The organism is Rhizobium croatiense (genome assembly GCF_019793465.1).
GTDB classification, from domain to species: domain Bacteria; phylum Pseudomonadota; class Alphaproteobacteria; order Rhizobiales; family Rhizobiaceae; genus Rhizobium; species Rhizobium croatiense.
Map to the genome: position 1 here is coordinate 1 of NZ_JAILYJ010000007.1, position 222368 is coordinate 222368.

At 61.1% G+C, this 222368-nt stretch carries 227 protein-coding genes, 9 tRNA genes and 8 pseudogenes (1 of these 244 running past the window's edge); 87 read left to right on the plus strand and 157 right to left on the minus strand.

Features of this window, described 5'->3' with window-relative positions; all coding sequences use genetic code 11:
* Nucleotides 1-103, plus strand: a pseudogene (locus tag K6M89_RS12795) (IS110 family transposase); the annotation flags it as partial.
* Nucleotides 104-274: 171 nt separating this feature from the next.
* On the opposite strand, the gene K6M89_RS12800 reads toward K6M89_RS12795, so the two are convergent.
* Genes K6M89_RS12800 through K6M89_RS12820 form a run of 5 tightly spaced genes read right to left on the minus strand, consistent with a single transcriptional unit; the run spans nt 275 to nt 5405 of the window.
* Nucleotides 275-1018 carry an ABC transporter ATP-binding protein gene (locus K6M89_RS12800; RefSeq protein WP_222139700.1) on the minus strand — a complete coding sequence of 248 codons (744 nt, stop codon included), beginning with the start codon at nt 1016-1018 and terminating at the stop codon, nt 275-277.
* Nucleotides 1015-1860: an ABC transporter ATP-binding protein gene (locus K6M89_RS12805; RefSeq protein WP_222139701.1), complete on the minus strand. Its 846-nt coding sequence runs from the start codon at nt 1858-1860 to the stop codon at nt 1015-1017. Before K6M89_RS12805 ends, K6M89_RS12800 begins: the two co-directional genes overlap by 4 nt.
* 1 nt (nt 1861) lies before the next feature.
* Entirely contained in the window at nt 1862-2764 is a 903-nt protein-coding gene (locus tag K6M89_RS12810; RefSeq protein WP_222139702.1) for an ABC transporter permease, read from the minus strand.
* The gene (locus K6M89_RS12815) at nt 2761-3789 is read right to left on the minus strand and encodes an ABC transporter permease (protein ID WP_222139703.1); all 1029 of its coding nucleotides are present in this window, start codon (nt 3787-3789) and stop codon (nt 2761-2763) included. The genes K6M89_RS12810 and K6M89_RS12815 overlap by 4 nt, the downstream gene beginning before the upstream one ends.
* A 20-nt stretch (nt 3790-3809) precedes the next feature.
* The gene (locus tag K6M89_RS12820; protein WP_097579236.1) at nt 3810-5405 is read right to left on the minus strand and encodes an ABC transporter substrate-binding protein; all 1596 of its coding nucleotides are present in this window, start codon (nt 5403-5405) and stop codon (nt 3810-3812) included.
* A gap of 132 nt (nt 5406-5537) precedes the next feature.
* Between K6M89_RS12820 and K6M89_RS12825 the strand changes: the two genes are divergently transcribed.
* The 3 genes from K6M89_RS12825 (at nt 5538) to kdgD (ending at nt 8251) form a co-directional block, all read left to right on the plus strand.
* Complete coding sequence (locus tag K6M89_RS12825; protein ID WP_222139704.1) at nt 5538-6248, plus strand: FadR/GntR family transcriptional regulator; 711 nt, start codon at nt 5538-5540, stop codon at nt 6246-6248.
* Nucleotides 6249-6312: 64 nt separating this feature from the next.
* On the plus strand, nt 6313-7287 hold the full coding sequence (locus tag K6M89_RS12830; protein WP_222139705.1) for a mannonate dehydratase: 975 nt from the start codon (nt 6313-6315) through the stop codon (nt 7285-7287).
* 37 nt (nt 7288-7324) lie between these two features.
* Nucleotides 7325-8251, plus strand: a complete 927-nt coding sequence (gene kdgD, locus K6M89_RS12835) for a 5-dehydro-4-deoxyglucarate dehydratase (RefSeq protein ID WP_222139706.1) — start codon at nt 7325-7327, stop codon at nt 8249-8251.
* Nucleotides 8252-8542: 291 nt separating this feature from the next.
* On the opposite strand, the gene K6M89_RS12840 is transcribed toward kdgD, so the two are convergent.
* The 4 genes from K6M89_RS12840 to K6M89_RS12855 all read right to left on the minus strand — a co-directional run bounded on the left by K6M89_RS12840 (nt 8543) and on the right by K6M89_RS12855 (nt 12803).
* Entirely contained in the window at nt 8543-9616 is a 1074-nt protein-coding gene (locus tag K6M89_RS12840) for an ABC transporter ATP-binding protein (RefSeq protein WP_222139707.1), read from the minus strand.
* 23 nt (nt 9617-9639) lie between these two features.
* Entirely contained in the window at nt 9640-10488 is an 849-nt protein-coding gene (locus K6M89_RS12845; protein ID WP_038688829.1) for a carbohydrate ABC transporter permease, read from the minus strand.
* A complete protein-coding gene (locus tag K6M89_RS12850) occupies nt 10481-11419 on the minus strand; it encodes a carbohydrate ABC transporter permease (RefSeq protein ID WP_222139708.1) in 939 nt (312 codons plus the stop codon). Before K6M89_RS12850 ends, K6M89_RS12845 begins: the two co-directional genes overlap by 8 nt.
* Before the next feature lie 79 nt (nt 11420-11498).
* Nucleotides 11499-12803 carry an ABC transporter substrate-binding protein gene (locus K6M89_RS12855; protein ID WP_222139709.1) on the minus strand — a complete coding sequence of 435 codons (1305 nt, stop codon included), beginning with the start codon at nt 12801-12803 and terminating at the stop codon, nt 11499-11501.
* A gap of 200 nt (nt 12804-13003) precedes the next feature.
* Here K6M89_RS12855 and K6M89_RS12860 point away from each other — a divergent pair, with 200 nt between their 5' ends.
* The 3 genes from K6M89_RS12860 to K6M89_RS12870 are packed head-to-tail and all read left to right on the plus strand — an operon-like array spanning nt 13004 to nt 15996.
* Entirely contained in the window at nt 13004-14203 is a 1200-nt protein-coding gene (locus K6M89_RS12860) for an ROK family transcriptional regulator (protein WP_222139710.1), read from the plus strand.
* Nucleotides 14204-14236: 33 nt separating this feature from the next.
* The gene (locus K6M89_RS12865; protein WP_222139711.1) at nt 14237-15337 is read left to right on the plus strand and encodes a Gfo/Idh/MocA family protein; all 1101 of its coding nucleotides are present in this window, start codon (nt 14237-14239) and stop codon (nt 15335-15337) included.
* A 17-nt stretch (nt 15338-15354) separates the two neighbouring features.
* Nucleotides 15355-15996, plus strand: coding sequence for a ThuA domain-containing protein (locus K6M89_RS12870; protein ID WP_097579228.1), 642 nt, complete (start codon nt 15355-15357; stop codon nt 15994-15996).
* 199 nt (nt 15997-16195) lie between these two features.
* Here the strand turns inward: K6M89_RS12870 and K6M89_RS12875 are convergent, their stop codons facing one another.
* Nucleotides 16196-16675 (minus strand): DUF2938 domain-containing protein, encoded by a 480-nt coding sequence (locus K6M89_RS12875; RefSeq protein WP_097579227.1) that lies wholly within the window; start codon nt 16673-16675, stop codon nt 16196-16198.
* A gap of 356 nt (nt 16676-17031) precedes the next feature.
* On the opposite strand from K6M89_RS12875, the gene K6M89_RS12880 reads away from it, so the two are divergent.
* The 4 genes from K6M89_RS12880 to K6M89_RS12895 all read left to right on the plus strand — a co-directional run bounded on the left by K6M89_RS12880 (nt 17032) and on the right by K6M89_RS12895 (nt 19974).
* A complete protein-coding gene (locus K6M89_RS12880) occupies nt 17032-17919 on the plus strand; it encodes an AraC family transcriptional regulator (RefSeq protein WP_222139712.1) in 888 nt (295 codons plus the stop codon).
* Nucleotides 17920-18090: 171 nt separating this feature from the next.
* A complete protein-coding gene (locus K6M89_RS12885) occupies nt 18091-18489 on the plus strand; it encodes a GlcG/HbpS family heme-binding protein (RefSeq protein WP_097579225.1) in 399 nt (132 codons plus the stop codon).
* 53 nt (nt 18490-18542) lie between these two features.
* Nucleotides 18543-19346: an SDR family oxidoreductase gene (locus K6M89_RS12890; protein WP_097579391.1), complete on the plus strand. Its 804-nt coding sequence runs from the start codon at nt 18543-18545 to the stop codon at nt 19344-19346.
* A 79-nt stretch (nt 19347-19425) separates the two neighbouring features.
* Entirely contained in the window at nt 19426-19974 is a 549-nt protein-coding gene (locus K6M89_RS12895) for a nuclear transport factor 2 family protein (protein WP_222139713.1), read from the plus strand.
* A 162-nt stretch (nt 19975-20136) separates the two neighbouring features.
* Here the strand turns inward: K6M89_RS12895 and K6M89_RS12900 are convergent, their stop codons facing one another.
* The 3 genes from K6M89_RS12900 to K6M89_RS12910 form a co-directional block, all read right to left on the minus strand.
* Nucleotides 20137-20373: a hypothetical protein gene (locus K6M89_RS12900; RefSeq protein ID WP_097579223.1), complete on the minus strand. Its 237-nt coding sequence runs from the start codon at nt 20371-20373 to the stop codon at nt 20137-20139.
* Nucleotides 20373-20543, minus strand: coding sequence for a hypothetical protein (locus tag K6M89_RS12905; protein ID WP_164517744.1), 171 nt, complete (start codon nt 20541-20543; stop codon nt 20373-20375). The genes K6M89_RS12900 and K6M89_RS12905 overlap by 1 nt, the downstream gene beginning before the upstream one ends.
* A 116-nt stretch (nt 20544-20659) precedes the next feature.
* Entirely contained in the window at nt 20660-20917 is a 258-nt protein-coding gene (locus K6M89_RS12910; protein ID WP_038688810.1) for a DUF982 domain-containing protein, read from the minus strand.
* 419 nt (nt 20918-21336) lie between these two features.
* Between K6M89_RS12910 and K6M89_RS12915 the strand changes: the two genes are divergently transcribed.
* Nucleotides 21337-22173: a nickel-binding protein gene (locus K6M89_RS12915; RefSeq protein ID WP_097579222.1), complete on the plus strand. Its 837-nt coding sequence runs from the start codon at nt 21337-21339 to the stop codon at nt 22171-22173.
* A gap of 292 nt (nt 22174-22465) precedes the next feature.
* On the opposite strand, the gene K6M89_RS12920 is transcribed toward K6M89_RS12915, so the two are convergent.
* The gene (locus K6M89_RS12920; protein ID WP_097579221.1) at nt 22466-22759 is read right to left on the minus strand and encodes a DUF982 domain-containing protein; all 294 of its coding nucleotides are present in this window, start codon (nt 22757-22759) and stop codon (nt 22466-22468) included.
* Nucleotides 22760-23613: 854 nt separating this feature from the next.
* On the opposite strand from K6M89_RS12920, the gene K6M89_RS12925 reads away from it, so the two are divergent.
* Nucleotides 23614-25404, plus strand: a complete 1791-nt coding sequence (locus tag K6M89_RS12925; protein WP_222139714.1) for an ABC transporter ATP-binding protein — start codon at nt 23614-23616, stop codon at nt 25402-25404.
* A gap of 128 nt (nt 25405-25532) precedes the next feature.
* On the opposite strand, the gene K6M89_RS12930 is transcribed toward K6M89_RS12925, so the two are convergent.
* From K6M89_RS12930 to K6M89_RS12945, 4 genes are all read right to left on the minus strand, one after another.
* A complete protein-coding gene (locus K6M89_RS12930; RefSeq protein WP_097579219.1) occupies nt 25533-26507 on the minus strand; it encodes a threonine/serine dehydratase family protein in 975 nt (324 codons plus the stop codon).
* A 133-nt stretch (nt 26508-26640) separates the two neighbouring features.
* Nucleotides 26641-27636 (minus strand): ornithine cyclodeaminase family protein, encoded by a 996-nt coding sequence (locus K6M89_RS12935; RefSeq protein ID WP_222139715.1) that lies wholly within the window; start codon nt 27634-27636, stop codon nt 26641-26643.
* A gap of 405 nt (nt 27637-28041) precedes the next feature.
* Nucleotides 28042-29448: an adenylate/guanylate cyclase domain-containing protein gene (locus K6M89_RS12940; protein WP_222139716.1), complete on the minus strand. Its 1407-nt coding sequence runs from the start codon at nt 29446-29448 to the stop codon at nt 28042-28044.
* 49 nt (nt 29449-29497) lie between these two features.
* Nucleotides 29498-29659 carry a hypothetical protein gene (locus K6M89_RS12945; RefSeq protein WP_222139717.1) on the minus strand — a complete coding sequence of 54 codons (162 nt, stop codon included), beginning with the start codon at nt 29657-29659 and terminating at the stop codon, nt 29498-29500.
* Nucleotides 29660-29719: 60 nt separating this feature from the next.
* On the opposite strand from K6M89_RS12945, the gene K6M89_RS12950 reads away from it, so the two are divergent.
* A complete protein-coding gene (locus K6M89_RS12950) occupies nt 29720-30451 on the plus strand; it encodes a hypothetical protein (protein WP_222139718.1) in 732 nt (243 codons plus the stop codon).
* Nucleotides 30452-30466: 15 nt separating this feature from the next.
* On the opposite strand, the gene K6M89_RS12955 is transcribed toward K6M89_RS12950, so the two are convergent.
* Together K6M89_RS12955 and K6M89_RS12960 are read right to left on the minus strand one after the other, a co-directional pair.
* Nucleotides 30467-31960, minus strand: a complete 1494-nt coding sequence (locus K6M89_RS12955; protein ID WP_222139719.1) for an FAD-dependent monooxygenase — start codon at nt 31958-31960, stop codon at nt 30467-30469.
* Between the two features lie 345 nt (nt 31961-32305).
* Entirely contained in the window at nt 32306-32476 is a 171-nt protein-coding gene (locus K6M89_RS12960) for a hypothetical protein (protein WP_170964731.1), read from the minus strand.
* Nucleotides 32477-32730: 254 nt separating this feature from the next.
* Here K6M89_RS12960 and K6M89_RS12965 point away from each other — a divergent pair, with 254 nt between their 5' ends.
* From K6M89_RS12965 to K6M89_RS12975, 3 genes are all read left to right on the plus strand, one after another.
* Nucleotides 32731-33354, plus strand: a complete 624-nt coding sequence (locus K6M89_RS12965) for an outer membrane protein (RefSeq protein ID WP_097579213.1) — start codon at nt 32731-32733, stop codon at nt 33352-33354.
* 1836 nt (nt 33355-35190) lie between these two features.
* Entirely contained in the window at nt 35191-35571 is a 381-nt protein-coding gene (locus K6M89_RS12970; protein WP_097579211.1) for a hypothetical protein, read from the plus strand.
* A gap of 134 nt (nt 35572-35705) precedes the next feature.
* A complete protein-coding gene (locus K6M89_RS12975) occupies nt 35706-36050 on the plus strand; it encodes a hypothetical protein (protein ID WP_246642428.1) in 345 nt (114 codons plus the stop codon).
* A 20-nt stretch (nt 36051-36070) separates the two neighbouring features.
* On the opposite strand, the gene K6M89_RS12980 is transcribed toward K6M89_RS12975, so the two are convergent.
* Nucleotides 36071-37108, minus strand: coding sequence for a PIN domain-containing protein (locus K6M89_RS12980; protein ID WP_222139720.1), 1038 nt, complete (start codon nt 37106-37108; stop codon nt 36071-36073).
* Between the two features lie 185 nt (nt 37109-37293).
* A tRNA-Lys gene (locus K6M89_RS12985) sits at nt 37294-37369 on the minus strand.
* A gap of 279 nt (nt 37370-37648) precedes the next feature.
* Between K6M89_RS12985 and K6M89_RS12990 the strand changes: the two genes are divergently transcribed.
* Together K6M89_RS12990 and K6M89_RS12995 are read left to right on the plus strand one after the other, a co-directional pair.
* Nucleotides 37649-38398 (plus strand): cytochrome c biogenesis CcdA family protein, encoded by a 750-nt coding sequence (locus K6M89_RS12990; RefSeq protein ID WP_222139721.1) that lies wholly within the window; start codon nt 37649-37651, stop codon nt 38396-38398.
* A 47-nt stretch (nt 38399-38445) separates the two neighbouring features.
* On the plus strand, nt 38446-39408 hold the full coding sequence (locus K6M89_RS12995; protein WP_222139722.1) for an AEC family transporter: 963 nt from the start codon (nt 38446-38448) through the stop codon (nt 39406-39408).
* Here the strand turns inward: K6M89_RS12995 and K6M89_RS13000 are convergent.
* The 5 genes from K6M89_RS13000 to cysG are packed head-to-tail and all read right to left on the minus strand — an operon-like array spanning nt 39376 to nt 44582.
* Entirely contained in the window at nt 39376-40587 is a 1212-nt protein-coding gene (locus tag K6M89_RS13000; RefSeq protein WP_222139723.1) for a UbiH/UbiF family hydroxylase, read from the minus strand. The genes K6M89_RS12995 and K6M89_RS13000 overlap by 33 nt on opposite strands.
* 39 nt (nt 40588-40626) lie before the next feature.
* Nucleotides 40627-41139, minus strand: a complete 513-nt coding sequence (locus K6M89_RS13005) for a DUF934 domain-containing protein (protein ID WP_222139724.1) — start codon at nt 41137-41139, stop codon at nt 40627-40629.
* Between the two features lie 10 nt (nt 41140-41149).
* On the minus strand, nt 41150-42820 hold the full coding sequence (locus tag K6M89_RS13010; protein ID WP_222139725.1) for a nitrite/sulfite reductase: 1671 nt from the start codon (nt 42818-42820) through the stop codon (nt 41150-41152).
* 8 nt (nt 42821-42828) lie between these two features.
* Nucleotides 42829-43143, minus strand: a complete 315-nt coding sequence (locus K6M89_RS13015; protein WP_097579206.1) for a DUF2849 domain-containing protein — start codon at nt 43141-43143, stop codon at nt 42829-42831.
* Between the two features lie 2 nt (nt 43144-43145).
* Nucleotides 43146-44582, minus strand: a complete 1437-nt coding sequence (cysG, locus tag K6M89_RS13020) for a siroheme synthase CysG (RefSeq protein ID WP_222139726.1) — start codon at nt 44580-44582, stop codon at nt 43146-43148.
* A gap of 266 nt (nt 44583-44848) precedes the next feature.
* Here cysG and K6M89_RS13025 point away from each other — a divergent pair, with 266 nt between their 5' ends.
* Complete coding sequence (locus tag K6M89_RS13025; RefSeq protein WP_222139727.1) at nt 44849-45436, plus strand: deaminase; 588 nt, start codon at nt 44849-44851, stop codon at nt 45434-45436.
* 20 nt (nt 45437-45456) lie between these two features.
* The gene (mazG, locus tag K6M89_RS13030; protein WP_222139728.1) at nt 45457-46302 is read left to right on the plus strand and encodes a nucleoside triphosphate pyrophosphohydrolase; all 846 of its coding nucleotides are present in this window, start codon (nt 45457-45459) and stop codon (nt 46300-46302) included.
* 61 nt (nt 46303-46363) lie between these two features.
* Here mazG and hflX read toward each other — a convergent pair whose 3' ends face one another.
* From hflX to K6M89_RS13065, 7 genes and pseudogenes are all read right to left on the minus strand, one after another.
* Nucleotides 46364-47689 (minus strand): GTPase HflX, encoded by a 1326-nt coding sequence (gene hflX, locus K6M89_RS13035; RefSeq protein ID WP_222139729.1) that lies wholly within the window; start codon nt 47687-47689, stop codon nt 46364-46366.
* Nucleotides 47690-47766: 77 nt separating this feature from the next.
* Nucleotides 47767-48009 (minus strand): RNA chaperone Hfq, encoded by a 243-nt coding sequence (gene hfq / locus K6M89_RS13040; protein WP_003539403.1) that lies wholly within the window; start codon nt 48007-48009, stop codon nt 47767-47769.
* A 111-nt stretch (nt 48010-48120) separates the two neighbouring features.
* Nucleotides 48121-48984: a D-amino-acid transaminase gene (locus K6M89_RS13045; RefSeq protein WP_222139730.1), complete on the minus strand. Its 864-nt coding sequence runs from the start codon at nt 48982-48984 to the stop codon at nt 48121-48123.
* A gap of 121 nt (nt 48985-49105) precedes the next feature.
* Complete coding sequence (gene ntrX, locus K6M89_RS13050) at nt 49106-50470, minus strand: nitrogen assimilation response regulator NtrX (RefSeq protein WP_038688769.1); 1365 nt, start codon at nt 50468-50470, stop codon at nt 49106-49108.
* Entirely contained in the window at nt 50460-52730 is a 2271-nt protein-coding gene (locus K6M89_RS13055) for a sensor histidine kinase NtrY-like (protein WP_222139731.1), read from the minus strand. The genes ntrX and K6M89_RS13055 overlap by 11 nt, the downstream gene beginning before the upstream one ends.
* Before the next feature lie 218 nt (nt 52731-52948).
* Nucleotides 52949-53938: a potassium channel beta subunit family protein gene (locus tag K6M89_RS13060; protein ID WP_222139732.1), complete on the minus strand. Its 990-nt coding sequence runs from the start codon at nt 53936-53938 to the stop codon at nt 52949-52951.
* A gap of 571 nt (nt 53939-54509) precedes the next feature.
* Nucleotides 54510-54728, minus strand: a pseudogene (locus K6M89_RS13065) (helix-turn-helix domain-containing protein); the annotation flags it as partial.
* A 99-nt stretch (nt 54729-54827) separates the two neighbouring features.
* On the opposite strand from K6M89_RS13065, the gene K6M89_RS13070 reads away from it, so the two are divergent.
* The 3 genes from K6M89_RS13070 to K6M89_RS13080 all read left to right on the plus strand — a co-directional run bounded on the left by K6M89_RS13070 (nt 54828) and on the right by K6M89_RS13080 (nt 56861).
* On the plus strand, nt 54828-55211 hold the full coding sequence (locus K6M89_RS13070) for an EF-hand domain-containing protein (protein ID WP_222139733.1): 384 nt from the start codon (nt 54828-54830) through the stop codon (nt 55209-55211).
* A gap of 155 nt (nt 55212-55366) precedes the next feature.
* Nucleotides 55367-56251: a universal stress protein gene (locus K6M89_RS13075; protein ID WP_222139874.1), complete on the plus strand. Its 885-nt coding sequence runs from the start codon at nt 55367-55369 to the stop codon at nt 56249-56251.
* A gap of 259 nt (nt 56252-56510) precedes the next feature.
* A complete protein-coding gene (locus tag K6M89_RS13080; RefSeq protein WP_222139734.1) occupies nt 56511-56861 on the plus strand; it encodes a TraR/DksA family transcriptional regulator in 351 nt (116 codons plus the stop codon).
* Nucleotides 56862-57010: 149 nt separating this feature from the next.
* Here K6M89_RS13080 and ntrC read toward each other — a convergent pair whose 3' ends face one another.
* From ntrC to dusB, 3 genes are read right to left on the minus strand one after another with little or no spacing between them, the layout of a single operon-like run.
* On the minus strand, nt 57011-58462 hold the full coding sequence (gene ntrC, locus K6M89_RS13085) for a nitrogen regulation protein NR(I) (protein WP_222139735.1): 1452 nt from the start codon (nt 58460-58462) through the stop codon (nt 57011-57013).
* Nucleotides 58459-59613, minus strand: coding sequence for a two-component system sensor histidine kinase NtrB (locus K6M89_RS13090; RefSeq protein WP_096477877.1), 1155 nt, complete (start codon nt 59611-59613; stop codon nt 58459-58461). The genes ntrC and K6M89_RS13090 overlap by 4 nt, the downstream gene beginning before the upstream one ends.
* Nucleotides 59610-60629 (minus strand): tRNA dihydrouridine synthase DusB, encoded by a 1020-nt coding sequence (gene dusB, locus K6M89_RS13095; protein WP_222139736.1) that lies wholly within the window; start codon nt 60627-60629, stop codon nt 59610-59612. Before dusB ends, K6M89_RS13090 begins: the two co-directional genes overlap by 4 nt.
* A gap of 143 nt (nt 60630-60772) precedes the next feature.
* Between dusB and K6M89_RS13100 the strand changes: the two genes are divergently transcribed.
* Nucleotides 60773-61990: a bifunctional 2-C-methyl-D-erythritol 4-phosphate cytidylyltransferase/2-C-methyl-D-erythritol 2,4-cyclodiphosphate synthase gene (locus K6M89_RS13100; RefSeq protein ID WP_222139737.1), complete on the plus strand. Its 1218-nt coding sequence runs from the start codon at nt 60773-60775 to the stop codon at nt 61988-61990.
* Nucleotides 61990-62490 (plus strand): CinA family protein, encoded by a 501-nt coding sequence (locus tag K6M89_RS13105; RefSeq protein ID WP_222139738.1) that lies wholly within the window; start codon nt 61990-61992, stop codon nt 62488-62490. The genes K6M89_RS13100 and K6M89_RS13105 overlap by 1 nt, the downstream gene beginning before the upstream one ends.
* An 18-nt stretch (nt 62491-62508) precedes the next feature.
* On the opposite strand, the gene K6M89_RS13110 is transcribed toward K6M89_RS13105, so the two are convergent.
* The 16 genes from K6M89_RS13110 to K6M89_RS13185 form a co-directional block, all read right to left on the minus strand.
* Complete coding sequence (locus K6M89_RS13110) at nt 62509-62961, minus strand: type II toxin-antitoxin system RatA family toxin (protein WP_222139739.1); 453 nt, start codon at nt 62959-62961, stop codon at nt 62509-62511.
* A 9-nt stretch (nt 62962-62970) separates the two neighbouring features.
* A complete protein-coding gene (locus K6M89_RS13115; protein WP_222139740.1) occupies nt 62971-63552 on the minus strand; it encodes a P-loop NTPase family protein in 582 nt (193 codons plus the stop codon).
* 36 nt (nt 63553-63588) lie between these two features.
* Nucleotides 63589-64137 carry an AAA family ATPase gene (locus tag K6M89_RS13120; RefSeq protein ID WP_222139741.1) on the minus strand — a complete coding sequence of 183 codons (549 nt, stop codon included), beginning with the start codon at nt 64135-64137 and terminating at the stop codon, nt 63589-63591.
* A 68-nt stretch (nt 64138-64205) separates the two neighbouring features.
* Complete coding sequence (gene lipA / locus K6M89_RS13125; protein ID WP_222139742.1) at nt 64206-65177, minus strand: lipoyl synthase; 972 nt, start codon at nt 65175-65177, stop codon at nt 64206-64208.
* A gap of 47 nt (nt 65178-65224) precedes the next feature.
* Nucleotides 65225-65473, minus strand: coding sequence for a GlsB/YeaQ/YmgE family stress response membrane protein (locus K6M89_RS13130; protein ID WP_222139743.1), 249 nt, complete (start codon nt 65471-65473; stop codon nt 65225-65227).
* A 14-nt stretch (nt 65474-65487) separates the two neighbouring features.
* Entirely contained in the window at nt 65488-65742 is a 255-nt protein-coding gene (locus K6M89_RS13135) for a GlsB/YeaQ/YmgE family stress response membrane protein (RefSeq protein WP_011425215.1), read from the minus strand.
* A 93-nt stretch (nt 65743-65835) separates the two neighbouring features.
* A complete protein-coding gene (lpdA, locus tag K6M89_RS13140; RefSeq protein ID WP_222139744.1) occupies nt 65836-67281 on the minus strand; it encodes a dihydrolipoyl dehydrogenase in 1446 nt (481 codons plus the stop codon).
* Nucleotides 67282-67299: 18 nt separating this feature from the next.
* Entirely contained in the window at nt 67300-67881 is a 582-nt protein-coding gene (locus tag K6M89_RS13145; protein WP_222139745.1) for a GNAT family N-acetyltransferase, read from the minus strand.
* Nucleotides 67882-67885: 4 nt separating this feature from the next.
* The gene (locus K6M89_RS13150) at nt 67886-68527 is read right to left on the minus strand and encodes an SGNH/GDSL hydrolase family protein (RefSeq protein ID WP_097579188.1); all 642 of its coding nucleotides are present in this window, start codon (nt 68525-68527) and stop codon (nt 67886-67888) included.
* 19 nt (nt 68528-68546) lie between these two features.
* Nucleotides 68547-69890 (minus strand): pyruvate dehydrogenase complex dihydrolipoamide acetyltransferase, encoded by a 1344-nt coding sequence (locus K6M89_RS13155; protein ID WP_222139746.1) that lies wholly within the window; start codon nt 69888-69890, stop codon nt 68547-68549.
* A gap of 15 nt (nt 69891-69905) precedes the next feature.
* Nucleotides 69906-71303, minus strand: a complete 1398-nt coding sequence (locus tag K6M89_RS13160; protein ID WP_222139747.1) for a pyruvate dehydrogenase complex E1 component subunit beta — start codon at nt 71301-71303, stop codon at nt 69906-69908.
* A 16-nt stretch (nt 71304-71319) separates the two neighbouring features.
* A complete protein-coding gene (pdhA, locus tag K6M89_RS13165) occupies nt 71320-72366 on the minus strand; it encodes a pyruvate dehydrogenase (acetyl-transferring) E1 component subunit alpha (protein ID WP_183915771.1) in 1047 nt (348 codons plus the stop codon).
* A gap of 145 nt (nt 72367-72511) precedes the next feature.
* The gene (locus K6M89_RS13170; RefSeq protein ID WP_222139748.1) at nt 72512-72832 is read right to left on the minus strand and encodes an FtsB family cell division protein; all 321 of its coding nucleotides are present in this window, start codon (nt 72830-72832) and stop codon (nt 72512-72514) included.
* A gap of 136 nt (nt 72833-72968) precedes the next feature.
* Nucleotides 72969-74243 carry a phosphopyruvate hydratase gene (gene eno / locus K6M89_RS13175; RefSeq protein WP_064683612.1) on the minus strand — a complete coding sequence of 425 codons (1275 nt, stop codon included), beginning with the start codon at nt 74241-74243 and terminating at the stop codon, nt 72969-72971.
* A gap of 140 nt (nt 74244-74383) precedes the next feature.
* Nucleotides 74384-75229: a 3-deoxy-8-phosphooctulonate synthase gene (gene kdsA, locus K6M89_RS13180; protein ID WP_222139749.1), complete on the minus strand. Its 846-nt coding sequence runs from the start codon at nt 75227-75229 to the stop codon at nt 74384-74386.
* The gene (locus K6M89_RS13185; RefSeq protein ID WP_222139750.1) at nt 75226-76122 is read right to left on the minus strand and encodes a VOC family protein; all 897 of its coding nucleotides are present in this window, start codon (nt 76120-76122) and stop codon (nt 75226-75228) included. The genes kdsA and K6M89_RS13185 overlap by 4 nt, the downstream gene beginning before the upstream one ends.
* A gap of 196 nt (nt 76123-76318) precedes the next feature.
* On the opposite strand from K6M89_RS13185, the gene lexA reads away from it, so the two are divergent.
* Nucleotides 76319-77038, plus strand: coding sequence for a transcriptional repressor LexA (gene lexA, locus K6M89_RS13190; protein ID WP_097579181.1), 720 nt, complete (start codon nt 76319-76321; stop codon nt 77036-77038).
* Here the strand turns inward: lexA and K6M89_RS13195 are convergent.
* Complete coding sequence (locus tag K6M89_RS13195; RefSeq protein ID WP_222139751.1) at nt 77019-79451, minus strand: ComEC/Rec2 family competence protein; 2433 nt, start codon at nt 79449-79451, stop codon at nt 77019-77021. The genes lexA and K6M89_RS13195 overlap by 20 nt on opposite strands.
* A 290-nt stretch (nt 79452-79741) precedes the next feature.
* Here K6M89_RS13195 and gltA point away from each other — a divergent pair, with 290 nt between their 5' ends.
* Complete coding sequence (gene gltA / locus K6M89_RS13200; RefSeq protein ID WP_008526864.1) at nt 79742-81031, plus strand: citrate synthase; 1290 nt, start codon at nt 79742-79744, stop codon at nt 81029-81031.
* Between the two features lie 28 nt (nt 81032-81059).
* Here the strand turns inward: gltA and lpxB are convergent, their stop codons facing one another.
* The 18 genes from lpxB to K6M89_RS13290 all read right to left on the minus strand — a co-directional run bounded on the left by lpxB (nt 81060) and on the right by K6M89_RS13290 (nt 99947).
* Complete coding sequence (lpxB, locus tag K6M89_RS13205) at nt 81060-82229, minus strand: lipid-A-disaccharide synthase (protein WP_222139752.1); 1170 nt, start codon at nt 82227-82229, stop codon at nt 81060-81062.
* Nucleotides 82226-83107 (minus strand): LpxI family protein, encoded by an 882-nt coding sequence (locus tag K6M89_RS13210; protein ID WP_222139753.1) that lies wholly within the window; start codon nt 83105-83107, stop codon nt 82226-82228. The genes lpxB and K6M89_RS13210 overlap by 4 nt, the downstream gene beginning before the upstream one ends.
* A 3-nt stretch (nt 83108-83110) precedes the next feature.
* Nucleotides 83111-83929 carry an acyl-ACP--UDP-N-acetylglucosamine O-acyltransferase gene (lpxA, locus tag K6M89_RS13215; protein WP_097579177.1) on the minus strand — a complete coding sequence of 273 codons (819 nt, stop codon included), beginning with the start codon at nt 83927-83929 and terminating at the stop codon, nt 83111-83113.
* Nucleotides 83926-84393, minus strand: a complete 468-nt coding sequence (gene fabZ, locus K6M89_RS13220) for a 3-hydroxyacyl-ACP dehydratase FabZ (protein ID WP_004678630.1) — start codon at nt 84391-84393, stop codon at nt 83926-83928. Before fabZ ends, lpxA begins: the two co-directional genes overlap by 4 nt.
* A complete protein-coding gene (lpxD, locus tag K6M89_RS13225) occupies nt 84386-85453 on the minus strand; it encodes a UDP-3-O-(3-hydroxymyristoyl)glucosamine N-acyltransferase (RefSeq protein ID WP_222139754.1) in 1068 nt (355 codons plus the stop codon). The genes fabZ and lpxD overlap by 8 nt, the downstream gene beginning before the upstream one ends.
* Nucleotides 85454-85503: 50 nt before the next feature.
* Entirely contained in the window at nt 85504-87843 is a 2340-nt protein-coding gene (gene bamA / locus K6M89_RS13230; RefSeq protein ID WP_097579175.1) for an outer membrane protein assembly factor BamA, read from the minus strand.
* A gap of 196 nt (nt 87844-88039) precedes the next feature.
* Complete coding sequence (gene rseP / locus K6M89_RS13235; protein ID WP_097579174.1) at nt 88040-89173, minus strand: RIP metalloprotease RseP; 1134 nt, start codon at nt 89171-89173, stop codon at nt 88040-88042.
* Nucleotides 89174-89201: 28 nt separating this feature from the next.
* Entirely contained in the window at nt 89202-90032 is an 831-nt protein-coding gene (locus K6M89_RS13240) for a phosphatidate cytidylyltransferase (RefSeq protein WP_097579173.1), read from the minus strand.
* Nucleotides 90032-90775, minus strand: a complete 744-nt coding sequence (locus K6M89_RS13245) for an isoprenyl transferase (protein ID WP_222139755.1) — start codon at nt 90773-90775, stop codon at nt 90032-90034. The genes K6M89_RS13240 and K6M89_RS13245 overlap by 1 nt, the downstream gene beginning before the upstream one ends.
* 37 nt (nt 90776-90812) lie before the next feature.
* Nucleotides 90813-91373: a ribosome recycling factor gene (gene frr, locus K6M89_RS13250; RefSeq protein WP_004678618.1), complete on the minus strand. Its 561-nt coding sequence runs from the start codon at nt 91371-91373 to the stop codon at nt 90813-90815.
* Between the two features lie 158 nt (nt 91374-91531).
* Nucleotides 91532-92254 (minus strand): UMP kinase, encoded by a 723-nt coding sequence (gene pyrH, locus K6M89_RS13255; protein WP_097579171.1) that lies wholly within the window; start codon nt 92252-92254, stop codon nt 91532-91534.
* Between the two features lie 96 nt (nt 92255-92350).
* Entirely contained in the window at nt 92351-93277 is a 927-nt protein-coding gene (tsf, locus tag K6M89_RS13260) for a translation elongation factor Ts (protein WP_064683596.1), read from the minus strand.
* A 240-nt stretch (nt 93278-93517) separates the two neighbouring features.
* Nucleotides 93518-94285: a 30S ribosomal protein S2 gene (gene rpsB, locus K6M89_RS13265; protein ID WP_008526906.1), complete on the minus strand. Its 768-nt coding sequence runs from the start codon at nt 94283-94285 to the stop codon at nt 93518-93520.
* A gap of 233 nt (nt 94286-94518) precedes the next feature.
* A complete protein-coding gene (locus K6M89_RS13270) occupies nt 94519-95625 on the minus strand; it encodes a type 2 periplasmic-binding domain-containing protein (RefSeq protein WP_222139756.1) in 1107 nt (368 codons plus the stop codon).
* Complete coding sequence (locus tag K6M89_RS13275; protein ID WP_222139757.1) at nt 95625-96242, minus strand: 5-bromo-4-chloroindolyl phosphate hydrolysis family protein; 618 nt, start codon at nt 96240-96242, stop codon at nt 95625-95627. The genes K6M89_RS13270 and K6M89_RS13275 overlap by 1 nt, the downstream gene beginning before the upstream one ends.
* 7 nt (nt 96243-96249) lie before the next feature.
* Nucleotides 96250-97818 carry a substrate-binding domain-containing protein gene (locus tag K6M89_RS13280; RefSeq protein ID WP_097579387.1) on the minus strand — a complete coding sequence of 523 codons (1569 nt, stop codon included), beginning with the start codon at nt 97816-97818 and terminating at the stop codon, nt 96250-96252.
* Between the two features lie 14 nt (nt 97819-97832).
* Nucleotides 97833-98909 carry a toxic anion resistance protein gene (locus K6M89_RS13285; RefSeq protein ID WP_222139758.1) on the minus strand — a complete coding sequence of 359 codons (1077 nt, stop codon included), beginning with the start codon at nt 98907-98909 and terminating at the stop codon, nt 97833-97835.
* Between the two features lie 201 nt (nt 98910-99110).
* A complete protein-coding gene (locus tag K6M89_RS13290; protein WP_222139759.1) occupies nt 99111-99947 on the minus strand; it encodes a cell envelope integrity EipB family protein in 837 nt (278 codons plus the stop codon).
* 136 nt (nt 99948-100083) lie between these two features.
* On the opposite strand from K6M89_RS13290, the gene K6M89_RS13295 reads away from it, so the two are divergent.
* The 4 genes from K6M89_RS13295 to K6M89_RS13310 all read left to right on the plus strand — a co-directional run bounded on the left by K6M89_RS13295 (nt 100084) and on the right by K6M89_RS13310 (nt 103037).
* A complete protein-coding gene (locus K6M89_RS13295) occupies nt 100084-100554 on the plus strand; it encodes a RidA family protein (RefSeq protein WP_222139760.1) in 471 nt (156 codons plus the stop codon).
* Nucleotides 100551-101270, plus strand: coding sequence for a glycerophosphodiester phosphodiesterase (locus K6M89_RS13300; RefSeq protein ID WP_222139761.1), 720 nt, complete (start codon nt 100551-100553; stop codon nt 101268-101270). The genes K6M89_RS13295 and K6M89_RS13300 overlap by 4 nt, the downstream gene beginning before the upstream one ends.
* Nucleotides 101271-101348: 78 nt before the next feature.
* The gene (locus tag K6M89_RS13305) at nt 101349-102539 is read left to right on the plus strand and encodes a GNAT family N-acetyltransferase (protein WP_222139762.1); all 1191 of its coding nucleotides are present in this window, start codon (nt 101349-101351) and stop codon (nt 102537-102539) included.
* A 54-nt stretch (nt 102540-102593) separates the two neighbouring features.
* A complete protein-coding gene (locus K6M89_RS13310) occupies nt 102594-103037 on the plus strand; it encodes an HIT family protein (RefSeq protein ID WP_222139763.1) in 444 nt (147 codons plus the stop codon).
* A gap of 240 nt (nt 103038-103277) precedes the next feature.
* On the opposite strand, the gene aroQ (K6M89_RS13315) is transcribed toward K6M89_RS13310, so the two are convergent.
* The 9 genes from aroQ (K6M89_RS13315) to K6M89_RS13355 are packed head-to-tail and all read right to left on the minus strand — an operon-like array spanning nt 103278 to nt 109589.
* Nucleotides 103278-103727: a type II 3-dehydroquinate dehydratase gene (gene aroQ / locus K6M89_RS13315; RefSeq protein ID WP_038688656.1), complete on the minus strand. Its 450-nt coding sequence runs from the start codon at nt 103725-103727 to the stop codon at nt 103278-103280.
* Nucleotides 103728-103758: 31 nt separating this feature from the next.
* Complete coding sequence (locus K6M89_RS13320; RefSeq protein ID WP_077993864.1) at nt 103759-104127, minus strand: 5-carboxymethyl-2-hydroxymuconate Delta-isomerase; 369 nt, start codon at nt 104125-104127, stop codon at nt 103759-103761.
* 15 nt (nt 104128-104142) lie between these two features.
* On the minus strand, nt 104143-104991 hold the full coding sequence (locus K6M89_RS13325) for a shikimate dehydrogenase (RefSeq protein ID WP_222139764.1): 849 nt from the start codon (nt 104989-104991) through the stop codon (nt 104143-104145).
* An 18-nt stretch (nt 104992-105009) separates the two neighbouring features.
* Complete coding sequence (locus K6M89_RS13330; protein ID WP_438826583.1) at nt 105010-105771, minus strand: amino acid ABC transporter ATP-binding protein; 762 nt, start codon at nt 105769-105771, stop codon at nt 105010-105012.
* A gap of 19 nt (nt 105772-105790) precedes the next feature.
* Entirely contained in the window at nt 105791-106615 is an 825-nt protein-coding gene (locus K6M89_RS13335; protein ID WP_222139765.1) for a transporter substrate-binding domain-containing protein, read from the minus strand.
* A gap of 39 nt (nt 106616-106654) precedes the next feature.
* Nucleotides 106655-107305, minus strand: a complete 651-nt coding sequence (locus tag K6M89_RS13340; protein ID WP_222139766.1) for an amino acid ABC transporter permease — start codon at nt 107303-107305, stop codon at nt 106655-106657.
* Nucleotides 107306-107314: 9 nt separating this feature from the next.
* Complete coding sequence (locus tag K6M89_RS13345) at nt 107315-107983, minus strand: amino acid ABC transporter permease (RefSeq protein WP_183838530.1); 669 nt, start codon at nt 107981-107983, stop codon at nt 107315-107317.
* Between the two features lie 47 nt (nt 107984-108030).
* Nucleotides 108031-108852: a sugar phosphate isomerase/epimerase family protein gene (locus K6M89_RS13350; RefSeq protein ID WP_222139767.1), complete on the minus strand. Its 822-nt coding sequence runs from the start codon at nt 108850-108852 to the stop codon at nt 108031-108033.
* Nucleotides 108852-109589 (minus strand): GntR family transcriptional regulator, encoded by a 738-nt coding sequence (locus K6M89_RS13355; protein WP_222139768.1) that lies wholly within the window; start codon nt 109587-109589, stop codon nt 108852-108854. Before K6M89_RS13355 ends, K6M89_RS13350 begins: the two co-directional genes overlap by 1 nt.
* Before the next feature lie 246 nt (nt 109590-109835).
* On the opposite strand from K6M89_RS13355, the gene K6M89_RS13360 reads away from it, so the two are divergent.
* From K6M89_RS13360 to K6M89_RS13375, 4 genes are read left to right on the plus strand one after another with little or no spacing between them, the layout of a single operon-like run.
* Nucleotides 109836-110729 (plus strand): intradiol ring-cleavage dioxygenase, encoded by an 894-nt coding sequence (locus K6M89_RS13360; RefSeq protein WP_222139769.1) that lies wholly within the window; start codon nt 109836-109838, stop codon nt 110727-110729.
* 21 nt (nt 110730-110750) lie between these two features.
* The gene (gene hpaH / locus K6M89_RS13365; RefSeq protein ID WP_222139770.1) at nt 110751-111533 is read left to right on the plus strand and encodes a 2-oxo-hept-4-ene-1,7-dioate hydratase; all 783 of its coding nucleotides are present in this window, start codon (nt 110751-110753) and stop codon (nt 111531-111533) included.
* 7 nt (nt 111534-111540) lie between these two features.
* Nucleotides 111541-112305, plus strand: a complete 765-nt coding sequence (gene hpaI / locus K6M89_RS13370) for a 4-hydroxy-2-oxoheptanedioate aldolase (protein WP_222139771.1) — start codon at nt 111541-111543, stop codon at nt 112303-112305.
* Nucleotides 112306-112316: 11 nt separating this feature from the next.
* Entirely contained in the window at nt 112317-112988 is a 672-nt protein-coding gene (locus tag K6M89_RS13375) for a transporter substrate-binding domain-containing protein (RefSeq protein ID WP_222139772.1), read from the plus strand.
* 70 nt (nt 112989-113058) lie between these two features.
* On the opposite strand, the gene clpA is transcribed toward K6M89_RS13375, so the two are convergent.
* The 6 genes from clpA to K6M89_RS13405 all read right to left on the minus strand — a co-directional run bounded on the left by clpA (nt 113059) and on the right by K6M89_RS13405 (nt 118923).
* Nucleotides 113059-115548, minus strand: coding sequence for an ATP-dependent Clp protease ATP-binding subunit ClpA (gene clpA, locus K6M89_RS13380; protein ID WP_097607090.1), 2490 nt, complete (start codon nt 115546-115548; stop codon nt 113059-113061).
* 10 nt (nt 115549-115558) lie between these two features.
* A complete protein-coding gene (gene clpS, locus K6M89_RS13385; protein WP_008526939.1) occupies nt 115559-115912 on the minus strand; it encodes an ATP-dependent Clp protease adapter ClpS in 354 nt (117 codons plus the stop codon).
* A gap of 276 nt (nt 115913-116188) precedes the next feature.
* A complete protein-coding gene (locus K6M89_RS13390; RefSeq protein WP_222139773.1) occupies nt 116189-116560 on the minus strand; it encodes a phasin family protein in 372 nt (123 codons plus the stop codon).
* 272 nt (nt 116561-116832) lie between these two features.
* The gene (locus K6M89_RS13395; RefSeq protein WP_038688627.1) at nt 116833-117036 is read right to left on the minus strand and encodes a DUF3126 family protein; all 204 of its coding nucleotides are present in this window, start codon (nt 117034-117036) and stop codon (nt 116833-116835) included.
* 139 nt (nt 117037-117175) lie between these two features.
* Complete coding sequence (gene cysE / locus K6M89_RS13400; protein ID WP_004675925.1) at nt 117176-118009, minus strand: serine O-acetyltransferase; 834 nt, start codon at nt 118007-118009, stop codon at nt 117176-117178.
* A gap of 128 nt (nt 118010-118137) precedes the next feature.
* Nucleotides 118138-118923, minus strand: a complete 786-nt coding sequence (locus K6M89_RS13405) for an alpha/beta fold hydrolase (protein ID WP_222139774.1) — start codon at nt 118921-118923, stop codon at nt 118138-118140.
* Between the two features lie 159 nt (nt 118924-119082).
* On the opposite strand from K6M89_RS13405, the gene K6M89_RS13410 reads away from it, so the two are divergent.
* Together K6M89_RS13410 and K6M89_RS13415 are read left to right on the plus strand one after the other, a co-directional pair.
* Nucleotides 119083-119328, plus strand: a complete 246-nt coding sequence (locus K6M89_RS13410; protein WP_010024961.1) for a zinc-finger domain-containing protein — start codon at nt 119083-119085, stop codon at nt 119326-119328.
* A 28-nt stretch (nt 119329-119356) separates the two neighbouring features.
* Nucleotides 119357-120505 carry an FAD-dependent monooxygenase gene (locus tag K6M89_RS13415; RefSeq protein ID WP_222139775.1) on the plus strand — a complete coding sequence of 383 codons (1149 nt, stop codon included), beginning with the start codon at nt 119357-119359 and terminating at the stop codon, nt 120503-120505.
* Nucleotides 120506-120541: 36 nt separating this feature from the next.
* Here the strand turns inward: K6M89_RS13415 and K6M89_RS13420 are convergent, their stop codons facing one another.
* Nucleotides 120542-121732, minus strand: a complete 1191-nt coding sequence (locus K6M89_RS13420; protein WP_222139776.1) for a cystathionine beta-lyase — start codon at nt 121730-121732, stop codon at nt 120542-120544.
* Between the two features lie 353 nt (nt 121733-122085).
* Between K6M89_RS13420 and K6M89_RS13425 the strand changes: the two genes are divergently transcribed.
* The 4 genes from K6M89_RS13425 to K6M89_RS13440 all read left to right on the plus strand — a co-directional run bounded on the left by K6M89_RS13425 (nt 122086) and on the right by K6M89_RS13440 (nt 126348).
* Nucleotides 122086-123111 carry an amino acid ABC transporter substrate-binding protein gene (locus K6M89_RS13425; RefSeq protein WP_222139777.1) on the plus strand — a complete coding sequence of 342 codons (1026 nt, stop codon included), beginning with the start codon at nt 122086-122088 and terminating at the stop codon, nt 123109-123111.
* A gap of 95 nt (nt 123112-123206) precedes the next feature.
* The gene (locus K6M89_RS13430; RefSeq protein WP_097579148.1) at nt 123207-124409 is read left to right on the plus strand and encodes an amino acid ABC transporter permease; all 1203 of its coding nucleotides are present in this window, start codon (nt 123207-123209) and stop codon (nt 124407-124409) included.
* Between the two features lies 1 nt (nt 124410).
* Nucleotides 124411-125556, plus strand: a complete 1146-nt coding sequence (locus tag K6M89_RS13435; protein ID WP_222139778.1) for an amino acid ABC transporter permease — start codon at nt 124411-124413, stop codon at nt 125554-125556.
* An 18-nt stretch (nt 125557-125574) separates the two neighbouring features.
* On the plus strand, nt 125575-126348 hold the full coding sequence (locus K6M89_RS13440) for an amino acid ABC transporter ATP-binding protein (protein WP_097579146.1): 774 nt from the start codon (nt 125575-125577) through the stop codon (nt 126346-126348).
* A 60-nt stretch (nt 126349-126408) separates the two neighbouring features.
* Here K6M89_RS13440 and K6M89_RS13445 read toward each other — a convergent pair whose 3' ends face one another.
* Nucleotides 126409-126972 carry a hypothetical protein gene (locus tag K6M89_RS13445; RefSeq protein ID WP_222139779.1) on the minus strand — a complete coding sequence of 188 codons (564 nt, stop codon included), beginning with the start codon at nt 126970-126972 and terminating at the stop codon, nt 126409-126411.
* A 445-nt stretch (nt 126973-127417) separates the two neighbouring features.
* Between K6M89_RS13445 and K6M89_RS13450 the strand changes: the two genes are divergently transcribed.
* The 4 genes from K6M89_RS13450 to K6M89_RS13465 all read left to right on the plus strand — a co-directional run bounded on the left by K6M89_RS13450 (nt 127418) and on the right by K6M89_RS13465 (nt 131889).
* Nucleotides 127418-127861 (plus strand): DUF3597 domain-containing protein, encoded by a 444-nt coding sequence (locus K6M89_RS13450; RefSeq protein ID WP_097579144.1) that lies wholly within the window; start codon nt 127418-127420, stop codon nt 127859-127861.
* 205 nt (nt 127862-128066) lie between these two features.
* Nucleotides 128067-128378, plus strand: coding sequence for a hypothetical protein (locus K6M89_RS13455; RefSeq protein ID WP_222139780.1), 312 nt, complete (start codon nt 128067-128069; stop codon nt 128376-128378).
* Nucleotides 128379-128517: 139 nt separating this feature from the next.
* Nucleotides 128518-128850: a hypothetical protein gene (locus K6M89_RS13460; RefSeq protein WP_222139781.1), complete on the plus strand. Its 333-nt coding sequence runs from the start codon at nt 128518-128520 to the stop codon at nt 128848-128850.
* 1188 nt (nt 128851-130038) lie between these two features.
* A complete protein-coding gene (locus K6M89_RS13465) occupies nt 130039-131889 on the plus strand; it encodes a M10 family metallopeptidase C-terminal domain-containing protein (RefSeq protein ID WP_222139782.1) in 1851 nt (616 codons plus the stop codon).
* Nucleotides 131890-132058: 169 nt separating this feature from the next.
* Here the strand turns inward: K6M89_RS13465 and K6M89_RS13470 are convergent.
* The 4 genes and pseudogenes from K6M89_RS13470 to K6M89_RS13480 all read right to left on the minus strand — a co-directional run.
* Nucleotides 132059-132277 (minus strand): annotated as a pseudogene (locus K6M89_RS13470) (ATP-binding protein); the annotation flags it as partial.
* Nucleotides 132259-132447, minus strand: a pseudogene (locus K6M89_RS31025) (hypothetical protein); the annotation flags it as partial. The pseudogenes K6M89_RS13470 and K6M89_RS31025, both read right to left, overlap by 19 nt.
* A gap of 57 nt (nt 132448-132504) precedes the next feature.
* Nucleotides 132505-132852, minus strand: a complete 348-nt coding sequence (locus K6M89_RS13475; RefSeq protein ID WP_222139783.1) for a YciI family protein — start codon at nt 132850-132852, stop codon at nt 132505-132507.
* A 26-nt stretch (nt 132853-132878) separates the two neighbouring features.
* Nucleotides 132879-133169, minus strand: coding sequence for a YjiS-like domain-containing protein (locus K6M89_RS13480; protein WP_097579139.1), 291 nt, complete (start codon nt 133167-133169; stop codon nt 132879-132881).
* 175 nt (nt 133170-133344) lie between these two features.
* On the opposite strand from K6M89_RS13480, the pseudogene K6M89_RS13485 reads away from it, so the two are divergent.
* Nucleotides 133345-133492: pseudogene (locus K6M89_RS13485) on the plus strand (ArsR family transcriptional regulator); the annotation flags it as partial.
* A gap of 1 nt (nt 133493) precedes the next feature.
* Nucleotides 133494-133608 (plus strand): annotated as a pseudogene (locus tag K6M89_RS31870) (NIPSNAP family protein); the annotation flags it as partial.
* A gap of 141 nt (nt 133609-133749) precedes the next feature.
* Here K6M89_RS31870 and K6M89_RS13490 read toward each other — a convergent pair.
* A tRNA-Arg gene (locus K6M89_RS13490) sits at nt 133750-133826 on the minus strand.
* A 57-nt stretch (nt 133827-133883) separates the two neighbouring features.
* The gene (locus tag K6M89_RS13495) at nt 133884-134189 is read right to left on the minus strand and encodes an ETC complex I subunit (protein WP_010004800.1); all 306 of its coding nucleotides are present in this window, start codon (nt 134187-134189) and stop codon (nt 133884-133886) included.
* A gap of 657 nt (nt 134190-134846) precedes the next feature.
* Here K6M89_RS13495 and K6M89_RS13500 point away from each other — a divergent pair.
* A tRNA-Pro gene (locus K6M89_RS13500) sits at nt 134847-134923 on the plus strand.
* 72 nt (nt 134924-134995) lie between these two features.
* On the opposite strand, the gene K6M89_RS13505 is transcribed toward K6M89_RS13500, so the two are convergent.
* Nucleotides 134996-135478, minus strand: a complete 483-nt coding sequence (locus tag K6M89_RS13505) for a DUF192 domain-containing protein (RefSeq protein ID WP_097579138.1) — start codon at nt 135476-135478, stop codon at nt 134996-134998.
* Between the two features lies 1 nt (nt 135479).
* Nucleotides 135480-136058: a cold-shock protein gene (locus K6M89_RS13510; RefSeq protein WP_222139784.1), complete on the minus strand. Its 579-nt coding sequence runs from the start codon at nt 136056-136058 to the stop codon at nt 135480-135482.
* A gap of 195 nt (nt 136059-136253) precedes the next feature.
* Between K6M89_RS13510 and gloA the strand changes: the two genes are divergently transcribed.
* From gloA to K6M89_RS13535, 5 genes are all read left to right on the plus strand, one after another.
* The gene (gloA, locus tag K6M89_RS13515; protein ID WP_097579136.1) at nt 136254-136694 is read left to right on the plus strand and encodes a lactoylglutathione lyase; all 441 of its coding nucleotides are present in this window, start codon (nt 136254-136256) and stop codon (nt 136692-136694) included.
* 166 nt (nt 136695-136860) lie between these two features.
* Entirely contained in the window at nt 136861-137937 is a 1077-nt protein-coding gene (locus K6M89_RS13520; protein WP_222139785.1) for a YcbK family protein, read from the plus strand.
* Between the two features lie 198 nt (nt 137938-138135).
* A tRNA-Glu gene (locus K6M89_RS13525) sits at nt 138136-138210 on the plus strand.
* Between the two features lie 74 nt (nt 138211-138284).
* A tRNA-Glu gene (locus tag K6M89_RS13530) sits at nt 138285-138359 on the plus strand.
* 301 nt (nt 138360-138660) lie between these two features.
* Nucleotides 138661-138735 (plus strand) — tRNA-Glu (locus K6M89_RS13535).
* 47 nt (nt 138736-138782) lie between these two features.
* Here K6M89_RS13535 and recJ read toward each other — a convergent pair.
* From recJ to K6M89_RS13560, 5 genes are all read right to left on the minus strand, one after another.
* Nucleotides 138783-140585: a single-stranded-DNA-specific exonuclease RecJ gene (recJ, locus tag K6M89_RS13540; protein ID WP_222139786.1), complete on the minus strand. Its 1803-nt coding sequence runs from the start codon at nt 140583-140585 to the stop codon at nt 138783-138785.
* An 80-nt stretch (nt 140586-140665) separates the two neighbouring features.
* A complete protein-coding gene (locus K6M89_RS13545) occupies nt 140666-140911 on the minus strand; it encodes a hypothetical protein (protein ID WP_222139787.1) in 246 nt (81 codons plus the stop codon).
* Between the two features lie 206 nt (nt 140912-141117).
* Nucleotides 141118-142443: a homoserine dehydrogenase gene (locus K6M89_RS13550; protein WP_097579132.1), complete on the minus strand. Its 1326-nt coding sequence runs from the start codon at nt 142441-142443 to the stop codon at nt 141118-141120.
* A gap of 60 nt (nt 142444-142503) precedes the next feature.
* Nucleotides 142504-143721: an LL-diaminopimelate aminotransferase gene (locus K6M89_RS13555; protein WP_064683553.1), complete on the minus strand. Its 1218-nt coding sequence runs from the start codon at nt 143719-143721 to the stop codon at nt 142504-142506.
* A gap of 221 nt (nt 143722-143942) precedes the next feature.
* On the minus strand, nt 143943-144356 hold the full coding sequence (locus tag K6M89_RS13560; RefSeq protein ID WP_222139788.1) for a hypothetical protein: 414 nt from the start codon (nt 144354-144356) through the stop codon (nt 143943-143945).
* 149 nt (nt 144357-144505) lie between these two features.
* Here K6M89_RS13560 and K6M89_RS13565 point away from each other — a divergent pair, with 149 nt between their 5' ends.
* Together K6M89_RS13565 and K6M89_RS13570 are read left to right on the plus strand one after the other, a co-directional pair.
* Nucleotides 144506-146371 (plus strand): PHA/PHB synthase family protein, encoded by a 1866-nt coding sequence (locus K6M89_RS13565; protein WP_438826584.1) that lies wholly within the window; start codon nt 144506-144508, stop codon nt 146369-146371.
* A gap of 209 nt (nt 146372-146580) precedes the next feature.
* A complete protein-coding gene (locus K6M89_RS13570; RefSeq protein ID WP_222139789.1) occupies nt 146581-147924 on the plus strand; it encodes a DUF2778 domain-containing protein in 1344 nt (447 codons plus the stop codon).
* Nucleotides 147925-147964: 40 nt separating this feature from the next.
* Here K6M89_RS13570 and K6M89_RS13575 read toward each other — a convergent pair whose 3' ends face one another.
* On the minus strand, nt 147965-149122 hold the full coding sequence (locus K6M89_RS13575) for a pyridoxal phosphate-dependent aminotransferase (RefSeq protein WP_222139790.1): 1158 nt from the start codon (nt 149120-149122) through the stop codon (nt 147965-147967).
* A 210-nt stretch (nt 149123-149332) separates the two neighbouring features.
* Here K6M89_RS13575 and K6M89_RS13580 point away from each other — a divergent pair, with 210 nt between their 5' ends.
* The 6 genes from K6M89_RS13580 to K6M89_RS13605 all read left to right on the plus strand — a co-directional run bounded on the left by K6M89_RS13580 (nt 149333) and on the right by K6M89_RS13605 (nt 154155).
* Nucleotides 149333-150091 carry a DsbA family protein gene (locus K6M89_RS13580; RefSeq protein ID WP_222139791.1) on the plus strand — a complete coding sequence of 253 codons (759 nt, stop codon included), beginning with the start codon at nt 149333-149335 and terminating at the stop codon, nt 150089-150091.
* A gap of 146 nt (nt 150092-150237) precedes the next feature.
* Nucleotides 150238-150675, plus strand: a complete 438-nt coding sequence (aroQ, locus tag K6M89_RS13585; protein WP_085742420.1) for a type II 3-dehydroquinate dehydratase — start codon at nt 150238-150240, stop codon at nt 150673-150675.
* Nucleotides 150676-150695: 20 nt separating this feature from the next.
* On the plus strand, nt 150696-151166 hold the full coding sequence (gene accB / locus K6M89_RS13590) for an acetyl-CoA carboxylase biotin carboxyl carrier protein (RefSeq protein ID WP_097579126.1): 471 nt from the start codon (nt 150696-150698) through the stop codon (nt 151164-151166).
* A gap of 4 nt (nt 151167-151170) precedes the next feature.
* Nucleotides 151171-152526, plus strand: a complete 1356-nt coding sequence (gene accC, locus K6M89_RS13595) for an acetyl-CoA carboxylase biotin carboxylase subunit (RefSeq protein ID WP_170964727.1) — start codon at nt 151171-151173, stop codon at nt 152524-152526.
* A gap of 7 nt (nt 152527-152533) precedes the next feature.
* Nucleotides 152534-153148 carry a leucyl/phenylalanyl-tRNA--protein transferase gene (gene aat, locus K6M89_RS13600; RefSeq protein WP_222139792.1) on the plus strand — a complete coding sequence of 205 codons (615 nt, stop codon included), beginning with the start codon at nt 152534-152536 and terminating at the stop codon, nt 153146-153148.
* 62 nt (nt 153149-153210) lie between these two features.
* Nucleotides 153211-154155, plus strand: coding sequence for a DUF2167 domain-containing protein (locus K6M89_RS13605; RefSeq protein ID WP_246642429.1), 945 nt, complete (start codon nt 153211-153213; stop codon nt 154153-154155).
* 91 nt (nt 154156-154246) lie between these two features.
* On the opposite strand, the gene K6M89_RS13610 is transcribed toward K6M89_RS13605, so the two are convergent.
* From K6M89_RS13610 to gatB, 5 genes are all read right to left on the minus strand, one after another.
* Nucleotides 154247-154687 (minus strand): DUF2155 domain-containing protein, encoded by a 441-nt coding sequence (locus K6M89_RS13610; RefSeq protein WP_097579123.1) that lies wholly within the window; start codon nt 154685-154687, stop codon nt 154247-154249.
* Between the two features lie 113 nt (nt 154688-154800).
* Nucleotides 154801-155199 (minus strand): NADH:ubiquinone oxidoreductase subunit NDUFA12, encoded by a 399-nt coding sequence (locus K6M89_RS13615; RefSeq protein WP_064695978.1) that lies wholly within the window; start codon nt 155197-155199, stop codon nt 154801-154803.
* A gap of 102 nt (nt 155200-155301) precedes the next feature.
* Complete coding sequence (locus tag K6M89_RS13620; protein ID WP_222139793.1) at nt 155302-155775, minus strand: GNAT family N-acetyltransferase; 474 nt, start codon at nt 155773-155775, stop codon at nt 155302-155304.
* Between the two features lie 3 nt (nt 155776-155778).
* Nucleotides 155779-156282 (minus strand): GNAT family N-acetyltransferase, encoded by a 504-nt coding sequence (locus tag K6M89_RS13625; protein WP_222139794.1) that lies wholly within the window; start codon nt 156280-156282, stop codon nt 155779-155781.
* A gap of 3 nt (nt 156283-156285) precedes the next feature.
* A complete protein-coding gene (gene gatB, locus K6M89_RS13630; RefSeq protein WP_096770336.1) occupies nt 156286-157788 on the minus strand; it encodes an Asp-tRNA(Asn)/Glu-tRNA(Gln) amidotransferase subunit GatB in 1503 nt (500 codons plus the stop codon).
* Nucleotides 157789-158046: 258 nt separating this feature from the next.
* Between gatB and K6M89_RS13635 the strand changes: the two genes are divergently transcribed.
* Together K6M89_RS13635 and K6M89_RS13640 are read left to right on the plus strand one after the other, a co-directional pair.
* Complete coding sequence (locus K6M89_RS13635) at nt 158047-158223, plus strand: hypothetical protein (RefSeq protein WP_170964726.1); 177 nt, start codon at nt 158047-158049, stop codon at nt 158221-158223.
* A 7-nt stretch (nt 158224-158230) separates the two neighbouring features.
* Complete coding sequence (locus tag K6M89_RS13640; protein WP_097579119.1) at nt 158231-158605, plus strand: VOC family protein; 375 nt, start codon at nt 158231-158233, stop codon at nt 158603-158605.
* Nucleotides 158606-158683: 78 nt separating this feature from the next.
* Here K6M89_RS13640 and K6M89_RS13645 read toward each other — a convergent pair whose 3' ends face one another.
* Entirely contained in the window at nt 158684-159190 is a 507-nt protein-coding gene (locus K6M89_RS13645) for a GNAT family N-acetyltransferase (RefSeq protein WP_222139795.1), read from the minus strand.
* A 310-nt stretch (nt 159191-159500) separates the two neighbouring features.
* Here K6M89_RS13645 and K6M89_RS13650 point away from each other — a divergent pair, with 310 nt between their 5' ends.
* On the plus strand, nt 159501-159758 hold the full coding sequence (locus K6M89_RS13650) for a YjhX family toxin (RefSeq protein WP_097579117.1): 258 nt from the start codon (nt 159501-159503) through the stop codon (nt 159756-159758).
* A gap of 51 nt (nt 159759-159809) precedes the next feature.
* Here K6M89_RS13650 and K6M89_RS13655 read toward each other — a convergent pair whose 3' ends face one another.
* The 5 genes from K6M89_RS13655 to K6M89_RS13675 form a co-directional block, all read right to left on the minus strand.
* Entirely contained in the window at nt 159810-160085 is a 276-nt protein-coding gene (locus K6M89_RS13655; protein WP_222139796.1) for a hypothetical protein, read from the minus strand.
* Nucleotides 160086-160106: 21 nt separating this feature from the next.
* On the minus strand, nt 160107-160577 hold the full coding sequence (locus tag K6M89_RS13660) for a GNAT family N-acetyltransferase (RefSeq protein WP_313140030.1): 471 nt from the start codon (nt 160575-160577) through the stop codon (nt 160107-160109).
* Between the two features lie 20 nt (nt 160578-160597).
* A complete protein-coding gene (gene gatA, locus K6M89_RS13665; RefSeq protein ID WP_064683533.1) occupies nt 160598-162079 on the minus strand; it encodes an Asp-tRNA(Asn)/Glu-tRNA(Gln) amidotransferase subunit GatA in 1482 nt (493 codons plus the stop codon).
* A 58-nt stretch (nt 162080-162137) separates the two neighbouring features.
* The gene (gene gatC / locus K6M89_RS13670) at nt 162138-162425 is read right to left on the minus strand and encodes an Asp-tRNA(Asn)/Glu-tRNA(Gln) amidotransferase subunit GatC (protein WP_004673847.1); all 288 of its coding nucleotides are present in this window, start codon (nt 162423-162425) and stop codon (nt 162138-162140) included.
* A gap of 69 nt (nt 162426-162494) precedes the next feature.
* Nucleotides 162495-163199 carry a metal-dependent hydrolase gene (locus tag K6M89_RS13675; protein WP_222139798.1) on the minus strand — a complete coding sequence of 235 codons (705 nt, stop codon included), beginning with the start codon at nt 163197-163199 and terminating at the stop codon, nt 162495-162497.
* A gap of 113 nt (nt 163200-163312) precedes the next feature.
* Between K6M89_RS13675 and ruvX the strand changes: the two genes are divergently transcribed.
* Nucleotides 163313-163807, plus strand: coding sequence for a Holliday junction resolvase RuvX (gene ruvX / locus K6M89_RS13680; protein WP_097579112.1), 495 nt, complete (start codon nt 163313-163315; stop codon nt 163805-163807).
* Here ruvX and K6M89_RS13685 read toward each other — a convergent pair.
* The 3 genes from K6M89_RS13685 to K6M89_RS13695 all read right to left on the minus strand — a co-directional run bounded on the left by K6M89_RS13685 (nt 163744) and on the right by K6M89_RS13695 (nt 165036).
* Nucleotides 163744-164076 carry a DUF6105 family protein gene (locus K6M89_RS13685; protein ID WP_222139799.1) on the minus strand — a complete coding sequence of 111 codons (333 nt, stop codon included), beginning with the start codon at nt 164074-164076 and terminating at the stop codon, nt 163744-163746. The genes ruvX and K6M89_RS13685 overlap by 64 nt on opposite strands.
* Nucleotides 164073-164246 (minus strand): hypothetical protein, encoded by a 174-nt coding sequence (locus K6M89_RS13690; RefSeq protein WP_170964725.1) that lies wholly within the window; start codon nt 164244-164246, stop codon nt 164073-164075. The genes K6M89_RS13685 and K6M89_RS13690 overlap by 4 nt, the downstream gene beginning before the upstream one ends.
* Nucleotides 164247-164376: 130 nt before the next feature.
* The gene (locus K6M89_RS13695; protein ID WP_222139800.1) at nt 164377-165036 is read right to left on the minus strand and encodes a TetR/AcrR family transcriptional regulator; all 660 of its coding nucleotides are present in this window, start codon (nt 165034-165036) and stop codon (nt 164377-164379) included.
* 236 nt (nt 165037-165272) lie between these two features.
* On the opposite strand from K6M89_RS13695, the gene map reads away from it, so the two are divergent.
* The 7 genes and pseudogenes from map (at nt 165273) to K6M89_RS13730 (ending at nt 172674) form a co-directional block, all read left to right on the plus strand.
* Nucleotides 165273-166109: a type I methionyl aminopeptidase gene (map, locus tag K6M89_RS13700; protein WP_097579109.1), complete on the plus strand. Its 837-nt coding sequence runs from the start codon at nt 165273-165275 to the stop codon at nt 166107-166109.
* Nucleotides 166110-166116: 7 nt separating this feature from the next.
* Nucleotides 166117-166935 (plus strand): RadC family protein, encoded by an 819-nt coding sequence (gene radC / locus K6M89_RS13705; RefSeq protein ID WP_097579108.1) that lies wholly within the window; start codon nt 166117-166119, stop codon nt 166933-166935.
* Between the two features lie 105 nt (nt 166936-167040).
* A complete protein-coding gene (locus K6M89_RS13710) occupies nt 167041-168228 on the plus strand; it encodes an alpha-hydroxy acid oxidase (protein WP_222139801.1) in 1188 nt (395 codons plus the stop codon).
* Nucleotides 168229-168232: 4 nt separating this feature from the next.
* Nucleotides 168233-168382 (plus strand): annotated as a pseudogene (locus tag K6M89_RS13715) (JAB domain-containing protein); the annotation flags it as partial.
* 96 nt (nt 168383-168478) lie between these two features.
* Nucleotides 168479-169885 carry a Si-specific NAD(P)(+) transhydrogenase gene (gene sthA, locus K6M89_RS13720; RefSeq protein WP_097579105.1) on the plus strand — a complete coding sequence of 469 codons (1407 nt, stop codon included), beginning with the start codon at nt 168479-168481 and terminating at the stop codon, nt 169883-169885.
* Between the two features lie 55 nt (nt 169886-169940).
* Nucleotides 169941-170743 (plus strand): annotated as a pseudogene (locus K6M89_RS13725) (endonuclease/exonuclease/phosphatase family protein).
* A 161-nt stretch (nt 170744-170904) separates the two neighbouring features.
* The gene (locus K6M89_RS13730; protein ID WP_222139802.1) at nt 170905-172674 is read left to right on the plus strand and encodes a B12-binding domain-containing radical SAM protein; all 1770 of its coding nucleotides are present in this window, start codon (nt 170905-170907) and stop codon (nt 172672-172674) included.
* 64 nt (nt 172675-172738) lie between these two features.
* Here K6M89_RS13730 and K6M89_RS13735 read toward each other — a convergent pair whose 3' ends face one another.
* The 5 genes from K6M89_RS13735 to K6M89_RS13755 all read right to left on the minus strand — a co-directional run bounded on the left by K6M89_RS13735 (nt 172739) and on the right by K6M89_RS13755 (nt 176922).
* Entirely contained in the window at nt 172739-173161 is a 423-nt protein-coding gene (locus K6M89_RS13735; RefSeq protein ID WP_222139803.1) for a nuclear transport factor 2 family protein, read from the minus strand.
* Nucleotides 173162-173314: 153 nt separating this feature from the next.
* Nucleotides 173315-174799: a trigger factor gene (gene tig / locus K6M89_RS13740; protein WP_222139804.1), complete on the minus strand. Its 1485-nt coding sequence runs from the start codon at nt 174797-174799 to the stop codon at nt 173315-173317.
* A gap of 203 nt (nt 174800-175002) precedes the next feature.
* A tRNA-Leu gene (locus tag K6M89_RS13745) sits at nt 175003-175087 on the minus strand.
* 153 nt (nt 175088-175240) lie between these two features.
* Nucleotides 175241-175831, minus strand: a complete 591-nt coding sequence (locus K6M89_RS13750) for a GDYXXLXY domain-containing protein (protein WP_222139805.1) — start codon at nt 175829-175831, stop codon at nt 175241-175243.
* Nucleotides 175828-176922, minus strand: coding sequence for a DUF2157 domain-containing protein (locus K6M89_RS13755; protein ID WP_222139806.1), 1095 nt, complete (start codon nt 176920-176922; stop codon nt 175828-175830). The genes K6M89_RS13750 and K6M89_RS13755 overlap by 4 nt, the downstream gene beginning before the upstream one ends.
* Nucleotides 176923-177820: 898 nt before the next feature.
* Here K6M89_RS13755 and K6M89_RS13760 point away from each other — a divergent pair.
* The 3 genes from K6M89_RS13760 to trmFO all read left to right on the plus strand — a co-directional run bounded on the left by K6M89_RS13760 (nt 177821) and on the right by trmFO (nt 179940).
* On the plus strand, nt 177821-177967 hold the full coding sequence (locus K6M89_RS13760) for a DUF1127 domain-containing protein (protein WP_004678838.1): 147 nt from the start codon (nt 177821-177823) through the stop codon (nt 177965-177967).
* A gap of 298 nt (nt 177968-178265) precedes the next feature.
* The gene (locus K6M89_RS13765; protein ID WP_010030024.1) at nt 178266-178409 is read left to right on the plus strand and encodes a DUF1127 domain-containing protein; all 144 of its coding nucleotides are present in this window, start codon (nt 178266-178268) and stop codon (nt 178407-178409) included.
* Between the two features lie 100 nt (nt 178410-178509).
* Nucleotides 178510-179940 carry a methylenetetrahydrofolate--tRNA-(uracil(54)-C(5))-methyltransferase (FADH(2)-oxidizing) TrmFO gene (gene trmFO / locus K6M89_RS13770; protein ID WP_222139807.1) on the plus strand — a complete coding sequence of 477 codons (1431 nt, stop codon included), beginning with the start codon at nt 178510-178512 and terminating at the stop codon, nt 179938-179940.
* A gap of 9 nt (nt 179941-179949) precedes the next feature.
* Here the strand turns inward: trmFO and K6M89_RS13775 are convergent, their stop codons facing one another.
* The 5 genes from K6M89_RS13775 to yajC all read right to left on the minus strand — a co-directional run bounded on the left by K6M89_RS13775 (nt 179950) and on the right by yajC (nt 184669).
* Complete coding sequence (locus K6M89_RS13775) at nt 179950-180417, minus strand: hypothetical protein (protein ID WP_039619399.1); 468 nt, start codon at nt 180415-180417, stop codon at nt 179950-179952.
* 71 nt (nt 180418-180488) lie between these two features.
* Nucleotides 180489-181346, minus strand: a complete 858-nt coding sequence (locus K6M89_RS13780) for a phytoene/squalene synthase family protein (protein ID WP_222139808.1) — start codon at nt 181344-181346, stop codon at nt 180489-180491.
* 2 nt (nt 181347-181348) lie between these two features.
* A complete protein-coding gene (locus K6M89_RS13785; RefSeq protein ID WP_097579095.1) occupies nt 181349-181735 on the minus strand; it encodes an Mth938-like domain-containing protein in 387 nt (128 codons plus the stop codon).
* Between the two features lie 4 nt (nt 181736-181739).
* Nucleotides 181740-184277 carry a protein translocase subunit SecDF gene (gene secDF / locus K6M89_RS13790; RefSeq protein ID WP_222139809.1) on the minus strand — a complete coding sequence of 846 codons (2538 nt, stop codon included), beginning with the start codon at nt 184275-184277 and terminating at the stop codon, nt 181740-181742.
* 44 nt (nt 184278-184321) lie between these two features.
* Nucleotides 184322-184669 (minus strand): preprotein translocase subunit YajC, encoded by a 348-nt coding sequence (gene yajC / locus K6M89_RS13795; protein ID WP_004678848.1) that lies wholly within the window; start codon nt 184667-184669, stop codon nt 184322-184324.
* 202 nt (nt 184670-184871) lie between these two features.
* Here yajC and K6M89_RS13800 point away from each other — a divergent pair, with 202 nt between their 5' ends.
* Nucleotides 184872-185744 carry an ATP-binding protein gene (locus K6M89_RS13800; RefSeq protein WP_222139810.1) on the plus strand — a complete coding sequence of 291 codons (873 nt, stop codon included), beginning with the start codon at nt 184872-184874 and terminating at the stop codon, nt 185742-185744.
* A 76-nt stretch (nt 185745-185820) separates the two neighbouring features.
* On the opposite strand, the gene K6M89_RS13805 is transcribed toward K6M89_RS13800, so the two are convergent.
* The 13 genes from K6M89_RS13805 to K6M89_RS13865 all read right to left on the minus strand — a co-directional run bounded on the left by K6M89_RS13805 (nt 185821) and on the right by K6M89_RS13865 (nt 201224).
* On the minus strand, nt 185821-187407 hold the full coding sequence (locus K6M89_RS13805; RefSeq protein WP_222139811.1) for a peptidoglycan DD-metalloendopeptidase family protein: 1587 nt from the start codon (nt 187405-187407) through the stop codon (nt 185821-185823).
* A gap of 139 nt (nt 187408-187546) precedes the next feature.
* Nucleotides 187547-188200, minus strand: a complete 654-nt coding sequence (locus K6M89_RS13810; RefSeq protein ID WP_039619385.1) for a protein-L-isoaspartate(D-aspartate) O-methyltransferase — start codon at nt 188198-188200, stop codon at nt 187547-187549.
* Complete coding sequence (surE, locus tag K6M89_RS13815; protein ID WP_222139812.1) at nt 188197-188970, minus strand: 5'/3'-nucleotidase SurE; 774 nt, start codon at nt 188968-188970, stop codon at nt 188197-188199. Before surE ends, K6M89_RS13810 begins: the two co-directional genes overlap by 4 nt.
* A gap of 4 nt (nt 188971-188974) precedes the next feature.
* Nucleotides 188975-190258 carry a serine--tRNA ligase gene (gene serS / locus K6M89_RS13820; RefSeq protein ID WP_097579090.1) on the minus strand — a complete coding sequence of 428 codons (1284 nt, stop codon included), beginning with the start codon at nt 190256-190258 and terminating at the stop codon, nt 188975-188977.
* Nucleotides 190259-190357: 99 nt separating this feature from the next.
* A complete protein-coding gene (tatC, locus tag K6M89_RS13825; RefSeq protein WP_038688492.1) occupies nt 190358-191185 on the minus strand; it encodes a twin-arginine translocase subunit TatC in 828 nt (275 codons plus the stop codon).
* On the minus strand, nt 191182-191799 hold the full coding sequence (gene tatB / locus K6M89_RS13830) for a Sec-independent protein translocase protein TatB (protein ID WP_097579088.1): 618 nt from the start codon (nt 191797-191799) through the stop codon (nt 191182-191184). The genes tatC and tatB overlap by 4 nt, the downstream gene beginning before the upstream one ends.
* Before the next feature lie 51 nt (nt 191800-191850).
* Complete coding sequence (locus K6M89_RS13835) at nt 191851-192042, minus strand: twin-arginine translocase TatA/TatE family subunit (RefSeq protein ID WP_009990121.1); 192 nt, start codon at nt 192040-192042, stop codon at nt 191851-191853.
* 182 nt (nt 192043-192224) lie between these two features.
* A complete protein-coding gene (gene scpB / locus K6M89_RS13840; RefSeq protein ID WP_097579087.1) occupies nt 192225-192929 on the minus strand; it encodes an SMC-Scp complex subunit ScpB in 705 nt (234 codons plus the stop codon).
* On the minus strand, nt 192926-193783 hold the full coding sequence (locus K6M89_RS13845; protein ID WP_097579086.1) for a segregation and condensation protein A: 858 nt from the start codon (nt 193781-193783) through the stop codon (nt 192926-192928). The genes scpB and K6M89_RS13845 overlap by 4 nt, the downstream gene beginning before the upstream one ends.
* Nucleotides 193784-193802: 19 nt before the next feature.
* Nucleotides 193803-194816 (minus strand): beta-N-acetylhexosaminidase, encoded by a 1014-nt coding sequence (gene nagZ, locus K6M89_RS13850; protein ID WP_222139813.1) that lies wholly within the window; start codon nt 194814-194816, stop codon nt 193803-193805.
* 110 nt (nt 194817-194926) lie between these two features.
* A complete protein-coding gene (locus tag K6M89_RS13855; RefSeq protein WP_222139814.1) occupies nt 194927-198124 on the minus strand; it encodes an SPOR domain-containing protein in 3198 nt (1065 codons plus the stop codon).
* Between the two features lie 61 nt (nt 198125-198185).
* Nucleotides 198186-199943, minus strand: a complete 1758-nt coding sequence (argS, locus tag K6M89_RS13860; protein ID WP_222139815.1) for an arginine--tRNA ligase — start codon at nt 199941-199943, stop codon at nt 198186-198188.
* Nucleotides 199944-200006: 63 nt separating this feature from the next.
* Nucleotides 200007-201224, minus strand: coding sequence for a deoxyguanosinetriphosphate triphosphohydrolase (locus K6M89_RS13865; RefSeq protein WP_097579083.1), 1218 nt, complete (start codon nt 201222-201224; stop codon nt 200007-200009).
* 220 nt (nt 201225-201444) lie between these two features.
* Here K6M89_RS13865 and erpA point away from each other — a divergent pair, with 220 nt between their 5' ends.
* Entirely contained in the window at nt 201445-201777 is a 333-nt protein-coding gene (gene erpA, locus K6M89_RS13870; protein ID WP_222139816.1) for an iron-sulfur cluster insertion protein ErpA, read from the plus strand.
* Between the two features lie 125 nt (nt 201778-201902).
* Complete coding sequence (xth, locus tag K6M89_RS13875; protein ID WP_097579081.1) at nt 201903-202694, plus strand: exodeoxyribonuclease III; 792 nt, start codon at nt 201903-201905, stop codon at nt 202692-202694.
* A gap of 44 nt (nt 202695-202738) precedes the next feature.
* Here the strand turns inward: xth and exoR are convergent, their stop codons facing one another.
* The 7 genes from exoR to K6M89_RS13910 form a co-directional block, all read right to left on the minus strand.
* Nucleotides 202739-203536, minus strand: a complete 798-nt coding sequence (gene exoR / locus K6M89_RS13880; RefSeq protein ID WP_222139817.1) for an exopolysaccharide production regulator ExoR — start codon at nt 203534-203536, stop codon at nt 202739-202741.
* Between the two features lie 19 nt (nt 203537-203555).
* A complete protein-coding gene (locus K6M89_RS13885; protein WP_222139818.1) occupies nt 203556-204017 on the minus strand; it encodes a hypothetical protein in 462 nt (153 codons plus the stop codon).
* A 238-nt stretch (nt 204018-204255) separates the two neighbouring features.
* On the minus strand, nt 204256-205503 hold the full coding sequence (locus tag K6M89_RS13890; RefSeq protein ID WP_222139819.1) for an OmpP1/FadL family transporter: 1248 nt from the start codon (nt 205501-205503) through the stop codon (nt 204256-204258).
* Between the two features lie 401 nt (nt 205504-205904).
* Entirely contained in the window at nt 205905-208748 is a 2844-nt protein-coding gene (locus K6M89_RS13895) for a valine--tRNA ligase (RefSeq protein WP_222139820.1), read from the minus strand.
* A gap of 117 nt (nt 208749-208865) precedes the next feature.
* Entirely contained in the window at nt 208866-209735 is an 870-nt protein-coding gene (locus K6M89_RS13900; RefSeq protein WP_222139821.1) for a PopZ family protein, read from the minus strand.
* Nucleotides 209736-210100: 365 nt separating this feature from the next.
* Complete coding sequence (locus K6M89_RS13905; protein WP_222139822.1) at nt 210101-210766, minus strand: protein-L-isoaspartate O-methyltransferase family protein; 666 nt, start codon at nt 210764-210766, stop codon at nt 210101-210103.
* Between the two features lie 468 nt (nt 210767-211234).
* Nucleotides 211235-211308, minus strand: a tRNA-Cys gene (locus tag K6M89_RS13910).
* 260 nt (nt 211309-211568) lie between these two features.
* On the opposite strand from K6M89_RS13910, the gene K6M89_RS13915 reads away from it, so the two are divergent.
* A complete protein-coding gene (locus K6M89_RS13915; protein ID WP_222139823.1) occupies nt 211569-211907 on the plus strand; it encodes a KTSC domain-containing protein in 339 nt (112 codons plus the stop codon).
* A gap of 54 nt (nt 211908-211961) precedes the next feature.
* Here K6M89_RS13915 and K6M89_RS13920 read toward each other — a convergent pair whose 3' ends face one another.
* Nucleotides 211962-212249, minus strand: a complete 288-nt coding sequence (locus tag K6M89_RS13920; protein WP_222139824.1) for a hypothetical protein — start codon at nt 212247-212249, stop codon at nt 211962-211964.
* Nucleotides 212250-212345: 96 nt separating this feature from the next.
* Nucleotides 212346-212663 carry a PGPGW domain-containing protein gene (locus tag K6M89_RS31030; protein ID WP_097579381.1) on the minus strand — a complete coding sequence of 106 codons (318 nt, stop codon included), beginning with the start codon at nt 212661-212663 and terminating at the stop codon, nt 212346-212348.
* A 117-nt stretch (nt 212664-212780) separates the two neighbouring features.
* Between K6M89_RS31030 and K6M89_RS13930 the strand changes: the two genes are divergently transcribed.
* Nucleotides 212781-212855 (plus strand) — tRNA-Asn (locus tag K6M89_RS13930).
* 120 nt (nt 212856-212975) lie between these two features.
* Here K6M89_RS13930 and K6M89_RS31035 read toward each other — a convergent pair.
* The 3 genes from K6M89_RS31035 to K6M89_RS31040 form a co-directional block, all read right to left on the minus strand.
* On the minus strand, nt 212976-213278 hold the full coding sequence (locus K6M89_RS31035) for a hypothetical protein (RefSeq protein ID WP_097607026.1): 303 nt from the start codon (nt 213276-213278) through the stop codon (nt 212976-212978).
* A gap of 384 nt (nt 213279-213662) precedes the next feature.
* The gene (locus K6M89_RS13935) at nt 213663-213866 is read right to left on the minus strand and encodes a CsbD family protein (protein ID WP_183838687.1); all 204 of its coding nucleotides are present in this window, start codon (nt 213864-213866) and stop codon (nt 213663-213665) included.
* Nucleotides 213867-214007: 141 nt separating this feature from the next.
* Nucleotides 214008-214187 carry a hypothetical protein gene (locus K6M89_RS31040; protein WP_097579071.1) on the minus strand — a complete coding sequence of 60 codons (180 nt, stop codon included), beginning with the start codon at nt 214185-214187 and terminating at the stop codon, nt 214008-214010.
* 498 nt (nt 214188-214685) lie between these two features.
* Here K6M89_RS31040 and K6M89_RS13940 point away from each other — a divergent pair, with 498 nt between their 5' ends.
* From K6M89_RS13940 to K6M89_RS13950, 3 genes are all read left to right on the plus strand, one after another.
* Nucleotides 214686-214967, plus strand: coding sequence for a hypothetical protein (locus K6M89_RS13940; RefSeq protein ID WP_246642430.1), 282 nt, complete (start codon nt 214686-214688; stop codon nt 214965-214967).
* Between the two features lie 195 nt (nt 214968-215162).
* Nucleotides 215163-216083: a hypothetical protein gene (locus K6M89_RS13945; protein WP_222139826.1), complete on the plus strand. Its 921-nt coding sequence runs from the start codon at nt 215163-215165 to the stop codon at nt 216081-216083.
* Nucleotides 216084-216353: 270 nt separating this feature from the next.
* Nucleotides 216354-216707, plus strand: coding sequence for a low affinity iron permease family protein (locus tag K6M89_RS13950; protein ID WP_097579068.1), 354 nt, complete (start codon nt 216354-216356; stop codon nt 216705-216707).
* Nucleotides 216708-216719: 12 nt separating this feature from the next.
* On the opposite strand, the gene K6M89_RS13955 is transcribed toward K6M89_RS13950, so the two are convergent.
* Nucleotides 216720-217124, minus strand: coding sequence for a low affinity iron permease family protein (locus K6M89_RS13955; protein ID WP_097579067.1), 405 nt, complete (start codon nt 217122-217124; stop codon nt 216720-216722).
* Between K6M89_RS13955 and K6M89_RS13960 the strand changes: the two genes are divergently transcribed.
* Entirely contained in the window at nt 217054-217296 is a 243-nt protein-coding gene (locus K6M89_RS13960) for a hypothetical protein (protein WP_170964718.1), read from the plus strand. The two genes, K6M89_RS13955 and K6M89_RS13960, sit on opposite strands and share 71 nt — an antisense overlap.
* Here the strand turns inward: K6M89_RS13960 and K6M89_RS13965 are convergent.
* Entirely contained in the window at nt 217284-217583 is a 300-nt protein-coding gene (locus K6M89_RS13965) for a DUF6074 family protein (protein WP_097579066.1), read from the minus strand. The two genes, K6M89_RS13960 and K6M89_RS13965, sit on opposite strands and share 13 nt — an antisense overlap.
* A gap of 193 nt (nt 217584-217776) precedes the next feature.
* On the opposite strand from K6M89_RS13965, the gene K6M89_RS13970 reads away from it, so the two are divergent.
* The gene (locus K6M89_RS13970) at nt 217777-219045 is read left to right on the plus strand and encodes a glycerate kinase type-2 family protein (RefSeq protein WP_222139827.1); all 1269 of its coding nucleotides are present in this window, start codon (nt 217777-217779) and stop codon (nt 219043-219045) included.
* 10 nt (nt 219046-219055) lie between these two features.
* On the opposite strand, the gene K6M89_RS13975 is transcribed toward K6M89_RS13970, so the two are convergent.
* From K6M89_RS13975 to K6M89_RS13985, 3 genes are all read right to left on the minus strand, one after another.
* Nucleotides 219056-220009, minus strand: a complete 954-nt coding sequence (locus tag K6M89_RS13975) for an NAD-dependent epimerase/dehydratase family protein (RefSeq protein ID WP_097579064.1) — start codon at nt 220007-220009, stop codon at nt 219056-219058.
* Nucleotides 220010-220106: 97 nt separating this feature from the next.
* Entirely contained in the window at nt 220107-221063 is a 957-nt protein-coding gene (locus K6M89_RS13980) for a lytic transglycosylase domain-containing protein (RefSeq protein WP_222139828.1), read from the minus strand.
* A 154-nt stretch (nt 221064-221217) separates the two neighbouring features.
* A complete protein-coding gene (locus tag K6M89_RS13985) occupies nt 221218-221877 on the minus strand; it encodes a peroxiredoxin (protein WP_097579062.1) in 660 nt (219 codons plus the stop codon).
* Nucleotides 221878-222280: 403 nt separating this feature from the next.
* Between K6M89_RS13985 and K6M89_RS13990 the strand changes: the two genes are divergently transcribed.
* A protein-coding gene (locus K6M89_RS13990) for an ANTAR domain-containing response regulator (protein WP_064683734.1) crosses the window boundary here: on the plus strand, nt 222281-222368 show its beginning. Its footprint extends 500 nt past the window's final position; the window shows 88 of its 588 coding nt (coding positions 1-88); it begins with the start codon at nt 222281-222283; its stop codon lies off the right edge, out of view.

Genomic DNA, 222368 nt, shown 5'->3' on the forward strand with positions numbered 1-222368 from the left:
GGCCGGCAAGCCCAAGATCGTCGCAACCGTCGCCACCATGCGCAAGCTGCTCACTATCCTCAATGCCATCATCAGGGACGGACGACCATGGCAAAACGCTTGACAAAAAAGACAGTCGCTCTCCCCGTAAACGGGGCGAAGGGACATGCCGCGACCTCTCCGTCCCTCGTCCACCTCTCGCATGGCACGTCCCCCTCGCCCCGTTTTAACGGGGAGAGTGAGGGGCAAGAGCCATCAGTGCGAACCGGACAGCAACGGCAAGAGGCAGAGGTTATCAGGCCTCGATGAAGCTCGCCTCGAACAGCTCGCGCGCATAGGCATCGTGGGTGGTGCCGGCCTGCAGATCCGCCTTGGTGAGTTCGTCGACGAAGCCGCCATTCTTCATGATCAGCACCCGGTCGCACATATGGGCGATCACCGCGAGGTCGTGGCTGACGAGCAGATAGGTCAGTCCCTTTTCCTCGCGCTGATCGGCAAGCAGGTTGAGGATTTCGGCCTGGACGGAAACGTCGAGCGCCGATGTCGGCTCGTCCAGCAGCAGGATGGGCGGTGACAGGATCAGCGCCCGGGCGATCGCTACGCGCTGCCGCTGGCCGCCGGAAAGCTCATGTGGAAACCGGTTTGCAAAGCTTGCCGGCAGTCCCACCTGGATCAGGGCCCTTTCGACCTTCGACCAGATATCGGAATGGCGCATGGCACGCAGCGGCTCGGCAAGCGCGGTGCCGATGCGATGGCGGGGATGCAGCGAGCCGTAAGGATCCTGAAACACCATCTGGGCCGACGTCAGTTCCTCGCGGGAGCGCTTCTTGCCGATCGGTTTGCCGCCAAGCTCGATCTGACCGGTCCAACCGGCCTCCATGCCGGCGAGGCAACGCAGCACCGTCGATTTGCCGCAGCCGGATTCGCCGACGATGCCCAGCGTCTCGCCCGGGCTGACCTGAAAGCTGATGCCCCTGACGACATGGTTGCTTGATTTGCCGGAGGAAAAGACGACATCGAGATCACGCACATTGATCATTGCGCCGCCTCCAAATCGAGTTTCGCCCGGTCGAGAACCGCAAGCCGGCGGACGGGGTTTTTCGGGTCGGGCAGCGCCGATATCAGCCCGCGCGTATAGGGATGGCGTGCCGCTTCGAGACTGGTCAGCGTCTCGACGATGCGTCCGGCATACATGACGATGATGCGCTCGCAGAAGGCCGCGACCATGCGGATGTCGTGGCTGATCAAAAGCAGGCCGGAATTGTTCTCGCGCACCAGTTCATCGAGCAGCAGCAGCACATCCTTTCGCACGCTGACATCGAGCGCCGAGGTCGGCTCGTCAGCGATGACGAGTTTCGGCCGCGCCAGCAGCATCATGGCGATCATAACGCGCTGGCCCATGCCGCCGGAGATCTGGTGGGGATAAAGCGCCATGACCCGGTCGGGATCGGTGATGCGCACGCGCTCGAGCATGGCGCGGACAGCATCCTGCGCCCGGTTGCCGCGAAGGCCGAGATGAAGACGGGCGGCTTCGGCGATCTGCTTGCCGATCGACAAGACCGGGTTCAGTGAATAACGCGGATCCTGCATGATCAGCGCGATATCCTTGCCGCGGAGCGCACCCATCTGACGTTCGGTCTTGGCAAGCAGCGAACTGCCGGCAAGATCGAGGCGCTCAGCGGCGACCACCGCGGCCGGGGGCAGCAGGCGCATGACGGCGCGCCCCGTCGTCGACTTGCCGGAACCGGATTCGCCGACGATGCCGACGCGTTCGCGTCCGACGTCGAAACTGACATTGGAGACGGCGGGCACGGCGCCCCGTCCGAAGCGGACGCTCAGGTCCTTGACCGACAGAACGGGGTGAAGATCACGATCTTTCATTTCACGACCTTGCATGGCGGGGATCCAGAATGTCGCGCAGAGCATCTCCGGCGATGTTGAAGGCAAGGCTGGTCAGCAGGATGGCGATGCCCGGCATGACCGCGACCCACCAGTAATCGAGCATGAACTTGCGGCCGTTGGAGATCATCGCGCCCCATTCGGGCGCCGGCGGCTGTGCACCGAGGCCGAGAAAGCCGAGCGAGGCCGCTGTCAGGATGATGCCCGCCATATTGAGGGTCAGGCGGACGATCACCGATGGAATGCACATGGGCGCGATATAGAGCAGCAGGATGCGCAGCGGCGAAGCGCCGTAAAGGCGGGCGGCGACCACATAATCTGCATTTCTGACGACCAGCGCTTCGGCGCGGGCAAGCCTTGCGATCGGCGGCCAGGCCGTCAGCGAGATTGCGATGATTGCCGTGCCGAGACCGGCGCCGAGCGCGGCGGCAAAGGCAAGCGCCAGGATCAGCGAGGGGAAAGAGAGCACGATATCGGTGGCGCGCATCAGGAAGGCATCGGTGTTGCCGCCGAAGAAACCGGCGACGATGCCGATCAGCAGGCCGATCGGGCCGACGATCAAGGACACCGACAGCACCGTCTGGATCGTGATGCGCGTGCCGAAGATCAGGCGGCTCAGGATATCGCGGCCGAATTCGTCGGTGCCGGCCAGATGCGCAAGGCTCGGAGGCTGCAAGGCATCGCCAAGCGCCTGGATCGTCGGATCGTAGGGCGCCAGAAGCGGCGCGAAGATCGCGACGATGCAGAGCAGGCCGAGAATGACGAAGCCGGCAAGACCGAGCGGCTCGTCGGCCAGTTTGCGGCCGGCGCGCCCGAAGGAGGCGGCAACGCGGTTCGGCATGCTCGGCGGGCGGATTCGGATCTCGCTGTGGACGGCGTCGCTCATCGGGTCGCCTCCCGCATGCGCGGATCGAGCAGGGCGTAGGCGACGTCGGCCAGGAAGTTCAGGAACATGAAGATGAATCCCACGATGATGGTGGCTGCGACAATGGCGTTCATGTCGCCGATCATCAGCGCGTTCGTCATATATTGGCCGATGCCCGGCCAGGAGAAGACGATCTCGGTGACGACGGCGCCTTCGAGCAGCCCGCCATAAGAAATGGCAAGGATGGTGATCAGCTGCACTGCGATATTCGGCAGGACATGGCGCAGAACCGTGCCGGTCGGGCTGACGCCCTTGGCACGGGCGGCAATGACATAATCCTGGCTCAGCTGCTCCAGGGTGAAGCTGCGGGTCATGCGGGTGATGTAGGCTATGGCGGCGTAAGCCAGGATGAAGGCCGGCAGGATGATATGACCGAGCGCATTCCAGAAGATTTCCGTCTCGCCTTGCAGCAGGCTGTCGACCAGCAGCAGGCCGGTCTGCGGTGTGACCAGCCCCTCGTAGAAGACATCGACCCTGCCCGGCCCGCCGACCCAGTTCAGGCCGGCATAGAAGATGACCAGCCCCACGATGCCGAACCAGAAGACCGGGATCGAATGGCCGACGAGGGCGACAACCCGGACGATCTTGTCGATCGGGCTGTCGCGAAACAGCGCTGCGACCAGGCCGAGCGGCACGCCGACGAAGGTCGAAATGATCACCGCCAGCGTCGCAAGTTCGAATGTCGCGGGAAAGGCCTGAGCGAGGTCCGAAGAGACGGGATTGCCGGTGAGCACAGCCGTGCCGAAATCACCATGGGCGAGCCCGTTCAGATAGAGGAAGAACTGCTGATAGATCGGCAGATCCAGCCCCAGGCGCGTCCGCATCGCCGCATAGGCGGCGGGATCGGCGAGTTCGCCGACGACGGCGCCGACGGGATCCGTGGGCAGGACGCGGCCGATCACGAAGGTCACACACAAGAGGATGAACAGGCTGACCAGCAGATGCGCGAGGCGTCGGCCAAATTCGGCTACGGAGAGTTCCTTCATGATCGGCTGCCTCGGGAGTATTACTGGGTTTCAGACTTCGTGACGTTCTCGAGGCGCGTCAGCTGCGTCGGATGGCCGATATAACCCTCAACCTTGCTCGACAGAACGATCGGCTCGAAGCGCTCGAACATCGGCAGCACCGCCGGCTTCTGTTCGACGAACATGTTCTGCATCTGAACATAGAGTTCGCCGCGCTTCTTCGGGTCCGGCTCCATCGAGGCCTTGGCCGTCAAAGACGTCAGTTCCGGAATGTCCCAGGCCGAACGCCAGACGAAGTTGCCGGCATTGTTGGCTTCCTTCGAATTGTCCGGGTTCGATGAGAACTGCTCCATCGAGCCGAGCACATTCGGCATATAGGCGCTGGTCTGCGGGATCAGCAGATCGAAATCCCGCGCGCGGTGGGCGGCGATGATTTCCGAACCGTTGCCCTGCTGGATATCGACCTTGATGCCGACCTGGGCAAGCGATGCCTGGATGGCGGTGGCAAGATCGATGCGCGGCGTCTGCGCGATCGTCTTCAGCGTCAGCGAGAAGCCGTCCTTGTAGCCTGCTTCAGCCAGCAGCTGCTTGGACTTCTCGACATCGAGATGCCAATCGGGGCTCGGGATCGCATATTCGAAGTTCTCCGGCACGGGAACGGTTCTCGCCCGCCCGTAAGGACCCATGATGGTCTTCTCGATGCCCTTGTAATCGATGCCGTAGGCGATCGCCTCGCGGACCTTCGGGTTGGACAGGTACTGGTTGCCGGCATTCATCGACAACACGTAGAATCCGCCTGTCGGGATGCGCTGGATGGTAAAGCCCTTTTTGTCCTTAAAGGTCGCGAGATCGGCTGCGGTCAGCGCGCTGGCGATATCGATGTCGCCGCGCTCGAGCATCAGCCGCTCGACCTGGCTTTCGGGAACATGCCGGACGATAACGCGCTTCATCTTCGGTGCGCCGGTGACGTAATCCTTGTTGGCATCGAGGATGACGAGTTCGTTCGGCGACCAGCGATTGAGGGTGAACGGACCTGAACCGGCCGAATGCGTGCGCATCCAGGCATTACCGTAATCATTGTCGGTGACGTGCTTCTCAACCTCGACGCTGTCGACAACGCTGGTGGTCGAGGTCGTCAAGCGGTAGAGCAGCATTTCGGCCGTCACCTGGCCGGAAAAATCGATGCGCACGGTCTTGTCGTCGACTGATGTGACGAGCTTGTCGACATTGGTCTTATCGTAGCCGATGCGCTTGAGGTTGGCGGCGGCCGCCTGGTCGAGCTTCAAAAGCCGTCCCAGCGAATAGACGACATCCTTCGAGGTCACCGGATTGCCGGAGGCGAAATTGGCCTGACGCAGGGTGAAGGTGATGCCCTTGTCATCGACCTTCCAGCTTTCGGCCAGCTGCGGCGCGATCTTGCCATCAGGCGTGCTGTTGACCAGCCGGTCGTAGAGATTCGACATGATCTCGACCGCCTTGCCCTCGGTCGCCTGATGCGGATCGAGCGACAGGACCTGGGCCAGCGATGTGCCGATCACCAGCTGATCCCTCGGCGTGGCGGCGTGCGAGAGCGGCGCAGCGATCGTCAGCGCGCCGATGACGGCGCCGACGAACAGGCCTTTAGAAAAATGCTTCATTGTCACTCCTCCCTAGATTACTATAATAGACATATTATGTCGTCCGTATGTCGTATTATGATTTACCGAAGTCCAAAACGATTTGCAAGAGCCGTGCGGAAGACTTGAGGCGAAGGAACTGGGGAATAAGGAATGACGACACTCGGCCGTGGGCGGCAAAGACTGGCGCAGCAGGTCATCGATCAGCTGCGCGCACAAATCGAAACGGGAAAATTACGCGTCGGCGACCAGTTGCCGACCGAGCCGCAGCTCGAATCGAGCTTCGGCGTCAGCCGCACCGTGGTGCGCGAGGCGATCGCCGATCTGAGGGCTGCGGGTTTCGTCCGGCCGATCCAGGGCAAAGGCGTTTTCGTCGCGGATCCGAAGGTTCATTCGGCGATGTCGTTGACGCCGGTGGAAATCAAAAGCATTCCGGAAACCCTTGAATTGCTGGAGTTTCGCATGGCGACAGAGGGCGAAGCGGCGGCAATTGCCGCCTATCGCCGCACCGCCGAGCAGGAGGCCGCGATCCGCGAGGCCAACCGCAAAATGGCGCAGCTGATCGAGAGCGGGCAGCATACCGTCGAGGCGGATTATGCTTTCCACATGGCGATCGCCGCGGCCACCAACAACCGATTTTATGTCGACGTGCTGCGCCATTTCGGCCCCCGCGCCATCCCCCGCGGCCAATTCCCGACGCTTCCCGAAGCCAATGACCGCGACTATCTGCAAAAGGTCTATGCCGAACATGTGGAAATCCTCTCGGCGATTGCCGATCAGGATCCGGACCGTGCCCGCCAGGCGATGCGGGCTCATCTGATGGCGAGCCAAAGGCGCTATCGAATGCTTGCGGAGCAGCAATAGGGCTCGACACACTCCAAAATTCATATTATGTCATATGACATTGCTGAATTTTGAGAGGTCTCTGATGTATCTGGGAACACAGGTGGCGGCGCGCGACGATGACGACTATCGGATCTTCGCGCAATTGGGCGTGAAGCATATCAGCGCCGATCCGCCGGGCAGGCCGAGCAGCTGGACGCTTGCCGACATCGAGCGTCACCGCGACAAGGTCGAAAGCTTCGGCCTGATCCTCGACATGATCCAGCTGCCCCTGCCCTCGCAGCCGATCGAGAAGGCGTCTTATCCCGATATTCTGCTCGCCGGTCCCGAGCGCGATCGGCAGATCGATGCCGTCTGCACAACGATCGAAAATGTCGCGAAGGCGGGCATTCCGGCGGTGAAATACAATCTCAACCTGATCGGCATTCCCCGCACCCCGGATGAGCCGGGGCGCGGCGGCTCGATGAATGCCAGCTTCCGCTGGGAAAAGACCGACCAGCAGGCCGCACCCGGTCTTGCCGGCGTACTCTCCGAGGACGACAACTGGGAACGGATCGATTATTTCCTCGAACGGGTCGTGCCGGTCGCCGAAAGCAATCGCGTCCGGCTCGCCTGCCATCCGCACGATCCCTATACGCCGCCCGGCTATCGCGGCGTCACTCGCGTGCTCGGCACGGTGGAAGGCCTGAAGAAGTTCGTGCTGATGCGCGAAAATCCCTATCACGGCCTGAATTTCTGCCAGGGATCGATCGGCGAGATGCTCGAAAATCCCGGCGAGGAGATCGATGACGTCATTCGCTGGTTTGGTCAGCGCGACAAGATCTTCAACGTCCACTTCCGCAATATTCGCGGCGGCAAGCTTTCCTTCATGGAGACCTTCCCCGACGAAGGCGACATGGACATGGTCCGCTCGGCCCGGATCTACAAGGAAGTCGGTTTCAAATACATGCTGATGCCCGACCATGTGCCAACCGTCAGCGGTAAGGATCCGTCCGCCACCGCATTCGCCTTCTGCTACGGCTATATCGCCGCACTTCTGCAAGTGCTCGAGAGCGCCTGAGGCGGCCAATTTTTCAACACGTAAGGAATAGGACTTGATGATGAACCCCATTGAATTGAAGAAGGCTGTCGGCAGTGGTCTGCTCTCGTTTCCGGTCACCCATTTCGACGACCAGCTGAAATTCGACGAGGCGAAATATCGCCGTCATGTCGAGTGGCTTGCCGGTTATGACGCCGCCGCTTTGTTTGCCGCCGGCGGCACTGGCGAGTTCTTCTCCCTCAACCCCGCCGAAATCCCTCAGGTCGTCCGCGCCGCCAAGGCCTCGGCCGGCAAGACGCCGATCATCTCGGGAACCGGCTACGGCACGTCGCTCGCCATCGAGATCGCACAGACGGCCGAAAAGGCCGGGGCCGACGGGCTGCTGCTGCTGCCGCCCTATCTGATGTTTGCCGAACAGGCCGGCCTGATCGCCCATGTCAAGGCGGTTTGCCAATCGGTCGGCATCGGCGTCATCGTCTATAACCGCGACAACGCCGTGCTGACGGCCGACAGCATCGCCCGGCTTGCCGAGGAATGCCCGAACCTGATCGGCTTCAAGGACGGCGTCGGCGATGTCGACAAGGTCATCGAGATCACCACCCTGCTTGGCGACCGCCTGGTCTATGTCGGCGGCATGCCGACCCATGAGGTTTATGCGCAAGCGTATTTCGCCGCCGGCGTGACCACCTATTCCTCCGCCGTCTTCAACTTCGTCCCCGCCCTCGCCCAGCGCTTTTACGGCGCCTTGCGCACCGGCGACCAGGCGACGGTCGACGAGATCCTCAAGAGCTTCTTCTTCCCCTTCGTCGCCCTGCGCAACCGCAAGAAGGGCTATGCCGTCTCAATCATCAAGGCGGGGCTTCGCGTCCTTGGCCAGAACCCGGGCCCCGTGCGGCCGCCCTTGACGGATCTGACCCAGGAGGAACTGGCGCTGCTGGAGAAGATCGTGCAGGCCAACGGCGTCTCTCGGATTGCGGCGGAGTAATCGCCGACGGAGGACGGCGGGAGTATCTGCCGCGCCCCCTCGATTCCCTCTTCTCCCCCCGGGGAGAAGGTGCCCGTAGGGCGGATGAGGGGGCCGGCGATGCCGGTCTCTCCTCCGGCTCATCTCGACCATGCGCGGGGTGCTGGGCCCAACATTTCCGTCGGCGTGCCGGAATCGAATTTGCGTGAGGGGGTGCCGTTCCGCCCCCTCATCCGCCTGCCGGCACCTTCCCCCCCGAGAGGAGAAGAGGAATTGCCGCACCCTCTCCGATCCCCGCAGACTACTCCTCGCCTACAGCGCCACCCCGCTGCCGCGGTCGAAGACATGCACCTGGTCGCTGGCGATGCTTGCCTCGAAGACGGCGCCGTAGCGGGCGGGATATTCGCCGTCGACGATTGCCGTGACCTGCTGGCCGGCGAGATCGAAGACCACATGGGTCTGGGCGCCGGTCGGCTCCACCAGCATGGTGCGGCCGGCGAGCGGTGTGCCGGCCGATATGCCGGGAACGAGATGTTCCGGGCGCAGGCCGATGGTGATGGCCTGGCCGGGTCTGACCCTGCGGTCGGGGGCAAGGCGGATCGCCGTGCCGTCTTCGAGGCGGGCGGCGGGCGCGCCGTTTTCACCGTCGACGATACCGTCGAGCATGTTCATCGCCGGCGAGCCGATGAATGCGGCGACGAAGAGGTTGGCCGGCTTCTTGTAAAGTTCGAGCGGGGTGCCCGACTGCTCCACCCTGCCCTGATTGAGCACGACGATGCGGTCAGCGAGCGTCATCGCCTCGATCTGGTCGTGGGTGACATAGATCGAGGTGGTCTTCACCTTCTGGTGCAGCGTCTTGATCTCCGAACGCATCTGCACGCGGAGTTTAGCATCGAGGTTGGAAAGCGGCTCGTCGAACAGGAAGACAGCAGGATTGCGCACGATGGCGCGGCCCATGGCGACACGCTGGCGCTGGCCGCCGGAAAGCTGGGCCGGCTTGCGGTCGAGCAGCTGGGCGAGATCGAGCATACGGGCGGCCTCCGTGACGCGGGCCTCGATCTCAGGCTTCTGAACGCCGGCGAGTTTGAGGTTGAAGCCCATGTTTTCGGCGACCGTCATATGCGGATAAAGCGCGTAGGACTGGAAAACCATGGCGATATTCCGCTCGCGCGGCGTCATGCCGTTGACGACATTGCCGCCGATCGCGATCTCACCGTCGGTGATCTCCTCCAAGCCGGCGATCATCCGCAGCAGCGTCGATTTTCCGCAGCCGGACGGGCCGACCAGGGCGACGAATTCGCCATCCTCGATATGAAGCGAAATGCCGTGGATGACGTCGACGGCGCCATAGGCCTTGCTTACATCGTGCAGTGAAACGGATGCCATGATTGCAGCTCCAATAGTTCGGCTCAGGACTTGACGGCGCCGGCGGTCAGGCCGGCGATGATGTGCCGCTGGGCGACGAAAAAGACGATGATTGTCGGAAGGATGGTCAGGGTGATGAAGGCCAGCACCAGCTGCCACTCCGTGCCGTATTCGCCGCGATAGACCATGATGCCGAGCGGCCAGGGATATTTCGATTCCGAGTTCAGCATGATCAGCGGCAGGATGTAGCTGTTCCAACTGCCGACGAAGGAGATGATGCTGACGGTGGCAACGATCGGCCGGGATAGCGGCAGCGAGATATGCCAGAAGAAGCGGAGATAACCGCAGCCGTCGACGAAGGCCGCCTGAAACAATTCTTCCGGAAGGTTGCGGAAATAGTTCCGGAACAACAGGATGCTCATGCCGAGCCCGAAGGCCACTTGCGGCAGCACCACGCCCCAATAGGTGTTCAGCAAGCCGAGATCGCGAATGCGGATGAATAGCGGCAGGATCGCGGTTGCCGCCGGAAACATCAGGCCGAGCAGAAAATAATTGAGCAGGAAGGACGAGCCGAAGAAGCGGACATGGGCAAAGGCGAAGGCCGCCATCGACGAGACGATCAGGGTCAGCAGCACGGTGAGTGCTGCGATGACAAGCGAATTGCCGATCTGCAGCCAGTAACGCTCGCCGAAGAGGATATCGGTGTAATTCGTCCACTGCCATTCCGTCGGCAGGCCGAAGGGGTTGGTGCGCAAATCGCCCAGCGTCTTGAAGCCGCCGAGCGCCGTCGTCAACAGCGGGATCAGTACGATGGCGGCAATCAGGCTAAGCGACACATAGAGATAGATGCGGGTCGATGTGCGCATGCGGATGGAAGAGCTCATATCAGTCATGGCGCATGAAGATCCTTTTGTAACCGAAGGCGAGCGTCACGCAGATGATGAAGAGCACGACGCCGACGGCGCTACCCAAGCCGACCTGCATGCGCATGACGCCATAGGTGTAGAGAAAGGTGACCATCGTCTGGGTGGAGTTGGACGGGCCGCCGCCGGTCAGCGGCATGATCATGTCGAAGAGCTGCAGCGAGCCGACGACGGCGAAGAAGATCGACAGGCGCAAGGTCGAGCCGAGCAGCGGCAGGGTGACATAGCGGAATTTCTGCCAGCCGGTGGCGCCGTCGATTTCGGCCGCTTCCAGCACGCTCTTGTCGACCGATTGCAGGCCGGCGATGAAGAGCATCATGTGAAAGCCGAAATATTTCCAGACGACGACGCCGAGCACGGCGTAGATCGCCACGTCCTTGTCGGCGAGCACATAAGGATTGGCGAAGCCGAAGAAGTTGGAAATGGCGGCAAACAGGCCGTAATCGCCGTCATAGACGAAGCGCCAGATCAGGCCGGCGGCTACGTCTGCCAGCACATAGGGCAGGAAGAAGATCAGGCGATAGCCGACGACGCCGGGAATGCGGTGGGCGAGCATCGTGGCAAGCCAGATGGCGAGCGGCACCTGGATGCAGATCGAGATGACAATGATCAGCCCGTTATTGACCAGCGCCTGGGTGAAAGCCGCATTTCGGAACAGTACCTGGAAATTGCGCAGGCCGATGAACTCGGTCGGCGTGCCGTAGCCGTTCCATTTATAGAGGCTGTACCAGGCCGCCTCGCCCATCGGCATGATGACGAAGAGCGTGAACAGCAGCAGTGCCGGCGGCAGGAAGAGCAACAGCACGGCCAGCCGGTCGTGAGCGACCGAGCTTTTCCGGTTTGCGGCTCGTCGGGCCGGCCTTGCAGCCGATGTCATCGAGGGGACTGAAATATTGGCCATGGATCCTGCTTTCGTTCGTCGGCAGCAATGCCGGCGCTCCGTTTTGGCAGGAGCGCCGGGAAGGCTCTGCGGGCGCTGGTTATTGTTCCAGCTCGAAAGCGTCCTGGATCATCTGGGCGCCGTCCTTGGAATTCATCTGGCCGGAGACGATTTCCACCGACACGTCGTTGACGACACGGCCGACGGCAGCGCCGAGGTCCTGGTCAAAGAAGTTCTGGTGCCAGGTCGAACCCGCAAGCTGCTTGGCCGATTCGGCAAGCAGCGGACTTGTGACGCCATCGCCGGCGCCGACGGCAACGGGCAGAAGCATGCCGGCCTTGGCCATTGCCCGCTCATTCTCCGCGTTCGTCAGGAAGGCGAGGAAGTCAATCGCTTCCTTGGAGGCCTTCTTGGTGACGGCCCAGCCGTTCAAACCGCCGAGCGTATCGGTCGGCTTGCCGGCGCCACCCTCGACCGCCGGGAAGGCGAAACGGCCGATATTGTCGGTCGCCAGCCCCTTGCCGTCACCGGCATTCTTGCGCTGGTTGGCTTCGGTGTTTTCGAAGCCGAGGATCATTGCAGCCTTGCCGTCACCAAAGACGCCGAGCGTCTGCGGCCATGTGGCGCCGAGATAGCCGGGCTGGAACGGTTCGAGCTTGCCGAGTTCGGCGAGATCGTCACCGGCCTTGATGATGGCAGGATCGAGGAAGCCTTCGCCCTCGCCGTTCTTGGCTGCTTCGAAGACCTTCTGGCCGCCCTCGCGCATGACGAGATAGCTCCAGTAGAAATGGATCGGCCATTTCTCACCGCCGCCGCCCGCAATCGGCACGATGCCGGCCGCCTTGATCTTCTTCACCGTATCGAGAAAATCAGCCCAGCTCTTGATATCCTCGGCTTTGACGCCTGCCTTGGCAAACAGCGCCTTGTTGTAGAAGAAGCTGACCAGGCCGACCTTATAGGGGATAGCCCAGGTCTTGCCGTCGAAAGTCAGGCCGTTGACCGATGCCGGCGTATAGGCGTTGCGCAGTTTGCCGCCATCGGCATCAAGCGCCGCTGTCACATCCTGCAACGCGCCGGTCTCGGACTGCTGCTTCAACACCCCGCCGCCCCAGCTATAAAAGAAATCCGGCACGTCGTCGGACTGCAACAGCGTCGGAAGCTTGGCCTTGAAGGCTTCGTTTTCGAGAAACTGCATCTGAATGTCGACGTCGGGATGCTGGGCTTCGTATTTCTTGACGATGTCCTCCCAAGCCGCGACGTTTTTCGGATCGAGCTCGAGATGCAGCCATTTGACCACCGTCGTCGCCGAGGCAGCACCCGCTCCCGCCAGCAACAGGCCGGCCGCAGCGGCCATGGATACGGTGCGCCTGCCGCCGAAAGCGGCGTTCTTCAGCATAAAATTCATGATTTTCCTCCCAGGGGACCTATCCTCACAATTTTTCCCCTATGCGGAATAATTCAACGGAGCTTTGGCCCGATGTCAACCCGACTGCCTCTACTTTTATCAAATGCGCTTGACAGGCCCCAGGAATTGCCTGCTATTTATTTCGTAACCCGTTAAAAATATTGACTTCCGCCCAACGAAACGACCGCCGGCTAATTTTCATGAAGACTGCAGACCCAGAATTGATGCGCGCGATCAACCGCTTGAACGTGCTCGATACCATCCGCCGCCATGGTCCGATCTCGCGCATCGAGATCAGCGAACGCACCGAGCTTTCCACCACCACCGTTTCCGCCATTACCGCCTCGCTGCTCGACGATGGGCTGATCCTGCCGCGCCACGAAGGCGACATCCGCAATGAGGCGGTGCGCGGCAGGCCGCGTGTGGCGCTGGAACTCAATCCCGATGCCGCCCGCGTCGTCGGCGGCAAGATCGCCGCCAATCGGATGGTCTTCGTCGTCACCAATTTCCGCGGTGACGTGCTGTCGAAGCTCGCTTTGCCGATCCGGATCGACCGGCAGCCGATCGGCGTCATCGCCGATCTCGTCGAGGACGGTGTGCGGCGCTGCGTCGTCGATGCCGGACTGTCACTCGAAGATGTCGACAGCATCTGCCTCGGCTTTCCCGGCGTCATCGAGCACCGCACGGGTTACATCAGAAGCAGCCCGATCTTCCGCGACACCAATGTCGATTTCGCCGCCGAGATGTCGACGCGGCTCGCAACGCCGACCATCGTCGAAAGCGACGCGCATGCCATCACTCTTGGTCATCACTGGTTCGGCAAAGCGCGCGATCTCGAGGATATGGTGTTGATTTCATTGGAGCAGACGCTGGGTCTCGGCGTGCTGCACGGCAACAGCCTGTTTCGCGGCGCCGGCGGCCTCAGCCACAATCTCGGCGACCTCGTGCTCGGCATGGGGCCGCATGGCGTGGTGCGGCTCTTCAGCCAGGCCGGCGAAACCGCCATCCTCGGCGAACAGCAGGCCGACGGGCGTTTTGCCGAAGCGATCCGGCTCGGACGCGGCATGACCCATGCCCAGGCGTTGATCAAGGCCGATGACGATCGGCTGATCGGCGCTGCCATCCGTGCCGGCGAAGCGGTGGGGCTGACCATCGCCAATATCGTCACGCTATTTGCGCCGCCGCGCGTCATCCTTGTCGGCTCGAGCCTTGCGCTCGGCGAACCCTTTTTGAACAGCCTGCGTGACGCCTACGCGCTCGCCATTCCGCCCTCGCTGAAGGGGGTGAGCGAACTCGTCTTCGACGATTCGAGCGATGATTTCTGGGCGCAAGGTGCCGCCGCCGTGGCGCTCTACGAACTCTACGAATCGCCCTGGAGCACCACGGGGCCGGCCCTCTGACGGGCGCACAATCACCATCAGATGGAGGAATTCATGGACAAAGTCGGTATCGGCATCATCGGATGCGGCAATATTTCGGGCGCCTATCTCACGGCGATGGCTTCCTTTCCCATTCTCGACATCCGCGGCGTCGCCGACCTGAACCGGGAACTGGCGGAAGCCAAGGCGGCCGAATTCAACGTCCCAGCAAAAACCGTCGAGGAGCTGTTTGCCGACCCCAAGGTCGAGATCATCGTCAATCTGACGATCCCGAAAGCCCATGTCGCTGTTGCGCTGCAGGCGCTCGAAGCCGGCAAACATACCTATTCGGAAAAGCCGCTCGGGATTAATTTCGCTGAAGGGAAAAAATTGGCCGAAGCGGCGCGTGCCCGCAATCTGCGCATCGGCGCGGCGCCCGACACCTTCCTCGGCGGCGGCCATCAGACGGCGCGTGCCCTGATCGACCAGGGCGTCATCGGCCAGCCGGTCGGCGGTTCGGCCACCTTCATGTGCCCCGGCCATGAGCGCTGGCATCCGAACCCGGCCTTCTATTACGAGGTCGGCGGCGGGCCGATGCTCGACATGGGTCCCTATTACATCACCGATCTCGTCAATCTTCTCGGGCCGGTCGCGCAGGTTGCCGGCTTTGCGACGACGCCGCGGGCCGAACGGCTGATCACCAGCGAGCCGCGCAACGGTGAGCGTATTCCCGTGCATGTGCCGACCCATGTCGCCGGCATGATGGCCTTTGCGGGCGGCGCCGTCGTCCAGATCGCCATGAGCTTCGATGTCGCCGGTCACAAGCATGTGCCGCTCGAAGTCTACGGCACCGAGGGCACGCTGATCGTGCCCGATCCGAACAAATTCGGCGGCCCGGTGGAATATCTGAAGAAGGGCGGCGCTTTCGAGGACCAGCCGGTCACATCCCCCTATGCCGAGGGCAATTACCGGTCGCTCGGTGTCGCCGATATGGCGCATGCGATCCGCTCCAACCGGCCGCACCGGGCCAATGGCGATCTGGCGCTGCATGTGCTCGAAGTCATGGAGGCCTTCCATACCGCCGCCGAAACCGGCCGGACGGTCACCATCACCACGGCGACGGAGCGCCCTGCCCCCTTGTCGGATTCGATCGTCGACGGACGGCTGGCGAAATAATTTCAGGAGGAATGACTATGCGTGAAGCACTGATCGTCTGGGGCGGCTGGAGCGGCCACGAGCCGCAGGAATGCGCCGAAATCATCAAGACCATGCTCGAGGAGGACGGCTTCAAGGTCTATCTCGAACATGGCACCGAGGCGCTTGCCGACCCTTCGGTCCATGATCTCAGCCTGGTCGTGCCGATCATGACGATGTCGAAGATCGAGAAGGAGGAGGTCAAGAACCTCGCCGCGGCGATCGAGAGCGGCGTCGGCATTGCCGGCTATCACGGCGGTGCGGGCGACGCCTTCCGCGACTCCGTCGACTACCAGTTCATCATCGGCGGCCAGTGGGTTGCCCATCCCGGCAACATCATCGACTATACCGTCAACATCACCCGGCCGGACGATCCGCTGATGGAGGGGATTTCCGATTTCCCCTATAGGTCGGAGCAATATTACATGCATGTCGACCCCTCGAACGAGGTTCTGGCGACAACGAAGTTCACCGGCGAGCACGCCTACTGGATCGACGGCGTCGTCATGCCTGTCGTCTGGAAGCGCAAATACGGCAAGGGCCGCGTCTTCTATTCCTCGCTCGGCCATCAGGCCAAGGAGTTCGACGTGCCGGAGATGAAGACGATCTTCCGCCGCGGCGCGAACTGGGCGGCGCGGTGAGATAGGGCCTTTCGCGGAGAACCAAAAGACCCCTCCCCAACCCCTCCCCACAAGGGGGAGGGACTAAGACGCCGCACCGCTTCACATAAACTCTACCGTATCAATCCGTCGAACGGTCACAGCCAGCAAGGCCTCTGCTTTCGGTCGCCGCCGGACGCCACAGCATAGTCCCTCCCCCTTTTGGGGAGGGGTTTTTGGCTTAGCGAATGATCAACGCCGTCCCAAATAGCCCCAGCGCAAACACAGTATGCGCAAGCAGATTAAAGCACCGGACCTTCATCGGCTTCGGATGTCTGGAAGCCGCCCAGCCGAGACCGAGGCCGGGCTGCAGCAGGAACCACCCTGCCCCGACGGTGATGATGCCGAAGATCCAGGCGGGGAGAAATGTCGGTGTAGCAAGCCAACCCTGCCCCATGATGATCGCGAAGATCACGCCATAGAGAATGCCGACGGCGTAGTGGCTGATCCAGCCGAGCGCCAATTCCCGGGCATAGGGCTCGGCATCGGCGATGTTTTCGTGAAAGACCTTGCCGCGGGGAAGATGCCAGAACCAGCGGCCGACCGGCGCCCAGTTGGCCGGCGGCTGGCCGAAGACCTTGGCGAGCACAATTGCCCACAAGTCCATGAGGATGGTTGCGCCGGCGCCGATCGCCAGGCCACGCAATAGAATATCGAACATCGGGAATCACCGGAAAGTGTTGCGAATGCAGGACGCTACCAAACCATTGCGGACACGCCGGCGCAAGGCTGCCGCGATTCATTGCCTCAACTTCGCTTGAACACCTGCGACTTTGGCGGACTTTCGTCCGACGTCCGAAAGCCGCATAAGGGATGCGGTATCGCGTCGTGTCATGAGACTTGCGCTCCCCTGAAATTTAGCCAAAAATCCTTATCGTAATACCGGCCACAGCAATGCGGCGCGCCTGGCTATTCATTTAATAGATCAAAGATGATTGCAGATTGACGGCAGCGTAACCGGCCCGCCGAGACTGAACAATTCGAATTTTTCTCCTATCGTCACGGCGTGGATGCGACATGACTTTCGTGGAATCGCAAGGGGACAGAAAGTATCGGACCAGCGAGCGAGTGGGCGGTCTTGTTGATTGCTCATCGCTGCAGGTCGAACTCAGGCATTTCGATCCGGGCTGGCAGGTCGACCTTACACTGGAATGCACGGAAATAGCCGTGCTGCTCTCGGGTCAGTCGAAGATCAGGTGGACCGGCGACGGCCACAGGCGGGAGGCGATTGCTCGCCCCGGTGTCGCTTGGATATGTCCGGCGGGTGTCCATGAGAGCGGCGTAGAGATTGTGGGTACCATGCCCGAGTCCCTGCACATCTTCCTACCGCCGTCGCTCGTCGGTGAGAGCGCGCTTTCAAATTTCGACATCGAACCGGCCAAGGTGCAGCTCGCCTATGCCGGAGGCGTCCCCGACCCCACGGTGCTGCAGATCGGTCAGCTCTTTCGGGGCTTGTTGAACAGACGCCTCGAGCCTACTGACCGACTCTTTCTCGACGGCCTTCAGATGGCGCTGGCGGCGCACCTGCTCGGCACCTATTCGTCTGTTTGCTGGCAACCCGCCGCACGGGCGCCGACCGTGGACCCAAAAAGGCTGCAACGCGTCTTCGATTTCATTGAAGCCCGCATCGCAGCGGAAATCTCGCTGGATGACCTTGCCGCGGAGGCTTGCCTCAGCCCGTTTCATTTTGCCCGCATGTTTCGCAAGGCTACCGGCCTGACGCCGCATCGCTACGTCACCGAGCGACGGATCGAAGCGGCCAAGGAAAAGCTGCGGCTCGCACGGTCCTCGCTCGTGGAGATCGCGCTCGATACCGGCTTCGGCTCGCAGGCGAATTTCACCCGGGTCTTCCGGAAGATGACCGGTTTGACGCCCGGCCAATACCGCGCGCTCTTCACCGGTTAGCGGGTTCCGCCTATCGGAGATAGTTCTCGGTTCGCGCATGCCGGCACGCCGGAGCGCAAGATTTGCGCATAGCGCAGCAAGAACTGAAAATACTGCCAACCGGTTCCGCCCATACACCTGTCTCATCGAGCGGGGAGCGCTAGCCCCCGAACTGAAAGGAGGAGACAGGAGATGATTACCATTGACGAAGCTCGCAGGGTCATCGCCGCAGGTGAGGCGCGGGCTAATGAGATCGGTGTGCCGGTCAATATCGCGGTCTTGGACGCCGGAGCGCATCTCAAGGCGTTTGGCCGAATGGACGGCGCAGTGCTCGGCTCGATCGACCTCGCTATGGGCAAAGCCCGGACGGCCGTATTGTTTCAAACGACAAGCGAGGCCGTCTGGGAATATTGCAAGCCAGGCGCTCCCGCCCATGCCCTCGAACTGTCCAATGGCGGCCTAACTCCCTTTGCCGGCGGCATCTCGCTCTTTGCCGGCGACGGCACGGTGATCGGCGCCGTTGGCGTTTCCGGCGGAGCGGTTCCACAGGATCTCGAAATCGCGCAGGCAGCGGCTGCGGCCGTCGCGTGATGCTGTGCCAAGACTTGATTTCGACCAACCCGAACCATCGAAAGGAATGTCTCATGACCAAGACCATTTTGATCACTGGCGCAGGCTCCGGCTTCGGCAAGGGCGCCGCCATCGGCATGGCCAGGAACGGCCACAGCATCATTGCGACCACGCAGGTTTCCTCGCAGGTTACGCCGCTGCGTGAGGAGGTCGCCGCCCTCGGCCTCAAGAACGTCCGTGTCGAGCGTCTCGACCTCACCGATCCCTACGACGTCAAGCAGGCGCTGGGCTGGGATTTCGACGTTCTTTGGAACAATGCCGGCATGGGCGAAGCCGGCCCGGTTTGGGAAATCCCGATCGAGCTTGTTCGCAAGAATTACGAAATCAACGTCTTCCTGCCGCTGGTACTGACTCAGGGCGTCGTCCAGAGATGGGTGCGCGAAGGCAAGAAGGGCAAAGTGGTCTTCACATCCTCGATGGGAGGCCTCTTCACTCCGGCCAACTGGGGCACCTATGTCTCCACCAAGCACGCGTTGGAATCGATCGCCGAAGCGCTGCAGCAGGAGCTCGCCCCTTATGGCATCAAGATCCAGACGATCAACCCGGGCGCCTACTACACCGGCTACAACGAGACGATGGCGGACAATCCGTTCCGCTGGCTGGATGACAGCAGGAACTTCACCAAGCGCGCAGATCTGCGGAAGGGTTTCGATGATTTCTTCGCAACGCCCGAAGGCAAGATGGACCCGAAGGAAATGATCGATCGGATGATCGAAGTCGTTCCGGCCGACACCGGCAGGTTCCGCAACGTCGTTCCGAAGGTCATCGAGGACATGCTGAAGGAGCATCAGCTGAGAGCCTGGGAAAACCAGATCTAAGCAGATTGCTGGCGGCGAGCGCCGCAAGCGGCACCCGGCTAGCGGGTGTCGCCCACTAATCTACCCTCTGGAGAAAACCATGTCCTACACTGCAACGGCAAAAGTCTGCCGGCCGCAATCTCGGGCCAGGCGCCTCTTCAACGCAACCCTCGGCATCGCTGTCGCCATCCTTGCTCTGGGCGGGCTCGAAGCGCGCGCCGCAGCGCAGTCTCTGACTGAAACCGAACGCCGCAACAAGGTAGCCGTCGAGGCTGGATTCGAAGCCTGGGCGGCCGGTACAGGCAGTCCTTATGATCTCCTCGCCGACGACGCCCGCTGGACAATCGAGGGCTATTCGCTGGCATCGAAGACCTATCCCAGCCGCGAGGCATTCCTGCGTGAGGTGATCCGCCCGTTTAACGCCCGAATGAAGGCACCGCTGAAGCCGGCGATGCGCAACGTATATGTCGACGGCGACACTGTGATCGTCTTTTTCGACGCCCGTGGCGTCGCCCGCGACGGAGAGCCCTACGCAAACACCTATGCCTGGTTTCTCGACATGCGCGACGGCCGAATCGTCCGTGCCTCGGCCTTCTTCGATTCGATCGTGTTCAACGCCTTTTGGACGCGTGTGACGCCGGTCGACTAGAGTCTTCCAGGTCAGAACCAAACTTGCAGTTCCAAGGTGGCGCGGCGGACATTCTACACCCTCGGATGCCCGCCGCCTTCTCTGCGGGTTCGATCAGCCGCCCTTTTTCGCTTCCTCGGCGCCATTACCGATATCGTCACTGATATCACGGGCAGGCCCGTTTCAGAGTGCGTCGCGTTCGTATCGCGGTGTCCAGCCGCGGGCCATTCCGCGGCTCATCACGCTTTCTGCCAGCGCCAGTTGCCGGCGCAGATGCCTGCAGTCGTCGAGCAGAGTGCGGATCGCCGCCTTGGCATCGTCGTCATGCCAGGCAAGCACGGCTTCCACTTCCCATGCGGGATCGGGCCAAGCCGGGTTGGAGCAAGCCGGATCGGGGCTGAATGACTTTGCCGGCTGCATCAGTTCAACGCCAGCGGCAATTGGACCGGCCGCGGCAAGGGCGGCAGCGGCCGGCTGAGTTCGACCTTTTTCTGCCAGGCGGCGCGACGCTGTTGATCCCGCTCGCGGGCCGCGCGGGAGGCTTCGACGAGGGCCAGGGCGTTGGCGATCACCTGTTCCGTATGTGTCATGACCATCTCCAGTGTTCCTGTTCTGTTCTAATTTAGACCCTTGCCCGCAGAAGTCAAGCGCCGCGGGACCTTCACGTGGAAACGGGAGAAAACGGAGATGGAGATGCGGCCGCTGTTCAGTCGGCGGCTTCTATGACGGCGATGCCCGCCTCCTGCGCAGCCCTGACGAAGGCTGCCCGCACATGATCCGGCGGCAGATCACCGATGATCGCATCCAGGCAGGCTTTGACGGCTTCGAAATATTCCTCGCCGTCGTCGACCGGCCAGTCATGGAGGAGCGTGCGCGCGGCATCCCACACAGAGTTGATAACGGCATAGTGCCCGAGCCCCATCGAGGCCAGGCCGACCGGTCGAAAATGTGCCCTCTGTCTCACTTTGCTACAGCTTTTCCTGATTTCGGCGAGCTAATCGATAATATGCAAGTTGCGTGCCGTTGGCGGCGGCTTTTCGATCTTGGCCAATCATAACCGCGACAGACATGTCTCTCCAACCAGGATCCGGCGGGTGAGGCCTGAGAACGGGAAAACGCCTGAAGCCTCTCGAGGGGGTCCGGAAACCCTGCAATCAGTCATTAAATGACAGATTATGGTAAATATCAGACTTAGCGCACCGGGCCTACTCGTTAAAACTGGCTATTTTCTTGCATATTCTGCCGAAGATGCAGCAACGCACTCCCTTTCCGGAAGCAACGCAGCGCCACGAACGCATCGTTGATTGTCCCGAAGGTGGACGGGGAGGCATTCGGATCGTACAATACCGTTTCTTGCACGCGGCGGATCTGGGAGGACGCGCGATGCCCATCTTCATGGACCGGCACTATCTCGAAGGTACCTCGCCCGCCGAGGTTGCCCAGGCGCATCGCATGGATATCGACATTCAGGATCGATACGGCGTCAAGTTCCTCACCTACTGGTTCGACGAGCGGCGCGGGACGGCCTTCTGCCTGGTGGATGCGCCCGATATGGAAACCGTCCAATGTGTGCATCGCGAGGCGCACGGCTTTGTCGCCAATGAGATCGTCGAAGTGGCTCTGTCGGCGGTCGAGGCCTTTCTCGGCCGCATCAATGACCCTGATCCGGCGCCCGGCCAGTCGTCGCCGCAAATGGATCCCGGCCACCGGGCGATCCTCTTTACCGATATCGTCGGCTCGACCGAGATGACGGCGCGCCTCGGCGATCGTATGGGGACAGAGCTGGTCCGGGCCCATGACGCAATCGTGCGCCGATGCCTCGGCAAGAATTCAGGCCGCGAAGTCAAGCACACCGGCGACGGCATCATGGCGGCTTTCGCGGTGACAACGGCAGCTGTCGAATGCGCCATGGCGATCCAGCAGGAGTTCCAACATTACAACGGCGGCAACAATGCCCAGCCGATCCATATCCGCATCGGGCTCGATTGCGGCGAGCCGGTCGAGGACAGCAACGACCTCTTCGGCTCGACCGTGCAACTGGCGGCCCGCCTCTGCGCGGCAGCCGCCAGCGACCAGATCCTGGTGTCGGAGAATATTTTCCGGGAATATGGCGCGACCGATGTCTTCGCCCACGCGACGCGCCGCCGGCTCAAGGGATTTTCCAAGCCGATGCTGGTTTTCCGATGCGACTGGAGCAACGCCGGCCGGCACCTGAGCTAAAGCGCGTCGCATCCAATTTGATTCATGCGACGCGCTTTAGCTCTATGTTTTATGCATATCGTTGTCCCGGAACCGCTTCACACTTCCGGGCGATATGCATTAGCCCTTTGTTTTTATGCATATCGTTGTCCCGGAACCGCTTCACACTTCCGGGCGATATGCATTAGCCCTTTGTTTTTATGCATGTCGCCCGGAACAGCTGCACATTTCCGGGCGACATGCATCAGCGCACCGCCGATTATCTCGCGGCGGCCGAACCCGTCTCGTTTCGGCCGCGGCTGTGCGCTTATGATCAGGCATTGCCGATCGGATGATCGCTCATCAGCGGCTCGAATTTCGTCGCGCCCTCGGCCTTTGCCAGCACGCCCGACATCTTCAGAAACCGCCGGAAATTCTCCCGCGCCGCGTTCAGCGGGAAACGGCCGCTCGCCGTATCCCTGCATGCCTTCAGCAGCGTTTCATATGCCAAACCTCGTTTGTCCTGCGGCCACTCCTCCAGAAAATCGAAGATTTCGTCGAGACTCGTGATCTCAGCGACGAAATGCTGGCGACGAAGAAAAACCGGCTCGAACCGAGCTTCTGGCATAGTATCCTCCCATTTATATTACTTTTTTATGGGATTATATTACTGAAAAAGCTTGAGTAATTCAAGACAAATCAGGTTTGGTTCGCCAGCAAACACAGTGCAACTACTTCCATAACGACAGAATAGCACAGCCGGATCGGCCGGACATAAAATGTGCAATCGCGTGTCATCAGGCGCACGTCATCGCGTCCAGCTCTCCTCGCAATTGCATGCGCCGCCATGATAGATTGCGCGCGCGGATCAACCCGAGGGAGATGCAGATGAGCCGATTTATGAGATTGGCCGTAGCCGGAGTGCTGATCGGCCTCTCCGCCATCGCGTCTTCCTGCACCTCGCCTGCGCGGCACCACAGGGAGGATTTTCAATATCAGCTGGATACATCCAGGAACCCGGCTTGCGCCGGTGGATTCAGACCCGGCAACGCTCGCTCGTGCAGCTATTGACGGGCGCAGGGCTTGGCAGTGTCTACGCGCAGCCACAGACAAACGGATACCGCACGATGCAAGCTCATAAGCTGTGTCGTTTCCGCATCACTGTCTGCAGGGTTGTAAAAATCCGCTTGGCAATGGCGAATTGCTCCGCTACATAACGCTCACCGCTCAGATCTAACACTCCAGATCGAACACAGGGAGGCGTTGCATGACACCAGCATTCATCGACAGCTTCCCGCATGGAATGTGCCGACGCTAGGTCACTTCCATTCGCGGTCCGCCTCGAGCGCGCCCGACATGCGGTTTTTTCATCCTTCATAGCCCGATTGATCTGACGGGATCATTTTGTCTCCCGCCTGGGCTGTGGCATCTCACTCTCGATTTTGAGGACCGGTCGCCGAAATCCGGGCCGGGCAGGTTAAGATGACTCGCAAGAAGCTCGATTTTCGCGCCGATGCCTATCGCCAGGTGCTCGGCTTTGTTTTTCATCATTGGACCCATCGGCCCGTTTTGGTCGGCGCCATCATCGTGCTGGTGGTAGCAAGCACGCTGGCCGAAGTCATGGTGCCGGTGTTTTCCGGCCGGATCGTCGATGCCATTGCCGGCGGCAATGCGGCCGATGGCGCGCTCAGCGCCTTTGTCATGGTCGTGGTTCTGGGCCTTGCCAGCGTGGTGCTGCGCTGGTTCATTTTCAACGGCATCATCCGGCTGACGCTGCGCATCATGGCGGATGTGGTCAATAACGGCTTCCACAAGGTGCAGCGCTTCTCCACCGACTGGCACGCCAACAGCTTTGCCGGGTCGACCGTGCGCAAGATCACCCGCGGCATGTGGGCGCTCGACTCGCTCAACGACCTGTTGCTGGTCGCGCTGCTGCCATCCATCGTCATGCTCGTCGGCGCCAGTCTCGTGCTCGGCAGCTACTGGCCGGTCATGGGCCTGTTCGTCGCTCTGGGGTCGCTGATCTATATCGGCGTGACCGTGGCGCTTTCCATGGGCTTCGTGTCGCCGGCAGCGCGGCTCGCCAATGCCTGGGATACCAAGCTTGGCGGAGCGCTCGCCGATGCCATCAGCTGCAATTCGGTGGTCAAGGCCTTCGGCGCCGAAAACCGCGAAGAGCTGCGCCTGCACCACGTGCTGGCCAAATGGGACAGGCGCACCCGGCGCACATGGAAGCGCGGCACATTCAGCGGTACGATCCAGGGCTTCATGATGGTTTCCATGCAGGCGGGCATTCTGGGAACGGGCCTCATCATGTGGCGGCAGGGGCTGGCGACGCCGGGCGACATCACCTTCGTGCTGGCGATGTTCTTCGTTCTGCAGGGGTATCTGCGCAATGTCGGCCAGGACATTCGCAACCTGCAGCGCGCCGTCAACGACATGGAAGAGCTGGTGCTGCTCGACAAGATGCCGCTTGGTGTCGAGGACAAGCCGGACGCCAGGCCGATCGCGATCGATACGGGCGAGATCGTCTTCGACCGCGTCACCTTCCAATATGGCGCACATCCCGATCCGCTCTATGAGGACTTTTCCGTCACCATCAAGCCGGGCGAGCGCGTCGGCCTGGTGGGGCATTCGGGCTCGGGCAAGACGACCTTCGTCAAGCTCATCCAGCGCCTCTATGACGTCAATTCGGGCGCCATCCGCATTGACGGACAGGATATCGCCGACGTCAGGCAATCAGACCTGCGCGGCCAGATCGCCATCGTGCAGCAGGAGCCGATCCTGTTCCATCGCACGCTGGCGGAAAACATCTCCTATGGCCGGCCGAACGCCTCGCGGCGCGAGATCGAGCAGGCGGCGAAACAGGCCAATGCGCACGGCTTCATCATAAGCCTTCCCAAGGGCTATGAAACGATGGTCGGCGAACGCGGCGTCAAGCTGTCGGGCGGTGAGCGGCAGCGCGTCGCCCTCGCCCGCGCGTTCCTCGCCGATGCGCCGGTGCTGATCCTGGACGAGGCGACGTCGAGCCTCGACAGCGAGAGCGAAGTGCAGATCCAGCAGGCCATGGAACGGCTGATGGACGGCCGAACGACGCTGGTGATCGCCCACCGACTGTCGACGGTGCGCGCCCTCGACCGGCTGCTGGTCTTCGACAAGGGGAAGATCGTCGAAGAGGGCGACCACCAGGCGCTGATCCGGCTAAACGGCGGCATCTACCGGCGGCTGTTCGAACGGCAGGCGCTGGAACTCACCAAGGGCTTGGTGGCCTAAACTGGAATGCCGGGGCTGAAGCCCCGGCTTTTGATAACGACAATGGCGCTGCAGTCGAGCTTCTCCAGGCTGAGGCCGCGGTGGGCGTCGGCTGGCGCGATTTCGTTCTCCCACGGCAACCCTGCGCCCTACTGCTCGGCAGCCCGGTATATCTCGGCCAGGTCGCACAAATCCCAGTTACCGCCAGTCAAAACCGCACAGACCTTTTCATCCGGCCTGACTTCTATCGAGCCGGCGAGCAGAGCTCCGATACCGATCGATGCGGCCGGTTCAGCGATCAGCTTCGCATCCCTCGCCAGGCTACGCATGCCTGCGATGATATGTTCATCATCAACAAGGACGATCTCGTCGACATATTTTTCGATGATCGGATACGGGTTCTGCCCCGGAACGCTTATCCTCAAGCCGTCCGCGATGGTGTTCTTCAGCGGAAACGAGGTGCGTTCCTTATTGATTCGGCTGTGAAAATACTTCGGCGTCAAAGCGGGCTCAGCGCCTATGACCCGCACCGAGGGTTTTGTTTCCTTGATGGCGGTGGCAATGCCTGAGATAAGCCCTCCGCCACCGACGGGCACGATGACCGTATCCACATCGTCCAAATCTTCCAGTATCTCACATCCGATCGTGCCCTGCCCTGCCATGACAACGGGATCCTCAAACCCGTGAATGGTCGCGTAGTTGTTTTGCTCGGCGATTTCATAGACCTTTTTCCATCTGGCAGCAGTATCACCGTCGAACAGAATGACTTCGGCGCCGAGAGCCCGCGTGTTGGCGATCTTGATTGCCGGCGTGGTAACCGGGAGCACCAGGATCACTTTTACGCCGAGCATCCTCGCCGCGTAGGAAAGCCCCTGGGCGTGGTTGCCCGACGAACTGGCGATGACGCCGTTTGCAAGCTCCTGTCGCGTAAGCGAAAGCGCCTTGTTGAGAGCGCCGCGGATTTTGAATGCACCGGTGATCTGCAGCGTCTCAGGCTTGAGATAGAGCTGGCAGCCAACGTCTTTCTCTATTTTTTCCGCACGTAGCAGCGGCGTGTGCCTGATGTGGGGCTTAAGCCTTTCTCGGGCTTCGCGTATGTCCTGAATAGTCGGGTAGTTGCGCATGATGCTCCTTGCCTTCCGCTTCAGGCCGACATTCTTGCGAATATTGGCGGAGAGCGCTCATCGACGGTTGTTTTGATTTTGAGGCCAAGCCTTGGATTTTCTCGCAAGCCGGTCGGAAGAGCGCACGGCCTCGTCAGGATTTGAAGAATTCAAAGAACGTTCCGGCGCCCCTGTCTATTGCGTTCCGGTACATTCTGTTCGCTGTAACATTGTCTTGGATAGCCATTCCCGTGGAGTCGAAAATGGTGACCTCGTCATCATTTTCTCTGCCGGGCTTTCGACCCAGCAAAATCTCGCCGATCTCTCCATGAATATCGTCTCTGGCGATGATATTTCTGTCCAACGGATGCCAGGTCTCACCCTTCTCGGCACACTGCGCCATTGAATCGACCACCACCTTGGCGTTCCTGAATATTTCAGGATCCAGTTCTTGTTTACCCCTCTGATCGGTGCCGATGGCAACGATGTGCGTGCCGGCCTTGACCCAATCCGCTTCCACAACCGACCCCTTCCCACGGGTGGTCGTAACCAGGATGTCGGCCTGCTCAACGGCTGCCCGTTTGGAATTCGCCGTGACGACGGAAATGCCGAACTCGCCCTCGATATCCGCCTTGTACCTCGCAAGCGTCTCCGGATGGCTGTCCCAGGCATGGATCTCTTCGATCGTCATGATCTCGTTGATCGCGCGGATCTGCATTCTCGCCTGGTTTCCCGTCCCAATCGAAGCGACTTTCCTGGCATCTTTCCGCGCCAGTGCTTTCACCGAGACAGCTCCGGCGGCTCCGGTTCTGAGGCCGGTGATCAGGCTTCCGTCCATGACGCAGGTCAGCGCGCAGCTTCTCGCATCGAACAGGAGGATCGTGCCCATGCCGCTCGGCACCCCATGCGCCGCCGGGTTATCGATAAAACCTCCAGACGATGCCTTCATGGAAATCACTTCATTGGCTTTGTTGTAGCCAAGCTTGAAATCCACTTCCCCACGAGGTGACGGGAGATGTATCCCTATATAATCGGGCTGCACCACCTGATCGCTGTTGAAGGCTTTGTAGGCTTCTTCCACTGCAGCGATGACGTCGCGCATGCAGATCAGCCTTCCTACGTCCTCCTTATTAAGCAGCAGCGTTTGCATCCATTGCCTCCCCGTTCTCAAGTTTCAGGCACAGGCGCGTCCCCACACCCGCCAGACAGGATCCACGGCGCCGCTCGTTCGAATGTCGCACCGAGCATATTCAGGCGAGACGGCCGGCTATGGATGCTCTTGTTCATGCACTCCTCCGGAATCTAATTGCCGGGATCTGCGTGCGATCATCATTGCATCGACAAGACGGCAGAAGATGTGGGATCTTGGGGAAATTCAGATATTCCGGCCGCGTCCGCCTCCACCTGCAAAAACACTCGCTGGTGGCGCCTCTGTTAGAATGATCGCGCCGTCAGTTCGCGGCCGTGATCAGCAAAAGAGACGAGGTGACGCCGATGCGCCGCGTTCAGGTCGAACGCGCTTCCGCCTCGATACCTGCGTTCAGCGGAACGACGCTCACGACAAGGCGAAGATCCTGACCTCTCTGCCGATGCCTTGAAGTTCCGCCATCCGGGAAGCTGATGTTACGCCGCTGTCACGCAGGATCTCCGAGACATGGGCATTTTCGACGATCGCTTCCGTCGTCATGATTACGTTGGGATCGGCAAGGCCCTGGACGCGGGAGGCGATATTGACGGTCTGGCCGAAATAGTCCTGCCGGTCGTTCAGGTTGACGGCAAGGCAGGGTCCTTCGTGGATGCCGATTTTCAGGAGCAGGTCTTCGCTGCCGTGTTCGGCATTCAACCGGCGCATCGCCTCGCGCATTCTGAGTGCGGCCGCCACCGCGCGATCCGGGCTCGGGAAGGTCGCCATGACTGCATCGCCGATCGTCTTGACGACCGCACCGGCCTCGGTGGCGACGATCTCGTGAAGGACGCGGAAATGCGCCCGCACCAGGTCGAAAGCGGCAAGATCCCCGACACGCTCGTAAAGCGCGGTCGAGCCCCTGAGATCGGTGAACAGGAACGTCAGGCTGGTGATCTTCAGGCGCTGGTCGACGTCGAGCGTATCGGTCCTGTAGATGTCGCGGAAGCTCTGGTTCGTCAGCAGGCGCTTGGCCGTCAGAAAAGCCCGCCGGCGGCCCAAGAGGTCATGCAGGTCATCTCCGGCGATGCAGACATTCGGCACCACCCGGCGATCGGTGTGGTTCTCGAGGGTGAGCCGCAACAGACCCGGACGCAGCGTCACGGTTTCGTTCAGCGCATGTCCGCGGCTGATGACCATGGAGAGGTTCTGGCGTTCATTGGTGGGCTCGCCCTGCACATCGATGAACTGCGCGGAATGCGTGACCGCGTCGAAGATGATGACGAATTGCGCCGGCAGCTGCAGCGACACGAATGCCTTCTCGCCCGGCGCCAGCTCGATCATCTCCAGCAGAATGCGTTGAAACTTCGCTTCCAGATCCTCCGGCAGGTCCACGCCGGAGCTGAAGAAGATCTGGCGGTAATATTCGAGCGGCGGCAGCCGGTCGGGTTCGTGGGCGGCAATCCTGCGCACGCGCGGACTGACCGTGAAGGTGACCTCGACCATCTCGTCGAGGGTCGGTTCGTATCCGGCCGCACAAAGCGCGCAATGATAGGTGTCCTGAACGACGCCTTTGAGCGTTGCGCCGCTGTCAAGGACGCCGCCGCATCCCGGGCAAAGCACATTCCAGGTCATCTCGAACGCGCCTATGCGGGCGGCGTGGAGAAAGGCGGCGATGGTTTTCTCTTCATCGAGATGGTGTTTTTCGGCGAAAGCGAGCGCATTGATGCGATTGAGATCGCGATCGGCGCCATGCCTGACGACGTTTTCGATGCACTCGACCGTCTGCGGGTCAGCCGCCTGTCGCAGGGTGGCAAAAAGCACGTCCATTTCACTCATTTGGATAGTCTCTACGCGCATGACAGGACAGACAACGTCAATGCAGCGATCATAACACGGCAACCTGCCAATAGAAATCGATGGGCTCGGATGCGGCTTGCTTACCGATCGACAGAGTTCCCCGGCCGAAATCGCCGTCGGGCCGCCCGTCACCCCGTTGCATCGCGGCTTCAACAATTTGCAGGACAACGGAGAAAAGTGCGAGCATCACCCCCTCGCCCTCCTTTACAATCGATCGGTTCGGCTCCGGCCGATCGACGAAGGAGAAGCGATGGATCGTCTTGAGGAGAAAGGGGCTCGATCGGCAAAGCCGGCGGAAAAAGCCGCTCATGCGGACGCGCTCGCGCGGGATATCACGGCGATCAAAATCGGCGATTGTCTGCTGGGCTACAAGGCCCTGCAGCGCCGGATGCGGGGCGGTCGCTGGAACCATTTCCGCGGCCGCATGCGCGAGATCGAGAAATTGATCCGGCACCGCCATGGAGAGATCGTGCCGGAGGCGGATGACGCCCTGATCTATGTCGAGGTGATCGCCAGCCTCGCTTTCGTCGAATTCAAGGAAGGGTTTGTCGAGGTGGTGCTTGGCTGGGCGGCGCGGTGGGTCCCCTGGGCTGGGAAGGCCGCGATCGAGGAAATCATCTATGAGCGGACGAAGGTGCGCTTTTCCCCGCTTTCCGCCGACGCGCTCGGCCATGCCCTGCATCTGAGCTATGCCGAACGCTGCGCCCTCGATATCCGCACCGTCGGCGCCTTCGACGTGCCGAAGGCGAAAAGGGCAAGGCTGCAAAAGGCAAAGCGGCGCCAGCGCGAGCAGAGCCGGAAAGAGAAGCAACGCCGCGCCGCCGGCGCTGTTCCCAGAGCCGACTATCTCGCCAACTCCCTCAGCCAGTCCCGGCCCTGGGAGGCCCTCGGCATCAGCCGCCGGACGTGGGAACGCCGCGGCCGGCCGACGCCGGAACTCGAGGCGATACCGGAGGGTGGCTCGATCCCGCTCGCCGCTTAACCGGCGCTGCGGCTCTCAGCCGGGTGGTCCGAACCAGGTGATCATCGCGTCGTGAAGCCCATCCTGCGTCCCCTCGCCGACCCATGCCACATATCCGTCGGGCCGAATCAGCACCGCGCTCGGCGCCGAAACCGCCCCGAGCGTCGGCAGTTCCCATGGACCGCCATAGCTCGCCTGAACCAGCCGGACGCGGCCTGACCACGGCGCGATGTCGAGGCTGCCGGCTGCGCCGAGATTCAACAGCACCGGCCGCGCGTCTCTCAGGAGCGCAAAGACACGGACAGTCCCATCGGACGTGGCGAGGTCGAAGTCGGGCATGCGGCGGCCGAGCAGCGGGTGTCCCTCGCCGAGATCGTAGCGGAGGGCAAGTCCGGACATTTCGCCGGCGATCGTCTTGCGGGCCTCCTCCAGCCCAAGCAGCTCCAGCACGATATCTCGGAGGGCTTCGGTGCGGTCATCGCTGCGCTGCAGGGCGACCTGGGCCATTGTCGTGCGCAACACGCGGGCGGCGACCGGATGCCGCTCGGCATGATAGGTATCGAGCAGGGACTCAGGCGATAGTCCCTTCACCACTTGGGCAAGCTTCCAGCCGAGATTGACGGCATCCTGAACGCCGGTATTGAGGCCCTGCCCGCCCACCGGCGAATGCACATGCGCGGCGTCCCCCGCCAGGAGAACCCTGCCCTTGCGGTAGGCCGCCGCCTGCCGCGACATGTCGGTGAATCTGGAAATCCACTTGAGACCATGAACTCCGTAATCCGTCCCGCAGGCGGCGATCAGCGCTTGCCTGAGATCGACGAGCGTCGGCTCGCCTACTGCGCCGGCATTGCTTTCCGTCACCATGATGTTGACCGGACCTTCGCTGGCAAAGACGACCTTGCCGTCGCGGATTTCATAATCCTCGCGGCCGAAGGCATGCATGCCGAGTGATGTGCGATGGACGCCGAGCGGCGGCTCCTCCTCCACCTCCGCCTCGGCGAGAATATTGCTGGTCGTCGCGTCCCATCCGGGAAATTCAATGCCGGCCAGCTTGCGAACCAGGCTGCGGCCGCCATCGCAGCCGACGAGATAGGCTGCCCGGATTTGCGAAGCGTCGGAGAGTTCGATGGTCACACCGGAAGCGTGCTGCACGAAGCCCGTCAGCTCGCAACCGCGATAGATCACGACCGGCAGCTCGCCGACCCAGCCGGCCAGGATGCGCTCGATATGCTTCTGCCGCAGCGCCAGCCCGTAATTATGCCGCGTCGGAAAATCGCTGATATCAAGCCGCGTGACTGCAAATCCGGTTACCTGGGCGACCTGCCCCTCGGCCAGGAACCGCTCGACGATGCCCCGCTGATCGAAAACCTCGAGCGTGCGCGCACTCAGGCCGCCGGCACGCGAACCGACGATCTCCTGGTTCAATCGACGCTCGACAATGGCGACATCGACGCCCGCCAAGGCAAGCTCGCCCGCCAGCATCAGCCCCGTCGGCCCTCCCCCGGCAATCACGACCGCATGTTCCCTCATCCGCAAACTCCTCTGCTCCGACTGTCCGGATAACGTCTCAGCATTCCGCGCCGATACCGGCCCGGGTGGCGCTCCTGCAGCTGACCGGCTCTCTCAGGTGCCGAATTCCGCTGTCGCAGGTTGTTCCCCCTATAAATATAAGCTCTCTACTGGTGGGAAGGACTTGCGACAGGATTTCCGCCTTGCCTTCCAAAGCCCTTTTCGTTGCCGCTTGTACGGCTTCTTGGCTTAGACCCAGGCGCTTCAACACGACCAAACCGGGTGAGCGCCGGATTTGGCAAAACGCCTTCAATTTCACCATTCGTTCTCGAAGGGCGACCAGGAATCACTGGGATTGGTTGCCGCTCACTGCGGAGCCGTGGCTTTTTGTGGAATCGTTTCAGCCGCCGGCCGCTCCGAAGGATCGGCGGGATGGCCGTAGATCGTGTAGACAGCACCCGCCAGAACGCCCAGGACGATGAGAGCGATCACGTACAACATCATTCCGCGGATTGCGGTTTTGGGTGTCTCTTCCATATGGGATCTCCAAAATTGCTCAGCCGTCAAAGTGAATGCGAGCGCGTTTGGTTCCGGGGTTGAGCATCTTGAAAAGGCAAATCGTCGCGCATCAGGACAGTTTCTGACGACGCCGGCTTCGGCTCGCCCTCTCGCCCGGCGATATAACAACTTTTACGACAGCTTACAATTCCGCGAGTGTGTCCTTATTGCTACAGCCTTCTGTTGAACAGCTGTATATCCTTTGGTTCTAATGTAATCCACGGGGTACGAAAATGAAGTTAACTATCGCCACTACCTTTCTCGCACTCGTCGCTACCACTGCGTTCGCGGCCGATGTCGTTCAGGAGGTCCCGACCGCGCCGGTTGCGGCAGCGCCTGTTTTCACCTGGTCGGGTCCGTATTTCGGTATCGATGGCGGCGCCGCTTGGTTGAACGGTGATTTCAGCGCCGGCGGTGCCTCTGCCTCTGAGGATTTTAACGGCGGCGTCTTCGGCGGGTTCGCTGGTTACAATTTCCAGTTCGATAACTTTGTCGTGGGCATCGAAGGAAACCTCGAACACAATTGGAATGAAGAGGACGCGCTCGGAGCAGAAGTCGGGACGGATTGGGCTGGGGCCGTTCGCGGTCGTGTTGGCTACGCCTTTGACAAGGCTCTGATCTACGGCGCAGCCGGCTGGGCCGCCACGCGCGGTTACGTCGATGCGCCCGGCTTCGATAAGGAAACCGAGACGTTCAACGGTTACACGGTTGGAGCAGGTGTCGACTTTGCCATCACCAACAACATCTTCGCCCGCGGCGAATACCGCTACAATGACTATGGCGAACAAGATATCCTGGGCGTTGACGTCGACCTCGATCAGCACGAACTGAAGTTCGGTATCGGTGTGAAGTTCTAATAAGAATTCCTCGGATCGGTAGCATCAGAGCCTCGCCGTGTTTCGGCGGGGCTTTTTCATTCCTCCGGATCACGTCGCGGTTCACGCGCGGCATATGGGGCCAGACCGTTTAGCGGTGAGCCGCGCGGCAATCGAAACGAAATTATTAGTTTCCCTGCCGCTGCCCTGAGCGACGATCCCGCTCGGCGCCACTTGCAGATCCAATTTCGCCAATTTTCTCGCGCGTCGATTCTCGGTGTGGCGGTCTTTGCCGCCCTATCAAAACGGCAAGCGGAGCGGCGGCGCTTCGACACGGCGATCAAACCGCCGCTTATTTTTGCTCGCACTGGCCGATCAGCCCTCGGCCCCAGTTGCCGCATGTCTCGCCTGAGATCGCGGGCGTCATTGCGAGGAGACGCGCATGGTAATGCGAAATTGGAACCAGAGCTACCGCGACGCATTACCTGCTTGCAACTTGGCTCATTCCATTTCGAAGGAGATTTCACATGAACCAGATTATTTGGATCGTCGGCGCCGTAGTCATCGTGCTCGCTATCCTGAGCTTCTTTGGCTTCCGTTGAGAAAAAGATCTGCGGCTCGACTGCACCATCCACAACGCAACAGCGCGCCGCTGCTCTGGCCGCAGAGCACGATGCCAGGCGCAGCGTGATGGGTAGCATTAGCAATGGCTTGATGTCTGCTATCGTATCCGGTGGGTGTGAGGCTGCCCCGGCGAATTCAGAGTCTCAAACGTCCGCGGATCGGCGGCGCCTCAATAAAAAGACGGCGCCCAGACGCCGCTGGGTATTGGAACCTCTTCACTGAGAATACGATCTGAGCATGCGGCCGACCGGACATCTTCGCTGGTCGTCGAATTGTTGAAAACGCCGCGCCGTCCCCGTCGATATCGATGAAAGCGTCAATCCCTGCTTCTACCAAAATTCGCACCGCGTTTCGCTGCATAGGCCGGCGCAGCCGTTTATCGGCGAGCCGCGCGCCGAGCGAAAAGAAATGATTACTCTCAATCACCTGCCGCTACTCTGAGGCGACTATCGCGCTCGGCGCCACTCGCAGATCCGATTTCGCCGGACTTCTCGCGCATCGATTCTCGGTGGCGTCTTCAGCCTTGCCGGTCGCTAGCCTGCTGATCTCGTCGTTCTAGACGCGCAGGACAGCGCTTCCAACACCACCGACATAAGAAGAATCTCTGCCGCACCCATCACAACCGCAGGCGGAGCGGCGCCACTTCGACACGGCGCGATCAAAGCGCCGGTATTTTGCTCGCACCGGCCGATCAGCCCTCTGCGCTAGTTGCCGCATGTCTCGCCTGAGATCGCCAGGCGTCATCGATCCCGAACTATTGCGAAAGCAGCTTGATACAGGTGTAAATTTTCATGCCGAGAAATTGTACTATTCACTCTTAGAAGCGATGGGATAATGCTCTCACGTTCGGCTGGCGGTCTATTTGGGTAAGGGCTTCGCGTGGATATCAAGACTATGCTTGGCGAGATCGCTGACAAAGGTGGCAGTGTCGAGGTCTTGGAAGACCACTATTGCCCTTGTGATGCAGAGGCAGAGTTGCTTGGCTTGATCAAAAGAGAGACTAATGGCGGCGGTTTTGGTTTCACCGAAACACTCTCCCTGACGAATAAAGGCCGGCAGTACCTTGGAACAGGCGTAGTTACGCCCCCAGTTCAGCTCTCAGCCAAAAGTGCAGTCACTCGTTTTCTCCGTAGGCTTACGCGTCCGATTCTGGCTAGATAGACTCCCGCCATTCCTGTCATCAGATGACGGGTCAATCATCTCGCGCGACGAAAGAGAACCTGCACGCTGGATCACGTCCAGCGTGAGGCGCTGATGGCGAACGTCTTCAGGGCTCTGGAGGATCACCAACTGCGCAGCGAAAACACCAGGCTGAAGGATGAAGGCAACCGCCGGCTGGTGGTCGAGACGGAGCGGGAGCAGCTAGAGCGGTTCGTTAGACCCGCGCTTATGGCCGGTGCAGTGGCGCTGTTCGTCCCGCAGTACAAGTTCGGCCTCAGGGACGGTAAGGTCGTCGTCGTAGGGCGGCGCGGACGCGAGGAGGCCGAGATGGCCGCCATTAACTGGATCGCGGAAGAGGGAGAGTCCTACGCCGCACCGGAGTGCGCCGAGGCCGGGGGGCTTTGCGGCCGAGGTGGCCCGCCTGAAGAACCTGCACTGACCGGTGGCAGAGGGGCGGCCCTCCGGGTAGCATAAGGGCAGACCGCGCCGCTGACCGCGCACCCAGGGTCACGCCCGACGATCCACTGCGCCGCACCGAGAAGGCGCTGCGGCTGGTCTATGGCGTCGTCCTCCCCCGGATTCACAGCGAGCGGATTGTTGGTCCGGGCATGGCGCGGGCAAGCTGGCAGAAGCAGTTCTTCTTGAACCATGCGGTATTTCAACAACTCGCGGCCGAACTGGGTGAGGACTGGATGAAGCTCGTCCGCGACGCCGACAAGAACGATGCAAACGCCCGCCGGATGGAGCGCCGCCACATGGAAGACGCCGCCGAGGAGATTGTTGCTGTGGTGGAGGCGCTACTGCAGCCGCTCAGGGACGTGGTCTTGCGCCGGGCGGCAGGGATGAATTGGAAGGCTATTGCCGAAGCCCTACCCCACCGCGCGTTTTCTCCATCCAGGACGACCACGGCGCCGCGCTGCGCGTGTGTGGGACAAGGCAGCAGATGCCGTTAGGCGGCTTATCTGAGAAGTGATCAGGTATCGAGCATGTCCCATTCCTCGCCCACCACCCATCGCAGAGCGCTCAACTTGCCGTTTATCATACCCCATTCGAAATCGTCCCACGGCCCGCAGTTCTCGATCCCGATTTCGGCTTCCGTTCGCCGCGCCGCCGCCTGAGCCAACTTCCAAGTGCCCTCGGTAGTCATGCGCCTGCGCTGGACCGGCTTGGCGGCGCGCCACTCTTCATCACTGACCACTTTCTCTCGACCGCGCTCTATGTTGATCCTGAGATTCTGGTGGCGGTTGTACCAAACTTGCCTGTACAGCAGGTGCCCAGCTTCGAGGATTTCGGAGAATCCGCGCACTTGCGTTGCGCCGTAGAGCTGAAGATCGTAGTTCGCCAGAAGATCCTCATTGAGGTCGTTAAGCAGGTCAGCCAACGAAATCCAAAAGCGAGAACGCACACCGTCGAATAACGGCACGAGGTCGACATGGGGCTGCCGGTGGTCGCCTCCCTCTTGGCTGAAGTCGGCCTTATTGTGAGTTATCAAGGCGAACTCGTCGCCCGCGCTGCCTGCTTGCTCGATTTCGTTAGCGTAAGTCTCAATGATTATGGCGTCTCCGATGCTGTTCTTCGGTCGGTGGAACGGAGCGACACCGTTTAGCGCCCGGTCAGCCGCGCGGGCCTTGATGGCCTCCGTGGCGGGGACCGCCTTGGCAGCGAAGAGCAGTCGCTCGATCCGCTCGATGGATTCGTTGACCGCCTCGCCTTTATAGACGGCCGAGTGATCGGCCTCGTTGAGTGCCTTAATAGTGGCCTCCACATCCTTCTCCTCCCCGAATCGCCGAACCGCGTCCCGGACTAGGCTGAAGTGCGACTGGAGACTGCGCCTGGCATCGGCCGCGACGCGTTCCTTGTTTCGGGCGAACTCGTCCAGGACCACCTGCGGCACAATCAGCCCGAAATCTCCGTGACCCAAAAGGTCCTCAAGAGCGGCGATAATCGGCTGGTGCCGGTAGTCCTTGGCGAGATCCAACCAAACGCACGTGTCGACGAGAATGCGAAGCATGGAATCGTCCTTTCGGGGAGGCAGCGTAGATAACGCGGAAGGGATTCGGAAGAAGAAGAACAACGGCTTCACGTTCGATTTAGCCGCGAGCCGCGCCGAAACGTTCGCGTCCCGTTAGCCTGACCGAAGCAGCCGCTAACGCGCTATTAGTAGGTCTTACAAGCGACTGATTTCGAAGGGTTTGATGGTGAGAGCGTCGGGGTTCGAACCCGAGACCTACTGATTAAAAGTCAGTTGCTCTACCGGCTGAGCTACGCTCTCCCTCTCCGCGGGTGTGAAGCACCCCGGCTGGAAGTGGGCGGAACATAGGCAGGCGACCCATTGCGGTCAACCGAAAAGTTCGGCTTTTTCCTGCGATCGGCACATTTCTTGCGGGCGCAAGGGTTATCCCTTGCGCGTTCAAGGGATATCCCTTTGCGCGTGCAAGGCTTATCACCTGTGTGTGCGACAACTTGAATTCTTGCGCACGCAAAAAGGTGATTGGCAATCGCGGCCTCGCAAAGCTAGGAACAGGGCGCAGATTGCAGCCGGAGAGAATGCGTGTCGATTGCCGATATTTCCCTGTGGAGCGCTTTGATAGCCGGGGCGCTTTCCTTCCTCTCGCCCTGCGTGCTTCCCCTCGTTCCGCCCTATCTCTGCTATATGGCCGGTATATCAGTCGAGCAGTTCCGCGGCGGCTCGGCGGTTGCCGTGGCGCCCGATATCAGGCGTGGTGTGCTGTTCTCCGCGCTGCTCTTCACGCTCGGCTTTGCCACCGTCTTCGTGGCGCTCGGTGCCGGCGCGTCCAGCATCGGCATGGCGCTGCGCCAGCATCTCGACCTGCTCTCCAAGATCGGCGGGCTGATCATCATCGTCATGGGGTTGAATTTCCTCGGTCTCTTCCGAATCGGAATTCTGGGCCGCGAGGCGCGCTTCCAAGGCGGCGGCAAGCCGGCGACCTTGACGGGCGCCTATGTCATGGGCCTGGCCTTCGCCTTTGGCTGGACGCCCTGCATCGGCCCGGTGCTCGGCGCGATTCTCGGTGTCGCCGCCTCGCGCGAGACGGTCGGCTCCGGCGCCGGGCTGCTTGCCATCTATTCGCTGGGCCTTGCGATTCCCTTCTGGATCGCCGCCGGTTTTTCCGGCGCCTTCATGCGCTTCCTGTCGCGCTTCCGCCGCCATCTCGGCACGGTGGAAAAGGTGATGGGCGCCTTCCTCATCCTCACCGGCCTCGCCTTCCTGTTCGGCTGGGTCAGCGATGTGGCGATCTGGTTCCAGCAGACCTTTCCGATCCTGATGCAAATCGGCTAAACCGGCCTTCCCTAACCGCCGATCATTCCCGCGCACTGGAAGACCTCTTGGCCGATATCGTCAGCCTGCTCCTGCCGTTCTTCGGCCTGATCCTGATCGGCTATGCCGCCGCCAAGGCGACGAAGCAGCCGGCCGAGGCGCTCGGCTGGCTGAACACCTTCATCATCTATGCCGCCCTGCCCGCCTTGTTTTTCAAGCTCGTCTCGCGCACGCCGATCGAAGAGCTGACGCGGGTCGATTTCATCATCACCGATATTGCCGCGACCTATGCAGTTTTCATCCTGCTCTTTGCCATCGGCCGGTTCGTGCGCGGCAATGCGCTTGATGACTGCACCATCCAGTCCTTTGCCGGCGCCTATGGCAATATCGGTTACATGGGGCCCGGCCTGGCGCTGCTGGCGCTCGGCGAAGATGCGGCCGTGCCGGTGGCGCTGATCATCTGCTTCGAGAATGCGCTGCATTTCATCGTCGCGCCGGCGCTGATGGCGGCGGCCGGCGACGACAAGCGTTCGCCCGGCCGACTTGCCGCCGTTATCGCCCGGAAGGTGGCGCTGCATCCCTTCATCCTGTCGACGGCGGCAGGCTTTGCCGTGGCCGCCCTCCACGTCGACCAGCCAGTGGCGTTTCAGCGCCTGGTCGACTACCTCGCCCAGGCGGCCGCGCCCTGCGCGCTCTTTGCCATGGGCGTGACCCTGGCGCTGCGGCCGCTCAAGCGGGTGCCGGCCGAGATCGGCTATATCGTGCCGGCCAAGTTGATCCTGCACCCCATCGCGGTTTTCATCGCGCTGACGGCTGTCGGCGGTTTCGAGCCGGTCTGGATCCAGGCCGCCGTGCTGCTCGCCTCGCTGCCCACGGCGACCAACGTCTTCGTCATCGGCCAGCAATATGGGGTGTGGCAGGAGCGCGCCTCGGCGACGATCCTGATCACGACGGTGCTTTCGGTGCCGAGCGTTTCGCTCTGGCTGATCGCGATCCGCTCAGGCCTTCTTTCGCTTCAGCTTTTCCTTTAGGGAATCCGGAATGTCGCGGAAGCCACGGCCGGGCTCGATGCCCTCGCGCATGACGAGGTTGCGCAGCGGCGGAATGGCCGAGAGGATATGCAGGCCGGCGGCCCGCAGCATCTGCACCGGCAGGAAATCGGATAGCAGCGAGCGGTTGAGAAGATCGACGCTGGCGGTGCGCGTCATGATATCGGCGCGGCGTTTGCGGTCGAAGCTGTCGCCGGCATCGGCCGGCACCGGCAATTCAGCCCTGTCACAGAGGATGTCGACGAGCGCCATGATATCGCGCAAGCTGAGGTTCAGCCCCTGCGCCCCGATCGGCGGGAAGACGTGGGCGGCCTCGCCGATCAGCGCGATGCGCCCCTTGCCGAAACGATGGGCCATCATGCCCGACAGCGGCCAGAGCTGGACGCCCTCCTCCACATCGACCTTGCCGAGCATGGACTGCATCTGCGCCTCGACAAGGCGGCCGAGTTCGGCCAGCGGCAATTCCATGCGGGCGGCCGCCTCCGCGGGATCCTGCACCCAGACGAGGCTCGAGCGGCTGCCCGGCAGCGGCACCTGGGTGAAGGGGCCGTGTTTGGTGTGGAATTCGCTCGAGATGTTCTGATGCGGCAGGGAATGGGCGAAATTCAGCACCATGGCGGATTGCGGATAGGACCAGTTGCGCACGCCGATCCCTGATGTTTCGCGCAGCTTCGAGCCGCGGCCGTCGGCGCCGACGGCAAAATCGGCCGCGAAGGTCTCGCCGCCGGCAAGCGTGATCGACACTCTCTCGGCAGAGATCTCGATCGATTCGGCCATATCGGTGAAGCGGCTGATATTGCCCTCGCCGGCCGTGGCCGCTTCAAGGATGTCGGTCAGCGCCTTGTTCGGGAAATTATAGCCGAAGGCATCGAGGCCGACCTCGGCAGCGCGGAAGGTCGTGGTCGGCGCACGCAGCAGCCGGTCGGTGCCGTCGATGATGCGCATGCTGGTCAGCGGTGCTGCCGCCGAACGCAGCTTGTCCCAGAGCGTCAGCCGGTCGAGGAAGCGGATGGATTGATCCATCAGCGCCGTGGTGCGCCGGTCCTCTTTCGCGGCAACGGATGCAACCAGCGCCACGCTGCGACCACCGCGGGCGAGCGCAATTGCGGCGATCATGCCGGCGAGCCCGCCACCGATCACCGCGATTTCGAATGTCTTCATGCTACCGTTCCGCTCATCATAAAACGGCGGATCGGTCGCTTATGCGGCCGGCTTCGCCTGACGGCGCCAACTATAGCCCTTGCCGGCTTCGGCGTCACGCACCGCCGGCTGATAATGATGGGGAATGGCGGGAAGCCGGTTTTCGGCAAGCCGCTTCAGTGCCGTGGCGTTGCTGACCGAGAAACTGTCGATGCCGACGCGCAGCATCAGCGGCACCTGGTCGATCAGCACGTCGCCGACGGCGCGCAGCTCGTTGGTGTAGCCCAGGCGCTGGCGCAGCAGCGAGGCATGGCTGAAGGCGCGGCCGTCGTTGAAGGCCGGGAAGGCGACGGCGATGATATCAAGGCGAGGGAGATAGGGCTCCAGCCGGCGCACGTCATCAGCCGGCTTGATCAGCACGCCGAGGCCGACCTCATTGCTTTCGTCGGCCTTGGCGATCAGCTCGTCGAGGCCGAGCAGCGGCTTCTGCTCGCCGGTCGCCTTCGCCTCGTCGGTCTCGATCACCCAGGGATCGTTTTCGACAAAACCGGTTTCTCTCCAGATCTTCGTCATCATCCCCTCCTTATGCCGCTTCGGCGGCCGAGCCGTAGAGCGCAGTCTTGAAGGGCTGCGGCCCGACGCGGCGGTAGGCGGCGAGGAAGGTTTCGGACGGATCGAGGCGCAGGCCGAGATAGGTATCGACGATCGTCTCGATCGCGTCCGTCACCCGGTCCGGCTCGAAGCCGCGGCCGATGATTTCGCCGATCGAGGTATGTTCGTCGCCGGAGCCGCCGAGCGTGATCTGGTAGAGTTCGGCGCCCTTCTTCTCCACACCGAGCAGGCCGATATGGCCGACATGGTGATGGCCGCAAGCATTGATGCAGCCGGAGATCTTGATCTTCAATTCGCCGATCTCGGCCTGGCGTTCGGCATTGCCGAAGCGGCGGGAGATTTCCTGCGCCAGCGGGATGGAGCGCGCATTGGCGAGCGCGCAGTAGTCCAACCCCGGACAGGCAATGATATCGGTGATCAGCCCGGCATTGGCTTCAGCGAGATCGATGGCGACGAGGCCGCGATAGACGGCTTCGAGATCGGCCAGCGCCACATGCGGCAGGATCAGGTTCTGTTCGTGGCTGACGCGGATTTCGTCGAAAGCATATTCCTCGGCGAGATCGGCGATCGCATCCATCTGCGCGTCGGTGGCGTCGCCCGGAATGCCGCCGATCGGCTTCAGCGAGATCGTCACCATGCCGTAATCGGGGTTCTTGTGCGGCTGCACATTCTGCTGGACCCAGCGGGCGAAAGCCGGATCGGCCTTCTTCCAGCGGGCGAGGTTTTCCCAGCCCTCGGCGCGCTGCGGCAGATCAGGCAGCGCGAAATAGGCGGCGATCGCCTCGACATCCTGTTCCGGCAGCTTCAGTTCGCTATTCTTGAGCGCCGCGAATTCGGCCTCCACCTGGCGCGTCAGCTCCTCGGTGCCGGTTTCGTGCACCAGGATTTTGATGCGGGCCTTGTACTTGTTGTCGCGGCGGCCGTGCAGATTGTACACGCGGACGATTGCCGTGGTGTAGGAGAGCAGATCCTCCTCGGGCAGGAAGTCGCGGATCAGCTTGGCGATCATCGGCGTGCGGCCCTGGCCACCGCCGACATAGACGGCAAAGCCGATCTCGCCCTTGTCGTTCTTCTTCACGTGCAGGCCGATATCATGAACCTGGATGGCGGCGCGGTCGCGCTCGGCGCCGGTGACGGCGATCTTGAACTTGCGCGGCAGGAAGGAGAATTCCGGATGGACCGACGACCATTGGCGCAGGATTTCGGCATAAGGCCTGGGATCGGCGATCTCGTCGGCGGCTGCACCGGCGAAGTGATCGGCCGTCACGTTTCTGATGCAGTTGCCCGAGGTCTGCAACGCATGCATCTCGACGCTTGCCAGATCGGCGAGCGCATCGGGGATTTCCGACAGCTTCGGCCAGTTGAACTGTAGGTTCTGGCGCGTGGTGAAGTGGCCGTAGCCGCGGTCATAGGTGCGGGCGATATGGGCGAGCATGCGCAGCTGGCGCGCGCTCAGCGTGCCATAGGGAATGGCGATGCGCAGCATATAGGCATGAAGCTGCAGGTAGACGCCGTTCATCAGGCGCAGCGGCTTGAACGCATCCTCGGCAAGCTCGCCGGAAAGGCGGCGCTGGACCTGATCGCGAAACTGCTCGACGCGCTCGCTGACAAAGGCATGATCAAATTCGTCGTAACGGTACATCGTCTTCCTCAGACTGCAATGAATTCGGGATCGGCAGGAGCGTAGCCCGGGGCATATTCCATGGTCGGGCCCTGGGCGCGGATGCGCTCGCGAAGGCGAAGCGGCCAGAGAATGCCGTTGGTTTCCTGAACGTCGACGACGGCGACGTCAACCACCTCGTTGTCGGAGTAGGATTTCTTGCCGATCGCTTCCAGCGCGTCGACGGCTTCGTTATGGCGGGCGACAAGCGCCTCCTGCAGCGAGGTGGACCATTTCCCGTTCGCATCCAGCCAGACGGCAATGCCGTCCGTCAGCCGGTTGGCCGTCAGAACCTTGTCTACCATATTCAGCTCCTTGCAAGTTCCTCGAGCCGGGCGTTCGCACGCACCAGCGGCTCGGACAGTTCGAAATTGGCGCCGGCGACCGCATCGCCGATAATGACCATGACCGGCCCCGACAATTCGTCGCGATGCTGCAGATCGGGCAGATCGGCGAGCGTGCCGTGCAGCAGACGGCGGTCCGCGCGGCTGGCATTTTCGATGACGGCGACTGTCGTTTCGGCGGGAATGCCGGCCTGCATCAGCCGTTCGGCGACGGAGGCGGCAACCGTGCGGCCCATATAGACGGCGATCGTCGCGCCGGAGACGGCAAGGCTTGCCCAATCGGGCAGCACGTCGCCGGTGAGATCATGGCCGGTGGTGAAGACCAGTGAGGAGGCGACGCCGCGCAGCGTCAAAGGCAGTTCGAAATCGGCGGCGGCGGCGAAAGCCGAGGTGATGCCGGGCACGACCTCATAGGTGACGCCGGCAGCGCGCAATGCGGCCATTTCTTCCCCTGCCCGGCCATAGACCAGCGGATCGCCTGACTTGAGGCGGACGACGCGTTTGCCCTGGCGGCCGAGCTCGACCAGGAGCTCGTTGATCTCTTCCTGCGATTTCGAATGGCAGCCCTTGCGCTTGCCGACGGAAAGCCGCTCGGCGTCGCGGCGGCCCATATCGACGATCGCCTGCGGCACGAGCGCGTCAAAGACGATGACATCAGCCTCCATCATCACGCGCTGGGCGCGCAGCGTCAGCAGATCCTCAGCCCCCGGACCGGCGCCGACGAGCCAGACGTGGCCAGCGACCTTATCCATCGCGCTAAGCAGCCGGTCGGCAGCCTGGCGGGCCTGCGGCAGGTTGCCGTTTGCGACCGCATCGGCAACGGCGCCGGAGAAGAAGCGGCGCCAGAAGACCCGGCGGGAAACGCCGCGGGGCACCAGCTGTTCGACGGCCTTGCGATAGCTCGTCGCCAATCCGGCGAGGCGCCCGAGCGAGGGCGAAAGAAGCTGGTCGATCTGCGCGCGGATCATCTGCGCCAGAACCGGCCCCGCCCCTTCGGTGCCGATCGCAACAGCGACCGGGGCGCGATTGACCAGCGCCGGCGTGAAGAAATCGCAGTAATCGGGCTGATCGACGGCATTGGCCGGAATGCTGGCGGCGCGAGCGGAATCGACGATTTCGCGGTCGTCGGCTTCATTGCCGGTTGCGGCGAAGACCAGGGCCGCCCCCTCGACCTGCTCGGCGGAAAACCCGGCGCGCACGGTTTCGATGCGGTTGGCGATCAGGAAGGCATGATAATCGGCTTCCGGCCGCTCGGCATAGGCGATAATCCGCGCCCGCGTGTTGAGCAGCAGCCGCACCTTGGCGAAGGCTTCGTCGCCATTGCCGAAGACAGCCGTTTTCTGGCCCTCCACGCGAAAGAAGGCTGGAAATACCGAAAGCTGCTCAGTCTTGGGAGACATCATCAATCCACTTCGAAGTTGCCAGAATATGCCCGTGATCGACAAGGGATTGAAGGAACAGAAATTCGAAAGCCCCAGCAAGCGCGTATTCTTTTGCTCGCGCCACCGGCGATTTGAGAAAAGTCAACCGTGCCGACGAAAACCACCTGTTCCCACTCTCTTTGTTGCGGTGCAGTATAAAGCCTGTGATAAACGGCGTCCATCGGCGTTTGGCGCATTTCGCTCGCGCCTCCAAGGCGATAGACTGGGGAAAACCGGAGACGCCAATGCCTGACAAGACCATCGCTGCCCGCCTGCTTTCGGTGATCGAGGACGATATCCTGCCGCTCACCGAACACGGCGTTTCGCTTGGCAACAAGGTGTTCGGCGCGGCGATCCTGCGCAAATCCGATCTGTCGCTCGTCGTCGCCGAGACCAATAACGAGTTGGAGAATCCGCTCTGGCACGGCGAGGTGCACACGCTGAAGCGCTTCTACGAACTCGGCGACAAGCCGGCGACCAAGGATCTGATCTTCCTGTCCACGCACGAACCCTGCACGATGTGCATGTCGGCGATCACCTGGGCCGGCTTCGACAATTTCTACTATTTCTTCAGTCATGAGGATTCGCGCGATGCCTTCGCCATTCCGCACGATCTGAAGATCCTGAAGGAGGTCTTCGGGCTTGAACCCGGCGGCTATCGCAGGGCGAACGCCTTCTGGAACAGCTTTGCCGTCGCCGATCTGGTCGAGACCGAAGAGGCTCGGCTGAGAGAGGCGCTGAAGGCGCAGACCGTCCGTATCAAGGCGCGCTACGACGCGCTTTCCACTAGCTACCAATCGTCGAAGAGCGCCAACGATATTCCCCTCAACTGAGGATGCTGAACCGAGGCACCATGGAACCTTCAAAAGACATTTCGCGGCTGATCGAGATCATGGCGGCATTGCGCCATCCCGAAACTGGTTGCCCCTGGGACATCGAGCAGAATTTTCAGACGATCAAGCCCTATACGATCGAGGAGGCCTATGAGGTTTCCGACGCGATCGAGCGCGGCGATATGGACGATCTCTGCGATGAGCTCGGCGACCTGCTGCTGCAGGTGGTCTTCCATGCCCGCATGGCCGAGGAGGCCGGCGAATTTTCCTTCGGCGACGTCGTCAACGCCATCACCACCAAGATGATCCGCCGCCACCCGCACGTCTTTGCGCGCTCGGAAGCGGATACACCCGACGCGGTGAAGGTCCAGTGGGACGAGATCAAGCAGGCGGAAAAACGCGAACGCGCCGAGCGCCGGTCAAGGCGGGGGATTACCGAGGATTTCAAGGGCGGCTTCCTCGGTTCCGTGCAGCGCAGCTTCCCGGCTCTGACGGAAGCGCTGAAGCTGCAGGAACGCGCCGCCAAGGTCGGCTTCGACTGGTCGGCGCCGGAGCCCATCCTCGACAAGATCGAGGAAGAGATCGGCGAATTGCGGACGGCGCTCCGAGACGGCGACCGGGCGAAGGTCAGCGACGAACTCGGCGACCTGATCTTCGCCGTCGTCAATATCGGCCGGCATGTGAAAGCCGATCCGGAACAGGCGCTGCGCGGAACCAATACGAAATTCCGGCGTCGATTCAGTCACATCGAGAATGTTCTTGAAGCGGAAGGTGAGACGCTGGAAGCGGCCAGCCTGGAGCGGATGGAGGAGATCTGGCAGGCGGCGAAGGCGATTGAAAAAGCTGTGACGTCGGGGGCTGAGTGAGCGGAACGTTGCCACACCTCCCTTCTCCCCGCTGGGGAGAAGAAAGAGCAAGAAGCCCTGCTTACCGCTCCCAATCTTCCTTTGAAGACTTCTGGCCATTGCCGATGCGGCGCTCGAGTTCGGCGGCTTCGGTTTCCGACAGGCGCAGATCGAGGGTGATCGTCCCGTCTTCATTGTCCTCGCGGCCGTCGACGATCGCGTGGTCGTAAAGCCAGGGCAGCAGCGCCAGCTTGTCGACCGGGAGACGGATCGTCGCCACGGTCATCACGCCCGAAAGCCGGCGGCTGATCTCGTCCATCAGCGTGTCAACGCCCTCGCCGCTGACAGCGGAAACCGCGACGACGTTGCTCGCACCGGCCGATTTTTGCACCATGGCGTCATGCACCTCGGGCTCCAGCCGGTCGATCTTGTTCCAGACCTCGATCAGCCGCTTCTCCGCTTCGGCTTCGTCGATACCGAGATCGCCGAGGATGCGCATCACATCGGAGCTCTGCGCCTGATTGTCGTCATCCGACATATCGCGGACATGCAGGATGAGATCGGCCTCCAGCACCTCTTCCAGCGTCGCCCGGAAGGCGGCGACGAGATGGGTCGGCAGGTCGGAGATGAAACCGACGGTGTCGGACAGGATGACGGTGCGGCCATGCGGCAGCTTCATGCGGCGAAGCGTCGGGTCGAGCGTCGCAAAGAGCATGTCTTCGGCCAGCACGCCGGCGCCGGTGATGCGGTTGAACAGCGTCGACTTGCCGGCATTGGTGTAGCCGACGAGCGCCACGATCGGATGCGGCACCTTGCGGCGCTTGGCGCGGTGGAGCTGGCGAGTGCGCACGACCTGCTCCAGCTCGCGTTCGAGCTTGATGATGCGGTCCTGCAAGAGCCGCCGGTCGGCTTCGATCTGGGTTTCGCCGGGACCGCCCATGAAGCCGCCGCCGCCGCGCTGGCGTTCAAGGTGGGTCCAGCTGCGGACCAGCCGGCCCTTCTGATAATTGAGATGCGCCAGATCGACCTGCAGCGTGCCCTCCTTGGTGGAGGCGCGGCGGCCGAAGATTTCGAGGATGAGGCCCGTCCGGTCGATGACCTTGGCATTCCATTCCTTTTCGAGATTGCGCTGCTGCACCGGGGTCAGCGGATGATCGACGATGACGAGACCGGAATCGCGCTCGTCGAGCAGCGCCTTGATCTCCTCGATCTTGCCGGTGCCGAGCAGCGTCGCCGGTCGGGGATCATTGACCGGCACGACCTGGCCGTTGACGACATCGAGGTCGATCGCCTGGGCAAGGCCGGTCGCCTCCTCCAGCCGGCTTTCCGGCGTGCGGGTCGAGGCCGATTCGGTCTGGCCGCCGCGGCTGCGGGATTTCAGAACCGGCACGACGACGGTCGCGCGCATGTCATCCCTGTGCTTGGCTGCCTCAGGGATGATCGAATCGTTCTTGGTATCGCGTGTCGAAATGACGGCTGATCCTGTTAGGACGCGGCTTCTTCACTCTCGAACATCTGCATCGGCTGACCCGGCATGATCGTCGAGATCGCATGCTTATACACCAGCTGCGAGTGGCCGTCACGGCGAAGAAGAACACAGAAATTGTCGAAAGAGGTAACAACGCCCGTGAGTTTCACGCCGTTGATCAAAAAGATTGTCAGGGAAATCTTTTGCTTGCGAACAGTATTGAGAAATAAGTCCTGCAGATTCTGAGAACGTTCCGCCATCGCGCCGCTTCTTTCTTTATTGCCGACCTGATCTGGCCGGTTGAATATTAATCAACCTCTCCATGCAAGACCGGCGGCACCCTCATTCCACCTGTCCAGCAAATCTTGGTATCAAATCGCAATCTTTTCCGCAACGTCGAAAAAGGCTTCGCGGACTTTCTGCGAGACGCTGCCGGGATGGCCGTTGGCAATGGCCTGGCCATCGACGGAAACGACCGGAAAACAAATACTTGTGGCTGCCGTCAGGAAAACCTCGCGGGCTGCGAGCATCTCTGAAACGGAGAAATTCCGCTCGGCGATCTTCAGGCCCAGCTTCGCTGCGACATCGATCAAGGTGGTACGGGTAATGCCGCGCAGAATGCCGTGTTCGGCCGGCCGCGTCACTAGCGTCCCGTCCTTATCGACGATCCAGACATTGGTTGCCGCCCCTTCCTTCACCATGCCGTCGCCGTCGACATAGATCGCCTCCTGGGCGCCGGCCTCCTTGGCCTGCTGGCGGGCCATGGCGTTCGGCAGCAGGCCGACGGACTTGATGTCGACGCGGTCCCAGCGGTTGTCGGTGACGGTGATCGCCTTGATGCCGTTGGCATTCTTGGCCGCGATGATCTTGGGATCGGTGCTCTTGGCGGTGATGACGAGCGACGGCGGCGTGCCCTCGACCGGGAAGACATGATCGCGCCGCGCGACGCCGCGTGTCACCTGCAGGTAGAAAAGCCCGTTGCGGACATGGTTGCGGCGCAAGGTCTCGCGAATGACCTGCGTCAGCGCCGCGCGGCTCATCGGCCATGCGATCCGCAATTCTCCGAGCGACCGGTCGAGACGGTTCAGATGGCGCGTGAGGTCGACGATATAGCCGTGGCGCACCTCGCAGACCTCGTAGACCCCGTCGGCGAACTGATAGCCGCGATCCTCGATATGGACGCTTGCATCGGAATGCTTGACGTAACGGCCGTTCACATAGGCAATTCTCGGCATGGGAAACCTGGTCTTCCGGGAAGCGATAAAGGGATACGGCGCGGCCCCCGCCGCGCCTGGTAGATCAAAAAGTGGAGCATGATGTTGCCCGAAAACCGCGGGCACTTTTCGGCATCATGCTCTAGACGCCGAGCGACTTCAGCTTGCGGTGCAGCGCCGAACGCTCCATGCCGACGAATTCGGCGGTGCGCGAGATATTGCCTCCGAAGCGGTTGATCTGGGCGATCAGATAATCCTTCTCGAACATCTCGCGGGCTTCGCGCAGCGGCAGCGTCATGATGTGATAGTCGTTCTTGGCCGAAACCTTGGGCAGCATGTCGCCCAGATCGGTCGGCAGCATGTCGGCGGTGATCGGCGCATCCGGCCCGTCGGTGCGGGCAAGAATCATCAGCCGCTCGATATTGTTGCGCAGCTGGCGGATATTGCCCGGCCAGTCATGGGCTTGCAGCACCGCCATGGCGTCGTCGCCGATGCGGCGCGGACGAATGCCGGCCTGTTCGGAAATCTGCCGCATCAGCTGGTCGACGAGGAAGGGAATGTCCTCGCGCCGCTCGGCCAGCGCCGGCACGCGCACCGGCACGACGGCGAGGCGATGATAGAGATCCTCGCGGAACCAGCCTTCAGCGATGCGGCTCTCGAGATTATAAGCGGTCGAGGAAATGATGCGGACATCGACCTTGACGCGCTTGGAACCGCCGACCCGTTCGAACTGCTGATCGACCAGCACGCGCAGGATCTTGTTCTGCGTCTCGCGCGGCATTTCGCCGACCTCGTCGAGATAGAGGATGCCGCGATGGGCTTCCTCGAGCGCGCCGATCTTGCGCGCCTGGCCGGGCGTGCCCTCGGTTCCGAACAGCGCCACTTCCATGCGATCGGGCGTGATGTTGGCGGCATTGATCGCCACGAAGGGGCCGTTGGCGCGGGCCGATTTCTTATGGATCATCCGCGCTACCAGCTCCTTGCCGGAGCCGGAGGCGCCGAGGATCATGATGCGGCTGTTGGTCGGTGAGACCTTCTCGATCGTCTGGCGCAGCTGCGAGACAGCGACCGAGGTGCCGATCAGCTCCAGGGCGTCGCCGGTGCGCCGCTTCAGCTCGGAAACCTCGCGCTTGAGTTTGGAATTTTCGAGCGCCCGTTCGGCGATCAGGATCAGCCTGTCGGCCTTGAATGGCTTCTCGATGAAATCGAAGGCGCCGCGTTTGATCGCCGAGACGGCGGTCTCGATGTTGCCGTGGCCCGAGATCATCACAACGGGCAGATCGGGATGGCGGGTCTTGATCTCGTCGAGCAGCGACAGACCGTCGAGCTTGCTGCCCTGCATCCAGATATCGAGGAAGATCAGCCGTGGCACGCGGTCGGAGATCGCCGCCAGCGCGCTGTCGCTGTCATGGGCGGTGCGTGTTTCGTGTCCCTCGTCGGAGAGAATGCCGGAAACGATCTCGCGAATATCGTGCTCGTCATCGACGACGAGAATATCAGAGGCCATAAACACTTTCCTTGTCATTGGCTGCGGGAGCAGCAGGCGTCGGATCCCGGCGTGGCAGATGCACGCGGATCATGGCCCCTCTTCCCCGGTCAAAATCGGCGGGCGCATCGTGCAGCTCGAGCTGCCCGCCATGTTCCTCGATGATCTTCTTGACGATGGCGAGGCCAAGGCCTGTGCCCTTCTCGCGCATCGTCATATAGGGCTCCAGAATGCTGTGGCGGTTCTCCACCGGCAGGCCGCGGCCATTGTCGATCACGTCGACGGTGAAGCGGTCGCGGCCGGCGTCGAGGGCGGCGCGCACGAGAATCTTGCGCTCGTCCCGTTCGCCGCTCGGGACGGCTTCAATCGCTTCCACCGCATTCTTGATGAGATTGCCGAAGGCCTGGCCAAGCATACGGCTGTCGAACAGGCCCTCCAACGGCTGATCACCGAAATCCTGCTGGAAGGCGACATGCTGGTTGCCCATCTCGCGCAGGAAGATCGCGTCGCGCAGAATCTCGCGCAGATCGCTCGGCTCCTTGGTCGGCTTTGGCATGCGGGCGAAGGCGGAGAATTCGTCGACCATGCGGCCGATATCGCCGACCTGGCGGATGATCGTATCGGTGCACTGGTCGAAAACGGTCCGGTCGTCCTGGTCGATCTGCTTGCCATAGCGTCGCTGGATGCGCTCGGCGGAAAGCTGGATCGGCGTCAGCGGGTTCTTGATCTCATGGGCGATACGCCGTGCGACGTCGCCCCAGGCGGTCGAACGCTGGGCGATGACGAGGTCGGTGATGTCATCGAGCGTAATCACGTAGGATTCGCTCATGTCGCGCACTTCCTCGCGGGTGACCTGGACGCTCAGCGTCCTGACCGTGCCGCCGCGCACCAGCGCGATCTGCTTGCGGAAATCGCCGCGATGGCGCACCGCCGCCTCGGTCAGCACCTGATCGACCTCCGGCGCAATGTCTCCCAGCTGCTTGCCGAGCATCGCGTCGGCCGACAATGACATCAGCGTCTCGGCCGAACTGTTGACGATGGCGATGCGTCGGTCCTGCTCGACGCCGATGACGGCGGCGGTAACACCCGAGAGCACCGCCTCGATGAAGCGCCGGCGGTCGTCGACCTCATCCTTGGCCTCGAGGATCTCGTCGCGCTGGGTGCGGATTTCCGAGATCATCTTGTTGAAGGTGCGCGACAGATTGGCGACGTCGCCATCGACGGCATGCACCGGCACGACGATATCCATATTGCCCGAGGCGACGCTGTCGGCGGCGGTGATCAGCAGCCGGATCGGCCGGACGATGCGGTCGGCGACGGCGATTGCCGTCCAGATCGCTGCCAAGAGCACGATGAGGGCGAAGCCGATGTATAGAACCGCGAAGGCGACCTGCAGCGAGAAACGATTGGCCTCCATCGAGCGGTATTCGGTGGCGTTCTCCTCCATCATGCGCATGGCGCCCATGACCTTGGGATCGACCGCGCGCACCGTATAGAGGAAGGTGCCCTGGATGGCATCGAGCTTGATGATGGCGCCGACAAGGTTGGTGACGCCGGGCGGGATCAGCGTCGGCTGGCCCGCCGCCGCCTTTTGCAGCGCGTCCTGCGGAATGGCCGGCAACGGTTTTTCCGTGGTGATATCGGCTTGGACGACCACCGAACCGTCGCTTTCGACCAGGAAGGCGCCGAGCAGGCCGCGCCCCCTCGCCTGTCGCGTCATCAACTCGGCGAAGCCCGTCCTGTCGAGACTGTAGAGGGCGCGGTTGCGCTCCAGGTCGTTGGCCATGGAAACCGTCTGCCCCTGCAGGTAGCTGGCGTTCTCCATCATGTAGGCCTGGCCGATATTGCGCGATGAGCTGACGATCGACTGGGTGCGCAGCGCAAACCAGCGGTCGAGGCCGGCATTCAGCGTAATACTGGCGAAGATGGCGACGAGGATCGCCGGCGTGATCGCGACGATCGAGAAGAGCACGACGATGCGGATATGCAGGCGTGCGGCCGCGCGACCACGTGTGCGCGCCTTGAGCAGCCTTGCCACCTCGCGGCCGATCAGCGCCAGCAGCGTCAGCACGAAGAAGGAATTGACGATGACCGAGGTGATGACGACATGCGAGGTCGGCGCAATCGGCGTCAGGCCCAGCAGTATGAAAAGTGTGATCGTGGCGCAGAGAAGCGCGCCGCCGGCGAGCACGAGGCCGGGCACGGCAAAGAGGGCGCGGCGATCGGTCACCGTCGTCACCGCCTCGCCCGCCGCCGCCGGCGCTACCCCATCCTGCGTCATTCGGCCTCTCTTCAGGCGGCACCCGCCGCCCTGCCCTCAATCGAAACCAAACAACGCCGGCTTAAGAAAGCCAGCGTCGGAACGACTCGATCGGGAGCGAAATGTCCAAAACCCTTGCGTGACCTTTAAGCAACGCATTGTGGCGAAAATGCAACGCGCCTTGTCACGTTGTCAAGCTCCGGTGGAGCCCCGCCTCGGACACTTTTGCGCGACACGCGTCAGAATCGACGTGGACCTTCCGGCTTGTTTCCAACAATCGCATCGATCCGCTCCATCACCTCAGGTGTCATCTTGTGCCGGTGCGAGAGGGCCGCGAGGTTGTCCTGCAGCTGGCTGGCACGTGAGGCGCCGAGAATGACTGTGGAGACGTTCGGATTGGTGAGGCACCAAAGAAGGGCGAGATGGGTGATCGACAAGCCGATCTCATCGGCGAGTTTTGCGAGCTGGCCGACCTGTTGGAGCTGGGCACGGCCGGCGTCGCTCGACCACTTCTCCTTCAGCCATTCATAGCCGGGCAGGTTCATGCGGCTGTCGGCCGGTAGGCCATTATTGTATTTGCCGGTCAGGACGCCCGAGGCGAGCGGCGACCAGATGGTGGTGCCGAGGCCGATAAGGTCATAGAGCGGCAGATAATCGGATTCGACCTTCTGGCGCTCGAAGATGTTGTACTGCGGCTGCTCCATCGTCGGCGGCGTGATGCGCAGGTCCCGGGCCACGGCGTAGGCTTCCGTCAGCTGCTGCGCCGACCATTCCGACGTCCCCCAATAGAGCACCTTGCCCTGGGCGACGAGATCGTGCATCGCCCGGACCGTTTCCTCGATCGGCGTATCGATGTCCGGGCGATGGCAGAAGTAGAGGTCGAGATAGTCGACCTGAAGCCGCTTGAGCGCCGCATGGCAGGCGTCGGTCACATGCTTGCGCGACAGGCCGCGCTGCGTCGGTTTCTCCCCTCCCCAGAAGACCTTGCTGGAGACGACGAAGCTGTCGCGGCTCCAACCGAGCGACTTCAGCGCCTCGCCCATGACGAGCTCGGACTTGCCGCTTTCGTATCCTTCGGCATTGTCGAAGAAGTTCACCCCGTTGTCGTAGGCAAGCTTCATCAGCTCGACGGCGTCACCGCCGTTCACCTGCTTGCCGAACGTGACCCATGAGCCGAAGGAGAACTCGCTCACCTGCAGGCCCGACTTTCCCAAACGACGATATTCCATCATCCAACTCCCAGACGTTATGACATGTGCGGGGCAACCGGCGTCGACGGCGCACGAGCGATCCGCGTAATCTATGGCATGAACAAAGATATACGAGGCTTAGCCCCCAAATCGACCGGCATGAAACACAATGTCGCAGCTCGCGTCAGCCCGGCTCGTAAAGAAAAAGGGCGCTCCGCGACTTAAGTCGGGGCGCCCATGGCATGCGGTCGAGGACAGTTGCGGCGGAAATCGACAGCAGCAACGGCAGATGAAGAGATTCGGAACGGATAGGCAACATGGAAGCGAAATTAAGGAGGTTGTGGCCGGTCGATCGGCCCATGTCATCCACCTGTTATCCACAGCTTATCCACAGGCGCGGCGGCGACGACCGCAGCAACTTCAAAGACATTTGCCCGGCGGCAAACAATAGCTCGCAAATACTATGTGACCATCGAATGACACTGCGCTTTTGTTTGCGGGCGCAGATACAAACCGCGATCCGGCTCGGATAGATTTACTCTGTTCCCGACCGTGGCGGCGGATACCGGGAGGAGGAGGCGGTGGGCCAACGAGGGGCTCACCGCCTTTTTCAGGCGGTGAGGGAGCTTCTATAAACAGAGACGCCCAATTCCCTGATTTTCTTGCGCAACGTGTTGCGGTTGAGGCCGAGAAGATCGGCCGCCTTGATCTGATTGCCGCGCGTTGCTGTGAGCGCAGCGAGAATCAGCGGATATTCCATCTCGGTCAGCACGCGGTCATAGAGGCCGGGCGGCGGCAGATTGTCCCCGAAGCCTGCGAAGTAGCACAGGCAGTTTGATCCAACGCAACGCTTGAACCCGGTATTCAGCGTATCCCTAAGAGCAGCTCCATAGTCATGGAGGATAATGGCTCAAAGAGGAGATGCAGAATGTCCATGTTCAGACTGCCAACTATCGCTCTGCTGGCCTTGCTCGGTGCCGCCGGTGCCATGGGCATCGCGTCCGCCCAGACGAAAAGTCCAGACTCGGCTCATTCGGAGGCTAAGCCCGCGGCCGAAGGATCGGAAATGATGCCCGGCATGATGGGCCGCAACATGATGTCATCGGACATGAATGAAGGAATGCGCATGATGGGGCCAATGCGCGGTCATATGATGAAGATCATGTTCGTCGTCGCCGATACTGATGGGGACGGCGCAATTTCTTTCCAAGAGTTGACCGCAATCCACAAACGCGTCTTCGAGGCGGTCGACGCAAACGATCACCGCAAAGTCACACCTGAAGAAATGCAGGCGTTTATGCAGAACATGTGACCGGCAGGCTCGGCATTTGCCACCCCATGTGAGCAGCCACCACCAACTCCAGGTGCGCAGCTCCTTCGGGGCTTGCCTTACGCGGCGGCGCCGTGCCGAGGCCAGAGAAACCGGAGCGCCGGCAATTGCGTTATATCAATGCCGACTTGCGACGAATGGAGATAGATCATTGCGATCGCGGCGGTCCGCGAGACATGGAGCAGGACATGACGGCACAATATTTTCTCCCGCTATCAACATATCCCGATTCAAGTTCAGGACTGATCATTTCGAACGCTGTAGCGTTTGCTGGGCACTATCGTGCAACTCTTCACGCCTGCGCGCTAAGGGTCGGGATTCCGCATATTCCCAACGCCTGGTCGTCGTTGCTGCTCGATACTCCAAAGATGATCGAGCATGCCGAGACTCTGAGCCGTGATCGTGCCGAAACGCTGATTGCAGCAGCGACCAACCTCGCAGCGAACGCCAAGGTTGAATTATCTTCCCGAACGGTCAAGACCACCTTGCCTCTATTGCACGAGACGGCAGCCACGGAAGCACGCTTCTTCGATCTGGCCATTCTCGAATGTGTCGCGGACGTTCCAGACACCCGTATTGTCGCCGAAGCGGTCCTATTCGGCTCCGGCCGGCCGGCCGTCATCTTGCCCAACAAGACCCTTGCAGGCCCAATCGACCATCTGGTCATCGCCTGGGACGGAAGCCGTGCCGCAGCTCGGGCCGTCAGCGATGCAAACCCATTCATTCACAAGGCCAAGCGGGTTTCGGTCCTATCCCTGACGGGCGAAAAACCGGTGCCGGAAACAACCGGGGCGCATCTCGCTGAGATCTTGGTTTCGACCGGCGTCAATGCAAGCGCAACGGTCGCTCGCTTTACGTCGTCATCGATCGGTCAGAGCATTCAACAAACAGCACTGGAACTGAGCGCCGATATGCTGGTCATGGGAGGATTTGGACACTCGAGATTGCGAGATTTCGTTCTGGGTGGAGCAACCGATGGCGTCTTGGAAAAGCCTCTGCTCCCGGTGCTCATGTCACATTGAAGGAAACTGCCCGCATGGGTCTGTGACCTGTTTCCGCCCGTTTCCGAGTCATAGCCGCCGGCGACGCCACGCTAAAACAGTATCCTGCAGTTGGCTCTTCGGACAAGGAAGCCTGGACACTCGCGGATCGAAAGCTACCTTGATTCGGATCAATGCGACGGACGCCCGACACGCCTAGCTTTGCCGCTTCCCGTCAGGGTCGAAATTCCCAGTAGAACACGGTGTCGGTCGCGAACATAAGGCCGGCTGGAGAGCGATCATGCAGAAGCAATCCTCCTCGCAAACGAGGCAGCATATCGAAAAGTACAAGGCGATCCTTGACCAACGCCGGCGCGAGCTGGAAACCCGCCTGCAAGCGATCGAGGATGATTTCGAAGAGCCTCGGAACCCTGACGATGATGATCGTGCCACAGAGCGAAATAACGATGAAGTCCTGGAAGAACTCGGCGAGGCTGGACAAAAGGAGCTCCTCGCCGTCCAAGCGGCATTGGACCGGATTGAAGCCGGAACTTTTGGCACATGTGTGAAATGCGGCAAGCCGATCGGCGAGAAGAGGCTTGACGCCGTCCCCCACACACCTTTCTGTCAGTCTTGCGCTCAGTCGTTTTGAAACCTGAGTTGCAAGGTCACCATGCTCATGAAGCGCTTGGCCAGCTCATCAGCCGGCGCGTGCCCTGATGAGCCATTCATGAGCGTTATCGCGACCGGAAGGATGCGCCTTCGACGTCCCTCCGCAGCACCGTGCAAGCCCGAACACGCTCAGGCGGTGCGGGAGCTTCTGTAAACAGAGACGCCCAATTCCCTGATTTTCTTGCGCAACGTGTTGCGGTTGAGGCCGAGAAGATCGGCCGCCTTGATCTGATTGCCGCGCGTTGCCGTGAGCGCCGCGAGGATCAGCGGATATTCCATTTCGGTCAGCACCCGGTCATAGAGACCCGGCGGCGGCAGGTTTTCGCCGAAGCTGGCGAAATAGGTGCGCATGTTCTCCTCGACGGCCTGGGCGATCGTCATCGAGCCGTTGCGGATCGGCCCCTTGTCGATCGGGCTGTCGGGTACGTCGGAGCGCAGTTCGGCATCGATGATCTCGCGGCTGATGACATCCTGCGGATAGAGCGCCATCAGGCGGCGGATGAGATTTTCCAGCTCGCGCACATTGCCCGGCCAGGCATAGGCCTTCATCAGTTCCAGCGCCTCCTGATCGAAGCGTTTGGAGCCGAGGCCTTCCTTTTCGGCCTGCTGGATGAAATGCCGCACGAGATCGGGAATGTCCTCGGCGCGGTCGCGCAGCGGCGGCAGGCGCAGCGGCACGACATTCAGGCGGTAGTAAAGATCCTCGCGGAAGAGGCCCTGGTTGATCGCCTGCTTCAGATCCTTGTTGGTGGCGGCGACGATGCGCACATCGGTGCGGATCGGCGTGCGGCCGCCGACGGTGGTGTATTCGCCCTGCTGCAGCACGCGCAGGAGCCGGGTCTGCGCATCCATTGGCATGTCGCCGATTTCATCGAGAAACAGCGTGCCGCCTTCTGCCTGTTCGAAACGTCCGGTCGAGCGGGTCTGCGCGCCGGTGAAGGCGCCTTTCTCATGGCCGAAGAGCTCGGATTCGATCAGGTCGCGCGGGATGGCCGCCATGTTGATCGCGACGAAGGGGCCGTTGCGGCGCTTGCCGTAATCATGCAGCGCGCGGGCGACAAGCTCCTTGCCGGTGCCGGATTCGCCGGTGATCATCAGCGTCAGGTCCGTCTGCATCAGGCGGGCGAGCACGCGGTAGATTTCCTGCATTGCCGCCGAGCGGCCGACGAGCGGCATGCCGTCTTGCATATCCTCTTCGAGCTTGGCGGGCTTGCGCTTCGGCTCGGCGAGCGCCCGACCGATAATGCCGATCAGCTCGGTCAGGTCGAAGGGCTTCGGCAGATAGTCGTACGCCCCCTTCTCGGAAGCTTTGATCGCCGTCATGAAGGTGTTCTGCGCGCTCATGACGAGCACCGGAAGATCCGGACGCGCCTTCTTGATGCGCGGCAACAGGTCGAAGGCGTTTTCGTCAGGCATCACCACGTCGGTGACGACAAGATCGCCCTCGCCCGCCGAAATCCAGCGCCAGAGGGTAGCGGCGTTGGAGGTGATGCGCACATCATAGCCGGCGCGGCTCAAAGCCTGGTTGAGCACGGTCCGGATGGCCGCATCATCATCTGCAACGAGGATCGTGGCTGTCATCGAGAAGGTCCTGTCGAGCTTACGGAAGAAGCATCCTCGAGCGAAACGTCCTTCGACGCCGGCATGAGAACGCGGAAAGTCGTGCGGCTGTTCTGGCTGTCGCATTCGATGATGCCGCCGTGATCACCGATGATCTTGGCGACCAGCGCCAGGCCGAGACCGCTGCCGTTCGTCTTGGTGGTGATGAAGGGATCGAAGAGATGCGGCAGCAGATCGGCGGGAACGCCGGGGCCGTTGTCGTGGACGCAGAACTCCAACGGCAGCGAGATCTTTTCGCGCGTGCCGGCGACGGAAAGGCGGATGCCGGGGCGATAGGCGGTCGTCAGCATGATCTCGCCGTCCGGCCGGTCGCCGACCGCTTCGGCGGCGTTCTTCACCAGATTGAGGAAGACCTGGACGAGCTGGTCGCGATTGGCATAGACGGCCGGCAGCGACGGATCATAACTCTCGGTCACGCGGATGTTGCGGGCAAAACCGGCCTTGGCGACGGCCTTCACGTGATCGAGCACGGAATGGATATTGACCGGCATGCGGTCGACCGGGCGTTCGTCGGAAAAGACTTCCATGCGGTCGACCAGCGAGACGATGCGGTCGGTTTCGTCGCAGATCAGCCGGGTCAACGCCCGGTCGTCGTCGACCGCGGACTGTTCGAGCAGCTGGGCGGCGCCGCGGATGCCGGAGAGCGGATTCTTGATCTCATGCGCCAGCATCGAAGCGAGGCCGGTCACCGAGCGGGCAGCGGCGCGATGCGTCAACTGCCGGTCGATTTTGTCGGCCATCGATCGTTCCTGGAAGACGATGACGACGGCGCCGGGCTCGCTGATCACGGGGGCGACATAGAGGTCAACGAGCTTGTCCTGACCGAGCCGTGGCGAGCTCAGATCGACGCGATATTCATTGACCGGCGCCTTGCGCTCGCGCACCTGATCGATCAGGGCAAGCAGCGGACTGCCGAAGGGGATGAAGGTCGAGATCCGGTATCGCGCCAGATGCGAGGCGCTGGCGCCGAAAAAGGCCTCCGCCTCCCAATTGGCGAAAGCGACGAAGCCGGATTCGTCCACCATGACGACCGGGTTCTGGATGGCGTTCAGCACGGCCATGGCGACGGTTCCGCCGGTCTGATCGGGCGGAGATATCGTATCCTTCGTCATGCCGCCTCCCGGCTGTCGACAAGAGCTGCATCAAGCGCATCGTAAAGGCGTGCGGCCACCTCGCCCGGATCGCGCGAGGTCATGATCACGGCCTTCTCGCCGCCGGCCAGTGCGGGCGCAAAACGCTCGAGATACCAGCCGAGATGCTTGCGGGCATGGCGGATCGCCACCGCCTCGCCGTAGAAATCGAGCATCATCCGGTAATGCTCGACGGCGATATCGGCAATGTCTTCGCGTCGCGGCTCCGCCGCACCGGCAAGCACGCCGGCATGCCACGGCCTGCCCTGGCACCCCCTGCCGATCATGACGGCATCGGCGCCGGAGCGGCGCAATATTTCCTGCGCATCCGCGGCGGTTTCGACATCGCCATTGGCGATCAGCGGAATGGAGATGACGTCGCGAACGGAACGGATCGCATCCCAATCGGCGCGACCTTCGTAAAACTGCATGCGGGTGCGCCCATGAATGGTGACGAGCTGAATGCCGGCGGCTTCGGCGCGGCGCGCAATGTCGGGCGCGTTGATGGAATTCTCGTCCCAGCCGAGGCGCATCTTCAGCGTCACCGGAATGTCGACGGCCTTGACCGTCGCTTCGATCAGGCCGAGCGCGTGATCGGGATCGCGCATCAGCGCCGAGCCGGAGTAGCCGCCGATCACTTTCTTTGCCGGACAGCCCATATTGATGTCGATGATATCGGCGCCATGATCGGCGGCGATCTTAGCCGCCTCCGCCATCCAGTGCGCGTCCCGGCCGGCAAGCTGCACCATGTGCGGCCGAAATCCCGCCGCCCTGAGCCGCGCCCAGGATTCGGATGTGTCGTTGATCAGTTCGCGGCTCGCCACCATTTCGGTGACGACGAGGCCGGCGCCGAAGCGCCAGGCCAGCTCGCGGAAGGGCATGTCCGTGACTCCGGACATCGGCGCCAGCACCACGCGATTCCGCACGGATACATCTCCGATTCGGAAAGGCGCTGCGAGGTCGTTGGAAATCAAATGATTATCTTTCAGGCATACCATGGGGCTGCATTATTTTTAGCCATAGATCCATGGCTTTGCCAAGGGGGCTCGGATCGGAATCGATATTTTTTGGGCAGATGCTGGAAAAGGCCAAAGCAAGAGGTTAGAGCACTCCGGTCAATTCCGCATATTTTAGGGGATTTATGCTGCAAATGCCGTCCAAGCAACCGATATCGGCTGGAATTGTCATCGTTGCCGCCGGCCGCGGCGAGCGTGCCGGATCCTCCAAGGAAGGTCCCAAGCAATATCGCCTGATCGGCGGCAAGCCGGTTATCGTCCATACGCTTGAAAACTTCATGACATGGGGGCCGGCGACCGAGATCGTCGTCGTCATTCATCCCGATGACGAGGCGCTGTTTGCCAAGGCGTTCCGCCATATCATTTCGGCAACGCCGATCGAAATGGTGCATGGCGGCCCGACGCGGCAGCAATCGGTGCTGGCCGGTCTTCGATACCTCAGGGACAAGCATGTCAGCCACGTGCTGATTCACGATGCGGTGCGACCCTTCTTCGACCACGCGCTTCTCGACCGCATTGCCGAAACGCTTGGAAGCGGCGCGGCGGCGGTGCTGCCGGCCATGCCGGTAGCCGATACGCTGAAACGTGCAGATGGCGCCGGCACGGTGCTGGCAACGGTTTCGCGCGAGCAGCTTTACGCGGCGCAGACGCCGCAATCCTTCGCCTTCGAAACGATTCTCGATGCGCATGAGAAGGCGGCGGCGAGCGGGCGGAGCGATTTCACCGACGACGCGTCGATCGCCGAATGGCTGGGCATTCCGGTGACGATCGTCGAGGGCACGGCCGACAACGTCAAGCTGACGGTCAAGAGGGATATTGCCATGGCCGACGACAAGCTGTCGTCGTCGCTGCTTCCCGATGTGCGCACCGGCAATGGCTACGATGTGCACCAGCTCGAAGCGGGCGACGGCGTGACCCTGTGCGGCGTATTCATTCCGCACGATCAGAAGCTCAAGGGCCATTCCGATGCCGATGTCGCGCTGCATGCGTTGACGGACGCGCTGCTCGCCACCTGCGGCGCCGGCGATATCGGCGATCATTTCCCGCCATCCGACCCGCAATGGAAGGGAGCGGCTTCGCGGATCTTCATCGAGCATGCCGCGCGGATCGTGCGCGAACGCGGCGGCACGATCATGAATGCCGATGTCTCGCTGATCGCCGAGGCGCCGAAGGTCGGCCCGCATCGGGAGGCCATGCGGGCGAACCTGTCGGAATATCTCGGCATCGATCTCGAGCGCTGCTCGGTCAAGGCGACGACCAACGAGACGATCGGCTTCGTCGGCCGGCGCGAAGGCATCGCGGCAATCGCCACGGCGACCGTCGTTTATCGTGGGAGGAAATGATGAGCCTCTTTCCCGAGGATATCCATTCGGCGGCAGCGGCAATTATCCGCGACTTCGCCGCCGCCCGACTAATGGTGTCGGCGGCAGAATCCTGCACCGGCGGGCTGATATCAGGCGCGCTGACGGAGATATCCGGCTCATCCGCCGTCGTCGACCGTGGCTTCGTTACCTATACGAATAGCGCCAAGACCGAGCTGCTCGGGGTGCAGGCGCGAACATTGCTGCGTTTCGGCGCAGTCTCCGAGGAGACCGCCCGGCAGATGGCGCACGGCGCCCTCTTCCGCTCGCGCGCCGACATCGCCGTCGCCGTCACCGGCATTGCCGGCCCCGGCGGCGGTTCGGCCGAAAAACCGATTGGCCTCGTGCATCTTGCCGCGAAATCGCGCAGCGGCGCGCTCATCCACCGCAAAATGCTCTATGGCGACATCGGCCGCAGCGAGGTTCGGCTGGCAACGGTCAGGACGGCACTCGAGATGCTTCGTTTGCTCCTCACGCACTGATGTGCCTGCAACCGGCCGTCAGGCTGGAGCGTAGATCTTGCTCGCGCGCGTTTCGAAGGCTTCGGTGAACATGCGGAAGGCGCGGTCGAACATCGAGCCCATCAACGCGCCGAGGATGCGGCTTTTGAATTCGTAATCGATGAAGAAATTGATGGTGCAGCCGCCCGCCGGCGTCTCGGCGAAATGCCAGCGATTGTCGAGATATTTGAACGGGCCGTCGATATATTTGACCTCGATGACGCGCTCGGCCCGGTTCAAGAGCACCTGGGTCGTGAAGGTCTCGCGGATCGCCTTGTAGCCGACGGTCATATCGGCCACGAGCAGGATCTTGCCGTCACGCTCCTTGCGGCTTCTGACCGACAGCGCCTCGCAAAGCGGCAGGAACTCGGGATAACGTTCGACATCGGCAACGAGATCGAACATCTGGTCGGGCGTATGCGTTACGGAACGGTGCGTTTCGAAGTGCGGCATAGGCGGCACTTAATCGGGCGGGCCGAGAAGATCAAGAAGCTCGCGCATCTGGGCCCGGGATTTTAGCTCAAGAACCGGCACGTCGGGGCCGTGCTCGGCGATGCCGGCGACGAGGCGGGGCGCTAATTTCTCCTCGAAGGTCCAGATGAAGCGGAGGAATTCCAAATCGATCTTCTCGATACAGCCCGGCGCCATTTCGGGGCGAGTACGGCCGATCCATTTCGGCCACCGGCTGATTGCGCCCCACATGCAGACGAGCCGCTGCATGCGGACCCACACGACGAAATCGGTGCGCGGCAACCGAATGTCCAAGGAAGACGGATTCGTGCCGTCCATGATCCAACGTTCTTCGAGGATCCGGGTGGCGATGATCATTCTCTGCTCGACCCTGTCGCGCGTGACCCAGCCGGGAAGCCAATAGACGTCGCGGTCGAGCGAAATGTAGGAAAGCCCGAAGCGCCTGGCGATCTCCAGCGACAGCGTCGATTTGCCGCCGCCCGAGCAGCCGATGACAAGGATGCGGCGGGCCGTACGGATATGCTCTGCCGCCTGTTTAAGATCGGTGATCTGCTGATGCGATCCATCATGCAACTCCCTCGAGCCAGACGTGCGTTTCGCCGGCGCGACTCAAGCGCCAAGAGCGGCGAACCGGCTAGCTGCTTTGTGCGATCTTATGATGACGGTGGAATTTGCAAGGCCGTGATCGCGAAGTGCTGCCTCGATCAGAGGTGCGACATTGCGCTCGAAATTCCAGATATAGACAAGCAATTCCAGCGAAAGGCGTTCGGGGCAGCCGGCAGGCAGTTCGGGGCGGTTGCGCCTAAAATAACGGAATGCTCTCGAGACCGCGCCGTACAGGCATGCATATTTGGACAGCCGAAGCCAAATGACGGCGTCGGCGCGCGGCAGGCGAAGATGGAAGAGTTTGAGGCCGGTTCCATCCATGATCCAGCGTTCTTCCGCAACCGCCTTGGCGATCAGGCGGTCGATCTCTTCGCGCGGTCTCTTTCGCCAGCCCGGCAGCCAGTAGAAGTCTCGGTCCATGGAGATGTAATCAAGGTCGTGCGCGCGCGACAGCCGCTTGGCGAGCGTGCTTTTGCCGCTGCCAGGGCAACCGATCACCAGGATACGGTCGGCTTCGGCCAGTGTCGATGTCAATCCGGAAGTGATGTTCATCGTCGGTCGCCCAAAGAAAAACCGCGGCAAAAATCGCCGCGGTTCAATCAAAAAGCAAGTACCAGATGTTACTCGGCCGCCATCAACAGCTTCTTCTCGCGCGCCGCTCTCAGCCTTGCAAAGTCGTCGCCGGCATGGTGCGAGGAGCGGGTCAGCGGGCTGGAGGCGACCATCAGGAACCCCTTGCTGTAGGCGACCGTCTCGTAGGATTTGAATTCCTCAGGGGTGACGAAGCTTTCGACCTTGTGGTGCTTGCGGGTCGGCTGCAGGTACTGGCCGATGGTCAGGAAATCGACATCGGCGGTGCGCAGGTCGTCCATCAGCTGCAGCACCTCGTTGCGCTCCTCGCCGAGGCCGACCATGATGCCCGACTTGGTGAACATGGTCGGATCGAGTTCCTTCACCCGCTGCAGCAGGCGGATGGAGTGGAAGTAGCGGGCGCCGGGGCGAACCGTCAGATAGTTGCCGGCAACCGTTTCCATGTTGTGATTGAAGACATCGGGCTTGGCGGCGACGACACGTTCCAGCGCACCCGGCTTCTTCAGAAAGTCGGGCGTCAGGATCTCGATCGTCGTTGCCGGCGAGGCGGCGCGAATCGCCCAGATCACCTTTTCGAAGTGTTCGGCGCCGCCGTCCTCGAGGTCGTCGCGGTCGACCGAGGTGATGACGACGTGGGAAAGGCCCATCTCCTTGACGGCCTTGGCAACATTTTCCGGCTCTGCCATGTCGAGCGCGTTCGGCTTGCCGGTGGCGACATTGCAGAAGGCGCAGGCGCGGGTGCAGATCTCGCCCATGATCATAAAGGTGGCGTGCTTCTTGTCCCAGCACTCGCCGATATTCGGGCAGCCGGCCTCCTCGCAGACGGTGACGAGCTTATGCTCCTTCACGATCGCCCGCGTCTCGGCATAACCGTTGGAGGTCGGCGCCTTGACGCGGATCCAGTCCGGCTTGCGCATGACTTCCGTATCCGGCCGATGCGCCTTCTCGGGATGGCGCACGCGCTTGGCGTCGGGATTGATCGTATCGAGAATGGTTACCATTGCAGTTTCAGCTTTCCGTCGCCCTTAAAGCGGCATCATCTCTTGATCTAGCGCCGCACCAGCCGCGCGAGGAATATCAGCAGGCAGGCGCCAAGGAAACCCGTCACGAAATAACCGAGCCGTCCGCCGGCGAGCTGGAGGTGGAATTGGGCGAGGATGGCGGTGGCGACGACCGAGCCGACGATGCCGAGCACGATGTTCAGGAAAATCCCATATCGCGCCTCCATCAGCTTGCCGGCGAGCCAGCCTGCAAGCCCGCCGATGATGATTGCCGAAATCCAGCCCACGTCTTCCATGCCTTCCCTTCCCCCTAAGCGACTGCCCTGGCAACCAGCACCACGATGATCGCGCCGACGGTGGCGTGGATGATCTGCACGACCAGCGCGTTTTCAATGCCCAGCGAAATGCCAAGCGCGCTGAACAGATAGCCGCCGACGAAGGCGCCGATGATGCCGCTGAGAAGACACCTGATCAGCCCGCCGCCACCAACGACCAGGCTTGCGAGGAAGCCCGCCACCAGACCGATCAGCAAAAACACCAGCAACGCCTGCGTCTCCATAGACATGAGGATTTCCTTTCGCTTTTTCCACTCCCGGAGTGGCTTTCCACTCCTGGAGTAAATTTCCACCCCGGACAAAGAGGGCGGCCCCGGAAATTATCAAGCGTTCAGCACGCGGCCATAGGCATCGAGCACCGCTTCCTTCATCGTCTCGGAGACTGTGGGATGCGGGAAGATCGTGTGCATCAGCTCTTCCTCTGTCGTCTCGAGGTTCATCGCGACGACGAAGCCTTGAATGAGTTCGGTCACTTCGGCGCCGACCATGTGGGCGCCGAGCAGTTCGCCGGTCTTCTTGTCGAAAATCACCTTCACCATGCCCTGGTCTTCGCCAAGCGCGATCGCCTTGCCGTTGGCGGCGAAGGAGAAGCGGCCGACGCGGATATCGCGGCCCAGCTCCTTGGCCTTGGCTTCGGTGAGGCCGACGGAAGCGACCTGCGGATTGCAATAGGTGCAGCCCGGAACCTTGCCCTTGTCGGTCGGATGGACATTCGGTAGGCCGGCGATCTTTTCGACGCAGACGACACCCTCATGCTCGGCCTTGTGCGCCAGCATCGGCGGGCCGGCGACGTCGCCGATGGCATAGATGCCGGCGATGTTGGTCTTGCCGTAACCGTCGGCGACGACGCAGCCGCGGTCGGTCTTGATGCCGAGCGCTTCCAGGCCGAGATTTTCGATATTGCCCTGAACGCCGACGGCCGAAATCATCCGGTCGGCAGTGATCTGCTGCACCTTGCCGTCTGACGTCTCGACATGGGCGGTGATGCTGCCGGCACCCTTCTCGACCTTGGTGACCTTTGCGCTGGTGAAGATCTTCAGGCCGCGCTTCTCCAGCTGCTTGCGGGCAATCGCGGTGATTTCGGCATCCTCGACCGGCATGATGGTCGGCATTACTTCGACAACCGTCACGTCGACGCCCATCGAGCGGTAGAAGCTGGCGAATTCGATGCCGATTGCACCCGAACCCATGACGATCAGCGATTTCGGCAGCGCGTGGGGCTTCAGCGCCTCGAAATAGGTCCAGATCAGCTTGCCATCGGGCTCGATGCCGGGGAGCGCGCGCGGGCGGGCGCCGGTCGCGATGATGATGTGCTTGGCGTTATAGGTGCCCTCGCCCTTGGCGTTCTTCGGCAGCGGATGCTGCGGCTCGACAACCGGCTTCGACGACTTGCCGACGACGATCTCACCGGGCTTCGTGATCTTTGCCTCACCCCAGATGATGTCGATCTTGTTCTTCTTCATCAGGAAACCGACGCCGGCATTGAGACGGGCTGAGACGGCGCGCGAGCGGCCGACAACGGCCTTGGCGTCCGGCTTGACCGAGCCTTCGAGAACGAGACCGAAATCCTTGAAGTGGTTGGCGTGATCGAGCACTTCTGCCGAGCGCAGCAGCGCCTTGGTCGGGATGCAACCCCAGTTCAGGCAGATGCCGCCCATATGCTCACGCTCGACGATCGCCGTCTTCAGGCCGAGCTGGGCCGCGCGGATGGCGGCGACATAGCCGCCGGGACCGGAGCCGATGATGATGACGTCGTAGGATTCAGCCATGTGTGTCCTGCCCTTTGTTTACGCTGCGCCGCGGGTCATGAGCACCCACGCGTGTCTCTTGCTGTTTTCGAAGAGAGGCACGGCATCAGCGCGCGCAGCCTCCGAGAATCCGTTTCTTCCATAAAGCGACAGAGCCGCCTCGTTATCACTTGCGGTAATGAGACTGACGGGCCGGCGATCGGCCCTGTCGATCTGATCCTCCAGCAACGTTCGCCCGATGCCGATGCCACGCAGATGGCGATAGACGCCGAGGCTGCCGATGAACCAGCTTCCCACAACCGTCTTCTGCAAGGCAAGCATCGGCGCGGTCGCCGGGATCGTCGCCTCGATATCGCCTATGCCTTCATCCAGCGCATGGCCGATCGCCACACCGGCAATCTCGCCATAGGCCTCGGCGATGACGGCATCCCGCCAGCCGCCGAGGGCTTCCTCCTCACTCATTTTCAGCCGCCCCCGCTCCAAAGGCGTGTCGCTTATGCCGCTCGCCACATCGGCGAACCAGAGCCAGGAGGCAAACCCATGCGAGGCGATATCCGCCAGAATCGCCAGCTCCGAGGCATCCCGCCGTGAGGCCTGCCGCAGCGCGATGAAGGCGGTCATATCCTCAGATCCCCAGCATCATCCGCACGATCGATTCCAGCCCGCGTCCGAGCGCACGGGTGTTTTCCGCATCGAGATGAATGCCGTCGATCGGCGTGGTCCTGGCGACGGAATTGCCGTCGAAAAAGCCGCAGCCGAGTTCGTCGGCGAGATCACGATAGAGCGTCGCAAGCTTGGCCGATTCCTCGATGCCGCCGGGAAAGGATGCGGCGAAGGGCACGTTGCCCGTCGCGCAGATCGCCGGCGGCGCCACGATCAGGATCTCCGGTCCGTCGAATTCGAAGGGCCAGGCATGATTGCGGATCAGCCGCACGAGGCGGCTGATGCCCTGGCAGGCCGCAAAGGCCGAACCCGCCACAACCGGCTTCATGTCGTTGGTGCCGAGCAGGAGGATGACGAGATCGAGCGGCGCATGCGTCTGCAGGATCGTCGGCAGGACGCGCGCACCGTTGCGGTCGCAATCGGCGAGATGGTCGTCAAAGGCGGTGGTGCGACCGTTCAGCCCTTCGGCGATGATGCGCGCCTCGCTGCCGAGCGCTGCCTGAAGCACGCTCGGCCAGCGATTCTTGTACTCATGGCGGCCGATCGTCTCGGCGTCATAACCCCAGGTCAGCGAATCGCCATAGCAAAGAACGGTCTTGGTCATTTCCGCCTCCGCCCACCTATCAGACGAGCATGCCCATCGGGTTCTCGATGTAGCCCTTGAAGGCCTGGAGCAGCTCGGCGCCGAGCGCACCGTCGACGCAGCGATGGTCGGTCGAGAGCGTGACGCTCATGACCGTGGCGATGGCCATTTCGCCGTTCTTGACGACGACCCGCTGTTCGCCGGCACCGACCGCGAGGATCGTCGCATGCGGCGGGTTGACGACGGCTGCAAAGTTCTTGACGCCCATCATGCCCATGTTGGAGACCGAGCTGGTGCCGCCCTGATATTCCTCGGGCTTCAGCTTGCGGTCCTTGGCCCGCTTGCCGAGATCGCGCATCTCGTTGGAGATGACAGACAGCGTCTTCTGCTCGGCCTTGCGGATGATCGGGGTGATCAGGCCGCCGGGGATCGAGACGGCGACGCCGACATCGGCGTGCTTGTGCTTGACCATGTTGCTGTCGGTCCAGGAGACGTTGGCATCCGGAACATCGCGCAGCGCCAATGCCATGGCCTTGATGACCATGTCGTTGACCGAGAGCTTATAGGCCGGAGCGTTGTCCTTGCGGGGAGCCGCATCGTTGAGCTGGGCGCGCAGCGCCATCAGCGCATCGAGCTCGCAATCGACGCTGACGTAGAAATGCGGGATCGTCTGCTTGGATTCGACCAGGCGCCGGGCGATCGTCTTGCGCATGCCGTCATGCGGCACGAGCTCGTAGGAGCCCGGCTCGAAGAGCTTGAGCACGGCGTCATCGGAAGCGCCCTTCGGCGCTGCGGCGGCCGGCGCAGCAGCTGCGGCAGCCTGCGGAGCAGCAGCAGCCGGTGCGGCGACAGGTTTGGCGCCACCGCCGGCAACGGCGGCTTCGACGTCGCTCTTGACGACACGGCCATGCGGACCGGAGCCGGCGACCGCCGAAAGGTCGATGCCGGCTTCCCTCGCGAGCCTGCGAGCGAGCGGCGAAGAAAAGGTGCGGTTGCCGCCGGCTGAGACTGCCGCGGCGGGCGCAGCAGCCGGAGCGGGCTCAGCCTTCGCCGGTGCAGCCTCGGCCTTCGCAGCCGGAGCGGCTTCAGCCTTCGCCGGAGCGGCGGAGCCGGCGCCGCTTGCGGCAGCGGCGACATCTTCGCCATCGGCGGCAAGAACGGCGATCAGCGCATTGACCTTGACACCTTCGGTGCCGGCGGCAACGACGAGCTTGGCGACCGTGCCTTCATCGACGGCTTCGACTTCCATCGTCGCCTTGTCGGTCTGGATCTCGGCGATCACATCGCCTGACTTGACCTTGTCGCCTTCCTTGACCAGCCACTTGGAAAGATTGCCTTCCTCCATGGTCGGAGAGAGGGCGGGCATCGTGATATTGATCGGCATCGAGATACCCTCCCCTTATTTGTAGCAAACAGCCTTCACCGCATCGACGACTTCGCCGACGTTCGGAAGCGCCAGCTTTTCGAGATTGGCGGCGTAAGGCATCGGCACGTCCTTACCCGCAATCGTCAGGATCGGCGCATCGAGATAATCGAAGGCCTGCTGCATGACGCGGGTGGCGATTTCGGTGCCGACGGAGGACTGCGGATAACCTTCCTCGACGGTGACCAGGCGGCCGGTCTTCTTGACCGATTCGATGACCGTCGGAAGGTCCATCGGGCGGATGGTGCGAAGGTCGATCAGTTCGACGTCGATGCCGATCTTTTCGAGTTCGGCAACCGCCTTCGTCGCATAGGTCATGCCGATGCCGAAGGAGACGACCGTGGCGTCCTTGCCCGAACGATGGATACGGGCCTTGCCGATCGGCAGGACGAAATTATCGAGCTTCGGCACCTCGAAGTGCTGGCCGTAGAGAATTTCATTTTCGAGGAAGATGACCGGGTTCGGATCGCGGATGGCCGCCTTCAGCAGGCCCTTGGCGTCGGATGCCGTGTAGGGCATGACGACCTTCAGGCCGGGGATTGCGCTGTACCAGGCCGCGTAATCCTGGCTGTGCTGGGCGCCGACGCGGGCGGCCGCACCGTTCGGGCCGCGGAAGACGATCGGAGCGCCCATCTGGCCGCCGGACATATAGAGCGTCTTGGCAGCCGAGTTGATGATGTGGTCGATCGCCTGCATGGCGAAGTTGAAGGTCATGAATTCGACGATCGGGCGAAGGCCGGCCATGGCGGCGCCGACGCCGACGCCGGCAAAGCCGTGTTCGGTGATCGGCGTGTCGATGACGCGGCGGGGGCCGAATTCCTGCAGCAAGCCTTGAGTGACCTTGTAGGCGCCCTGATATTCGGCGACTTCCTCGCCCATGACGAAGACGTCCTCACTGGCGCGCATCTCTTCGGCCATGGCGTCGCGGAGCGCTTCGCGCACGGTCATCGACACCATTTCGGTGCCGGCAGGGATTTCCGGGTCGTTCGGAACGGCAGCCTTGGGCTCTGCGGGAACGGGAGCAGCAGCCGAACCGCTATTGGTCGGCTTTTCTTCCTGGGCAACCTGGGGAGCAGCGACCGGCGCCGGCTGAGCAGCAGCAGGAGCGGTGGAAATCGCGTCGGCCGATTCGCCATCCTGCAGCAGCACGGCGATCTTGGTGTTGACCTTGACGCCTTCTGTGCCGGCATCGACGAGCAGCTTGCCGATGACGCCCTCGTCGACGGCTTCGACTTCCATCGTCGCCTTGTCGGTTTCGATTTCAGCAATCACGTCGCCGGAGGTGACCTTGTCACCTTCCTGCTTCAGCCATTTGGACAGCGTGCCTTCTTCCATCGTCGGAGAGAGGGCGGGCATGAGGATATCGATAGGCATGGGTTCCCTCCCCCGATTAGAGCAGAATGTCGGTGTAGAGCTCGGATGCATCCGGCTCCGGATCGGCCTGGGCGAAATCGGCGCTGTCGGCGACGATGTCGCGGACATCCTTGTCGATCGCCTTCAGATCGTCTTCCGAGGCCCAGCCCTTTTCGATGAGGCGCGCCTTGACCTGCTCGATCGGATCCTGCTCGGAGCGCATCTTCTGCACTTCTTCCTTGGAACGATATTTCGCCGGGTCCGACATGGAGTGGCCGCGGTAACGATAGGTCAGCATTTCGAGAATGATCGGGCCCTTGCCGGAGCGGCAATGTTCGAGCGCCTCGTCGGCCGCCGCCTTGACGGCGCGGACGTCCATGCCGTCGACCTGGATGCCGGGGATGCCGAAGCCGGAGCCGCGCAGCGAGTAGTTCGACTGCGCGGTGGCGCGGGCCGTCGACGTGCCCATGGCGTAGCGGTTGTTCTCGACGATATAGACGATCGGCAGCTTCCAGAGAGCGGCCATGTTGAAGCTCTCGTAGACCTGGCCCTGGTTGGCGGCGCCGTCGCCGAAATAGGCGATCGCGACATTGCCGTTGCCGCGGTAATTGTTGGCAAAGGCAAGGCCGGTTCCGAGCGAAACCTGGGCGCCGACGATGCCGTGACCGCCGTAGAAATGCTTTTCTTTCGAGAACATGTGCATCGAGCCGCCCTTCCCGTGGGAATAGCCGCTGCGGCGCCCGGTCAGCTCGGCCATGACGCCGCGCGCTTCCATGCCGGTTGCGAGCATATGGCCGTGGTCGCGATAGGCGGTGATGACCTGGTCGCCTTCCTTCTGCGCCATCTGCATGCCGACGACGACAGCTTCCTGACCGATGTAGAGATGGCAAAAGCCGCCGATGAAGCCCATGCCGTAAAGCTGACCGGCCTTCTCCTCGAAGCGGCGGATCAGTAGCATCTCGCGATAGGCCTTGAGTTCCTCATCCCGATCGAAGTCGGCTACCGGGCCTCCATTCGATGCTTTGGCTGCTGGTTTTGCTGCAGTTTTGCGGCTGGAAACGGTCGCGGTCTTTCGCGGCGCCATTCAACCCTCCCTATGGGTTTGTCGTTTCTCGGTGGCGCGTACCATAGGGAAGAAATTTGACCACAGCAATGCCATAATTGCATGGCTCGTATTCGACACTAAACTATTGGAAATAAAAAATAAATTTGAATTAACCGAATTCCGGTTAATTGGAATAGTGGTTGAATATGACGATCTCGTCCGCACGCGACATATTCAGCTGATATCGCGCCTTTTCATCCAACATGTCCTTGTCGAGCGAACCGTCACTGAGGAGCGCGACCTGACCTTCAAGATGTTCGCGCCTCGCCTTCAACACCGCAAGCTCTTTTTCGCGCGCGACACGCTGACGCTCGAACGTCTCCGTCGCCCGCAGGCCGTAATCGCCATGAACGCAATGATAACCGAAATAGGAGAGGAAGGCGACCGTCATGGCCGGGATGACGAACCTGCCGAACTTTCTCTTCTTATGATGCTTTGTCCACATACACGTATGCTCTTGAACGCATTACCAATTCGTTCAGCATAACGCGCAGAGATTAACCGTTCGTTGACCGTAAATATGAGCAATAAAAAACCCGCGCCGGGAGGGCGCGGGTTAAGCCATTGACGTTCAGATTCGATCAGCCGCGGATGATCGAGCGGCCGGCATACTGCGCCTGCGGGCCGAGGCCTTCCTCGATGCGGATCAGCTGATTGTATTTGGCAAGGCGGTCGGAACGCGACAGCGAGCCCGTCTTGATCTGGCCGCAGTTGGTGGCAACCGCGAGATCGGCAATGGTCGAATCCTCGGTTTCGCCGGAGCGGTGGGACATGACGGCGGTGTAGGCCGCCTTGTGCGCCGTATTGACCGCATCGAGGGTTTCCGTCAGCGAACCGATCTGGTTGACCTTGACGAGGATCGAGTTGGCGACACCCATGCGAATGCCGTCGCGAAGGCGGGCGGAGTTGGTGACGAAGAGATCGTCGCCGACGAGCTGCGTCTTATTGCCGATCAGGTCGGTCAGCGCCTTCCAGCCGTCCCAGTCGTCTTCGGCCATGCCGTCTTCGATCGAGATGATCGGGTACTTGCCGGCGAGTTCGGCCAGATATTCGGCCATGGCGCCCGATTCGAGCGTGCGGCCTTCACCTTCGAGAACGTATTTGCCGTCCTTGAAGAATTCGGTCGAGGCGCAGTCGAGGCCGAGGCACATGTCGTCGCCCGGCTTGTAGCCGGCTTTCTCGATCGACTTCATGATGAAGTCGAGAGCCTCAGGGGCGCTCTTCAGGCCCGGTGCGAAACCGCCTTCATCGCCGACATTGGTGTTGTGGCCCTGGGCGGCAAGCTCCTTGCGCAGCGTATGGAAGACTTCCGAACCCATGCGCACGGCTTCGGCGATCGTATCGGCGCCGACCGGCAGGATCATGAATTCCTGGAAGTCGATCGGATTGTCGGCGTGGGCGCCGCCGTTGATGATGTTCATCATCGGCACCGGCAGCAGGCTCGCCGAAGCGCCGCCGACATAACGATAGAGCGGCAGGCCGGAAGCCTGGGCGGCAGCCTTGGCGACGGCGAGCGACACGCCGAGGATGGCGTTGGCGCCGAGACGCGACTTGTTCGGCGTGCCGTCCAGTTCGATCATAATGTTGTCGATCTGGATCTGGTTTTCGGCGTCGATACCGCCGATGGCGTCGAAGATCTCGGTGTTGGCGGCCTCGACCGCCTTTTCGACGCCCTTGCCGAGGTAGCGCTTGCCGCCGTCGCGCAGCTCGACCGCCTCATGGGCACCCGTCGAGGCGCCAGAGGGAACGGCCGCGCGGCCCATGCTGCCGTCTTCGAGGTAGACGTCGACTTCGACGGTGGGATTGCCACGGCTATCGAGAATCTCGCGGGCGATGATATCGGTGATTGCAGTCATGGGTTCTTCCTGCTCGGTGGGTGATCAATCGTTCGAAGCCTGTCATAATCGAAGGCGGGCAAATTACAATGCCGCAATTCCCGCCTGCGAAGCAGCGTTCTGACGTGGCCTAAACCACGATCATGTCAGCCTGTTGAACATCAAGCCTTGGCGACCGCGTCGAAGGCAAGCAGCTTCTCAAGCAAGCCCGGCATATCCTTGAGATAAACCATGTTCGGGCCGTCGGACGGCGCGTTGTCAGGGTCCTGGTGGGTTTCGAGGAAGACGCCGGCAATTCCCGTCGCCACGGCTGCGCGCGCCAGCGTTTCAACGAATTCGCGCTGACCGCCCGAGGATTCGCCCTGCCCGCCCGGCTGGGCGACGGAATGGGTCGCATCGAAAATGACGGGCGCGCCCATCGCCACCATGATCGGCAGCGAGCGCATGTCGGAAACCAGCGTATTGTAGCCGAAGGAAGCGCCGCGCTCGCACAGCAGCACGTTCGGATTGCCGCTGGCATTGAGCTTCTTCAGGACGTTCTTCATATCCCAGGGGGCGAGGAACTGGCCTTTCTTGACGTTGACGACGCGGCCGGTCCGAGCGGCGGCGATCAGAAGATCGGTCTGGCGGCAGAGGAAGGCGGGGATCTGCAGAACGTCGATCACCTCCGCCACCTCGGCGCATTGCTCGGCGGTGTGAACGTCGGTCAGGACGGGAAAGCCGAATTCCTTCTTCAGGTCGGCGAAGACCTCCATGCCCTTTTCAAGGCCGATGCCGCGCTCGGCCGAGAGCGAGGTGCGGTTCGCCTTGTCGAAGGAACTCTTGTAGACGAGGCCGATGCCGAGCTTTGCGCAGAGTTCCTTCAGCGTGCCGGCGACCATGAAGGCGTGGTCGCGGCTCTCCATCTGGCAGGGGCCGGCAATCAGCGACAGGCGGCCGGTATTGGAAAAGGTGACCTGGCCTTCGCCTTCGCCGATCTTGACCTCGGAATTGGTATCAGTGCTCATCGTGGTTCCTCGAAGGCAAAAAGCGCGCCCTGCCCGGGCGTGGGCTTCACCAGAATGCGATTGTTCTTGCGTGTGTATGTCACTCCGTTAGCAGCCAAATGCGCTTCTGTCACGGCAAGATCGGTGACGGTGAAGAGGATTGCCTGACCGCGCAGGCCACGGTCGGCGGCGGAAACGACAAGCTCGAAATAGGCCTCCAGCCCTTCCGGCGTCATCAGGCTGATCTTGGCATTGGATGCCGCAATCTTCATGCCGAAACCGGTTTTCTCCACCACCGTCTGCCCGACTGCAAGACCAACGAAGGCGGCAAACGCAGCCGGCTCCGGCGAACAAAGCGCGATCTCGGCAATGCCGGTCACGCCATTGGCATGCGTCTCCAGGGCGGCACGACCGGCCGGGAACGAATTGATGCGCTGACAGGTGAAGAGAAACAAGTCGGGCGCGCGCAGATCTCCTGAAAACGCCAGTTTGAAGCTGCCGACGCTTTCCGAACCGTCCGGCATACGCATCGGCCGGCTGAACTGCAACATCTCGCCGGCACTCACGCCGTTGCCCACGAATCGCCGATGATCGAAGCCGGCATCCTCGGTGAGGAAGGCCAACGCCGAAAGTCCCTCCTCGCCGCAGCGGAAACGGAAGGCGCGATTGCGGGCGATGAAGACATTGCCCTGGCGGGCCGCTGTCTCGCTCTCCTCGACACTCGCCACGCCGAGCGGCTCGATATAGGTCTTGTCGGCGAAAAAAACGCAGGCATTTTCCGTTCCGAACGGATGGCGCGCATCGGCGGCGACGGTAAAGCCGAGCTTGCCGAGCCTTTCGCGCGCCAGGTCGATATTGACGACGGGCAGTACGACATGATCCAGCGGGTGCGGTTTGGCGGAATGTGCGATCATGATATCCCTCCTGACACGCCAGAGATGTGCGACAGCACCACCCCCAATGCAAGACATGTGCGCCAATCCGGCGAATGAAAATAAAAATCTCGACGAGTTGGCGCGAAGTTTTACGGAAATTTAGCTACTTGCGGAACACATATGGAACATATAGTGTCTGTTCTGGATTTGTTTCAATCACGAGGTCACAACGTCGATGCTCACGCGCAAACAACAGGAGCTTCTCCTTTTCATTCATGAGCGCATGAAGGAATCCGGCGTTCCGCCCTCTTTCGATGAAATGAAGGATGCGCTGGACCTCGCCTCGAAATCCGGAATTCATCGCCTAATTACGGCGCTGGAGGAGCGTGGCTTCATTCGCCGCCTACCGAACCGGGCCCGCGCGCTCGAGGTCATCAAGCTTCCGGAGGCCTACAGCCCCAGCATCCAGCCCCGGCGCGGCTTTTCACCGAGCGTCATCGAGGGCAGCCTCGGCAAGCCACAGCCGGTCGCCGCCCCTGCTCCCGCAAAACCCGTCGCCGACAACGGCAACTCGGTCTCCGTGCCTGTCATGGGCCGAATCGCTGCCGGTGTTCCGATCTCGGCGATCCAAAACAACACCCACGACATCGTCGTTCCGGCCGACATGCTCGGTTCCGGTGAACATTATGCGCTGGAGGTCAAAGGCGATTCGATGATCGAGGCCGGCATCTTCGACGGCGACACCGTGATCATCCGCAACGGCAGCACCGCAAGTCCCGGCGACATCGTCGTTGCTCTCGTCGACGACGAGGAAGCGACACTGAAGCGCTTCCGCCGCAAGGGCGCCTCGATCGCGCTGGAGGCCGCCAACCCGGCTTACGAGACCCGGATTTTCGGGCCGGACCGTGTCAAGGTTCAGGGCAAACTCGTCGGTCTCATTCGCCGCTATCACTGACATTGGCCAGGCCCGTTTCGGTAAAACTATTGCTGCGCCAGTCATAGGCGCGATGCCGCATCCATGGCCGCGACAATGCATCGAATGCGGTTGCGACCTCGAGGCCGGCGTCCGTGAAGCGCAACTCGATGGAACCGGTTCTGCGCAGCGTCTCACCGGTGAAGAGCGTCGCGCCTGAGCGGCAGCTGTTGAAGCGAAGGCGGACCGACGTCACGACGATATTGGCCGCGTCGCATGCCGGGCCGAGATAGGCGGCATTCTCGATGACGGTTACCACCTGACCATTGCCAAGCCTTGATGTGCACCAGGCCTTCTTGACGCAGGAAAAGCGGTTTGCGTCAGCGCCCGCTGCGGCCGCCCGCATCGCGCTCCTTGCTTCGTTCTGCTGATCGCGAGAAAGCCTAACGCGGCGGTCTTCTCCCTCAGGCGGGATGGCAGGACCATCCAGCATCCTCGGCGGATCGTGCCTCGGCAGGACCAGGGCTCTCTGCCACTGGTCGAAGATGAAGTCCGGCGGCCTTTCACGGTTGGAAGCCATTGCTGCCGCCTCGACGACTGCGACGAGACTGCCATCCTCCGAAATCACCAGATCCGGCGGCCGGGGAACCGGTAAAAGCAACAGGCTGAGCGTCGAGACCGCGATGATCGATGTGCCGACATGGCGCAAGCGGGTGCGAAGCAGCGTCAGCAGAAGAAAACCTGCCACGGCGACGGCGAAATACCAGGCGGGCAAGCGGCCGAGGCCGATATCGCCGCCCCAGCCGGACACCGTCTTGGCGACCGCAATCACCAGATCGAGGCCGAAGCCGACCACCTTCCAGAGCGGAGCGTCCAGACCGAACGGCATGAGCAACATCGCCAGCAGTCCGGCCGGCATGACGATGAAGGAAATGATCGGCATCGTCGCAAGGTTCGCCGGCAGGCCATAAGCGGTCAGGCGATGAAAATGCTCGACCGCAAACAGCGCCGTGGAAAAGCCGCCGATCAGCGAGGTCAGGAAGACGCCGCCGAAGAAACCGGCGACCGCCACGACCGGCCGCAGGACCGGCAGCTTGAGCAACGCGTTCTCCCGGACGCGCCGGTCCTTCCACAGCTGATAGCCCGATACCAGTGCCAAAGTCGCGGCGAAGGACATCTGGAAGCTCGGACCCAAGACTTCGGAGGGTGAAATGGCGATGATGATGAGCGCCGAGAGAACGACATTGCGCAGGCTGATCGACGGCCGGTCGAAGAAGACGGCAATCAGCATGATCGCCATCATGATGAAGGCGCGTTCGGCCGAAACCCCGAATCCCGAGATCAGGAAGTAGGCTGTGACGGCGACGAGTGCGCCGGCAGCGGCGATCTTCTTTGTCGGATAAGCTTGAGCGACACCCGGAACGAGGCTGAGCAGCATTCGGAAACCGACGAAGAAGATGCCGGCTGACAACGCCATGTTAAGGCCCGAGATCGCCACGATATGCGCAAGGCCGGACTGGCGCAGCGCCTCCGTGGTCTCCTTCGAGATGGCGCGCCGCTCGTCGGTCACCAGAGCAGCGGCAAAAGCGCCCGTATCGCCGGGCAGAATCGAGCGTATGCGATCGCCGATGCCGCTGCGCAACTGGTATAGCCATTCGAGCAGAGCTTCGGACGTCGATCTCGCAGGCTGCGGGCCTGTCTGCGAATCGACTTTCTCAGGCGCACCGTAGAAGAAACCGTTGGCGCCGATACCATCGAAATAGGCACCGAAGGAAAAGTCGTTGAGGGCGGGAAGCGCCGGCCCCGCCGGCGGCGTCAACCGTGCTCGACCGGTGATGATGTCACCGATCTCGAAAGGCGCATCGGCGCCGCGGGCGATCACGGTTATGCGCCTCGGCGGCCGCTTCACCTGCGGAGCCTCGGTGCCGGTGACAGCAAGGACATAGCGCCACCGCCCGCGATCATCGCCTTCGCGCCGCTCGACCCGGCCCGTCACCGTCGTCGTCACGGATGAATCGAGGATGACAGTCGAGGCCCGCCAGCTTTCGAGCTGCGCGCAGAGCATGCCGCATACCACGAGGGCAAGCGCCATAAGGGTTGCCCGCAAGGCCGGCCGGCTGCGGCCGGCGACGAGCACCGCAAGCATCAGCACCGACAGGCAGAGCAACGATGGAAGGAGCGGAAAATCCGTTGCAGCAAGAAACCAGTATGCCGCCCCGGCGCCGAGGAAGACCGGCGAGAACAGGAGCAGGCGGCCGTGATCGGCCTCCTCGCTGAGCAAACGGCCGCCAGCGCGCAGCAATTGTGCGACCGCGGTCGTCAGCCGGTGGTGCAATGGCATCGCAGACTGCGTTGTTGCCGGCCGCGATCCCACGGCAGGAGCCGGAAACGCGACAGGATCGGCAAGGCCGACGCCTGCTTGCGGCCGCAATTCGACTGTCGTCAATTTCTGCATGCGCCGCCCAAAATGACCTTGCCCTTGGTCCAGAATGCAACCTCTAATCTCATCCGGCAAGAATAATCGATTGAAATACGGGCGAAAATTGCGAGCGCGAAAAGATCAGTTGAATCATCGGCTTCTGATATGCGTGCCGCTCATCGCTGCAGTGCCTAAAAGGTGATGCCGCAATGCACAAAATGGCGTCACGGTAACTTGGCATTAGCCTCGCGATCATATAGCTATCGCAAAGGACGCTTAACCCCTATGGCGCTTTTGTGGCGCCGCCGACATTTCGGAGGATCAGCATGACGGATCAAAGCGCAACAATAAAAATCGGTGATAAATCAGTCGACCTCGCCGTCAAAAGCGGCACGATCGGTCCAAGCGTCATCGATATCGGTGCTCTCTACAAGAACACCGCTTCCTTCACCTACGATCCGGGCTTCACCTCGACCGCATCCTGTGAATCGAAAATCACCTATATCGATGGCGACGAAGGTGTGCTGCTGCACCGCGGCTATCCGATCGAGCAGCTCGCCGAACATGGCGACTTCCTCGAGGTCTGCTACCTCCTGCTTTACGGCGAACTGCCGACGGCAGCGCAGAAGAAGGACTTCGACTATCGGGTCACGCATCACACCATGGTGCATGAGCAGATGAGCCGCTTCTTCACCGGCTTCCGCCGCGATGCGCATCCGATGGCCGTCATGTGCGGCTGCGTCGGCGCACTGTCGGCCTTCTATCACGACTCGACCGACATCACCGATCCGCACCAGCGCATGGTCGCCAGCCTGCGCATGATCGCCAAGATGCCGACGCTTGCCGCCATGGCCTATAAGTACCATATCGGCCAGCCCTTCGTTTACCCGAAGAACGACCTCGACTATGCGTCGAACTTCCTGCGCATGTGCTTTGCCGTTCCGTGCGAGGAATATGTGGTCAACCCGGTGCTTGCCCGCGCCATGGACCGCATCTTCATCCTGCATGCCGATCACGAGCAGAACGCCTCGACCTCGACCGTCCGTCTCGCCGGTTCGTCGGGCGCCAACCCCTTTGCCTGCATCGCTGCCGGCATCGCCTGCCTGTGGGGCCCCGCGCATGGCGGCGCCAACGAAGCAGCACTCAACATGCTGAACGAGATCGGCACCGTCGATCATATTCCGGAATATATCGCCCGCGCCAAGGACAAGAACGATCCGTTCCGCCTGATGGGCTTCGGCCACCGCGTCTACAAGAACTACGATCCGCGCGCCAAGATCATGCAGAAGACGACGCATGAAGTGCTCGGCGAACTCGGCATCAAGGACGATCCGCTGCTCGAAGTGGCGATGGAGCTGGAGCGCATCGCGCTCACCGACGAATATTTCATCGAGAAGAAGCTCTATCCGAACATCGACTTCTATTCCGGCATCACGCTGAAGGCGCTGGGCTTCCCCACGACCATGTTCACCGTGCTCTTCGCGCTTGCCCGCACCGTCGGCTGGATCGCGCAGTGGAACGAGATGATCGAGGATCCGGAACAGCGCATCGGCCGTCCGCGCCAGCTCTATGTCGGCGAACCGAAGCGCGACTACATTCCGGTTTCGAAGCGCTGATCGCTTTTGAACTCAAAAGAAAACCCGGTCAGAAACGACCGGGTTTTTTCTTTTTCAGCACCTCGAGAAGGACTTCGGCAGCGTGTTCGCCGGGCGGCTTTTCGGTCTGCATGCGCTGCCAGATCAGCTCATAGCCTTCCTTCATCGCCTTGAGTTGGAGAGTGTCGGCCGACAGCCTTTCCATCCAGCGTGCGAGGCTTGCCCCGCGAACGACATCGTTCAGATATTCCGGCACGACCGCGTAATCGGCGATCAGGTTCGGCAGCGCTCCTGTCCAGGTCTTGATGCCCGATGTCAGCAACCGCATGATCCAGTCGACCTTGTAGGCTGAGACGACGGGAACGTCGGCAAGCGCCAGCTCGAGAATAACGGTTCCGGATGCCGCCATCGCCGCATCGGCCTCGACGAAAGCCTTCCACTTTGCTTCTGCGCCGACAACGATCTCCGGCGTTACTGCCCATTTCGCCGTCAATTCGCGCACAAGTCCTTCCTTGTGTCTCATCGTGGGCAGGACAAAGCGCATCGGCCCATTGCGGGCGACAAGTTCGCTCACCGCCACCTCGAAATGCGGCAGGAGCTTCTGGATTTCCGAGGAGCGCGAGCCGGGCAGAAGCAGGATTGTGCCGCTGCCTGGCCGTCTTCCGGCGCGCAGGCGTCGGGTCTCCAGGAGCGCAGCGTCGGCGGTCAGGCGATGCCCCACATAGGTCGTTGCCGGGCCGTTGAGGCGCTGCATCGTCGCCGGTTCGAAAGGCAGAACGGCGAGCACGTGATCGACATAGGCAAGCATGCGCTCGGCGCGATATTCCTTCCAGGCCCAGACGCTCGGACAGACATAATCGACGACCGGCAAGTCCGGCAGCGCCGTGCGGACGCGCTTTGCCACGCGATGGGTGAAATCCGGGCTGTCGATGATGAGCAGAATGTCAGGCCCTGCGGCGATGATCTCCGCCGTTGTCCGGCGGATCAGGCCAAACAGCTTCGGCAGCCGGCTCAGTACCTGGGTGATGCCCATGATCGACAGTTCGGAAAAATCGAACAGGGATCGCAGGCCCTCCGCCTGCAGTCCCTCCCCGCCGACGCCGACTAGTTCCACCGGTCCGTCATGGATGCGCTTCAGCGCGGCGATGAGATCGGCGCCGAGGAGATCGCCCGACACCTCACCGGCAATGACGGCAATCTTCAGCGGCGCGCCGGTCATTCCAGCCCCCATTCCGGCAGGCCGCGATCGATGCCGCAGACGAAAAGCCCCGCCTCGTCGGCGGCGCGGATGACGGCAGCACGATCGAGCACCAGCGAGCGGCCGGCTTCAACGGCGATACCGGCAAGGCCGGCTTTACCGGCGTTCAGCACCGTGGAAACGCCGATCGCCGGCAGGTCGGCGCGAATATCCTGCTGCGGCTTGCAGAGCTTGACGAGCACGCCGCGGCGGCGCGTCGAAATTCGCCCGGCGGCTCTGAGACCGGCGACACGATCAAGCATGTCATCGGTGCCCTCAAGGCCTTCCAGCGCGACAACCCGCCCGCCGATGCTGACGGCGCCCTGCCCGACATCCAGCCGGCCGAGCGTCTCGGCGGCTTCGGCAGCACGGCTGATATCGCGCCGATCTTCATCACCGGGTGCCACGGCGCCAAGCGGACCGACGGAAGCCAGCAGGTCGGGGGCGATCTCATGGGCGCCGACGACGCGCCGGCCGTTTCCCTCGATCAGCCGGATCACCATCTGCAGGACCGTATCGTCGCCGCCGGAGAGCAGGGTGCGGATCGCGGCCGGCACCTTCATCAGAATGCGCAGCGTCGGGCGCACCTCGCGCCATTCCGGCCGGCGGCGCACGCTGCCAGACATCACCACGCGGCCGATGCTATAACGGTTGAGAAGACTATCGAGGGCGGCGAAATCGCCGATGCCGATAATGGCGTGGTCGTAGCCTTCCCAACGCCGGTCGCTTTCGTCCTTCAGGGCGACGATAACAGGATTTTCGCCAGCGGCGCGTGCGGCTTCCGCGACATAGGAAGGCAGAAGGCCGCCGCCGGCGATGATCGCCAGCCGGCCCGCCGCGGTGTCGCCTGATAAAGCCACGGGCTAGCCCTTCTGACCTCGGGTCGGCGAGGACAGGGCGCGGTCGCTATCGGCGGCGATGAAATCCAGGATCTGCATCACCTCTGCGCAATCGGCATATTCCTCGCGGATGGCCGCGGCGTTCTCGCGCACGGAGGCCGTTCCCTCGAAGATTGCCTTGTAGGCGCGGCGCACCCTGTGGATGACGGCGCGGTCGATGCCGGCGCGCGTCATGCCGACGACATTGAGACCGCCCAGCAGACCGGGATTGCCGTTCAGCATGCCGTAGGGAATGACGTCGTAACTGACTGCCGACAGGCCGCCGACGAAGGCCTGGCGGCCGACGCGGGTGAACTGATGAACGGCCGAGCCGCCGCCGAGAATGACGCGATCCTCGATGACGACGTGGCCGGCGAGCATGACGTTGTTCGACATGATCACGTGGTTGCCGACGCGGCAGTCATGCGCCACATGCGAATTGGCCAGGAACAGATTGTTGTCGCCGACGATCGTCTGGCCGCCGAAATCGGCGGTGCCGGTGTTCATCGTCACGCCTTCACGGATCGTGCAGTTGGCGCCGACCGAAAGCGTCGTCTCTTCACCGGCGTGATGCACGCTCTGCGGATCGCCGCCGACGACTGCCATCGGAAAGATGCGCGTGCCCTTGCCGATCACGGTCCGGCCGGTGACGATCGCATGGGTCAGGAGCTCGACATTGTCGTGCAGGACGACGTGCGGCCCGACATGGCAGAAGGGACCGATCTTCACGCCCTCACCGATCGTGGCTCCGTCTTCGACGACAGCCATCGGGTGAATGCGGGCGCTTTCGGCAATCGTGCTCATGCCTGATCCTTACGAACGATCATCGCGCCGATATCGGCCTCGGCGACGAGCGCGCCGTCCACCTTGGCGTCGCAGTGAAATTTCCAGATATTGCCGCGCTGCTTGTGCTTCTTGACGTGGAATTCGACGCGATCGCCGGGCACAACCGGCTTGCGGAAACGCGCATTCTCAATGGTCATGAAGTAGACAAGGTTGCCCGGCTGGCCTTCCTTCTTGGCGCAAATCGCCCCCGCTGTCTGCGCCATGCCCTCGATCAGCAGCACACCCGGCATGATCGGTGATTCCGGAAAATGGCCGGTGAAATGCGGCTCGTTCACCGTGACATTCTTGATGCCGATCGCCGCGTTGTCGCCATCGATCTCGATGATCTTGTCGACCATCAGAAACGGATAGCGATGCGGCAACAGCTTCATGATCTCGATGATGTCAGCCGAAGAAAGCGTCGTCGTGGCTTCCTCAGTCATTTTCCTTGCCTCCAGGGTTCCGCCCGCGCAACTTGGACTTCGACACTTGTTGCGCCGCCTCTCTCAGATAGTCTTTCAGCGGACGAGCCGGTATGCCGCCATATTGCCCGCCAGCGGCAAGATCGGTCATGATACCGCTTTTGGCGGCGATCTGCACGCCGTCGCCGATCGTCACATGGCCCTTGATGCCGGCCTGGCCGCCGATCTGCACACCGTTGCCGATCTTCGTGCTGCCGGCGATGCCGACCTGTGCGACAATGGCGCAATGACGGCCCATCTGGACGTTGTGGCCGATCTGGACCTGGTTGTCGATCTTGGTGCCCTCGCCGATCACCGTATCGTCCATGGCGCCGCGGTCGATCGTGGTATTGGCGCCGATCTCGACATTATCCTGGATGATCACCCGGCCGATCTGGACGATCTTGATCATGCCGCGCGGACCGGGCGCATAGCCGAAACCATCCTGGCCGATGCGAACGCCGTTGTGGATGATGACGCCGTTGCCGATCAGCGCGCAGAGAATGCTGGCGCCGGCTGCAATCGAACAATCCCGGCCGATCTTGACGCCTGGGCCGATGATGCTGTGCGCGCCGATGCGGGTGCCCTCGCCGATCTCGGCATGCGCGCCGATAACCGCCAGCGGCTCGACGATCACGCCCTTTTCCAGCTTGGCGCTCGGATCGATCACCGCGCTCGGGGCGATCTCACTGTCACCCGGCGAAATGGTGACCGGACGCAGTGCTGCCGGGTAGAACAGGCCGCCTGCCATGGCGAAAGCCGCATGCGGATTGGACGACAGGATGATCGGGATATGCTGAGGTACGAGGTCGGCGAGCGCCTTGTCGCAGATCACCGCCGAGGCCTGGCAGGTCAGCAGCTCATCCCGGCTGCGGCGCGACAGGATATAACAGACGTCGCCCGCCCGCGCCCGGTTGATGGGAGCGACGGAGCGGACGATGATGTCGGCATGATCGGTATTGGCGAGTTCCGCCCCAAGAAACTCTGCCAGCTCAGCGAGCTTCAGACCTTCATGGGGCAGAAAAAAAACGTTTTGCTCCATCGGCAATGCTCCAGAACGGAATTGAGTCTTACAGTTCCGGACTGCCGATATCAGAATTGGTTGTTGATGCCAAACTTGAAGTTCTGCGTCTTGTCGAAGTCTTCCTTGAGGACCGGAATTGCGTAATCCAGACGCAACGAACCGAAAGGAGACTGCCAGACGACGCCGACACCGACGGAAGCACGCAGCGAGGCGTCTTCGCCTTCGATGCCGTCACCCCTGAGGTCGACGTCGTTGCCGAACAACGTGCCCGCGTCGGCGAAGACCGCGCCGCGCAGATTGAAGTCACGCGGGAAGCCCGGCATCGGGAAGGTTGCTTCGGCCGACGCCGTGAAATACGTCGTACCGCCCAGCGGATCGTCGTTGGTGCCGGCAACGCGCGGGCCGATGCCCTTGTTTTCGAAACCGCGAATGTCGCTGTTGGTCAGCGTGAACTGGTCGAAGACGTTCAGGTGCTCGCCGAAGCCGACGACGTAACCAGCCGAGGCCGAAACCGAGCCGATGATATCGGCATCGTCAGCGAGCAGGTGGTAGTAACGGGCCTTGCCGTAGATCTTGTAGAACTGCGAGTCGCCGCCGAGACCGGCAATTTCCTGCGTCGCCGTCGCGTAGATGCCTTCGCGCGGCAAGACAGTGTCGTCGAGCGTGTTGTAGGTCAGCGTCTGCGAGATGGAAGACCGCGTCCACGGGCTGTCCTCGACGAGGTGCTGATACGGAGCCGACAGATCGGAAAGATCGCTGTTATCAGCGTCATACTTCATCTGCTTGTAGTTATAACGGAAGGTCGTCGCCAGATCCTCGGTGATCGGCGCGGTGACGCGCAGGACGACGCTGGTTTCCTCGTAATCGTAGTTGTCATTGCTCGACGTCTCGCTGTGGTTGACGTCGAAGCCCGCCGCCAGACGATAGCCGAGGAAATAGGGCTCGGTGAAGCTGACGCCGTAGGCGCGCGAACCTTCCTGACCGCCGCCGGCCGAGATGCGGATGTACTGGCCGCGACCGAGGAAGTTCTTCTCTTCGATCGACGCTTCGAGCAGCAGGCCGTCACCGCCGGCGGCATAACCCGCACCGACGCCGAACGAACCGGTGGACTGATCCTGCACATCGACGACCACCACGACGCGATCCGGCGAGCTGCCCGGCTGGGTGGAGATATTGACGGAGGAGAAATAGCCGAGCGCTTCGAGGCGGCGCTTGGCCTTGGTGATCATCTGCTGATTGAAGGCGTCGCCTTCGCTCATGTCGAATTCGCGGCGGATGACGTAATCGCGCGTGCGGCTGTTGCCGCGGATTTCGATGCGCTCGACATAGGCGCGCTCGCCCTGGTCGACCAGATATTCGACACCGATCGTATTGTTGTTGAGGTCGCGGTTACCGCGCGGCGTGACGCGCGCAAAGGGATAACCGGCAGAGGCCACCTGATCTGAGATCGCCTCGATCGACTTCTGCACCTCCTTGGCGCTGTAGACCTGGCCTTCCTTCGTACGCACCAGCGGCAGAAGCTGATCCGAGCCGACGCCTTCGACGGTCGACTGGACGGTCACCGGTCCGAAGTCGTAACGCTGACCTTCCTCGATATTGAAGGTGAGCGTGTACTTGTTGGTTGCCTCGTCGAAGCTCGCATCGGAAGAGACGATGCGCATATCGGCATAGCCGCGGTTGTAATAGAACTGGCGCAGCGCTTCTTCGTCGGCGTGAAGCTTGTCTTCGTTATAGACGTCCTTGCGGGTCAGGAACGAAAGGAAGTTCGAACGCTTGGTATTGATGACGGCAGCCAGACGGCCGGCGCTGTAGGCATTGTTGCCGACGAAATTGATCGAATCGATCTTGGTGCGATCGCCTTCGTTGATGACGAAGGCGAGATTGACGCGACCTTCGCCGAGCGGCACCACCTGCGTCGTCACTTCGACTTCGCTGCGGCCGGTGGCGGCGTAGGCATCCTTGATCGCCTGGATGTCGGACTGGATCTGAGTGTCGCTGTAAGGACCGGCAGCATGGGTCTGCACGATCGTCGCGAGCTTGTCGTCCTTGATCTTGCGGTTGCCGTTGAAGACAACCTGATTAACGAGCTGGGCCTCCTGGACATTGACGACAAGCGTGCCGCCGGAGACCGAAATCTTGACGTCGGAGAAGTAACCGGTGCCGTAGAGCTGCTTGACCGAGTCATCGATGTCAGTGTTCGAAAAACTCTTGCCGGGCGTGATGGTCAGGTTCGACCGGACAGCTTCCGCGCCGACGCGGCTGGCGCCGCGCACATCGATGCGCTGGATAACCGCGGCCTCGGCGGCCGTAGCGGAAACGAACGTCAAAGCGCCTGCGCCCGAAGCAACAATACTAGCAGACAGCGCAACCGCCGATACTGCGTTCAAAAACTTTGAACCAGCCTTCATTTCACCTATTACCTTTTTTCCCTCGTCCCCGTCCCCGGGAGAACCCGATTCCGGTCACGTGTGTCGTTTTACCCGCTTTTGACATACAAGCAAGGGAGGGCGTTAATTTCTGTTTACTTCATTTCGAAGCGTGACCCATTCGCCACTACAGCCTTGAAACATCGTAAATAAATAGTAATTCCCTTACCTTGCGCGTTTACCCTGAACTCAGGCTTATGTCGTTCCAGGTCGTAAAAACCATCAATGTCAGTATCATTGCCAAGCCGATGCGAAACGCAACTTCCTGAGCCTTGGAGCCCAGGGGTCTGCCCCTCACCGCCTCCACCGCATAGAACATCAGGTGGCCGCCATCAAGTACCGGAACCGGCATCAGGTTAAGCAATCCTATCGAAACTGAAAGTGTCGCAGCAAGCTGCAGCACCGCGCCGAGACCAAGGCTTGCCATCTGTCCGGAAGCTTGCGCCACACGGATCGGACCGCCCAATTGATCGGCCCGCATCGATCCCGCGAAGATATTTCCGATATATTTGAAGGTGCCGGTGACGATGCCTGCGCTTTCGATCACCCCTTCCCGCACCGCCTCAAGCGGGGCGTAGGTCCGCAGGCGGAAATTACCGGCCTCCTTGTTGGTGATGATGCCGATCTGGCCGAGTTCAATCTTATTGCCGAACTGGTCGGTCGTGTCGGTGCGTTGCGGCACCATCGGCACATCGAGCTTTTGGCCGCCGCGCTCGATCGTGACGACGATCCTTTGGCTCGGACGCATGGCGACATAGCGGCGCACCTCATCGAAGGTCTCGACCTTGTCGCCGTCGATGGCAATCAAGAGATCGCCGGGAAGAATCCCGGCGACGGCGGCCGAGCTCTCCGGCTTGACCTCGGCAACGACCGGGTCAGCGATCATGCGGCCATAGACGGTGAAGAGAACAGCGAAGATCACAATCGCCAACAGGAAATTGGCGATCGGACCTGCCGCAACGGTCGCCGCCCGTTTCCAAAGCTTGGCTCCCGCAAAGGAGCGCTCCCTGTCCTCCTCCGACATGGCGGCAAGCCTGTCGCTGTCCGGCTTGCTCGAAACATCCTCGTCGCCGAAGAATCGGACGTAACCGCCAAGCGGGATCACCGAGAGCTTCCAGCGCGTGCCATGGCGGTCGGTGAAGCCGAATATCTCCGGGCCGAAGCCGACCGAAAAGGCAAGAATGCGGATGCCGCTCCAGCGCCCGACGAGGTAATGGCCCATCTCATGAACAAAGACGAGCAGCGAGAGCACCAGGATGAAGGTGACGATGTTCCCCATCACAAATGCATATAGGCCTGTCATCACGTCCATGAGTTCCTTCCGTCAGGCTGCCGCGTCATCAAAGGCCGAACAATGCCGCGCCGAGCGACGTCATCCCGCCCCCCTTTATCAGGGAAAAAAGCCCAGCAAGCAAGAACGCCGAAAAACAGGCGAAAATCAGTCCGTCGACACGATCCATGACGCCGCCATGACCCGGGATGAGGTGGCTTGAATCCTTGACCCCGAATTTTCGCTTGATGAAAGATTCGAACAGGTCGCCGGCCTGACTGCAAACCGACAGAACGAGCGCCACGACGGCGGCGGCAACTTCCGCGCCCGGCAGAAGAAAATGCATGAGGACCACGCCGGCTGCGACTGCCGAAACGGCGCCGCCGATGGCGCCGGACCACGTCTTTCCGGGCGAGATCGACGGGGCAAGCTTCGGTCCGCGAAGAGCCCTGCCGACGAAATAAGCGAGGATATCGGTTGCCCAGACGACGGCAAAGACGAAGAGCATGGCATAAAGGCCCAGCCGATCGTCGCCTCTGATCCCGGCGAGCACCACGCCGGTGGCGCCGGCATAAAACAGGCCCGCCGGGAGCCAGCGGCTCGTGCCGTGCAGGATGATCAGGGCAATGCCGACGGCGGTGACACCGGCCAGCATGCCGGCGGCGAATTCGAAATTGCCGACGAGCACCAGGAAAGCGATCGCCGCCTCGCCGATCCAGCCGACGACGTTGGCGACCCAGTCACGCGCGACGCCTGATATTTTCGACCATTCATAATAGATCAGCAGGCCGATCGCGGCCGCCAGGATGCGGAAGGCAAGGCCGCCATACCAGGTGGCGGCAAGAACGATGACTGCGAGAATCAGCCCTGAAGCGATGCGCAGTTTCAGTTCCTGCTGCATCAGGTGCCAACCGCGGCTGCCTGCGACGACAGGCCGCCGAAGCGCCGGTCACGGGAGGCGAATTTTTCAAGCGCCGACCGGAAGATTTCAGCGCTGAAATCCGGCCAATATTCCGGAACGAAGATGAATTCCGAATAGGCGGCCTGCCACAGCAGGAAATTGGAAAGCCGCTCCTCGCCGCTGGTGCGGATGATGAGATCCGGATCGGGGATACCCGCCGTGTCGAGACGGGCATCGATCAGCGCGGGCGTGATGTCCTGCGCCCTCAGGCGACCGGCCTCGACGTCCTTGGCCAGGCTCGCCACGGCGCGGGAAATTTCATCGCGCGAGCCGTAATTGAAGGCGATGACCAGCGTCAGCGCCGTATTGTCCTTGGTCGTCTCCTCCGCCTCGAGCAGCAGGCCGAGGATATCGCTGCGCAGGCTGTGGCGATCGCCGATCACCCTGATGCGCACATTCTGGCGGTGAAGCTCGGCCAGGTCACGGCGGATGAAAGCCTTGAGCAGACCCAGCAGATCGGAGACTTCGGCTTCGGGCCGGCGCCAGTTCTCCGAGGAGAAGGCAAACAGGGTCAAATATTTTATGCCGGTCGCGCCGGCGGCGCGCACTGTCTCGCGCACAGCCTCGACGCCCTTGCGATGGCCCATCGTGCGCGGCAGGCCACGCTGCTTGGCCCAGCGGCCATTGCCATCCATGATGATGGCAACATGCTCTGGCACAGTCAAAAATACAGATTCCGACATTTCCCGTCCGGTCTTTCCAGGCAAAGGCACAGATCCACTAGACCTGCATGATTTCCTTTTCCTTCTCGCCAAGCAAGCGGTCGATTTCGGAAATCGTCTCGTCCGTCATCTTCTGTACACGTTCCGACTGTGCACGGCTCTCGTCCTGGCCGATTACGCCATCCTTTTCGGCTTTCTTGAGACCGTCCATGCCGTCGCGGCGGACATGGCGAATCGCGACTTTGCTCTTTTCGGCATAGTCGTGAGCCACCTTGACGAGCGATTTGCGACGCTCCTCGTTCAACTCCGGCAGCGGGATGCGCAGGCTCTGGCCGTCGACGATCGGGTTGAGGCCGAGGTTGGATTCGCGGATGCCGCGCTCGACGGCGCTGACCATCGACTTGTCCCAGACGGAAACAGTCAGCATGCGCGGCTCGGGCACGGTGATGTTGGCGACCTGGTTCAGCGGCACGCGCGAACCATAGGCCTCGATCGTCACCGGATCGAGGATGTTGGCCGAGGCACGGCCGGTGCGCAGCGATGCGATGTCGCTCTTGAATGCGGAAACTGCGCCATCCATGCGGCGCTTCAGTTCCTTGATATCGATACCTTCACTCATGTCGATGCTCCCGTCGAAAGCATGATGCCCAAATGTGTCAGCGGTGACGACATCCTGCTCTAACTATCTAATATAGAACATAATTCAGATCTGAGGCCAACCGGGGCCGACATCATCATGTTCTAGCGAGACCTGCACCCCAAAAGGCGCAGCATGTATCAGTTGTCGGAGACGATGGTCTTGAGGCCACCGCCCGCCAAGATTTCGGTAAAACCGCCCTTCTCGTGGATCGAGAAGACGATGATCGGAATGGAATTCTCCCTGGCGAGCGCCACGGCGGCAACGTCCATCACCGCAAGCCCCCTGTCCAGTACTTCCTGGTGCGTCAGCCGGTCGAAGCGGGTCGCGTCGGGATATTTCTTTGGATCGGCGGTATAGATGCCGTCGACCTGCGTTCCCTTGAAGATCGCTTGCGCACCCATTTCGGCAGCGCGCAGCGCGGCGGCAGAATCGGTGGTGAAGAAGGGGTTGCCGGTGCCGCCGGCAAAGATCACCACGCGTCCCATCGATAGATGATAGAGGGTCGCACGCTGCGAAAAGCTCTCGCAGATCTCCGGCATGGAGATGGCCGAAAGTACCACCGTGTCGATGTTGAGCTTGCGCAGCGAGGTCGCCAGCGCCAGCGCGTTGATGATGGTGCCGAGCATGCCCATATGGTCGCCGGTCACTCGGTCGCCACCCTTGGATGCCACCGCGACGCCGCGGAAAATATTGCCGCCACCGACGACGACGCCGACTTCCACGCCCATATGCCTTGCGTCGGCGATATCGGATGCAATGCGGTCCGCCACCGCGACATCGATCCCGAAACCCTGGGCACCCATGAGCGCTTCGCCGGAAGCCTTGAGCAGAACGCGTTTATAGACAGGCTCTAAAGACATCTTGGCTCCTCGTAAATTGCCGTGAATGCCCGATACACGAAGGGCACCGCGTTGTCACGCGATGCCCTTCGTGTTTTCAGAATTATGGCTGGAAGATCAACCCTTGACGGCAGCCGCGACTTCGGCTGCGAAATCGGTTTCTTCCTTCTCGACGCCTTCGCCGAGCAGAAGACGGGCCATGCCGGCAACTTCGATCGGAGCGCCGACGGCCTTTTCAGCTTCCTTGATGGCGGCTGCGACGGTCAGATCAGGATTGATGACGAAAGCCTGCGAGAGAAGGGCGACTTCCTCGAAGAACTTGCGCATGCGGCCTTCCACCATCTTCTCGATGATATTGTCCGGCTTGCCGGAGGCGCGGGACTGCTCGATGAAGACGTTGCGCTCGCGCTCGGCGACGGCGGCATCGACTTCCTCGGGGCGGATCGCCAGCGGCGCGGTCGCGGCAATGTGCATGGCGACCTGGCGGCCGATTGCGTTCAGGGCTTCCTTGTCGCCGGTCGACTTCAGCGCGACGAGAACGCCGAGCTTGCCGAGACCGTCGGAAACGGCATTGTGGATATAGGTGGCAACAACGCCGTCCTCGACGGAGAGAGCGACCGAGCGGCGCAGGTTCATGTTCTCGCCGATCGTTGCGATCGCATCCTTGATCGTGTCGGAGACCGACTTGCCGGATGCCGGGTAGGTCGCGGCCGCAACGGCCTCGACGCTGCCGTTCGTGGAGACGGCGACCTTGGCGATGCCACGGACGAGATCCTGGAAGGCGTCGTTACGGGCGACGAAGTCGGTTTCGGAGTTGACTTCGACGACGACGGCCTTGGTGCCTTCGCTCGAAACGCCGATGAGGCCTTCGGCAGCGGTACGGCCGGACTTCTTGTCGGCCTTGGCGATGCCCTTGGCGCGCAGCCAGTCGATCGCCGCTTCCATGTCGCCATTGGTTTCGGCAAGCGCCTTCTTGCAGTCCATCATGCCTGCGCCGGTCTTTTCGCGCAGTTCCTTCACCATTGCAGCCGTAATCTCGCTCATTATCTTCCTCTTGTCGGTTCAAACGGTGGGCCGCAAAGCGCGGCGCGGCACCGGATTGAGGCACGAAATGTACCTGTATGTATGACAGCGTGATGAAGACGCGCCATAACGAAACTTATCTGGCGAGGCATCTGACGCCTTCGCCCTGAAACAGGCAAGGCCGCCGAACTTCGATGAGTCGCGAGCGGCCTTCCCCAGTCCATGCAAGCTTTGGCGGAACTTCCGATCCGCCCGCTTTCATCAGCCTTCGGCTGCTTCTTCGAGAGCCGGCTCGACCGGAACTTCGGAGGATGCGCCGAGATCGCGGCCGGAAGAGCTCTGCTGGCGAGCGATGCCGTCGATGGCAGCGCGGGAGATCAGCTCGCAGTAAAGAGCGATTGCGCGCGATGCGTCGTCGTTGCCCGGGATCGGATAGTCGATCAGGTCGGGATCGCAGTTCGAGTCGATGATGGCGACAACCGGGATGCCGAGGCGCTTGGCTTCGTCGATCGCGATCTTTTCCTTGTTGGTGTCGATGATGAACATCAGATCGGGGGTGCCGCCCATATCGCGGATACCGCCGAGAGCCTTGTCGAGCTTTTCACGCTCGCGCTCGAGGTTCAGGCGTTCCTTCTTGGTGAAGCCCTGGGCTTCGCCGCCGAGGATCTCATCGAGCTTGCGCAGGCGCTGGATCGAGTTGGAGATCGTCTTCCAGTTCGTCATCATGCCGCCGAGCCAGCGCGAGTTGACGTAGTACTGGGCCGAGCGCTTGGCGCTGTCGGCGATGATCTCGGACGCCTGGCGCTTGGTGCCGACGAAGAGAACGCGGCCGCCGCGGGCAACGGTGTCGCTGACGACCTGGAGGGCGCGCGACAGCATCGGAACGGTTTGGGCCAGATCGATGATGTGGATGTTGTTGCGGTCGCCGAAGATATACGGCTTCATCTTCGGGTTCCAGCGATGGGTCTGGTGGCCGAAGTGGACGCCTGCTTCAAGAAGCTGGCGCATAGAAAAATCAGGCAATGCCATGCCTTGTTACTCCTTTTCCGGTTGAACCTCCGCAAGACGAACAGCACCCTCTTCAAGGATGCCACCGGCGGAACAGCCCGGATTTCTCCCGGACGATCCCATGCCTTACGTGTGGAATGCCGGTGCCCATACATTCGCTTCGGCATAAAAGCAAGGAAAACATTCCATTCGGCATAAAAACACGGATTCTGCCGACCATCCGGCCGGCTGCCCTGCCCTATAAATGCCGCCGCTCAGCTGGCCAGCGTCGGCAGCAGCGACAGCATGACGCCGGCGTCCGGCATCGGCAGAATGGCGTCGACCTCAGCCGGCAGCAGGCTGCCGATCGCGCTGTCGGCATTGCCGGTCGCGGTGCCCAAGGGACCGCGGAAGCCGTGTCTCGTCCAGGCAAGTTCCTGCAGCCGCGGGCTGGTCAGCGCCTCGATCATCCGATTGGCATTTTCGTCGACGACGATCAGCGGATGCGCGGAATAGACGGTCGGGCGCGGATAGAGCACCGCCGGCTTTGCGCCCGCGCTCGACCTGATGCGCTCCCAGCGTGTGGGATCGGCGAGGATCCATTCGACCAGTTGATTCTCGTAACCGACGATCATCGGCTCGCCGCCGAGGCCGCCGGCCAGATACTGGTCGAAAAGCTTGCCTGATGACGGGGATTTGAAGCCCATATTGCGGAAGATCGCCTGCACCTTGCCGCCGAACGCAGCGAGATCAGCCGATGTCGCGACATTGCCGCTGAAAAGGCTGAGCACCAGGCCCGCGAACATGAAGCCTGAGTTTGAGCGGTTGGGATCGGTCGAGACGATACGGGCGCGGCCGTAGAGCGAATTGACGCCGAGCTTCGACCAGTCGGCGCCGGCAAGGATCGCATCGAGCAGCGCCTTCAGATCGAGCTGATGATGGCCCTCCTTGGTCAGCGTCACCAATCCGGCCTTCATCAGGCCGTCGACCACCGGCTGCCAGGAATAGACGACGACGGGCGTATTCAGCACGACGCGGTCGTTGCGGATACCGATCCCGTTCTGCCTGGCGATATCGACCATGATCGAGGAGGACGGCCAGAGGAATTGCGGATGCTGCGACAGCAGCGCCTGTTCGCGCACCATCTCGACGGAGCCGGCAACGCGACTGTCTATCGTCAACCCATATGAGCCAAGCGCCTTGATGACGTCGGGGTCGGCCAGGAAAGGCTCTTTCTCGCCGCCGACGAAACCGAACAGCGTCGTGCGGCTGCCCAGCAGACCCTGCAATTCCGGCCGGTCCCGCACGGCGAAATAACCGCCGGTGCCGGCAACACCGGCTCCGAGCAATCCCACTCCAAAGGCGCGACGAGAAAGAGCCATCAGCGTCCAATATCCTCTTTGAGCGATGCCTGGATGAGGCGCAGATCGGTGTCGAGCGTGCCGAGTTCCTCGTCGACAAGGCTGTCGGCATAATGAACGAAGGCCTCTTCGAGCTTCACCAGAACTCCGCGCACCTCCCCCAACTGCTTCGGGTCGGGAACGCGCTTGGCTTCGATCACGGCAAAACCCTCCGCCACCTCGGCCGCACGCGGCAGATAATAGGAAAGAAACCGGCGAACCGCATTGGCGCTTTCGGGCTTGGCCTCGACCTTGCGAAAGACATCGGCGGCGATTTCGGCAAGGTGCCGGACAGCCGCCGCCGCTGGCTTGTCGGCGATCGCATCGCCGGCGGTCTCCAGCCTTTCAGCAAAGGGAACCGCCGCCTCCAAGAGGTCGCGGGCAAAGGCGACGCGCCCGCTGCCGATGCGCTTGAAATCGAGACTTTCGAACAGCCGGCGCGGCGCCAGCAGAATGACAAGCCCGGCAAAGACCAGAAGGGCGATAATGGCGGCAATCCAGAAGGGCATGCCGGCGGCAAAACTCAACAGCGGCACGGTGATTGCGGCGGCCAGTCCCGCCACGATCCAGTTGCCGTCATCGCCGAGCCAGTTGCGCATGCTCGTCCTAATTATAGCCGCGCGCGGTGCGGAAGGCGGTGGCAAGATCTGAACCGCCATCGAATACGCGCGCCGTGGTCTGCTTGGCAAGAGCGTCGAGCTGAGTCTTGTCGGCGTCGCCGAATGTGATACCGAAGATCGGTACACGCGGCTCGATCGCGTTCCACGCACTCATGAAGGCTCGGCTTTGATCATCGGACCTGCCGTCGGTCATGATGACGATGGCCGGCAGATAAGTCGAGAGCCTGTCGGTTCTGGCGATCTGCTGCAAAGCCCGTTGGGCGCAGGCATACATGTTGGTGCCGCCGTCCGCCTTCTGTCTGGAAATCTCGTTCAGCAGTCCCTCCTGCTCAAGCGGGTTTCCGCTCGCCATGAACATGTTGCGCACGCTGCTGTCGAAGGGAATGACGATGATCTGGTCGGCCGGCGACCATTGCACCAGCACCTTGCTCGCCTCGTCGGGGGTCAAGAGGAAACGCATCGCCTTCTGCAGCTGGTCCTCGCCGTCACCCTGCATCGAACCGGAAAAATCTAGGCAGAGGGCCGTCAGCGACGGTTTGCGCAACGCCGCCTGATAAAGGGTGAGCGCCTGGCGGATGACGCCCGGCTCGGGCATACGGATCGCCGTCACCAGCCGGGTCGGATCGAAATTCCACTTCGGCTCCGGCTTGGCGGCGACGTCGGTCAACGGGATGCGCCGGCCGGTATCGGCGATGCGCTGCTGCACGGGGCCCGAGCGGAGATAGGCGAGCAGATCGTTGAAGAAGGTCTGGACTTCGGGCCCGCGGCCATGATCGACGAAGCCGATCGGCGAATCCGCCATAGCCACGCCATCGGCCGGATAGATCGCATAAAGCGGCTCCTGCGACAGGGCCGCGAGCTTGTCGTTGGTTTCCTTCAGCACCGCCTCGTAATTCCACATCGCGTCGTAGAGCGTGCCCTTGCCGGCGGAATCGACGTAGAGATCGGCAAGCCAGCCCGAGGAGCCCGACGAGCGCACAACACCCGAAAGCAGCGACCGGACGCTCTCCTGCACGTTTTTATCGTCGAGATCGCCGGGTTCGATCACAGGCTTGTTGCCGAGCGCGCTCGACAGCATGGCGAGATAGGCACTGGCGCCCGAATTGGATTGTGTCGCCGAGGTCATGAGGAACTTCAGCGATCCGCTCTCGACCGCCGCCAGGATGTCCTTCATGAGCACGTCCCTGCCGATCCAGCCGAGCTGTTCGGCCTTCGACCTGCGCACCCCCAATACGACCGGCGTCTGCGCGATCGAGGTCAGGTTCTTAACCCGGCGCCGGGTGTCGAACATGTCGACCCAGACGCTGGAGGCCGGCCAGACCGCATCCTGCGTAACACCCTGGTCGCTCTGCAGCGCCAGGCCGATATCGAGCGTGCCTTCATATTTGAAGGTGCAGGTGGCGTTCTTCTGCTTGCAGAACTCTTCGACGATCGGCTGCAGGACGGTATTTTCCGAGCCCGACACGATTGAGAACTCCGGCCCCTGGCCGAAGGGATTGCAGCCGGTAAGGCCCAGAGCGGTAAGAAGTGCCAGGCCTGAAAGCAGCGCTCGCATCGTCGTCCTGTCGATCACGCCTGAGTCATCGCTTTCTTGAGCTCGATCGTCATCTGCTCCATCTGCTGTTCGGCGAGCGCCCGCTTGCGGCGTCCCTCCTCCTGAACCCGAAGCACCCCTGATATCGTATCGATCAGATCCTTGTTCGCCTTGGCGAGCGTGTCGATATCGACGATGCCGCGCTGCGACTGCTGCTCGATTGATATCGCCTGGTCCTTCATCATCTCGGATGCCTGGCGGATCATGTCATTGGTGGCGTCCGTCACCGCCTTCTGCAGGTCGAGCGCCGATTTTTGCCGCGTCAGGCCGAGCAGGATAACCATCTTCTGCTTCCAGGCCGGGACGGTCAGCGCGGAGGTTGCCTGCAGGTTCTCGATCAGTGTCTCGTCGCCCGACTGGACGATGCGGATCTGCGGCAATTGCTGGATGCCGAGCTGGCGCGCCTGCTGCAGGTAGAAGACCCGCTTTTCCAGCCGGTCGAGCGCCTGCAGGCTGTCCTGATAGGTCTGCGCCTCCAGCATGCCGCCGCCGGGACCGGTCGCCGCCGCTTCGGCTTGCGCCTTCAGCTTCGGCACCTCGACGCTGCGGAAACGCTCGGCGAACGTCTTGCCGGCCTGCACATAGGCATCGAGCCGCCTGATCGATTGCTTGGTTTCCTCATGCAGATCATCGAGCAACGCGATGTCGCGCCGCAGCGTATCCTTGTGTCTGTCGAGTTCCAGGCCGATCCGGTCGATCTGGCCGGCCACGTCCTCGAACTCCTCTTTGAACCGTTCGAGCCGCGCTTTCGCCGAAAGGAACATACGGCTGAGAAAACCCTTGTCCTTCAGGGATGCCGGATCGAGGTTCTTCGACTTGATGATGATGTCGGTCAGCAGGCGGCCGATCTCGCCGAGATCCTTGTTGCGGACCTCGCGCAGAATTCTGTCGGCATAGTCGCTGACCGACTGCTGGGCGCGGTCGCCATAGACCGAAATGCCGGCGCGGTCGGAGATATCGATGCCATCGGAAATGCGGGCAATTTCCGCCGGATCGGCGACAACAACCGGCAGGGCGGCATTCTGAGCAGTCGCGAGATCGGTCTCGGCCATGGTGAGGGCTTTCCGGGCTTGCAGCGCGTCAATGTTTTGTAAAACCTATCTTTGCAATAAACAGGCCTTATCGCAATGGTTTGGCTGCAAAGATCGCGCGGCCTGAAGAGCAGGACGAAGCGTAAGCAACGCAACCATCGCTGGTCGTCAAACCATAGTGAGTTTTATGATACTGTTTTATGACGGCCGAGAAAGCCGCGTTTACTTGCAGACCTCGGCCTTGCGCTCGAGCAGTTCCAGCTTGGCAAGCTTGCCCGTCAGAACGAAATCACCGTAATCCATCGTCAGGTCGCGGGTGATGCCGTTCTCATAGAGCTTGAAGGACATGCGATAGACCGGCAGCGAATCGGATTTCGCATTCTCGTTGAAATAGGCGATCGTCACCGGCCAAAACGCGGTCTTGGAGAAGGCGCCGGCATTGCCGGCATCGGCCTCCTCGGCAACCGGCGTCTGCTGCTTGCCGACGATCGTCGTCGTCGCCAGCGCCTTGTCGCCGTCATCGGAACCGTCGAAAACGCGCGCCTCGAAGAAGCGCTTGCCGTCCTTGGCGTTCTGAATCACATCAAGCATGTGTTCCGTGGGAAAGCGGCTTTCGGCCAGCTGCAGCTCCCGGCTCGCCGGCTGCTTGAGATCGACCTTGACGCCATCAGGCTGATCCTGAGCGGCACCGTTGACCTCCTTGTCGAGCTGATCGTCGGTGAAGGATTTGGTGTCGAAGGTGAACTTGCCGTCCTTCAGGTTCTCGAAGGTCTTCGTCTGCTGGTCGCTGACGCGCACGCTGTCGCCGGTGTCGATCTGTGTCACGAAGCGGAAATTGGTGGTGAAGCCCTGGCAATAGCTGCCGTCGAACTCATAGACCATGCGGCCGTACATGCCGGCGATACCGGAGCGGTCCGAAGCGTCTTTCAATTCGAGATCGTAGACGGCGCGATGGGCGATGAGGCCGGTCGCGGCCGCAGCGCTTGCCGCAGGCGCACCCGCCCATGCATTGGCGGAGACGCTGGCAAGAAGCAGAGCGGCAAGACTCGATCGGAACATTCATTCACTCCTGTTGGACTCGGCCGCGATGTTATATGAACTCTTTCGGCCAAATCGAGGCTCGAAGCTGTCATATTAAAGATTCTAGTCTTGATGCATAATTTTTGAAACATTGACAACAAAAGCGGAGACGAAAATGTCCGATGAAATTGCAGCGCGCCTGACTGAGATGGGGATAACCCTGCCCGAAGCCGCGGCCCCAGCCGCAAATTACGTTCCCTATGTCATCAGCGGCAATCTTCTCTACATTTCCGGCCAGCTGCCGCTCGAAGGCGGCAAGGTCGCCGTCGCCGGCCATCTCGGCAAGACGGTCGATGTTGCAAGCGGCCAGCGCGGCGCCGAACTCTGCGCCATCAATATCCTCGCCCAGGCGAAGGCCGCACTTGGCGGCAATCTCGGCCGCATCCGGCGCGTCATCAAGCTCAATGGCTTCGTCGCCTCGGCGCCCGACTTTGTCGAGCAGCATCTCGTCATGAATGGCGCGTCGAACCTGATTGCCGGCGTGCTCGGCGAGGCCGGCAAACATGCGCGTGCCGCCGTCGGCATGGCCGCCCTGCCGCTGAACGCCGCCGTCGAGATCGATGCTATCATGGAAATCGCAGAATGACGAATGCGGCCTGGATCAAGGACGTGGCGGTCGCCCATCGCGGCTTTCACGATCTCAATAAGCTCGTCTGGGAAAACACGCTTTCGGCCTTTTCGCGCGCCGTCGAAGCGGGCTTTGCGATCGAATGCGATCTGCATTACGCCTCCGACGGCGTACCGATCATCTTTCATGACGAGGACCTGCAGCGCCTGTGCAGTCTCACCGGCGACATCAGGGAGCGCACCTCCAGGGAACTCGGACTGATCGCCGTCGGCGGCACCAGCGACAAGGTGCCGACGCTGAGCCAGCTTCTCGATCTCGTCAGGAGCAAAGTGCCGCTGGTACTGGAGCTGAAGGGCCGCGAGGCCGATGACGAAGGGTTTGCCGAATCTGTTCTCGAAGTGCTTCAGGGTTATGACGGCAAGGTGGCGCTGATGAGCTTCGACCACTGGCTGCTGCGCGATCTGAAGGCGCTTGAGGCACCCTACCCGCTCGGGCTGACCGCCAACGGCAACACGCCGGAGGAATTCGCGACGCATGCCAAGGCGATGGAGATCGGTCTCGATTTCATCTCCTATTATTACGACGACCTGCCGAATGCCTTCATATCCGGCCAACGCGAAAAGGGTATTCCCGTCATCACCTGGACAGTGCGCGACGAAGAGGCGCGCCGGCGGACCTTCGCCAACGCAGACCAGATGACCTTCGAAGGCTTCGACCCGCGTGTGGCGGTTTGACGCTCGCTTTTTGGCCAAGATCATGCGCAGACTGAAGCAAAGCCGAGACCGTCTTCCCACAGGCTTCGCATCTGCTCCATGACCGATGAATTATCCATTCGCGTAGAACGCTCCTTCACCGCGATTTCCCCGGAGAGCTGGTCCAGGCTTTCCGGGGCATCGAAGAGCGGCACCACGATCGCTTACAATCCCTTCGTCTCGCACGCCTTTTTGTCGTCGCTGGAAGAATCCGGGTCGGCCACCGCCGAGACCGGCTGGCTCGGCCATCACCTGCTGCTCGAGACCGATCGCGGCGACCTGATCGGCGCCCTGCCCGGCTACCTCAAGAACCACAGCCAGGGCGAATATGTCTTCGACCATGGCTGGGCCGATGCCTTCGAGCGGGCCGGCGGGCGCTATTATCCCAAACTTCAATGCTCTATCCCATTCACTCCGGCGACGGGTCCGCGGCTTCTCGTCACCGAGGGGCTGCAGCGGCTGCCGATCCAGAGCGCGATCGCCGAAAGCCTGAAGGAGGTCGTGCGCCGGCTCGGCATCTCCTCCGCCCATGTCACCTTCGTGCCCGATGAAGAGATCGGCGTCTTCGAGATGGACGGCTATCTGCACCGCACCGACCAGCAGTTCCATTTCATCAATGACGGCTACGCCAATCACGAGGAATTCCTCGAAACGCTCACTTCGCGCAAACGCAAGGCATTGCGCAAGGAGCGCCGGGCCGCACTCGAAAACGGCATCAGCATCGACTGGCTGACCGGCAGCGACCTGACGGAACGCATCTGGGACCAGTTCTTCAAATTCTACATGGATACCGGCGGGCGCAAATGGGGTCGGCCCTACCTCACCCGCAAATTCTACTCGCTGATCGGCGAGCGCATGGCTGACGACATCCTGCTCGTCATGGCCAAGCGCGACGGACGCTATGTCGCCGGCGCGATCAACTTCATCGGCGGCGAGACGCTCTACGGCCGTCACTGGGGCTGCATCGAGGATCACCCCTTCCTGCATTTCGAGGTCTGCTATCACCAGGCGATCGATTTTGCCCTTTCGAAAGGGCTGAAGCGGGTCGAGGCCGGCGCCCAGGGCGAACACAAGCTCGCCCGCGGCTACCTGCCGGTGACGACGCATTCGGCCCATTATGTCGCCCACGCCGGCCTTCGTCGGGCGATCGGCGATTATCTCGCCCGCGAGCGCGCCGATGTTGAACAGATGGGCGAGCTGCTGGCCGAGCACAGCCCCTTCCGCAAGGGCGAGCGCCAGCAGGAGGATTGACGCCGCCCTGCCGAGCGCGCTACCCGATCAAATTGAACGTGAGGAGATTTCGCGATGACCAAGCCGGCCGCTTATGACGACAACAACATCTTCGCCAAGATCCTGCGCGGCGAGATCCCCTCGCACCGTATCTATGAGGATCAGCATACGGTCGCCTTCATGGATGTGATGCCGCAGGCGCCGGGCCATGTGCTCGTCGTTCCGAAGGCGCCTTCCCGCAATATCCTCGATGCAGATCCCGCTACCCTCGCCCACGCCATCACCGTCGTGCAGAAGGTCGCCAAAGCGCTCGAAGAGGTCTTCGATGCCGATGGTGTGTTTATCGCCCAGTTCAACGAACCGGCCGCCGGGCAGACGGTGTTCCATCTGCATTTCCACGTCATTCCCCGTCATGAAGGCGTGGCGCTGAAGCCGCATTCCGGCAAGATGGAGGACGGCGCGGTGCTTGCCGCCAATGCCGAAAAGATCAGGGCAGCGCTGGCCAGAAGCTCTTCGTGACCTCGAAGGACGAGCGGATCCTGGGTCTCGACGTCGATGCGCTTGCGGTCGAAGGGCTCCAGACAGCTCCGCTCCGCCGGGTTGCGCCAGATGTCGAGTGAAGGAACGGCGAGTAATCCGTGTGTTCCGCCGGCTTCTCAATCAAAGCCCCGCGGGTTCTTCCAAGACTTGTCAAATATGACGCTTTCCAATCAGCCCCGCGCCGAGGACCGCTAGTTTGACCCGGTCGACCATATTGCGCTAGTCGTTCTTCGGGGTCTTTAGCATTGTCGCGACGCGGCGGATACCGAGCTGATAGCCTTCCGTCCCAAGGCCGGCGATTACGCCGTCTGCCCGGTGGGAGACAAAGGAGTGATGGCGGAAGCTTTCGCGCTTATGCACGTTGGAGATATGGATCTCGATGACGGGACCTTCGAACGTATTCAGAGCGTCGAGAATGGCAAGCGACGTGTGCGTGAATGCAGCTGGATTGATCACGATACCGGCTCCATTCTCACGCGCTTCATGGATCCAGTCGATGATTTCGTATTCGCGGTTGCTCTGGTGGAAGCGGAGCTCGTGTCCGAGTTCCGATGCCAGCCTGCGGCAGGAGGCCTCGACGTCGGCCAGTGTCTCGTGGCCGTAGATGTGGGGCTGGCGCTTGCCCAGTAGGTTGAGGTTTGGGCCGTTAAGAACATAGATCAGGCTCATTGCAATTACCCTTGTGAAAGCACCGACGAGGTCAGGCGAGTGCTATTTCCTGGAATGCGAAATTCGGATCGGATTCGTAGAGATCGGCGCGAAGCCCAAGCCGCCCTTCCTGCAGTGCCGGTGCTGCGACATTCTGGGCAGCGTCGAGGACCGCTTTCAGTAGTTCTCGTTTGGTCTCCGTCGGCCGTCCGGGAGCCACACGCACAATTATTTGAATGAAGTGATTGTCGGCATGTTCGTCACCGACGCAGGAGAAAGTCGCTTCCCTGGCGAATGTGCGAACTATAGTAGGCTTTACCAGTCCCCCGTCGCGGACTCGGCGATGCACTGCTCTGGTCAGCTCGTCAATAACGACGCGCTCGGCAGCGCCCCGGCTATAGTCAATAATGATATGCGGCACCGCATGTCCTCCAACTCAGCACAACTCTTCGAAATGACGCGACATTCGTTCCGCGTCCGGCTGCACGCTAGTGAACAATTCGAACGCCGCGGCGGCCTGGAATACCGTCATTCCACCACCAGGCAGCGTTCTGCAGCCCTTCTTCTCGGCCAAAGCCAAAAGTTCGGTCACGACGGGCATGTAGACAATATCAGCGACCCAGTGACGCGACTGAAGCGCTTCCGGGTCGATCGGAATGCCAGGATGGCTTCGCATACCCGTCGGCGTGGCGTGGATCAGCCCGTCGGCCGAAGCGAGCGTGGCGCTGACATCCCTGATCGGCTGCGCGCACCTTTTTGAGAAGCGCTGATTGAGCTGATCGGCAAGCGTGGCGGCGCGATTTGCGTCCTGGTCGAAGATCGAAAGCAGCTCGATTCCGAGCTTGATGGCTGCGTGCGCGACCGCGACCCCCGCGCCGCCAGCGCCGAGCAGGACCGCATGTGTTTTGGCAACATCGGGCAATCCGCGCTCGAAATTCTTATAAAAGCCATACCAATCGGTGTTGTGCCCAATCCGCTTTCCATTGCGAAGCACGACCGTGTTGACTGCACCGAGCATCCGGGCATCTTCCGACAGATCAGTAAGGTGAGCGATAACGGTCTGCTTGCACGGGTGAGTGACGTTGCTTCCCGCAAAGCCCCGGCGTTCGATCTCGTCGAGAAGGTCTGGCAGCGCAGATGCAGGGAGACCACGCTCGGCCAGATCGAGAAGCTCGTACCGATATTCCAGTCCAAGCTGATATGCTTCGGTCTCGTGGAGAGCCGGCGACTTCGACATCTGAATGTCCGCTCCGATCAGCCCGACATGAAATTTCCTGTTGTCCATTTTGATAGCTCTACCAAATCAGTGATGGGCAAGTATTTCGCCGAGAAACGCCTTGGTGCGCTCGTGCTGAGGAGACTTGAAGAAAATCTCGGGTTCAGCCTCTTCGATGATCTCACCGGAGGCCATGAAGATGACCCTGTCTGCTACCTGGCGGGCGAAGCCCATTTCATGGGTGACACAGATCATGGTCATGCCGTCGCGTGCGAGCCCAATCATTGTATCTAGCACTTCCTTGACCATCTCAGGGTCTAGCGCGCTCGTGGGCTCATCGAACAGCATCACTTTCGGCTCCATGCAGAGCGCACGCGCGATCGCGACGCGCTGCTGCTGGCCTCCGGAAAGCTGGGCGGGATATTTTTCCGCCTGATCAAGAATACGGACACGCTCCAGATATTTTCGTGCCAGTCGTTCGGCGTCGGCGCGGCTGGTGCCGCGAACGCGCATGGGGGCTAGCGTGCAGTTCTGAAGTACGGTCATGTGAGGGAACAAATTGAAACTCTGGAACACCATGCCCACTTCGCGTCGGATCGTGTCCACAGCCTTGGTGCTGCCATCCAGCAACTGTCCCTCGACGACGACCTTCCCGTCCTGAATCGTCTCAAGCGCGTTGATGCAGCGGATCAAAGTAGATTTGCCAGAACCCGACGGGCCGCAAAGGACGATCTTCTCGCCTTTGCGAACCGACAGGCTGATGTTTTTCAGAGCATGGAAGGAGCCGTACCATTTCTCCAGCTTCTCGAGTGAAATCAACGTCGACTGTTCGCTTGAAGAATTGAGCACGGCGCCCTCCATGTATGCTTTACTTGACGGTGAACGGGATGTTGGGGATGGATTCAGGGAATGTCGGAAGGTCGATGCCCATCCACTTCTTGGTGATGGCCGCCAGCTCCCCGCTTGCCTTGATCTTGTCGATGAAGCTGTTGGCGGCTTCGTTCCAGTCCTTCTCGCCAAGGCGAGTTCCGACGCCGTTATAGGTCTTCAGGAAGTCGATCTTCCGCTCGTAAGTCCCGGCGCTGGCCGCATCGAGCCTCTGTCCGTAGAACTGGTTGCCGCCGACAGCCTTTACCTGTCCCGAAATGAGAGCCTGGATAGTGGCGGCGTCATCGTCGAAGCGGCGGATCGTTGCAGTCGATCCTACGGCGTCCGTGACAGCCTTATCCTGCGAGCTCGACTTCGGCACACCGATCTCCCAGCCAGCTACATCGGCCGGCGCCTTTGCGGCATCGGCCTTGGCGGCATAGAGCGAGATTGTGTTCGCCGCATACGGCTTGCTGTACTGGATCGATTTGGCACGCTCCTCGGTCATGGCCATTGTGGCGAACAGGATATCCACCTTCCCCGTCGTCAGCGCCGGAATTCGGTTGGCGACCGCGAGCGGCTGGAACTCGACCTTCACGCCGAGTTCCTTGGCGAACAGCGTCGCGATGTCGGCGTCGAAGCCGTCCTGTTTGCCGCTCGTATTCACAAAGCCCCATGGTGCGTTGTCGCCCTGAATGCCGACGACGAGAGTGCCCTTGGCTTTGATCTCTTCGACCGTGGCGGCCGATGCGGCGGCGGCGCCGATGGTGGCGAAAGCGGCCGTCGCAAAAGCGACTCCCAGAAATTTCCTACGGTTGATCTGCATTGCTTACTCCTCCTCTTGGTTTTGCTTCGAACGAAGCGGTTAGCGGACTGCTTTCGCCATCCGTTTTTCGAGGCCGCTTCCAAGGTGCGACAGCGGCCAGCAAATGATAAAATAGATCACGCCGACGATCCCGAAGACGAGGAGCGGCCGGTAGGTGTGGTTCGAGATAATCTGTCCAGCTCGGGTCAGCTCGATGAAGCCGACGATCGCGGCGAGCGACGTTCCTTTGATGAGTTGGACAAGGAAGCCGATGGTCGCAGGCATGGAGATTTTCAGAGCTTGTGGAAGGATGACGTCTTTCATCCGCGATACGTAGTGCAGGCCCAGTGCGTTGGCGGCTTCGCTCTGACCCTTCGGAATGGCTTCGATGGAGCCGCGCCAGATCTCGGCGAGAAAGGCGCTCGCATGAAGAGTGAAGGCGATAGCCACCGCGATCCAGGCATTGACATCAACCCCGAGCAGCGCCACGCCGTAATAGACGACGAAAAGCTGCATCAGAAGCGGTGTGCCCTGGAAGAGTGCGATGTAGCCCGAAGTCGCGATGCGCGCGGTCCGATTTTTCGATGTGCGCGCCAGGGCGATCAATATCCCGAACACGCCTCCACCTACAAAGCCGATGATCGCGAGCAGTACAGTCCATTTCAGGCCCTGCAAGATGAAGAGAAATTCGTTTTCGCCGATGGGACCCATGAGTGCCTCCTATCGCGTCGGGTAGTTGAAGTAGTGGCGGGAAATGAGGGCGAAAAGGCCCATCAGCAGGGTCGAAATAACGAGGTAGATGGTAGTTACGGAGAAGTAGACCTCGAAGCTGCGGAACGTGTCGGATTCGATTCTCTGCGCCGCTGACGTCAGCTCGTAGGCGGCGATCGAGGTGCAGACGGAGGTGGTGAGGGTCAGTATGACGAACTGACTGGTGAGCGACGGGTAGATTGCCCGGAGAGCCGGCTTCAGCACGATCAACCGGAAGACGTCGGCCTTGTGGAGGCCAAGTGCGAAGCCTGCCTCGATTTGACCCTTGCTGACGCTCTCGACGCCGCCGCGGATGATCTCGATTGCGTATGCCCCGCCGTTGATGCCCAGTGCGATAATCGCGGTGACGGTCGGGTTGAGGCGTATCCCCATCAGGGGAAGCGCGAAGTAGATGAAGAAAATCTGTACGAGGAAGGGCGTATTCCGGACGATTTCCACGAACCCGATAACGGGAGCTCGAACGAGCCGGATCTTGGACGTTCTGGCGGCAACGCCGATAATACCGATTACCAGCGCGAGGACCATTCCGGCCAGCGCCAGCCCGATCGTACCGAGCGAACCCCAAAGCAACTCCGGGGCGCGGTCAAAGACCGCACCAAAATCGAACGTATAACCCATGTATGATTTTCCTCCTCCCGGTGCGGATAATTTGCACCCGCGCCGGACTATCGATCCGGTCTGACCATTCTTTCCGCACAGTTGAAAAGATGTTTAAGGTGGACCTCCGGCGCCATGGATCCGACCAGAGGCACCTCCACCGAGATGGAAGCGGCGGTACCGACCACTGCAACCAAATCGCCCAACGGCAGCTCCCCCTCGCCTGGAGGCAGTCGGCCGCTTCTTGCTTCCGCGATCATTTCCTCCGGCTTTGTCGGCGCCGGACCGGCTACGTCGCATAGTTGAACATGTTTCACTTTGTCGAGGTTCGCCCGCAAGTCTGCCAGAGCCGCGCCGTTCCTGAAGAAATGAATGCCATCGACGAGAACTCCGGCATTCTCCATCCCTGCCCCTGTCACCAGGTCGACGCTGTCTTCAAAGGCTTTGACCACCCGCCAGCCCATGTTTTCGATGTCGACCGCCAAGCCGTACCGTCCCGCGAGGACGCAGAAATCCGAAAAGTTCGATAACAGTCTGGCATGATCCTGATCGTCACCACAGACGCTGAGCCGACGCGCTCCAATGTTCGCAGCAGCGGCGAGGGTCGCCTCCACCGACGATGCGTCGAAAGAGGGATCGATTACGAAGAACTCGATATCGAAGACCTCTACTTCTTCACCGGCAAGCACAGCCTTCAACTCTCCGGCTGCTGCGCTGCCGACAGGCAGTTCATAGTACGGCGCACCGGGAAAGGCTGGATGGAGCCTGATGCCGATCCTGGAGAAACCTGCGCGTCCGGCACTCTTCGCGAACTCCGCGGGGGGCAGCATTATAGACGAGAAGTGCGCGACGCCGATCGGGAGCGCCGATTTTGGTCTTGAGGCGGCCATCATACGACACCTTTCGTCGCAAGATGGTTGCGAAGATTGGTTCCGGTGCGGTGGATGTGCTGTCGCAGCTTCTCGCAAGCATATTCAACGTCGCGTGCCACGGCGCCCTGCGCAATCTCGCTGTGTTCCTGACCGACATTGCGGTCCCCGGATGTGCGGACAAGGAAGGCGCGGCGGTATCGGTCGTTCAGATTCAGCAGAAGATTGCAGAAGTGAAGAAGCAGGGGCTTGCCACAGCCCGAGATTAAGGTGAGGTGGAATTCGCGGTGCAGCGTTTCCCAGTATTCCAGCGTCTCGGGACGGGCGGCATCGCGCTCAGTGCGGTTCAGACGATGGAGCGCACGCATGATGTTGCCCTCCCACTCGACGTCACCGACGCGAATAGATTCGCGTAGCGCAAAGACCTCGAGCTCCTCCCGAAGGGTCGTAACTTCTTCGAGATTGCCAATCGAGATCGGGGCGACGCGATAGCCTCGATTGTCCTGAAACTCAACCAAGCCGTCGGAAATGAGTCGGGCCAGGCCTTCGCGCAACGGGCTCAGGCTGACGTTGAACGTCTTTCGCGCCCTGTCGAGATTGATCTTGCTGCCCGCCTCCAGTTCACCGGAAATGATGGCCTCTCGAAGACGCGATGCGAGCTGGCTGCCGATGGTGTTTTTTCCATCGTCGGCAAAAGCAGCGGACGGCGCGTCTTCTTCCGTCAGTGCGCCACGGGCGCCGTCGTCGCTCGCGTCCATCTCTCCTCCCACGCAATCAAACTTTCGATGATCGATATAATAAACGATTATTTTCGTCAAGCCTCCACTGAAAAAGCGGCTGAATTTCTCCCAAATGCATTAAATCAAAGAAATTTTACCTTTAAATTCAACACATTAACCCAAGAATCTCTAGGTAGAAGGAAAACATAGCGTTTTTGACACGTCCACTCAGCTTGACAGATAATCGATTATTCTCATATTTGAACCCATGAGGAGGTGGGCAGCATGCCAATCAGAACCGAGAGCGAGTTGACGCCTGCCGTCCTCGCCGTGATGAACCGCACCGCGGATCCTAGGCTGCGTGAAATACTCGTCGCAATGGTGAAGCATCTCCACGCGTTCGTACGGGAGGTCAGGCTTTCGGAAGCTGAATTCCGCGAGGCCACAGCGGTCCTCAACGAAATTGGCCAATTGCAGACTGATAGTCACAACGAGTTCGTGCTGATGGCAGGATCGCTCGGCGTCTCTTCGCTCGTCTGCCTGCTCAATAACGGTGACAAGGGGCAGACGGAGACGTCGCAATCGTTGCTCGGACCATTCTGGCGGCTTAACTCTCCGCGAGTGGAGAACGGTGGAACCATCATCCGGTCCGAGACTCCAGGCACGCCTTTGTTCGTCCATGCGAAGGTGATCGATCGGGACGGCAAGCCTGTAGCAGGCGCCGAGGTCGACGTGTGGCATGCGTCGCCTGTCGGACTTTACGAAAACCAGGATCCCGATCAGGCAGAAATGAATCTCCGTGGGAAGCTCACCACGAACGAAGAAGGCCGCTTCTGGTTCAGAACGGTCAAGATGGTTGGTTATCCGATCCCGGTGGACGGGGTCGTGGGTCGCCTTCTCAAGGCGCAAGGCCGTCACCCCTATCGCCCCGCCCATCTGCACGCACTCATCTTTAAGCGCGGGTACAAGACACTCATCTCCCAGGTCTTCGACCCGAGCGATCCAAATATCGACTCCGACGTGCAGTTTGGCGTGACCGCGGCGTTGACGGGCAACTTCGTCCGGCATGAAGAACCGCACCCGTCCGACGCGGACGTCGCAGGACCGTGGTTCTCGCTCGACTACACCTATGTCATGGAACCGGGTGAGGCAGCCCTGCCGCGCCCTCCGATCAAATAACGAAACCAGCAGAGCCAAATCATGATCACGGAAAAGGAACGCCAGGAGGCAGCCGACGCGCTGCTGAGGGCCGAAATCGAACGCAAGCCAATCATCCAGCCAAGCAAGACATATCCGGACCTGGAACTCGAAGACGCCTACAATATACAAGCGCTCTGGGCGCAGGCGCGGATTGCGAAAGGTGCACGGATCGTCGGCCACAAGATCGGACTGACGTCGCGGGCAATGCAGATGGCCTCGAAGATGACGGAGCCCGATTACGGCGTCATTCTCGACGACGCTCTCTTCAATGATGGAGCGCAGATCAAAGCGGATCTGTTCATAAAGCCTCGTCTCGAAGTCGAACTCGCATTCGTAATGGGTGAGGATCTTGAAGGATCAAGCACCCGTATCTATGACGTCATGAGGGCGACCGAATTTGTCGTTCCCGCTCTCGAAATCATCGACTATCGAACCGAAGTGCCAAGAGCGATCACCGACACGATCGCCGACAACGCGGCTTTCGGAGCGATCGTCGTGGGTGGTCGTATCGTTCGGCCGATGGATGTCGATATCCGCTGGGTCGGCGCGACGCTTTCGAAAAATGGCATCATCGAGGAGTCGGGCGTTTCCGCAGCCATCATGGGGCATCCAGCCGCCGGAATCGCATGGCTCGTGAACAAGCTCCATGCTGTCGGAGGCGGCTTGAAGAAGGGCCAGATCGTTCTTGCCGGCTCGTTCACCCGCCCCGTGGATATCGCCAAGGGCGATGTCATCCAGGCTGATTACGGGCCGGTCGGCTCCATCGGCGTTTCGTTCGTGTGAGGTGGCGATGGAACTCCCCGTCAATCACTTTAAGCGGAAGCTTATGGCTGGGCAAAGCCAGATCGGTCTATGGTGCGGCCTTCCGGGAAGCTACGCAGCGGAAATCGTGGCGCCGGCGGGCTTCGACTGGTTACTGTTCGACACCGAGCACTCTCCCAGCGACGTCCTCACCGTCCTGCCCCAATTGCAGGCGGTCGCGCCCTACAGCGTTTCTCCCGTCGTACGCCCTGCCTTCAACGACCCTGTGCTGATCAAGCGGTTCCTGGACATCGGCGTGCAGACGCTGCTCGTTCCGTATGTGCAGAATGAAGAGGAGGCGATGGCCGCCGTAGCAGCCATACGGTATCCGCCGCGCGGGATTCGCGGTGTCTCCGCCTTGACGCGTGCCACACGCTTCGGGCGCGTTTCGAACTACGCACAGCTCGCGGAGCAGGAGATATGCTTGCTTCTTCAAATCGAGACCCGGGAAGCGCTCGATCATCTCGAATCCATCGCCGCTGTCGAAGGAGTGGACGGCACCTTCATCGGCCCGGCTGATCTCGCGGCGAGCTTTGGCCATCCTGGTCAACCGGGCCACCCTGAAGTGGTTTTGGCGATCGAGGACGCGATAAGGCGCTTGAAGGCGCTTGGAAAGCCGACGGGCATACTCACCCCCGACGAGAAGTTCGCAGCCCGCTGCATTTCGCTGGGGACGCTGTTTACCGCAGTCGGTGTAGATGTCGCCCTACTCGCAAGAGGATCCGAAGCGCTCGCGGCCAGGTTCGCATCTTAGGGAGTTCGAAGATGTCGACGCGGAAGCAGATTTTGGCTGAGATAGCGCCGACCGGCGCTATCAGGGCCGCCATCAATATGTCAAATGCGGCGTTGGTCCGATGGGACGATGAGGCGGGCGCCTTGGTCGGTCCGAGCGCCCAGATAACCCACAAGATTGCCGAACAATTGGATTGCGGCCTCTCTCTAATTCAGTACGGCTCGGCTGCCGACATACTTGCCAATGCCGACGGCGACGAATGGGACATCGCTTTCATTGCCTCGGATCCATCAAGAGCCGACCGCTTCTCCTTCTCACCTCCATACATCTCCGTCAAAGCGACCTATCTCGTGCCTGCCAGTTCGTCCTTCCGGCGTGTCCAAGATGTTGACGTCGAAGGAGTCCAGATCGCCTCTGCAAGGAGTGCAGCCTATACGAAGCAGCTCGAACGAATCCTTCAAAGAGCTTCAGTCTCCCACACTGATAGCCCTGCAACGGCCATCAATCTGCTTGTCCAATCGCAGTGCACTGCGGCTGCTGGACTGACCGAATATCTCATCCAAACTTCGGAAAGAATTTCAGGCTTCCGGCTCGTGGAAGGAACATTCTCCGAGATCCCCCAGACGATCGCCGTGCATAAAAGATCCGTTCATGCCTCAGCCTTTTTCGCAGATTTCGTCCGCGATTTTACAGTGCGCCCTTAGCTAGCAATACAAAGCGGAAAATCAAAAAGGCCGCGGATGACGCGGCCTTTCCCAATTCAGTGGCAAGATCTCACTTCTTGCGCGGAACCTTGGGGACCGTGCTTCCCTTCTTCGGGGCGTCGCGAACTTCAGGCTCTGCCTGCGGGACCGTCTTGGCGCGGGTCTTGGGGGCCGCCTTCGTCTTCAGCTCGCCATCGCCCTCGCCGTCGGCCTCGGGATGCACGACTTCAGCTTCCGGCTTCGGCTTGATCGGCGCCGTATCCGGTATTGCTTCCAGCACGATGCCGGGCTTGCCGTCTTCCTTCGGACCGACGGTGACGTTGACGACGCCGCCCTTCTTCAGCTTGCCGAAGAGGATTTCGTTGGCAAGCGGCTTCTTGATGGTGTCCTGGATGACGCGGGCAAGCGGGCGGGCGCCCATCTTTTCGTCGTAACCCTTTTCCGCCAGCCAGGCGATCGCGTCCTCATGCAGGTCGAAGGTGACGTTCCGTTCGGAAAGCTGGGCCTCCAGCTGCATGATGAACTTCTGCACGACCTTGTGAATGACAGCCGTCGGCAGCGCCGCGAAGGGAATGATCGCGTCGAGACGGTTGCGGAACTCCGGCGTGAACAGACGGGTCAGCGCCTCCTCGTCCTCGCCGGTGCGCTTGGACGAGCCGAAGCCGATCGCGGCCTTGGCCATTTCGGACGCGCCCGCATTGGTCGTCATGATCAGGATGACGTTGCGGAAGTCGATCTTCTTGCCGTTATGGTCGGTCAGCGTGCCATGGTCCATGACCTGCAGCAGGATGTTGTAGATGTCAGGATGCGCCTTTTCGATTTCGTCGAGCAGGACCACGCAATGCGGATGCTGGTCGACGCCATCTGTGAGAAGACCGCCCTGATCGAAGCCGACATAGCCGGGAGGTGCACCGAGCAGACGCGAGACCGTATGCCGCTCCATATATTCCGACATGTCGAAGCGCAGAAGCTCGACGCCGAGCGACGACGCCAGCTGCTTTGCGACCTCGGTCTTGCCGACGCCGGTCGGACCGGAGAAAACATAGGAGCCGATCGGCTTGTTCGGCTCGCGAAGGCCGGCACGCGCCAGCTTGATCGAGGTCGAAAGGGCTTCGATGGCGATATCCTGGCCGTAGACGACCGAGCGCAGTTCCTGCTCGAGATTGGCGAGCACCGCTTCGTCATCCTTGGAGACGGTCTTCGGCGGAATGCGCGCCATCGTCGCGATCGTTGCCTCAATTTCCTTTTCGGTGATCAGCTTGCGGCGCTTCGACGGCGGCAGCAGCATCTGGGCCGCACCGGTTTCGTCGATCACGTCGATCGCCTTGTCCGGCAGCTTGCGGTCGGAGATGTAGCGGGCCGAGAGTTCGACGGCCGATTTAATCGCATCGTTCGAATAACGCAGGTGATGATACTCTTCGAAATAGGGCTTCAAACCCTTCATGATCTCGATTGCATCGTTGATCGACGGCTCGCTGACGTCGATCTTCTGGAAACGACGCACCAGCGCCCGGTCCTTCTCGAAGAACTGGCGATATTCCTTGTAGGTGGTCGAACCGATGCAGCGGATCGCGCCGGATGACAGCGCCGGCTTCAAAAGGTTCGATGCATCCATCGCCCCGCCCGAGGTGGCGCCGGCGCCGATCACCGTATGGATCTCGTCGATGAACAGCACCGCACCCGGATATTCTTCCAGCTCCTTGACGACCTGCTTCAGGCGCTCCTCGAAATCGCCGCGGTAGCGCGTGCCGGCGAGCAGCGTGCCCATGTCGAGCGAGAAGATCGTCGCATCGGCGAGCGCCTCGGGAACCTTGCCCTCGACGATCCGCTTGGCAAGGCCTTCGGCAATCGCCGTCTTGCCGACGCCGGGATCACCGACATAGAGCGGATTGTTCTTCGAACGGCGGCACAGGATCTGGATGGTACGGCTCACCTCGGCGTGACGGCCGATCAGCGGATCAATCTTGCCGCCTTTGGCCTTCTCGTTGAGATTGACGCAATAGGCTTTCAGCGCATCCTGCTGCTTCTTGGGGCCGCCCTCTTCCTCGCCGCCGCGTGCCGTCGGCTTGCTCTCGGCTTCCTCTTCGGCGCCGCGCGGAGGGCGCGCCTCAGACGCGCCCGGCCGCTTGCCAATGCCATGAGAGATGTAGTTGACGGCATCGTAGCGGGTCATCTCCTGCTCCTGCAGGAAATAGGCGGCATGGCTTTCGCGCTCGGCGAAAATCGCGACGAGCACATTGGCGCCGGTCACCTCCTCGCGCCCGGAAGACTGCACATGGATGACGGCGCGCTGGATGACGCGCTGGAAGCCGGAGGTCGGCTTCGAATCCTCGTCATATCCGGTGATCAGATTGGAAAGTTCATTATCGACATATTCGACGAGCGTCTTGCGCAGCGCGTCGAGATCGACGTTGCAGGCACCCATGACCGCGGCCGCATCGGCATCGTCGATCAGGGCGAGCAGCAGATGCTCGAGCGTCGCATATTCGTGATGCCGCTCGTTGGCAAAGGTCAGTGCCTGATGGAGCGCCTTCTCTAAACTAGGCGAAAATGTTGGCACGTTCAGATCCTCACTTCTTTTCCATGACGCATTGCAGCGGATGCTGGTGCTGCCGGGCGAAGTCCATCACCTGGCTGACCTTCGTTTCCGCTACCTCGTATGTGAATATTCCGCATTCGCCGACGCCGTGATTGTGGACATGGAGCATGATGCGGGTGGCACTTTCACGATCCTTCTGAAAAAAACGCTCCAGAATGTGAATGACGAATTCCATCGGTGTGTAGTCGTCATTCAGAAGCAGTACGCGGTAGAGGTTGGGCTTCTTGGTCTTCGGCTTGGTGCGCGTGATGACCGAGGTTCCGCGATTTCCGTTGTCCCCGTTCCTTTCGCTGTCGTTCTGCATCCGGATCGGCTTTGCGATCATTGTCATTCATTCCTCGATCAATCCGGCGGAGCATGGGAGGGTGCTTTTCCCGCCGAATATCTGAAACACTAACTTAGTTCATAATAGGCCGATTTTAAGCCCCCTGTCAGACACTGCAATCAAGAAATGCCGGCATGCACGGGAAAGACTAAAAAAGTCCCCGGGCCGATCCAAGCGGACGCTGTGGCGAAAGTGGAAACAAAAAAGACCGGCTACAGATGCGTAGCCGGCCCCGGTATTTCAATATGTCGCGCAGGTTGCGCCGTGGCAATCAACTCATGCGGCGGCAGGCGTTGCCGGCGGCGCCTGCCTGCCCGTCTTGGCGACGGCAGCGGCGATCGGAGCCTCGTAAGGCTTGTAGGCGAATTTGGCGAGATCGGCGTACATTTCGCCGAGCTTGGTGGCTTCGGAAACGAAGTTCTCATAGCTGGACTTGACGTAGCTGGTCTGCAGTTCGAACACGGCCTCGAAGCTCTTCGCGCCGGCCAGCGTTTCGAAATGCGTCACCGCATCCTGAAAGGACTTCTTCGAATATTCAGCAGCTTCGGCGGCGATTGCCTGAAAGCCCCTCGCCGTATCGGAATAGGTTCTCAGCGCCGTATCTACGGCTTCCTTGCTCTTCCTGTTTGCATCGTCAAAGTTGAACATGACCGTCCTCCGTTGGGCTGTGGGATGGCGGCAGGGTAGCTGCGACGCACAAATAGTCAAGTAGTCTTGTGCGACGCAAAACAACCCAGGGGTTGTATGACAGCAATAAAACAAAGGCCGCGCGCCGGGGCACGTGCGTCTTTAACTGATTTTGCTAATATATATCAGATGGCCACAACCGGAGATTTCAAAAAAAAATTGATTGAGAAGCAAAAAAACAAAAAAACCGGGCGGATCGCGCCGCCCGGTCCTCTTGAAACTTGCGAGCGCGATCAAAGATCGACGTCGAGAATCGCCATCGAAAAGTTGTAGGAGCGATCGCCGTCCTCGTCATCGATATAGACGACGCCCAGAAATTCTTCGCCGAGATAGACTTCCGCAGAATCATTCTTGCGCGGACGCGCCTTGACGATCATCTGCGGGTTGAACATGCGCTTGAAATAGGCGTCGAGCTTCTTGATTTCTTCAGGCTTCACTCTGTCATCTCCGTAAGCGGTCTTGATTGGCCGCTTCTTGCACAGGAAAAGCAGCGGTGTAAAGGCGGGCTGCCGCTTGGGCAGTGGCTGTCCCCGCTCGGTTCTGCCCGGCTTTTCCTATCCTTTTTCCAACAAGCGCTCAGATGTCGGCGCCGATTACCTGGTCCATGTTGCGCGACGGTTCGGAACAACCGGCCTCGCCGACGACCTTGGCCGGCACGCCGGCGACCGTCTTCTTCGGCGGCACCGCCTTGAGGACGACGGAACCGGCGGCGACGCGCGAGCAGAAGCCGATCTCGATGTTGCCGAGGATCTTGGCGCCGGCGCCGATCATGACGCCGCTGCCGATCTTCGGATGGCGGTCGGCGCCCTCCTTGCCGGTGCCGCCGAGCGTGACGCCATGCAGGATCGAGACATTGTCGCCGACAACCGCCGTTTCGCCGATCACGAGGCCGGTGGCATGATCGAGGAAGATGCCCTTGCCGATACGGGCGGCCGGATTGATGTCGGTCTGGAAGACGCTGGAGGAGCGGCTTTGCAGATAGAGGGCGAAGTCACGCCTGCCGCGGTTCAGCAGCCAATGGGCCAGACGATGCGTCTGCAGCGCATGGAAACCCTTGAAATAGAGCACCGCCTCCATAAAGCGCAGGCAAGCCGGATCGCGGTCATAGACCGCCTGGATATCGACGCGCAGGATCGAGCTCCATTCCGGCCAATCGGCGAGCATTTCCTCGAAGGTCTGGCGCAGGAGGATCGCCTGCATGTCGGGGTGATCGAGGCGTTCGCAGATGCGGTGAATGACGCATTCTTCGAGCGAACGGTGGTTGATCACCGTCGAATAGAGAAAGGCGGCGAGAACAGGGTCCGTTTCGGCGGCAGTGCGGGCTTCCTCGCGCAGGCTGTCCCAGATGGGATCCATCACTTTCAATGGATGGCCTGTTTCAAAAGCACGAATGTCTGTCTTGGCGACCATCGCCGCTCTCCTCGTTACCAACAGGAATGCTGTTTTCGCAATGCCAGTATATAGTGGAAAACGCCCATAACATAAATGGGTGCCGTCACCATGGTTTTTTAGAACGGTTTTTCGGCATCACGATGATGTCAGCCCTCGGCGACCCTTGCGTAGAAGGCCAGCACCGCCTGCTTGAAAACCTTGTCGCCGACGGCGAGCATATGATCGCGGCCGGGAATATCGAGCGCCTCGGCCTCGGGCATCAGCGCCGCCAGCTGCTGCGGCGAGCCGGCGATATCGTCCCGGGTGCCGACGCCGATCAGCGCTGGCATGTCGAGTTTGGCCATATCGGAGCGGGCGACGAGATCGCGCGAGCCGCGAATGCAGGCGGCGAGCGCGGTACGATCGCTCTTCGTCTGTTCGGCGAAGGCGCGGAACATGCGGCCGCGGTCATGCGTCACGACGTCCAGCGACGGAGCCAGCAGCGCATCGGCAATCGGGTCCCAGTCGCCGACCCCGTCGGTCATGCCGATGCCGAGGCCGCCGAGCACCAGCGAGCGGACGCGATGCGGATTGGCGAGTGCGGCAAAGACGGAAATGCGCGCACCCATCGAATACCCCATGAGATTGGCTTCGGCGACGCCGAGATGGTCGAGCAAGGCGATCGCATCGGCGGCCATTACCCATGGACGATAGGCTTCGGCATCATGCGGCTTGTCGCTCGCGCCATGGCCGCGATTGTCGATGGCGATCACCCGGTAGCCGGCATCGCCGAGCGTCTTCAGCCAGGCCGGATGCACCCAGTTGACGTTTGCCGTCGAGGCAAAACCGTGAATCAACAGGACAGGTACACCGGAGGGATCGCCTTCGTCGAAAAAGGCGAGCCGCAATCCGTCATGGGTGAAGCTTGAAAAAACTGGAGTGTTCAGGTTCATCGGGTCTTCCCTTTTTGGCGCGACCATAATCGAGCCGCCTGCCAGCGTGAAGCCAAAAACCGTGGCCGAAAACTGTGCTTGCCGCGGCGCTTTGGCTCGACACATTTGCGGCGAAGGCTTATAAGGTTCGCGCAAATTTCATAGCATTCGGAGAGCGACATGGCCGGCCACAACATTCCTCACTTCCAGAACGACGGCGGTCATCGCGTCATCGAAGTCGGCGTCAAGGAATTCATGTGCACGGGCGCTTCGGTTCCCTTCGATCACCCGCACATCTTCATCGACATGGGCGACGACAACGAGAAGGTCTGCTCCTACTGCTCGACGCTCTATCGCTTCAATTCTTCCCTCAAGCCCAGCCAGACCAATCCGGCTGGCTGCGTTTTCCATGTGAAGGCGGCGTAACCCGACCAGAGCCCGGATCGGACAGGCAATGCCGGTCGAACATGTCGCCATCATCGGCGCCGGAATTGCGGGGCTGACCGCTGCTCTGTCGCTTTCGCTCCGGGGCATCAGCTCGGAGATTTTCGAACAGGCGGACGAACTCACCGAAGTCGGCGCCGGATTGCAACTTTCGCCGAATGCCTCGCGCATTCTTGCCGACCTCGGCATCCTCGACGGGCTTTCAAAGATCTGGCTCGAACCGGAGAGCATCCGGCTGATTTCGGGCAGTTCGCTGCGCCAGCTTGCGGCGGTGCCGGCAGGCAAATTCGCGCGGCAGCGCTGGGGCGCACCTTATGGCGTCCTGCACCGCACCACTTTGCAGAAAGCGCTGCTCGCCGCGGTCGAAGCCGATCCGCTCTGCCGGCTTTGTCTCGGCATGCGCATGGAAGCGGGTCCGCCGCCTTCCGAACGGCCGGCGGATGTCGTGATCGGCGCCGACGGCGTCTGGTCGAAGCTGCGGCAATCGATTGCGGGCAGCCCCTCGCCGCGTTTTTCCGGCAATATCGCCTACCGCTTCACCATTGCCGAGGATGAAGCCCCCGGCTTCCTCGATCGGACAAGCGTTTCCGCTTTCCTCGGCGGGTCGGCGCATCTGGTCAGCTATCCGCTGAAGGAGACCGGCAGCTTCAACATGGTGGCAATTACCGCCGGCAACAGTGCGCCGCAGGCCTGGCAAAGCGAGCCGACGGCAGCGCAGCGCGCGCAGCTGCGATCGCGTCTTGCCGGCTGGAACGCGGCCATCGTCTCGCTGCTCGAAAGGCAGCGGAAGCTGACCTTCTGGCCGCTGTTCGAAACCACATCAGGTGCGTGGCAGGACGGCAGGGCGGTTCTGATCGGCGACGCCGCTCACGCGATGATGCCCTTTGCCGCCCAGGGAGCGGCGATGGCAATCGAAGATGCCTACGAACTTGCCGCGTTTCTTTCGGATCGTCCCGTCGCCGAAGCGCTGGCGCTCTTCGAAAGGCATCGCGCGCCGCGCATCGCCAAGCTTCGCCAGCGCGGCGCCTTCAACCGGTTTGCCTATCATGCGAGAGGGCCGATCCGGATCGGCCGCGACCTCGTGCTCGGGCTGAAGCCGCCGCAAAGCCTGGCGGCGGATCTCGACTGGATCTACGGCTATCGCGCCACGCGGCCATAGAGCGCCGCAAGCGACGGCAGCGCTCCACGCCTGCCCTCAGACGGCGCTTGCCGCCGCAAACCCGCGTTCGATATCGGCCTTGAGGTCGGCCACATCTTCGATCCCGATCTGCAGCCGGATGACCGCGCCGTCGGTCGGCGCCTTGGCGACCCTGCGGTCGTTGAGATAGGCGTGCAAAGCGAGGCTTTCGAAGCCGCCCCAGGAATAGCCGAGGCCGAAGATCCGCAGCGCATCGAGGAAGGCATGCGCCTTTGCCCTGGACTGCTCCGGACCATCGGCTGCAAGCACGAAGGAAAAGATGCCGCTCGCCCCCTTGAAATCGCGCTTCCAGAGATGATGGGAGGGGAAGCTCGGCAGCGCCGGATGCAGCACCCGCGCGACATCCTCCCTGCCCTCCAGCCATTCGGCGATAGCAAGCGCGCTTTCATAATGACGCTCGAGGCGCAGCCCCATGGTGCGCAATCCGCGCAGGATCTGGTAGGCATCATCGGGTGCGCCGCAGATGCCGAGCACGCCGTTCGCCTCCTTCAGGCGCTCCCAATGCTCGGCATTGGCCGACACCGTCCCAAGCAGAATGTCGGAATGGCCGGACGGATATTTCGTCGCCGCGTGGATGGAGATGTCGACGCCATGATCGAGCGGCCGGAAATAAAGCGGTGTCGCCCAGGTATTGTCCATCATGACGACGGCGCCGTGGCGATGGGCAACCGCCGTAATCGCCGGAATATCCTGCATCTCGAAGGTGTTGGAGCCGGGAGCCTCGGTGTGCACGATCTTCGTGTTCGGCCGGAACAGCGCCTCGATGCCGGCGCCGATCGACGGGTCGTAATATTCCACCTCGACGCCGAGCCGCTTCAGCATCGTGTCGCAGAAATGGCGGGTCGGACCGTAAACCGAATCGACGACGAGAGCATGGTCGCCGGCGGCGACGAAACCCAGGAATGGAATGGTGACGGCCGCAAGCCCCGAGGGAACGAGGATGGTGCCGGCCGAACCTTCGAGCGCGTCGATCGCCTCGCAGAGCGCATCCGTCGTCGGCGTGCCGCGGGTCCCGTAGGTGTATTTCTGCGAACGCGTCTCCATCGTCCGGGCATTCGGAAACAGCACCGTCGAGGCATGCACGACCGGCGGATTGACGAAACCGTGATAGTCGAAGGGATCGTTGCCGATATGGCTCAGGCGGGTGTTGATGCCGGCATTCTGCAGCAAGCTGTCTTTGTCTTTCATGTCGGGAATAGCCTTTGGCAAGGGACGCGAAAACCAGACTTTTGGACGCCCTGCCGCCTCCGGTCAACCCCTTGGGGCCCTGGAGCGGATCCCATCGAAAAGTATGATTTTCGCGTTATTTTTCCGCAATCGGACGCCCATTTCCTGACCAGCCGCCCATGAATGCGGCGCAGTTGACCAAATTTCTGAATTTTGCCGCAATTATTGATGGCGACACTTGACCATAGTGACATTTGCGACTGTGATAGACCCACTCGCGCCGGGAGGGTGTCGAGACGATTGGGGAGGCCGACGCAACGTTTAGGCGCACTCCCCACAAGATAAAGATAAGACAACGGAAAAAGGTTGGGAAAATGAAGAATATGCTCCTGTCCGCCGCCATCGGCGCAGCGGTTTTGGCACTTGGCGCATCGGCAGCCTCGGCCACCACTCTCGGTGACGTCAAGGCGAAGGGTTTCGTACAATGCGGCGTCAATACCGGCCTGGCCGGCTTTGCTGCACCCGACGCTTCCGGCAATTGGGCCGGCTTCGACGTCGATTTCTGCAAGGCCGTCGCTTCAGCCGTCTTCGGCGACCCCACGAAGGTGAAGTTCACCCCGCTCAGCGCCGCCAACCGTTTCCCGGCGCTTCAGTCCGGCGAAGTCGATCTTCTGGCCCGCAACACGACCTGGTCGATCAACCGCGACACCGCTCTCGGCCTGAACTTCCGTTTCGTCAACTATTATGACGGCCAGGGCTTCATGGTCCGCAAGAGCCTGAACGTGAAGTCGGCGCTCGAGCTTTCTGGCGCGTCCGTCTGCGTACAGTCGGGCACCACCACCGAGCTCAACCTCGCCGACTACTTCAAGGCAAACAACCTCCAGTACAATCCTGTCGTCTTCGAAAAGCTGGACGAGGTTAACGCCGCCTATGATGCCGGCCGCTGCGACGTCTACACGACCGACCAGTCCGGCCTCTATTCGCTGCGTCTGACGCTGAAGAACCCCGACGAGCACGCGATCCTTCCGGAAATCATCTCCAAGGAGCCGCTGGCGCCAGCTGTTCGCCAGGGTGACGACCAGTGGTTCGACATCGTCAGCTGGGTTGGCTACGCCATGATCAATGCTGAAGAGGTCGGCATCACTCAGGCGAATGTCGACGACATGAAAAATTCGCCGAACCCTGACATCAAGCGCTTCCTCGGCGTGGAAGCAGACACCAAGATCGGCACCGATCTCGGGCTGACCAACGATTGGGCCTACAACATCGTCAAGAACGTGGGCAATTACGGCGAAGTCTTCGAGCGCAATATCGGCCAGGGCAGCCCGCTGAAGATCGCTCGCGGCCTCAACGCCCTGTGGAGCAAGGGCGGCATCCAGTACGCCCCGCCGGTTCGCTGAGGGGTATCACGCAGGAAAGCCGGAAAGGCGGGCGACCGCCTTTCCTCCTCCAATAAAAAGCTCCGAAAAGGAGCGTAATGGGGAATTGGCCAGGCATGACGCATCAGGCTGTGGATTCGACACATTTACCCAAGAGCGGCTGGAGCTTCCAGACTGCCCTCTACGACCCGAGAATTCGGGGCATTTTCTTCCAGATTCTCACCATCGTATTGCTGGTGGCCTTCGTCTGGTGGGTTGCACATAACACTGCCGTCAATCTGGCGCGCGCCAACATCGCATCGGGATTCGGCTTTCTGAACGGCCGCGCCGGCTTCGAGGTCGGTCAGTCGCTGATCGCCTATTCAAGCGATTCGACCTACGGCCGCGCGCTGCTCGTCGGCCTTCTGAACACGCTGCTGATCGCTGTTACCGGTATCATCACCGCCACCATCATCGGCTTCATCATCGGCATCGGCCGTTTGTCGCGGAACTGGCTGATTGCCAAGCTGTGCACGGTCTATGTGGAAATTTTCCGCAATATTCCGCCGCTGCTGGTGATCTTCTTCTGGTATTCGGGCGTTCTGGCGGTTCTGCCGAATGCGCGCGAGTCGCTGCATCTGCCGCTCGGATCCTATCTGAACAATCGCGGCCTTGCCTTCCCCAAGCCGATTTTCGGTGAGGGTTTCTGGCTCGTCGGCGTCGCCTTCGTCATCGCGATCATCGCCGTCATCGCGACGGCGCGATGGGCGCATCGCCGGCAGGCGGCCACAGGTCAGCCGTTCCACACGATCTGGGCTTCGATCGGCCTGCTGATCGGCCTGCCGCTGATTGCCTTCCTGATCGCAGGCGCGCCGCTTTCCTTCGATTATCCGATCGTGGGTAAATTCAACCTCACCGGCGGCTCCGTCGTCGGGCCTGAGTTCATGTCGCTCTTCCTGGCGCTTTCCTTCTACACCGCAGCCTTCATCGCCGAGATCGTGCGCGCGGGCATTCGCGGCGTGGCGAAGGGACAAACGGAAGCGGCAGGCGCACTTGGGCTTCATCCCTCGTCGATCACCCGGCTGGTCGTCATTCCGCAGGCCTTCCGCATCATCATTCCGCCGCTGAGCAGCCAATATCTCAATCTGACCAAGAACTCATCGCTGGCGATCGCCATCGGTTTTGCCGATCTCGTCGCCGTCGGCAGCACGACGCTGAACCAGACCGGTCAGGCCGTCGAGGTGATCCTCATCTGGATGGTCATTTACCTCGCGCTCAGTATCGTGACTTCGCTGTTCATGAACTGGTTCAATGCCAAGATGGCGCTGGTGGAGAGGTAAGATGAGCAACAGTTTCGTCAGAACCGCCATACTCGCGCCGGAGCCGCCTCCACCGGGAGAAAAGGGGGCGGTCGCCTGGATTCGCCGCAACCTGCTTGCCACGCCGAAAGACATCGTTCTTACCATGGTGGCGTTAGTCTTTATCTCCTGGGCGATGCTCCATGCGATCGACTGGCTCTTCATGCAAGCTGTCTGGAGCGGCCCAGACCGCACCTTCTGTGCCACTGCCGTACAGGGCGGCATCCAGCCGGATAGCTGGAACGGTGCGTGCTGGGCCTTCGTCAACGCCAAATTCGACCAATTCATTTTTGGTCGTTATCCGCTTGACGAGCGCTGGCGCCCGACGCTGGTCGGCATTCTTTTCGTGCTCCTGCTGGTGCCGATGCTCATCCCTTCGGCACCACGCAAAGGCCTCAACGCCCTCCTGCTCTTCGGCGTGCTGCCGGTCATTTCCTTCTTTGTGCTTTATGGTGGATTTGGCCTGGAAATCGTCGAGACCCCGCTCTGGGGCGGCCTGCTGGTGACGCTGGTCCTATCCTTCGTCGGCATCGCCGTCTCCTTCCCGCTCGGCATCATCCTGGCGCTCGGAAGGCGCTCACAGATGCCGGTCATCCGCATGATTTGCATCGTCTTCATCGAAGTCGTCCGCGGCGTACCGCTGATTACGGTGCTGTTCATGGCGAGTGTCATGCTGCCGCTTTTCCTGCCGGCCGGCTGGACGGTGGACAAGCTCTTGCGCGCGATCATCGGGGTATCGATTTTCGCCTCCGCCTATATGGCGGAAGTCATACGCGGCGGCTTGCAGGCCATTCCCAAGGGGCAGTTCGAGGGAGCGGATTCGCTGGGGCTGGGCTACTGGCAGAAGATGCGGTTGGTCATCATGCCGCAAGCGATCAAGCTGGTGATCCCGGGCATCGTCAACACCTTCATCGGGATGTTCAAGGATACCTCGCTGGTATCGATCATCAGCATGTTCGACCTTCTCGGCATCGTCCGCCTCAACTTCGTCGATCCGAACTGGGCGACCGCAGTAACGCCGCTGACGGGACTGATATTTGCCGGCTTCGCCTTCTGGCTTTTCTGCTTCGGCATGTCGCGCTATTCAGCATTCGTCGAACGTCACCTCGACACCGGCCACAAACGATAAGAATGAGGGAAAACAATCATGGCTGAAGCTCCAGCTAAAAAGCTCACCGTTTCCGCAACGGAAGTGGCGATCGAAATCATCAACATGAACAAGTGGTACGGCGATTTCCACGTGTTGCGCGACATCAACCTGAAGGTCATGCGTGGCGAGCGCATCGTCATCGCCGGCCCATCCGGCTCGGGCAAATCGACCATGATCCGCTGCATCAACCGCCTGGAAGAGCATCAGAAGGGCCAGATCATCGTCGATGGCACCGAGCTCACCAACGATCTGAAGAAGATTGATGAAGTCAGGCGCGAAGTCGGCATGGTGTTCCAGCACTTCAACCTCTTCCCGCACCTGACGATCCTCGAAAACTGCACGCTGGCGCCGATCTGGGTCCGCAAAATGCCGAAGAAGCAGGCGGAAGAGATCGCCATGCACTTCCTGAAGCGCGTCAAGATTCCGGAACAGGCCCACAAATATCCCGGTCAGCTTTCCGGCGGCCAGCAGCAGCGCGTGGCGATTGCCCGGTCTTTGTGCATGAACCCGAAGATCATGCTGTTCGACGAGCCGACCTCGGCACTCGACCCCGAGATGATCAAGGAAGTGCTCGACACCATGGTGGGGCTTGCCGAGGAAGGCATGACCATGCTCTGCGTCACGCATGAAATGGGCTTTGCCCGCCAGGTCGCCAACCGTGTCATCTTCATGGATCAGGGCCAGATCGTCGAGCAGAATTCGCCCGCCGAATTCTTCGACAATCCGCAGCACGAACGCACCAAGCTGTTCCTGAGCCAGATCCTGCACTGACCGGAACGCTAACTTGTTTAGGACCCGCCGCGCCCTTTGGGTTCGGCGGGTCTTTCATGTTCAGCGGGAGGCCGTCGCCTGCAACAGACTGCAGAGACCGGCAAGGCCGGAATCGCCACCGCCTGACGCGGAGAGATCGACGCAACGAACGAGCATCTTGCGCTGTTCTTCGACGGGCCTGCTGCGGAAGAGTTCCACGATACGCGCCTCGGAGGCGTTGGGGGTGCCGTAAGCCGCGGACCTGTTGCCGCCTTGCTCCTCCGCCCCGCCGAGAGCGAGATTGGCATCGACCCGGCTACTGCGTCCGATCGAAGCCGTGGCATTGGCGTCAATTCCATCGGAACCGCCGAGCCGGGCATTGGCGCCTGCGTCGAGACCACTGCCGCCACCGGCATCGGTACTCACATCGGCATTGATGCCGTCTGAGCCGCCGACGGAGGCGTCGGCGTCTGCGGCGATGCCGCTTCCTGCGCCGAGCGACGCGCCGGCCTCGGCGCTCACGGCATTGCCCGTAGTCACCGACACTCCGACATCGACCGCGTGCGCCATGCCTGCCGGCATGGCAAGGAGGGCGCAAGTCGACGCAAGCACCGCAAGCGATAGGTTATGATGGTTATGAGTCATGTTTCTTCCTCCGTTTTCATTCGCCGGCAATCTGACCGGCGGTTGAAAATCGAGGGACGCGCGTACCTTCGATCATTTGGACGCCTGCTGTCTGCAGGCGATCCGCGGGATGCGGAATGTTTCAGCATGTCGCACAGCAGGCCGATTTAGTGGCCGGCAATGATCTTTACGGTTATCGAAATACGAATTGCCTGACCGATTGCGCCAAAACGGAGAATACCCTGAGACATTTGCAGCGGCGACGGAAACTATAGCTTCCGGTTGCACTTCATATCTTCATCCGGTCGCAGAACCTCTTCAAAAAAATCGAGCACAGCTATCCGGGGAATTTGTTTTTCTGCCGACGATTGAACCTGCGAAAAATAGCTTCTCTTTCGTCTGGATAAGTCCGCCCGGAATTCCATGTTTCAGCATGTTCTCATTTAATGAAACTGGAGATTCAAGGATGGGCATTTTCGACAAGATCAAACATGCAATCTTCGGAGAAGCGAAAGCAGCCGAACCGGCCGCAGCCGGCGCGCCAAAGACGCCGCCCGCCCAGGCTCCCGTTTCGCCGTCGGCAGCGCCCAGTCCGGCGCCCACGGCCTCCCCCGCTCAGAGCAAACCGGCCACCGCCCCAGCCACAGCCGCCGCCGTCGATATCGTCCCTATCCTCGACGGCGCTGTCAAAAAGAGCGGCCAGAAACTCGATTGGCGCCACTCGATCGTCGATCTGATGAAAGCCGTCGGGATGGATGCGAGCCTGACCGAGCGCAAGGAACTTGCCGCCGAACTCGGCTATACCGGCGACACGAACGATTCCGCAAAAATGAATATGTGGCTGCACAAGGCGCTGATGAAGCGGCTTTCGGAAAATGGCGGCAAGGTGCCGGCCGATCTCCTGGATTGAGCCACGGAAGGCGGGATGACTGCCGCGACGCTGCGGCGGCTGTATCCTGTTCTAAATTAAAGAGTTAGAGCATGATGTCGTGCGAAAATCGCTCACACTTTTCGGCATCATGCTCCAGCAGTGCGCCCCTCTTGCCCGCAGGCGTTGAAACAAATAACCTCCCGTTCGATTACTTCGATAATCGATCAAGGGAGAATTAAATCCAATGAGATTGATGGCAGTCATTGGCGTTGCACTTGGCCTGGGCTGTATTTCGGCCGCAGAATCTCCTTCAAACTATCAATCCTATAGCGGCGTTCGGGTCGACACCGACCCGGTCCTTCTGACCCGATACGACAAGGCACTCTGCTGGTGCCTACCGGAGGCCGGCTCGTGGCGACGCGGCTCGCCGGATCCACAGAGCCTGCACTACAATGCGGCGCTCAGAAACTGCCTTTACAGGCGCGGCTTCGTCGACCGCGGCGTCTACGCCTACCCCATTCCCAAGGTTTACTTCGATCATTTCCTGGATCGCTGAGAAGAATTTTCGGCTAGCAGCAATTTGTTCCATCTTTCGGCGAGACCCATAGGATTTCAGCTGTAGTCTTTCGCGCGTCGCACGAATCGAAATAGATATCGGACGCCTATCAGTGGGCAATTAAAGGGATAATATTTAAATGCGCGCTCGTACCGTAACTATGATGATTGCCATGGGACTTCTGACCGCCTGCGTCCCTACGCGTCAGGACTACGATGCCTACGTCACACTGCTGCAGGGCAGCGCAAGGGCAAGAAGTGAAGCGGTGAAAGACTGCGCGAAGGGATTCGATGCAAACGGACGTCGCGGCGCCGGGCTTGTGACAAACGTTTCGGACAAAGACGCTCCGCGGGTTGCATGCGAGCGATTTGTTGCCGCCGTTGTTTCCGGCCGCATTACCTATGACGATGTCATCGACGTCAAACAACGCCGCTTTACTCCGAAGATCATCAAAATTTTCCAGGGTCGCTAAACCAAGATCGCGCGACGGCTTGCGGCTTCGAGCTCGCAAGCCGTCGACAACTCGGCCGGAGCGAAGCCGCCGCCCACAAAGCGACGGAACACGGTGCACTCAGGGCCGATTGTCACACTGTCTGAGATTGCTATCGTGCGGCATCACCAATCTGACGTGTGGGATGAGAGATGATTTACGAGAAGATAACAGTAGGTCCGGAACTGCTGGCCTGGTTCGGACAGAAACCGACTCTCGTCCTCCGCTACGCAACAGATCGCGGTCGAGCTGGCTACTCAAAAGGACCGGGACATCGAAATCGAGCTCCGACCCTGTTACGGGCTGGATGGTTTCAACCGCGCGAAGAAAGTGAGCGTGACGTTTCCGTCCGGGTCGGCCTGCTGACGACAGACCAACTGCCGCAGCGGTCCTTTGAGGGGATCTTTGCTTCTCGACTTTGTCCCAACTCTTAGCCTGTCCTGGGGCGCTTCTCCTGTGACATCAGTCGGCAACGCGTGCGCGGCGAGCAATTGACCGAGCGATGCGAGTGCTGCGGTTCGTGCTGAATGTTGACGGTCGATCCAAAGCGATCGCCTGCTCTGCAGATAACTGGGAATTGGTTCAGCCTCGCTCGAGAGAGTGATTGGCGCGGTTCCTTTGCGGCATGCCTGCAGCAGCTTTCCGAGTACCTCGATCGTTGTATCGGGCTCATCACGAGAGCATTGCCTTACCGCCAATTCCCTTGATCGGGGCTCATTTTGACGTTTGAGGTGTGGGCGATTCTACGATCATGCCCTCCCTTACCATGTCGATAAGTATCACTTTTGAAGGCAAATCTGCCCAAAAAGCGCTGGATTCACAAAAAATGCAGATTCCGCCTTTGGCCGGAGAAATCCGCTCATGCCCATCAAGTTTCTGTAATGTTTTCAATCCGTGCACGTCGCTATAGTTGCATAAAGAATAATTCGCGGCGTGCGAGATAGAAATACTGCCACATTTTGAGCGACTCAAAATTCCGCAAATATTTCAAAATGTAACTCCGGAGTGAACGGGACATTATGGCAGCAATATGGCCATACTTCTCAAGTACTTACTGTCGCGATGCTGTTGCACTTTCCCAGGATGACGTCCTATAACCCCCGCCGTAAGGGCTGATTAGCTAGAAAATATTAACTGACAAACGCAACGTCAGAGTTGAGGAACAGGACTATGACAACATACTACGTATCGACGACCAGCAGCGGCGGAAACGGCAGTGCCGCTTCTCCCTTTCGCACGATCGGTCAGGCGATGGCGGCGGACCTTAAGCCAGGCGACGAGGTTGTGGTGCGCGCCGGCGTCTATAATGAGTCGGTGAACATGTACAAGGATGGTTCCGCCGCCGGCTACATTACCTTGCGGTCGGAGGTACCGGGTGGAGCGGTGATACACTCAGCATCGGGCGGCGCAAATGGTATCAACATCACTGCTAACTATGTGGCGGTCAAGGGCTTCGAGGTCTACGGGAGCGATTCGCACGGCATTGTTGGTGATGGCGTCCACCATGTGAATATCGCCAATAACGTTTCCCACGACAACGGTGCGTCCGGCATCGCCTTCGCCGGATCCGACTTCATCACGATCGAAGGGAACGAGACTTACAAAAATGCGAGTGCCGGCTGGTTTTCAGGCATCTCTCTCTACCAGAACCGGAATATCACCGGGGCGCCGGACGATGGCGGCTTCCGCAACATCATCCGGAACAACATCTCGCACGACAACGTCACGAAGTCGGGTGCGCACACCGATGGCAACGGCATCATCATCGACGATTTCCAGAGCACGCAGACGAGCGGTCATCCGAACTACACGTTTAAGACCCTTGTCGACAACAACCTCGTCTATGAGAACGGTAGCAAAGGCATCCAAGTTACCTGGAGCGACTCCGTCACGGTGAAAAACAACACCGCATACCACAACAATCAGGACCTGCTGAACGACGGCACCTGGCGCGGCGAGCTCAGCAACGCGCAGTCGAGCAACAACACCTGGGTCAACAACGTGGCCGTAGCGGACCCATCGGTCAACAAGAACAACACTGCGGTCGATAACACGTCGTACGGCGGCTACAGCAACCAGAACGTCGTCTGGGCCAACAACATCACCTACAACGGCACGGCCGGCCAGGCATCGGTCAAGACCGACGGCGGCAACGCGATGCCGAGCACGGCGAACGGCAACAAGCTCGGCGTCGACCCGCATTTCGTGAGTGCAGCGAACGGCGACTTCCACCTCGCCTCTGGCTCGGCGGCAATCGACAGCGGAACCACCAAGTACGGCGTCAATTCGGTCGATCTGGACGGCGACGCTCGCGTTGTTGGAACCGTCGATATGGGTGCCTATGAATCGGGCTCCTCGCCGGTATCGGGAACGCCAACCACGCCGACGCAGCCGGCAGCGCCAACCACGCCGACGGAACCGACAGCTCCCACCACGCCGACAGCTCCAACCGCGCCGACAGCTCCAACCACGCCGACAGCGCCAACCACGCCGACAGCGCCAACCACGCCGACGCAACCGACCACATCGACGAAGGTATACACCGGCACCGATGGTAACGACTACCTGCCACACACCGGTCAGTCCAACGGCGGCAACGAAACCTACAAGGGTCTCGGCGGTAATGACGTGTTGAAGGGCGGCGCCGGCTCGGACGTCCTCATCGGTGGTGCCGGAAGGGACATCATGAGCGGTGGCACCAGCTCGGATACCTTTGCCTTCAAGGCACCGACGGAGACCGGGTCCGGCTGGAGCCGCGACGTCATCACCGACTTCCAGCATGGCACCGATAAGATCGACCTCTCGACGATCGATGCGAATGGCTCTGCGCTGGGCGATGCAGCCTTCCATTTCCAGGCGCAGGAAAATGCCTTGTTCGATAGGAAGGCTGGCGCGCTCGCGTGGCACTACCAGGACGATGCTACCGTTATCCAGGCCGATTTGAACGGCGACGGTGTTCATGACTTCGAGATTCAGCTGAAGGGCCACGTCCAGCTGGGGGCAGGCGATTTTCTCCTGTAACGATACCCGTTGCGGCGGTCGTCCGACCGCCGCAACAATCGTGCCAACAATCCGGAAATATGTCGACGGCGGAATAAAATCCGCTACACGGCGCGCAAACTTCGGTTACTTCAGCGCGCGGATGAGCAAGCTGGGAGGGCATAGCCCGAGCGGCGATCCCATCCGCGCGCTACGATTTTTCGGCAGGTGTCAGCCGGCCCTTCGGGCGAGCGGTCACCTCCAGGAGGTTGACGTGGTGGGTGATGCGGCCCAACAGCGGACTGGTCAAGCGCTCGGATCCCCGGGTCTCCGTCCATTCGTCAAACGGAAGGTTGCTTGTGATCAAAGTGCCCCCTCGTTCGAAGTGTTGCGAGATCAGTTCGAACAATAATTCCGCACCTCCTTTGGACCGGTTGGAAGGTCCGCGACAGAGGACCGCTTCCGCCACTTGGCGACGGTCTTCTGATTGATCCCGTAACGCTTCGAAAGCGTCCTCAGGCTCTCTTGACTATGTTGTATAGCCCGACGGACTGCCTCTGTCGTCGTGGCGCTCCCATGAGGGTCCGCAGGACGGCCCATAACGCATCCTTTGATTCTGGAGACAAGGATGCCCCATCAAAGCCTGGGATCAAACATTTAGAAGCCGGCGGTCTCGCGCACTTCGATCGCCCCCATCCTAGCGAGCGAGTCCCGCTCCGCGATCTCCATTGCCTCTGCAAGGTTCTTCGCTTCGATGAGCAGGAAGCCACCCAGATGCTCCTTGGTCTCTGCGAAGGGCCCGTCGGTCCAACTCGCCTTGCCGGCGCGAACGCGCAATGTCTTTGCGGTCTTTGGGTCGGCAAGAGCGTTGGAGGCGAGATAGTGGCCTGAACGTTGGAGGTCTTCATTGGAAGCTAAGGACTCCCGGTCGATCTCGGCCCATTCCTCCTTGCTGGCGGCATCAACAAGTGTTTGATCGATGTAGAAGAGACAAAGGTAGCGCATCCGGTTCCTCCATGGTGCTGTCGCTGTTAGTCGCAGTTGAACACCGCGGCTCGACAAAGAGCAAAAGAATGCTGCCAGTTCAGCTTATCCGGTGAGAGTTGCTTGCTGCTCTCCGATCTTTCCAGTGGAAATGATCTCTGGGAGGCTCCCAAGCCGATGTCACGGAGAAGGCGAGAGTCAAACCGCGAGAACTCGCTCAAGCTTCGGCGGTACTTTCGCTGATGCTTCAGCAGCATCCAAACGGCTTGCAAGGTGCCCACGACACTGAGGTGCAGCAATTGTAATTCGACTTGTTCGGAATGCTTAGTGGCAGCCATACTTGTCTCTCCTTTGACTGGCTCAAGGCTCCGTCTTAATCGAACAGGATCAGTCGAAATCGACACGCTGGTTTCAGGAGATTGATCCGAGCGGATGACAAGACGCTGCGCGGACGATTGCAAAACTCCGTCGCTTGCACACGGGTTTTGCGACAGGAATTCCTCTCATTTCTTGATGCTGAGAGGTCAGTCGTTGAACTTAGGATTTCCGCAGCAACAGAAAGCTGCTTTGTCAGACCCGACCCGCCGTGCGATCTTTGAGAAGCTGGCGGCAGGGAGCATTGAACGCCAGTGCCTTGCGCGAGGGCATGGAGATTAGCCAGCATCGCCGATCGTGAATCGAAGGAAGCAAAGGCGAAGAGCGAGACGGATGGACCGATTGTGGCCAACATCGTCAGTTCGCTGCTGCAGCCGACACGCTTACCGCGGCTTCTCCAAACGTCGGAATAACGGCCGGAAATTCCGCTCGCAATTGATTGAGAAGTGTTTCGGCGTGGATCCTCGTGAACCAGGATTTTCAATCTCTGACGCTGCCATCCGCGTCGAAGCCCAAAGCGAAAACAGATACTTGAAAAATCGATGGCGACCCCTGCAGGAATCGAACCTGCGACAACCTGCTTAGAAGGCAGGTGCTCTATCCAGCTGAGCTAAGGGGCCGTCTGCTGGCCGCGTTTACGAAGCGCGACCGGATTCGGCATATGTGGACGAGAAATCTCAATGCGTCCAGGGCTGCGTGCGGGTATAGCGGAAATTATCCGGATAGGCCACGACCTGGCGCGCCGGGTCCTTCGGGGCGATGACGCGATATTCGATACCGTTGCGCTGGGCATAGGCTTCGGCAAGCGCCTGCGTTTCGAAGGTGAGTTTTACCTGCTGGCGCATATCGCCCGAGGAGGTGTAGCCCATGATCGGATCGATCTTGCGGGGTGACTCCTGATCGAATTCAAGCACCCAGAGATGGGTCTTGGCCTTGCCGGACTGCATGGCGGTCTTCGCAGGACGATAGATCTTGGCAGGCATGACTGCGGCATCTCCGAATATGCGGGGACTGCGCCCGCCTTTCATGGTCTCAATCCCGTCGCCGGGCCTCGCTTCGTGCCAGGGATAACGCGAAGAGATGAATTTTGCTTATCCGCGAATCCCCGGTTTTTCAAGAAAAAAGGCAGCGCGCGACGCCCTGCCCTCCCGCCCGATGATGAGGCAATCATACGGAAACAGGGATATCGGCGGCGCCGCAGCCACGGATATTCCGCCAGGTGTTCAGCCGCCGCTCGAAGCGCAGGAATTCCGGCCGAGTTGCGCAATATTACCGAACGTCTCATGTTGTGATCACAACCCGATTGCCGCGGCCGGCCCCCGGCATTATTTACGGCTCAATTAATTTCATGGATTTGCGCGCATGATGAGACGTTCGGCAGAGTTCAACGCCATTGTGATAGGAGCCGGCATTACCGCGTTCTTCTATGTCGCCATCAGCTACGCCCAATATATCGGCCTGCTCGGCCGCGGCTAAGGCGGAACCGTGCCGACGTCCAATTGCGCCTTGCAGGCAAATTGACGGCGTTTCGAGATTTTCCGTATTGCGTCCACAGGCCCGGTGAGAAATCTCCGCGCAGAGCCGGATTTATGGGTTGCGAGGGCGAAGTGAACCGTGTATTCCCCCTGCCAATCACGGCACGGAGTGTAGCGCAGTCTGGTAGCGCATCTGGTTTGGGACCAGAGGGTCGGGAGTTCGAATCTCTCCACTCCGACCATTTAATATCCCGATATTCTTGAGCTTTCTGATAGTCGCGCCGCAGCCTGCGGGCACACGAGCTTGCGCACCGTCACTTCGCCTTTGTCGTCGTGGCGCTCATGATCCTGTCGCCCACCTTGATTCCCAATTTGCCGACGATGCCGGCATTGAGTTCAACGACGTATTTCACCGGGCTCGTCGAATCGATGATGTCGCGCGAATAGGGCGTTGCGTTTTCCTTGATGTGGCGGATCGTGCCGGTATTGTCGGCAAAGAGCATATCGAGCGGCAGAATGGTGTTTTCCATCCACATGGCCACGCGCCGCGGTTCGCCGAAATCGAAGATCATGCCGGCGTCCTCGGCCATCGTCTTGCGGAACATCAGTCCATGAGCGCGCTGGTCGGCGGTCGTCGCGACCTCGACGGTGAAATGCAGCGTCTTGCCGGCGGCCGTCTGGATGAGTAGCGGCTCCTTGTCGAACCGCATCGGCTCCTCAGCCAGAGCCGGCAGGGCGACCAAGAAAAAAAGCGCCGTGATGGCGCTTCTGATCGCATGAAGGACGAGACCCCGCATCTTAGTGCGACCGGCTGGCCGGGCTCGGAATATCGGGGTGGATCTCTGCGGCCATCAGGCCCTTTTCGCCGTCGCCGAAGCGGACGAGAACCACCTGGCCGGGGCGCAGCTCGGTGAGGCCGAAACGGCGAAGCGTTTCCATATGCACGAAAATGTCTTCCGTGCCCTCGCCGCGCGTCAGGAAGCCGAAGCCCTTGGTGCGGTTGAACCACTTGACGAGCGCACGCTCGAGCCCGCTGGTGGCGGTGACCTGCACATGGGTGCGGACCGGTGGCAGCAGCGAGGGATGAACCGCGGTCGATTGATCCATCGAAAGGATCTTGAAAGCCTGGTAGCCGCGCTCGCGGCGCTGGATGAGGGCAACGATGCGCGTTCCCTCGAGGATCGTCTGGTAACCGTCGCGGCGCAAGCAGGTCACGTGCAGGAGAACATCCTGCATGCCATTGTCCGGCACGATGAAGCCGAAGCCCTTGGCGACGTCGAACCACTTGACGACCCCGGTGATTTCAACAAGATCGACCGTCTCTGACGACAGCTCGTCGAGATCGGTGTATTCGTTCGATGAAATCCTATCAGCCATAGTCGCCAGCCCCTCGAATACGCGTCACACTGTTACGGTTAACTGATTCTTGAAATCAAGATTAACATCTTGGTAACGGATAAGCGCAAGTCCTAGTTTTCGGTTATTCCCAGCTGCACATTTTATCATGTTGACTTGCCCGAAGCTGACCACGGCTTGCCGTTAAGGGCCAGCCCCAATAAAGGAGTAGATAGAATGCGTTATCTTCATACGATGGTTCGAGTCAGAGACCTGGACGCTTCGCTCGCCTTTTATACCACCCTGTTCGGGCTGGAAGAGATTCGCCGCCACGAAAACGAAAAGGGCCGTTTTACCCTGGTTTTCCTGGCTGCCCGCGACGATCTCGAGCGTGCTCGGAGCGAAAAAGCGCCCTGCCTCGAGCTTACCTACAACTGGGATACAGAGGATTACAGCGGCGGACGCAACTTCGGCCATCTCGCCTATGAAGTCGACGACATCTATGCAATCTGCCAGAAGCTGATGGACAACGGCATCACCATCAACCGGCCGCCGCGCGACGGCAACATGGCCTTCGTGCGCTCGCCCGACGGCATCTCGATCGAAATCCTGCAGAAGGGAAGCCCGCTTCCAGCCACTGAGCCCTGGGCTTCCATGGGCAATACCGGCGCCTGGTAAGGGTTTTCGCCGCAAGGCTTTTGCGAAGCTTGCGGCTTTTGCGATTTCGGATCCGGCCGGCGCCTTGGCGCTTGCCGCGACCCGGCCCCGCAGGCAAGCTCCAGCTGACTCGACGCGGAAGATGGCGATTTTCGGCCGTTTTCCGCATCAACTGGAGACTGGTTGCTTGCGTAACAATGAGATGCGGATGCCTGTAACGGGCGCTTTGCTGATCGCCACCTCGATGCTGGCGCTGTCTGGCTGCGCGTCGGACAAGAAGGCGCTCGATTCAGCCGCGGCCGTTCCGGCGGTTCCGGCAACAGCGGCCGCAGCGCCCCAGCTTGCCGCGACAACGCCCGCGAAATCTGCGCCGCGCTCGGTCTATACCGACCCCCGGCTCGTCAATGTCTCCGGCGCCCAGACCGCGCCCCAGGGCGTGGCAGCGGATCCGAATGCGGCCGTCCCGCCGGCCGATCCGGCAATGGCAGCGCCTGCCAATATCGGCGGGCTGGTCATGCAGTCGACACGGATCAACGCGCAGGCGATGAGCATCTTTTCGGATCACCAGCCGCTGCCACAAAACAACAGCACGTCCACCATCATCCAGCCGCAAGCCTATGCGCCGACGGAAGGCGTGGCACCGACAAGAAGCAGCGTCTACAGCCAGCCTGCGATGCCCGCACAGCCGGCGACGCCGGTGCTGCCGCAGCAATCCTCGGAGAACTCCGGCACGCAGCCTGCGCCCATTCAAACCGCCTCGCTGGCGACAGGCGGCATTCCGGCAGCAACGACGAACGCGCTCTACAGCGCGCCGAAGCAGAACCTGCTCGGCAGCCTTTCCGGCCTCCTGCACAACGCCGCCCTGCCCGGCATGACGCGTGTCGCGCCGAACGGGCTGCATGTCCAGAACGATCATGTCGAGGTCGGCTGCTTCAAGCCCGACCTCTTGAAAGTGATCAAAACGGTCGAAAACCATTTCGGCCGGCCCGTCATCGTCACCTCAGGCCATCGCGACGAAGAACATAACCGCCTGGTCGGCGGCGCTGAAGAATCGATGCACAAGAGCTGCGAGGCCGCCGACATCCAGATCGACGGCGTGTCGAAATGGGATATCGCCGCCTATATCCGCTCCCTGCCGGATCGCGGCGGCGTCGGCACCTATTGCCACACGGATTCCGTCCATCTCGACACCGGCAAGAGCCGCGACTGGAACTGGGGCTGCGGCGGCAAACGCGCCCCCATGACGTCCGCCAGAGCGATCTGATACCACCAGCATGGAACGGCATCACGTTACGTCAGCCTGGTTTGCCGCGCTTTCGACAAGCCATACAAGCCGTTGATTCGGCAGCGGTAATCTCCAATGCTGGCCCGGCGAAAATATCTGTCATTTTTTTGAAAAAAATCGAATTTGCCGCTTGCGGCTTTTGAAGGCGCTGACTATAAGGGCGCCACCACGAAGGAAGCGCCCTTCGTCTATCGGTTAGGACACCAGATTTTCATTCTGGGAAGAGGGGTTCGACTCCCCTAGGGCGTGCCATTCTCTTCCACATTGAAGCCATCGCATCCGCTTGCAGAAGCCGGCGTGTGCTCCTATTTTAGCAAAGCCGGCCTGCGCCCTTCGTCTATCGGTTAGGACGACAGATTCTCATTCTGTAAAGAGGGGTTCGACTCCCCTAGGGCGTACCACATTCGGGCTAGAGCCTTCCCCATGGCGAAAGCGTGCCGCACCAAATCTGATTCATCGAGGAAGCGGCTCGCGCCGATCTGTCATCGAGGTGGCATATGTCACTAGGCGTCGCGAAGAGCTCTCGTCGTGGGCGCGTAGTGCCGCAAAACGATCCGCCAGGCTTGAATTCTTCCGATCGGCCATACCGTTCGCCACGATTTTCCACAGCCACAAAAAAATCGGCGAAAACGATGATTTTTTCGCGCCTTGGCGCTTGCGGCTTTTGAAGGTGCTGACTATAAGGGCGCCACCACGAAGGAAGCGCCCTTCGTCTATCGGTTAGGACACCAGATTTTCATTCTGGGAAGAGGGGTTCGACTCCCCTAGGGCGTGCCACTTTCTCCCCTTCGAATTCCTCATCATCAGCCCTTTTGTGCGGTCGTCTATATTGCCGGCGCGGCATCGCAGACGCGCAGCTGGATACGGCGGGCGCCCTGGTAATGCTCGGCGCCGAGCGTACCCGCCACATGCAGGCTGGCGCCGCGTGAATTGACGAGAAGATTGCCGAGCGCCGTATCGGCGGCGCGGAAGGCGATTCCATCGAGCCGCGACCCGTCCATTGCCTCCAGCGTCACCTTCACATGTTTCTCACCGACCAGGCGCGCGTCGCGCACGCGGTGCGCCGGCACCGCAAAGAGCGGCTGGGCGTGGCCGGAGCCATAGGGGCCGGCCGCCTCCAGGCGGTCGATGAGTTCGAGCGTGGCGCCGCTGGCGCCGATCGCCCCGTCGATCTTCAGCGTCTCGTTCGCGACGAGGTTCGCCACCGTCCTTGCCGCCTTTTCGGTGAAGAAGGTTCTGAGCCTGCCGAGATCGGCGCGCTCGACGGTCAGCCCCGCAGCCATGGCGTGGCCGCCGCCCTTGACGAGCAGCCCCTCGTCGACCGCCGCCCGCACCATTCTGCCCATGTCGAAGCCGTTGATGGAGCGGCCCGAGCCGGTGCCGCGGCCGGAGGGATCGAAGGCGATCGCGAAGGCCGGCCGTTTGAACTTTTCCTTCAGCCGCGCCGCGATCAGCCCGACGATGCCGGGATGCCACTTCTCATGGGCGGTGACGATGACGGAGGCGCCCTCGCCGTCGCCATATTCGGCGAGCGCCTCGGCTTCCGCCTCCTGCAGCATCATGGCCTCCATCGCCTGGCGCTCGCGATTGAGCTCGTCGAGGCGCTGGGCGATCATTTCAGCTTCGCCGGCATCGTCGAGCGTCAACAGGCGGCTTCCGAGGGCGGCATCGCCGATTCGTCCGCCGGCATTGATGCGCGGGCCGATCAGGAAGCCGAAATGATAGGGTGTCACCGGGCCGGCGAGCCCGGCCTTGCGGAAGAGTGCGGCAAGGCCGGCATTGCTCTGGTGGCGGGCGGCGACCAGCCCCTTCACCACATAGGCGCGGTTGAGCCCCTTCAGCGGCACGACATCACAGACGGTGGCAAGCGCGACGATATCCAGCCATTGCAACAGGTCGATGGCCAGGATGCGCTTGTTGCCGGCCGCGCGCAGCAGCCTCAGCGTCGCCACCAGCACCATGAAGACGACGCCGGCCGCGCACAGATGCCCCTGCCCCGAGAGATCGTCTTCGCGGTTCGGGTTGACCAGTGCATGGCAAGGCGGCAGCTCGTGTGTCACCTGGTGGTGATCGATAACCACGACATCGATATTGCGCGCGGCAGCAGCCGCAAGCGCCTCGTGACTGGTGGAGCCGCAATCGACGGTGACGATCAGCCGGGCGCCATTGTCGATCAACTGGTTGATCGCCGCCGGATTGGGGCCGTAACCTTCAAAAATCCGATCGGGAATGTAGATGTTCGCCTTGACGCCGAAATGGCTGAGAAAGCGGAACATCAGCGCCGATGAAGCCGCGCCGTCGACGTCGTAGTCGCCGAAAATCGCCACGCTCTCGCCGCTCTCGATCGCGCGCATGAGGCGGGTCGCCGCCTTCTCGCAGTCGGTCAGCGTGTGGGGATCGGGCATCAGGCTGCGGATCGTCGGATCGAGAAATTCGATCGCCTCGTCCACCGGGACGCCGCGCCCGGCGAGAACGCGAGCGATCAGATCCGGCAGCCCGTGAACCTGCGACATGGCGAGCGCCCGATTCTGACCGGCCTGGTCGAGCCGCGCAACCCAGCGATTGTCGAGCGCGGATTTCTCCACGCCGAGAAACGCGCGCTGTACCGGATCGACGAGATCTGCCATGCCAAACTCCGCTGATGTCATCTGTTCTTTCTACAGGAGCAGCCGAGATAACATAGCGATGGCCTTGCAGACACGGATTTTTACCAGAAGATCGCCCAAACGATCATGGCGATGCCGCCGATTTGCACCAGCAGGAACGAAAAGAGCGTCAGCAGAATGGCCCAGTTGCGGCCTTCGGTGTTTTCTTCGCCGTCAACGTCATCGGGTATTTCCTCGCGAATGTCGCGATGGACCGGCTCGAGAATTTCCTCAGGCACATCAGGACGGGTTGGCGGCACCCCGCTCGGGCAGCCATATCCCTTCCCGGCGTGGCTGTCCTTGCTCATGAAATTCTCCACGCCGACGACTCACCATCTATGGTTTTATTTATATCAATATTTGCGCATTTGTTAATATAAACTTCCAATACGGGCGGTTACACGATCAACAGAAAAACCGCCCTGCCATCGTAAACTGCCCGCGAAGGTTGAAGTCCAACTTTCGCGGTCAGTTCGGTAAGACAGGGCGGCTCATGTTCCCGGACGGGAAAGGATCAAGCTTCTTCTTTCGGCCGCTCGATGCGGATGACCTGCGGCTCGCCGAAGAGATAACCTTCCGACTTGATCGAGGCGACGGCCTTGCGCACCGACTCCTCCATTGTCGCATGGGTAACCAGAATGATCGTCTGGTGATGCGAGGGCGCCAGATGCTGCTTGGAGCGCTGGACGATCGATTCGAGCGAGATGTGGTTTTCGGCCATGCGGGTTGCGACGCTTGCAAAGACGCCGGTGCGATCGAGCACGGTCAGGCGGATGAAATAGCCACCCTCGTGGCTCTGCATCTGCGCCTTGCGATAGGGCTCCAGCGCCTTTGCCGGATGGCCGAGCACCGGCACGCGCTGGGCGCCCGGCTGGCTCTTGGCGATATCGGCGATGTCACCGAGCACCGACGAGGCGGTGGCATTGCCGCCGGCGCCGGGACCGACCATCAGCAACTCGCCAAGCACATCGGATTCGATCGCCACCGCATTGGTGACGCCGTCGACCTGGGCAATGACCGAATCGACCGGCACCATGGTCGGGTGGACGCGCTGCTCGATGCCGGTATCGGTGCGCTGGGCAACGCCCAAGAGCTTGATGCGATAACCGAGTTCGGCGGCGGCGTGGATATCCTCGATCGAGATGTTGGTGATGCCTTCGAGATAGATGTCGTCGGCCGCGATGCGGTTGCCGAAGGCGAGCGTCGTCAGGATGGCAAGCTTGTGGGCGGTATCGTTGCCTTCGATATCGAAGGCGGGATCGGCCTCGGCATAACCCAGCCGCTGCGCTTCCTTGAGGCACTCGGTGAAGGAAAGCCCTTCCTTCTCCATCTTGGTCAGGATGTAATTGCAGGTGCCGTTCATGATGCCGTAGATGCGCGAGACGGCATTGCCCGTCAGCGATTCGCGCAGCGCCTTGATGACGGGAATGCCGCCGGCGACCGCCGCTTCGAAATTCAGGAGCGAGCCCTTCTCTTCCGCGATCGTCGCAAGCTCGACGCCGTGATAGGCAAGCAGCGCCTTGTTGGCTGTCACCACATGGAGACCGCGCTGCAGTGCCGTGCGAACGGAGACGTTGGCCGCCCCCTCGGCGCCGCCGATCAGCTCGACGAAGACGTCGATGTCGCCCTTCTCGGCAAGTTCTTCCGGCCGGTCGAACCAGGTGACGGCTGAGAGATCGACGCCGCGGTCCCTCGTTTTGTCACGCGCGGAGACCGCCGTGATGATGATCGGACGCCCGCAGGTGACGGCAAGCTCGTTGCTCTTCTGCTGAATGATGCGGACAAGCGAGGCGCCAACGGTGCCCAAGCCCGCAATGCCGATTTTGAGGGCATCTGCCATGGATCGATCCTGAAATGTCTGTGTGGCGGCAGCCGCGAAAGCGGCTGCCGAGAGTTGAGATTAACGGTGTGCGTTCAGCGAAATGACGTTATGCATCGTCTCATCCGCCGTCGACATGAACTTCTTGATGTTGCGCGCAGCCTGACGGATGCGGTGTTCGTTCTCGACAAGCGCCAGACGGACGTAGTCGTCGCCCATTTCGCCGAAGCCGATGCCCGGGGCAACGGCGACGTCGGCCTTCTCGACCAAGAGCTTGGAAAATTCCAGCGAACCGAGATGACGGAACTTTTCCGGGATTTTCGCCCAGGCAAACATCGTCGCAGCCGGCGGCGGCACGTCGAAGCCGGCCTTGCCGAAACTTTCGACCATGACGTCGCGGCGGCGTTTATAGACGTTGCGGACTTCGGCAATGTCGGAACCATCGCCATTCAGCGCATGGGTCGCGGCGACCTGAATCGGCGTGAAGGCGCCGTAGTCGAGATAGGATTTGACGCGGGTGAGCGCCGCGATCAGCCGCTCGTTGCCGACGGCAAAGCCCATGCGCCAGCCGGGCATGGAGAAGGTCTTCGACATCGAGGTGAACTCGACGGTCACATCCATCGCGCCCGGCACTTCGAGAACCGACGGCGGCGGCGCGCCGTCGAAGTAGATCTCCGAATAGGCAAGGTCGGAGAGCACGATGATGTCGTGCTTCTTGGCGAAAGCGATGACGTCCTTGTAGAAATCGAGCGTCGCGACGAGGGCGGTCGGGTTCGAGGGGTAGTTGAGGATCAGCGCCAGGGGTTTCGGGATCGAATGCCGGACGGCGCGCTCGAGCGGCGGGAAAAAGCTCTCATCCGGCTCAACCGACATCGAGCGGATCACCCCGCCCGCCATCAGGAAGCCGAAGGCGTGGATCGGATAGGTCGGGTTCGGGCAGAGGATGACGTCGCCGGGCGCGGTGATCGCCTGCGCCATGTTGGCGAAGCCTTCCTTGGAGCCCAAGGTGGCGACCACCTGCGTATCCGGGTTGAGCTTGACGCCGAAACGGCGGGCATAATAGGCGGCCTGGGCGCGGCGCAGGCCCGGAATGCCTTTGGAGGAGGAATAACGGTGGGTGCGCGGGTCCTGCACGACCTCGCACAGCTTGTCGACGATCGCCTGGGGGGTGGGAAGGTCAGGGTTTCCCATGCCGAGATCGATGATATCGGCACCGCCCGCTCGCGCGCTTGCTTTCAAACGGTTGACCTGTTCGAAAACATAAGGCGGCAAACGCCGGACTTTGTGAAACTCTTCCATTTCATTCCCCATGGAAAGGCGGCATTTCGGGCCGCGGTCGAAGTTCGTTCCGTCTCCCGGCGGCTGCGACACGAACTTCAGAATCGCAGCGCCGTATTCATCAGACCCAAGCCGCGCGGCAAATCTTTGACGAAAAGGCCGCGCAAAGCGCATTATCAGGAAAATTGCATCTTCCGATCCTTGCCGAAGGCTTTGCGTCCAAATTGCCTGAAAGGCAAGGTCTATTTGGAGATTTCGGAGAGCGTCTGCTCGCCGTGCTCGGCGGCCAGGCGGCGCATTTCGGCGACCTTGGCCTGATATTCGGCTTCCGAGATCGTGCCGGCCTTGCGTCGGGCGGCAAGCGCGGTCAGCTGATGCTGCAGTTCGGCCGCCTGCTCGTCGCTCATCTGGACATTGGCGGCCGTCAGCGGCGCGCCGAAATTCGGATAGCCGTCCGGCGACTTCGCAAGGCCGCCTTCGACCGCCTCGCCCTTGGTGGCCGGCATGACGACGGCGGTCGGCGCCGCTCGCTTGGCAGCGGCCGCGGCCTTCTCCTCCGCCGTCAGATTGCATCCGGCAAGGGCCATCGCCGCCGCGGCGCAAATCAATGCGGTGCGGTTGAAGGTTGCGATGCGCCGGATGCCGTTCTTCGTCATGCCTCAAAATCCAGTTCTGACTGCTTCGACTGTTAAATTTGTCGCAGCCACAAAGCAATAGCACGAGCCGATGCGGGTGGAACTTGTTTTCTCGTTCGGTCACGATGTACAACGAAGAGATAAAAAGGGTGCTGCCGCCGGAGGAAATGGTGACCGACAGCAAGCAGGAGAGTGGCAGCCAGAAGAATGGCGGCAAGACCGGTTTCGACGCAACCGATCTCGATCCCTATGTGCTGAAGGATCCCGAGACCATGGCGATGAATTTCGCCCGGGCGCTCGAAAATCTCGGGCAAGCCGCTTCGGCCTGGCTTGCGCCGCGCGAACGCGGCGAGATCAGCGAAACCGCCATCGATCCGATGGCCGACATGGTCAAGACGCTGTCGAAAGTCAGCGAATACTGGATTTCCGATCCCCGCCGCACCTTCGAGGCGCAGACGCAGCTGATGTCCTCGTTCTTCGGCATCTGGATGCGCTCGATGCAGCGCATGCAAAGCATGAGCGGACTGCAGGGCGAGCCCCCGCCGCCCGAGCCCGACACCCGCAAGGACAAGCGCTTCTCCGACGAGGACTGGGACAAGAATCCGTTCTTCGATTTTCTGCGCCAGGTCTATTTCGTCACGACCGACTGGGTGGAGAAGCTGGTGTCGGAGACCGACGGCCTTGACGAGCACACCAAGCACAAGGCCGGCTTCTACGTGAAGCAGATCACGGCAGCGCTTTCGCCGAGCAATTTCATCCCCACCAATCCGCAGCTCTATCGCGAGACGATCGCCAGCAACGGCGAAAACCTGGTGCGGGGGATGAAGATGCTCGCCGAGGATATCGCCGCCGGCCACGGCGAGCTTCGCCTTCGCCAGACCGACATGACGAAATTCGCCGTCGGCCGCGATATGGCGCTGACGCCGGGCAAGGTGATCGCCCAGAACGACATCTGCCAGATCATCCAGTACGAGGCGTCGACCGAGACGGTGCTGAAGCGGCCGCTGCTGATCTGCCCGCCCTGGATCAACAAATTCTATATTCTCGACCTCAATCCGCAGAAATCCTTCATCAAATGGTGCGTCGACCAGGGTCAGACCGTCTTCGTCATTTCCTGGGTCAACCCGGATGCGCGCCACGCCGAAAAGGACTGGGCGGCCTATGCCCGCGAAGGCATCGATTTCGCGCTCGAGATAATCGAGAAGGCGACCGGCGAGAAGGAGGTCAATGCCGTCGGCTACTGCGTCGGCGGCACACTGCTGGCGGCAACGCTGGCGCTGCACGCCAAGGAAAAGAACAAACGCATCAAGACCGCGACACTCTTCACCACCCAGGTCGACTTCACCCATGCCGGCGACCTGAAGGTCTTCGTCGACGAGGAGCAGCTTGCCGCGCTCGAAGAGCATATGAAGTCGGCCGGCTATCTCGACGGCTCGAAGATGTCGATGGCCTTCAACATGCTGCGCGCTTCCGAGCTGATCTGGCCTTATTTCGTCAACAGCTACCTCAAGGGCCAGGAGCCCCTGCCCTTCGACCTGTTGTTCTGGAACGCCGATTCGACCCGCATGGCGGCGGCAAATCATGCCTTCTATCTGCGCAACTGCTATCTCCGCAATACGCTGACGCAGAACGAGATGATCCTCGACGGCAAACCCGTGTCGCTGAAGGACGTGAAGATCCCGATCTATAATCTCGCCACCCGCGAGGACCACATCGCGCCTGCCAAATCCGTCTTCCTCGGCAGCCGGTTCTTCGGCGGCAAGGTGGAATTCGTCGTCACCGGTTCGGGACATATCGCCGGCGTCGTCAACCCGCCCGACAAGAAGAAATATCAATTCTGGACGGGCGGCCCGGCCAAGGGCGAGTACGAAACCTGGCTCGAACAGGCGACCGAGACGCCGGGATCGTGGTGGCCGCATTGGCAGGCCTGGATCGAGACGCATGACGGCAGACGCGTTGCGGCGCGTAAACCCGGCGGCGATGCGCTGAATGCGATCGAGGAAGCGCCGGGAAGTTACGTGATGGAACGCGTCTGACAAACGCCGGACGCATCTCTTTTTGGGCCGTCATGAGAAAGTCCGGCGCCGCGTAAACAAATTAGAAACCATAATTCGTCATCCTTGCGAAACAGTCGGATGTCGCAAGCGGTCTAAATTCGGCCCATTTGCGCCATTACCGGCCCCGGCGAAGTGTAGTCAGTCAGTGCCCGCCGGCCTGCGTAGCGAGTTTGAAAGACGAGTTTGGTATGGCGTTTGCGGTCGGGGCGTTTGATGGCGTCACCTCTCTTGGCGGATCTGCTGTTCGTTCGCGCAGATCTCGCGGCTTTCTTTACGGCGTCGTCGGCGCAGGATTTCTGACCTCGACATGGCTGATCGCGACCTTCGCGACAATGCATTCGATCGGCGCACCCGTTTCCCCGTCCGAGAGCTTCACGCACGTCGCGTCGGCGCCGAAGTCCAAGCCGGCGACGTCTTACGAACGACTGATCCATGTCGGCAAAGCCGATCGACTGGCCGCCTTCAATGCCAAGCCGGTCGTTGCCCTGACGGCTCATCTCATCCAATCGCATGCGCAAAAGACGGATGCTGCCGCAGCGGCATCGCTGGCGCTTGCAAAGAATCGTCTTGTCACCCCTGCCGAACCGCCGGTCGCCGTTGCCGCAGCAACACCTTCCGACACCGCGAAATTCGTCAAGGACGATATCGTCACGCCGCCGGTCGAGCTCGCCCGCGCGGAGGCGGAAGAGAACGAGGGCGACCGGATCATCATTCCTTCCAAGGAAGCCGTCGCAGCCGTCGAACTCCCTGCCCTGCTCGCCGTTGCTGATGCCGGGCCGCAGCAGATTGCGCCAACCCCGGTCGAGCCGGCCGCACCCGCCCTCAAGACGGCGTCGCTGCCGCAGGAAAAACCTGCGACGGAACAAGTTGTCGAGGCCGAAGAGCAGCAGCCCTTCGATCTCGTGCTGGCCCCAGATGCCGGTTCCGTGCCGCTGCCGATGGCGCGCCCGGACGGACTGATCGGCAAACCGGCCCCAGGCTCCAAGGAGGCGCAGCGTTCCGCCGAGCCGGTCCTTGCCTATGCCAAGCCGAACGCGCTGATCGAAGACGATGAGGACGACGCAGTCCCGCGTTACGACAAGCCGGTCTTCTCGCCGAAGCTGCGCGCAGGCGTCGCTATCTACGATATCGAAAACAGCACCGTCTATCTGCCGAACGGCGAGCGGCTGGAAGCTCATTCCGGCCTCGGCAAGATGCGCGACAATCCGCGTTACGCCAACAAGAAGATGCGCGGACCGACGCCGCCGCACACCTATGTCCTCACCATGCGCGAGGCCCTGTTCCACGGCGTCGCGGCGATCCGACTGACGCCGGTCGAGGGTTCGGATGCCATCTATGACCGGGTCGGCCTGCTCGCCCACACCTACATGCTCGGCAAGAACGGCGATTCCAACGGTTGCGTCTCCTTCAAGGATTACAAGCGCTTCCTGGCCGCCTACAAGCGCGGCGAGATCAAGCAGCTTGTGGTCGTGCCGCGGCTGAACAACAAGCCGGCTTCGACGCTTGCCTCGCTGTTTTCATCGCGCAGTTGATGGATAAGCAGGCAAGCAGCCGATTGCCCGCCCGTAAACGCTACTTCAACCAGCCAGCGATTCGCTTCACCGCCTCGGCGATCTCTGCCTGCGAACCCGCGTAAGACAAACGCAGTGTGCGATGTCCCTCCAGCGGATCGAAGTCCATGCCGGGGGTTGCGGCGACGTTGATTTCGGAGAGCATCCGCTTGGCAAAGCCCATGCTGTCATTGGTGAAGCGCGAGACATCGAGATAGGCGTAGAAGGCGCCGTCCATTGGCGAAGCCGGTCCGAGGCCGATCTTCGGCAGGCGATCGAGTAGCAGGTCGCGGTTGGCGGCATAACTTGCTTTGACTTTGTCGAGCTCTTCGGCTGCGCCGAGGGCGGCCGTGGCGGCGATCTGGGAGAGTTCGGGCGGGGAGATATAGAGGCTCTGCGCCACCCGCTCGATCGGCCGCACCAGGCGCTCGGGCAGCACCATCCAGCCGATTCGCCAGCCGGTCATGCAATAATATTTGGAGAAGGAGTTGATGACGATCGCCTCGTCGGTCAGTTCCAGCGCGCTCGCCTCCTCGCCGGCAAAGGTCAGCCCGTGGTAGATTTCATCGGAAATGAAAGCGATGGAATGGGCCGCGCAATAATCCGAAAGCGCCTTCAGCCCCTCGCGGCCGGTCACCGTGCCGGTCGGGTTGGCGGGGCTTGCAAGCAGCACGCCCTTCAGTCTCACGCCGCTTTCCTTCTGCACCGCCTCGAGGCTCTCGGGGGTGAGCGTGAAGTGGGTCTCGGCCGTTACCGGCACCTCGACGACCTTCAGACCCAGCGCGCCGAGAATATTGCGATAGGCGGGATAACCCGGTCTGGCGATCGCCACCGCATCGCCGGTGTCGAAGAGGGAGAGAAAGGCGAGATTGAAGCCGGCCGAGGAACCTGTGGTGACGGCGATGCGCGCCGGATCGATCTCCAGGCCGTGGCGATCCCGGTAATGCCAGGCAAGCGCCGATTTCAGCCGCGCCGTTCCCAGCGCGTCGGTATAACCGATCCGGCCTTCGGCGAGGGCTTCGCGGGCTGCTTCGAGCGCCGCCCGTGGCGCCGGATGCGAAGGCTGGCCGACCGCCATCGAGATGACGGGATGTCCGGCCGCACGCCGCTTCGTCGCCTCCGCCAGCACGTCCATGGCGTGAAAAGGCTCGACTTCGCTGCGTTTGGATATGGAAAACAAGATCGTTTCTCGCTCGGCTTCTTCAATGACGGCCCGACAATTGCCGCATTAATCGGCTCATCACAATCCCGCGAGCGTTACGCGGGGATGAAAAATTCCTGTTTGAGCGGAACCGAACGCCCTCTACCTTGACGCGACGCATTCAAGTCCATTAACCCGGCGACAGTCTTCTCGATAAGGAGACCACCCATCGCCGTTGACGAGGATATCATGGCCTTCTTCCCGAAAATCTTCACCGCACTGGCGCTTGCCGCATCGATCGCCCTTCCGTTTCCGGCGGCAGCGCTCGACGACCAGCAGAAGAAGGAGTTCGGCGAGTTCATCAAGCAATATCTGATCGAGAATCCCGAGATCATGCTCGATGTCCAGGAGGCCTTGCAGAAGAAGCAGGAAGCCCAGCGGCTGGCGAAAGCCAACATGGCGATCGAAGAGAACACGACCGACATCTTCGATTCGAAGAACGACGTCACGCTCGGCAATCCGAAGGGCGACGTTACCGTCGTCGAGTTCTTCGATTATAATTGCAGCTACTGCCGTCATGCGCTTCCCGACATGCAGGCGATGCTGAAGAAGGACAAGAACGTCCGATTCGTGCTGAAGGAATTTCCGATCCTCGGGCCGGATTCGGTCGCCGCCCACAAGGTGGCGGACGCCTTCCGCAAGCTGGCGCCTGAAAAATACGCCGATTTCCATGTCGCCCTGCTCAGCAGCGAGGGCCGCGCCTCGGACGAAAGCGCGATCGCGGTTGCCGCCTCGCTCGGCGTCAGCGAAGACAAGATCCGCGCCGAGATGGCGAAGAGCCCGAATGACGGCATCGTCCAGGCGACCTACCAGCTCGCCTCCAGCCTCGGCATCAGCGGCACACCCTCCTACGTAATCGGCAATGAAATGGTGCCGGGCGCCGTCGGGCTCGACGATCTCGAAGCCAAGGTCAAGAATATGCGTAGCTGCGGCAAGACCGCCTGCTGAGCAAAGCGGCCATCTCATCGCCAAAATCGAAGCGTTTCAGCCATGTGGACAAATGTGGCGCGATTCCTGCCGGGCAATCCGTAAGGGCTTTCATTCAGCCTTCGCGGAGTCTATAGGTTGCCGTCGTGCATTTTACGGAACATTCGATGACGCAAACGATTTTTGTCCTGAACGGCCCCAACCTGAACATGCTGGGTAAAAGAGAACCCGGCATTTATGGCGGCAAGACGTTGAAGGACATCGAGGCGGACTGCAAGGCCGCCGGCCGTGAACTCGGCTTCGATATCGATTTCCGCCAGAGCAATCACGAAGGTACGCTTGTGGATTGGTTTCACGAGGCCGACGAAAAGGCCGTCGGCGTCGCCATCAATGCAGGCGCATATACGCACACCTCGGTCGCGCTGCATGATGCGATCCGCGCTATTTCCATTCCCGTCGTCGAACTCCACATATCCAACGTCCATGCACGGGAAGAATTCCGCCACAAATCGATGATCGCGCCGGCATGCAAGGGCGTGATCTGCGGTTTCGGGCCTCACAGCTACATCCTGGCGCTGCATGCGCTGAAGAACATCACGGCATAAGAAGAAGACAGGGCAACACCATGGCTGAAAAGAAATCGGGTATCGATCAGGCACTGATCCGCGATCTCGCCAACATTCTCAACGAGACGGATCTGACGGAGATCGAGGTCGAGCAGGATGACCTGCGCATCCGCGTTTCGCGCAACGGCGCGACGCAATATGTGCAGGCGCCGATCGCAGCACCGGCCTTTGCTGCGCCCGCAGCCGCTCCGGCAGCGGCAGGTGCCGCGCCGGCTGCTGCCCCCACCCGCAATCCTGCCAATGTCGTCAATGCGCCGATGGTCGGCACCGTCTACATGGCGCCGGCTCCGGGCGCGCGCCCCTTCATCGAGATCGGCGCCACCGTCAAGGAAGGCCAGACGCTGATCATCATCGAAGCGATGAAGACGATGAACCAGATCCCCTCGCCGAAGTCGGGCAAGGTGACCGAAATTCTCGTCGATGACGGACATCCCGTCGAATACGGCCAAGCCCTCGTCGTCATCGAATAGGCCCATGCCCATGATTTCGAAAATCCTCATCGCCAATCGCGGGGAAATCGCCCTTCGGGTGCTCCGGGCCTGCAAGGAGCTCGGCATTGCCTGCGTCGTGGTGCATTCCACCGCCGACGCCGATGCCATGCATGTGCGCCTTGCCGACGAAAGCGTCTGCATCGGCCCGCCCTCCTCGCGCGAGAGCTACCTCAATATCCACCAGATCGTCGCGGCCTGCGAGATCACCGGCGCAGACGCCGTGCATCCGGGCTACGGCTTCCTCTCCGAGAACGCCAAGTTCGCCGATATTCTCGAAGCCCATGGCATCACCTTCATCGGGCCGACGGCGGATCATATCCGCATCATGGGCGACAAGATCACCGCCAAGACGACGGCGCTGGAACTCGGCATCCCTGTCGTTCCAGGCTCGGACGGTGAAGTGAAGACCGAAGAGGATGCGCTGCGGACGGCCGCCGAAATCGGTTATCCCGTGCTGATCAAGGCAACGGCCGGCGGCGGCGGACGCGGCATGAAGGTCGCCAAGAGCGAGGCCGACCTGATCGAAGCCTGGTCGACGGCGCGCACCGAAGCGGCAGCCGCCTTCGGCAACGATGCCGTCTACATGGAAAAATATCTCGGCAAGCCGCGCCACATCGAAATCCAGGTGTTCGGCGACGGCGAAGGCAATGCCATCCATCTTGGCGAGCGCGACTGCTCGCTGCAGCGCCGCCATCAGAAGGTCTGGGAAGAGGCGAATTCGCCGGCGCTCAACGTCGAGCAGCGCATGAAGATTGGCCAGGTCTGCGCCGACGCCATGAAAAAGCTGAAATATCGCGGCGCCGGCACGATCGAATTCCTCTACGAGAATGGCGAGTTCTATTTCATCGAAATGAATACCCGCCTGCAGGTGGAACATCCGATTACCGAAGCGATCACCGGTATCGACCTCGTGCACGAGCAGATCCGTGTCGCTTCCGGCGGCGGCCTGTCGGTGACGCAGGACGAAGTGCATTTTTCCGGCCACGCCATCGAATGCCGCATCAATGCCGAGGATGCGCGCACCTTCGTGCCCTCGCCCGGCACGATCACGCATTTCCATGCGCCGGGCGGCCTTGGCGTGCGCATCGATTCCGGCGCCTATCAGGGCTACAAGATCCCGCCCTATTACGACAGCCTGATCGGCAAGCTGATCGTGCACGGCCGCACCCGCGTCGAGTGCATGATGCGGTTGCGCCGCGCGCTCGATGAATTCGTCGTCGACGGCATCAAGACGACGCTGCCGTTGTTCCAGGAACTCGTCTCCAATCAGGATATCGCCAACGGCGACTACGACATCCACTGGCTGGAACACCACCTCGCCAACACACCGGCGGCATAGGACAGGAATGGCAGGATCGCGCAGGAAGTCACCAGGCATCACCCCTGACATTCTCCTGCGCGCCTATTCCATCGGCCTCTTCCCGATGGCCGAATCCGCAGACGACCCGGAGATTTTCTGGGTCGAGCCGGAAATGCGCGGCGTGTTGCCGCTCGATCGTTTCCATGTATCGAAGAGCCTCGCCAAGACGGTGCGCCGACATCCCTTCGAGATCCGTTTCGACCACGCCTTCGAATCGGTGATCGCCGCTTGCGCCGAGGAGACATCGGGTCGCCCCAGCACCTGGATCAACCAGACAATCCGATCGCTCTATTCGACGCTGTTCGACATGGGCCACGCCCATACCGTTGAAGCGTGGCACGGCGATGAACTGGTCGGCGGTCTCTACGGCGTCTCGCTCGGTTCGGCCTTCTTCGGCGAAAGCATGTTTTCACGCCGCACGAACGCTTCGAAGATCTGCCTCGTGCATCTGGTCGACCGGCTGAGAGAAAGGGGCTTTACCCTGCTCGACACCCAGTTCACCACCGAGCATCTGAAGACGTTCGGAGCGATCGACGTTCCGAAGGCCGATTATGCCGCGCTGCTTGCCGCCGCGATGGAATCGCCACACCTGAAGTTTTAAGCGCTATCGTTTCATCCCTGCGTTGATTTTCCGGCCGATTTCAGTAGCTTCCGGAAAATACAATGGGGGATAGAATTTTGAGACGATATTTTGCGGCGGCGATGCTTTTCACCTTACTTGCAGCTCAGGCCGAGGCACGTCCCTATCAAGAGATGTTTTCTGGCAGGACCGATTTTTCCGAGACGGAAAAACCGTTACTGGAAAAACTTGATTTTCAGCAGGGTGTGATCAAGCTGCCCGAAGCGAAGGCGACGCTCAAGGTACCCGCCGACTTCTACTATCTCAGCCCGGCCGACACGAAGACGGTGCTTGTCGATATCTGGGGAAATCCGCCGGCGGCGGCCGATGGAACGCTGGGAATGATCTTCCCGGCGAAATACGCGCCGACCGACCCGCAATCATGGGGATCGATCGTGGAATACAGCGCGGACGGTTATGTCTCAGACAGCGATGCCGCCACGACGAATTACGACGAACTGCTGCAGAACATCAAGGATGCGATCAGCGAAAGGAATCCTGAGCGCGAAAAGCAAGGCTTCCCGAAGATCACCCTTGTCGGCTGGGCTTCGGCGCCGCGCTATGACAAGCCGGCGCATGCAATGCACTGGGCGCGCGATCTGATTTTCGGCAACGACACGCAATCCGAGCACACGCTGAATTATTCCGTGCGCGTGTTCGGGCGCGAGGGTGTCTTTGAATTCGACTTCGTTGCCGGACTCGGACAGTTGAAGGAGATCGAGGCGGTCATTCCGACGGTCACGAAGCTCGTGCAGTTCGACAAGGGGATGACCTATGGCGACTATGTCGACGGCGACAAGGTCGCGGCCTACGGCATGGCAGGAATGATCGCCGCAGGCGCTGGCGCCAAGATTGCCGCAAAGGTAGGACTGCTGGCCCTTGCCCTTGCCTTCTTCAAAAAGGCCGGCATCCTTGTCGTCGTCCTGGCCGGCGTTGCGCTTCGCTTTGCCAAAAGCCTTTTCAACAGGAACAAAACACCGACCGTGTAGGGGCGCGATACGTCCATCAAAGCGTTGCGGCGTCTCTTGCGCGTCTCAAAGAGAAGCGCGCTGATGCTGCGGTGCCGCCGCGCGACACGTGTTAACGGGCAGTCGCCTTGGTGCCGTCAGGAGCCGGGACGTCCGAGCTCGTCTTGCAGTCCTTCAGCCAGACGTCGTAGATCGGGTGCTCGACGGCGTTGAGGCCGGGGCTGGCGGCAAACATCCAGCCGGTGAAGATGCGGCGGATCTTGCGGTCGAGGGTGATCTCGTCGACCTCGACAAAACCGTCGATCTTCTGCGCTTCGGCCTGATCGCGCGAATAGCAAGCCTTTGGCGTCACCTGCAATGCGCCGAACTGCACCGTTTCGTTGACATAAACATCGAAGGTGGTGATACGGCCGGTGATCTTGTCGAGGCCGGAGAAGACGGCAACCGGGTTTTCAATGCGGGCGGCATGTGCCGCACCGGTCGGAAGCAGAGCCGAGAGCGCCAGCAGCGATCCGGCGGCACGCAGGACCATGTTCCGCGTGAAGAGCTTCATGTACCCGTCTCCAGATAATTTTTCAGTTTCATCCGCGGTCAAGCGCGGCCAACCTGCGGGTAAAGGTCAATTGTGGCCAAAAGCCGGGCTTGGGGTTCGCCCGGTCAGCCGTCTCAGTTGCCGGGCGTCCAGGCGTCGTAATCGCCGGTGACGCGCGGACGCTCGCCGGGAACCGCAAGAGAGCCCGGCGGGCGGTAAGCCTGTGGCGATCCGGTGAGGTTGGGGCGGTGCGTCTTCTGCCATTCCTTGGCGACGTAGCTTTCCTTGGACGGAGGAACATCGGTGCGATGATGCATCCAGCCGTGCCAGCCCGGCGGAATGGCCGAGGCTTCGGCATAACCCTTGTAGATTACCCAGCGCTTCGGCAGACCGTAGGAGGACATGCCGCCTTCATAATAGACGTTGCCGAATTCATCCTCGCCGACGCGCTTGCCGAAACGCCAGGTCGCAAAACGCGTGCCCATCGTCTGACTGTTCCACCAGGTGAAGGTCTGAACCAGAAGATTCCACATGTCTTTTCCTTGTGCCCGCCAGTGCGGACCAAACCAGAATTCGTTTTCTCGCTTATGCCGTCGCCAAGCCGAATTGTCCAGCGATTCCACGAGAGCCAAGGGTCATTTCAAGGCCATCTTGAAGCCCAAATGCGAAGGTTTGAAGCCGAGCCTTTCATAGAAACGATGGGCGTCTTTGCGTATCGCATTCGAGGTCAATTGCACAAGGCGCACACCGCGGCCTTTTGCCTCGGCGATGGCGAATTCGATCATCCGGGCGCCGATCCCCTGCCCGCGCATATCGGAGCGCGTCTGCACCGCCTCGATGATCATCGCCGAGGAGCCGCGGCCGGTCAGCGTCGTCGTCAGCGTCGTCTGGAACGTACCGACGACCTCGCCGCCGTGCTCGGCGACATAGAGTGTCTGGTCGGGCGAGGCCTCGATGGCTGTGAAAGCCTTGACATAATCGACAAAGGCCTCAGGATCCGTCGTATCGCCGTGACCGCCGAGCGCATCGGCGGCAAAGATTGCCACGAGGGCCGGTAGATCGTCCTTCCGCGCCTGACGAACGAGAATATCGGGCACCCCGACCTGCATGGCTCAGTGCCCCTCGAGCGGTTTTTCGAAAATCAGCGCCGGAATGCCGGATTGCCCGGGGCCGCTATACTCATTGCGGCCAACCTCGGTGAAGCCGTGCGCCTGGTAGAAGGCGATCGCCGCCGCATTCTGCGGCTCGACTTCGAGACGCATGATTTCGGCATCGGGAAAGCAGGTTTCGAGCTCGGCGAAGATATCGCGGCCGATGCCCTGTCGCTGCAGCGCCGGGCTGACATAGAGGAGGTGCAGCATGACCGTTTTCGTCAACGCCTGCGACATCGCCGCATAACCCACGCCGCCGATCTTGCGGCCGTCGTCGGCGACGAGAAATTCGGCATCTTTGCGCGCCAGGCGTGCCTTCAGCGCCGACGGCGGGAAGAGATGGGCGATCAGCTCATCGACCTTGGTCTTGCCATGCAGGTCGTCATAGGTGGCGTGAAAGCTCTCCACCAGCAAGGCGCGGACCTTCTCCAGGTCGCCCTCGCCGGCGGTACGGACGAAATACACCGCTTATTCCTCGATGCCGAGCTTTGCCTTGACCAGCGCCTGGACGGCCTGCGGATTGGCTTTGCCGCCGGTCGCCTTCATCACCTGGCCGACAAACCATGCGGCCATGGTCGGCTTCGCCTTGACCTTTTCCACCTGATCGGGATTGGCAGCGATGATCTCGTCGACGGCCTTTTCGATCGCGCCGGTATCCGTCACCTGCTTCATGCCGCGCGCTTCGACGATTTCGGCGGGGTCGCCGCCTTCGGTCAGCACGATCTCGAAGAGGTCCTTGGCGATCTTGCCTGATATGGTTCCAGCCTTGATAAGGTCGATGATGGCGCCGAGCTGGGCCGGAGAAACCGGCGTCTGTTCGATGTCCTTGCCGGTGCGGTTCAGCGCGCCGAGCAGGTCGTTGATCACCCAGTTTGCCGCCGTCTTGCCGTCGCGGCCGGCGGCCACGGCCTCGAAGTAATCGGCGATCGCCTTTTCGGAGACGAGCACGGAAGCATCGTAGACCGACAGGCCGAGCTCGCGCACGAAGCGCTCCTTCTTGTCGTCAGGCAGTTCCGGCAGATCGGCTGCCAGCGCCGTGACGAAGGCATCGTCGAATTCGAGCGGCAGCAGGTCCGGATCGGGGAAGTAACGATAGTCGTGCGCATCCTCCTTGGAGCGCATGGAGCGCGTCTCGCCCTTGTTCGGATCGAAGAGGCGCGTCTCCTGCTCGATCTCGCCGCCATCCTCGAGAATGCCGATCTGGCGGCGGGCTTCATATTCGATCGCCTGGCCGATGAAGCGGATGGAGTTGACGTTCTTGATCTCGCAACGTGTGCCGAAAGCCTCGCCCGGGCGGCGGACGGAGACGTTGACGTCGGCGCGCATCGAGCCCTCGTCCATGTTGCCGTCGCAAGTGCCGAGATAACGGACGATTGAACGCAGCTTGGTCATATAGGCCTTGGCTTCGTCGGATGAACGCATGTCGGGCTTGGAAACGATTTCCATCAGCGCCACGCCGGACCGGTTCAGATCGACATAGGACATGGTCGCATGCTGGTCATGCATCGACTTGCCGGCATCCTGTTCCAGATGCAGGCGCTCGATGCCGATCTCGATATCCTCGAACTGGCCCTGGCGGTCCGGCCCGAGCGAAATGACGATCTTGCCCTCGCCGACGATCGGATCCTTGAACTGCGAGATCTGATAGCCCTGCGGCAGGTCGGGGTAGAAATAGTTCTTGCGGTCGAAGAGCGAGCGCTTGTTGATCTGAGCCTTGAGGCCGAGACCGGTGCGCACCGCCTGCTTCACGCATTCCTCGTTGATGACGGGCAGCATGCCGGGCATGGCGGCATCGACCAGCGACACGTTCGAATTCTGCGGCTTCCCGAATTCCGTCGAGGCGCCGGAGAAGAGCTTCGAATTGGACAGCACCTGGGCATGGACTTCCATGCCGACGATGACTTCCCAGTCGCCGGTGGCGCCGGGGATGAAGCGTTTCGGATCGGGCGTGCGGACGTCGACAAGGGTCATCTGATACTCTTTGCAGGCTGTTCTTTTCCACTGGTGAGGTAAAGGAAATGGCGTGCCGGTGCAAGGCTTTCGCGGCGTTAGCAGCTGCCGATGGTCGCTAATGGCCGAGAAGCTGCTTTGCACCGGAGCGGAGTATGTTCCCATATGCGAAGCGATCGAAACGAGCTTCGATCGTCCCCGATTGTCGATACCGCAGTCCTCTCTATCTTTGTCCAAAAAATACCGCTCGGACTGAGGCCCTCACAATAGGAGGCTCAATTGAAGGATTATCTGCCCTATCTGGTCGGAACCCTCACGGGGGTGCTGGTCGCGCTCATCATTTCCGCCTTGTTGACGCTGCAGGGAACACCCCAGCTCATGCTTTTCGCACTGCTGCCAGCCATTGGTGGCGCTATCGTCGAGCGCTTTTCCCAGCGCCGATCCGACAAGTCGTAGAAGCGCCATGGGAAGGCTGAAGGAAATCGTCATCGACTGCGACTTTCCCTGGCATATTGCCCGTTTCTGGGCGGCGGCGCTCGATGGCTACGAAGTGATGCCGTATGACGATGCGGAACTGGCCCGCCTTGCCGCGATGGGGCTGACACCTGAAACGGACCCGACCGTGATGGTCGAGGGTCCCGGAACACGCCTTTGCTTCCACCTTCGCCAGGGAGAGCGTCCCGCCCGCAACCGTGTCCACCTCGATATCGCCGCTTCGGATCGCAGACAAGAAGTGGAACGGCTCTTATCCCTCGGCGCGACTTTCGTGCGTGAGACGGATGCCTACACGGTCTTGAATGATCCCGAGGGCAATAACTTCTGCGTCACCTCGGAATAGCCTCGCGAACGGCGCCCGGCGGCATTTGCAGATGCGCGCCGCAAGCAATCATCCGCCTTCTGCGGGGCCTTTGAAACCTCAGAATTCCTGTCCGTATCCGCCGCCGTCGGAGACGAGGTGCTTCGTCAGCCCGACGGAAGGCACGTCGCGGTCGAGCTTCGGATTATAGGCGACCGAGAGCCAGTGGATGCTGTAGCCGTGTTTCCGGAAAAAGCCGATCGCCTCGCTGTTGCCGGAATGGGTCTGCATCGCCGCCTTTGCGAAGCCCTGATCGGCGATCTCCGTTTCGATGCGCTCGAGGAGCGCCGAACCCAGCCCCTGGCGAGTGAAGACGGGGTCGATCCAGAAATCCGAGATGGTTTCATCCAGGCCCTCGCGCGCCGCCCAGCCGGCGACCTGACCGTTCTGTTCGACGACGGTGATGGTCAGCCAGTCGTTTTCCACGAAGTTGCGAAAGGCGCTGCGCGCTGCATCGATCATCGCGTCCGATTCGCCAATCGACGCCATCGCCTTTTGCCAGGCCCTCAGCCCGATCTCACTCAAAAGTTCCGCTTCCCCGTCGCGGGCATTGCGAATGTGGATCAACGACACCTCCGCGTTACCCCGTAACTAGACCATTGAGTCGCGGATTTTACCAGTGCCCCCAAAGGGATGACGGATCGAAACCATGGTTTTCGACCGTTTTTGAACGGCAAAGGCGCTCTTGACCGCCTTTTGCGACCCCAATACAAAACCCCATCGAGGTGTTTTATGTTGAACCTGTCTGAGACCCGGTAAAGGCCCTGCCCGCAAGTTTTCTTGCGCGCATGGGCCCGAAAAAACGAAGCCCTGACGTTCGAATGAGCGTCGGACCGTTTTTGTGCGCCCTGCCGGGCGCGGTACCGGATCTCAACACATGGACATTTCCCGCACGGAGCAGCGCATCCTGCATCTCATGGCCCAAGGCGGCCGCATCGAAATCATCCGCGACGACGACAGGAAGATCGAGAACGTCAGTTGCTTTACCCGCGACGGCTGGCTCTATCCCGGCGTCGACCTTGATCTCTTCCGCAGGCTGAAGCGGCTAAAGGCGATCAAATCGTCAGGCGGCCAGCCCTATCGGATTACCGAAAGAGGGTTGAAGTTGGTCAGATCGCAGCTGGACAACAGATAATCGGGCAATCAACCTGATCGCGCCTCAAACCGGCGCGGTCAGGGCTCGGCCTCAAGCCTTCTGAGACAATATCGCTCGCATCGCCGACCATTCGTCGGCAATCGTGCCGGTCCCGCGCGACTTGCCGGCGCGGCGATACCAGTAATCGGCATTCCAGTCGTCGCCCTCGATGCGATGACAGAGGGCATGGCCCCAGTCGAACGGCTGTTCGCCTTCGTGGCGCTGACAGATATCGTGAACCACCTGCCAATCCGCGCCCATGACGAAACCGCCGGCCGCAAGACGACCGATTGCCTCGATCAGTCGCACAAGATCATTATTCGCCATAAGACCTCATCTCCGGTTTGGCTATCGATCAGCCAATGGTTTCTCCATATGCACCATTTCGAGCGGCACGCCCATGCTCTTGGAAAATTCGACACCATGCCAGATGGTGCTAAAGCCGCAGCGTTCGTAGAGACGGATCGCCCGCTCATTCCTCGCATGTGTCTCGAGCCGGACCGTCGCCAGCCCTTCGGTCGCCATCAGCTCACATAAATGCAACAGCAGAGCCCGGCCGACACCCTTGCCCTGACAATCCGGATGCACCCAGAGATCGGACACATAATTCCGTTCGCCTTCCCGCGCACCCCAGCCGACGATCACGCCCGCCAGTTCGGCAACGAAAATTTCGCCCTTCGTCTCATCTGGAAAGGCGGCGAACTCTTGCTGTACCTTGGCGATCACATGAGTATCGCGATAGCAATCCTCGAACGCCTCGCCCGCGGCCCATGCGGCAAAGCCGATGGCGCCGACCGCTTCGTGGTCGGCGGGCACTATTATTCGGATCCTAAGGTCCGTTACCACCACTTGGCCGGCGTAAACTTGCCGGCAGCCTGCTCGATGACGTAAGCGGTCTTGAAGAGGGTTTCCTCGTCGAAAGCCTTGCCGATCAGCTGCAGGCCGAGCGGCAGGCCCTTCTGGTCGAGACCGGCGGGCACGGCGATGCCCGGCAGGCCGGCCATGTTGACCGTCACCGTGAAGATGTCGTTCAGATACATCTTGACCGGATCAGCGGCGAGGTTCTCGTCGGCGACGCCGAAGGCGGAAGATGGGGTGGCCGGCGTCAGGATGGCGTCGACACCGGCGTCGAAGGCGAGTTCGAAATCGCGCTTGATCAGCGTGCGGACCTTCTGGGCGCGGATGTAATAGGCATCGTAATAGCCGGCCGACAGCACATAGGTGCCGATCATGATGCGGCGCTTGACCTCCTGGCCGAAGCCGGCGGCGCGCGTCTTCTCGTACATGTCGACGATATCCTTGCCGTCGACGCGCAGGCCGTAGCGCACGCCGTCGTAGCGCGCCAGATTCGAGGATGCCTCGGCGGGGGCGACGATGTAATAGGCCGGAAGCGCATATTTGGTGTGCGGCAGCGAAATATCGACGATCTCGGCGCCGGCATCCTTCAGCCAGGCAATGCCCTGGCGCCACAGGGTCTCGATCTCCTCGGGCATGCCGTCGACGCGATATTCGTTCGGGATGCCGATTTTCATGCCCTTCAGCGACTGGCCGAGGACGGCCTCGTAATCCGGCACGGGCAGATCGACCGAGGTCGTGTCTTTGGCGTCGACGCTTGCCATCGACTTCAAAAGGATCGCGGCATCGCGCACGTCGCGGGCGATCGGACCGGCCTGATCGAGCGAGGAGGCAAAAGCCACGGTGCCCCAGCGCGAGCAGCGGCCATAGGTCGGCTTGATGCCGACGGTACCGGTGAAGGCGGCGGGCTGGCGGATCGAGCCGCCGGTATCGGTCGCGGTGGCGCCGGCGCAAAGATGCGCGGCGACGGCGGCGGCCGAGCCGCCGGAGGACCCGCCCGGAACGAGCTGCTGGTTGGAGCCCTCAGCCCGCCAGGGATTGATCACCGGGCCGTAATAGGAGGTCTCGTTGGACGAGCCCATGGCGAATTCGTCCATGTTCAGCTTGCCGAGCATGACGGCGCCGTCATCCCAAAGGTTCTGCGTGACGGTTGATTCATAACGCGGCTCGAACCCGTCGAGGATATGGCTGCAGGCCTGGGTGTGGACACCGACGGTGGCGAAGAGATCCTTGATGCCGAGCGGAATGCCTTCCAGCTCGCCGGCCGTGCCGGCGGCGATGCGCTCGTCCGATTTCCTGGCCATGACGCGGGCCAGATCCGGCGTGACCTTCACATAGGCGTTCAGCCGCTCATTGGCCGCATCGATCGCCGAGATATAAGCGTCGGTGAGTTCGAGTGCGGTTATTTCCTTGGCGCGCAGCTTCCGGCGGGCTTCGGCAATGGTCAGGCTGGTGAGTTCGCTCATCGTGTTTTCGCTTCAGATCTCTAAAATGGGCAACAGGTCGGAAAGAGGCGTTCGAGCCCTATTCGACGACTTTCGGCACCAGGAAGAAATTGTGGTCGGTGACCGGCGCGTTGGCGACGATATCGGCCGCCTTGTTGCCATCGGTCACCGCATCGGTCCGCTTCTTCATCGCCATCGGGGTGACCGACGTCATCGCCTCGACGCCGTCGACATTGACTTCGGAGAGCTGTTCGACGAAGCCCAAGATGCCGTTCAGCTCGCCGACCATCCGATTTGCCTCGTCCTCGGAGACGGCAATACGGGCAAGTTTGGCGACGCGCTTCACGGTGGCAAGATCGACGGACATGGCATTCTCCGGATAGGATTTTTCCTACCCGCTATAAAGGCCATGTCGGCCCGGTGCAACGGGGTTTCGTCAGATCGACAGGCTCTCGGCAGGCTTCAGCGCCTTCACCTGCGTCTTCGATCCCTCCATGCCGTCAATGAACTTATCGGCGGTCTGATCGATGATCGGGAAGGTGCCGAAGTGGCAGGGGATCGCGGTTTTGAAGCTGAAATAACGCTGGCAGGCGAGTGCCGCCACCGCGCCACCCATGGTGAAGCGGTCGCCGACCGGCACGAAGCCGATATCGGGCTGGTGCAGTTCATTGATGAGCCCCATGTCGGAGAAGATGTCGGTGTCGCCCATGGCGAAAATCGAGGCTTCGTCGTCGAAATGCAGCATCATGCCGTTGGCATTGCCAAGCGCATGCGAGACGCCGTCCTCGGTGATCTGGGCGGAGGAATGCAGCGCATTGGTGAAGGTCGCGGAGAAGCCGCCGAAGGTGATCGTGCCGCCGGTATTGCCCATTTCGATCCTCTCGACGCCCTTGGAACCCAGCCAGGCGGCGAGATCGGCATTGGCGAGCACGACGGCGCCAGTTTCCTTGGCCAGCGCGACCGTATCGCCGACATGGTCGCCATGGCCGTGCGTCAGCAGGATATGGGTGATGCCTGAAGAAACATCCTTGATGTCCTGGCCGGCAAAGGAAGCGTTATGATTGAGGAACGGGTCGAGCAGGATCTTCGCCTTTCCGGTCTCGATGCGAAAGGCGGAATGGCCAAGCCAGGTGATCTTCATAAAATCTCTCCTTACGTGATGCAAAATCTGATTTCGATGGTAAGGACATATCTCATGCGCCGGCGAAGGAAAGCGGCGGCGGCTTCAATTTCTTTTGACAGGATGAAACGGCAATGACGGTGCTGACCATCGAGGATATGGCCCAGATTCTTGCCCCCGGGCAGGCCATCGCCGGCCTCGATCTCGGCACCAAGACCATCGGGCTTTCGATGTCCGACCTCGGACGGCGGTTCGCCACGCCGCGGCCGGTGATACGCCGTGTCAAATTCACCATCGATGCGCAGGCGCTGCTGGATTTCGCGGCAACGGAAAAGGTCGCGGGCTTCGTGATCGGCCTGCCGATGAACATGGACGGATCGGCGGGCCCACGCGTGCAGGCGACGCGCGCCTTCGTGCGCAACATGGAGCAGAAGACGGCGCTGCCCTTCGTCTATTGGGATGAGCGGCTTTCGACGGTTGCGGCGGAACGAACCCTAATCGAAATGGACGTCTCGCGGAGCAAGCGGGCCGAACGGATCGATTCGGCCGCGGCCAGCTTCATTCTTCAGGGTGCGCTCGACAGACTTTCCTTGTTGGCAAGATCTGCAGGAGAGGAATTCAGCGCCTGACGCGCCTGCCACCAGGCTATGATCGACTTGCGCTTTCTGAAGCCGAGTAGGGCGAAGACGATGAGACTGTCGACGGCGATTGTCCGGGCAACGAGCGGCGGGATAGCCTCCGGCGGCATGCCGAGCGCCTCGCCGTAGAGCTGGAACGTCAGGTCATGGACCTGCCGCGTCAGCATCAGCACGCCAAAATTGATGTCGTAATAGGAGAGCCAGTACCATCCGCCCAGAAAGACGATGGGGCCGGCCCAGAAGATCAGAAACCACTTCATGCGGCCTCTCCTCCATGCTTGCGCGCGACGGGCAGATCGAGGGAGACCAACCACGTCGACAATGCCATGGTGCAAAGCACCAGCGTCGGAATTGCAATATCCAGCGCCAGGATTGCGAAGAACATCATTGCCGTCACCAGAAATGCGGCTTTGGCGATCTTGCTTCCCATGGATGTCAACTCAGGACTCTCACTCGTACCATCTCTGCTGATGGCACAGTGTCGGCTTAACCCGCCTCACGCAACGTAAACCATTTGTTAAGGTTAACGCCGCATCCGCCTCCTGTGGATAACGCGAATGTCAGCCATAGACGCCGCGCACGAGACGCTTCAGCGCCGTCGCCGCCTTCTCCCAGTCCTTTGATGTCTTGAGCGACAGGCCGGCGCATTGGCCGCCGGCGGCCCCGGCAAGCACGAGATGCTGGATGGCAGCGATGACGACGGCGTTGACGGCGGCCGCATCCACACCTTTCGGCGGCGCCAGCGAGCCGCGCATGCGATCCAGCCACAGGGCGAGAGCCTTCGAACGCGCTTCAGAAAGCCGCCTCACCTGCTCGGTATTTTCCGAGACCTCCCAGGCGAGGATGCGGCGCATCAGGGGATCATTTTTCAAGGCGTCGAGCAGAAGCAGCGCCAGCCGCTCCATCAGATCGCCGTAGGTGAGCAGGAACATGCCGCCGGCATCTTCCGGAATGCGATCCCTCACCCATGTGCCCAGATCGGAGCCGATCGCCTCGACTAGACCGTCAAGGCCGCCATAATAGCGGTAGATCAACTGCTTGTCGCAACCGGCGCGGCGGGCGACGGCATTGATGCCGAAATTCTGGAAGCCTTCCTCCGCCAGCAGGCCCTTGGCGGCGGCAAGGATGGCGCGCTCGGTGGCGCCGCGATCGCGCACCCGCCGTTCTGACGCCGCCTCGGCGCCGGGCGAACTCTCAAGATTTACCGCTTCATTCAGCATGACCGACCCTTCCCCGCTGTCACCAATCGGTGAGTAGCGGGGAGGTTTCATCCAATCAATCCTATCCCTTTGGGAAGATTGTGGATATTTCGTTCGGCACGAATAATTCGGCGGGCAATGGCTGCGGGAGGCGGCCAAATCCCTTCAGAAATCTCGCCCCGACGGTTGATCGCGATGGACGAACCCGTCATAGCTGCATTATGAACAAAGCTAATATTCTCCGCTAAGGCCCTGCAATGGTGAACTATATCGAAGCCTCTTCCGCGCCGCCGAAGAATACCGGCGCCATCCGGCTTTACGACACGCAAGCATTCGCAGGCATGCGCAAGGCATGCCAGCTGACCGCCCGCTGCCTCGATGCGCTGGCCGATATCGTCAAGCCTGGTCTGTTGACCGATGAGATTGATCGGTTCGTCTTCGATTTCGGCATGGACCACGGCGCCTATCCGGCGACGCTGAACTATCGCGGCTACACCAAGTCGACCTGCACCTCGATCAATCATGTGGTCTGCCACGGCATTCCGAACGACAAGCCGCTGCGCGAGGGCGATATCGTCAATATCGACGTCACCTTCGTGCTCGACGGCTGGCACGGCGATTCCAGCCGGATGTACCCCGTCGGTACGGTCAAGCGCGCCGCCGAGCGACTGCTCGAAGTGACCTATGAATCGCTGATGCGCGGCATTGCCGCGGTCAGGCCCGGCGCCCGCACAGGCGCGATCGGCGAAGCGATCCAGACCTATGCGGAGGCCGAGCGCTGTTCGGTGGTGCGCGATTTCTGCGGCCACGGCGTCGGCCGGCTGTTCCACGATTCGCCGAATATCCTGCATTACGGCCGCGCCAACGAGGGGCCGGAGCTGCGCGAGGGCATGATCTTCACCATCGAGCCGATGATCAATCTCGGGCGGCCGCATGTGAAGGTGCTGGCCGACGGCTGGACGGCGGTCACGCGCGACCGCTCGCTTTCGGCGCAATACGAACATACCGTCGGCGTCACCGCCGACGGCTGCGAAATCTTCACGCTGTCACCTGCTGGGCTCGACCGGCCCGGACTGCCGTCGCTTGCCAGGTGACGATCCGATGGCGAAGGGGCCTGCAGCGACATCTTCTGACGACGAGCTGCCTTTCGCGACCGAAGAGCCTGTTGCCGACGAACGTTTATTCTTCGGCGACCGGCCGCATAAACCACCGAATGCCCGGACCGCGCTGCCCGCCTCGCTCTCCGCACCGGAACATTACCACGGTCATCGCGAGCGGCTGCGTGACCGCTTCCGCGAGCAGGGCGACACGGCGCTTGCCGATTATGAAATCCTCGAGCTCCTGCTTTTCCGCCTGATCCCGCGGCGCGACACCAAACCGATCGCCAAGGCGCTGATTGACCGGTTCGGCTCGCTTTCAGGCGTTTTTGGCGCGCCGGCGGCGCTGCTGACCGAGGTGAAGGGCGTCGGCGAGAATGTAGCCCTCGACCTGAAACTGATCTCGACCGTCGCCCACCGGACGCTGAAAAGCGAGATCAGAAGCAAGCAGGTGCTCTCCTCCTGGTCCTCGGTCATTCAGTATTGCCACGCCGCCATGGCGCACGAGACCCGCGAACAGTTCCGCATCCTCTTCCTCGACAAGCGCAACGTGCTGATCGCCGACGAGGTGCAGGGCCGCGGCACGGTCGACCATACGCCGGTCTATCCGCGCGAAGTGGTCAAGCGCGCGCTCGAGCTTTCGGCAACAGCGATCATCCTCGTCCACAACCACCCATCCGGTGACCCGACGCCCTCACGCGCCGACATCGACATGACGAAGGTGATCATCGAGGCGGCCAAGGCGCTCGACATCACCGTCCACGACCACATCATCATCGGCAAGGACGGCCATGTCAGCCTCAAGGGACTGAAGCTGATCTGATAAGCAAGGCTGGAGTTGACAGCAGTCGGTGGTGCGCGATTGTATGCAATCTGCGCTCCATTCGCTGAACAATGCCCGCTGGGGATACCGAGAAGATGAAGCTCCATGACCATCCGCAGCGGCAACATTGATCGATCGACCCGGCTCTGCCGTGGCGTGCTCTGTCTCGATGACTTTGAAATGAAGGCACGGCGACATCTGCCGAAGCCGCTGTTCGGTTATATCGCCGGCGCGACCGAGACCAATGCGTCGCTGCGGCATAATGCGGAGGCCTTCCAGGCCTATGCTTTCCGGCCTCGTGTCCTTCGGGACGTCTCGACGCGCAGCACCGAGACGAGCCTCTTTGGCAAGACCCACGCCGCACCGTTCGGCATCGCGCCGATGGGGATCAGCGCGCTGATGGCCTATCGCGGGGACATCGTGCTTGCGCAAGGAGCGGATCAGTCGGGAATTCCGATGATCATAAGCGGTTCGTCACTCATCCCCTTGGAAGAGATAGCTGCGGCTTCGCCACAAGCATGGTTTCAGGCCTATTTGCCCGGCGAACCCGATCGTATCGATGCTCTCATCGATCGCGTCGCTGCGGCCGGCATCGGCACGCTCCTGCTGACCGTGGACACGGCCACGCTGCCCAACCGCGAAAACAATGTCAGGGCTGGATTTTCGACGCCCTTGCGTCCCGGTCTCCGCTTGGCATGGCAAGGCATCTCGCATCCCAGCTGGACCACCGGCACATTCCTGCGCACGATCGCCCGCCACGGCATTCCGCATTTTGAAAATTCCTATGCCACAAGAGGCGCGCCGATCATCTCCTCCAACGTCATGCGCGATTTCGGCAGGCGCGACCATCTCAACTGGACCCATTTGGAGCAGATCCGCAAGAGGTGGTCCGGCAGGCTCGTGGTCAAGGGGATCATGCATCCTGAAGACGCGGCACGGGCGGCCGATACGGGGGCGGATGGCGTGATCGTCTCCAATCATGGCGGCCGCCAGCTTGACGGCACCACATCGCCCCTTCAGGTCCTTCCGGAAATTGCGGCACGTGTCGGAGACAGCATTGCCGTCATGATCGACGGCGGCATCAGGCGCGGAACGGATATCATGAAAGCCCTCGCCCTCGGGGCCCGTTTCGTGTTCGTAGGCAGGCCGTTCCTTTATGCCGCAGCCGTCGCGGGACTACCGGGCGTGCTGAAGGCGGCAGATATCCTGAAGGCTGAACTGCATAGCAACATGGCGTTGCTCGGCGTTACCAGGGTGACCGATATTTCCGCGGACTACATCACCCGCGCATGAAAAGCCGTCGCGCGCTGACATCGATATGACGAAAGTGATCATCGGCGCGGCGAATGCACTTGATATCATCGTCCACGACCACATCATCATCGGCAAGGGCGGCCATGTGAGGTTGAAAGGGCTGAAGCGATCTGAAAAACACAGGTCCGGCTGAATCGGCGGTCGTAAAACAATCTGTAACGTTGACCGGCTACCGATGAGGAGCGACATTTTTGTCGCAAATGATTCCATTCCAATCCGGGGCTAGAGGATGTTTCAGTACGATCTCGTTGTGGTGGGTAGCGGTCCCGCGGGGCGCCGCGGCGCGATCCAGGCTGCGAAACTCGGCAAGAAAGTGCTCGTCATCGAGCAGGGTAAGCGCGTCGGCGGTGTGTCCGTTCATACCGGCACCATTCCCTCGAAGACGCTGCGCGAGACCGCCCTCAATCTCTCCGGCTGGCGGGAACGCGGCTTTTACGGCCGATCCTACCGCGTGAAGCAGGAGATCAGCGCCGAAGACCTGCGCCGCCGCCTGCTGATTACCCTCGACCACGAGGTCGAGGTGCTCGAGCACCAGTTTGCCCGCAACCGCGTGCACCATATTCGCGGCAAGGCGAGCTTCGTCGATGCTTCAACGCTGCAGGTGATCAAGGATGACGGCGAGGTCACGCAGGTCAGCGCCGCCAGCGTGCTGCTCGCCGTCGGCACCAAGCCGTTCCGCCCGGACTACATTCCTTTCGACGGCAAGACCGTTCTCGACAGCGATGAGCTGCTCGACATCCAGGAGCTGCCGCGCTCGATGATCGTCATCGGTGCGGGCGTCATCGGCATCGAATATGCAACGATCTTCAGCGCACTCGACACGGCCGTCACCGTGATCGACCCGAAGGCGACGATGCTCGACTTCATCGACAAGGAAATCATCGAGGACTTCACCTACCAGCTGCGCGACCGCAACATGAAACTGCTGCTCGGCCAGAAGGCCGACAAGGTCGAGACGCTCGATAACGGCAAGGTCGAACTGACTCTCGACAGCGGCCGGCGTCTGACGACCGACATGGTGCTCTTTGCGGCCGGCCGCATGGGGGCGACGGACACGCTGAACCTTGAGGCCATCGGCCTCGTAGCCGACAGCCGCGGCCGTCTCAAGGTCAACCCCGAGACGTTCCAGACGTCGGTTCCGAACGTTTACGCCGCCGGCGACGTCGTCGGCTTTCCGAGCCTCGCCTCGACCTCGATGGAACAGGGCCGTATTGCCGCCCGCGTGGCGATCGGCGCAGTCGCCAAGGAGCCGCCAAAATATTTCCCGTACGGCATCTATGCCGTGCCGGAGATTTCGACCTGCGGCCTTACCGAAGAAGAGATGAAGGAGCGCGGCATTCCCTATGAATGCGGCATCGCCCGCTTTCGCGAGACCTCGCGCGGCCATATCATGGGCCTCGACACCGGGCTTTTGAAGCTGATCTTCTCGCTGAAGACGCGCCGCCTGCTCGGCGTGCATATCGTCGGCGAAGGCGCCACCGAGCTGGTGCATATCGGCCAGGCGGTGCTCAACCTCAAAGGCACGGTCGAATATTTCGTCGAAAACACCTTCAACTATCCGACGCTCGCCGAAGCCTACAAGATCGCCGGCCTCGACGCCTGGAACCGGATGGGCGACATCAAGTCGGAATTGTAGGCGCACAGCGACAGGGCAGCCATCTCCATCCGGCCACCCAAGGGAGCCGAAGGCATTGCGCATTATTTCGCTGAACGCATGGGGCGGCAGGCTGCATGAGGCGCTGATCGATTATGTCAGGCAGGCTGATCCTGATGTGCTATGCCTGCAGGAAGTGCTGCGGGCGCCGGGTGCGAGCCCTGGATGGTCGGTCTATCGCGATGCCGGGTTGGAACTGCCGCAGCGCGCCAATTTGTTTGCGGAAATCAGCGCCGCCCTGTCCGGCCATGACGGCTTCTTCTGCCGACATCGAGAGGCGTGCTCTTCGACGGCGATGCCGCCATTGTCGCCGAATTCGGTCTGGCGACCTTCGTGCGCAAATCGCATTCCGTCATCGCCCAGGCGATAGACTTCGTGCACGGCGGTTTTTCCGCCGGCGGCTGGGGCGAACATCCCCGCCCGCGAAACGCGCATTGCATCCGTCTCTTCAGCCATGGGAACGCTTCCGCGATTACTATCGCCCATATGCATGGCCTGCGCGACCCAGCCGGCAAGGGCGATACGGTAGCGCGCGAAGAGCAGGCTCTGGCGCTGGCCGGGCTCATCGAACGGGTCTGGCCCGGCGACGAAGGGCTCGTGGTCTGCGGCGATTTCAACGTCCTGCCCGACAGCACGACCTTCAAGATCCTCGCCCGATTGGGCCTTTCCGATCTAGTCACAGGAAACGGCCTTGTCGACACGCGAACCTCCTACTATCTGAAGGAGGGCCGCTTTGCCGACTACATGCTGGTCACGCCGGGGGTCAAGGTTGGCAGGTTCGAGGTGGTCGAGGCGCCCGAGGTCTCCGACCACCGCGCATTGCTGCTCGATGTCGGGTAGTATATTGAGGAAGGATGGGCTGCGCGAAACTTTTGCGCGCACCCCCGATTTTTACGCCTTAGTTTAAACCCTGATCAATCGCATCGATACGCCGTGCCTGATTTGTGCTCTCAACTCCATTTTGCCTCCGGGCAGACGTTTCTAGAGAAAGATAGATACTCTTGTCCCATGCTTTGGAAGCCGCTCGCAGACGTTTTCAGCTGATCCTGATCAAGCCGTCGCATTATGACGATGACGGTTACGTCATCCGCTGGTGGCGGGCAATGATCCCCTCGAATTCGCTTGCGGCTCTCTACGGCATCGCCGCCGAATGCGCCGAGCGCCAGGTGCTCGGGCCCGATACGGCGATCGACATCACCGTGATCGACGAGACCAATACGCGCATCGACTTCCCCCGGCTGCTCGCCCAGTTCAAGCGCCACGGCAATTTCGGCATGGTCGCACTGGTCGGCGTCCAGTCGAACCAATATCCGCGCGCGCTCGATATCGCCCGCCCCTTCCGTGATGCCGGCCTGCCGGTTTCGATGGGCGGCTTTCATGTCTCCGGTTGCTTGTCGATGCTCGACGGCAAGGCGGTCGGGCTCGACGCCTGCCGCGACATGGGCATCTCGATGTTCGCCGGCGAGGCCGAGGGGCGGCTGGACATGGTGCTGCGTGACGTCGCTAGCGGCGAACTGAAGCCGCTCTATAACTTCATGAACGACCTTCCCGGCATCGGCGGTACGCCGGTTCCCTTCCTGCCGAAGGACAATATCCAGCGCACGCTCGGCCTCAGCACCAGCTTCGATGCCGGGCGCGGCTGTCCCTACCAGTGCTCGTTCTGCACCATCATCAACGTGCAGGGGCGCAAGTCGCGCTTCCGCTCGGCCGACGATGTCGAAAAGCTGGTGCGGATGAACTGGGCGCAGGGCATCCATAAATTCTTCATCACCGACGATAATTTCGCCCGCAACAAGGATTGGGAGGCGATCTTCGATCGGCTGATCGAGCTCAAGGAGCGGGACGGCATTCCGCTCGGCCTGATGATCCAGGTCGACACGCTCTGCCACAAGATCCCGAACTTCATCGAGAAATCCCGGCGTGCCGGCGTCACCCGCGTCTTCATCGGCCTCGAAAACGTCAATCCGGACAATCTGACCGCCGCCAAGAAAAACCAGAACAAGATCACCGAATACCGCAAGATGCTGCTCGCCTGGAAGGCGCAGGGCATCATGACGCTGGCCGGCTATATTCTCGGCTTCCCGGCCGACACGCCGGAATCGATCCGCCGCGATATCGCGATCATCCAGGAAGAGCTGCCGCTCGACGTCATCGAATTCTTCATCCTGACACCGCTGCCGGGTTCCGAGGACCATCAGGTCCTGTGGAAGAAGGGCGTCGAGATGGACGGCGATCTCAACATTTACGATGTCGAACATGTCTGCACTGCACACCCCAAGATGAGCAAGCAGCAATGGGAAGAGATCTACCACGAGGCCTGGTCGCTCTATTATTCGCCTGACCATATGAAGACGCTGCTGCGCCGGGCCGTGGCGACCGGCGTGCCGCTGGCAAGGCTCGTCAAGGTTCTCGTCTCCTTCGCGACCACCGTACCGCTGGAAAACGTACATCCGCTGCAAAGCGGCCTCATGCGCCTGAAGACGCCGTCGGAGCGGCGCCCCGAACTGCCGCGTGAAAACCCGCTGGTCTTCTGGCCGCGCTTTGCCTGGGAAACCTTGAGCAAACATGTTTCGCTCGCCGGCACGATCATCGGCCTGACGATTTCGGCATTCCTGATTTCACGGGATGCGAAGTCGAAGACCTATATGGATCAGGCCCTGACGCCCGTCGCGGACGACGAGGAAGAGACGCTCAGCCTCTTCACCAAAACCGCCGGTGGAGCCGCGGCCGTCAGCCATGTCCGGAAAGTCGCGGAGCTGACACGGCATTGAGCCACAGCTCCCGCCCAAGCGCCTCGCTTGAAGCAAGGTTGGTGCGAGGCGCTGTGGTGGCAGCTTAAGCGACCTGGATTATCCGGGTTGTCTCGGCCACCTGTAGCGTGTCGACAAATTCGACGATCTTGACCGGTTTCCCGTCCCTGAAATGGATCTTGTCGACGAATTCCGTATGGAAGCTCACGCCGGATGGGATATGTGTGACCTCCCCTTCGCGGTGGGCGAAGACGATCTGCTCATCCTCGTCCACATGGATGCCGGTCGTACTGATCTTGGATAGATCCCACGCCGTGATGAGCTGCGCTATCACCTGGCGAAAGGCATGGCCGCCCAATTCAGTCGAAAAAGGCGCCAGCCGTGTATTGCCAGCCATCCGAAAGGTACAATCATCGCCGATCAGCGCCAGCGTGCCCTCGATATCGCCGCGGTCGCGCACAGCATAGATTTCCTCCACCAATTTCTTCATGTCGTGTTTTGCAGTCATTTTAAGGTCCCTCCCACAATAAACAAATCTGCATCGAATTATACTTTATATCAACTATTTGTTGCTGCGGATAAACCTGAGCCGCCGGACGCCAAAAAAAGAAAAGGCCCCGCACGATGGCGGGGCCTTGCAAATTTCAGAACCGGGAAGCGATTATTCGGCGCTGTCCTCGGAAGCCTTCTTCTTCGGAGCAGCCTTCTTTTTCGGAGCGGCTTCCTCGCCTTCACCAGCCTCGGCGGCTTCGGTCTTGGCGGCAGCCTTCTTCTTCGGAGCGGCCTTCTTGGTCTCGGCCTTGGCTTCACCTTCTTCCTCGGCGAGCAGCTCTTCCTTCGTCACCTTCTTGTCGGTGACATCGATTTCGGTCAGCAGGTGATCAATGACCTTCTCTTCGAAGATCGGCGCGCGGATCGAAGCGGCTGCACCCGGCTGGCTGCGGAAGAATTCGAGGATCTGCTTTTCCTGACCGGGATACTGGCGCAGCTGATCGTAGATGGCGCGCTGCATTTCGTCTTCAGTGACTTCGACGCCGGCCTTTTCGCCGATTTCGGAGAGAACGAGGCCGAGGCGGACGCGACGCTCGGCGAGCGTCTTGTATTCCTCACGCGCCTTCTCTTCGGTCGTGTCTTCGTCCTCGAAGGTCTTGCCGGACTGAGCGAGGTCGTTGTTCACCTGGCTCCAGATGCCGTTGTATTCGGCGTCGACGAGCGAAGACGGAGTGTCGAACTTGTACATCTCGTCGAGCTGGTCGAGGATCTGGCGCTTCAGCTTCTGACGGGTCAGCGAACCGTACTGCGATTCGATCTGACCGCGGACGATCTCCTTCAGGCGATCGGCGGATTCGATGCCGAGCTTGGAGGCCAGTTCGTCGTTGATCTCAACCTTGCCGGGCGCTGCAACGTCCTTGACCGTGACGTCGAAGGTCGCTTCCTTGCCAGCGAGGTTCTTGGCCGGATAGTCGGCCGGGAAAGTCACGGTGATGGTCTTCTCTTCGCCTGCCTTGACGCCGATGAGCTGGTCTTCGAAGCCCGGGATGAAGCGGCCGGAACCGATTACCAGTTCGGCGCCCTGGTCGGTGCCGCCTTCGAAGGCTTCGCCGTCGACCTTGCCGACATAATCCATGGTAATGCGGTCGCCGTTGGCGGCCTTGCCGGTCTTGCTCTCGTAGGAACGGGCGCTTTCGGCAACCTTCAGGACCTGCTCGTTGACTTCGTCATCCGAGATGTCGATAACTTCGCGCGTGACCTTGATGCCCTTGACCGACTTCAGCTCGATCGGCGGCAGCACTTCGTAGGAAAGCGTGAATTCGAAATCCTGCTGGGCGGAGAGGATCTTGTCGGCTTCGTCCTTGTCTTCCGTCATGGCGATTTCCGGCTGCGTGGCCGACTTTTCGCCGCGGCTGGACAGGATGGCGGTCGGCTGTTCGCGGACGATCTCGTTGACGAGCTCGGCCATGATCGACTTGCCATAGACCTTCTTCAGGTGAGCTGCGGGGACCTTGCCCGGACGGAAGCCGTTGATGCGGATCTTGTCCTTCACATCGGCAAGACGCTCATTCATCTTGTCTTCCATGTCCTTGGCCGGGATAACGACCTTGATTTCGCGCTTCAGCCCTTCAGCGAGCGTTTCGATAACCTGCATGTCTTCCTACCTTCATGTCGTGGCGGCCGTGCCCAGACGCCGTTCGTTTCGATGAGCACGACGCCGGCTGCGTGCCGCGCGTGGCTTTTCCCAATTCCTGTATCATTCCGCCAAAAGGGGAACGGCACTCACTTCCGAGTATTCGGAACAACCTTCGGTCATTCGGGGACAACCAAGTTCTTGGCCTCCCCCTGCAAACAGCCTGGTGCGGGTAGAGAGACTTGAACTCCCACGCCTTGCGGCACCAGAACCTAAATCTGGCGTGTCTACCAATTTCACCATACCCGCGTCCACAGAACCGCATGCCTATGCCTGCGCATGAGGCCTTCCGGAGCGCGGCGTCTCTATATCACCCGATTTGGTCGAGGCAAAGGAAAAATGAACGGCAAATGACAGGGGATTTGCGCCTTAAAAGCGCCCCTGCCCCGAAGGCTTGCGGGATCAGTAAAGCGGCTCGTCGTAAACCGGCTTGCCATCGACGAGCAGGCTGCGGATCTGCGCCCTTCCGTCCGCCGAAACGCGCACCGCTATGGCGACGCTGCCATCATTGCGCGCCTCCTCCAGTGGTTTACCCTGACCTTCGGGGACGTAATAGCGCTCGATGCCGTATTCGACGCGGAGGCTGTCGCCCGCAGCCAGTCCGCCACTATAGAATGGCTGGCTACGCAGGATCACCGTCTCCGGCTGCGGCGGCAGCGCGTGGAAGGACGATTCGGTCACCGTCCAGAAACCGTCCGCCTGCTTCTTCAACCGGACCCACAGCGTGCGTTCGCCCGGCTCGGCCGGAATGCCGCCGGAAACCGTCTGCACCGGCACGGTGGAAATGTCATAGTTCAGGACGACATAATCGCCGCGCAGGAAATCGCGCGGATCGACCGGGGCCGTCTTCAGCAGCACTTCGGCGCCATTGCTGAGAATCGACGCCCGGCTCTGGATGATCGTGCCGAGGATTATGGTCTGCAGGCCGGCGACGATGACCGCCGAAAGCAGGTAGCCCTTGCCAGACTGCAGCCTTGCCATCCACGAACTCATGCGCGCGCCTCCCGCGAAAAGCGCCGCTCGAGCCGAATGACGATCCAGGCGACCAGCGCAACCACAAGACCGGAAAACAGGAAAAGGCTCGACGTGCCGAGGATCGAACCGACGGTGACGGAAGCGAGATAGAGCATCTCTGCGGCAAAGGTCGTATAGGCGAGGTAACGCACGGCGCCGTTGTTCCTGCCTTGCAGCGCGATCGCCAGCACGGCGGCGGCAAGTGTCGCCAGGCCGAGCACCACCAGCCGCCATCCCTGCTCGATCTCGATATGCAGGAGCAGGAAGCCGATTGCCGCGACGAGGAAGCTGTAGAATGCCGGCGCTGCGCCGGCACTCCTGGCCAGGGGTGCGATACGGGGATGCGGCAGCGCTGTCAGCACGAAGGCCGCCATGCCGCCGGCGGCGAAGGCGAGCGCCACCGCCATCTGCTCATAAAGCGTGTAGAGCCAGGCGAGCCAGCCGATCACCAGCAGATAGGCGAGATGGCGCACCCGCGCAGCGCCGGTGTAACGCACCAACGCAATCACAATCACCGCCATGACCGGCGCCATCCAGGGATCGAGGCCAATCCAATGGTTGTCGTTATTCTCGAGATAAACGGCGAAGGACGCCCAGGAGAGAAAGCCCGCAACAACCACCACCGCGCCCGAACGGAACAGGATCGCCGAGATCGTCGCGATGGCAAACCAGAGATACATCACCGTCTGCTGGTCGCCGGAGAGATGATACATCTGCCCGACCAGCGAAATGGCGCCCCCGAAGCTCATCGCGCCGATGATCAGCAGGCCGCTTGCGGCGGCTGTCGCACCGCGGGCGAGCATCAGGGCGGCGGCAATGTGCACGGCCCAGATCAGGGCGAGGATGGCGCCGACGCGGACGAGGCGCGGAATGGCCTCCCAATTGGAAGAGACGACCAGCAGAACTGCAGCGGCAAGCAGCACCGCCGCCAGCGCCATCAGCACCCGGCCGAGGCTGAAGCTGGCCGGGCGGCCGTCATATTCGGCGAGAAGCGCGCCGGCCGTTTCCTTTGCCAGCAGACCCTTGCCCACCCAGAGCGAGAGATCCCGCTCCAATCTGCCGCGATACATGCTTCCACCCCTCAGTTCCGCGACGCTCGCTCCGGCGCTGCGGCTTCCGTCATTTATAGACGCAGCAGGCAGCTTCGCAAACGCCCCCGCGCTAAATATGCAAATTCCTCATTGGTCTAATTTGGGTCAGATGTTAACCGGGCGCTAACGTCGGAACTGCTAATATCAGCATATGAAGGAAGAGGTATGCGTACGTCGCATGTCTCTCATGTAATTATTGCACTGCAAAATATCAATTAGTCATACTATTTACCGAGATATCGAAGCACGGGGATGGCGCCCCGGCCCGGCACCGCCGGATGCCCGCGGATTGCTTTGTCCGTGACGAGATTCGCAGCCGCGCACTCCTCCTCCCAAGCGCGCTGCGATAGACTGGCGACACTCCTCCTCCCAGTTGCCAGTCACTATAATGCGCCCGCCGGATCCTCCCCCGGCGGGCGTTTTATTTGATGACAGCATAGTGCGTAAGTTCAAGGCGTTAGCACATTCGATACCGGCGGCGCTGCGCCACCGGGAAAGCAAGGTTCAGCGGATATTTCTTCGCATCAAGCGCGGCGCCGCATTCGTGATCGCGCCGCTTTGCGGGGGCAATCGCAATGACTGATGGCTTGTCGAACCGGCGACGAACTGCCTGTCCAGCGCCCCACCCGCTGGAGCGGGGTTTTTCCTCATCGCAGCCCCTTCGCCACTTCAAAGCTCGGGTATCGCGCAAGTGACTTTGCCTATTCGTTGACCAGACTGCGGTAAGATTGTGTAAAGCATTGCATATCTCGCATAGGTGACCTGAAAACTTGGCTGTTTTCGTCCTTCGCGCCGCAACATATATTCCGGTCATCAAATAGAGGTCAGCGCCGATGGGTGGCTGCTGGCAGATCAAACCCTCGGAAAGGGGCTTAACATGAACATCACCCGCTCTTTCAACAATTGGCGCAAGTATCGTCAGACGGTCACCGAACTCGGCCGCATGACCAACCGCGAATTGCATGACCTCGGCATCGACCGTTCTGACATCCATCGCGTCGCGCGCGAAGCTTCTTCGCGTTAATTCAAACGTTTCTGCTTCCTCCCAAGCAGATCCCTCCAAGATTAAACGCCCGCTGCACCGCAGCGGGCGTTTTCGTTTGCGGTGATCGACGGTCGGCGCGGTTGCAGGATCTTCCCGGTTCCTTAGCCCGCTCAAAAAATGTTCACAGCTTAATTCTCAGGCATCATATTGCACATTTGCATGGCAGACGCCTTTTATTTGCACTGCACAATGAGAGGGTTTTCGCCTATATAAACATCAACCGCAGAGAGACAGGCGATCCCGCCGTCCAGCGGACATTTGTTCGAGGAAGATGACAATGAACCCGATCCGCATTGCAAAAAGCTGGCTCAGCTACCGCCGTACACTCAACGAACTCGGCAACCTGTCGAACCAGACCCTGTCCGACATCGGCGTCAGCCGTTACGACATCCGTAACATCGCATCCCGCTCGTTCCGCTAATCGCGGGAAAACCGGCACGATGCTTCAAGACGGCGCCATCAGGGCGCCGTTTTTGATTCCGGGTGTTGGATCGCATCTGCCGACATGATATCAGCCCGGAATGAACACGATCTCCTATCCTCCTATTCACGTCGTCGGCGGCGGGCTTGCCGGTTCGGAAGCCGCCTGGCAGATCGCCAGCTCCGGCGTTCCCGTCATTTTGCATGAAATGCGCGGCGTGCGCGGCACGGATGCGCATAAGACCGACGGTCTTGCCGAACTCGTCTGCTCCAATTCCTTCCGGTCCGACGATGCGACCAGCAATGCCGTCGGAGTCATCCATGCCGAGATGCGCATGGCGGGCTCCCTGATCATGGCTGCCGCCGATCGCCACCAGGTGCCTGCCGGCAGTGCGCTGGCCGTCGATCGCGACGGCTTTTCCGAAGCCGTGACCAAGGCGATCCACGACCATCCGCTGATCACCGTCGTGCGCGAGGAAATCACCGGCCTGCCACCGCGCGACTGGGATCTTGCCATCGTCGCCACCGGGCCGCTGACAGCGCCGTCGCTCGCCAGCGCCATCCAGGCGCAGACGGGCGAAGATTCGCTCGCCTTCTTCGACGCCATCGCGCCGATCGTCTACCGCGACAGCATCGACATGGATATCTGCTGGTATCAGTCGCGCTACGACAAGGTCGGCCCCGGCGGCACGGGCAAGGATTACATCAACTGCCCGATGGACGAGGCGCAGTACAATGCCTTCGTCGACGCTTTGATCGCTGGCGATACTGTCGGCTTCAAGGAATGGGAAGGCACGCCTTATTTCGACGGCTGCCTGCCGATCGAGGTGATGGCCGAGCGCGGCCGCGAGACGCTGCGCCACGGGCCGATGAAGCCGATGGGGCTGACGAACGCGCATAATCCGACAGTCAAGGCCTATGCCGTCGTGCAACTGCGCCAGGACAATGCGCTCGGCACGCTCTACAACATGGTCGGTTTCCAGACGAAGCTGAAATACGGCGCGCAGGCGGAAATCTTCCGGATGATCCCAGGCCTGGAAAATGCCGAATTTGCCCGTCTCGGCGGCCTGCATCGCAACACCTACATCAACTCCCCGACCCTGCTCGATCCATCGCTGACGCTGAAGTCGCGGCCCGGCCTGCGCTTCGCCGGCCAGATCACCGGCTGCGAGGGTTATGTGGAAAGCGCCAGCGTCGGGCTGATGGCCGGCCGTTTTGCCGCCGCCGAACGCAAGGGCGAAGCGATCTTACTGCCACCGGCAACAACCGCGCTCGGCTCGCTGCTCGGTCATATCACCGGCGGCCACATCGTCACCGACGAAGAGCCCGGCAAACGCTCGTTCCAGCCGATGAACATCAATTTCGGGCTGTTTCCTGAGCTTGAGCCCGGCTCGATCGTCAAGCCCGAAGGCGTCAAGCGCTTCCGCGGCAAGGATAAGACGATCATGAAGCGGCAGTTGATCGCGCGTCGCGCGCTTGCGGACTGCGCCGCCTGGCTCGGCCAGACACCGAGGTTTGCCGAAAGCGCCTGAGCAGCTGCCCTACTGCTTGTTGGCCGCGGATATATGGCCGGCCGGCAGGTCCTTGTCCGGCTCAGCGATGTAGTTGCCGAGCAGCCACAACGCAACTTCGGAAGCCTCCTTCGGTGACGCGAACTCGAACTTGCCGTTGTGACTGGGCGCATCGAGAAATTCGATCGCCAGCCCCCTGCCCGTCTCCGAGCTTACCACGCGCACACGGCCGGGCTCGATCAGATGGCAGGAGAAGTGGCGCGCCATATTGCGCATCAGCCCAGCCTTGTTGTCGTGGAGGCGCACGAAGATCGCCTGACCGTTTTCGGTCGCCTGCAGCTGGCGGATCGCCTCGTTGGGAAAGGCGCGGCCGAATTCGATGATGGCGAGACCGGTGTCGTGCAGGCCGTCTTCCTTGTTTTGCGCAGCCATGCGTGTTGCCACGAAGGCAAAGAAAATGACGATGGCGAAAAGGACGCACCAGACGATAATGCCCACGCCGAGTCTCCGTTCAAAGGGTAGCGGTCAGGACCTTGTAGCGCGCGAGACTTGCGCGAATTTGACCGATATCAGATTTTCCTGCGCGATGCAGCCAGCGCCATTGCGAGCTGGCGGCGCCATTGCGGCGGCTGTAGCGGCCGGTCGAACAGCAGGGCGCCCCGCCTCTGCGCCTTGCGGAGCACCGGCTCGGCCAGCGTGACCGGCAGGAAGGCCGGAAAGACGGCGGGCGCAATCGACCCTGCCCCCCTCGCCTTTGCCAGATGCTCGCGGCCAAGGCCGGCGAAGGCCTCGATGGCGGCGGAGATGCGCGGTCGGTCTTCGCCGGCAAGGAAGGCATCGCGGTCGAGGCCGGTGGCCGAAAGGATCTGCAGCGGAATATAGAGCTGGCCGCGGCGGCGATGCAGTGGCATCAAAAGCAGCAGGCCGGCAATCGCCTGCGCGACGCCGGCATGGCCGGCGGCATCGGCCGATCGTGGGGCTTCTTCCGGCGAAAGCACAAGGCTTGCAAGCTGGATCAGCGCGGAGGCGGTTTCGCCGGCATAACCTTCGAGCGTCAGCCGCGTTTCCATCGGGTCGTCATAGAGGTCGAAGGTGCGGGCCTCGATCATGTCGACCAGCGTCTTGCGCGGCAGGCGGTAAGTTTCGATTGCCTCCAGAAGCCCTGCGGCGACGGGATTGGCCGCCGTCGAACCGTGCGCACTGCCCTCCAGCAGGTCATGCCAATATTGCATGCGCACCTCGCCGGGCAGCGGCTCGTGCACCAGGTCGCGGATGCGGGCAAGCTCGGCATTGAATGCGTAAAGCGCCGCAAGCGCGCCGCGCTTGTCCTGCGGCGATAGCAGGCAGGCAAGATAGCGGTCGCGATCATTGTCGCGCAGCATCGCCAGGCAGATATCCTGGTTCGTCGCAATATTCGCGTCAGCCATCGTCAGACCGCAATCAAGGCCGCCGCGACGGCGCGCTGCTCAGACAGCATGATATTGAAGGTGCGCACTGCGGCACCCGTGCTCATCGGATCGGAGGAGATGCCGCGCGCCTTTAGCGCCTGCTTCAAATCGTCGGGCAGACGGCGAAGCTCGGTTCCCGTGCCGACGAGCAGAACCTCTATGTCGGCGGCCTCCTCCAGCACACGGCGAAAATTTTCAGGCGACAGCGGCTTCGACATGTCCATGTCCCAGCCATGAATGCCGGAGGGCAGGCAAAGGATCGAGCCGCGATGCGACATGTCGGCAAAACGGAAGCCGCCATTGCCGTAAGTGTCGATCGGAGCGCGCCCGGGAAAATGCGCGGCGCGGATTTCTATGCCTTTTGCCATGTTTTCAAACCACCGTGCCGGAGTTTACACCGGCATCCGTCTTGTTGCTCTCTTCCCTGTCGGGGCTCTCCGGCCGAAGCCGGAAGACGATCAGCACGGGAGCGGCGATATAAATCGAAGAAAAAGTGCCGAGAGCGACGCCGAAGAGCATTGCAAAGGCGAATGAGCGCATGACGTCGCCGCCGAACAGGTAGAGCGCCAGCAAGGCAAGCAGCGTCGTCGCCGCCGTCAGGACGGTGCGCGACAATGTCTGATTGATCGAGGCATCGATCAGGATCGGCAGCGGCATCCTCGTGTATCGCTTCAGGTTCTCGCGCATCCGGTCATAGACGACGACGGTGTCGTTCAGGGAATAGCCGACAATGGTCAGCACGGCGGCGATACTCGTCAGATTGAATTCGATGCCGGTCAGCACGAAGAGCCCCAGCATGATGATGACGTCGTGCAGCGTTGCGACGATGGCGCCGACGGCGAACTGCCACTCGAAGCGGATCCAGATGTAGAGCAGGATTGCCGCGAGCGCGGCAACGACACCGAGCGTCGCCATCATCGTCAATTCGCCGGAGATGGCCGGGCCGACGACTTCGACGCGACGGAAATCGTAATCCGCCTCGAGCTCGCCGCGCACCAGCGTCGCTGCCGATTGCTCGGCATTCTCTCCGCCGCCCTGGGACGCGATGCGGATCCGCGCGTTCGCCGGACCGCCGGTGCGTTCGACCCCGACCTCGCCCAGATTGAGATCGTTGAGACGCGATCTGAGATCGGCGATGTCGGCATTGCCCTGTTTCGCCGTCACCTCGATGAGCGAGCCGCCGGTGAAGTCGATGCCGAGTTGCAGGCCGACGGTGGCAAAGGCCGCCATGGCGATCAGCGAGATCGCAGCCGACGCCGTGAAGACATAGCGGCGGATGCCCATGAACCGGATATTGGCGTGCTCGAAGAGATGGGTCAGGACGCTCTTCGGCAGGTGCCGGGGATGGCGTCGCGCCAGCCAGACGGCGACGATCGAGCGTGTCAGCGTGAATGCCGTGAAGACGGTCGTCAGAATGCCGACCGCCAGCGTCACGGCGAAACCACGAATGGATTCGCTGCCGAGGAAAAAGAGAATGACGGCGGCGATGAAGATCGTGACATTCGCATCGACGATCGTTGCGAAGGCGCGCGAGAAGCCACGGCCGACCGCCTGCGCAAAGGAGGGGCCGGTTCTCTCCTCCTCGCGGATGCGCTCATAGATCAGCACGTTGGAATCGACCGCCATGCCGACGATGAGCACGATGCCGGCAATACCGGGCAAGGTCAGCGTCGCGCCGGCAAGGCTCAGCACGGCAATGATCAATATCAGATTGAAGAAAAGCGAGACGACGGCGACGAGGCCGAGAATCCGATAAAGCGCGATCATCAATGCTGCGACCAGGAGGACGGCGACGAGGCCGGCAATGAGGCCGGAGAAGATGGAGTCAGCGCCGAAGCTCGGGCTGACGCTGCGTTCCTCGACGCTCGTCAGCGTTGCCGGCAAGGCCCCGGCCCGCAGCATCAGCGCAAGGTCGCGGACGCCATCCTCGGAGAAGTTCGCCGATATCCGGCCCTCACCGCCGGTGATAGCTGCATCGATGGCCGGCGCCGACATGACCTGGTCGTCGAAGACGATGGCAAGATGCTTGCCGATATTCTGCCCCGTCGCCTCAGCCAGCCGCCGCGTGCCTTCCGCATCCAGGCGATAGGTGATCGAGACATCCTGGGTCTGCGGATCGACGACAGGCTGGATGTCGACCATGTTGCTGCCGGTGATGAATGCCGTACGGTCGACGAGATAGGGAACCGGCGGATCGTCCAGCGAATAGAGCACCTGCGATGTCGCCGGCCAGCGACCGTTCAGCGCCTCCTGCCCGGACATGCTTTCATCGATCAGGTGAAAGGAAAGCTTGGCCGGCTGGTTGAGGAGGTTCTTCAGCCGCTCGGCATCGACCGATCCCAGCACCTGCACGGTGATCCGGTCGTCGCCATCGGGACGAACGAGAAAATTCTCGTAGCCGAATCCGGCGATGCGACGGCCGACGATGTCGAGCGACCGGGTTCGGGCGGAGGCGACGTCAGCGGTAATGCCGGCGTCGGAAATCTGCAGCGAAAGCTGCCCTTCGCCGCCCTGCTGCAGCGTGAGCCCAGGGGCGGAATCTCCGCCGGTCGTCAGGGATTTCAGACGATCGACCGCTTTCTGCGTCTCGGCAGGATCGGTGATCCGGACAGTGACGGTCTGGTCGTTGCCGGTTAGCCCGGTATAGCGGATACCGGCGCCGCGCAGCGCGTTGCGTACATTGGCGACTGCCTCTTCCAGGCGGTTCCTGACGATATCGGAGCGCTCGACCTTCAGAACGATGTGGGAACCGCCCTGCAGATCGAGGCCGAGCATCAGGCGATCGTTTCGCAGCCAATCCGGCAGGTAGGCACGCTGTGCCTCGCTCACCAGATTGGGCGTAGCGATAACGACGGCCGCAAACGCAACCAGCCAAATCAGAAGTGTTTTCCAGCGGGAAAAATGCAACATTCTCTCGTCGATCTTCCGATCCGGCGGTTTGCCGTTATCGCCTGTTACGCCGCGTCGGCCTTGACAGGTTCACCCTTGACGCGAACTTCCGAAATGCCGCTGCGGACGATGCGGACGCGAACGCCTTCGGCGATCTCGACCTCGACTTCCTTGTCGTCGACGACCTTCGTCACCTTGCCAACGAGACCGCCGCCGGTCACGACCTGGTCGCCGCGACGGATCGCCTTCAGGGTTTCCTCACGCTTCTTGGCCTGGGCGCGCTGCGGACGGATCAGCAGGAAGTACCAAACGACCATCAGCGGCACGAACAGAATGATCATTTCGAAACCGGAGCCGCCGAAACCGGTTGCGGTGTCGGTCGCACTCTGGGCGAATGCCGGGGTGATGAACATGCTAAACTCCTCAGGCTTGGCGGCGGAACTCCGCCTCATTTTTCAGGTTGCCGGACTATAGTTGCCGCTTCGATGAATGCAACAGAAACGGCCGGAAACAGTACCGATTCCGCTGCCTCATAACCTTTCCGGCGGCAAAACGCCATGCTACCCGCATCGAAAGATAAAGCGGATTGCCGCAGCAAGAAATCAGGAGCTTGCGATGACCGAGGAAATCAACACCGCCTTGCTTGCCGAGCTGAAGCGGCTCGCTGATGCCGTCCAGCGTCTTGCCGGACCGGCACCCGCCGTCAACGACTGGAACGCGGCAGACTGTTTCGTCTGGGCGCCGCTGCGCCAGCATCTGCAGCCCGTTAAGAAACCCAACCGGGTGGCGCTGAAGCTCATTCGTGGCGTCGACCACGTGCGCGACATCCTGCACGAAAATACGGTGCGTTTCGCCGCAGGTTATGCGGCCAACAATGTGCTGCTCTGGGGTGCGCGCGGCATGGGCAAATCGTCGCTGGTCAAGGCCGTGCACGAGGACGTCAGGCGCGAAAGCGGCGTCGCGCTGAAGCTGGTCGAAGTTCACCGCGAAGATATTGCCAGCCTGCCCAACCTGCTCGACCTCCTGAAGGATACGCCGTACCGCGTGATCGTCTTCTGCGACGACCTCTCCTTTGATCACGACGACACCGCCTACAAGTCGCTGAAGGCGGCACTTGACGGCGGCGTCGAAGGACGGCCGGACAACGTGCTCTTCTATGCCACGTCGAATCGGCGCCATCTCCTGCCGCGCCACATGATGGAGAACGAGCAGTCGACGGCAATCAATCCGTCGGAAGCTGTCGAGGAGAAGGTTTCGCTTTCCGACCGCTTCGGCCTCTGGCTCGGCTTCCATAAATGCAGCCAGGAGGACTACCTCGGCATGATCGACGGCTATGCCGATCACTTCCAGCTCGGGCTCGCACGCGACAAGATGCATACCGAGGCGCTGGAATGGGCAACGACGCGCGGCGCGCGATCCGGCCGCGTCGCCTGGCAGTATATTCAGGATCTGGCGGGACGCATGCGCGTTCACATCGACCGGGCCTGAAACGCATTATACATGCACTTTAAATGACAAAAGCCCGGCTGATGGCCGGGCTTTTGCGCTTCCTGGTACGCTGTACCTATTCCAGGAAAGTCATCGGATTGACCGGGGACGCATCTTTGCGCACCTCGAAGTGGACCTGTGGCTGCTTGACGTCGCCGCTCATGCCGGAAACGGCAACGGTCTGGCCGCGCTGGATCTTCTGGCCGCGGGCGACGCTCAGCGTATCGGCATTGCCGTATACGGTGACGGTGCCGTCGTCGTGGCGGACGAGTACCGTATTGCCCAGTTCCTTCAGGCCGTTGCCGGCATAGATGACGACGCCGTTTTCGGCGGCCTTGATCGGCGTGCCCTGCGGGACCGAGATATCGATGCCGTCGTTGCGGTTGCCGTTGACGTTGGCGCCATAGGCAGCAATGACCTGGCCGCGCACCGGCCAGCGGTATTTGCCAATGCCGGTCGATTCCGGCGCGTCGGAGCTGACGTCGGCCTTCTTCTCGACCTCGTCGACGGTCTGCGTGGCGGCCGGCGCCTTATAGGGCGCGGGCTGGACGGAAGCCGTCTGCTGGGCAGGCGCCGGATCAACCGGCTTCGACTCGACCTTTTCAGCCGGAATCGAGGCGGTCTTGATCGTGTCGGCTCTGCCGTTCGGGACCTTCAGGGCCTGGCCCACACGCAGCGTGCTCTCCGAAAGATTGTTGGCCGCCTTGAGATCGTCGATATTGGCGCCGGTTGCCTTGGCGATCTTTGCCAGCGAATCGCCCTGCTTGACGACATAGGTGCCGGCTGGCGCCTTCGGGTCCTTGCCGGCGCCGGCCGGAAGCTTGCCGGTCGGATCGCTCGCCATCGTCTTGTCGCGGGCGGAATTGGCGCCCGGGACGACCGCGACCTTCTGTTCCGGCGCCTTGGCCGGTCCCGGCATATTGCCGGGCTTGGAAAGATCGGCTGCCTGCGACGCTGCCTTGGCGGCATTGCCGCCATTGAACGTCGGGATCAGGATCGCCTGACCAGGTTGGGCGGCAGAGGCCGTCTTCAGATTATTGACGCGCAGGATTTCCTTTTCCGGAACGCCGAAACGTCTGGACAGCGTAGCGATGTTTTCGCCCGGACGCAGCGTCACAGAAGGCGCATTGGTTGCCGACCAGCCAGAAACCTTCGGCGTCGTGCCGGTCGTCAGCGAATCGGGCGTCGCCTTGGGTGCTGCCGGCGCCACGAGCCGCGGCTTTTCAGCCTGCGGCGAAGCTGGGAACGGCTGGGCGAGCGCCACTTCCTTTTCCCGCTGCCGGGACGGAGCGGCTGCCGTCGGCGCCGCAAGCTCGGAACGCTGTATCGCGACCGGCGAGGAAGCCAGGCGTGCACTCGATGGACGGACCGGCTCGTAGCCCGGGTTTGCCGGATAGGGCTGGTTCAGCGCATTGTTTCCGCCGTAACCGGACTGGCTGGCGACGGCCGTACCGCCGAGATCGGCGCGCGGCACCGGATCGCCCTGAGCACCGCCCCTGCGCGGAATGGAACTTGTGGTGATCTGATCCTGCCCGGAGGAGGAAAACAAACCGCCAAACCGTGTCACATCGGAACTGCAGCCCGTTGCGGCACTCGCCAGCAGGCCCACAACCAGAAGATTACCGGCCGACTTACCGAACTTCGGCGAAAGACTGAAACGCATTGACTCGACCCACTGAGAACGCAACCATTTGTGAGTCTATTAAAGCGCGTTAGTATTACCACGCGGTTAAGATGCTGGAATCAGTGCGATATTTTTGAGAAGTTGATAACCATAGCTTACGGGTGAAAAATCGCAGTGCCTACAGCAGCGAGGCAAGTCGCGGAACGATCGGCAGATAAGGGGCTTCGAACAGTTCCTCGCGTTCGAAACGACTGCCGGTTTTCGTCAGCCGCACCATGCGACACTCGTTCTCGGAAATCATCAGCGGCGCGATCATCGAGCCGCCTGAAACGAGCTGGTCTGTATAAAAACGCGGCATCGCATTGAAGGCCGCCGTCACCAGGATACGATCGAACGTGCCCTCGCCCTGCATGCCGGCGCTGCCGTCGGCCTGGCGGATGACGACGTTGCGCAGGCCCAGCGATTCCATGCGCCGCTGTGCAGCCGTCGTCAGCGTCTTGTAGCGATCGATCGACAGAACGCGTTCGGCCAGGCGGCCCATGACGGCGGCAGTGAAGCCGCTGCCGGTGCCGATTTCGAGAACACGCTGTCCCGGTTTGAGCTTGAGGTGATGGAGGATGCGGACGACAAAATCGATGCCTTCGAGAAAGGAACCGCATTCGATCGGAATCGTGCGGCTCGAATAGGCGTCGTCGGCAAATTGCGCCGGCACGAACAGCGAGCGCTGCGTCTGCTCGACCGCCGTCAGCAGATCCAGATCGGAGATGCCTTCGGCACGCAGTCTAAGGACGAGCGCCGCAAAGCCCTCCTTCTCCGCCAGTCTTGCCGTCAAACCTGTGCTCCGTATCCCAGGGCCCGCGCCACGCGGTCCGTTACGGAATAATCGGTCAGATCCAGTTTCAAAGGCGTTACCGAAATCTTGTTATGCTTGAGGGCGTGAATATCGGTGCCTTCGATGAAGGCGCCGGCGCGCTCGCCGAACTTCAGCCAGTAATAGGGAAAGCCTCGACCATCGGAGCGGGCATCGACCTGCAGATTGAAGGCGAGCTTGCCCTGCATGGTCACCTCCGCGCCATCGACCTCGTCGGGACGGCAGTTCGGGAAGTTGAGATTGAGGAACGTACCTTCCGGCAGGTCCAGAACCATCAGCTTTTCCAGAAGAGCCGGCGCATGCGTCTCGCAGACCTCCCAGGGCACGATGCGCGCGCCATCCTCATAGAGATAGGCCTGGCTCAGCGCGAAGGAGCACACGCCTTGCATTGTGCCTTCGATGGCGCCGGCGATCGTACCGGAATAGGTCACATCGTCGGCGACGTTCGAGCCGGAGTTGACGCCGGAGAGAACGAGGTCGGGCTTGATGTCCATCACCTGCCGGATGCCCATGATGACGCAATCGGTCGGCGTGCCGCGCAAGGCGAAATGCTTGTCGGAAATCTTGCGCAGCCGCAGGGGTTCGGAGAGGCTCAGCGAATGGGCAAGACCGCTCTGGTCTGTCTCGGGCGCCACGATCCAGACATCGTCCGACAGCGTGCGGGCAATCCGCTCCAGCGCGGCCAAGCCTTCCGCGTGAATGCCGTCGTCATTCGTAAGCAGGATGCGCATCGCCTCAGGCCGCCCGTTCGATCTTCGTCAATCCGCCCATATAAGGCAGCAAAACGTCCGGAATCGTGACGGAACCATCCTCGTTCAAATAATTTTCAAGGACGGCGATCAGGCAGCGTCCGACGGCGGTGCCGGAGCCGTTCAGCGTGTGGACGAACCTGTTGCTCTTATCGTCCTTGCCGCGGTAGCGCGCATTCATCCGGCGGGCCTGGAAATCGCCGCAGACCGAGCAGGAGGAGATTTCGCGGAAGGCGTTCTGTCCCGGCAGCCAGACTTCGAGATCGTAGGTCTTGCGCGAACCGAAGCCCATATCGCCGGTGCAAAGCGTCATCGTGCGAAAATGCAGGCCGAGCCGCTTCAGCACTTCTTCGGCGCAGGCGGTCATCCTTTCATGCTCGGCAATGGCGCTCTCGGCATCGGTGATCGAGACGAGCTCGCATTTCCAGAACTGGTGCTGGCGCAGCATGCCGCGGGTGTCGCGGCCGGCCGAGCCCGCTTCCGAACGGAAGGACGGCGTCAACGCGGTAAATCGAAGCGGCAGCTTTTCCTGGTCGAGGATTTCCTCGCGCACCAGATTGGTCAGCGTCACCTCGGCCGTCGGGATGAGATAGCGGCCATCCGTCGTCTTGAAGAGATCCTCTTCGAACTTCGGAAGGCTGCCGGTGCCGAACACCGCTTCAGCCCGAACCATCAGCGGAGAGCTGACTTCGGTATAACCGTGCTCGCGCGTGTGGAGATCGATCATGAACTGGCCGAGCGCACGCTCGAGCCTGGCGAGCGGCCCGGTCAGCACCGTGAAGCGCGAGCCGGAGAGCTTGGCGGCGCGCTCGAAATCCATATAGCCGAGCGCCTCGCCGATTTCGAAGTGCTCCTTCGGCGTGTGGTTCCATCGCGGCTTTTCGCCGACGGTGCGGGTGACGACATTGTCATGCTCGTCCTTGCCGACCGGGACATCGTCGAAAGGGACGTTCGGGATGCGCGAGAGCGCGTCGTTGAGCTCGGCCGTCAGCTGCCGGTCCTCTTCCTCGACCATCGGCAGCAACGTCTTCAGTTCGGCGACCTCGGCCTTCAGCTTCTCGGCGAGTTCGGCGTTCTTCTGGGACAGCGCCGCACCTATCTCCTTGGAGGCGAGATTGCGGCGGGACAGCAGGTCCTGCGCCTTCTGCACGGCGGAGCGGCGCTTTTCATCGAGGGCAATGAGGCTTTGGGCAAGAGGCTCCGCACCGCGCTTAGCAAGGGCGGCATCGAGCGCTTCGGGATTCTCACGGATCCATTTGATATCGAGCATCGTCGTTCCAGGTCGTTGCAACAGAAGTGACCCGGCCAAAGCCTGATCGGGCTTCGACCGGATGGGACGGCGCTCATGAAGGGATTGCCGGATTGCCGCTCAGACGCTGTCCGTCTTGGCAACGTCTGCGGATCCGGTTTCCTTCTCGACCGCCTGCCGGGCACGCTGGCGCTCCACGAGTCGCGCCGCATAGATGGCAATCTCGTAGAGAAGGATCGCCGGTATCGCAAGGCCGATCTGGGATAAGGGGTCCGGCGGCGTCAGCACGGCAGCGACGACAAAGGCCAGCACGATGGCGAATTTACGCTTTTCGGCGAGCCATTCCGACGTCAGCAGGCCGACACGGGCAAGCAGTGTCGTGACAACAGGCAGCTGGAAGACGAGGCCGAAGGAGAAGACCAGCGTCATGATCAGACTCAGATATTCCGAAACCTTCGGCAGAAGTGAGATTGCTACCTCGTCGTGGCCCGGCGCCTGCTGCATCGACAGGAAGAACCACATGACCATCGGCGTGAAGAAAAAATAGACCAGCGCGGCGCCCAAGAGGAACAGAAGTGGGGAAGCGATCAGGAACGGAAGAAAGGCCGCCCGTTCATTCTTATAGAGGCCTGGAGCGACAAACTTGTAGATCTGGGCGGCGATGATCGGAAAAGCGATGACAAGGCCACCGAACATGGCGACCTTGACCTGCGTGAAGAAGAATTCCTGCGGCGCGGTGTAGATGAGCTGCGCCTTCTCGACATCGAGGTTGGCCCAGCTGACGGCGAGCTTATAGGGATAGACCAGGTAGTTGAAGATGTGCTTGGCGAAAAAGAAGCACACGACGAAGGCGATGAAGAACGCGCCGATCGACCACATCAGCCGCGTGCGGAGCTCCATCAGGTGCTCGATCAACGGCTGCGGCTTGTCTTCGATATCACCGCTCATGCCTCGTCCTTCTTCTCAGTCTGCGCCGGCTTCTTCGGCGTTGCGGGCTTCCTGGCTGCCGTCGCGCGCTTCGGCTTTTCCACCGGCGCGGCAATGGCGGCGACGGCATCGGCCTTATCAGCGGCCTTGACGCGCGGCTTGCGCGGAGCCTTCGGCTTGGCGGCAATCGTGTCGGCCTGGACGGCCGCGGCGGCGACGGGTTCCGGCGCCGGTACGGGTGCCGGCATTAGCGGCGGCGTTTCCGGCAGGCTCATCGACGGCGTCGGGGCCGATACGGCAGCCGGCGGCACCTCGGTCTTGTTCTCAGGAGGCGTGCCCGCCTTCTGCAGATCGGCCTTGATCTCGTTGCCCATCTGACGAAGCGGGTTCATGGCCTCGCGCAGACTGTTGACCGGATTGAGCCTCTGGGCGTCGGTGATCGTCTGGCGGACATCGTCGAGCTCGGCTTCACGCAGCGCTTCGTCGAACTGCGCGCGGAACTCACCTGCTACCTTGCGGGCACGCTGCGTCATCTTGCCGAAAGCGCGCAGCATCGGCGGCAAATCCTTGGGACCGACAACGACGATCAGCACGACCGCGATGACCAAAAGCTCGGTCCAACCAATATCGAACATGCAAGGCTCCTGGACGGGAAGCGCGGGGGCGGCGCTTTTTCCCGGACTTGGTTACTTCGTTTCGTCGGCCTTGTGATCGACGGTCTTTGCCGTTTCCGGCGCGTCTTCGTCCGTCATGCCCTTCTTGAAACTCTTGATGCCCTTGGCGACATCGCCCATCAGTTCCGGGATCTTGCCGCGACCGAACAACAACAGCACGACGACCAGGACGATCAGCCAGTGCCAGATGCCAAAAGAACCCATTACGCTTACTCCCTGTTGTGATGTTCCCTCGATGTAAGGATTTCCCACACCGTTTCCAACATCAAGCCCTTCGAACTGAGCTTAATGTCACGGTATCGCCCTTTGTGACAAGCCACAGACCCGCCGAAAAATGGTGAGCACCATTGTTTTCGTCATGCATGGCAAAAGCAAGACGAAGTCCTTCAATCTTCGGAGGTAGAACGCGGGGCGAGCAACCCAAGTTCTTCGAGATCCATCTGGGTAATGGGGTCTTCGTCCTCGCTCAGCTCGTCGTTTATCAATGGCGAGGGAATATTGAAATTCGCCGGGATGCGGCCCGACAGCAGGCCTGCTCCCTTCAACTCTTCGAGACCTGGCAGATCGCGCAATTCCTCGAGGCCGAAATGGTCGAGAAAATCCCGCGTCGTGCCCAGTGTCACCGGCCGGCCCGGCGTGCGCCGGCGGCCGCGAAACCGCACCCAGCCCGCTTCCATCAACACGTCGAGCGTGCCGCGCGAGGTCTGCACGCCGCGGATATCCTCGATTTCGGCGCGCGTCACCGGCTGGTGATAGGCGATGATCGACAGCACTTCCAGCGCAGCGCGCGACAGCTTCTTCACCTCATTGTCATCGCGGCGGATGACGAAGGAGAGATCGGCGGCGGTGCGGAAGGCCCAGGCCCCCTCCACCTGCACGAGATTGACGCCGCGCGGCGCATATTGCTCCTTCAGCCGTAGCATGATCGCGCGAACGTCGGCCTCCTTGGGGAGGCGCTCGGCGAGGAAACCTTCGGACACCGGCTGCGAGGAGGCAAAAACCAAGGCCTCGGCGATGCGCTCGGCCTCGATCTCGGCGTGCAGGTCGCGGCCTTCGTCCTCGTCATCCTCTTCGCTCTTCAGATCGATCAAGCCGGCCGCTCCTGTTCCACCACTTGCAGCGTCGCATGTTTCGGGCCGCGGCGCATATAGATCGGCTGGAAGGCGCCGTCCTGGCGGATTTCGAGCTTGCCCTCGCGCACCAGTTCCAGCGAGGCGGCAAAGGCGCTGGCGATGGCCGTGACGCGCTCCTCGGGCGCTGCGAGATAACGCAGCAGATAGTGCTCCATCGCCGTCCAGTCGCCAACCTCGCCGATCATCTGGGTCAGCAGTTCGCGCGCGTCGGTCAGCGACCAGACATTGCGCCTCTCGATCGTCACCTGGGTGACGGCATGGCGCTGGCGCAGCGCCGCATAGGCGGTCAGGAGATCGTAGAGGCTCGCCGCATAAGCCGACTGCTGCCGATCGGGAATATGCTCGGGCGCGCCGCGCGCGAAGATATCGCGGCCAAGGCGGTTGCGGTTGACGAGGCCTTCGGCCGCCTGGCGCATGGCTTCGAGGCGTTTCAGGCGGAAGGCAAGCGTTGCCGCCATCTCCTCGCCCGACGGCCCATCATCCTTGACCTGCTGAGGAATGAGCAGCCGTGACTTCAAATAGGCAAGCCAGGCCGCCATGACGAGATAATCGGCGGCGAGCTCAATGCGAATCCGGCGGGCGCTTTCGACGAACTGCAGATATTGCTCGGCGAGCGCCAGCACCGAAATGCGCGACAGGTCGACCTTCTGGTTGCGGGCGAGATAGAGCAACAGGTCGAGAGGACCTTCGAAGCCGGCGACGTCTATCACCAGCGCCGGCTCGTGGCTGGCGCGCTCGGCGCCGTTGTCCTGCCACAGCTTGTCCATCGGCGTTGCCGCCTGCGGACGTTCCGTGCCCTTGACCGTGTTCACTAACCCTGCTCCTTCGCGATCACACGATCGCAAACATCGCTTCGAATTCCGCTCTCAACTCCGCCTCATCGGCGCCATCCGGCGCGGCGAAGCCTGCTTCCACCGCCTTGGCGCGGGCAAGCGACGCGCCGGCGAGCGGTGGAACATTTGCCACGACATCCACCATCTCGTCCATCTTGCCATTGCAATGCAGCACGATATCGCATCCGCCTGCAATGATATTCGCCGCACGTTCGCCGATCGTGCCCGAAAGAGCGTTCATCGAGCTATCGTCGGAAAGCAGCAGACCGCTAAAGCCGATATGCTCGCGGATGACGCCGTCGATCACCTTGCGCGAGGTCGTCGCCGGATTGTCCGGGTCGATGGCGGTGAAGACGACGTGGCAGGTCATCGCCATCAGCTCGTCCTTCATCGCGACGAAGGGCCTGAAATCATGGGTTTCGAGCTCATCGCGCGAGACGGTGACGACAGGCAGCTCCAGATGGGAATCTGCAAAACCGCGGCCGTGGCCGGGCACATGCTTCATCACAGGCAGCAGGCCGCCGGCCTTCAGCCCTTCGGCAGCCGCCCGGCCCATGGCGATGACGGTCTCGGGATCGCCGCCATAGGCGCGGTCGCCGATGACATTGCTGCTGCCTTCGACCGGCACGTCGAGCACCGGCAGGCAATCGACATCGATGCCAAGCCTCGAAAGGTCGAAGGCATGCAGCCGCGACATCGCCCAGGCGGCGCGCAGCCCGAGCGCCGGGTCGCGGCGATAGAGATCACCGAGCGCCTGGCCGGAGGGATAGCGTGAGAGGACGGGGGGACGGATGCGCTGGACGCGGCCGCCCTCCTGGTCGATCAGCACCGGCGCATGCCAGCCGACGCTGTCGCGCAGTTCGGCGACGAGCTCGGCAATCTGCGAGGCTTCGGAAATGTTGCGCCCGAAGAGGATGAAGCCCCAGGGCCGTTCGCCCCGAAAGAAGGCCGTCTCTTCGGATGTGAGGGCAAGGCCGCTGCAGCCAAGGATCATCGCTTTTGATTCGGTCATATAGGAATCATAGACCGCCCCGGGGCAAATGCGAGCAAGCGCGGGCGCGATGCACAAAAAAGAGCGGCGGGCCGATCGGCCCGCCGCTCTCATAATTCCGTGACCTGATTTTACTTGGAGATCAGGCAGCTTCCGCCGGCTGCGCGATACTGTTCGCAAAGTGCTGCGGCCTCATCCTTAGAGCCGACCGGGATGCGAACACGGTAGAAAGTACCCTTGCCGGCGATATCGGCCCTGCGGATCTCATGAGCGCGGCCACCCAGCACCCCGGCGAATTTCTTCGAGAGGTTGGCATAGGACCTGTTGGCCTCGTCCTCCGACGGCAGTGACGCGATTTGGAGGCCGTAGCCGCCGGGGGATGCGGCCTGCTGCGGCTGGGCAGCAGAAGCAACCTGCGTCGGCTTCGGCTGCTGCGCCGGCGTGCGGACATTACCCTTTTCAGTGACGGTGCCGACGACATTGACGGGCTGATCGGCCGGGCGGGCAATCGGAACCGGGGCCGTATCGGCGATCGTCGTCGTCTTAACCGGCCGTACCGGCGCATCGGCCGAGGCGGGATTTGCCGTCTGCGCATCGGCAGTTACGGCAGGCGATCCCTGTGCCGGGGCGGGTTCGACCGGTGCTGCGGAACGCGTATCGGCGGAAGCAACCTCGGCGCTTGCCGGGAAGCTTGCAGCCGTTCCGCTAACCGGCGGCACGGTCGGGGTCGACGGCGCGGACTGGGCCGTGACCGGCGGCTGGGCGGACGGCACCGGCTGGGCGGACGGCGTTGTCTGGGCAGACTGTACCGGCGGCTCCGGCTGATCGACGGGCGCAGCCTCCTCGCGGGCGACCAGGGTGCCGTCAGGCTTGACGATCATCGTGCGGACCTTGCGCGGCGAAACGGACGGCGTCTTGTCGGCGCCGCTTGCGGGCGCGTCCTCGGCGTTTGCCTGGTTCGGCAGCAGACGCGGATCTTCCGTCTCACCGACCGCGGTCGGCGTGACCTGATTGTCGGCGCCGGCGTTCTCGTCGTCCTCGGGCAGCGCTTCCGGTGTCAGTGTGCGCTGGACGACATCGACGGGCGCCTCGTCGGACGACACGAGCGCCTTCTGCTTCGGTTCCTCGGCGGAACCCGCTACGCGGTCATAGACGGCCTTGTCCTGGTTGGGCACGGTCTTGCCGCCGGGATTTTCCGGAACGACCTTGACCGGCTCCTTGTCGGCGGTGATCACGCGCGGCTCGCCGGATGCGACAATGCCAAGCCCCTCGCCGTTCCAGACGGAGGAATAGACGCCATAACCGACGCCGGCGAAGACTACCAGCACGACAGCCCCGGCAAGCAGCCGGCGCATCGAGCGGGCGCGGCTGAAATCGGCGGCCTGGCTTGCCGATTCGATGTGGACCTCGGAGGTCTGGCGGCGCTCGACCGGCTCGCGCACGCTGCGGCGGAAATCCTCCTCCAGCGCCCGTTCGAAATCATCGAGGCCGTCGGCAATGGTCGGCTTGACCGGCTTGGCCGTGGCAGCGGTATCACGGGGCGGCGCCGGCATTTCCCGCGGCTTGGCCGGTTCAAAGAAGCTCGCGATCTCTGCGTCGAGATCGAAATCGAAATCCGCCGTTTTCGCCACCGGCGCGGGCTGCTCGACCGGCGGCAACGCCGGCACGTGCATGTCGTCGACGGTCTCGGGACGTTCCTCCGGATCAGAGATCATCGCCGGATCGAAAGGCAGGTCTTCGGTCGATTCTGCGACGGGCACTTCTGGGGCGGGCGCTTCTGGGGCGGGTGTCCAGTTGAAAACAGGCGCAGGAGCTACGACCGGCGGTTCGGCAGCAAAGACCGGTGCGGACCGCGTGGGCGCAGTCGCCTGCTGGGGCGCAGCGGGTGCCGGCTGCGGCTTTGGCTGCGGTGCAGGCTCGGACGCCTCGGAAAAATCGAGATCGGCGAGTTCCAGCTCGATGCCGGCAAGATCCAGTTCGAAATCGTGGCCGGCGAAAGGATCGTCAGCCTCCGGCGCGGGCTGCGGCGCCCGGGCATATGCCGTTGCGGCAGGCTGGGGCGCGGTGACCTCTGCAGGCTGGGGCGCAACCGGCTTTGCCACTTCGGCGACATGGGCAGGAACGATTTCGACGGGAGCGGACAGGACCGGTGCAGCGACGACCGGCGCAGGCTGAACCGGTGCGGCGGCTATCGGGGCAGCCTCGGCGGCGGGCTGCGGCGCGACAGGCGCCAGATTGGCGCGCTGCAATACCGGATGCGGCACCGGATAGCGCGAGACGTCGGCCAGCAGATCGTCGAGATCGAAAGTGCCGGCGGTGTGCGGAACTTCCGGTACGACTTCGGTCAGGGCGGCATCAGCCTGGATCTCGCCTTCCACAGCGGCAGCGAGATCGAAACCGACGTCGGAGCTGAACTCCTCCGGACCTTCCTCGACGTCAGAGAACTCTTCGGCTTCGGCAGTCTCTTGCGGCGCAATTGCCTCATCGTGACGATCGAGTTCGGCGGGAAACCCAAATGACGGCGAAGCGGAGACGAATTCCTCGGCAGGCTCGACAGCGGCGACGGGCGCCGACTGCTCGACCGCAGGCTGCGGCTCTACCGCCACAGGATCGGCGAGCGATGATTCAGCCACCGGTTCGTCGGCTACCTCTGCCACCGGCGCGGCGACGGTTTCGGCCGCCGGCTCGACCACATCCGCCGGCGGAGCAACCGGCTCCTCGCGTTTCGGCGCGTGGAAATTGGCAAGCGGCAGCCGGATGCTGGCAGCCGACCATTGCGGGGCTTTGGCGGACTGCGGTACGGAAGAGACAGGCGCCGCACCGATCGACAATTCGAGCTCTTCGATCAGATCGCGGGCGCCACCGAAGGCGGCTTGGACGGGCGCCTCGGAAACGGGATCAATGGAAAGCTGCTGCGGGCCGGCCGGCCAGTCGGCAGCGGCAACGTCCCAATTTCCTGCTGCAGGCTGCGCTGCTTCTTCAGCGGCGGCAGGAGCAACGGAGACAGGTTCCGGAGCCTGCGGGCTTTCGACGGCAGGGGCGACGTCGAGAACGGGCTCGACATAATCTTCGGGCGCAATGCCATCGGAAATCGACTCGGCCGGATGATCGAGCTCTGCGAGCGGACGCGGAGAGTCGTAACGGTCGAACTCGCGGCCAAGCTCGTCCTCAAGATTGAAGGCGGGCTCGCGCCGTGCGGCTTCGCTCACCGTATTCGCTGCAACACGCGGTTCGAAGCCGACGATACGAGCAAGCTCGGCCAACGGATCGTCGTCAGCAAACAGATCGTCTTTTCCGCGCGTATCATACGCAAGTTGTTTCTCAGCCATGCCTATCCCACTCGCAAACGCCAACGCTCAAATGCCAGCGCATTGTGGGGAAATGGTGACGTTATCGCATTTCGTCAGGTGCGGCAGTGCCTGTAATGGCAAGTCCCGACTTCAAAACCGACGCGACGGCGTACACCAGCCCAAGTCTGGCAATACTTGATTCTCGGTTTTTATCATTAACAAATCGTAATTCCGTCTGATCTTTACCTTTGTTCCAGTGCGCGTGGAAGGAACTGGCGAGGTCGTAGAGGTAAAAAGCGATGCGATGCGGCTCCTGCGACTGGGCCGCTGCTTCGACGATACGCGGGAATTCGGCAAGCTTGGCGACGAGCTGCAATTCGGCCGGATCGCCAATGCCAGCAACGGCTTTCGCAAGATCGTCAGACGAAACATCGAGGCCGGGGAAAGCCTCCCTCGCCTGCCGGAAGACCGACATGCAGCGGGCGTGCGCATACTGCACGTAAAAAACAGGATTGTCCTTCGATTGCTCCGTCACTTTGGCGAAATCGAAGTCCAGCGGTTCGGAATTCTTGCGGTAAAGCATCATGAAGCGGACCGAATCACGGCCGACTTCCTCGACGACGTCCCGAAGCGTGACAAAATCGCCGGAGCGTTTCGACATCTTCACCGGTTCGCCGTTGCGATAGAGCTTGACGAGCTGGCAGAGCAGCACCGTCAGCTTCGCCTTGCCATCCGAAACGCCGCGCGCCACCGCCTCCAGGCGCTTGACATAGCCACCATGGTCGGCGCCGAGCACATAGATCATCTCGTCGAAACCGCGGTCGAACTTGTTCTTGAAGTAGGCGACGTCGGCGGCGAAATAGGTGTATGAGCCGTCCGACTTGATCAGCGGCCGGTCCATGTCGTCGCCCACCTCGGTCGAGCGGAACAGCGTCTGTTCGCGATCTTCCCAATCCTCAGGCAACTGGCCCTTCGGCGGCGGCAGAGTGCCCTTGTAGACGTAACCCTTGAAGGTCAGGTCGTTGATCGCCGTGCGGATCGCGGCTGCACCATTGGCGTGCAAGGTGCGTTCGGAGAAGAAGATATCGTGATGGACGTTCAGCGCCGCCAGATCCTCCCGGATCATCACCATCATCGCGCTGATGGTGCGGTCCTTGACGATCGGCATCCATTGCTCTTCCGGCATGTTGTGCAGCCGCACGCCGTAATCGGCGGCAAGCGCCTGGCCGACGGGCACGAGATAATCGCCGGGATAGAGACCCGAGGGGATTTCGCCGATCCGTTCACCGAGCGCTTCGCGATAACGCAGGAAGACCGAGCGGGCGAGCACGTCGATCTGCGAGCCGGCGTCGTTGATGTAATATTCCTTCTCGACACCGTAACCGGCAAAGGCGAGCAGGTTGGCGAGCGCGTCGCCGACAACGGCGCCGCGGCAATGGCCGACATGCATCGGGCCGGTCGGATTGGCCGAGACATATTCGACATTGACCTTGCGGCCTGCACCGAGGGTCGAGCGACCGTAGTCGGTGCCGGAGGCGATCATCGAGGCCAGCAGCCGTTGCCAGTAGCCGACGGCGAGACGAATGTTGATGAAGCCGGGACCGGCGACTGAGACATCGGCGACGTCGGCATCCTCTTTGAGCTTGGCGATGATGACGTCGGCAAGCGCGCGAGGGTTGGACCCGAGCGGCTTTGCCAGCACCATCGCGGCGTTGGTCGCAACATCGCCATGGCTCGCATCGCGCGGCGGCTCGACGGTGATGCGGCCGAAATCGAGCTCGGATCGCTTTTCCCTGACCAGATCGATCTGTTCAAGGGCGGTTTTGATCCTGGCTTCGAAGTCGGTAAAAAGGTTCATCGCACTCTTCCATGCATAGGCTGTGCCAAAGGCGCAAATCGGCCTTCGGCGGGCGACCGCTGCCTATCGCAAATCCGGAGTGTGGTCAAACAATCGCCTGTGGGCGCTGATTGCATAGGTGTCGGTCATGCCGGCCAAATAGTCGCCGACGTGGCGAGCCTTCGGCGCATCGGCGAGGCCGGCGATATGATCGACCCAATAATGGCTTTGCATCTCCTTGGGGCTGGCCATGTAGGCGCCGAAAAGATCGGTGACGATCTGGGCAGCACCCGCGCGGATGCGCATGATATCGGGATTGCGGTAGATGCGCTTGAAGAGCATCGCCTTGATTTGCCTGTCCGTTTCGGCCATCGCGTCGGAGAAGGTGGCGATAACCCGGTCGGCAGCGCGAATGTCGGCTGCGCTCTCAGGGCGAAGAAGTGAAAGACGCTGCTGCGCGACGCCGATCACGTCTTCGACCATACGGGTGATCTGCCGGCGCATGATCTCGTGGGTGAAGCGGCTCGGCTCCAGATGCGGATACCGCGCCCTCACCTCCGCCATCAGCCCGGCCAGAAACGGGATTTCCTCCAGCATGTCGAAAGTCAGGTAGCCGGAGCGCAGGCCGTCATCGATATCGTGGGTATTATAGGCGATATCGTCGGCAATCGCCGCGACCTGGGCCTCGAGGCTGGCGTAGGTTGCAAGCTCGAGATCGTGCAGTTCGCAATAATCGAGGATCGGCTGCGGAACCGGGCCGCGTGTGCCGACACCATCCGGCGTCAGCAGCGGTCCATTGTGCTTGACGAGGCCTTCGAGACTTTCCCATGTCAGGTTGATGCCGTCGAATTCGGCATAACGGCGCTCCAGCTTGGTCACGATGCGCAGCGATTGCGCATTGTGGTCGAAGCCGCCATAGGGCAGCAGCACCTCGTGCAATGCGTCCTCGCCGGTATGGCCGAACGGCGTGTGGCCGAAGTCGTGCACGAGCGCCACGCCCTCGGCTAGGTCCTCGTCGAGTTTCAGAGCGCGGGCGAGCGCGCGGGCGATCTGCGCTACCTCGATCGTATGCGTCAGCCGGGTGCGGTAGTGATCGCCATCCTGGGCGATGAAGACCTGGGTCTTGTGCTTCAGCCGGCGGAAGGCCGTCGTGTGGACGATGCGGTCGCGGTCGCGCTGAAAATCGGATCGCGTCGGACTTTCATCCTCCTGGTAGAGGCGCCCGCGCGTCGTCCAGGGGTCCGCCGCATAGATCGCCCTTTCGCTGTTGCCGAAACCCAAAGCCCGCCTGTCAACCGTCATTCTTCACCGTCATTCTGCCTGTTGCCGCATCTGCCCATTGACGCCGCTTTGCCCTGTTCATACCTATAGCCCGACGAAACGACAAAGAGGCGCCCGCCGACCGTTTCGCACATCATGGCCTTTTTGCGAAGATCATGGTAAGTTCTTTTGATATCAGGCATTTGAACATTTCAGTGCCAAAACCCATTCTCTCCGGATCTTGACCCCGGCAGGAGGAAACATGACGGATACGAGTGTAACCCTTTCAGATGCCGCGGCAAAGCGTATCGCTGCGATCATCGGCGCAGAGTCCGGCAAGAGCGCGCTGCGCGTTTCCGTCGAAGGCGGCGGCTGTTCGGGCTTTTCCTATAAGTTCGACCTTGCCGACAGCGCGGGCGACGATGACATCGTCGTCGAAAAGAACGACGCGAAAGTGCTGATCGACAGTCTGTCGCTCGTCTATATGGCGGGCTCGGAGATCGACTTCGTCGACAATCTGCTTGGTCAATCTTTCCAGATCAAGAACCCGAATGCGGTGGCAAGCTGCGGCTGCGGCACCAGCTTCTCGATCTGACCATCCAGAAACATTTCGCTGTGCGAACGAACCGGCCGAAGAAGCGCTTCCGGCCGGTTTATCGTCTTGTCCTGTTGTGAAAGACCACGATAAAAGAAGCGCACGCAGCGAAACAGGACGAAGAGATGAAGATCGCGACTTGGAACATCAACGGCGTCAAGGCGCGCATCGACAATCTGACGCAATGGCTCAAGGATTCCGATCCCGATATCGTCTGCCTGCAGGAGATCAAGACGATCGACGAAGGTTTTCCCAGGCTGGAGATCGAGGCGCTCGGCTATCACGTCGAGACGCACGGCCAGAAGGGCTTCAACGGTGTAGCGATCCTCTCCAAGACTTCGCCTTCCGAAGTCAACCGCGGCCTGCCCGGTGATGCGCTGGACGAACAGTCCCGTTTCCTCGAGGCGGTGTTCACACTGCCGGACACGCGCATTCTGCGCGTCTGCTGCATCTATCTCCCGAATGGCAATCCAGTCGACACGGAGAAATATCCCTACAAGCTCGCCTGGATGGAGCGTCTGTGGATGTTTGCGGCCGAGCGCCTCGCCTATGAGGAGATTCTGGTGCTCGCCGGCGATTACAACGTCATCCCCGAGCCGCACGACTGCTTCGACCCCAAGGTCTGGGAAAGCGATGCGCTGTTTCTGCCGCAGACGCGGGAGGCATTCCGCAGGCTCGAAAATCTCGGGCTGACCGATGCGGTGCGCGCGACGACGGATGCGACGCGGCTCTATTCATTCTGGGACTATCAGGCGGGTGCGTGGCCGAAGAATAACGGAATCCGCATCGACCACTTGCTGCTATCGCCGGAGGCTGCCGACCGAATGACGTCGGCGGCGATCGAAAAACATGTGCGGGCCTGGGAAAAGCCGTCCGACCACGTGCCTGTCGTCGCCTATTTCGATTTTGCGGCCTGACATCCGCAGCCCATAGCACCGCGTCATTGCAAACGCGCGAGGCTTCAGTCGTCGGAGCCGCTCGCGATGGAGTGCGAGAGCGATACCGCTGTGCGCCGGTCGGCCTCGTTCGCAACCGAGAAAGCCTGCTCCTGCAGCGCTTCCATCCAGCCGCAGTCTTTCGGTTTGCAGCGGTCGAGAGCAGCGGTCATCAGCGCGAGACCGCGGGCCGTCTGGCCTTCGTCGAAGAGAATATTTCCGAAAACCGCCATGGCGCCGGGATGGCCACTCTTGCGCGCCTGGTTCAACCACTTCTTCGCCTGCTGCGGGCTGGCATTGCCGCCCTCGCCGGCCAGCATCATCTGCGCCAGCTGGAACTGCGCCTCGGGAACGCCAAAGGTGGAGGCCACCTGGAAATAAAGCTGGCGGGCCTGGGTGAGATCGATCTTGACCGGGCTGCCCGATATGCCGTGCTTGTAGTAATTGGCGAGCGAGAGAAGCGCGTTGACGAAGAAGCCGGTGTCTTCCGAGCCGGGTTCGACACCCTGCTGGGCAATCTCGCTGTAGATCTTGAAGGCTTCGAAATCATCCTGGGTCACGCCGTCGCCGTCGGCATACATATTGGCGAGCGCCCAGCGCGAACCGGTATGGCCTTTTTCGGCGGCGTATTTGTAAGCTTCGACCGCCTCCTCCTTCTTTCCGTTTTTGTAGGCCTTGAAGCCGAACTTGAAGAGGTCGAAGGGACCGGACTCCTTGCTGACGTCGCTTTTGATGTCGAAAGCACGAACCGGGCCGGACATTGCCAACGCGATCCCTAAGCCCATCAGCATGAATTTGAACAATTTGAACTCGGACGTTACCATTTCAACCGATTTCTTTCGTTCATCGCAGGCAGCCGGCGCCGGCGCCGGGCAGACCGTGGATGTATTCATTCGAGGCGAGCGATCCCGCGGCGAGCTCTATGGCTCCTTTGCCCGCGTCGCATCCAGCCCATTGGCCTTTTCCCGGCCGAATTTTCAGCTTGTCATATAGAACCACCCGGCTCCCGGCATGGCCCGACTGCAATCTGCCTGGCATTCCTTTGGCAGGCGCGGCATCCGCCTTCCTGCCCTTATTGCTTTCGTAAACAGCAAATGTGACGAAACCAGTATCGGCTTCTCCGCCAACGCAGCGCCGCTCAGGCGCGCGGGTCGAAAAAACCGGCATTGGATGAATCGACAACCTCATTGCAAGGTCGGATCTGCGGCCGGAACAGCCTTGTTCAAAAAGCGAAACGGCCGCAATCGAACGACTGTCGCCAATCGCGTCGCATGATCTGTTGTTGCCGGAAAAAAATCGACCCATGCTACTCTTTACACGCACCTTCAGTCTGCCGTCTCGTCGCCTGCCAATAGCGCTGCGCCCTCTTTGTGGCGGGAAATAGACAAAACCGCCCCGCCGCCACCATATGCCAACCGTCGTAAAAAAGTGTTGCTGAATCGTCACAAATTCAGCGCGGGAATAGTATGAATAAGTATGATTAACGGGCGTAAAAATAGAAGAGCCCGGCAGGGCCGGGCTTTCAATTCTTCAAATCGGAGTATTAGAACTTAACCTTTAGGCTCGTCGACAGTGCAGTGACCAGATCGTTGCCAAAGGAATAGGAGACCTTATCTCCATAGGTGACGCCGTCCTGGGTCAGAACGCCGGACGAACCGCTCGTCAACAGACCCACGGCGCCGGCGATGCGCCATTCGATATGTTCGGTCGGCGTGTAGGCTGCACCGACACCCAGCGTCCAGCTGTCTGTCTGCGCACCGTAGCCATGGCTGGTGCCGCGGTCCCAGGTCAGGCTGACCGCACCGGCCCATTGATCGGTGAACTTGTGGCCGACACCACCGGAGATCGTCCAGCCATCACGATAAAGAAGATCGAGCGAGGTCAGACCACCCGCGGGGCACGACAGGCCGTTGGTCGGGCAGAATGCTACCGACTGCAGGACGCTCCAATTCGTCCATTTAACCGATCCGAATGCAAGCCAATCCGGAGCTATACCGGTCTGAACCTTCAGCTCCAGAGAGTCCGGAGCCTCTGCGGAACCGGACACGGGCGTGATTAGGCCGCCATATATAGGCACAACCGGAACCTGACGCAGATCAACAGTTCCGGTCAAGTCGTCGTACTTGACGCGGCTGTTATAAACCAGGCTCGCACGCATAGCATATTCCGGGATCTCGTAAGCAAGACCAGCGCGCCAGCCCCAGCCGCTGTCTTCGAGGTCAAGGCGACCGACGCCGGTGCCGGTGCCGAGCAGAAGCGGAAGCGTTGAAACCAGACGTTCCTTGAAGCCCTCGACTTCCTGATAGAAGGCGCCGCCGATAAAGCGAAGCTGCCCGGGACCGACGTCAAAACGATAGGAGCAAGTGCCGCCGTAGTTGCGGGTCTTGATTTCCGTTTCGATGTTGTCGTTGGCGCCAGCCCAGTTCAAACCCGGATCGGAATGGCCGCCAAAGGGTTCGGAATAATCGACAAGGCAGTCGATTGCGTCGCCGAAACCAGCCTTAAAGCCAATATAGGGGATAGTGTAATTCGAGGTCTCGTCGGCACTGTTCGGGCGGCTGTTTAGATTGCCACCGCCCGTAAATATCGACGTATTCGTGTCACGGACGTCCTTCAGCTTGCGCTGCGGGGTGACGTAGGTAACGCCCGACTGGAACGAAAAAGGCGACGTATCGAACAGTTGGTCAATGTTGTATCCGCCGCGCTCCAGACCGCCGGCGAAGGACGGCGCTGCAAACGACGAAAGAAGAACGAGCGACGTTACGCCCTTGGAAAACCTACGCGATGCCATTGTGTCTCCCCCACTCCAGCAATTGATGTGACGCCACTCTAGTAAGTGTTCGCCTGACATGGCAACGCGGCCCACGGCAGCGCTCCCGGGCATTGCAGTGGCCAACTTACGTAAAGAAATTGACGGACACGTCAAAAAATCTGGTTAATAAAATTTTATTCCAGCGTTATTGCTTTTTCGCGGAGCTTTTGGGTTTTCATTCCAAACATTGCGGAAGCTGTATCAATCCGACAACAGTAGCAGTTTTCGCCCGCAGGATGCCCGTGGAGCCACAATCCACAGGCTGAGCGCCTGAAATCAGCCCCTTTCAGGACCGAATCACGTAGGCGCCCGGAACGACAAAAGACGCGACCGAGGCCGGGCGCGTCTTTGAAATAACTTACCAAAATGGGCGGTGAAACTTATCCGGCTTCGCTCACCCTGGAAAGGGCGATCTTCAGGCTCGCCATCTGCCCCTTCAGTTCCTCTAAACGCTCGCGCTCAGCCTCGACCACTTCGGGATTGGCATTGGCGACGAACTTCTCGTTGGAGAGCTTGCCGTCGATGCGCGACATCTCGCCTTCCATCTTGGCAATCGCCTTTTCGAGACGCGCCTTTTCGGCGGAAAGATCGATCAGATTGCCGAGCGGCAGGCAGATGGTGGCCTCGGCGACGACGATCTGGGCTGCTCCCTTCGGCGCATCGTCGGCCAGCGATATCGCCTCGACACGCGCGAGCCGCTTGATGGCGGCGTCGTGGCGGAACAGCCGTTCGCGGGTCAGGTTGTTGGCCTTGACGACGACGAGCGGCGCTGTCGCCGACGGCGGCACGTTCATTTCGGCGCGCACCGAGCGGATGCCGGAGACGAGGTCGATCAGCCAGTTGATCTCGTCGGCCGCGGCGTCGTCGGCATAGGAGGGCGCCGGCCATTCGGCATGGCAGACCAACGTGTCGCGCTCTTTGCCCTCGCCTGCCGTATGCGCCCAGAGCTCTTCCGTCATGAAGGGCATGAAAGGATGCAGCAGCTTGTAGATCTCTTCAAGAATATAGGCGCTGCAGGCCTGGGCTTCGGCCTTGGCGCCCGCATCCTCGCCGTTGAAGACCGGCTTCAGAAGCTCGAGATACCAGTCGCAGACCTCGTTCCAGACGAAGCGGTACAGCGCGCCGGCGGCATCGTTGAAGCGGAAGGCTTCGAGCGCTTCCGTAACGTCACGTTCCGTACGGGCAAGTTCCGTCAGGATCCAGCGGTTGATGGTGAGTTCGGCCGCCTCCGGCACGAAATGCGGATCGCTCCTGGCGCCGTTCATCTCGGCAAAACGCGTGGCGTTCCAGAGCTTGGTGCCGAAATTGCGGTAGCCGGCGATGCGGGCCGGATCGAGCTTCACGTCGCGGCCCTGTGCAGCCATTATCGCCAGGGTAAAGCGCAGCGCGTCGGCGCCGTATTCGTCGATCAGTTCCAGGGGGTCGATGACGTTGCCTTTCGACTTCGACATCTTCTGCCCGTTCTTGTCGCGCACCAGCGCGTGAATGTAGACGGTATGGAAGGGTTCGACGGGATCGCCATTATCGTCCTTCATGAAATGCAGACCCATCTGCATCATGCGAACCACCCAGAACGGGATAATGTCGAATCCAGTGACCAGAACATTGGTCGGATAATAGCGTGCAAGTTCCGGCGTCTCCTCGGGCCAGCCGAGCGTCGAGAAAGGCCAGAGCGCAGAAGAGAACCAGGTGTCGAGCACGTCCTCGTCACGCGTCAGGATTTCGCCGGGCTTGAAGTTTTCGAGCAGGTCCTCGACATAGGCCTTCATCGGCCCTTCATGCGAGAGGTAATGCTGGATCGCCGCCTGCAGTGCCTCTTCCTCGGTCTTTTCGACAAAGACCTGACCGTCGGGACCATACCATGCGGGAATCTGATGGCCCCACCAGAGCTGGCGGGAAATGCACCACGGCTCGATGTTCTCCAGCCAGTTGAAATAGGTGTTTTCCCAGTTCCTGGGAATAAACCGGGTTCTTCCCTCGCGAACGGAATCCAGGGCGGGCTGCCCCAATGTCTTGTTGTCGACAAACCATTGTTCCGTCAGCCGCGGCTCGATCGGCACGCCGCCTCGGTCACCATGCGGGACCATATGCTTATGCGGTTCGATCTTGTCGAGCAGGCCGGCCTCTTCGAAGATCTCGACGATGACCTTGCGCGCATAGAAACGGTCCTGCCCTTCCAGGCGGTCCCAGGCGCCGTGGAGGGCGGCCGGATTGTCGAGGCCCTCGAGGAAATCCTCATTGTCCTTGATTGCAATGGTTCCGTCGACGTTCATGACGTTGATGGCGCGCAGTTTGGCGCGCTTGCCGACGTCGAAGTCATTGAAATCATGGGCCGGTGTGACCTTCACCGCGCCCGTGCCGGCCGTCGGATCCGCATAGGAATCGGTGACGATCGGAATCTTGCGGCCGACAATCGGCAGGATGACATGTTTGCCGACGATCGGCTTGTACCGTTCGTCTTCGGGGTTCACGGCAACGCCGGTATCGCCGAGCATCGTCTCCGGCCGCGTCGTCGCGACGACGATATAGTCACGCGTCTCGAATTCGGTCGGCTTGCCTTCGTCGTCGAAAGCAATCGGGTATTGATAAGTGACACCCGGCTCGAGGGGATAACGCAGATGCCAGAGATGGCCCTTCACCTCGTGCTGCTCGACCTCCATGTCGGAAATCGCCGTCAGCAGCTTGGGGTCCCAATTGACGAGGCGCTTGTCCTTGTAGATCAGGCCTTCCTTATAGAGCGTAACGAAAACCTCGAGAACCGCCTGTGACAGTCCTTCATCCATGGTGAAGCGTTCGCGGGACCAGTCGCAGGACGCGCCCAGGCGTTTCAGCTGGTTGAAGATCAGGCCGCCCGATTCCGCCTTCCACTCCCAGATCTTGTCGATGAAGGCTTCGCGGCCCATTTCGCGGCGGCCCGGCAGCTGCTGTTCCATCAGCTTGCGCTCGACGACCATCTGGGTGGCGATGCCGGCGTGATCCATGCCCGGCTGCCAGAGCACGTCCTTGCCGCGCATGCGCTCGAAGCGCACCAGGATGTCCTGCAGCGTGTTGTTCAGTGCGTGCCCCATGTGCAGCGAACCGGTGACGTTCGGCGGCGGGATTACGATACTGAAGGTCTCGGCCCCGGGCTTGGCGTTCGTGCCGGCGCGGAAGGCATCCGCTTCATCCCATTTGGCGGCGATTTTCGGTTCGACGGCAGCGGAATCATAGGTCTTGTCGAGCATTTTCTGACCAATTTCGAGGTTCGAGGATGGGCGTTTGTAAATAGGATGGCCACGGCCAAGTCAATAAAAAAGCCGCCCCGGAGACCGGAGCGGCTTTTCCAGGAAAAAGCAATCCGATCAGCGGCGCGGGCCGCGCGCCACGCGTTCGATTTCCTCGCGCACCAAGCGCTCGACCAGCGTCGGCAGATTATCATCGAGCCATTCGCGCAGCATCGGGCGCAGCATATCTTCGGCGATTTCGTCCAGCGAGCGGCGTTCCGCACCGTCGATTGCCGCGGCAAGCTCCTCGAAGGAGCGGCTGATCTGCAGGCCGGCATCTTCCGAAAGCAGCGTCGGCTGGACCTCCTCGACGACGCTCGGCAGGAAACGCTCGGTCGAGGAACCAGCGGGTTCCAAAGCCGGTGGCGCCGGTTCAACGGCGGCGGCCGGCTCGGCGACGGCGACCCGCGGCGTTTCGACAAACGCCGGCTCGGTTGGCTGCTGGGGAGCAACAGGGGGAACGGGTGCGGCGGCGGCCGGGAAAACAGACTGTGCCGGCTGCGGCTGCGGGACTGCGGCGCGCGGCGGTTCCGGCATCACGGTGGGCTGCGGTTCGGGCTGGCGGAAGCCGCTCGGAATTTCGCGCAGGGCCTGGCCGGCCTGCACGGCGCTGCGCTCGGAAGCGGCACGCACACGGGCGGCGACATCGGCAAGCGACAGCGCGCGTGCCGGCGCTTCTGTCTCGGGGGCAGTGCCGGCCGAATTGGCGGCGACAAAACGCGGATCGGAAGAGCGCATGGCCGGTTCGGGAAACTCTACGCCGGCATAGGTGTCATCGACCGTCAGATGGATCTCGGAGCCGTTTACGTCCTCATCGGCGCCGTAAACCGGCGGCAGGGATGCGGAAATCGCCTTGCCGGCGCCGGGTTCATTGCTTTCGATGATCTGGCGGATGGACGCCAGAATTTCTTCCATGGACGGTTCACGCGCTACACTTGGCTGAGCCATATCTATCCCCGTTATCCCAAAACAACGACCGGATGGTGTGGAGCGTTCATCCGAATCACCACGACCTTAGAATACCCCAGACGTGAAAAAAATCATCGCGAATCAAATGAATGCGGCCATGCACAGTTTTGTTACCCGATGATTGCCGTCGGCAATTCGCGGCCGAGGCGTCAGGATAGATGATGTTTGTGAAGGGTTTCCGGCAGCGCGAACGAATCCGCCCGGAAATCGGAATCGATCCTGAGGGCGGAGGCGTCGATTCAAACTGTCACAGCGTCCATTGCACGCCTGAAGAGACACGCGGCGCTGCAATAAAAACGGGCGCCATCGGCGCCCGTCGCTGAAATTGACCGCGGAGAACAGCGTCAGAAAACGAATTCGCGCGCCTTGGCAAAGCCCGGCAGCGGCTTGACCGAAGCGTTGAAGAAGACATTCTCCGAAATGGCGCCGCGCTCGGCGACGAAGACCTTGGCGCGGGCTGCATTGCCATGACCTTCGACGGTCACCAGACGGCCGCCATCGCGCAATTGGCCGAGAAGAGCGGCCGGAACTTCCTCGACCGCGCCATTGATGAAGATCAGGTCATAGGGAGCGCCGGCAGCATAGCCATTTTCGAGCGGGCCGGTCACAACTTCCACCTTGCTGTAGCCGGCAAGCTTTGCCTTCGCCTCGGCGGCCAGCGCCTCGTCGCATTCGAGCGCGATGACGGAGCCGGCGATGATCGACAGAAGCGCCGATGTGTAACCGGTGCCGCAACCGACTTCGAGTACGAAATCATCCTTGCTGATGGCCGCCAGTTGCAGCAGCTTGGCGAGCGGCGAAGCTTCCATCAGAAAGCGGGCCGGCTTGCCCGGTGCGGCAGCGGAGATCTCGACATCGTTGTCGACATAGGCCAGGAGCTTTGCCTTCTCCGGCACGAAAGCCTCACGCGGCACCGTGAGAAACGCCGTCAGCACGGAATGCGAGGTAACGTCCGTCGTGCGAACTTGGTTGTCGACCATCTTTGCGCGCGCTGCTTCGAAATCCATCATGTCCTCTCGCTCTTGAAAAGCGGTTCCTGTCCCCTGTCTCTTAATCTCCGACACGGATGCTTTCAAGGCTTGGCAGCCGTCGGCGAAAAGAATCCGGCGGACGCTCTTTCGCGCCACGGGAGGGGCAAGACGCTGCAGCCCAAACGTGGAATCCCTTGCCCCTTCATGGTATGATCTGCAGCGGAGGAAATAGGAGGAGCAGGCCATGTCTGCGATTTTCGAATATCTCACGCTGTTCGATTTCTTCATCCTCGCAGCGCTCATCGGCATCTTCTGCTGCGGGCTGCTGGACGGTGAAACGACCTGAGGCGCACGCGCTCCGGCATGGCTCTGACGGCGCCGGCCACAATCTCATGCCGGCGGAGGCGGGCTGCGCACACCGCTTCAAATAAAAGCTGGAGCGAGCGGCGCGCGATCGTCTCGAAATTATCGAGGTTTCACAATCATTTACCAGCGGTGAGGAGATATTGGAGGCCTCGCCCGGAATTGAACCGGGGTACAAGGATTTGCAGTCCTCTGCGTCACCACTCCGCCACGAGGCCTCACGCGCTCATCAGCTGAGCCGTGGCGAGCGTTTAGAATGATCGTAAGGAAATCGCAAGAGGGCATTTTGGAAAAACGCCATTCCGCGACAGCCGAGAAGACCATTTTTCCATCCCGAGACAGGCCCCGGCCCAGGGTGAACTTCCTCTCGGCGATCACGCCCTGTTTCAAACCAACCACAGCATTTGAACCAACTCTTAACTTGACTTGGAACGCCTGCTCGCCATCTTCCGCCCCGGGAGGGGATAGGAGCTGCTGTATGGAATGGGCTGCCCTCAAGTCAAATCAGGGACGTGCGGCGTATAATGCCGAAACCGGCGATCTCCGCGTGAAGTTCTCCGGTTCCGCGGCGGTACGACATGCCGACATTCCCCCGCATGTCTACCAGAATCTGCTGGAAACGAACGATCCCCATTTCTATTACCAGTACTATATCGCGCCGTCGCGCGTCTCGCCGGCTCGTAGAGGGCCGATCTCAATGATCTCCTACGGACTGAAGCTCGTTCTGCTGCTGGCCACCTGCAGCCTGTTGATGGCAACCGACCTCGATCCCGGCCATGACGTGATTTTCGAGGAAAGCCAACTGAGATCGAATTAAAACCGCATGCGCCTGGATCCATGCGTCTCGATCCCGACGGCCGGCAGGGCGCAATCAGGCAACGATGCTGACCGTCGCAAGCGAAGTTCTGCTCCGGGAGCGGTAGCGGCGATCATCCCGGCCACGGTCGTTCTCGCCGTCGCGCTCATTGCGGCCGTTAAAATTGCGATAGTTGCGGGGCCCGCTATAGCCGCCGCCCTGGCCTTGGTCGATGACGCAGCCTTCCGGACGGCGGCAGATACCGCTGGCATCAAATCCGCGGCTGTCGACGGCCTGGGCTCCGGCGGAGCTTGCCGAAAGAATCGCCGCCGCTGACAGGACGACAATCAAGAACACCTTCATTACCTAACCCCGGACGATCGTGGCGCGTTTGGAACTCCATAAATCACGAATACAAAAAGCGATCCACAGTTCCGCGGAGCTCGGCGGCGACCGCCGTCACCCGGCCGGCCCTCGCCGCCTGTGCCACCAGACGGCCAGCCGGCGCCGAAGCCGACGCGCTATGGGAAGATCATGCGAGAGCACCAGGAGGCCGAGCGGCAGCATCCAAAAACCGAGGATCGGAAGAAAGCCCAGCAAGCCGCACAAGACGAGGGCCATGCCGATTGCCATCCGCCCGATGCGCGAACGCGGCATACCGATGCTGAAGGAGCCGAGCATAAGCTTGTGGCTTGCGTGATCGATGCCGAAGCGCCGTGCCTGCACCCTGCGCTTCTCGCTGCCCTTGCGGTCCCGGAGATCATCCCTATTTGTCATTTCCCAGAGATGGGCATAGGCCACCCAAATACAAGTTCATTTCATTTTTTTGAAAAAACCGCTTGGCAAATCGGGCAAGCATTTGTATTAGCCCACTCACACCGCGCCAAGCAGTGATCCCTGGTAGCTCAGCGGTAGAGCATTCGACTGTTAATCGACAGGTCGCCGGTTCGAATCCGGCCCGGGGAGCCATTTTTCAAGTAAGCGCGTTTTTGTTGACAAATCCGAAAGCAGGCGCTTTTTCCCCACTTTCCATCCGTTTCAGACCGCCGGCATGCGCGCCGACGGCTCAAGTGGCCCGGGCACTGCCAACTAAAAATTGAAATACACACTCACACCTGACCGACGGCGGGGGTAATAGTCGCGATAACCGTAATAGTCGCGATACCGCGGACGGTAGCAAGAATCGTAGTACCGGCAGTCGCGGTGAGCGTACCGGCGTTTCTTCCAGTGGCCGTAGGCATGTCCATTACCATGACGACGGTGTTTGACCTGCTCGACGTCGGCGGTGTGCATAGCTACCGCTTTTGGCACTGCGATCGGAGTGGCGTTTAGCGGCAGAGCGAAACATGCAGCCAAGACTGTCGCTGCGACTGCGGGGAAAAGCTTGTTCATCGGCGCATCCTTTCAGCCCGCGAGTCTGGGTTAATAGGCATTAACCTAGCATGAACGGCTTCCGCCCGGGGACTTTCCAGAAAGAGATCGGCCGGCGCGATGCAGGTCCTAACTATCACTGGTGCGAGTAGCGAAGATCCTCAGTCCGAGACCGGAACCTTGCAGGCGCTCTTTCGTTAAAACAGTAGGATTGCACGGTGTTCCTCCGTGTGATTCGTTTGTCAGAACTTGCCCCGTCTCGGCGGGGCTTTTTTTGGCTTCGACGCTCACCGCGCTCTCGGAACGGGGCAGGTCCCAGCAAGTTTGAACGTCGAAAGCTTTTGGATAGGCGCGGCAAATCACCGGACCGAAGACCGACGGAGTCCCCTGCCCGGTGCATGCCGATTACCAAGTCTGGCGACTATACCAGTCATCGATATCTTTCTTGGCACGGTCTTTCTCGTAGCCGTAGCGCTCTTGGATCTTGCCTTCGAGCTGATCGCGCTTACCATCGATGACGTCAAGGTCATCGTCGGTCAGCTTGCCCCACTGCTCCTTGACCTTTCCTTTCATCTGTTTCCAGTTACCTTCAACGCGGTTCCAATCCATGGTTATTTCCTCCTATCGTCGGAATAGAGGAACGGAGGCGAACGATAAGTGTTCCGCTTCGTCGGGCTGCCAACCATTGCAGGATCGACATTCGTCCACACGGGGTCAGGACCGGCATCAGATTTGGAACCGGTACTGCCGCTAATAGCTGCACGAACGGCCGTCGCCAGGTCGGAAGCCGTCGGCACAGGCCGGGTTCATCGAGTCTCCCGGTTGATATCCGGACGCCGAGCCATAGGAATTCGGCGGCGTCGAGCAGCCGGAGGCAATGGCGGCAAGAGTGATTGCTCCGGCGACTGCAAATGCCCGAAATCTGTTCATCGATGTTTCTCCCATTTCCGCTGTGACCCAACCGCGAGAGCTTTCCCCCAGGAATATCGGGAGAGTTTTCCAGAACTCATCGCCGCGTCCAAATCATCCTGCGCCTAAAGATATAGGCGCTCTCTCAACCGACGTTAGTTCCAGCCGCGCAGATTGTCTCCGTCCGTTAGACATTGCGTGCGAGCAGCCGCTATTGGCTGCTGCATCGCGAGTCCTGCTTGACTCGAAGGACAGCCAGAACATAATAGGAACATCAGTTCGGCAGCAGATAAAACCTGGTTGGAATTCTGAAGGAGATCGAGGTCGCGCGTCCGCAGACAGCCGAGAAACTGGCAGAAGAAGCGCTGAGAGGAGAAGTCGACGCAGTCGTCGCTTTTCACGATGGGGACATTCGTGCCGCCATGACGACGCTACTGCTGGATTGCCGTCATCTGCGACTTCTGCTTGCCCTTGGCGACAAGGGAATGAGCCGCGGCATGACAGCTGAGCGGACAACCGATGTCGAAGGGCTATGAAACATCGTCGCGGCATCGGGCTGGCACCCCTGATCACCATGCCGTCGAAATCGACAAGGTAACGCTGAGAACCTTACCGCAGTGGTTCGTCATTTACGCCCGTTGCCGCGCATGCCGGCGCCAAACGCTTATCGAGCGGCGGGACGTTGCCCGGCGCTGTGGCCAGGACCTGTCTCTCGCGGAGCTCGCCAAGCGCCTCAAATGCCAGCGATGCGACAACCGTTCCGGCAATCTGCTGTTCTTTCAAATGCTGCCCCCCGATTGAAGAGCCCGCGTGTTTCGAAGCGACTCCGACCTCGGCCGGGAACAAACACCGTGCAGAAAAGTTGTGTGGCATCAACCACGTAACGTCGACTTTGACAGGAGGTCTCTCATGGGTCGCGGTATTCTACTTTGGCTGCTCGGTGTCCCACTGCCTATCATCATTCTTCTCGCTTTGTTTATGCGATAGGAGCGGATCATGTCGGTCTCAATGACAGGTTCCGGAGAGGTTGCTACTCCGGTCGAATCTTCCAAATCCGCCATGACATGGGGACCTATCTTTGGCGGCGCGGCCGCCGCCATCGGGGTGACCCTCATCCTTCTGCTTCTGGGATCCGGGCTTGGCTTGACGATGGTGTCGCCCTGGTCAGGGCAAAGCAGTTCGCTCGGCACACTTGGCATAACGGCGGCGATCTGGCTCGTGGTCGTGCAATGGCTCTCCTCCGCACTCGGGGGCTACGTTACCGGCCGCCTGCGCACAAAATGGGCGGCCGTCCACACCGATGAGGTTTTCTTCCGTGACACCGCCCATGGCTTCATCAGCTGGGCTCTGGCGACGATCTTTGTCGCCGGATTCCTTGCCTCGTCGCTGACATCGCTCGCCGGTGCCGGCGCGCAGGCGGTAGGATCGGCCGCGCAAGCCGTCGGCTCGACTGCCGCGGCCGCCGGCACGGCAGCGGCGTCATCGGCAACATCGCCCCTGGATCTCTCCACCGCCTATTTTACCGACGCCTTGCTGCGTCCTGATCAGGCGCGTGCGGCGGCGCCAGCGAACGATGCTGCGGCAACATCGGAGGTCTCCCGCATCCTCCTCAACGGCGCCGCCGAGGGGCAAATTCCCGATGACGACAAGGCCTATCTTGCCACCATCGTCGCTGCGCGGACCGGTCTTCCCGAAGCCGATGCGCGCGCCCGCGTCGACACTGTGCTGAAGCGTATCGACGACGCCAAGGTCGCCACGCAGAAAGCTGCCGATGAGGCACGCAAGGCCGCCTCCACCACGGCCTTGCTCGGATCCTTGTCCCTTCTGGTTGGTGCTTTCATCGCCGCTGCGGCTGCGGCTCTCGGGGGATCGCAACGCGACGAGGAGGAAGATCTCATCGTCAAGTCCCGGGTCTAGAGATCGAATCGAACGGGGGCGCGAGCACAACGCCACGCCCCCGTTTATGGCACACCGGCCGACACCGACTGGCGGCGGCGATCGGGGCGATCGCCTTCATGAAGCGGCTCGATTTCGCACTGTGTTGGCATATGGCCGATTGGTTTCGACCTTGTAGGACAAAAGTGTGCAGCGGCTTTTCGTAACGCCTGCAAAAAACGACCCTTTAGAAGCAATGGACACTGCTCCGATCTGCGCCATCTTCTCCTGCAGGGGCTGTGGAGAAGCCGTATGCGCTGGCGCTTTCGACAGATTTCTGACCTCTCCTGGACAGGGCATCGTGCGATCCCGGTCGCGCTGATCGCACTGGTTGTCACATGGACGTCCGTCGGCCTGAGCTTTTCGTTTCCACGACAGTGGTTTTTGCTGACCAACATGGTCGCAACACTGATCACGTTCTTTCTTTTGCTGCTGCTGCAACACTCTCAGAATCGGGACGTGAAGGCACTTCACACCAAGCTCGACGAATTGATCCGCTCGAGCGAGGCGGGAAATCACTGGATTGCGGCCGAAAAGAAAGACACCGACGCCATTGAAGACATGCGCGAGCAACACCAAGACCAGATTTCGCAGGAGCGGGCCTGAACAGCGATGCGTTTAAAATGATGTCTCTGAAGCGGATTTTTCTTCCGCCTTCTCCTCGACGTGTTCGGCCTTTTCAGCAAGGGTCTTGCTCATTTCCCTGAGCTCGCCCTCGTCCAGCTTTTCGATGCCGACAAACTTATTGGCGGCCTGGCTCGTCAGAATAAGCTCATCAAGCTTAGCCTGCAGAGCCTTTCCGTCGCGGTTCTGGCTGTTCTGCAACACAAACACCATGAGGAAGGTAATGATCGTGGTCGTCGTGTTGATCACCAGCTGCCAGGTTTCGGAATAGTCGAAAAAGGGTCCGGAAACCGCCCAGACAAGCACCAGCATCAGGGCTGCGACAAAGGTGAACGGCCTTCCCGACAGCTCGGCGACGGTGGTTGCGAAGGAAGAGAAGAAGTTGGATTTGTTGGACATTTGCGAAGGCTCCCGCGGCGTCAATGCTGTCAATCGACAACATCAACTCCACATCTGCGCGGAAGTTCCTTATGCCCTCGCGGTCGATCCAGACGGCGAGGGCAGCCTCAAGCCGCCGGATCGCCGTTCAGGCGCACTGCGGTTTTCGGGCGGCATGCATCAGCGTTTCTGAGATTTGGCAACCGCCCGCTTTTGATGGCTAAGGACGAGCTCGATCTGTACATCTTGCTGAAACTCCAGCACTTGCTGACCGACGTCGCTCTCCGCGATGCCCGCGGCCAACAGCTGGTCGGCCAGCCTGCGGCATTCGGCCTTCCAGAATTCGATCGCGTCCGCACCATGACGCCGGCCGAGTTCGCGGGCGCAGCGCTCGATATTGGCAATTCCGGTTCCGGAGGGAAAGGCAATAACCTTGCCTTCATGAGAGGCGGCAGGGCGGCGGGTCATTTCAGTGGCCATCGAACACAGGTTTCCTTTGATCCTATGTGTTGTCTACGGGACGATGGTTAATGCTTTCTATTCGTTCGCCTGGTTCGACGGCAAGACTTGGCGCCGCACGGGTCAAATCGCCTCGTCTTCGACCTTGACGGCAGCCCACCGATGCGCCGACAGTCCCCGCCGTGATCGACACCTCAGCCAGCAGAGACCAAGGATGACAATAACCGCCGCCCCCCGCGATTTCCTGAAAAGCCTGTTCGACGCGGCGGTTCGCGCCGCCGATCCGCTGACCGGCATAAAGGCCCGCCTGCCGGAGAAGCCGAAAGGCAGAACCGTGGTGATCGGCGCCGGCAAGGGCGCGGCGCAGATGGCGCAGGCGCTCGAAAGCGTCTGGGACGGACCGCTCGAGGGACTGGTGGTCACCCGATATGGCTATGGCTGCGACACCCGCCACACCGAGATCATCGAGGCGGCCCACCCGGTGCCCGATGCCGCGGGACTTGCTGCCGCAAGGCGGTTGATGGAAACCGTGAACCGGCTGACGGAAGACGATCTGCTGATAGCCCTGATCTGCGGCGGCGGCTCGGCGCTGCTCCCCGCCCCGCCGGAGGGGCTGACCCTTGAAGACGAGATCGCACTCAACGAGATGTTGCTGGCTTCGGGCGCGCCGATCTCGGCGATGAATGTCGTGCGCAAGCATCTCTCCACCATCAAGGGCGGGAGACTGGCAGCGGCGACGAAGGCGAGGGTCGTCAGCCTGATCGTTTCGGACATTCCGGGCGACAATCCCGCCCATGTCGCCTCCGGGCCGACGGTGCCCGACGGTTCGACACGGCACGAGGCCCTCGAGATCATCAGGCAATACGGTTTGCAGCTGCCGCAGGCCGCCCTTGATCATCTGAACTCGCCGAAGGCCGATGCGCCGCGGCCGGATGATCCGGTGTTTTCACGGCACGAGCACCACATCATTGCCTCGGCCGGCGTATCGCTGGAGGCTGCTGCCGCCCTGGCCAAATCGCAAGGGATCGAATCGGCGATCCTTTCGGATGCGATCGAAGGTGAATCGCGCGATGTGGCGCTGGTGCATGCTGCGATCGCCCGCGAGGTGCTCGGCCGGAACAGGCCTTTTGCGAAGCCGGTCGTCATCCTGTCCGGCGGCGAGACGACGGTGACGCTGCGGGCCAAGGGCGGCAAGGGCGGGCGCAACGGCGAATTCACCCTCGCCATGGCGCTCGCGATCGATGGACAGCAGGGCATTCATGTCCTTGCCGCCGACACGGACGGCATCGACGGTTCGGAGGACAATGCCGGCGCCTTTGCCGATGGCGGAACGATCAAGCGCCTTCGCGCCGCCGGTCTCGATGCGCGCCGGCTGCTCGACGGCAATGACAGCTATTCGGGCTTTGCCGCCGTCGGCGATCTCTTCGAAACCGGCCCGACCGGAACCAACGTCAATGATTTCAGAGCTATCCTGATCGCTTGAAACCCGGCGATCAGGTCTTGATCCGCCCCTGCCCGACCAGCCAGCCGACCGATTCCTGCACCGCCTGCAGCGACGTATATCGCGGCGTGTAGCCGAGCCGGTGTGCGGCTTTGGCGATCGAGCAATTCGGACTGCGGGCGATATGCTCCCATGTCGCCTCCGCATCCTCGGCCGTCTGGCCTTCGGCCCAGGCGTCGAACGGCGCGAAGGTGAGGTTCGGCTCCCGCCCGAACCAGCGCGACATGGCTTCCGCATAACCGCGAAGGGTCAGGGCCTGCTCGGAAACTGCGTGGAAACTCTCACCGAGCGACGCGTTCCAGTGGGCGATTGCATTCATGAACATCGCCGCCACGTCATCGGCGTGGACGTGATGAACGGTCTCCAAGCCGAAATTGGGCAGCGCCAGGGCTTCGCCCCGGGCAAGGGTCGCGAAGACCTGCAGGTTGAAATTGCCGGCCGGATTGAGCGGCGCCCATCCGGTGCCGACAATATGGCCGGGATGGATGATGGTTGCCGGGAAGCCTTGCAGCCTTGCCTGCTGCAGCAGATAGGTTTCGATCGCCGCCTTCTGGATACCATAGTCACCGAACGGGGACTTCGGGGCTTCCTCGCGTGTCGGCACCGTCGTGGGGTACCCATGTGTCCAGATCGTGCCGGTGTGCAGGAAGTGGCCGACATGCCCGGACAGGGCCGTCACCAGCTGCTCGGCACTTTCCAGCGTGAAGCAGATCATGTCGATGACGATATCGGCTTTCAATGCGCGTACGGCCGGGCCGAAATCACCCGTCCGCTCCATGGCCGCCCTGTCCATCTGCCGCTGATCGACGAAGGCCCAGGCGCGGCTTGCCGTATAGGGCTTTGCCGCACCGCGGCTGATGGTGACGACGTCGTGACCCGCCTCCACCAGACGGGGAACGAGATAGGTTCCGACATGGCCCGTCGCCCCGATGACCAAAACCCGCATAGTCGTTCCTCCTTAGCCGTGACCCCGCGAGACTATGCTGCTCCATCCGGCGATCCCGCAAGCGGACTTTTCGTCTCAGAATGCGGAAGCCGCCCGGCTATCGATTTTTGAAGACAAGGCAGGTGCGGCCGTGCTTTCGGATTTGGTTGCAGACCTCGTTGGCTTCCACACGCGTCTGCCGGGCGATGCGGGCGACATAACGCGGGCGGAAACCGAAGCTGCGGTCGCGCTGGCGCAGGATCAGCGGCTGTTCGGCGTCCAAAGGTGAAGGCAGATCCTGCACGGCATCGAGAAAAAGACGCCGGGCCACCGCGACATCCGCATTCGCCGCCAGCTGAACGCCCCAGGGGGCCCAGTTGCCCTCCTGATGCCAGGGCGTGTCCTTCAACCTCCGCCTTTCGGCGAGCGCCACGCAGCCATCGAGAAAGGGCTTGTCCTTGTCGAGCGGGGCTGCCGCATTTTCCGGTGGATTATCCTTCCATTCCTCGACCGTATGGGCGGTGATCGCCATCACATAGCCGCGCGTCTCGTAAGGTAATCTTCCTGACGCAAGATAAGCGGCAAGGCCGCTTTCGCCGGCATTATAAGCCGCGGCGGCAAGGCCCAGATTGCCGAAACGATTGCGCAATTCGTCGAGATATTGCGCCGATTTCCGCAGGGCTTCCAGCACCTGGTAGCTGTCTTCGAGACCGCGCAGTTTCGCCGTTCCGGGCATGAACTGCGCAATGCCCTGCGCTCCCTTGAAACTCACAGCGTCAGGACGAAAGGTGCTTTCGCGCCAGATGAGACGGGCGAAATAAGCCGGCGGCAACCGATTGGCCTCGGCGAAATGCTCGATCGCAGCGCAGAGGTCGCGATTGAAACTGTCCTGGCGGATGCAGAGCGTCTCGCCTGAGCCCGAGGCAGCAGGCCCGGAATAGAGGCAGGCAGCTGGCATATCGCTTCCTTCCGGCTCGGCCTTTGGCGTCTCCGCCGTGGAGAACAGGAAGCAGAGCGAAAGCAGGACCTTCGCCAATCTCCTCCCCATGTCGGACTGACGTTTTCGCCCTATCATCGGATCTCGGCAGGTTCGACTTCCATCGCGACGCTGACCCTAGATAACATCAATCGAGGCGCGAAGCTTCCCCATTTTGCGCAATGGCGGCACGAAAAAAGCCGCCGGGCTATATGGCCGCGGCGGCCTGCAAACAGCTTGAAAAAGACAGCGATCAGGCCGTCGGCTGCTTCGTCTTCCTGAGATAGGGCAGAACCGTATCGAAGGAGCCGAAACGTGTGATCGCGTCTTCGTTGGACACCGCGGCGGTAATGATGACGTCCTCGCCCTGGTTCCAGTTTGCCGGCGTCGCCACCTGGTGCTTTGCCGTCAGCTGGATGGAATCGATGGCGCGCAGGATCTCGTTAAAATTGCGGCCGGTCGTCATTGGATAGGTCAGGATCAGCTTGATCTTCTTATCCGGGCCGATGATGAAGACCGAACGCACCGTCGCATTGTCGGCAGGCGTGCGGCCTTCGGAGCTCTCGCCGGCGCCGGCCGGCAGCATGTCGTAGAGTTTGGCAACCTTGAGATCCTTGTCGCCGATCAGCGGATAATCGACGTCGAAGCCGGTCGCGGTCTTGATGTCGCCCTTCCACTTGGCATGGCTTTCGACCGGATCGACTGAGATCCCGATAATCTTGACGCCGCGCTTGGCAAATTCGCCCGCGAGGCCGGCCATGACGCCGAGCTCGGTTGTGCAGACAGGCGTGAAATTCTTCGGATGCGAGAACAGAACGGCCCAGCCGTTGCCGATCCAGTCATGGAAGCTGACCGGCCCCTGCGTGGTGTCGGCAGTAAAGTCGGGAGCGATGTCGTTGATACGTAAGCTCATGGTCGGCCCTCCAAAGCCGTTGTTGGGTTTCGTTATCTCAAATGGCGGCCATGGGAACTGCCTGCCGCAGTCGTGATAAAATTGCGATCGCCAGGGGCGCACCAGCTGCGAGCAAAAAACTCTCCCATCCCAAGGTTTTCGCTGCATTTCTTTAAAATATATACCACGAGAACCGAAGGCATGCTCTTTCGATTTGCAGCCTGCGCCGGCATTATTTTTCCCCGCGGATCGACGCAACGAAAAGACCGCGTTTTTTGATCTGCTATTAACAGAGCGGAGGAGAGACGAAGGAGCCGGCGCTCGAAAGTGAGGCACATTGATTAATTTTTGTGCGCATATATTTGTGCACAGTTTTCGGGCGTATACCTTGCCAAAATTGTTGCACTGCGTCATAAATAGAAGCATGACGCATCTCGATCTGACGATTCTGGTGATCGACGAAAATGCCATTCGCGCCTCCATTATCGAAGAAGGGCTGCGCGAGGCAGGGC

Coding starts and splice junctions, on each gene's coding strand:
- K6M89_RS12800 (WP_222139700.1), bottom strand. CDS start 1,018: ATGATCAATGTGCGTGATCTCGATGTCGTCTTTTCCTCCGGCAAATCA.
- K6M89_RS12805 (WP_222139701.1), bottom strand. CDS start 1,860: ATGAAAGATCGTGATCTTCACCCCGTTCTGTCGGTCAAGGACCTGAGC.
- K6M89_RS12810 (WP_222139702.1), bottom strand. CDS start 2,764: ATGAGCGACGCCGTCCACAGCGAGATCCGAATCCGCCCGCCGAGCATG.
- K6M89_RS12815 (WP_222139703.1), bottom strand. CDS start 3,789: ATGAAGGAACTCTCCGTAGCCGAATTTGGCCGACGCCTCGCGCATCTG.
- K6M89_RS12820 (WP_097579236.1), bottom strand. CDS start 5,405: ATGAAGCATTTTTCTAAAGGCCTGTTCGTCGGCGCCGTCATCGGCGCG.
- K6M89_RS12825 (WP_222139704.1), top strand. CDS start 5,538: ATGACGACACTCGGCCGTGGGCGGCAAAGACTGGCGCAGCAGGTCATC.
- K6M89_RS12830 (WP_222139705.1), top strand. CDS start 6,313: ATGTATCTGGGAACACAGGTGGCGGCGCGCGACGATGACGACTATCGG.
- kdgD (WP_222139706.1), top strand. CDS start 7,325: ATGATGAACCCCATTGAATTGAAGAAGGCTGTCGGCAGTGGTCTGCTC.
- K6M89_RS12840 (WP_222139707.1), bottom strand. CDS start 9,616: ATGGCATCCGTTTCACTGCACGATGTAAGCAAGGCCTATGGCGCCGTC.
- K6M89_RS12845 (WP_038688829.1), bottom strand. CDS start 10,488: ATGACTGATATGAGCTCTTCCATCCGCATGCGCACATCGACCCGCATC.
- K6M89_RS12850 (WP_222139708.1), bottom strand. CDS start 11,419: ATGGCCAATATTTCAGTCCCCTCGATGACATCGGCTGCAAGGCCGGCC.
- K6M89_RS12855 (WP_222139709.1), bottom strand. CDS start 12,803: ATGAATTTTATGCTGAAGAACGCCGCTTTCGGCGGCAGGCGCACCGTA.
- K6M89_RS12860 (WP_222139710.1), top strand. CDS start 13,004: ATGAAGACTGCAGACCCAGAATTGATGCGCGCGATCAACCGCTTGAAC.
- K6M89_RS12865 (WP_222139711.1), top strand. CDS start 14,237: ATGGACAAAGTCGGTATCGGCATCATCGGATGCGGCAATATTTCGGGC.
- K6M89_RS12870 (WP_097579228.1), top strand. CDS start 15,355: ATGCGTGAAGCACTGATCGTCTGGGGCGGCTGGAGCGGCCACGAGCCG.
- K6M89_RS12875 (WP_097579227.1), bottom strand. CDS start 16,675: ATGTTCGATATTCTATTGCGTGGCCTGGCGATCGGCGCCGGCGCAACC.
- K6M89_RS12880 (WP_222139712.1), top strand. CDS start 17,032: ATGACTTTCGTGGAATCGCAAGGGGACAGAAAGTATCGGACCAGCGAG.
- K6M89_RS12885 (WP_097579225.1), top strand. CDS start 18,091: ATGATTACCATTGACGAAGCTCGCAGGGTCATCGCCGCAGGTGAGGCG.
- K6M89_RS12890 (WP_097579391.1), top strand. CDS start 18,543: ATGACCAAGACCATTTTGATCACTGGCGCAGGCTCCGGCTTCGGCAAG.
- K6M89_RS12895 (WP_222139713.1), top strand. CDS start 19,426: ATGTCCTACACTGCAACGGCAAAAGTCTGCCGGCCGCAATCTCGGGCC.
- K6M89_RS12900 (WP_097579223.1), bottom strand. CDS start 20,373: ATGCAGCCGGCAAAGTCATTCAGCCCCGATCCGGCTTGCTCCAACCCG.
- K6M89_RS12905 (WP_164517744.1), bottom strand. CDS start 20,543: ATGACACATACGGAACAGGTGATCGCCAACGCCCTGGCCCTCGTCGAA.
- K6M89_RS12915 (WP_097579222.1), top strand. CDS start 21,337: ATGCCCATCTTCATGGACCGGCACTATCTCGAAGGTACCTCGCCCGCC.
- K6M89_RS12920 (WP_097579221.1), bottom strand. CDS start 22,759: ATGCCAGAAGCTCGGTTCGAGCCGGTTTTTCTTCGTCGCCAGCATTTC.
- K6M89_RS12925 (WP_222139714.1), top strand. CDS start 23,614: ATGACTCGCAAGAAGCTCGATTTTCGCGCCGATGCCTATCGCCAGGTG.
- K6M89_RS12930 (WP_097579219.1), bottom strand. CDS start 26,507: ATGCGCAACTACCCGACTATTCAGGACATACGCGAAGCCCGAGAAAGG.
- K6M89_RS12935 (WP_222139715.1), bottom strand. CDS start 27,636: ATGCAAACGCTGCTGCTTAATAAGGAGGACGTAGGAAGGCTGATCTGC.
- K6M89_RS12940 (WP_222139716.1), bottom strand. CDS start 29,448: ATGAGTGAAATGGACGTGCTTTTTGCCACCCTGCGACAGGCGGCTGAC.
- K6M89_RS12950 (WP_222139718.1), top strand. CDS start 29,720: ATGGATCGTCTTGAGGAGAAAGGGGCTCGATCGGCAAAGCCGGCGGAA.
- K6M89_RS12955 (WP_222139719.1), bottom strand. CDS start 31,960: ATGAGGGAACATGCGGTCGTGATTGCCGGGGGAGGGCCGACGGGGCTG.
- K6M89_RS12960 (WP_170964731.1), bottom strand. CDS start 32,476: ATGGAAGAGACACCCAAAACCGCAATCCGCGGAATGATGTTGTACGTG.
- K6M89_RS12965 (WP_097579213.1), top strand. CDS start 32,731: ATGAAGTTAACTATCGCCACTACCTTTCTCGCACTCGTCGCTACCACT.
- K6M89_RS12970 (WP_097579211.1), top strand. CDS start 35,191: ATGGCGAACGTCTTCAGGGCTCTGGAGGATCACCAACTGCGCAGCGAA.
- K6M89_RS12975 (WP_246642428.1), top strand. CDS start 35,706: ATGGCGCGGGCAAGCTGGCAGAAGCAGTTCTTCTTGAACCATGCGGTA.
- K6M89_RS12980 (WP_222139720.1), bottom strand. CDS start 37,108: ATGCTTCGCATTCTCGTCGACACGTGCGTTTGGTTGGATCTCGCCAAG.
- K6M89_RS13000 (WP_222139723.1), bottom strand. CDS start 40,587: ATGAAGACATTCGAAATCGCGGTGATCGGTGGCGGGCTCGCCGGCATG.
- K6M89_RS13005 (WP_222139724.1), bottom strand. CDS start 41,139: ATGACGAAGATCTGGAGAGAAACCGGTTTTGTCGAAAACGATCCCTGG.
- K6M89_RS13010 (WP_222139725.1), bottom strand. CDS start 42,820: ATGTACCGTTACGACGAATTTGATCATGCCTTTGTCAGCGAGCGCGTC.
- K6M89_RS13015 (WP_097579206.1), bottom strand. CDS start 43,143: ATGGTAGACAAGGTTCTGACGGCCAACCGGCTGACGGACGGCATTGCC.
- cysG (WP_222139726.1), bottom strand. CDS start 44,582: ATGTCTCCCAAGACTGAGCAGCTTTCGGTATTTCCAGCCTTCTTTCGC.
- K6M89_RS13025 (WP_222139727.1), top strand. CDS start 44,849: ATGCCTGACAAGACCATCGCTGCCCGCCTGCTTTCGGTGATCGAGGAC.
- mazG (WP_222139728.1), top strand. CDS start 45,457: ATGGAACCTTCAAAAGACATTTCGCGGCTGATCGAGATCATGGCGGCA.
- hflX (WP_222139729.1), bottom strand. CDS start 47,689: ATGCGCGCGACCGTCGTCGTGCCGGTTCTGAAATCCCGCAGCCGCGGC.
- hfq (WP_003539403.1), bottom strand. CDS start 48,009: ATGGCGGAACGTTCTCAGAATCTGCAGGACTTATTTCTCAATACTGTT.
- K6M89_RS13045 (WP_222139730.1), bottom strand. CDS start 48,984: ATGCCGAGAATTGCCTATGTGAACGGCCGTTACGTCAAGCATTCCGAT.
- ntrX (WP_038688769.1), bottom strand. CDS start 50,470: ATGGCCTCTGATATTCTCGTCGTCGATGACGAGCACGATATTCGCGAG.
- K6M89_RS13055 (WP_222139731.1), bottom strand. CDS start 52,730: ATGACGCAGGATGGGGTAGCGCCGGCGGCGGCGGGCGAGGCGGTGACG.
- K6M89_RS13060 (WP_222139732.1), bottom strand. CDS start 53,938: ATGGAATATCGTCGTTTGGGAAAGTCGGGCCTGCAGGTGAGCGAGTTC.
- K6M89_RS13070 (WP_222139733.1), top strand. CDS start 54,828: ATGTCCATGTTCAGACTGCCAACTATCGCTCTGCTGGCCTTGCTCGGT.
- K6M89_RS13075 (WP_222139874.1), top strand. CDS start 55,367: ATGGAGATAGATCATTGCGATCGCGGCGGTCCGCGAGACATGGAGCAG.
- K6M89_RS13080 (WP_222139734.1), top strand. CDS start 56,511: ATGCAGAAGCAATCCTCCTCGCAAACGAGGCAGCATATCGAAAAGTAC.
- ntrC (WP_222139735.1), bottom strand. CDS start 58,462: ATGACAGCCACGATCCTCGTTGCAGATGATGATGCGGCCATCCGGACC.
- K6M89_RS13090 (WP_096477877.1), bottom strand. CDS start 59,613: ATGACGAAGGATACGATATCTCCGCCCGATCAGACCGGCGGAACCGTC.
- dusB (WP_222139736.1), bottom strand. CDS start 60,629: ATGGTATGCCTGAAAGATAATCATTTGATTTCCAACGACCTCGCAGCG.
- K6M89_RS13100 (WP_222139737.1), top strand. CDS start 60,773: ATGCTGCAAATGCCGTCCAAGCAACCGATATCGGCTGGAATTGTCATC.
- K6M89_RS13105 (WP_222139738.1), top strand. CDS start 61,990: ATGAGCCTCTTTCCCGAGGATATCCATTCGGCGGCAGCGGCAATTATC.
- K6M89_RS13110 (WP_222139739.1), bottom strand. CDS start 62,961: ATGCCGCACTTCGAAACGCACCGTTCCGTAACGCATACGCCCGACCAG.
- K6M89_RS13120 (WP_222139741.1), bottom strand. CDS start 64,137: ATGAACATCACTTCCGGATTGACATCGACACTGGCCGAAGCCGACCGT.
- lipA (WP_222139742.1), bottom strand. CDS start 65,177: ATGGTAACCATTCTCGATACGATCAATCCCGACGCCAAGCGCGTGCGC.
- K6M89_RS13130 (WP_222139743.1), bottom strand. CDS start 65,473: ATGGAAGACGTGGGCTGGATTTCGGCAATCATCATCGGCGGGCTTGCA.
- K6M89_RS13135 (WP_011425215.1), bottom strand. CDS start 65,742: ATGTCTATGGAGACGCAGGCGTTGCTGGTGTTTTTGCTGATCGGTCTG.
- lpdA (WP_222139744.1), bottom strand. CDS start 67,281: ATGGCTGAATCCTACGACGTCATCATCATCGGCTCCGGTCCCGGCGGC.
- K6M89_RS13145 (WP_222139745.1), bottom strand. CDS start 67,881: ATGACCGCCTTCATCGCGCTGCGGCAGGCCTCACGGCGGGATGCCTCG.
- K6M89_RS13150 (WP_097579188.1), bottom strand. CDS start 68,527: ATGACCAAGACCGTTCTTTGCTATGGCGATTCGCTGACCTGGGGTTAT.
- K6M89_RS13155 (WP_222139746.1), bottom strand. CDS start 69,890: ATGCCGATCAATATCACGATGCCCGCCCTCTCTCCGACCATGGAGGAA.
- K6M89_RS13160 (WP_222139747.1), bottom strand. CDS start 71,303: ATGCCTATCGATATCCTCATGCCCGCCCTCTCTCCGACGATGGAAGAA.
- pdhA (WP_183915771.1), bottom strand. CDS start 72,366: ATGGCGCCGCGAAAGACCGCGACCGTTTCCAGCCGCAAAACTGCAGCA.
- K6M89_RS13170 (WP_222139748.1), bottom strand. CDS start 72,832: ATGTGGACAAAGCATCATAAGAAGAGAAAGTTCGGCAGGTTCGTCATC.
- eno (WP_064683612.1), bottom strand. CDS start 74,243: ATGACTGCAATCACCGATATCATCGCCCGCGAGATTCTCGATAGCCGT.
- kdsA (WP_222139749.1), bottom strand. CDS start 75,229: ATGAGCACTGATACCAATTCCGAGGTCAAGATCGGCGAAGGCGAAGGC.
- K6M89_RS13185 (WP_222139750.1), bottom strand. CDS start 76,122: ATGATCGCACATTCCGCCAAACCGCACCCGCTGGATCATGTCGTACTG.
- lexA (WP_097579181.1), top strand. CDS start 76,319: ATGCTCACGCGCAAACAACAGGAGCTTCTCCTTTTCATTCATGAGCGC.
- K6M89_RS13195 (WP_222139751.1), bottom strand. CDS start 79,451: ATGCAGAAATTGACGACAGTCGAATTGCGGCCGCAAGCAGGCGTCGGC.
- gltA (WP_008526864.1), top strand. CDS start 79,742: ATGACGGATCAAAGCGCAACAATAAAAATCGGTGATAAATCAGTCGAC.
- lpxB (WP_222139752.1), bottom strand. CDS start 82,229: ATGACCGGCGCGCCGCTGAAGATTGCCGTCATTGCCGGTGAGGTGTCG.
- lpxA (WP_097579177.1), bottom strand. CDS start 83,929: ATGAGCACGATTGCCGAAAGCGCCCGCATTCACCCGATGGCTGTCGTC.
- fabZ (WP_004678630.1), bottom strand. CDS start 84,393: ATGACTGAGGAAGCCACGACGACGCTTTCTTCGGCTGACATCATCGAG.
- lpxD (WP_222139754.1), bottom strand. CDS start 85,453: ATGGAGCAAAACGTTTTTTTTCTGCCCCATGAAGGTCTGAAGCTCGCT.
- bamA (WP_097579175.1), bottom strand. CDS start 87,843: ATGAAGGCTGGTTCAAAGTTTTTGAACGCAGTATCGGCGGTTGCGCTG.
- rseP (WP_097579174.1), bottom strand. CDS start 89,173: ATGGACGTGATGACAGGCCTATATGCATTTGTGATGGGGAACATCGTC.
- K6M89_RS13240 (WP_097579173.1), bottom strand. CDS start 90,032: ATGCAGCAGGAACTGAAACTGCGCATCGCTTCAGGGCTGATTCTCGCA.
- K6M89_RS13245 (WP_222139755.1), bottom strand. CDS start 90,775: ATGTCGGAATCTGTATTTTTGACTGTGCCAGAGCATGTTGCCATCATC.
- frr (WP_004678618.1), bottom strand. CDS start 91,373: ATGAGTGAAGGTATCGATATCAAGGAACTGAAGCGCCGCATGGATGGC.
- pyrH (WP_097579171.1), bottom strand. CDS start 92,254: ATGTCTTTAGAGCCTGTCTATAAACGCGTTCTGCTCAAGGCTTCCGGC.
- tsf (WP_064683596.1), bottom strand. CDS start 93,277: ATGAGCGAGATTACGGCTGCAATGGTGAAGGAACTGCGCGAAAAGACC.
- rpsB (WP_008526906.1), bottom strand. CDS start 94,285: ATGGCATTGCCTGATTTTTCTATGCGCCAGCTTCTTGAAGCAGGCGTC.
- K6M89_RS13270 (WP_222139756.1), bottom strand. CDS start 95,625: ATGGCTCTTTCTCGTCGCGCCTTTGGAGTGGGATTGCTCGGAGCCGGT.
- K6M89_RS13275 (WP_222139757.1), bottom strand. CDS start 96,242: ATGCGCAACTGGCTCGGCGATGACGGCAACTGGATCGTGGCGGGACTG.
- K6M89_RS13280 (WP_097579387.1), bottom strand. CDS start 97,818: ATGCGAGCGCTGCTTTCAGGCCTGGCACTTCTTACCGCTCTGGGCCTT.
- K6M89_RS13285 (WP_222139758.1), bottom strand. CDS start 98,909: ATGGCCGAGACCGATCTCGCGACTGCTCAGAATGCCGCCCTGCCGGTT.
- K6M89_RS13290 (WP_222139759.1), bottom strand. CDS start 99,947: ATGTTCCGATCGAGTCTTGCCGCTCTGCTTCTTGCCAGCGTCTCCGCC.
- K6M89_RS13295 (WP_222139760.1), top strand. CDS start 100,084: ATGTCCGATGAAATTGCAGCGCGCCTGACTGAGATGGGGATAACCCTG.
- K6M89_RS13300 (WP_222139761.1), top strand. CDS start 100,551: ATGACGAATGCGGCCTGGATCAAGGACGTGGCGGTCGCCCATCGCGGC.
- K6M89_RS13305 (WP_222139762.1), top strand. CDS start 101,349: ATGACCGATGAATTATCCATTCGCGTAGAACGCTCCTTCACCGCGATT.
- K6M89_RS13310 (WP_222139763.1), top strand. CDS start 102,594: ATGACCAAGCCGGCCGCTTATGACGACAACAACATCTTCGCCAAGATC.
- aroQ (WP_038688656.1), bottom strand. CDS start 103,727: ATGAGCCTGATCTATGTTCTTAACGGCCCAAACCTCAACCTACTGGGC.
- K6M89_RS13325 (WP_222139764.1), bottom strand. CDS start 104,991: ATGGACAACAGGAAATTTCATGTCGGGCTGATCGGAGCGGACATTCAG.
- K6M89_RS13335 (WP_222139765.1), bottom strand. CDS start 106,615: ATGCAGATCAACCGTAGGAAATTTCTGGGAGTCGCTTTTGCGACGGCC.
- K6M89_RS13340 (WP_222139766.1), bottom strand. CDS start 107,305: ATGGGTCCCATCGGCGAAAACGAATTTCTCTTCATCTTGCAGGGCCTG.
- K6M89_RS13345 (WP_183838530.1), bottom strand. CDS start 107,983: ATGGGTTATACGTTCGATTTTGGTGCGGTCTTTGACCGCGCCCCGGAG.
- K6M89_RS13350 (WP_222139767.1), bottom strand. CDS start 108,852: ATGGCCGCCTCAAGACCAAAATCGGCGCTCCCGATCGGCGTCGCGCAC.
- K6M89_RS13355 (WP_222139768.1), bottom strand. CDS start 109,589: ATGGACGCGAGCGACGACGGCGCCCGTGGCGCACTGACGGAAGAAGAC.
- K6M89_RS13360 (WP_222139769.1), top strand. CDS start 109,836: ATGCCAATCAGAACCGAGAGCGAGTTGACGCCTGCCGTCCTCGCCGTG.
- hpaH (WP_222139770.1), top strand. CDS start 110,751: ATGATCACGGAAAAGGAACGCCAGGAGGCAGCCGACGCGCTGCTGAGG.
- hpaI (WP_222139771.1), top strand. CDS start 111,541: ATGGAACTCCCCGTCAATCACTTTAAGCGGAAGCTTATGGCTGGGCAA.
- K6M89_RS13375 (WP_222139772.1), top strand. CDS start 112,317: ATGTCGACGCGGAAGCAGATTTTGGCTGAGATAGCGCCGACCGGCGCT.
- clpS (WP_008526939.1), bottom strand. CDS start 115,912: ATGATCGCAAAGCCGATCCGGATGCAGAACGACAGCGAAAGGAACGGG.
- K6M89_RS13390 (WP_222139773.1), bottom strand. CDS start 116,560: ATGTTCAACTTTGACGATGCAAACAGGAAGAGCAAGGAAGCCGTAGAT.
- cysE (WP_004675925.1), bottom strand. CDS start 118,009: ATGGTCGCCAAGACAGACATTCGTGCTTTTGAAACAGGCCATCCATTG.
- K6M89_RS13405 (WP_222139774.1), bottom strand. CDS start 118,923: ATGAACCTGAACACTCCAGTTTTTTCAAGCTTCACCCATGACGGATTG.
- K6M89_RS13410 (WP_010024961.1), top strand. CDS start 119,083: ATGGCCGGCCACAACATTCCTCACTTCCAGAACGACGGCGGTCATCGC.
- K6M89_RS13415 (WP_222139775.1), top strand. CDS start 119,357: ATGCCGGTCGAACATGTCGCCATCATCGGCGCCGGAATTGCGGGGCTG.
- K6M89_RS13420 (WP_222139776.1), bottom strand. CDS start 121,732: ATGAAAGACAAAGACAGCTTGCTGCAGAATGCCGGCATCAACACCCGC.
- K6M89_RS13425 (WP_222139777.1), top strand. CDS start 122,086: ATGAAGAATATGCTCCTGTCCGCCGCCATCGGCGCAGCGGTTTTGGCA.
- K6M89_RS13430 (WP_097579148.1), top strand. CDS start 123,207: ATGACGCATCAGGCTGTGGATTCGACACATTTACCCAAGAGCGGCTGG.
- K6M89_RS13435 (WP_222139778.1), top strand. CDS start 124,411: ATGAGCAACAGTTTCGTCAGAACCGCCATACTCGCGCCGGAGCCGCCT.
- K6M89_RS13440 (WP_097579146.1), top strand. CDS start 125,575: ATGGCTGAAGCTCCAGCTAAAAAGCTCACCGTTTCCGCAACGGAAGTG.
- K6M89_RS13445 (WP_222139779.1), bottom strand. CDS start 126,972: ATGACTCATAACCATCATAACCTATCGCTTGCGGTGCTTGCGTCGACT.
- K6M89_RS13450 (WP_097579144.1), top strand. CDS start 127,418: ATGGGCATTTTCGACAAGATCAAACATGCAATCTTCGGAGAAGCGAAA.
- K6M89_RS13455 (WP_222139780.1), top strand. CDS start 128,067: ATGAGATTGATGGCAGTCATTGGCGTTGCACTTGGCCTGGGCTGTATT.
- K6M89_RS13460 (WP_222139781.1), top strand. CDS start 128,518: ATGCGCGCTCGTACCGTAACTATGATGATTGCCATGGGACTTCTGACC.
- K6M89_RS13465 (WP_222139782.1), top strand. CDS start 130,039: ATGACAACATACTACGTATCGACGACCAGCAGCGGCGGAAACGGCAGT.
- K6M89_RS13475 (WP_222139783.1), bottom strand. CDS start 132,852: ATGCGCTACCTTTGTCTCTTCTACATCGATCAAACACTTGTTGATGCC.
- K6M89_RS13480 (WP_097579139.1), bottom strand. CDS start 133,169: ATGGCTGCCACTAAGCATTCCGAACAAGTCGAATTACAATTGCTGCAC.
- K6M89_RS13495 (WP_010004800.1), bottom strand. CDS start 134,189: ATGCCTGCCAAGATCTATCGTCCTGCGAAGACCGCCATGCAGTCCGGC.
- K6M89_RS13505 (WP_097579138.1), bottom strand. CDS start 135,478: ATGCGGGGTCTCGTCCTTCATGCGATCAGAAGCGCCATCACGGCGCTT.
- K6M89_RS13510 (WP_222139784.1), bottom strand. CDS start 136,058: ATGGCTGATAGGATTTCATCGAACGAATACACCGATCTCGACGAGCTG.
- gloA (WP_097579136.1), top strand. CDS start 136,254: ATGCGTTATCTTCATACGATGGTTCGAGTCAGAGACCTGGACGCTTCG.
- recJ (WP_222139786.1), bottom strand. CDS start 140,585: ATGGCAGATCTCGTCGATCCGGTACAGCGCGCGTTTCTCGGCGTGGAG.
- K6M89_RS13545 (WP_222139787.1), bottom strand. CDS start 140,911: ATGAGCAAGGACAGCCACGCCGGGAAGGGATATGGCTGCCCGAGCGGG.
- K6M89_RS13550 (WP_097579132.1), bottom strand. CDS start 142,443: ATGGCAGATGCCCTCAAAATCGGCATTGCGGGCTTGGGCACCGTTGGC.
- K6M89_RS13555 (WP_064683553.1), bottom strand. CDS start 143,721: ATGGAAGAGTTTCACAAAGTCCGGCGTTTGCCGCCTTATGTTTTCGAA.
- K6M89_RS13560 (WP_222139788.1), bottom strand. CDS start 144,356: ATGACGAAGAACGGCATCCGGCGCATCGCAACCTTCAACCGCACCGCA.
- K6M89_RS13570 (WP_222139789.1), top strand. CDS start 146,581: ATGGCGTTTGCGGTCGGGGCGTTTGATGGCGTCACCTCTCTTGGCGGA.
- K6M89_RS13580 (WP_222139791.1), top strand. CDS start 149,333: ATGGCCTTCTTCCCGAAAATCTTCACCGCACTGGCGCTTGCCGCATCG.
- aroQ (WP_085742420.1), top strand. CDS start 150,238: ATGACGCAAACGATTTTTGTCCTGAACGGCCCCAACCTGAACATGCTG.
- accB (WP_097579126.1), top strand. CDS start 150,696: ATGGCTGAAAAGAAATCGGGTATCGATCAGGCACTGATCCGCGATCTC.
- accC (WP_170964727.1), top strand. CDS start 151,171: ATGCCCATGATTTCGAAAATCCTCATCGCCAATCGCGGGGAAATCGCC.
- aat (WP_222139792.1), top strand. CDS start 152,534: ATGGCAGGATCGCGCAGGAAGTCACCAGGCATCACCCCTGACATTCTC.
- K6M89_RS13605 (WP_246642429.1), top strand. CDS start 153,211: ATGGGGGATAGAATTTTGAGACGATATTTTGCGGCGGCGATGCTTTTC.
- K6M89_RS13610 (WP_097579123.1), bottom strand. CDS start 154,687: ATGAAGCTCTTCACGCGGAACATGGTCCTGCGTGCCGCCGGATCGCTG.
- K6M89_RS13615 (WP_064695978.1), bottom strand. CDS start 155,199: ATGTGGAATCTTCTGGTTCAGACCTTCACCTGGTGGAACAGTCAGACG.
- K6M89_RS13620 (WP_222139793.1), bottom strand. CDS start 155,775: ATGCAGGTCGGGGTGCCCGATATTCTCGTTCGTCAGGCGCGGAAGGAC.
- gatB (WP_096770336.1), bottom strand. CDS start 157,788: ATGACCCTTGTCGACGTCCGCACGCCCGATCCGAAACGCTTCATCCCC.
- K6M89_RS13640 (WP_097579119.1), top strand. CDS start 158,231: ATGGGAAGGCTGAAGGAAATCGTCATCGACTGCGACTTTCCCTGGCAT.
- K6M89_RS13650 (WP_097579117.1), top strand. CDS start 159,501: ATGGACATTTCCCGCACGGAGCAGCGCATCCTGCATCTCATGGCCCAA.
- K6M89_RS13655 (WP_222139796.1), bottom strand. CDS start 160,085: ATGGCGAATAATGATCTTGTGCGACTGATCGAGGCAATCGGTCGTCTT.
- gatA (WP_064683533.1), bottom strand. CDS start 162,079: ATGAGCGAACTCACCAGCCTGACCATTGCCGAAGCCCGCCGGAAGCTG.
- gatC (WP_004673847.1), bottom strand. CDS start 162,425: ATGTCCGTCGATCTTGCCACCGTGAAGCGCGTCGCCAAACTTGCCCGT.
- K6M89_RS13675 (WP_222139798.1), bottom strand. CDS start 163,199: ATGAAGATCACCTGGCTTGGCCATTCCGCCTTTCGCATCGAGACCGGA.
- ruvX (WP_097579112.1), top strand. CDS start 163,313: ATGACGGTGCTGACCATCGAGGATATGGCCCAGATTCTTGCCCCCGGG.
- K6M89_RS13685 (WP_222139799.1), bottom strand. CDS start 164,076: ATGAAGTGGTTTCTGATCTTCTGGGCCGGCCCCATCGTCTTTCTGGGC.
- K6M89_RS13690 (WP_170964725.1), bottom strand. CDS start 164,246: ATGGGAAGCAAGATCGCCAAAGCCGCATTTCTGGTGACGGCAATGATG.
- K6M89_RS13695 (WP_222139800.1), bottom strand. CDS start 165,036: ATGCTGAATGAAGCGGTAAATCTTGAGAGTTCGCCCGGCGCCGAGGCG.
- map (WP_097579109.1), top strand. CDS start 165,273: ATGGTGAACTATATCGAAGCCTCTTCCGCGCCGCCGAAGAATACCGGC.
- radC (WP_097579108.1), top strand. CDS start 166,117: ATGGCGAAGGGGCCTGCAGCGACATCTTCTGACGACGAGCTGCCTTTC.
- K6M89_RS13710 (WP_222139801.1), top strand. CDS start 167,041: ATGACCATCCGCAGCGGCAACATTGATCGATCGACCCGGCTCTGCCGT.
- sthA (WP_097579105.1), top strand. CDS start 168,479: ATGTTTCAGTACGATCTCGTTGTGGTGGGTAGCGGTCCCGCGGGGCGC.
- K6M89_RS13735 (WP_222139803.1), bottom strand. CDS start 173,161: ATGACTGCAAAACACGACATGAAGAAATTGGTGGAGGAAATCTATGCT.
- tig (WP_222139804.1), bottom strand. CDS start 174,799: ATGCAGGTTATCGAAACGCTCGCTGAAGGGCTGAAGCGCGAAATCAAG.
- K6M89_RS13750 (WP_222139805.1), bottom strand. CDS start 175,831: ATGAGTTCGTGGATGGCAAGGCTGCAGTCTGGCAAGGGCTACCTGCTT.
- K6M89_RS13755 (WP_222139806.1), bottom strand. CDS start 176,922: ATGTATCGCGGCAGATTGGAGCGGGATCTCTCGCTCTGGGTGGGCAAG.
- K6M89_RS13760 (WP_004678838.1), top strand. CDS start 177,821: ATGAACATCACCCGCTCTTTCAACAATTGGCGCAAGTATCGTCAGACG.
- K6M89_RS13765 (WP_010030024.1), top strand. CDS start 178,266: ATGAACCCGATCCGCATTGCAAAAAGCTGGCTCAGCTACCGCCGTACA.
- trmFO (WP_222139807.1), top strand. CDS start 178,510: ATGAACACGATCTCCTATCCTCCTATTCACGTCGTCGGCGGCGGGCTT.
- K6M89_RS13780 (WP_222139808.1), bottom strand. CDS start 181,346: ATGGCTGACGCGAATATTGCGACGAACCAGGATATCTGCCTGGCGATG.
- K6M89_RS13785 (WP_097579095.1), bottom strand. CDS start 181,735: ATGGCAAAAGGCATAGAAATCCGCGCCGCGCATTTTCCCGGGCGCGCT.
- secDF (WP_222139809.1), bottom strand. CDS start 184,277: ATGTTGCATTTTTCCCGCTGGAAAACACTTCTGATTTGGCTGGTTGCG.
- yajC (WP_004678848.1), bottom strand. CDS start 184,669: ATGTTCATCACCCCGGCATTCGCCCAGAGTGCGACCGACACCGCAACC.
- K6M89_RS13800 (WP_222139810.1), top strand. CDS start 184,872: ATGACCGAGGAAATCAACACCGCCTTGCTTGCCGAGCTGAAGCGGCTC.
- K6M89_RS13805 (WP_222139811.1), bottom strand. CDS start 187,407: ATGCGTTTCAGTCTTTCGCCGAAGTTCGGTAAGTCGGCCGGTAATCTT.
- surE (WP_222139812.1), bottom strand. CDS start 188,970: ATGCGCATCCTGCTTACGAATGACGACGGCATTCACGCGGAAGGCTTG.
- serS (WP_097579090.1), bottom strand. CDS start 190,258: ATGCTCGATATCAAATGGATCCGTGAGAATCCCGAAGCGCTCGATGCC.
- tatC (WP_038688492.1), bottom strand. CDS start 191,185: ATGAGCGGTGATATCGAAGACAAGCCGCAGCCGTTGATCGAGCACCTG.
- tatB (WP_097579088.1), bottom strand. CDS start 191,799: ATGTTCGATATTGGTTGGACCGAGCTTTTGGTCATCGCGGTCGTGCTG.
- K6M89_RS13835 (WP_009990121.1), bottom strand. CDS start 192,042: ATGGGTTCTTTTGGCATCTGGCACTGGCTGATCGTCCTGGTCGTCGTG.
- nagZ (WP_222139813.1), bottom strand. CDS start 194,816: ATGACCGAATCAAAAGCGATGATCCTTGGCTGCAGCGGCCTTGCCCTC.
- K6M89_RS13855 (WP_222139814.1), bottom strand. CDS start 198,124: ATGGCTGAGAAACAACTTGCGTATGATACGCGCGGAAAAGACGATCTG.
- argS (WP_222139815.1), bottom strand. CDS start 199,943: ATGAACCTTTTTACCGACTTCGAAGCCAGGATCAAAACCGCCCTTGAA.
- K6M89_RS13865 (WP_097579083.1), bottom strand. CDS start 201,224: ATGACGGTTGACAGGCGGGCTTTGGGTTTCGGCAACAGCGAAAGGGCG.
- erpA (WP_222139816.1), top strand. CDS start 201,445: ATGACGGATACGAGTGTAACCCTTTCAGATGCCGCGGCAAAGCGTATC.
- xth (WP_097579081.1), top strand. CDS start 201,903: ATGAAGATCGCGACTTGGAACATCAACGGCGTCAAGGCGCGCATCGAC.
- exoR (WP_222139817.1), bottom strand. CDS start 203,536: ATGGTAACGTCCGAGTTCAAATTGTTCAAATTCATGCTGATGGGCTTA.
- K6M89_RS13885 (WP_222139818.1), bottom strand. CDS start 204,017: ATGGGTCGATTTTTTTCCGGCAACAACAGATCATGCGACGCGATTGGC.
- K6M89_RS13890 (WP_222139819.1), bottom strand. CDS start 205,503: ATGGCATCGCGTAGGTTTTCCAAGGGCGTAACGTCGCTCGTTCTTCTT.
- K6M89_RS13895 (WP_222139820.1), bottom strand. CDS start 208,748: ATGCTCGACAAGACCTATGATTCCGCTGCCGTCGAACCGAAAATCGCC.
- K6M89_RS13900 (WP_222139821.1), bottom strand. CDS start 209,735: ATGGCTCAGCCAAGTGTAGCGCGTGAACCGTCCATGGAAGAAATTCTG.
- K6M89_RS13905 (WP_222139822.1), bottom strand. CDS start 210,766: ATGATGGATTTCGAAGCAGCGCGCGCAAAGATGGTCGACAACCAAGTT.
- K6M89_RS13915 (WP_222139823.1), top strand. CDS start 211,569: ATGGAATGGGCTGCCCTCAAGTCAAATCAGGGACGTGCGGCGTATAAT.
- K6M89_RS13920 (WP_222139824.1), bottom strand. CDS start 212,249: ATGAAGGTGTTCTTGATTGTCGTCCTGTCAGCGGCGGCGATTCTTTCG.
- K6M89_RS31030 (WP_097579381.1), bottom strand. CDS start 212,663: ATGACAAATAGGGATGATCTCCGGGACCGCAAGGGCAGCGAGAAGCGC.
- K6M89_RS31035 (WP_097607026.1), bottom strand. CDS start 213,278: ATGAACAAGCTTTTCCCCGCAGTCGCAGCGACAGTCTTGGCTGCATGT.
- K6M89_RS13935 (WP_183838687.1), bottom strand. CDS start 213,866: ATGGATTGGAACCGCGTTGAAGGTAACTGGAAACAGATGAAAGGAAAG.
- K6M89_RS31040 (WP_097579071.1), bottom strand. CDS start 214,187: ATGAACAGATTTCGGGCATTTGCAGTCGCCGGAGCAATCACTCTTGCC.
- K6M89_RS13940 (WP_246642430.1), top strand. CDS start 214,686: ATGTCGAAGGGCTATGAAACATCGTCGCGGCATCGGGCTGGCACCCCT.
- K6M89_RS13945 (WP_222139826.1), top strand. CDS start 215,163: ATGTCGGTCTCAATGACAGGTTCCGGAGAGGTTGCTACTCCGGTCGAA.
- K6M89_RS13950 (WP_097579068.1), top strand. CDS start 216,354: ATGCGCTGGCGCTTTCGACAGATTTCTGACCTCTCCTGGACAGGGCAT.
- K6M89_RS13955 (WP_097579067.1), bottom strand. CDS start 217,124: ATGTCCAACAAATCCAACTTCTTCTCTTCCTTCGCAACCACCGTCGCC.
- K6M89_RS13965 (WP_097579066.1), bottom strand. CDS start 217,583: ATGGCCACTGAAATGACCCGCCGCCCTGCCGCCTCTCATGAAGGCAAG.
- K6M89_RS13970 (WP_222139827.1), top strand. CDS start 217,777: ATGACAATAACCGCCGCCCCCCGCGATTTCCTGAAAAGCCTGTTCGAC.
- K6M89_RS13975 (WP_097579064.1), bottom strand. CDS start 220,009: ATGCGGGTTTTGGTCATCGGGGCGACGGGCCATGTCGGAACCTATCTC.
- K6M89_RS13980 (WP_222139828.1), bottom strand. CDS start 221,063: ATGATAGGGCGAAAACGTCAGTCCGACATGGGGAGGAGATTGGCGAAG.
- K6M89_RS13985 (WP_097579062.1), bottom strand. CDS start 221,877: ATGAGCTTACGTATCAACGACATCGCTCCCGACTTTACTGCCGACACC.